The organism is Neobacillus sp. DHD-1R (assembly GCF_057747995.1).
In genome coordinates this window covers 2,759,289-2,989,974 of record NZ_CM173232.1, presented here as the reverse complement: position 1 = coordinate 2,989,974, position 230,686 = coordinate 2,759,289, and the positions used below count along the sequence as shown (strand labels likewise).

Here is a 230,686-nt window from a genome sequence, read left to right as displayed (position 1 = left end):
GGATTCAGTAGATACGGGGTTATTTTAATAGGTCATGTTAAAACTACTTTTTCTCAATACCCCTTTTTTCACCAGGTTAACAAGAGTGCCTTTATTCTTATAACGATTATATGCAATTAATCTATTTAAATCTTTAATGGTTAATTGTGCTGGATCGGTCGCTAGTTCAAATTCAGGCTTGATTTTTTCAAGTAGGGAGAGGGCGTATTCAATCTGCTTTGATGTTAAAGTGTAATCCTCTTGGTCCATTGGTGGTTTTTGAATTGGTTGGTCATTTGTAGTTGTTTGTAGTGCAGCCGCATGCTCCCTGATTTTTGCCTCGACTAATGACTCTACTTCAGCCTGGCTAATCGGCTTGACGGCCGCTTTCTTGATAGGCTGATTGGGAGTAAATAATTTTTCAAGGATTCCTTTTAGCAAGATCCTCACTTCACTTTCTTTTATTCTCACGTTCTATGTATGAAATTCATCCATTCTATTATTAAATGAAAAAAATGAAAAAACAATCCTTTTGGTGAATTTTGTTTATTTTAGTAGAGAATTGTTAATGATATGGGACTAAATCCGTAAATATAATTGAAAACTGTAATTTTTTAGGACGATTTGACTAATTGTAGTATAATGGAGAAAAATCCAAATTTTGGAGCGGTTATTATGGCGATTACAATTCCGGACACAATTAGATCTTCCGCCACTGCGGGTGAGCGGTTGTTTTTTCGAACACTAAAAACCTTTCTACCAGATGACTATATCGTCTACTATGAACCGGAAATTCAAGGGAGAAGGCCAGATTTTGTGATTATTGGACCGGATCTTGGGATTGTGGTATTGGAAGTGAAGGATTATACCAAGAATACATTGTTTCAACTTAACCATGAAGAGTGGCATATTGTGGCTGCTTCTGGTGAACAGGTGGTCGTTAAAAGCCCGATAAAGCAGGCAAGGGACAATATGTTCCATGTGGTTGATGCATTGAAAAAAGACAAAAATCTTGTTCAATTGGATGGGAAATATACATTTAATTTAAAATTCCCATATGGTCATGGTGTTGTTTTTACTAGATTGTATGCGAAAGATTTTATTGAAGAGGGTCTTTATTCTGTCATTGAACCGAATCTCTGTTTAACAAGAGATGAAATTGATCCAGAAAAAGAAGCTTTTTCGGAAGAAGTTTTAATGGAAAAAATCTTGAACATGTTTGTGGTTCCATATCGTCTTAAAGAACCGCTTTCTTTCGAGGACATTAATGCGATCCGGTATCATTTATTTCCTGAGGTTCGGATCAGTGCTGAATTTAAAGCACCGGTTCCATACCAAGACCAACTGCTGCTATCTCTACATGATATAAAGACGATGGATCTTCATCAGGAGAATTTAGCGAAACAGATTGGTGATAAAAATCGGTTGATTCGCGGAGTGGCCGGTAGCGGCAAGACGATTATTTTGGCCAGCAGGGCAAAGATGTTGTCCAAACAAAATCCCGACTGGAAAATACTGATTCTTTGTTATAATATTTCACTTTCCAATGCGATCCAGCAAATGATCCTTCATATGATGAATGAACCAGAGGACTTATTTGATTTTGATCCGAACGTTAAGGCTATACATAATCAAAACATTATCGTGCGTAATTTTCATTCCTGGTTAAAGAACGATTTAAAAATTAAGGAACAGAACTTGTCGGAGATCATTGATAAAATTGAGAAAAAAGAAACGATTTTACCGTCCTATGATGCGATTTTGATTGATGAAGGGCAGGATTTTGACGCCGATTGGCTGCGGCTTGTTAGCTTGCTTATAAATACTGATACCCAATCTCTATTGTTAGTAGAGGACCGAGCCCAAACCATTTATCGAAGAAAGCGTTCCTACTTGCAAGATATAGGCTTAAGCTTTCAAGGCAGGTCTAAGGTATTGTCCATTAATTATCGGAATACCTCACAAATCGTCAAGTTTGCCTGGGATTTTTACCGTGAGCATTCCATGTTTAAAAATAAGGTTGTCAATCGTAATCTTGAAGGGGAAATTATTGCCCCGCAAAGTACCAAACGAAAAGGGCCAGAACCCGGTATCATTAAGGCAGCCAATTTCTTTGATGAAATGAGAATAGTTTCAAGACAAATAGTCAAGCTGCATGAAGAGAGGAAAGTACCTTTTGATGAGATGCTCATCCTTTACAGGGTCAAACGTACCCATAAATCCCCCATCGTTGATTTCATTAAACGGGCTTTAGGGGAAGCGGGGCTGCCTTATTATTGGATTACTGAAAATGACGTCTCCAAGCGATCGTTTGAAAAAGAAGATGGCAAGATTAAAATCAGTACGATTGATAGCAGCAAAGGACTCGATTTCCAAGCTGTGTTTATCGTCAATGTCGATTGCATGCCATTTCCACTTGAGGATGATAAGGAAAGGGAAGTTTCCTTGTTCTATATTGGAATGACCAGGGCGAAGGAATATCTATGTTTGTCCTATTCGGGTGAATCGAAGTTTACACAGTATTTGGATCGGATTTTACTGGAGCGAAGCCAGACTAAAAGTGATCGGCTTAAAATTAAATAAGGATCTTTTCGTAACTATTGTTGCTATTTCCCCCTATTTAGAGGCTCATTCAGACAGGTTTGATGGATTTTAAACTAACCGTGTCCGAAGCGAAGACTCATTCAGACAGGTTAGAAATATATTAATGCACCAGAGTCTGAACCAAAGGCTCGTTCAAAAAATTTGCTATATAATTTGTTCTAAAAACAACTAACATTGCGAAAACAGCTTAAATAAATCAACCAGACTAAAGGAAGATAGAATATAATTTAAATTCAAGTAGGGGAGTGGTTTAAAAACTGCTCCTTTTTGTTTTAGTTTTCCTTTAATTGGGTAACTTTCACTTTATTGTTAAAAGGTAAAAGGGGGAAATCTATGTTTATTCATGGAATATTTATAAAGAAATCGAACGATGTGTATATTCTTGGACAACCTAAGAATCTGTTCATTACAATAGAACGTATAGTGAGTAGATTTAACCTAACATTACAAATGAACTAGGAGTGTTTATAGTGGATCGCAACCTAGAAACATGTATCAACCTCATAAGAGACGCCAAGAACATGGTTGTACTGACAGGTGCTGGGATTAGTACAGAATCAGGAATCAAGGATTTTCGCTCCAAAACCGGTGTTTATCAACTGGCGCCAGAATATATTCTTTCCCTTGACTATTTTTATCAACATCCAAAAGAGTTTTATCAGTTTGCGATGGAGCATCTTTATCATCCTGATGCCATCCCAAACAGAGGTCATGAAATACTGGCAAAGTGGGAGAAACAAGGCAAAGTTCAGCATATTATTACACAAAACATCGATGGTCTCCATCAAAAAGCGGGCAGTCAGAACGTCATTGAGTTTCATGGAACGATGAAAACAGCTTCCTGTTTGTATTGTGGAAAGATCTACCCTACGGAGGAAATGGTATCTCGGATGCAAAAAATGGAGGATTTTTACGTCTGTAGCAATTGTAAAACCAAACGGGAAAGGGATCGCTATATCAAACCAGATGTCGTTTTGTTTGGCGATACCGGTGATTGGTTTTCAATGGAGGGATTTAATACGATCATTCAATGTATTGATCAAGCCGATTGTATATTAGTCTTGGGGACCAGCCTTAAGGTAACTCCATTTTCTACCTTCCCCCAATACAGAAGGAAGGGCGTACCTTTGATCATTATTAACATGGGAGATACACCTTATGATCACACTGAGGGAGCATATATTATTCGAGATTTAATAGGAAAGACATTGTCCCAAATTGATCGAAATTTGAGTAGATCGAAAGGTGCTCCACTTTTTTAATGTCAGATTAAAAAGCAATTTCTTATTTTAGTTATGATAGCTAATATAGTAAAATGAACAAAACGAAAGGTTCAATCACTAAATGCATGTGATTGAGCCGACTAGAAAAAATTAATTTAATTCATCACTAGAGGTTAATGAATGAAGGTATATAGACTAAAAAATAAGTTTAACGGCTTTAAAAGAGGAACACAGTTTTACTTGATTAGTGAATCAGAATTTATTGGAGTCAAAGAGTTTGTATTGAGAACCGAAGATTTAACAAATAGGATTTTGATCAATGAAAGTGAGCTTCTTAACAATTTTACCTTCATAAAAGAAATCTTTTAATAAAATAATAAAACTATACCAAAAACAGATGTGGAATCTGTGCAAGATATAAAAACAAAGAATTAACCATTTATAAAATATAAAAATACAACTTCTCGCCAATTGAAAGTTAACATAAAATTGGTGTGCAGTTTTTATTTTGGCCAATGCCAATGTTTTTAGTTTTCCTTAAAATATGCATTTTTAATAGGATAAATGGAAATACATAGAAAGAACATATAATAGTTTCAAATAGAATCAGATAAGGGTTTAAATCAGGCGTAGCAAGCCCCTAAAATTTTTTAAAAAAGGAGAATTAAATCCATGTATTCATCAATAGCTGAGTTTATTGAAGATTGGAATCAAGAAGCTGCTTTCACTCAAAACGTATTAGATGCGTTAACGGATAGTTCCTTGCAGCAACAAGTTACTTCAGATGATCGGACATTAGGGAGGATCGCCTGGCATATTGTGACCGGCACAGCCGGAATGCTAATCGAGTTTGGCTTCAAGGTTCCAACCGTCGAAAGCGCTGAAACCGTTCCTCAATCGGCGAAGGAAATTGCAGGGGTATTTAGGCGAGTCAGTACCGACACGGCCCACGCTGTAAAGGAACAATGGACTGACTCCTCTCTGACAGAAGAGGTGAATGTGTTTGGAAGGACAATGCCGAAGGCTGCAACGCTACTATTACTTGTCAAACACATTATTCATCACCGCGGGCAAATGACGGTTCTTATGCGCCAGGCTGGAGTAAGAGTTCCTGGGATTTACGGGCCCACTAGAGAAGGATGGGCGCAAATGGGAATGGAAGCTCCAACTATTTAGAGAATGTTTCTTCACTCATTAAGGAATAATCTTGCAGTGAATAAAAATAGATAATATTTTCGCTACAATGACAAATAATAAGTCAAAAGGAGCGATGATAATGGACAGAGAGAAGGAATATGTTGCAGCTGATTTATCTTCTCATTTAATCAATGAAATTAAATCATTAGAAGAAAAATTAAGTGAGCAATCACAAAAAGATGTAGTGGTGATCGCCTACGAAAAAGACTAGGCGCCAACATAACAATAACTTTGGAAAAAAGTCTCGGATCATGCCGAGGCTTTTTACCTTTTAAAAAAGGAGCAACCTCAATTGGATCTGGATGAATCTTCATCATATTTAGCGATTGAATATGATTATAAACTTCCGCTTCTAGTTTTTACCGATAAAGGCTGGGAAATTGCACGAGAAACCTAAGCTGATGAATTATGGAAAAACCTTATCGATGCAGCTGAGAATGGAATTCTGATTCAAGGGACATGTTCCACATATAAAAATGAGGTAGTGAGGGTTATTGACTGAGAAAAACTCTTACCTGTTGGGTCTGCCGTTTTTTTCCTTTTAGATGCTTTATATCCAAGAGGATTTTCCCTAATGCTATAGAATTATTGAATAGGAACAATATTTAAGTTGGGAGTGGGGGAAATTGAAAATTAAAGTGGTAATGGACTCAGGAAAAGAGTACGTAATATGTGAAAAGAATTATTCTCTTAATGACTTCACTCGTCCATTTTTTAATGAGTTACCAAATGGAGAAAGAGCCTTGCATAATACGCTTGTATATTTGGATCACGATGAGAAAATAGTGATCAACCCTACTCGTATTTCATCCGTAGAAGTGATTGAAAAATAAACTGAAACTCTTTTTAGAGTGGATCATTTTGAAGCGAAATCATCATCTGATTTCGCTTTTTATTTTAACAGGTATAGAACACTGTTAAAGAGAGACTATCATGGGTCCAAGTGTTTAGGAAAACAAATATATTTCTTTCTGATATAATAACCATAGATTAAGAGAGCTCATTGGTTAATGAATAGAGATCTCTATCTATTATTTTTTATATACATACCAATATTTTCAGAGGTGGACATCATGAGTATTAACAACTTAGATCAAGAAACGGTTGACAAAGTACTAGGCGCATTTAAGGAATTAAAAGATGTGACTCGAAAAAAGCAACTAAAACGGGAATTAAAATTGTGGAGCGATCTTTCTGTTCCTTTTACATTAAAGGATGTACTCACAAGGCTTTCAAAAGATGAACTAAATGATAGTAGAAAACGGTTAGAGATAAAAAACGCCAGCCATTTGAAAAAAGGGGAATTAGTAGAATTAATAAGTGAACAGATTCCACTTTCAATGGAAAAAATATTGACCAATATGGACCAAGAGCGTTATTCCTTGATCAAAAAAATAATACGGCAAGGCGGAGTAATCGAAGCTCCGCCATTAGCAGCACATCAATTAGAATATTTTCGCAACTGCGGCATTCTCTTTACAGGATTGTATGAAGGAAAAAGGATTGTAGGTATGCCAGAGGAATTAGTTAACAATCAGTTCATTCAAGAGAATGACCAGCAACTTACGTCAATTTGCCGTAGAAATACGGAATGGATCAAACTTACGCAAGGATTCCTTTACTATTATGGAACTCTGACGATTGATGAATTAATCATGTTACTAGAAAAATACATGAATGGACATGTCAATGTTTCAGAATATTTATCAGTCGTGGAACAAGCAGGCCAATATTATCAGCAAATTCGCATGGACCATATCGGATTATCTAATATTAGAGTGTTTGAACCAGAAAAAGTAAAACGTGAACATCAAGTGAGAAATGATCTAGAATTTTTCCCATTTTCTCGAGAACAATTACTTCGTGCCGGTGAACCTGAATATAGAGAACGGAACGCCAGTTATAATGGATTTGTTCACTTTTTAACTCAAAACTTTGAAATCAGCAGCCAAGAAGCTGATGCTATTGTCGAAGAATGTGTATATGCGTTTAATATTGGTGAGAAACCCAATCAAATTCTTCAATTGCTGCAAAGCAGATTGGAATTCAAAACTATAACTATGCTGACTGCTTGCATGAAAGAAATCATGCAGCTCATGAATAACACCAGACAATGGTTCCTCAAAGGATATACATCCGAGGAATTATTGGTACATGAGCGAAAAGCATTACTGCCATTACCAGATAATAAGAACAATGTTGTTGACTTTACAACGAGAAAAAAAGTAAGACGGAATGAACCATGTCCTTGTGGAAGTGGGAAGAAATATAAAAAGTGTTGTGGGAGATAGATGAAAAAAGGGATAGGGACTTACTAGATTAGTTATGGAATTTATTAAAAACAGTGGTGAATGCTCTTCATCCCTGTTTTATTTTGTTATTGAATCATCTTCTTCAGTTATGGTGGAAGAGAAATCAACCGCGGATCCATTTGATACGTGGTTATTATCATAATATTCCCCGATTTGATCCTGCCACCGTGATCGCTTAAAGCTGAAGCGGTTCTACTATTTGTTCACCTTTACTCGTCACGTAAATGGCTTTTTTTTCGGTAATGTTTACGTTATAACTTGTAATTCCGGCGTTAGCTATCTCTCTAAGAAAGTCTAAAAAGGGAATCGTTATGTTCCTGATTATTTGTAAAGCCTGATTTCTATTAAAGTCACTGGAAATGACAAAGTTTACTTGTGGTTTTGTTTTTATCTCTGACTGCTCGCCCTTATAAGTGGCTTCACCAGTAGCAACATCAATTCTGTATTGAATAATACCGATAGTTGATAATTCTTCCAAAAATTCCGCAAAGCTTGTCTTTCCAGTGCTTCTTCTTTCAATAATGTCATGCAGCTCTTTCTCCGTTTGTTTGTCATTCATGATTGTTCCTCCAACTAGTAATGTTCTTCTCATTTTAACCGTACTGAAGGTTCTTATGCTAATAATGTTAGTATTTTGGTGCAAATGAATTATACAGTTAGGAAGGGGTATATACCATAATGGAATGGATATCGAAATTCCTAAAGAGATTTCTCCTTAGGAGGATGCTTTTCCATAAAGTAATCACTATCTCGCAATAAATCCTTGCACTAAATAAATAGTACAAAGGATGTATATGTATCTTGCTTTACATTTGCCAATTAGCAGCATAGAGGAGGAATTGAAATGGCAAACAAGGAATTGAATAGGGGTCTAAGTTCACGTCATATTCAGATGATTGCTTTAGGCGGGACGATTGGTGTAGGTTTATTTATGGGATCTTCCAGCACGATAGGCTGGACGGGACCATCTGTAATGCTTGCATATGGAATTACAGGAATTTTTCTATATTTGATTATGCGCGCCATGGGCGAAATGCTTTATTTGGAGCCAAGTACAGGTTCATTTGCAACATTTGGCTATAAGTATATCCATCCAATTGCGGGATTCATGACTGCCTGGAGCAACTGGTTCCAGTGGGTAGTTGTCGGCATGTCGGAAGTTATTGCGATCGGTACATATATGCATTATTGGTTTCCAGGACTTCCTGCATGGATTCCAGGTCTTATCGCAATGGTTATCCTTGGAACAGCAAACTTTATTTCTGTAAAATCATTTGGTGAATTCGAATTTTGGTTTGCATTGATTAAAGTAGTGACGATTGTCTTGATGATTGTGGCAGGTTTCGGCCTGATTTTCTTCGGCTTGGGTAACGGAGGAGATGCGCTCGGCTTATCTAACCTTTGGGTTAATGGCGGCTTTTTTACGGGCGGAGTTAAAGGATTCCTCTTTGCACTATCACTCGTTGTTGGTGCTTATCAAGGTGTAGAACTTATCGGTATTACGGCTGGTGAAGCGAAAGATCCTCAGAAAACCATAAGGAACGCAATTCAAAGTACCATTTGGCGTATCCTTGTTTTCTATATTGGTGCCATTTTTGTAATTGTCACCGTTTATCCTTGGGATCAATTGACTTCAATTGGAAGTCCGTTTGTGGCAACTTTTGCAAAAGTCGGTATTACAGCTGCAGCCGGAATCATTAACTTTGTGGTTATCACGGCTGCATTGTCTGGCTGCAACAGCGGTATCTACAGTGCAGGGCGCATGCTTTATACGCTTGGCGTTAATGGACAAGCTCCAAAAGCGTTTGCGAAGGTTTCAAGTAAAGGGGTGCCTTTATTCGGTACCATTGGTGTACTGATCGGCCTTGGCGTCGGAGTTGTTCTAAATTATATTGCACCGGAAAAACTGTTTGTGTACGTCTATGCTTCAAGTGTTCTTCCAGGAATGATTCCTTGGTTTGTCATTCTGATCAGCCAAATCAAGTTCAGGAAAGTGCATGCCGAAAAAATGGCCGCCCATCCATTCAAAATGCCTTTTGCGCCTGTTACTAACTATGTGACAATTGCCTATCTGGTAGCTGTGCTTATCGGTATGTGGTTCAATGACGACACTCGGATATCGCTAATTGCGGGTATTGTGTTCCTGGCAATTGTGGTAATCAGCTATTATGCTTTTGGAATAAACAAGCGTGTACCTGCAGATCTTCAAGCAAAGGGGCTGCCAGAGAGGGAAGCGATCTAAACTCCTGCAAATTCATTGGGTCTGCTTTTCCCGACTTTAAAACAAACAGCCATCGAAAAATTGATGGCTGTTTGTTTTGATTCTTCATTTTATAATTTTATAGATTTCCTCCATATCCACCACATTCCGAATTTCCTTAGTAATTCCGGCACGAATCTCAAAGATATTTTTGATTTAAATGGAAAGTACGGAAAAGTAAAATTTTAAAGGCAAACCGTAAAAATTATCTATTGTTTTGAATTCATTTCCATGGTATTATATAAAATGAATTGTTAGAAAATTACGACAAATTATATTTTAATAAGATATGAGACTCTATTAATACGAAACAGCGATCCTGTTAATCGGTTAAAGAGTTGAATCTCATTTTGTTAGGTACATTATTAAAACTGTTGGTACTAAACAGCGTCCCTGTTTAAGGCAAACCGTTGTACGGATTCTATTGAATTCTGCTTTTTTGGATTCAATTTAATGAATCTTTATGACGTTTGTTTATTTTTGTTTTCTCAATACCCGATACACATGATAGGACAATGTTGAAGGAAATATCATTAATAAAATCAAGCAATTTAGTAATCTACCTAAAAATATTGTATACTAAAAATAACATTGACACAGTGAATATAAGATGTAAAAGTAAGTGAAATGAGATGAATGAAAGTGAATAAATATGAAGCAGAATTTAGTAATATTGTTCGCGCGTATCGAAAACGTCATATGGGAAAAGGCCCAAGTCAAGTGAGAACGACTTTTTGTAATTGCTGGGCAATTTGTGAGTTTGAAGGAAATTTATCACCAATTGAGAAATTTATTGCGACTGCAGATGAAGGAAAACAAATGCTCCGTTCTGCTCGGACAGAAATGGTCAAAGAGATTTATAAGAAAAACCATCCTATCGAAATGGAGGAATTGCTTGGAGCAAGCTTCCTTCATGTATTTGTTGATATTGATATTGAAGTTGACAGAGGGATGTCGATTTTCGTTTTTGATCAAGATATTGAAAATAAGCATAAAGCATTGTAACCATTACTTTTACCCAATTGAATCTTGTTGGTACTTGACAGCGAACCTGTTAAAGACTAACCACCTCGGAGAATTACCCTTAGCATTAGAGGGTCTCCTTGGTGGTTTTTTTATTGGATTATTTAAACTCGGAACACTAAAGGAGGAAATATAAATGGGAAATACACTTCATCCAGGACCACAAAAAAAAGCAAAATTGCCTGCTCCTGAACATTGGGTAAGTCCTATCCCTTTCGGACTAGGAAAAATAAAGCCAAAACATATTCGTGATACGATGAAAATCGCTTGGGATAATCGAGATAATTTAGGCTATGCAACGAATATTATTACAAAAGGTGTTTGTGACGGCTGCGCGCTTGGTGTATCTGGTTTATATGATCAGACATTGGAAGGACTGCATGTTTGTACGACACGTATGAATGTACTTAGGTTAAATACAATGCCTGCCATTAAGCCAGATATTCTTCATGCTGATATTGATGAATTAAGAAAATATGATAGCACTGAGCTTCGTAAGCTCGGTCGTATTCCCTATCCGATGATTCGCAGAAAAGGAGAACGGAATTTCTCTCGGATTAGTTGGGATGAAGCTATGGATTTAATAGCAAACAAAATGAAAAAGTTGAATCCAAAGCAATACTCTTTTTATTTAACTGCTCGTGGAATTACCAATGAAAGCTATTATGTTGCCTCAAAGGTAGCACGTTTTCTTGGGACAAATCATATTGATAACGCTTCCCGTATTTGTCACGCTCCAAGTAAGACGGCTTTAAAACGCTCGATTGGTGTAGGGGCTTCTACATCAAATTATTTGGATTGGATCGGAACGGATGTCTTATTGTTTTGGGGGAGTGTGGCTTCAAACTCTTCACCTGTATCTTCAAAATACATGCTTGAAGCGAAGAAGAAAGGAACCAAAATCATCGTTGTAAATCCATACCGTGAGCCGGCTATGGATAAATACTGGATTCCCTCAAATCCTGAGTCTGCATTATTCGGAACGAAAATAGCCGATGATTTCTACCAGGTAAATATCGGCGGAGATATTGCTTTTATGCATGGAATTATGAAGCATTGGTTTAAAATGGAAGAAAAAGCATATGGATCAGCAATAAATCATGAGTTTGTTCAAGAACATGTGAACGGATACGAGGAACTAAAGAACAAGGTTCAGGAGCAAAGTTGGGAAGAAATTATTGACTCATCAGGTGTTTCAAAAAAACGAATGATTGAATTGGCAGAGCTATTAGCAAATAGTAAAAATGCTGTCTATGCATGGGCACTTGGACTAACCATGCACTCTTTTGCAACAGACAATATATCACAAGTGGCAAATTTGGCATTGCTTCGCGGCCACCTAGGACGTAAACATGCGGGTCTCATGCCATTCCGCGGACACTCCAGTGTTCAGGGGAGCGGCGAAATGGGAGCAGATCCATTCGTGCTGCCTGGTGGTGGCTGGGATGACAAGAATGTGGAAAGAATAGAAAAACTTTGGGGATTTGAGCTTCCAAAATGGCAGGGGGATATCGTTGGTGTGACCTTGGAAAATATTGTGCTTCCAGAAGACCATGAACGGAAAGTGAAGCTTTATTACTTATCTGGTGGTAACTTTTTAGAGACGATGCCGGACCCAGACTTCATTGAATATGCCTTATCAGAGCTTGAGGTTCGGGTGCACCAAGATATTATTCTAAATACCTCCACATTAGTCGATGCCAAAGAAGCGGTTATCGTACTGCCAGCTAAAACGCGTTATGAGCAAGAGGATGGCGGGACTAGCACGTCCACAGAACGGATGGTTTACTTTTCTCCTGAAATCCCAGGGAACAAAAACAAAATTGAAGAAGCACGTGCTGAATGGAAGATCTATATCGACCTTGCAAAGCGGGTAAAACCTGAAACAGCACACTTGGTTGATTTTGCCGATGGTTTTGCGATTCGAGCAGAAATTGCGAAAGCAAACCCAGATTACGAAGGAATCCAACAGTTGAAAAAGCAAGGGGACGTATTCCAGTGGGGCGGTGCATGGTTATGCGAGGATGGAATTTGTCCTACGCCAGATGGCAGAGCAACCTTAATTCCAGTTGAAATTCCTGATCTAACTAAAAAGCCAGAACAGTTTATCATTACATCACGTCGGGGCAAACAATTTAATTCGATGGTTTATAAAGAAGTTGATCCATTAAACGGTGCAGGACGCTATGACGTTTTAATGAGTCCTGTTGATGGTCAAAAATTAAGCATCGCTCAGGGGGAAGGTATCGTTGTATACAACGGTTTTGGTGTCTTCCAAGGTACGGCAAAGTTCGTTGATATTGCACCTGGGAATTTAGAAGTACACTTCCCAGAAGGTAACTTCTTGCTGCCGCGGGGCAGGTACGAGAAGTTTGCTGGTATCCCAGATTACAATATTACTGTAAATGTTGAAAAGGCCGAGCGGTATAACGCTCGTAAGGACACACAGTATCTAGAAAAGGCAGTAGAAGATCTTGAAACCGAAGTTAGTTAATAGGAAAAATATGGAGAGGGGGGGACAATATTGTTAAGGGAGATTACAACTACTCAAAACATTGTCAGATATAATGGACAAGGCTTTTTCGAGGAGGAAGATGACATTGCTGTTGAAACAGCGTTAACCATTATTCTAGATGGTAATGAATTTGCCACCATGGTTTGTACTCCTTCTGAATGGAAAGAATTGGTGGTTGGTTTCCTAGCATCCGAGGGTGTTATCCGGTTTTATCAGGACATCGAATCCCTCCACATCGATGAAGAAAAGGGATTCGCATATGTTGAACTTTTAAATAAACACTGTATTCAAAAGGATTTCCACTCAAAGAGATTTATTGGTTCTTGCTGTGGAAAAGGCCGGCAATTTTACTTTCATAATGACATGAAGACCGCAAAGACGGTGATGACGAAATTGACAGTTACACCGGAACACTGTCGCGACCTGATGAAGCAGATGCAGGAAAGTTCCTCACATTTCCAACAAACCGGTGGTGTTCATAATGCGGCATTATGCACCAGTGATGGAATCGTTGTATCTAGAACCGATATCGGACGCCATAATGCCCTAGATAAACTATTTGGTTATTGTATGATCAATCGGATTCCATTAAAGGATAAAATAATTGCCTTCAGTGGTCGAATTTCTTCTGAGGTTTTACTAAAGTCAGCTAAGATTGGCGTTGGAATTATCCTCTCTAAATCTGCTCCTACCAATCTAGCCTTAGATTTAGCAGAGGAACTTGGAATTACGGCAGTTGGTTTTATACGGGGAAACGGATTCAATGTATACACCCATCCGGAACGGATTCAAGGAATAGAATATGATCGTTCATCTTCTGTGTATATGTAAATATCCGTATTATATGAATAGAAAAGTCGGCACTTTTATTTAGAATGATAGAGAGTTTCGACACTCGTATTTTTCTATGTAACGGTGCCAATATGATTGGCACCGTTTATTTTTACAATTGATGGGTGCTTTAGATTGTTTGCCTATATTCTCGTGGTAACATCCCATACGTTTTAGAGAAAACCTTTGCAAAATACTTGGTGTCTGCGTAGCCGATACTTTCACATCTCTCATAACGTTGATACAATAAAAATAAACAAGGGCTGCCCAATAAAGGGGAAGCCCTTTTGATAATTCTCCTTAACCTTCCAATTAGAAGAAAGGAAAAAGAGCCTACAAATTTTTGTGGACTCTTAAATTCCGCTAATTAATTTTTTTAAATCCAATCTTCTTCCTGTTTCTATCAAGCAATATTTGATCAAGATACTCTGATTTAGTGATAACGGATATTCGCATGCCGGATATGGATGGATTAGAACTTTTGCAAAGGCTCTATGAAAGAAATCCTGATTGCAATTGCTCAACCTGTTCATTACAGCAATATGGTTAGTGCTGATTTCCTGCATGTTATATTTCATTACTTACTCGATAGATTTTCCTCGGCCGGCCCTTAGAAGTAGGAGCCTCGTCCCCGATAATTTCGGCCATTTCTTGTTCCACTAATCCTGTTAGAATTCGCCGGGCGTTTCTTGGTGTCATTTTTAGCCATTCCGCCACTTGAGAGGCGGTGATGGAACCATTCCCCATTCTTTTTTGAACCGATAAAATTTTGTTAAAAGTTGTAATCGTTATCCCGCTTTGCTTAAGTTTCTCACTTATTTCCTTATTTTCTGTGCGATATTGATAGGTAATGGTTTCTTGTTCTTTTAAAGGCCCTTCAATATTTCCGTTATCATCAATAAGGAAAGCACAAAAAGAGTCATAGTTTTGGGCATGATTTATCGCGAGACGAGCATTTTCTTCGGCAGATAGGGCAGTATCACCGTAGCCGATACCAATATTAGAGGGTAAGTCCGTAATTAATGCTAATTTTTCCAAAAGAGAAGTAATTGGTTTCTCCGTTTCTTCAATCGAACCTCTTGTTGAAAAAATAACAAAGATGTCAATTCCTACCGAAACAAATGATCCCGATATCGATTCTGCAAAGTTTAAAACGGCCGCCTGAATTTCTAAATGTAATCGATGCAGATCATAAGTCACCAAATTATGAACATCTTTTTTCTCTATTCCTTGCACCTTTACGAGTATTGCTGCAATTTGTGACTGTTTAAAATGGAGCGTTTCCCATTGCTGAACGGCTGATGATAAGGTCTCGCGAATGTTACTTCTCGTAGGAGTCACCCGATAGGAGGGGATGTTCTCCGAACGCAGCTGATCATAGATGGCGCGTAAACAAGTGATACAAAGATTGACTTGCCCATTTCGATATAGTTGTTGATGAAAGGATAGTAGATTCTGAAGTGGTGTTTCATTCGTATACTCATGAACATACACCTGATCGCTTGGAATCTTAAGATCTCGGAAGGTTTCATAAACATCTCGTTTCGGCAGCATATCAATACTGATCGTTTCAAGCCTTTTTTTATCATTGTAACCGATTTCAACCAAAGTCTTTGTTAAGCTCGCCCCATCTAACTTAAGTAAATAAAAGGGTTGGTTCACGCCGCTTTTATGAAATGAATTATAAAGTGCCGGGCCAGTTAGAATCCAAAAGTCAACTAAATGGTGATTATTTCTTATGATGTCTGCTGCTTCTTCCGTATCCCTATATATGAATGGAACAGGCTGGAGCCGGTCACTATATTCTATTGCAATTTCTGAAGTAAGTTGGACACTGTCCTCTGGCCCGATAATTCCAGCTCTTGGTTTCAAATAATCACCCCCAAAAAAGATTATTATTTAATTATAACGATAAATTACCATTTTATGAAGAATCTTCTTTAACTAGAAGTTATTTCAGCTTTTTAACATTTACACGGTAATTTCGTTGAATATTTTGAAAATTCTGTTGACAACCATTATCTTCCGCTGTATAGTTTCGTTAAAGGAATACATTAAGAAATATTCCGTATATTCAAAAAGGGGGAATGTTCGTAACATGAACTCATCAAAGGATAACCAGAACACTGCACCTATAGTGGAACAAAATCAATATAAACATGTGATCGGCCACTTTGCTACCGGTGTCTCCATTATTACCGTAACTAATAATGGCATAAATTTTGGGATTACCGCTAGTGCTGTCAGCTCCGTTTCCGTTGAACCACCCATGCTGCTTGTTTGTATCAATAAAAGCACGGGAACTTGTCAGGCAATATCGGAATCTAAAACCTTTACAGTCAACATAATGACGGAAACACAAAAAGATTTAGCCCTACAATTTGCCAGGGCCAACACTGATAAATTTCAGAATGTTGATTTTTCTTATGGGGAGCTCGGCAATCCTGTTCTTAAACAAACATTGGCCTATCTTGAATGCCGTGTAGTAGAGGAAGTAACCGGAGGCACTCATTCCGTCTTTCTTGCTGAAGTGCAAACGGCCCATGCAGATAGCGGTGAACCATTGGTTTACTTTCGTGGTAAATTTGGTCACTTTACAGAAGATTAGTTGAATTAGATTTAGATTTGAAAGGATAAAACTTGGAGGAGGAAATTAAATGGCACTAATGACGGGTGAGCAGTACCGTGAATCACTGAATGACGGCAGGGAGGTTTATATTGATGGAGTAAAGGTTCGAAATATCGCCGAACATCCATCGTTTAAGCCAATCATTGATGTAAAAGCGAGAATGTATGATATGGCACTAGAGGCCAAGTATGCCGATACTCTGACGGCAAGACTTCCTGATGGCGAAATCGTTTCCCGTGCTTACAAAGCGCCTGAAACGAAAGAAGACTTATCTGCCATTCGAAAGCATGTCGAAACTGTTCTCGACGATCTTAATGGTGTCGTTTACCGGGTTGGGGATGAAACGATCGGTGAAATGTGGTCCCTATATGACGCCCAGGATAAATTAAATGAAATCGATCCAACGTATGCAAAGAATATAAGGTATCATATCGACCGGGTTGCAAGGGAAGATTTGTTCCATGTATCCGCCAACACTGATCCGAAAGGTGATAGAAGCAAATTGTTCGGTGGAAAAGATGGTGGAACACTGCTTCATGTCGTGGAGGAAAATGATAAAGGAATTGTGGTGAAAGGGGCAAAATTTGAGACGGCCGCCGCCTATGCACACCAAGCGTTCGTGAAACCCACGATTTTGGACTGGAATGCCGGGTCTGAAAAAATGGCACCATTTGCCTGTGGATTCATTTGCGATATGGGCTCACCTGGACTGAAGCATATTTGCCGGACCTCCCTTGGTAAAGATCGAAACCCAGAAGATTATCCGATCGCAACAAAATTTGAAGAAATTGATACCCTGCTTATTTTTGATAACGTCTTAATTCCATGGGAAAATGTCCTTTTCCATCGCTCCTTAGATTCAGCCGCCTATATCCGTTCTACTCTTCATCGATATTCTGCCTTTAATTACACTCTTAGAATGTTGCGCCGGGCCGATTATTTAATCGGAGCCGCCCTATTAAATGTCGAACAAACCGGTTTAACTCATCTTCAAGCAGTAAAAGAAAAAATATCTCAGCTGATCAACTACCGTGAAGGAATCAATGCTCATTTAACCGCAGCAGTTGCCGAAGCGGAAAGAAGTCCAGGCGGTTTAATGATGCCAAATCAATCACTTCTTTATACTGGCCGTGTATTTGCATTAGCAAATTTCCCGGCAATGGCGCATTTAACAAGAGAGCTTGTCGGCGGTCAATTAGCCGTAACGCCGGACTCGACAACCATGGCAGATCCGGAAATCAAGCCATATATTGATGAATATTATTCTGTAGGCGACTGGACACCAGAAGATCGAGGAAGATTACTTTACTTCGCAAGAGATTTGGTAAATTCGTCTTATGCAGGCCATCGAACCACGTTTGAATTATTTGCCCAAAGTCCGCCATTTGCTCAACAATTGGCCGTGTTTAATAACTTTGATATGGAGCCGCAACGTGATTTGGTGCGAAAGGCAGCAGGGATCAAACAGTCCGCTCATCTTTCTAACCGCTAATTCTAATTTTTCTTTGGCGATATTTCCCTTTTAAAAGAAAGGAACTTTACTGTAACAGGAATAAACTTAAATTAGTAGAGTGATATTTTAAACTAAAAATATAAATCTGGAGCAGCGATTCTGGTGGAATACCAATAGTTGCTCTCTTTTATTGAAACAAAAGATAGTAGACAATGAGAGAGCTGGAAAGTGAGGGCTTAGTGTCTTGAAAATAAATCTTAGTCGGATACAAAATGACATTGAGAAATATGCAAAGTATGGGAAAGATGAACATGGAGGAATCACAAGACCTAGTTTCTCTAAAGCCGATCACCAAGTTCGACAGTTATTTATTGAAGAATTAAAGGAAATGGGCTTACAGGTCACAATTGATGGAGCCGCAAATATATGGGGCAAATATAAGGGAACTGGAAAAAAGAAGGGAAGCATTGTGATTGGCTCCCACTTGGATTCAGTTCCAAATGGGGGTAAATATGATGGGCCGCTAGGTGTCCTTACGGCCAAAGAAATCGTAAAAACTTTACAAGATCATCATATTCAACTGGATCATGATCTTGAAATTGTTTCTTTTACTGCAGAAGAATCTAACGATTTCAATTTATCTACCTTTGGCAGCCGCGCCTTTTCGGGCAAGCTTAAGCCAGAATATTTAAAAGATGCCCGTGATTCCAAAGGATCACTCCTTGCTGAAGAATTAAATAAAGTGGGTGGGGGCTTAGACAAATTCTCTATGATGGAAACGATGCAAAAAGATAAAAAAGCTTTTATTGAAATTCATATTGAGCAGGGGCATCGGTTAGAAAATGCCAATCTTGCTATGGCAGTTATTAATAGGGTTGTTGGAACTTTTCGTAGTTTTGTAAAAGTAATAGGGGAACCCAATCACTCAGGCACCACAATGATGGAAAATAGACAAGATGCTCTGGCTGCTGCAGCTGAAATGATTCTTGAGCTAGAAAGGTATTGCAAAACGAAAGGGAATTTGGTTGGAACTGTCGGAAAATTAAACGTAAAACCGAATGCTGCGAATATTATTCCCGGCCAAATTGACTTCATTTTAGAAGTGAGAGCCGAGACGGTGGAAGCCATTCAAAACGCGGTAAAGGCCATCGATAAGGTTTGGAAGGAGATTGCCGAAAAAAGACAAGTTATCATCCAGCATGAAGTCTTTCTTGATCAAAAACCAGTTGTATTAGATCATGAGCTTGTGGCTGTTCTTGAAAACACGGCCAGAGAAATGAATGAACCTTTTTTGACCTTGCCAAGCATGGCTGTCCATGATGCTGCTCATATGGCAAGCGTTACAAAATCGGTCATGATTTTCGTGAAAAGTATTGGCGGGAAAAGTCATTGCCCAGAAGAGTACAGTAATCCAGCAGATGTCGAAAAAGCAGGAAATTTAGTTTTGCAGGGTATTTTTCAGTTGGACCGCACACTTTCTGAAACAGAGCTGAATGTTTAAGATAAGCACTCTCTAGAAAGCTGCTATTCTACTAAAATCTTAATTCTAATAGCATTATGATAAATAGCAAAATAAATATTTATAAAATATCGAATCTTTAGAAAATTCAATTGACATTAACACTGTGAATTTGTTATTTTAAATTAAAAGAATAATTAAAGAAAAAATCCGTTAATAAAAACCAAATGATAAACAGTTATTGGAGGAATTGCCTGGCATAAATAACTAATAAGCAATACAGTAAGTCGCTTAATGACTAGAGCCGCCTATATCCGTCCTACTCTTCATTGAAAGGCATCAAGAATTAACCCCAAAACAACCACGTCATCTAAAACCCTGTGATTGATTTTGCAAATATAGTTATCTTAAGTTGCTGTATTTCTATATAAGTAAAAAGAATAAAGGGGGACCACAGTTGGTGAATTTTAAAAAATTATTCGTTAAAAAGACGGTTATGTTTATGGTCTTAGCAGTCCTATTGGTAGGGTGTTCAGCAAAAAATTCTTCGTCAGGATCGAGTAATTCCTCGTCAGATAGTGGAGAAACGGTTCGTGTGGGGCTTCAGGCACCGATGACCGGTGATAATGCCCAATATGGACAGGATATGAAAAATGGCGTGGAGCTTGCTTTTAAAAAGATTAATAGCGATGGCGGAATCAATGGGAAAAAGCTCGAGTTAGTAGTAGGCGACGATAAAGCCACTCCATCTGAAGCAGTCGCCGTGGTGAATAAAATGATAACAAACGATGGCGTAAAGGCCATTATTGGAGGATATAATTCATCGCCGACTTTGGCTTCTCAAGAAGTCTCCGGTCCGGCAAAAGTACTGCATTTAAATATGGGGGCCAGCCCGGATTTGTCTAAAACAAATAATCCATACCTTTTCCGTGTTATATTAACAGGTTCGGTGTACGTTCCTGCCGTAATGAATTATATGTCACAAGAAAAAAATGTAAAGAAAATTGCCGCCATATTTGAAAATACCGACTACGGAATTACGATGTATGATGCCGCCAAAGAATCTACAAAAAAACTGGGAGTAGATTTTATCGCCGCCGAAAAATATAACCCAGGTGATAAAAACTTTTCTGCTCAATTATCAAAGATTAAAACTCTTAAACCGGATGCCGTCATGGTAGTAGGCTTGTATAATGAGGTCGCCTTGATCGAACAGCAGGCAAAGCAGGCAGGGTTAAATGTTCAGTTTTTCTCGCCAGATGATTCCATGTATTCAGAGCAGCTCATCAAACTAGGTGGAGAGGCTGTCGAAAATCATATTTTTGCCTCGATGATTGATTTAAATGCAGATACAGCAGAAATGAAAGATTTTAAAGCGTTAGCTGAAAAAAATAACGTTCCGGCCCAGGCTAATACGGCGATTGCTTTTGATGCCGCCATGGCTATTGCCAAAGCATTAGAAAAAGGCGGAGGCGACGCTGAAAAATCCCGCGATGCTTTGGCTGGCATTGAGATGACAGGAATTACAGGACCAATTAAATTTGATAAAAATGGTGATCGTGCCAATACTCCTATGATCATGCAGGTTCAAAACGGGAACTTTAAGGTGATTAAAGAATCGGAATAGGGGGATAATTTGTGTTCGTAGATCAATTAATCAATGGAATTGTCCTCGGCAGTATTTATGCATTAATGGCAATTGGTTACACCATGGTGTGGAATGTGCTTCGTTTTATCAACTTTGCACATGGTGAAGTCTATATGGGAGGGGCATTCGTGTCCCTTTATCTTCTATTATTAGATACACCGATTTGGGTAGCCTATCTCGGTGGAGTATGTGCAGGAGCCTTTCTCGGATATTTAATGGAGAAAGTGGTTTACATGAGGATGAGAAAAGCACCAAAGTTAAATTTGCTGATTGCCGCGATTGGGATTTCCATTGTACTCCAAAATCTTGCGCAATATATTTGGGGAGCTACACCAGAGAGATTAACCTCACCCTTTCTTTCCAAGAATTTTATGGTAGGAGATATGGAGATCAATCAACACTATGTTTTTATTATTATACTCACCATCCTTGTCATGATCGTACTAGAGTTATTTATTAATAGAACGCTTATGGGAAAAGCGGTTCAGGCCGCCTCGCAAAATATTAATGCGACACAATTAATGGGAATTAACGCAAATAAGATTATTTCTATCACATTTGCAATCGGTTCTGCTGTTGGTGCACTTGCAGGAATATTAGTAGGACCCGTATTCCTGGTTTATCCAACCATGGGCGTATTCGCTGGACTGAAAGGATTTACCGCATCTGTTATGGGGGGGATGGGGAATATACCAGGTGCCATGATTGCGGGTTTATTACTAGGTATAATTGAAAGCTTTGCCGCCGGATTTATTTCCTCAGGCTATAGGGATGCGGTCGCGATGGTCATCTTACTATTTATTTTACTAGTTCGTCCTCAAGGAATCTTCGGTAAAATCATTCAGCAGAAAGTGTAAGGGGGGAGAAGGGATGGAACAAACCAATAAAACAGTTTTCCGAAAAATCCTGTTTATTTTTGGAGGGATCGCCTTATTTCTCCTTCCTCTTGCTGTAACCAATGCTTACTTTATGTATATTATTAATCTTATTTTAATCTATACCCTTCTTGCCTTAGGCCTCGATTTAATTGTTGGTTATACTGGCCAGGTCTCAGTAGGCCATGGTGCATTCTTTGGGATTGGTGCCTATGTTGCCGCCATATTGTCTAAGAACGTAGGGTTTTCATTTTGGTTAAATCTTCCGTTATCGATTGTCATTACAGCGCTAATCGGGTTTGTGATTGGTTTTATTGGGTTGAAATTAATTGAAGAATACTTGGTTATGGCGACACTAGCTTTCGGAACGATTATATGGCTTGTATTTTTGAACTGGACCGATTTAACAGGAGGACCAATGGGGATTGCAGGAATTGCGCCTCCTCCCCCGATTAAAATTGGTTCAGTTGAACTCCTGTTTATTCAATATCATGATTTTTACCCATTATTATTACTATTTGTTCTTTTAGGAGTGTTGGTCACATCTCTAATCATCAAATCAGGATTTGGGCGGGCCTGTACGGCGATTCGTGATGATGAACTTGCGGCTCAAGCCATGGGTATACCTGTATTTAAAACAAAAGTAAAAATCTTCACGATTTCCGCTGCTTTCTGCGGGGCTGCCGGTGCCTTGTACGCCCATTTCCTTCGTGTTGTGAGTCCGGAAACCTTTACTTTTTCGATGTCTGTAACCATATTAACGATGGTTATGATCGGTGGTCAGGGCTCGATTGCAGGAGCGATCATAGGCGCGTCGATCCTTACTGTTTCATCAGAGGCATTGCGGGAAACTCCTGAATTGAGAATGTTGATTTACGGGATTCTGATTGTTGTCATGATTATGTTTTTCCCAAAAGGAATTATGGGGTTATTCCAGGTTTCCAAAAAACGTCTTATTAAGAAAACCATCCAACCTGAAAAAACAACTCCAGAGAAAGAGGGATTAAATTATGAGCATTGATGTTGTTAATGATTCCGCTATCTTAACAGTCAATCATCTTTCAAAATCTTTTGGAGGTGTTAAGGCGGTCAACAATCTATCCTTTACTGTGTTGAAAAACAATATTCATGCGATTATCGGTCCAAATGGAGCAGGGAAAAGTACCTTATTCAATCTTATTACTGGGGTAATTAAACCAGATGAGGGGAACATTCAGCTGTTAAATCAGGACATTACATCATTGAGAACCGATAAAATTGCCCAGAATGGGGTTTCACGAACCTTCCAAAATATACGATTATTTCCTGATATGACCGTGTTTGAAACCGTGTTAATTGGGACATATCAATTCACAGGCGGAAATCTTCTGCCCGCTCTCTTCAGGACCAAAACCTTTCGGAACAAAGAATCACAGGCTAAAGAGCGGATTGAAGAAATCATTAAATTTGTTGGTTTATGGGACATGCGGGATGAGTACGCTGCTAAACTGTCTTACGGAAATCAAAGACGTGTCGAAATTGCCAGAGCTTTAGCCACTAATCCACTTCTGTTATTACTTGATGAACCTACGGCCGGAATGAATCAGAATGAAACAAATGAACTTATGAATCTATTTACAGAGGTGAATCATCAGGGGATTACGATCTTAATCATCGCTCATGATATGCATCTCGTAAATTCCTTGTCCAACCAAATTACGGTCATCAATTTTGGCGAAAAGTTAGTGGAAGGTCCTCCTGAATTGATTCAAAGTCATCCCGCTGTATTGGAAGCCTATATGGGGAGGACTGAGTTGCATGCTTAATGTTCAAAACCTAAGTACCTATTATGGGCAAATATGTGCTTTGGACAATGTTAGTTTAAAGGTGGAAGAAAAGGAAGCCGTTTCGGTTATTGGTGCGAATGGTGCTGGAAAAAGTACGTTATTGAAAACGATTATCGGAGAGCTCCGTCCCAAAAGTGGAGATATTCAACTTTCAGGCAAATCGATTGTTAAAGAAAAAACATTTAAACTTGTCAGTCGCGGTATGACTCTTGTTCCGGAAGGAAGACATGTGTTTCCATTACTCTCTGTATGGGATAATTTACTTTTAGGCGGTTATACGCTGCCTGCTAAATATCGCCAGCAAAGGGCTGAAGAAGTGACAGAACCTTTTCCAATTTTACGAGAAAGAAAAGATCAATTAGCAGGACTTCTTTCAGGGGGAGAACAACAAATGTTGGCCATAGCAAGAGCCATGATGACAAGTCCAAAGCTGTTATTATTGGATGAACCGTCAATGGGTCTATCACCGAAACTAGTTTATGAGGTTTATGATAAAATCACCGAACTGCATCAGCAGGGGACGACGATTCTTTTGGTGGATCAAAATGCGGAAATGGCCATCGATTTTTGCAGCCGCGGGTATGTTCTAATGGCAGGGCGTTTAGCCGGTCAAGGAACGAAAAGCGAGTTAAAAGAAAGTGAAATTGTAAAACGGTCCTATCTGGGATCTGCTTAAATTATTTAGTAATTTCATTTACTATAAAAATCGCTATTTTAAGGAGGAATTATTAATATGTCAGTACATGGTGAAACCAAAAAAGTGGAAATTCAAAGATTTCGGAAGTTCAAAACGGACCAGTATTATCCGAAAAGCATGGGAAAACCAGAACATCACATTGTGAATGAGTTCAGTATGGCAGTTCGGGCAGGTAATCGTATTTTTTTAAGAGGGCAAACAGGGTTTGATTTGGATGGTAACTTTCACGGTGAGGGCGATGTGGCGGCACAGGCGGAAATGGCCTGTACATGTGTAAAACAGCTGATTGAGGAGGCTGGAGGAACCATTCAGGATATTTGTAAAATTACTGTTTATCTGATGAATCGTGAAGATCGGAGTAAAGTCTATCCCGTCATTGGCAAGCATTTTAAAGATGTCTATCCTTGCAGTACCGGTTTACTCGTAAGCGGATTTGCCATGCCGGAGATGTTAATGGAAATAGATGTTGAGGCCGTAATAAGCGAATAAAGCATCGTTTGTTTTATAAAAGGTTCATAAAATTAGTGCAAGGGGGAAAAAAATGACATTTTCGGTCGCAGGACGCTGTTCGTCCACCGGTGCATTAGGGGTTATTGTCACATCCAGTAGTCCAGCCGTTGGGGCCAGGTGCCCATGGGTTAAAACGGGAGTAGGCGCTATTTTATCTCAAAATGTTACGGATCCAAGATTAGCTAATATCGGTTTTACTGTTTTGGAAAATGGGTTTGATGCCCAATCGACTATCCAATCGATGAAGGAAGCTTCGCCGTATTCAGAATACAGGCAGCTGGCGGTTATCGATTCTAATGGGAACTCTGCTGCATTTACAGGTAATAAGGCTTTAGGTGTTCACGGAGAATTTTGTGCGCAAAATGTTGCCAGTATCGGTAATCTCCTTAGTAACCCTGCCATTCCAGCAGCGATGGGTCAAGCATTTTTACAAAATGAGGGCCAGCCATTAACGGAAAGATTAATTTTGGCGATAGAAAAAGGCTTTCAGATGGGCGGGGAGCTCGATCAGGAGCATTCCATCGGCCTTCTAGTATTTACGGATGAACCATTCGCCTATGTTGATTTAAGAGTGGACTATAGTGATCATCCTCTTGAGGATCTCAAGAAACTTTGGGAAATATATAAACCACAGGCAAACGACTATAAAGTTAGGGCAATTGTTCCAGAATTGGCTCCTTCGTATGGCGTTAAAGGTGATGAGTAATCGTTTTATTTTTTGATAGTTTCTATAATTAATCGTATAGTTCTAGTTTAACTAATGAGTGAGTCTAGTCACTTCCTTCTGCTATGTCTCATTTTATTTAGTGGAAAACAAATTGTATTCCTTGTAAAACTGCCAGGTTGTTTATATCTGGCAGTTTTTATTTTTTTGTAGTAAGTACGTAAAAATTGATTTTATTATTAGAATTGTTCATAATTTTGGTGCGTTTCTTGTTGTAATGTTGTTAAAATTGAAGAATATACAGTTAAAGAGATTTCAAGTGGAATTGTTTCGAAAGGGAAATGTCACAAGTGTGGTTCTGACGTGGCAAGAGTTATTAACTAAAAGGGGGATTTTATCAATAATGCATATAACATTTGAAAATATTTATACACTTGGCAATGTTGTATTTGAAGATGATCATTACAGGCATTTCCATTATCCTGAAATGTTAACTAGATATGATAGTAATTTCATTGAGTTTAAAAAGATTCCGACTCTAAGTAAATTTAAAATAACCGAAAGCTACTTAAGAGAATTCCATTTAAAACAAGGACAAAACCACGTAAAGTTTTATTTTCCCGCAAATGAAAAACCTGGAGCGGAACTTATTGATTACCTGGATCATTCAGGCTATGAGATTGGTTATCTCGAACTATATGTTATTCAACCAAATCAATTTCCTTTAATAAAAGAAAACCCAGATATTGAGATTCATGCTGTGACTGATATGAATCTTGAGACATTTCTTAAATTACAGTATCAGCTAGATTTAGAGTATGGCAGTGAATTTGCTAATCAAAAGCAAGAATTACATAAACGAAATTTTAAAAATCGGAATATAGAGCAGCTTCTTGCCACTTATAAAGGTACTCCAGCGGGCTCAGTAGATATTATTATTTCCAATGAGACCGCTGAAATTGATGGTTTAGTTGTGGAAGAAAGCTTTCAGAAAAAGGGGATAGGAAGCATGCTGCAGAAGTTTGTTATGGAAAAATTTTATAATAAGACCATCATTCTAGTTGCCGATGGTGAAGATACCCCTAGAGAAATGTATAGAAGACAAAACTATCAGTATCATGGTTTTAAATATCAATTCCATAAAGTTTACGGAAATTAATATTGGTGCCAGGCACCGCCCAATTACTGGCCGGACATGTTGCTTATGTTCGGTCTTTTTTAATTTTTTCATTTTGTATTTGAGCGGACGCTATATGATTCCTCTTTATTAAAATCAATTAGACTTGTCATAGTATCCCAGCTGCTCCGATATTTTTTGGGCACTCCTTTGTAACTCCTTAATGATTTGGTCGTATTCATTTGTAGTTATATTTTTCGATTCCCCAATAAGGGCAAGCGAAGAAACGACTTCCCCTGTATAATCTTTTATCGGTACAGCAAAACTGATAAAACCGATCGCATACATATCCGTTGTGACAGCATATTGTTTGGAGCGGATTTTTAACAATTTTTGTTTCAAAAGCGCGGGGTCAGTAACTGTGTACTTCGTGTAGCTCGTTAAAGATTGTGAGAGGACATTGTTAATGATGTCCTTGCTTTTAAAGGCTAAAATAACTAGTCCTTCTGCCGTACAGTGGATGTCGTTGTGTCTCCCATCTTTCGTAATTAATTTCACGGGTTGATCGCCCATTTCACGTAATAAGTAGATAACTCGATTATGTTCCATCACACAAATATGGGCAGGTAACTGAAAGCGATTGGCCAGTTTTGTAAGGATTGGTTTTGTATCTGTGTAAATTTCTTTGTTCAATTGGACAATACCACCTAATGCTAAATTTGATAAGCCGAGGCGATAATGGCCATTTGATTTATTTTGGATTAAAAACCCTTCTTGAACCAATTCTTTCACATAACGATGGACCGTACTTTTAGATAAATCAAGCTTTTGGGCCATTTCTGTTATCCCAAATTCATTTTGCCTCGGTGTAAAAAGTCTTAAAATCCGCATGGCATTTTTTACGGAGGCGACGAAATATTTTTCATTCAATAAATGTTTCAAGGTCAACATCCTTTATGTGGTCTTGAACGTATTTGGTCATATTTCTACTTGTGAACAGCACATTGTCAACGATTTTTTGTAAGTTTGCTAATATTCGTCTTTTTGGACCGGCCACACTTATGGCAGCGAAAACTTGATTCTTTTTATTGTAAACGGGAGCGCCGACTGACACGATATTTTCAATGAACTCACCGTTACTAATAGAATAACCTTGCTCGCGAATAGTCGCTAATTTTTCATGTAACCTAGGTAATTGTACGATTGAATATTGTGTAGACTGTTCTAAACCAGGTTCAAATAGTTTTTCAATCGTTTCAGGGTTTATAAATGCTAAAATGGCTTGACCAGACGCCGTACAGTGTGCAGGGTTACGGCGGCCAATATGTGACAATAATTGAACGCGGTGTTTGTTATCTTCTTTTTTTAAATAAATGACGTTCTTGTTTTCTAAAATAGCAATGTGTGAAGATTCACCTGTTTGTCTAGTTAATAGTTTTAAAAAATGGGTAGTCTCTTTTAGAATGGCTAATTGATCGACAACCGTATTCGATAATGTGAGTAGGGAAGATCCCAAACGATACGAATTAAACGGTATATTTTGATAAATAAATCCTTCACTTTCTAATGTTTGAATAAGCCTGCAAGCAGTGCTTTTGGAAACACCTATATAATCTGCGATTTCGGATAATGTTAATTCTGGATGGTCAATCGAAAAGCTCTTTAATACACGAAGTGCATTTGTTAATGAGCTGTTTGTTGTTCGCGACATAAAAAACCCCCCCTCGAAATAGCCAATTACCTCAGAGAACTTAAGTTTTCTTATCTATATGAATACTACTTTACCCATCTATAAACCTTCACAAAATATTAAATTTTATTCTTTTTGTTCCACATAGCAGAATAAAACCATTTTCATAGTGCTAACATTGTTTTATTATTTTTATAACGTTTTCAATTTTCATAAATTTCTATAAATTAAAGGAGGGTTAATGTTTGTTGATACATCAAGTCTACGAGACAAGGGTTGATCTTAAATCCTATCAAAGGCAAAAGTTAAATGAACTATTAGTTTTTGTCAAAGGTTTTAATGAGTTTTATAAAGAAAAACTGAAAGGGATACACCTGCCGATTACTTCATTAAAAGATTTACGTCAGCTTCCTTTTACAACCAAAAGCGAGTTGGCGGAAGATCAAACTAAGTATCCGCCATTCGGGCGGAATCATTCTTATCCGGAAGACAGCTATATTCGCTATCATCAAACATCAGGAACGACGGGGAGCCCTTTAAAGGTACTCGACACGGCGGATAGTTGGAATTGGTGGTCTGATTGTTGGTTGGAAGTTTTAAAGTCAGCAGGTGTAACAAATAATGATCGTGCCTATTTAGCGTTTTCTTTTGGTCCTTTTATCGGATTTTGGGCAGCGCATGAAGCTGTTCAAAAACTCGGCAGCATGGCCATTCCAGGCGGAAGCATGTCGTCAGAGGAACGTTTAAACAGTATCCTTCAAAACAAAGCAACCGTCCTTTTTTGCACTCCAAGCTATGCCCTTCATTTAGCAGAGGTTGCCGAAAAGTTAGGGTTAAATATTAAAGACTCATCGATTGCAAAAATCATAACCGCCGGAGAACCAGGAGGATCAGTTCCTTCTACACGTTTTCAAATTGAACGATTATGGGGAGCTAAGCTATTTGATCATGTTGGAATGACTGAAATGGGTGCATACGGCTACTCTTGCCAAGAACAAAAAGGGCTGCATGTAAATGAAACGCAATTTATTGTAGAGGTCATAAATCCGGATACCTTAGAACATGTACAACCAGGTGAACGCGGGGAACTCGTATTAACCAATCTTGGACGTTTCGGTTATCCGCTGATTCGCTATCGTACTAGAGATGCTGTTGTATATAATCCGGAAGCTTGTACATGTGGCAATTCGTATTTATTTTTACCTGACGGTTTGTTAGGTCGCACAGATGATATGGTTGTCATCCGTGGTGTAAATATTTACCCTTCATCCCTTGAAGCAATTGTTCGCGAATTCGATTCGATTAAGGAATTTCGAATTATTTACTATACAGAACTGGAAATGAATCAAGTTAAACTTCAAATCGAAGGACCTGATGAGGTTGTGCCAGCATTGACGCAATTATTACGAAAACGGATCGGTCTAAGAATTGAAGTGGAGCGAGTGGAAGACGATTCTTTAACACGTTTTACAATGAAGGCTCGTCGTATCATTGACAAACGTACAACTAAAGAAACTGCATAAAAGAAAGATTATAAAATTCAAAGGAGTAGATAGAATGGCAAACATGCGTGAAGTATTGGTGATTGGGGCAGGACCGGTCGGAATGACTGCTGCACTTGCACTACATAATCAAGGTATTCAAGCTACCATTATTGAAGCAGAACCCGAAGGACGCGAGCGCGCAGGCAGTCGGGCGATCTATCTTCATAGGGAAACGTTAAAATTATTAGAAAGTATTTCCCCAGGCTTAGGGTTCGAATTAGCGGATATTGGGATTGTTTGGCCCGTCAAGAAAACATACTATCGAGGAGAACCGGTTTACAAACGTGTATATGAACCACCGGCTCCGAACACGATTCCAGCTTTCTCAAGTTTACATCAACACGAAATAGAAAAAGCATTGTTTAAAGCCTGCCAAGCTGCCAATATTGAATTTATCTGGGGAGAACCTGTAAAAGACATAGTCACTACAAATGACGGATGTACGATTGAAACCGAAAAAGATAGTTGGAAAGCAAAGTATGTTCTTGCAGCAGATGGTGGACATTCTGCAGTAAGGAAGTCTCTGGGAATTAAATTTGAAGGGCCTCGTACAAGTGATGCGTTCGTGGTAGTAGATGTAAAAGAAGACGAAGAACATCCACTTCCTATTGAACGTATTTTCCACTATCAACATCCAGATGCTGGCGGCCGTAATGTGATGTATGTCCCATTTGCAGGGGGATGGCGCATCGATTTACAGTTATTAGATGATGATGATCGTGACTATTATGGATCTGAAGAAGGCGTACGTGAATGGCTTCCAAAAGTAATGAATCCCAAGTATACGGAACGTATTACATGGATATCAACCTATACATTCTATCAAGTTGTGGCAGAAACCTACACGGATGAAAATCGCCGCATTATTTTAGCCGGTGAAGCGGCCCATTTATTTGCGCCTTTCGGGGCACGAGGATTAAACTCAGGCGTACCGGATGCAATAGTAGGTGTCCGAGGGATTGCCTCGGCACTAAAGGCTGAAACGATGGAGGAAGCCCGTGCCGCCGTTGAAGCCGCAGCGAATGAACGGCTAAGCGCAGGTTTATATAATCGTGAATGTTCAAACTTAGCTCTTGAACATATTCAGGGTACGAATGATGAAATTAAACTAAAACGAGAAATTAGTGCTTTCTTAGCACCCCATATTCCAAAACTGGGAAAATGGTTAGACGAAGGTCCTTTTGGCCCGCGCTCTGGTCCGCCAGCATTATCCACAAAGTACTAATGGATGGTGGAATACAAGGTGGCATGTTAATTGAAGAAGACAGAAAATCGTAGACTCCATCTAATTTTCTCTTGAGCAGTAGTAAAATAGGAAATATAACGATACGCAAAATAACATCCAAGAAAACACGTATTTATAGGTAAACGTCTACTCCTCTTAAAACATGGACACATACACTATTTTTGAAACAATTTGAGGAGGAGATAAAAAATGGAAAGACAATTCTTTGGCGGTATGGGTTATGGAGGCTATCCTGGTTACGGTATGGGATACGGAGGTTATCCTGGTTACGGCATGGGCATAGGATATGGAGGATATGGAGGCTACTCTGGTTATGGTATGGGATATGGAGGTTATCCTTTCCATCATTATGGGTATGGAGGCTATCCTTTCCACCACCATCATGGATTCCATCACGGGTATTGTTGTTAAACTACAAAATGGATATAACCCTGGAGTGAAGTCATTGAGGTATTAAACTATCTAAAGGGATTAAAGTTTTTTCATCCATTTAAATAAGATTTAAATTTAAAAAAATTTCCCCCAAATGGGGCTTAACCTAATGGAAATTCACTTGAACGGATGCATAAGATAGAGTAGCCGACGCACCATAGCCCCATAATCTACATTGCACATACACCTTAATAGGAATTCTCAAATACAAAAAAGCCCTACACGGGCTTTTTTGTATTTTTAAGAAAAGTGTAATTGGTTTTACTTAGAAACAGATAACTGCTCCAACAATGATTAACAAGATAAACAATACAACGATTAATGCAAAAACGCCGCCGAAACCGACGCCGCCATAGCCGTATCCACCACCACCACCATATCCAAACATTAGATAGTCCTCCTTTATATCCTTATTCCTTATAAAATATGTTGAGAAATTAAGGTAGGAAGGGCTATTTCACTGGTTTTTATGAGGTTAATTATCAAGTTTAGTGAAAGTAAACAGAATCCGTGAAGGGCAGAACACTTTTTAAGGGGGAAAAGGACTTGATGGGATTTGAACCCATAAGATGCATAAATCATAACGGCGATATGATTTAGCTGCTCTACATTGAGCTACAAGTCCTAAAGATAGTTTGTGTAGTATCTGAGTCTTTATTCTAATAAATTTAAATATGGGTTACACCCACATTATTGTATAATTCCTATCCTTTCCAAAGATAATATGAGAGATTAACCAAAGGAGATGATAAAGATGGAAACAAAGGATGATTTTTTAACTGGAGCTAAAGTAACAAAGGATAATCAAATTTATGGAACGCCTAATAGCAAGAGCAAAAACGGTACCGGAGACTCACCAAATGATAATGTCGGTAATAATAAAAAGGGTCTTGATCGTTAAATGAACAGCCAAGAGAAATACTTGGCTGCTTTTTCTTTTACCATCAAAACAGTGAATTAAAACGATCGTAAATGTCCTTTTATTATCAGTGCTCGGGGCGAACCGAAAAAAGCAAAGAATCGTCCCCTTTTTTACTAGTTTTTTATTTCCTAAACTCATTCAATCTCTCATAAGTTTCAAGCAAGAAATCATAAAACAATTCTTCTGTGGGGAGCAGTTTACGTTGGGTTGGATAGATGACACCAACTGTTCGTGTAAGCCGCGCATCATTTATGGGGATCACCACGGTGGACCGCGGTGTGTTATCGACCAAGGTCATCTCTGGCATCAATGCTACCCCTAGGCCTGTCGAGACTAATCCCTTTAAGGCATCGATATCTTTGCCTTCGAAGGCGATTTGTGGGGAAAAACCTGCATCCTTACAGGCTTGCACCACTTGTTCACGAAATTTAAATCCCTCAGGCAGGACACAGAAGGAATCATCCTTTAAATCCCGCAGCCGAATCGATTTCCGGTCAGCTAAAGGATGATGCAAAGGGAGGAGGGCCACTATATTTTCTATGAAAAGAGTCGCCCCTTTAATTTTTTTCTCTTTTTCCGGATTGGGCATAGGAGCAATCATAGCCAAATTAAATTCACCATTTACCACACCATCGATTAAATCATTGTAAAGGGCATTGCTCATTTGAAATTTAGCTTCTGGATATCGAGTGCGAAAAGCATAAATGATGGAGGGCAATGTATGAGCCGCCATGCTTATCGGGAAGGCAATTCGAACGGTCCCTTTTTCAGGATCTAAATATTCTTTGATTTCTCTTTTGGAATCCTCGATCAAGTTCCACACTTGCTTCATCCGTTCATAAAAAATTCTCCCGAGTGGAGTTAATTTTACGCTTCTTCCCTCCCGGATAAACAGGGCTACTCCTAATTCGTTTTCTAAATTAACTATTTGTCTGCTAACGGAAGACTGGGCAACATGCAGGGCATCCGCTGCTTCTGTTACATGTTCTCGTTTTGCTGCTTCTAGGAAATATCGAATTTGCCTCGTCTCCATTTATTCATCACTCCATATTCATGCATAAAACGCATTGATTTCATCTAAAATGAATATTGAAACTATCAATTATAAAATTATAAAATGAAACTACAATTAAGAAAAGAAAATTTTCGGTCTTTTAAAAAAAATTAGGGGCGAACATTATGAAAATGCTGGAAAAAATAGAAGAAAATCAAATACAAAACGTCAAGGATTACGTAAATCAGTTATTGAACATTGTTCAAAAGCGTAATCCGAATGAAACAGAGTTCCAGCAGGCTGTTAAAGAAGTCCTTGATTCTTTAGTACCTGTCCTTATAAAAAATCCGGTCTATATCCAACAAGCTGTTCTAGAAAGAATCATCGAACCAGAGCGAATGATCATTTTTAGAGTTCCATGGGTGGATGATAATGGGAATGTAAAGGTGAATCGTGGATTTCGTGTCCAGTTTAATAGCGCGATTGGACCATATAAGGGCGGACTAAGATTTCACCCTTCTGTTAACGCAAGTATAATCAAATTTCTCGGGTTTGAGCAAATCTTCAAAAACTCCTTAACCGGTCAGCCCATTGGCGGAGGAAAAGGCGGTTCTGACTTTGATCCAAAAGGTAAATCCGATTTCGAAATTATGCGCTTTTGTCAGAGCTTTATGACAGAGCTTAGCAGACATATCGGGCCGGATGTCGATGTACCTGCAGGTGATATCGGAGTAGGGGCGAGAGAAATTGGTTATATGTTCGGGCAATTTAAAAAATTAAAAGGTGCTTTTGAAGCAGGTGTCCTAACTGGAAAAGGGATTGGTTATGGCGGAAGCTTAGGCCGAAAAGAAGCGACAGGCTATGGATTAATCTACTTTGTCGAAGAGATGCTAAAAAGTCAGGGATTGAGTTTTCAAGACAGGACAGTTGTCGTTTCTGGTTCAGGTAATGTATCGATTTATGCAATCGAAAAAGCAATCCAGTTTGGTGCGAAAGTAGTAGCATGCAGTGATTCAAATGGCTATGTGTATGATCCAAATGGAATTAACTTGGATACAGTGAAACGATTAAAAGAAGTAGAGAATAAACGAATCAGTGAATATGTCAAAGAACATCCAGAGGCTGCCTATCAAGAAGGGTGTACTGGTATTTGGGCGATCCCGTGCGATATTGCTTTACCATGTGCAACCCAAAATGAAATAAATAAGGAAGCGGCAGAAATATTAGTTTCAAATGGAGTAAAGGCTGTCGGCGAAGGGGCTAATATGCCTTCCACTCTTGAGGCAATCGATTCTTTTCTAGAACATCATGTTTTATTCGCTCCTGCCAAAGCAGCAAATGCAGGCGGAGTTGCCGTTTCCGCATTAGAAATGGCGCAAAATAGCGCTCGGCTCGCTTGGACACTAGAAGAAGTGGATCTAAAATTACAAGACATCATGAAAAATATTTATAGTAAGAGTATGAAAGCATCAGAAGATTATGATGCAGCAGGGAACCTTGTTGTCGGTGCTAATATTGCCGGATTCGTAAAAGTAGCGGATGCCATGATCGCACAAGGAATTATTTAACAATTAATGCACAATATACGACGAAAGGTCACTGATAGGTGGCCTTTTTGTTGTTTTGTGAGAAACTATAACGATTTTATCAAAATTTATGGTAGGAATATTAAAAGAAACACCGAAATAATTATTACTCACGGAATTAATACCCTTTCAAAAAACGATTCGAAGGGAGAGCAGGATCAATTGACACTTGAAAATAGCATTCAGTACTATCGTTGTTCAGAAGTAGAGGACCGTCTCATTTATCAAGCCTTTCATGTTGGCTTTTCTGATTATTTAATTAAAATGGATATTGCTGAGGATGTATTCCTTGCACGGTTCTTTGGTCCGGAAGGGAATAGGAGAGAAAACTCCTTTATTGCCATTTATCAGGATGAACCTGTTGGGGTCATTCTAGGAGGCAAGAAGAATTATGAAGGAATCCAAACGATGAGATGTGGAACGTTAGCGGTTCAGCCAGGTTACAGAGGAAAGGGAATCAGCCAGAGACTATTTGAACTCCATAAGGAAGAGGCGGTCCAACACGATTGTAAACAGCTGTTTCTAGAAGTCATTGTAGGTAATGATCGGGCGATCCGTTTTTATGAAAAACTGGGGTATGAGAAAATTTATGACATAGTCTACTATGCCCTTGAGGATTTATCTCTGTTGCAGAAATCTTGCTCGGAGTTCTTCATTAATCGAATCCAATTCCAAGACTTCAAACAGGCTGCAGAAAAGTGGGACTATCATATTAATTGGCAGAATGATCTCGATTTTATCGAAAAAATAAGCGATACCTTCTTTTATGGCGTCTTCATTCAGGACCGTTTGGCAGGCTGTTTAGCGGTTTCGAAAGCCGGAACAATCCATTTTTTAATGGTCGATAAGGCGGAAAGAGGGAAGGGTGTTGGAACGCAACTTTTTCAAACAGCCATAGAAGAGCTCAACCTCTCTAGGCTGTCGGCTGGTTTTCCAAATAACAGCCTTCTCGAGGGATTTTTGAAGAAGAAAGGGTTTAAAAAGGGAGAACTGAAACAATTTGAGATGTATTTACTCCTTTAAACAGACAAGGAAGTTTTCCTGGTCAAGGGACTGCTTTTAGTTGCATATCTATAAAGTGCCATTAACCATGACGTGTGAATATTCACACGTTATTTTCTGTTCAACGATGGCGTAGCGAGAATACACAGACATCAAAGTACCCAGCACAACTCTTTTTAAATTTCTCTCTTTTAGTTAGAATTGAAAGTATAGACATAGTGACATTTGGTTGGAAGGGGAAAATGTATGCCATTAGAAATCGTTCGCAATGATATAACAAAGATGGAAGTCGATGCGATTGTGAATGCTGCGAACACCTCGTTGAAAAGGGGTGGTGGGGTTTGTGGCGCTATATTTCGTGCGGCTGGTGCCAGTGCACTGCAAGAAGCCTGCGATCAAATTGGCGGGTGCAAGGTGGGGGAAGCCGTAATAACTGATGGGTTTCAGTTGGATGCTAAATTTATCATCCATACGCCAGGTCCGATGTGGCAGGGCGGGGGAAATCAAGAGGAAGCGCTGTTAAAGGCCTCCTACCTAAACTCTTTGGAGCTGGCAAAAAAATATCACTGTGAGTCGATCGCATTTCCACTGATTTCGGCTGGCATCTATGGGTATCCAAAAGAGGAAGCCTTACAAATTGCGGTTTCTACGATTAGTTCCTTTTTATTACATCATGATATGCTTGTTTACCTTGTTGTTTTTGATAAAAATTCGTTTGGAATCAGCAAGAAGTTATTCACATCGATTCATCAATATATTGATGAGCATTATGTAGAGGAAGCGGAAATCGCCTTTCCTCGTCATAATCAAGAACGATATCTATTGGAACAAAGGCAGGAAGTTGAAATTTTCCAAGAGGATGGCTATCTAGAGGCCGAGTATTCCTTAGTTGATCTGTTGGAACAGCTTGATGAATCCTTCTCCGAGCGGCTCCTTCGCTTAATCGATGAAAAAGGAATGACCGATGTCGAGACGTATAAGAGGGCCAATATTGACCGTAAATTATTCTCGAAAATTCGCAATAGCGTCGATTATACTCCGACGAAGAAAACCGCGATTGCTTTTGCGATTGCCTTAAAACTGACGTTTGAAGAAACGCTCGATTTGCTGACATCCGCTGGGTATACCTTATCACGCAGCAGCAAGTTCGATGTCATTATTGAGTACTTTATCCAACAAGCCAACTATAATATTCATGAAATCAATCAAGTCTTATTTACTTTTGATCAACCAATACTGGGTGCTTAAAATTGTCGCTTTCCAAGCGACCTTTTTTTATTGAATCCTTGTTATCCTAAGTTCATAAACGAACGGAGGATGAGTAGGATGAAAAGAAATGTAACCGAATTAGTGTTTATTTTAGATAAGAGTGGTTCGATGGCAGGACTTGAAGCAGATACAATTGGTGGATTTAATGCAATGCTGAAAAAACAGCAAAAAGCCGAGGGGGAAGCATTGGTGACGACCGCATTGTTCAATCACCAGTACGAATTATTACACGACCGAATCAATATTAGGGGAATTTCTCCCATTACCGAAAAGGATTATGAAGTTGGCGGTACGACCGCGTTATTAGATGCGATTGGGTTTACGATTCAAAAAATCATCAATGTACAAAAGCACACAAATGAGCAGGAACGTGCAGAAAAGGTACTTTTTGTAATTACAACAGATGGGATGGAAAATGCCAGCCAGGAATACGCGGCAGACAAAATCAAACAAATGGTGCAGGTTCAAAAGGAGAAATTCGGCTGGGAATTCATGTTCCTCGGTGCCAATATCGATGCGATCTCAACCGCTGCCCGTTTCGGTATCGATGAGGAATTTGCCGTGGATTACCATGCTGATAATGTCGGAACGCAGTTAAATTATGAAGCGGTAAACGAAGCCGTTATGAACCTTCGTAGTGGTAAAAAGTTAAACCGCAGCTGGAAAGAAGGGATTGAAAGGGATTATAAGCGGCGTTCTAGGAAAGGGTGATTAAAGAGGCTTTTGCGATATGAATAATAGTTTAAGATAGAAAAAACGAACATGGTGGTGGCGAAGTGTGTTTTCCATCAGCATGTTCGTTTTTTTCTATTCCCATTTCTAATTTGGTTCAAGTAAACCGGCTCTTATTGTAATTCCATCTTTAAAAGGCTTGTTTCCATAAACATTTGATCAAAAACATCAAGAAAGGTACGAACAAGGGGGGATTCTTCATTTTTCCTCCAAACTAAGGAAAGATCCATGGCTGCAGTATCATCTAAAATAGGTCTGAATACAATCCCTGAATTGTTATATTCCTGAGTTAAATTGGTAACAAGAGATACTCCCATTCCAGTTGAAATAAGGGTGAGAATGGTAAAAATTCCTTCTGCCTCTTGGATCACCTGTGGACTGAATCCGGCGCGGTTGCAAATGGAAATAATGGTATCATAATACCCCGGCTCATTTTTTCGATGAGCCATAATGAATGGTTCATGTTTAATTTTTCTAAGATCTAATGGTGATGGATCCATAGCTAAAGGATGTGTTGAAGGAAGTGCTATTACGAATGGGGCAGAGCAGACTAATCGTGAATTCAACGTACTGCTTTCAATCGGAGGACATAGAAAGCCTAATTTAATCTTATTTTCAAATAAAGAGCGAATTTGATTTGAAGATGACAGATGATGTAAAACCACGTGCACTTTAGGATATCTTTCTCGATATGTTCTAATTACTTGTATGAGTACATTACTCAAAATTCCTGTGTAGCCAATATTTAATTGACCTTGTTCTCCATGATGAATTCTACGAACCTCAACACGAGTTTTTTCCATTTGATTAAGAATGTCATAGACTTGTTCAAGGAAATACTTTCCTGCCTGCGTTAATTCAGTATGGCGTTTTGTTCGATAAAATAATTGAACGCCTAACTCTTTTTCTAATTGAGCGATTTGCTGGCTAAGAGGGGGTTGGCTCATATTTAATCGTTTAGCAGCACTGCCAAAATGTAGCTCCTCCGCGACTGCAATAAAATACCGTAAATGTCTAAACTCCATAGAAATCTCCTTATTTGGCTAGAATAATATTTTTTAAATATTAAAACAATTATATCATATATTGGACCATGTAAAGTAGTAAGTGGTACCATCATAAATAGAACAAAATATTATTCAAACTTTTCAGACTATTATAATTTTCTGATGACCATTTAGAACTAAATAAAAAGGGGAGGAGTTAAATGAACCATTCCATACTATCTGTCAATGATTTATTAAACAATTTATTTCAGAATCACGCTGATCGAATTGCTGTCCATTTTCCATCTCAAACCTTCACCTATCGAGAGTTACACTGTCACGCTAATAAGGTGGCACATGGACTAATGAAAAGAGGAGTTAAAAATAATACGAGAGTGGCTCTCCTTTTATCCAACACTCCTGAATACCTGATAAGTGAATTAGGAATCTTGTTTGCGGGAGGAACAAAAGTTCCTTTAAACAACATGCTTAGGGAAAGTGATATTCTTTATATTTTAAATGATTCTGATGCAGAAATATTAATCGTGGAAGAGTCATTTTTCTCGATTATAAAGAACATTCAAATGGAATTACCAAAAATAAAAACAATCGTTGGAGTCGGCAGTAAAGGGAATTTACCCGATTCGTTTATTTCATGGGAATCTTTTCAAGACAATGAACCTGAATCTATGGTAGCAGTACCAACTAACCCGTCTGATCTATCTTTAATCCTTTATACGGGTGGTACCACTGGGAAGCCTAAAGGGGTAGTGCATAATCATCAAGGAACCGTTCTAACCTATCTTTCTATTGCGATTGAGACGAATATGCATGAAGACGAAAAAATTTTATTGACTACACCACTGCCGCATGCTGCAGGACTTTATTTATACGCTGGAATGGTAAAAGGAGCACAAATTTATATTGAAAGTAAATTTGATCCAGAAAACGTCCTTACCCATATTGAAAAAAATAAGATTACATTTCTAAGTGCTGTTCCTACAACACTTTATCGTTTGTTTGATTTTATGGAAGAGAAGCATTTTGATGTTAGCTCCATTCGGACGATTCAATATGGAACCGCACCGATAACATCTAATCGATTGAGACAAGGTTTAGAAATGTTTGGGCAAGTATTTCTTCAAATTTATGGACTGACAGAAACGCAAAGTGCAGCAACATGGCTCAAGAAGGAAGAACATCGCACGGATGAAGCATCTATAAAAATATTAAAAAGCTGTGGCAAATCGACGATTATGAGCAGAATCAAAATAGTAGATCAAAAAGGAAAGGAAGTACCTCCTGGCGTAGAAGGAGAAATTGCTGTGAAAGCCCTTACGAATATGATTGGTTATCATAAGCTTCATGAAAAAACGGCAGAAACCCTAATAGACGGCTGGCTGCACACGGGTGATGTGGGAGTGATGGATGAGAAAGGATATCTTTTTCTGTTAGATAGGAAAAAAGATATGATCATTAGCGGCGGCATGAATGTTTATTCCTCAGAGGTTGAAAATGTCATCCAAAAGCATCCCGATGTACGTCAAGTAGCCGTTATCGGGATCCCTGATACGGATTGGGGGGAAGCCGTTACAGCGTTTATCATTCCAAAAAGCAAACAATTAAACATTGAAACAATCATACATTACTGCAAAAATAATCTTTCAAAATATAAGGTTCCCAAGGTGATTACTATTGTAGAATCGCTCCCTTTAACCCCTTACGGAAAAATTGATAAAAAAGCATTACGTGCCCCCTACTGGGAAGTCACCAACAGAAGAATTTAACGTCTAACCCATTTTTAATATTCAGGAGGATGATGATGAAGGATTACGTTACGATATTGGTAGAACGAAAAAAACCAGTCCTTAAGATTATTTTTAACAGACCAGCTAAAGCAAATGCAATGAATAAACAAATGAATATGGAACTGGATGACATTATTTCAGAAGTACGAAAAGATACAGATTATAAGTTTATTGTTTTTACTGGTAACGGAAAGACATTTTCAGCAGGTGCAGATATGAATGATGTCTTACACGGAATAGAAAATGATTCCTTCAGCTCTTCCTATATAAGGGAAGATCAAATCGCACGACAAGAGTTTTTAAGGAAGTTTGATGCACTCGACCAAATTACCATCGCAGCGATAAATGGTCCTATGTATGGCGCAGGTTTAGCCCTAGCGATGGTATGTGATTTTCGTATTATGGCAGACAACGCCACAGCTTGTCTCCCTGAGGTGGAACGAGGATTATTCTTTTCAGGAGGAGGAACACCACGATTAGTAAACCTAATCGGACCAGCTAGAGCAAAGGAGTTCATCATGTTATGTGATGTCATTGATGCTGCTAAATCTTTAAATATAGGTTTAGTCAATAAAGTTGTCCCACTCCAGGAATTAACAAATGCTACTGAAGAGTTAATAACTAAGTTGAATAGTAGACCTTTTTCTCCAATCAGGTTAACTAAAAAAATAGTAAATGCATCCATTCCGAGATTTGAAAATCTTTTATTTTATGAGCCAGAACTTCAGGAACAGATGATGTTGTACGGAGAGGCTCGACAAGAAATTGATAAATTTGTTGTAAGTAGGAAAGAAAATAGAAGTCTTAAGTAGTAATTAATATGAATGGGAGGAATTAAAAAATGAGTAATGAATGTTTATATAAAAAGTCCTATATTTCCCGCCTTGGAGAATTTAGTGATTTAACACCTGATACGTTTAAAGCATTTATAAGATTTGATTATTATGCCCTTAAGGGTGGTATGATCGATACAAAATTAAAGGAATTAATGGCCATTGCTGTAGCCCATACAACAGGATGTCCATACTGCATAGACTTACATGTGAATAAAGCAAAATCATTGGGAACCTCAAAGGAAGAAATGGCTGAAGCTATTATGGTAGCGACAGCTTTAAAAGCTGGATCTGCACTTGCCCATGGTGTAAACGCTTTAAATAGTTTTGACAATATAGCTGATGAAGAGTTATATAAGAAATCATATTTTAATAGATTAAAAGAGTTTTCCAATCTAAATGGCGATGTTTTCGGTGCATTTGTGGATTTTGATAAACAAGCATTGAAATCTGGCTTGCTTAGCGCAAAGGAAAAGGAACTAATTGCGGTCGCAGTTGCTCATACCACTGGCTGCCCTTATTGCATAGATATTCATACGAAGGGCGCAAAAAGGGCAAAAGCAGTTAAGGAAGAAGTTGCCGAGGCGATTATGGTCGCAACAGCTTTAAAAGCTGGATCTGCTTTAGCACACGGTGTAAATGCATTAAATGCATTTGATGAATAAAATTATTTCCAATTTTTAGGTCAAAATGTATGAATACTACCAAAGCATTCTGATGACGGTTATATTTTTCTTATTAAAGTTAGGCTAGTTGATTTCTAACTAACTATGTACACATATGAAAACGACAACCTAATTTCCAAGGGAGGAAACCTTTCGTGTCAAAAAAAATATATCTACTGTTCACCCTTATGGTGAGTATTTCAATTGCTTTACTCGGTTGCGGAAAATCAACAAGTGAAACAAGTTCAGGAAAAACGTCAGATAACGAAAAAGTATACAAACTTAGTTTTAATGTTCAAATTCCAGCAACCCATAAATTCCATACAGAAGTGGTAAAACCGTGGGCTGATCTTGTAGCAAAGGAAACCAATGGTAGAGTTCAGATAGAAATTTATAATAGCGGAGCGCTTGGAACACTTGCCACTGCGTATGATGATATAAAGGGCGGTGTATATGATATCGGCTATGTTAGCCCAGGTCTGCATTTGGACAGTAATTTATACCCGCTAACCATTGGTGATTTACCCTTTGGTATATCGGATAGTGCGGTAAAGTCGACGGTTTTGGGCCAGCTCAAAGACAAGTATATGAAAGACGCTTTTAAGGAGTCTACTCTTCTTTCCATATCCTCTACGGACTCTTATCAGTTGTATAGTAAGGAACCAGTGGAATCCATTAAAGATGTTAAGGGTCAAAAGCTCATTGTTCAAGGACCAGAAAGAATCGAAACTGTAAAGGGCTGGGGTGCTGTACCTGTTTCGTTAGGATTGGAACAAATCTATGAATCGCTTGAGAAAAACACAGTGAATCAAACAACTTATACATCCGTTGGTGCGGTTGGCCTTAAATTATACGAAGTTGCTCCATATTTAACCAAAATTGACCTAGGTGCAACAACACTTGTGTTTTTAATCAATTCAGATTCTCTTAATAAATTGCCTGATGATCTCAAGAAGCTTTTTGTGGAAGAGTTAGGACCTAAATTAGGTGAAATGACCGGGGATATGTATAAAAGCCAAGCAGATTTAGCCATTAAAGAATATGGTGAAAAAGTAAAAAGTAAAGGAGGGAAAGTAATCACATTAAAGAAGGAAGAATTAAAAGCATTTAAAAAACCAACCGAGAAAATATGGAATGCATGGGCAGAAGAGGCTAATAAAAAGGGATATCCTGGTGATGAAATATTGAAGGATTTTAAAAACATGATCAAAGAACAGGGCGTCGAACTGCCTTATTAAAAATCAGTCTCTATTGCCAAATTCACTCTTTTTTATAATTAGAAACTAGAAAGGGATCATTTGAATACTTTTAAAACAATTTATTCAAATGATCCTCCTATCTTTTCTGAATATCTTTTGAAAGAAGGTAGAGTCATGCACCATATTATTAAAGTAATTCACCTTATTACCAAAATTAATAAATGGGTATCTTATTTTACATTAGCTCTAATGATGATAGCCGTTACTTATTTTTCCATTTCAAGAAGTGCAGGGCATCCAGTCCTTGGAGATATAGAGTTAGTTCAGTTTACGATGGTTTTACTGATCATGGGTGCATTGGCAATAACTGAACAATCTAATTCCCATATTTCAATCGGACTGATTGTTGATAAATTTCCTCCCCGTTTTCAAGCTGCAATTAACTGTATTTCTCAAATCCTAACACTCATTTTTTGCTTTTTAGTTTGTTGGGTTTTTATATCTAGAATGAACTTTTTACAGGCCTCTGATTTGCTAAAAATCCCTTTTTATCCTATTAAGATTTTTCTCATATTTGGTTTTATTGGTTGGGGACTTGAATCCCTTTTAAGATTTTTTAAATCAGTTCGAAGTTTTTCATAAGGAGTGAGAAAATGTCAATTGAAACAGTTGGAGTAATCGTTATTATTTCTGTTTTTGTCCTTATGTTTCTACGAATCCCTATTGCGATTGCGATGGCAATTCCTGCTAGTATTGCAATCTTCTATTTAAAAGGCTGGGATACTTTAATGACAGCCATAGATAGTATTGTATGGTATCAGAGCTATAGCTATACCCTTTCAACCATCCCATTATTTGTTTTAATGGGGCAGTTCTTATATACGGCCGGAATTAGTGAGGAATTGTTTGATACTTTTCGAAAATGGTTTGGGAAAATAAAAGGCGGATTAGGACTTGCCACAATTGGTTCATCAGCGATGTTCGCAGCAGCTTCGGGGTCGAGTGTTGCAAACACTGGGACAATGGGTGTAATTGCATCAAAAGAAATGTTAAAAGCAGGGTATAGTAAGACTTTGACTGGTGGTTCGATTGTTGCTGGCGGTGCATTGGGCATATTAATCCCACCCAGTACCACCTTTATCATTTATGGGATGATAACAGAACAATCCATTGGTGCACTTTTAACAGCAGGAGTTATTCCAGGTATATTGTTGACCATTTTCTTCATGCTTACGATTGTTATATGTGTAATTGTAAAGCCAAGTTTAGTCTCAAATACAATTGAACCAAGTGTCAGTTGGAAAGAACGTTTTATTTCTTTAAAGTCTAACATAAGTATTATTTTAATGTTTGTAGTTGTTGTAGGCGGTCTTTATCTAGGTATATTTACAGCTACAGAAGCAGCAGGAGTAGGGGCTTTTGGTGCCTTTCTTATCGGGTTAATACGGAAAAAGCTAACATTTGAAAAATTTTCTGAAGCTATTATAAGTACTATAAAAACAACTGGTTTTATGTTTGCTATTTTGCTTGGCGCATTTATATTAAACTATGTTTTGGTCATCACTCGTCTTCCATATTTGTTAGCTAATTTCCTTTTTGAAAATAACCTTTCACCAACCATGATTTTTGTATTAATCATTTTAATGTACATTATATTAGGAGCACTAATGGATACCTTAGCGATGATGGTAGTAACCATACCTATCCTTATGCCAGTATTGCAAATGGCTGGCTTTGATTTAGTTTGGTTCGGTGTTATCATTGTGCTGGTTGTAGAGATGGCCTTAATATCTCCACCTGTTGGAATGAATTGTTTTGTCTTAAAAGGAGTTTCAGAGGACCTAGAATTGGTTGATATTTTTAAGGGAGCATTAATATTTATGATACCCATTCTACTTCTCATCGTTTTAATTTATATATTCCCAGAAATCGCCCTATTTTTACCTAATACAATGCGATAATCTTTGTAAAATATTTCAGGTGTCTGAATGAACGGGCACTTTTTTCTTGCATTTCTTTTTTAAAGTATTAAAAAGTTTGCTACTAAGTGAATCACATTTTAAACTAATTTTTCCGAAACTTCTGAAATAAATTGACGATGACTATCATAATATGGTAATTTTTTCTTAAGCAAACGCTTTCCTACTATAAATTGTTTTGATTTGCACTATAAAGATTTTATTCTCAAATTATCAGAATGAATGGAGGAGTGTAATACATATGTCAAATGTTCCGTTAATCTTTAAAAACTTGAGGATTCCAGTCATTGGTTCACCAATGTTCATTATTAGCAATCCAAAACTAGTGATCGAGCAATGTAAGGCAGGAATCGTTGGTGCAATGCCCGCATTAAATGCTAGACCAGCCTCGCAGCTTGAAGAATGGCTCGCAGAAATCACCGAAGAGCTCGCAGATTATAATTCCCGTAACCCAGAGCGTCCAGCCGCACCGTTTGCCATTAATCAGATCGTGCACAAGTCCAATGACCGACTTGAACATGACATGGAACTATGTGTGAAATACAAAGTACCAATTATCATTTCGTCTCTAGGGGCGCGAGAAGAAATCAATGTAGCCGCGCACAGTTATGGAGGCATTGTTTTTCACGATATCATCAATAACAAGTTCGCCCATAAGGCGATTGAAAAAGGAGCAGATGGCCTGATTGCGGTTGCTGCAGGTGCAGGCGGACATGCAGGGGTCAAGAGTCCGTTTGCCTTGATTCAGGAAATCCGCGAGTGGTTTGATGGTCCGCTAGCTTTATCGGGAGCTATTGCCAATGGCAAAGCGATCCTTGCTGCTCAAGCTATGGGAGCTGATTTTGCTTATATCGGCTCGCCATTTATTGCCACGCACGAAGCAAGGGCTGCTGACGGATATAAGCAGGCCATTGTAGAATCCACCTCTGATGATATTGTCTATAGCAATCTATTCACTGGTGTCCATGGCAACTATCTTGCGCCTTCGATCCGCGCTGCCGGTTTGGACCCCGATGCACTTCCTGAAAGTGATGCTGTTAACATGAATTTTGGCGGGGATGGAAAGGCGAAGGCTTGGAAAGATATTTGGGGAAGCGGACAGGGGATTGGGGCGATCAAAAAGGTCTCAAGTACAGCCGAATATGTCAGCAAGCTCCATCAAGAGTATCTTGCTGCACGAGAGAAATTTGTGAAAGCCAGTGAATTATTTGTTTAATGAAATGGGATAAATGATTACTATTACTTTTACTAGTATTGTGAAACGAAACGATTGTTATATTCAACTTGTTTATTTTTTCACTAAAATTGTGCAATTTTTGCAAAGCAAACTGTGGAAGATAAATAAATTTTAAGTGTCTGATAAGATTCAGACACTTTTTTGTATTTTCCTATTTAATTATGAAAGCACAATCTGTAATAATTTGTCTTAAATAAAATTTAGCGAAGCAGACGATAGTATCAATATGTAAACTTAATATAATTATAATTTAGTGAAAATGTGTTCACTTATCGGGTGCGAAATAATCTGAACTTCGAATTGATAAATGCCCGTTTGAGATAAACGACCGTATCGGTGATTTTAAAGGGAGTACAGTCGTTTAGAAACTTGATAAACTACCGTATCAATGATTTACAAAGGAGTTCGGTCGTTTAGGACCTTGATAAACGACAGTATATTTGATTTTAAAGGGAGTTCGGTCGTTTAGAACCTTGATAAACGACCCTATCGATGATCTCCAAAGGAGTTCGGTCGTTTAGAGCCTTGATAAACGACCCTATCGATGATCTCCAAAGGAGTTCGGTCGTTTAGAGCCTTGATAAACGACCCTATCGATGATCTCCAAAGGAGTTCGGTCGTTTAGAGCCTTGATAAACGACTGTTTCGCTGATTTCCAAAGGAGTATGGTCGTTTAGGACCTTGATAAGCGACCAGAACTCTTCTTTTTTCAGCAGGATCAAAATTTTGAAATCCTCAAATAATTACTCAAAATAATTCACATCAGATTCTCAAATTCGTATGTGAAATTCAATGTGTTTTCCAGAGTGACTGGTTTGTTTGCACCTATTATGTGAACCCAATAAATCAAATCAATGAAGATTTTTATTTTAAATTATTATAAAATGGAGGATAGTAAGAGATTTTGGGGAGTGTATAAAATATGAATATAAGTTTATTTCATTCATTGGAAGGTGAAAATATCTCCTTTAAAGCATTAAGTACAACTGATGCTCAAGAAATTCATAACTATGCATCAGATAAGGAGGTTTCACGTTTTATTGGCTGGAGTTTAATGAACACTTTGAATGACACGATTGAACACATAGAAACGATGCTTAAACGTGAGGCAGCGGGTACTCATTTATATGCCTCCATTGTACAAAAATCAACTAAAGAAATTATTGGGACAGCGATGATTTTCAATTTTGATCAAGAAGCGAATCAAGCAGAAATTGGCTATGTATTTCATAGAGACCATTGGGGGAAGGGTTTTGGTACTGAGTGTGTTGCTTTAATGAGTGATTTCGCCTTTCAATCCCTTAACCTTCACAAGCTTCATGCGAGTGTGGTTGATGCAAATATTGGCTCTGCTCGGATCCTCGAAAAGAATGGGTATGTGTTAGAGGGAAAACTAAGGGACCACTTTTTTATAGACGAAAAATATTATAACGCATTACTCTTCGGAAAAATTCAAGCCAAGGAAGATTAATTTCAAAATGAAAAATTATCGTAGATAGGACCTCCAGTTGGAAGTCCTTTTAATTTGTTTTAATAAACAGTTTAAATATATATTTTATTATTGAGTAAAAATTTATATGTGTTAATTTGGTAATGGATAGCAATATAATTTGTAGGAGGTTGGTGATCTAAATGAATAATAAAATGGCGGGAAACATTGTTCTTGTTCTAGTTTTATCAGCGATGATAATAAATAATTTGGACTCTTTCTATACTTTTAAGACCATATTTAATAATTTTGCTATAGCTATTTTTGTTATTATTGCTTTCATGAGTCTATATAATTATAGAAAAAAGGATCAAAAAGATTATTGAGTCGCAAATGGATTGGAGCCAAGACGTCCGAAATGTTCTCAAGGTTTTAGGTCTCCAATCCAATGCGGGCGATCCAAAAAAAGCAAGAGCCAGCCTAAGCACTCTTGCTTGTATTAAGGATATTTACTTTTTCGAAATGGGACGTAAGGACCTAGATATGGAAATGCACCTGGATATCCATAAAGGGTCGGCGTAAAGTAATAGATACTATGTCCAATGTGAAATATATTAGGATGATAGTGGATGAATTGATTCCAAGCGCCAAACATCGGAGAAGGGAAGCCTAAGTAAATAGGCCCGTTTGTTCCTGTAATGATTGTAGGCATATGACCACCAACAAATGATTTTTTACATAGTATGTTTAAATTTCAAAAAGGAGCATGTTCTTTTAAAGAGTAATGGATTCTCTCGTGATCGGTATGAACCTCATTAAAACCATGCGAACCACCCATGTGGCGTTATTCCTCTAGAAACTGATTAAGAGTTTCTCTATTTCGATCGAAATCCACTTCTAATACGTCCCCAAGCTCATCATCCCGTTTATTTTCAAAAGTGCCATCTTCAGGGATGCGTACAGTTTCTATATCTCTACTTTTCTTCGTTAACATGTCTTTTCCAATCATCAAAAGGGTGGAACGATCAATATTTGTATCTATGTATTTATTTATAAGACCTACTAGCTTAGGAAGTTTTACCACACTATGCAGGCTTACAGCTTCATCTGTTAATTTTGAAATCACTTCTTGCTGTCTTTGAATTCGTCCGAAGTCACTTAAACGATCATGACGAAACCGGACATATCCTAATAATTCATTCCCATGCAGTCGCTGTTTTCCTTTTTCTAACTTCGTTTCGATTCCATAAGACATTTCATAGGGTACGTCTACTTCAATTCCTTTTGGTACGAGCAAATCGACTGCTTTTTCAAATCCTTTAAAGTCAACAATCGCATAAGAATGAATATCTAGACCGAAATTTTCTTTAATGGTTTCCTTTAGTAATTTAGGACCGCCAAACGAATAAGCTGCATTTAGTTTTTGCTGTCCATGATCTGGTACAGTGACTAACATATCACGCATAAGCGAAATAAGTTTTATTTTATGGGTTTGGGGATTATAATGTGCAACCATGATCGTATCGGTTCGAGCTTGGTCTTCTCCCCGTGAATCACTGCCTAATAAGAGAACATTGACTGCCTCAAGATTATTTTTCTCTGCTTGAACTATTTGTTTTCCTGCCACTTTTTTTAGTGGTGGGTTGATGGTATTTATGGTTCCCTCTATGTATCGAAATAGTTGAAAAAGACCAATTAGAAAGATACCTATTAATAGAAGGGCACCAAACACTCTCCACCATCTAACTTTTATTTTATTTTTTTTTGACCGTAACAAATTTTGCACCACCTAAGCTGAATATATTAACTTGGAATCTGTAAAATTATTATTCTGAAAAATTTAAGGAAAAAATAAGAAGATAGCTCAATCTTTTCACAACCCTTGAAGTAGTGATTATCCCATAAATAGTTTTCATTTTCTTTAATATTAGGTTACATTTTTCTGAACTTCTTATTACATTATGACTTTTTGTTCAATAAAGAGGTTAAACTTTTTTTAATTTTATTGATTAATTATTGAAAAAATTTTAAAAATAGTAATTGAAATTGAAAAAAATATAAATTAATATTAAATAAAATGAAATTTTTGAATTTTAAAAAAGGGGTGGTTTATATAAAAAAGGTAGAGGAAGTCTCACAAAGTTTGGATGATCTCGATTTTGAGATTATTAAACGGTTACAGACTGATGGTCGATCCTCCTATACTGAGATTTCAGAAGAACTGGGTATTACAGTAGGGACTGTGAGAAATCGAGTTCAAAGACTAATAGAAAAACAAATTCTTAAAATTGTAGGTGTAGTAAACCCGTTGAAGACGGGAAGTCCTAGTGTTACTATTTTCGGAATTAAAGTTAGACTTATACATTTAGAGAATGTCATTAAAAACCTAGTAGCCATCCCAGAGGTTCGTTTCGTAGCTGCAGCTACTGGTGTATATGATTTATATGTAGAAATCATTACAACATCGAATGAGGAACTTTACCGCGTCATTAAGGAAGACATGAGCCAAATTGATGGAATCGAATCGATGGATTCTTCCTTACTTTTGGAAATCTATAAGCAAACCTATGATTGGGGAGTAGGTTCGAGTATTCCAACTAATTAGGATAAGAAAAGGAGGGGCACCATGCAAGGCATCGTAGAAATTCTAAAGGAAAAACAAGTGGAGATGCTTGAGACATTAAAACAAATGGTAGAAAAAGAATCACCTACTCTGGATAAGGAATTAACAGATGAGCTTGCCTCTTTTATTGTTACACTGTTTGAAAAATTAACTTCCAGTCAAGCATCGATCATTCCAAATGATCGCTATGGTAATCATATCAGAGGGGAATTTGGAAGCGGTGAAGAACAAATTCTCCTCTTGGCACATTATGATACTGTTTGGCAAAAAGGTGATATCTATGAAAAAATTCCTTTTAAAATAGAAGGAGATATCGCCTATGGACCTGGGGTCTTTGATATGAAAGGCGGTATCGTCCAGGGCTTATATGCCCTGCATGCACTTAAAGAAACGAAGCAACTTGTAAACAAAAAGGTCGTTTTTTTATGTACGTCGGATGAAGAGTTAGGAAGCCCTTCCTCTCAAAAACTAATAGAGGAGGAAGCGAAAAAAAGTAAATATGTACTTGTTTTAGAACCAGCCATTTCGAAGCAGGGTGCCTTAAAGACAGCCAGAAAAGGTGTAGGATTATTCAAATTACATATTAAAGGCAGAGCTGCTCATGCCGGGGTTGAGCCCGAAAAAGGAATAAGTGCGATTCTTGAATTAAGTAAACAAGTTACATATTTACATGATTTAACGGATTATAGCAAAGGAACCACTGTCAATGTCGGAAAAATATCGGGTGGGACAACCGTTAATGTCATTGCTGCAGATGCCCAAGCAGATATAGATTTACGTGTAAAAACCCAAGCTGAGTTTGATCGCATGATTCCAATCATTAAAAATCTTAAACCTAGTATTGCCGGTGTAGACGTAAAGGTTACCGGCGGCATTAATCGACCGCCATTTGAACGAACAGATCAAGTGATATCGCTATTTAACATGGCCAAAAAATTAGCCAAAGATTATCTCGGTATTACTTTAGAAGAAATGGAAACAGGTGGAGGAAGTGATGGAAACTTTTCAGCACCGTTTGCTCCAACCTTGGATGGTTTAGGTGCAGTAGGCGATGGGGCACATGCTCTTAATGAACATATCATTATTTCTGAAATGCCTAAAAGAAGTGCATTGCTAGCTTTGTTGATTAAGGAGTTAGCTAATTAACGAATAGGGGGATTTTTGATGAAGACCAATTTAGAAACTATTAAAAGCCAGCTAATTCAGGAAGTAAATCAGGAGCTATTAATGGAATATACGCAAAACGTTGCTTCGGAGATTCGTCTATCAGGAACAGAGGAAGAGCTCCGTGCCTTTTATTATGTGAAAGCCAAGCTTGAGGAATTTGGCTTAGAAACTGAGTTAACATTAAACGATGCCTACATCAGTCTTCCCGGACAAGCTGAGCTTAAGGTGAACGGTCAAAGCTTCCCTTCCATTACCCATTCAATGGCTGTATCTACGGATGAACCAGGATTAGAAGGGGAAATTGTTTATTCAGGAAAGGCAGTCACTGCCGACTATGAAAAACAGCCAGTAACGGGAAAAATAGTCTTATTGGATGGCCTTGCCATACCTGGAGCGGTACTTCATGCACAGCAAGCAGGAGCCAAAGCAATCATCTTTATTAATGCCGAATATACTCATGAAATGATTATCTCACCTGTATGGGGAAACCCAACACCTGAAACTTATAACCATTTGCCTGTGCTTCCGGTTGTATCTGTCAATTTTCATGATGGTCAAAAAATTAAAGAAATGGCAAAAAATCAAACCCATTGTCAAGGCTGGCTAAAAACAAAGGTTGATACAAAATGGAGGAAAATTCCAACTCTTACAGCTGACATTCCAGCTCAAACGGATACGGAACAATATGTCTTATTTAGCGGTCATATTGACTCATGGCATTATGGTGTAATGGATAATGGAACAGCCAATGCTACGATGTTAGAGGTTGCACGGATTCTTGCACAAAACAAAGGTAATCTAAATCGGAGCTTAAAGCTAGCTTTCTGGTCTGGCCACTCACATGGTCGTTATGCCGGATCAACGTTATATTGTGATGAACATTGGGAAGACCTGCACGAAAATTGTGTTCTTCATATTAATATTGATTCAGTTGGCGGCAAAGGAGCAACGATTTTAACAGAGGCCAATTGTATGGCAGAGACTAGGGATTTGGCCAAAAGGTCGATTAAGGAATTAACAGGAGATCTTTTTGAAGGTTCTCGATTTGGAAGGTCTGGAGATCAATCCTTCTGGGGGCCTGGTGTTCCATCACTATTTATGGGGTTATCAGAACAGCCGCAGTCCAATAATCCCGCAGCTGAAGCGTTTTCCCAATTATTTGGGGCTGGTAAAGCCGGTGGATTTGGCTGGTGGTGGCATACAACAGAGGATAAGCTCGACAAGATTTCACCCGAAAATCTGGCCCGTGATTGCCAAATTTATGTCTCCATCGTGTATGAAGCCTGTTCTGCTGAGATTCTGCCTGTAAACCAATTGGAAGCCGTCGAAGAACTAGAAACATGTATTATGGACTATCAAAAGAAAACGAATGGACAGCTGAATTTTAGTCTTACTGTAAACCGAATCGAGGAATTGAAAAAAATCTTAACTGAGTTTGTTGGTTTGATAGAGTCGCCGCTTTCGAAGGAACAAATTACCCAAGTAAATCAAACAATCAAGAACCTTTCTAACATTTTCGTTACCCTTAATTATGTAAAGGGAGACCGATTCCAGCATGATGCTGCATTAAAACAGCAGCCAATTCCACTATTAGCTAATTGTGAGAAATTAGCCGGCTTAGAAGCAGGTAGTCATGAATATTTTCTAGTTTTAACAGAATTAAAACGGAATCTCAATAAGGTTAACTATTCATTTTTAGAAGCAATCCGGACCGTTAAGCATGCTGTTGAGCAGCAGGTGAAAAACTAATTCGTTGAGGAAAAAAACTGATTCATAAAATAAGAAGGGGAGAGATGGGATATCCATTTCTCCCTTTTCTTTTTTTATTTCAATGGAACCTCACTCAAAAAACTCCCAAACAAATCCTAAATGAGTCCCTCTTAACTTTATTCCAATCCAATTTGTTGTCTAAAAAAATGGCATAGAACTTGCAAGTACTATTAGCGATAACTAAAAAGGAGGAGTCAATATGAAAATTGTTTATGTACTGCCTGGACCGATCAGTCGTACGGAAGAGGGATGTCAAGAAATGGAGAGAAGATTAGAGCTCTTGCGCACCTATGCCGCACCAGGCACCCATGTAGATATTGTAGATGTTGATGAAGGGCCGGCATCCATTGAATCGCTATATGAGGAATATCTCAGTATACCAAATACGGTAGATCTCATGTTAGAAATGGAGAAAAAAGGGTATGATGCAGCCATTTTAGGGTGTTATGGAGACCCAGGTTTGGATGCTGTTAGAGAAGTGACAGAAAAAATGGTTGTAGTTGGACCTGGAGAAGCAGGTGTAATGGCTGCAGCGATGTGTGGCTACCGATTTTCGATCATTACCGTTACAAATAGCATTGTAAATCCTCTTCACCATTTAGTGGAGAAAGCAGGGGTTGGGAAAAAACTTGCATCTGTTCGGGCGATTAATACGCCAGTGCTTGAATTAGCCAATGATCGGGCCAAAACAATTCAAAAGCTAGTGGAAGAAGGAAAAAAAGCGATTCAAGAAGATCGGGCAGATACGCTTGTATTAGGCTGTATGTCCATGGGCTTTCTAAATGTTGCAGAAGAAATGTCGAAAGAATTAGGTGTACCTGTCATAAATCCGGGCAAAACCTCGTTAAAAATGGCTGAAGCATTGGTGGGAGCCGGGGTGTCACACTCAAAACTTGCCTATCTTACACCGCCAAAGATTTCAACAGGAAAAGTTAGCTCTTCCAAAGGATTACTAGTAAAGAAAAACAAAATTGTCCAATAACTAACATGCCCTTCAAGGTTATACCAATAACGTCTAAATGACCCTAATACAACCTAACTTACCATATATAGATGTTTAGCTTTTATGTGATCCAATCTTTAAAAAGGAGGGAGTCTTTTGTACATTGCAAAGATTGAGGCAAAAACAATCCGCACCCCCTTAAATGTCCATTTTAATATGACATATGGCCAAATGCCTCCATTTCAAGCCCATCTCATTGTTCGAATAACAACAGACACAGGATTAACAGGTCTTGGAGAAGCATCAGAATTGCCGTTTTTCACTGGGGAAACAGCCGAAACTATGAAGGTATTAGTGGAAAATAAACTTGCCCCTGCCATTGTTGGAAAACCCATTTATTCGTTAAGAGATATTCATCATACAATGGATATGGTTCTCGGGCATGCGACGGGAGCCAAGTCAGCTATTGATATGGCTTTATGGGATCTTCAAGGAAAACGGTTGAAGACCCCTGTTTACGAGCTATTGGGTGGTGAAAGGAAACAGCCTGTTAGAGTCGCCTATGTATTAGGGGATGAACAACCGGATGAGATGGCGCGAGTAGCAAAAGAAATGGCCGATGCAGGTTTTGATACCCTGAAAATTAAAATTGGCTCAGATTTCCGGAAGGATATCGAAGCTATTTCGCAAATACGCCAGGCGATTGGTCCTGGTGTTGATTTGAGAATTGATGCGAATCAGGGATATAAGGTAAAAACTGCGATCCAGGTGATAAAAGAAATCGAGCCCTATAAGATTGATTATATTGAACAACCTGTACCGGGATGGGATCATGATGGATTAAGACAAATAAGAAATGCTTCATCTATTCCAATTATGGCAGATGAAAGTGCTCACACGTTAAAGGATGTTTACCAGCTTGCCAAAAAAGAGGCCATCGACCTTATTGGGATTAAGTTAATAAAATGCGGCGGTATCACACCAGCCGTTCAGATCGCGCAATTTTCAGAGGCACTCGGGCTTCAATGTGTGTTAATCAGTCCATGGGACACTTTGCTTGGAACCTATGCAAGTCTCCATCTTTCCACCATTTTACCAGGAAACTACTCGCACGAAATGGTTGGTCCATATTATTTAAAGGATGACCCTTTTGGAGCAGTCGATTTAAAAGGAGTAATGGATATTCCGGATGGGATCGGGTTCGGGATGGAGGATATTTTCGATGAGATCAATGAGGGGTAGTAAACGTGAATAGATTTCAATGGTTTATGGTTTGTTTTGTCAGCTTTATTCATTTTCTAGCCTTTTCTCATCGAATGGAAGTGGTTCCGTTCCTGGTTGATTTAAAAGACGTGTATCATGTAGGATTTACAGAGGTAGGAGGACTGGTATCCGCTTTTTTGCTTGGATACGCCATTTTCCAAATCCCTGCAGGAACTCTTGCAGACCGTTACTCACCTAGATGGTTAATCGTGCTTGGATTAACATTGATGATGATTTCTTCTATCATCTTTTCGGTTACACATTCACTCTATCTGGCTCTTTTTCTAAGGTTTATAATGGGGGCTTCATCGGCGATGATTTTTTCCCCAGGAATTAAGCTGATTTCTACCTATAGCCCTAAAGAAAAACGGGGCATTAGCATTGGTATATTGGAAGGGGCGGCGGGTACGGGAATGCTATTAACCTTAACAGTTTTTCCGATTCTCTCAGCCTACGTAGATATGAATACATTATTCCTAATTTTGTCCCTTCTCTTATTTCCGGTCGTACTGCTGTTCCTAAAGGTGCCAAAGAGCCAAACAACTTCCGAAGAAACGAAGGAAAAGAAAAAAATCCCGTACATCGATTTCTTGGATTTGTTTAAAAACAAAAAAATCCTCCGTCTTTTGGGAATATCCTTTTTTGGATTATTTGGACTTTATGGATTTCTAGCATGGATGCCCACCTATTTAGAAGCCTCAATGGGATACACGAAACAAGAAACCGGTCTAATCATGGCGATCATGATGATGGCTCAAATTATTGGAGCGCCGCTTTCAGGCAAGCTTTCCGATTTCTTAGGGCAAAGAAAATCAACTCTCATGATTGGTTCTCTGTTAGCGGCAGGAGGATCTTTATGGCTGCTATTCCTAAACGACCTTTGGATTTACTTTACAGCTGTCGTCATTGGCATGGGAATTTCCTGGTCTTTGGCACCTATGCTTACACTCGCCACTGAAATCGTTCATGTGAATATCGCAGGGTCGGTGATTAGTATTATGAACACCGTTGGCCAGTTAGCATCAGCCATTTCCGGATATGTATACGGCATGCTCTTTGATACATTCGGGAATTTCCAAATGATCTGGTTGGTGTGTTTTATAGCGTTTCTGCTGCGGATTTTGTTCACTCTGGGAGAGCTGGAAAATAATCAAGTAATCGAAACAGATAAAAAAGAAATAAGTCTATAATTTTTTTAAGTATAATTTTTAGATTATTCAAAATTGACACAACTTTTACATCAATAGATAACGAAAACTTTAGCCTTCAGACAAAAAATTAAGGGGGAAAGAGTGATTATGAAAAGAATATTGTCGCTTCTATTTGTCGTCATGTTGCTATCGGTAACTACAGTTTCGGCAGAAGAAGCAAAGCCATTCTTAAAAAGTGCCAACATTGATGTTACGTATGGAGATGTCATAACAGTAACGGAGAACATAACGGTTGCTAATTCGGAAGCGATCCCTGATGGGAAACTGGAGCATATCGTCACCAGAATCGGGGGTGCACAGGTTGAAAATCTAGCTATTAAGGCAGATGATCAGGATTTACCCTTTGAAATAAAGAAAGGAAATTCAGTTAACAAAGTAGCAGCATCCCTTCCTGCAGGTAACAAAGGGGAATTTACCTACACGGTAACGTATCAGTATTCAGATATAGACAATGTGAAAATTCCATTTGTTGTACCTGCTATTAATTCAGATGGAAACGGAAATGTGGTCTCATTGCACGTAAATCTCCCAAAGGGAAAATATCTGCATGAATCATTTCCGATCATCGATTCTGGTGATTCGGGGTTGGTCAAAGAGGATATGATGAACATTCCAAGTTTCGTAGGTCTTGAAACAGGTTCTTCTCCTGCAGGGTTATTTACCACTTCGAATCTATATACCTTTTTCGGATTAGCGGTTATTTTGGGGATTATTCTTGCTTGGATTATCAGTGAAAGAAAAAGTAAGGGTGGTGAAGTTGCTAATGTTTAATCTTGGTGTTCCTTTTAGCTCTTTTGTCCTCTATACCATTGTTTGGATTGCCGGATATTTCCTATGGGCCGTTAAAAGTGAAAAGTAAACAAAGGAGGGATTCGTAAATGTTTGAAGTGAGTACGACGTTTTATGTTGTTTTGGTCTTATATTTTGCGGTGATACTTGGTATCGGAATTTGGTCGGGAACCAAAAACAAAGGAACAGAAGATTTTCTGGTAGCGGGAAGATCAATTGGCCCGTTAGTAGGTGGAGCAGCATTTGCGGCCACACAAATGAGTGCAGGAACGTTTGTTGGGACACTTGGTGTTCATTACTTAACGGGTGGAAGTTTCCTCTGGATTTGGGCCGGTCTTTGGTTCGGATGGTTAATTGCTGCCACCCTGGTCGGACCTAAGTTCCAAGCTTTTAAAGGATTAACCGTTCCTGATTATGTGGGAACAAGATTTAATAGTAAAGCGGCTCGCGGAATTTCAGCCCTTTTAATCCTGGTTGCTTATACCGTCTACTTAACAGCACAGTATCAAGCTGGAGGGAATATTTTTCAGACCCTATTCGGAATACCGTTTATTTGGGGAGCTATCATAACAGTCGGTATTACCTTGCTTTATACGATGATTGGCGGAATGAGAGCCACCGCTTATAGTGATTTCGTTCAGGCCATTATTATGGCAGGCTGCTTTTTTGCCGCTCTTCCATTGCTTTTCAATCAAGCAGGCGGAACTGAATTTGTCGGTAAATTTTTAGCTGAATTTAGTCCTAATATGCTAAGCTGGCATTTTGGATTTAAGGAGCTGCTTGGTTTTGGTGCTGCATTTGGATTTGCCATGGCTGCTGCTCCCTATGAGTTAGCTAGAATGTATACATTACGAGATAAGAAAACAGTTAAACTAGCAATCGGCTTTTCCTTTATTTTTCAGGGTGTAGTTGGAATTTCTGTTGCAGCGGCAGGTATGGCGATTCGCTCTCTTTATCCATTTATGCCAACACCTGATATTGCTTCGACGATCATGGCGATTAATATCCTTCCGCCAGTTGTTGGATCATTGATTATATTAGCGATCCTCTCCGCGATTATGAGTACAGTTTCTGGGATTATGATGGTATCTGCATCAGCGTTTTCGCATGATTTCTATGCCACGACGATTAAGCCGAATGCCAGTGATAGTGAAAAAATGAAAGTGAACCGGATAGCTGTGCTTGTTCTAGGAATCATACCGATTTTTCTAGCCCTAAAGCAGCTGGACATTGTTCAATTCATCGTCGTTCTTCAGGCTTCATTAACAGCGAGCTTTTTCTTTGCGACTGTCATTCTTGGTCTAAATTGGAAAAGAGGAACAGCAGCCGGGGCGATTGTTTCGATGATCGGCGGCTTCTTCACCGCATTGTTCTGGTACATTGCAGGGACACCATTTGGCATAAATGAGGTCATTCCAGGAGTTACGGTCAGCCTGGTCTCATTTATTGTGGTTAGTTTAGTCACGAAACCTGTACCAAAAGAAGCGCTTCAACCATTTTTTGACGATGTAAAATAATGAATGAGAGGAAGGAGAAATCCTTCCTCTTTAATATATTGGAAAGTACTCTATATTTTTAAGGTCTGTGGGATTAGGGTCAAAAATAATGAAGTAGGTCAAATGGCATCACCTAACCAAACCTAAAATTACATCAAAACTAATAAACTAGTAAATGAAATACCTTATGAGTAAATTGGCATAAATCTTGCATTAATAATTATGTAAAAGAAAGGGGTGCAGCCATGAATCAAACAATTGAAAAAGTAGTAGATTCCATGGGGGATGAAATAGTATTGCTTTTACAAAAGCTTATTCAAATTCCCAGTGAAAATCCGCCAGGAGACTATGAGGAAATTTGTGACTTTCTGGGATCAGAGCTATCGTCATTAGGATTTGAGGTACAAGTAATCGATGTACCTGAAGAAGTGACTAGGAAGGCAAATCTACAAACACAACGAAAAAACGTTATTGCTGTGATGAAGGGAAACGGGGGAGGGAAAAATTTAATTTTTAATTCCCACCTTGATACGGTTCCGGCAGGAGATTTGGAACAATGGACATATCCGCCATTTTCAGGAACGATTGCAGATGGTAAGGTATATGGTAGAGGTGCAACAGATTCAAAGGGGCGCCTAACAGCTTACATAATGGCTGCCGTTGCATTGAAGAGAACCGCGATTCCTTTTAACGGTGATATCATTATCACAGCCACTTGTGATGAAGAAACAGGGGGAGTATTAGGTGCAGGCTATGTAACAGAACAACAATTGGTGTCGGGTGACATGGTTGTTGTCGAAGGCTATAGCAATCAAATTGTTCGCGCCATGGCCGGGGTTCTTCAACTGAGAATTAAATCAATAGGCCGTCCTGCCCATGCCGCCTTTAAATGGAAGGGAATAAACGCCGTTGAAAAAATGGCGAAGGTAATCCAAGGATTAACCACCCTTCAGAAACAATTAGAAAACGAACCTTCAGAGATTGATGGAATGAAATTTACAACTGTCAATGTTGGAGTCATAAATGGGGGAACAAAGGTAAATGTTGTCCCAGGAACGTGTGAGATCGAGGTTGACTTTCGGGTGATTCCTGAGCAATCTCTTGCTGATATTTATAATCGCGTATCTTCCATGATTGAAAAGCTTCAGCTCGAAGATCCTGACATGAACATTGAAGTGAAGCGATTACCGGACTTTCAAACCAATCCAACGGTCACAGAAGAAAATTCACCATTAATTAATGAATTGCAAACAGCCATTCAAGAGGTAACAGGAACAACACTCCCTGTAGTTGGAATGTTGGGACAATCCGATACACGCTGGTTTATTCAAAATGGGATCCCAGGTATTAATTTTGGCCCTGGCACCAATAACAATAATCTCCATGGCTATGATGAGTTCATGGATATCGATGATTTAATCAAGACGACAAAAATCTTAACGGTTCTAGTTAAAAATTTTTGTGGTACAAAGGAATTCGTCACGGAATAAGAGAATTTTATCCAAATTATTCAGAATATAACAAAAAAGGGGTTGGGGAATAATGACTACATTTTTAGGATTATCAGCATCCAATTGGATGATTTGGATTACCATGGCTGTGTTTATTATCGCTTATTTTGTTGTTATAGAAGCAATCAATAAAAAGGAGGGAGATAAATAATGGCTATTTCTGTTCTTATCATTTATATGCTTACTGTCATTGGGATTGGCTATTATATGAAATCCCGCGTTAAAAATGAGATGGATTTTTTAGCCGCTGGCGGGAAATTGGGTGTCTGGGTTGGAGGTATGACGCTCGCCGCGACTCAGATGAGTGCGGGCACAGCGATTGGGACGGTAGGCTTCCACTATCAAGTAGGCTATAATTTTGCTTGGATATGGCCTGCGATTTGGGCTTCATGGGTGATAATGGCTCTGTTTATTGCACCAAAGATGAAAGCATTTTTTAATTCAAATAAAGCATTAACTATTCCTGACCTATTAGGAACTCGCTATGAAAGTAATGTCCTCCGAGTGATTTCTGTTATTATATTATTAGTTTGTTACGGGATGACAATAGTTGCTGAGTTAGTTGGCGGATCCTATTTATTAAATGTAGTTTTTGATGTTCCTGTTACATGGGGAGTATTAATTATTGCAGCTATCTTTATCGCGTACACCGTAATGGGCGGGTTATTTGCCATTGCCTATACTGACGTACTTCAAATGCTTGTATTTGCTATTGGCTTTGCCATCGCAGTGCCATTTGCAGTATCTAAGGCAGGAGGATTTAGTAAATTAAACGAAACATTATCTTCAATTGATCCGAATCTTATTGCGACCGGTATGCCTTCATCGGCTTTAATGGCAGTTGCGCTTTCATTCTTTATCATGATGATCGGATATCCGATTATTGCTGTTCGTTTTTATTCTATTAAAGATAATAAAACCATCCGTCGTGCTGTCGGTATTTCTTTCATTTTTCAGGCAATTGTAGCCGTATCGATTGCCATTCTTGGCGTCAGTGCAAGAGTTCTATATCCTGATTTAGCCTCTCCTGATTTGGCCAGCTCTACGATTGCAATGGACCTACTGCCGCCTGTATTGGGTGGATTACTATTAGCAGCGATTTTAGCCGCGATCCAGTCAACTGTCAGTGCCGTTCTATTGATGCTGGGAAGTTCTATCTCTCATGATATTATGAAAAATGTGATGAAAAAACAATTAAACGAAAAACAACAATTAAAGATTACAAGAATTGTCGTCTTGATCATGGGAATTATACCAATCCCATTTGCATTACATCCGCTTCCGTTAATTCAGCAAATTTGGATTAATGCGGCTGCTCTAATAGGTTCATCCTTCGCCACCTGCATTCTCTTAGGTTTGTATTGGAAACGGGCTACAACAGCAGGGGCCATCACATCAATGGTTGGCGGTATAGGAAGCGCTATTCTTTGGTTATCCTTAGGCAATCCATTTGGATTGGATGCTGTTTATATTAGTGTACCTGTCAGTCTGTTAGGAATGGTTTTAGTAAGCTTAATGACCAAGCCAGTTTCTCAAGAGGCATTAAAGCCATTTTTTAAAGATTTACAAGCTTCAAAATCTGATAAAACCATAGCAGGTTAATTAAGGAGGAAACTCGCGTTGCAAACGAAAGAAATGAAGCAACTGTTATTTAAGTCCATCGATGAAATCGGTCATTTATATCGAAAAAAAGAAATATCTCCAGTCGAAATCACGGAAGCCACATTAGACCGTTTACATGAATTGGAGCCACAGCTAAATGCCTTCATTACGATTCTGGGTGAGCAAGCTTTAGCGAAAGCAATTGCAGCGGAATCGATTTTCGTTAAAGGGGAACCTGTCAGTAAATTATTGGGTATACCCGTTTCATTGAAGGATATTTTTATGACAAAAGGAATTCGGACTTCACTTGGATCACGAATCATGAAGGATTTTGTTCCCAATGAAGATTCGTTTGTCTATAAGGCATTACAGGATGGAGGGGCCATTTTCATAGGGAAAAATAATATGCTTGAATTTGCTTACGGTTCCGTACACCCTGATTATGGACAATGCAATAATCCATGGAATGTCAACCGTACAGCTGGAGGATCCAGTACAGGCTCTGGAGCATCAGTAGCTGCTGGGATTGGATTTGCTTCGATCGGAACCGATACGGGAGGATCCATCCGTGTACCCGCTTCCTTTTGCGGAATAGTTGGATTGAAACCGACCTACGAAACCGTGTCAAGTCAAGGGTTGTTTCCTTTATCTCAATCATTAGACCATATTGGGCCACTGACAAGGACCGTCCGTGATAATGCTATTGTTCTGGAACACATCTCTTCGCGCCGTTTTGACTTCGAATCCTTGTTCACAGGTGATATTTGCGGAATTAAAGTCGGAGTGATTAGATCGTTAACTGATACCATTGCACATCCAGAGGTTTCTAGATTAATAGATGCTGCGATAGAACAGCTTAAAGCTTTAGGAGCTGACCTTACCAATGTGGAGATTCCAGGGATAGAATCTATCGAAGCAGGGGCAATGCCTATTATCCTGTCAGAAGCTTCTACCTATCATCAAAAATGGTTTGCTACAAGGGAAAATGATTATGCTCCGAGCACTTATGCGAATCTAAGAGAGGGCTATAAGGTAACCGCAGTAAGCTATTTGGAAGCGTTGGAACAGAAACAGCGGTTTACAGATTCTGTTAATCAAGTGTTAAAACAGGTGGATGTTCTCATTTGTCCGACTGTCCCATATCCAGCCACACCAAAGGACCCTTCGTTTGAGGATGGAAATATCGATATTTCTCAGCGCACGATTCCGTTTAATGTTAGTGGACATCCGGCTTTAACGGTATCAGCAGGAAATACAACTTCGGAAAATCTGCCGGTTGGGCTTCAGATTATTGGACGTTATTATGATGAAGAAACAATCTATCGTCTGGCGGATGCCTTCCAACAATCTACAGGCGGCTATCAGCAGCCTCCATTATAAATGGGAAAAATGGACATGACGGAAGGAGGAAGGACCATGCTGAAAAATAACTCCATCGATAAAATAGAACAGAAAAATGTCCCGGAAACGATGAAAGCAATGGTGATCAGGCAGCATGGCGGACCGGAGGTGCTGAATTTTGAATTAATCGCTACACCCGTACCTGGTCCTGGAGAGGTATTGATTAAAGTAGAGGCAACCGCATTAAATCACCTGGACATTTTTGCAAGAGAAGGTTTAAAAGGACCGGGTGTACCGGAGATCACATTACCGCATATCTCAGGGGTTGATATAGTTGGGACCGTCGCGTCTTATGGTCCACTAATCCCAGGACAGAAAGGCGGTCCGGACACAGGAGAAAGAGTCATCATCAATCCGGCAATCGGTTGTAATGAATGCCGCTTTTGCAGACGGGGCGAACCGAGTATGTGCCCGGATTATCAAATATTGGGTGAACATTTTTGGGGAGGTCTGGCTGAATATGTAGTGGCCCCGGCAAGAAATATTATCCCAGTACCTGATCATATTCCTTCTGAAATAGCTGCGGCTGTTCCCGTTGTTTACACCACAGCGTGGAGAGGCGTTATGACGGTTGCACGTGTAAAACCATCAGATGTTGTCTTGGTAGTTGGAGCATCTGGAGGACTTGGCTCTGCTCAGGTAGAGATCGCAGCAGCTTCAGGTGCAACAGTGATTGGAATCGCAAGTACAGATGAGAAACGGCAAAAAGTACGAAAGAAAGGTGCTGTTGCTGTGTTTGATTCAAACGGTGATTGGGAAGCGGATGTAATGCAGTGGACAAATGGTCAAGGTGTAAGTGCTGTTTTTGATGCTGTAGGAGCTCCCACGATTCGGAAAAGCTTGCGTTGTCTAGAGATGGGAGGGAAACTCGTCTTATCTGGGGCAACCGCTGGTGATTCTCCTGATTTGAGTATAAGAGAAATATATCAACGTCATCGTCAAATATTAGGAGCGCCAATGGGGAATTGGGACGATTTCTTGCAAGTAACGAACCTTATTTGGCAAGGAATACTACACCCAACGATTCATAAGGTATATCCTATCGACGAAATTGTTGAGGCACAGCGAGAATTGGAAGAGAGAAAGCATTTTGGAAAAATAGTTATTAAGATTAGTTGATAAGGAAATCAACGGTAAAAACAGCTGAAATCTGCTCGGCTGTTTTTATTTTTTAGAATATTTTCTATTGACGCAAAAATTAAAAAACATTACAATACCCTTTATGATAGGTTGAGTTTGGGGGAGATTAGGTTGCCTAAGATTTTAGCGGTCACAAAGGATAATCGTACCTATAAATTGTTTAATAAACAAATAACAGACTTTTTCAATGGGAAAGTGACGATTTTATCAAGCGAAGAGTGTAAGGGATATGAACAAATAGATGTTATATTACTCTCTAACAAAGAACTTAACAATGAAAAATATCCTGAGGAAAAAGTCTTAATGGCTAGAAGGACGATTAACATTGCAAGACTTGAAGAATTAATATCTTTGCCTGCAGGGACAGAATGCCTTGTGGTAAATAACCTAGCCTCGACAGCCTCTGAAACCATCGAAATCTTGGAAAACTTAGGTTTTGAATTAAAGTTCTATCCCTATTATCCTGGAATCAAAACTTATCAAAAAGTGGAATTGGCGATTATTCCTGAGGCTGTTGAAATGGTTCCAAAAGGGATCAAGAAAATGATTGATATCGGGTTACGCCCATTAGACTTTTCAACTCTCATTGAACTCGCTCTTCAATTAAACATCAATATTGATCGAGCAAATATTCAGTCGGCCCGATACATCCAAGAAATCATTACATTAAGCAGAAAACTTTCACATTCCTTTAAAGAAGTAGCCCATCTAAATCATCAATTAGATGCAATATTAAACACTGTCCATGATGGGATTCTTGCAACCGATGAGAACAGTTATATCATTAAAATAAATCAATCTGCAAAATCGATACTGGGAATTGATAGTTTAGACAATGAGATTATCGGAAAGAAAGTTTCAGAGATACTCCCAAAATTGAAATTGGAAGACTACATACATGATGATCCAACACCAAATAATCATGTTATATCCTTTAATGAAAGAAAATTAATTATTAACAATAGTTCCATTGTACTGGAACAAAAAAATATTGGAGACGTTACTGCTTTTCAGGATGTCACGCGAATTCAGGCTTTAGAGCAGGAAATCAGAAAAAAGATCCAAAAAAAGGGGTTTTCTTCAAAGTATTCGATTTCTGATATCATAGGTAAAAGTACGAGAATCAAGGATATTTTGCATATTATCAATAAAATAGCCAAAACAGATAGAACCGTGTTAATTTTAGGAGAAAATGGAACAGGAAAAGAATTGTTCGCTCATTCTGTTCATCAACTATCAACCCGTAATAACGGCCCTTTCATCCCTGTGAATTTTGCTGGGTTGCCAGATTCCTTAGCGGAAAGTGAACTGTTTGGATATGAAGAAGGAACATTTACAGGAGCAGTAAAAGGAGGCAAACAAGGGCTTTTTGAATTAGCTCATAACGGTACCATCTTTCTTGATGAAATCGGTGATGCTCCCAAGAACCTTCAGACGCTGCTTTTACGAGTTCTACAAGAGAAACAAGTGATGAGAGTTGGAGGAAGAAGCATTATTCCAGTCAATGTCCGTGTAATCGCAGCAACAAATAAGGACTTAAAAAAGATGGTTGCAGAGGGAAGTTTTCGAGAAGATCTCTATTATCGCTTGTTTGTATTACCCCTGCGTGTCCCGCCTCTTAGAGATCGGAAAGAGGATATTCCGGAACTAATCACTCATTTTCTTGAAGAATATTGTCCGGTCGTTCCTGCCATTTCTGAAGATGTCAGGAATGTGTTAGTAAACTATGATTGGCCCGGAAACGTAAGAGAACTGGAAAGTGTGGTACAATACATGATCACTGTGATGGAAGGTAACATCATCACTCTTCATGATTTACCGGAACAATTTCATAGGATGGAGCCTTCTGTAAAAATAAATGATCAATTATCACAGTTGACCAAAGAAGGAGACTTGGTTGATTTTTATACGATTCTATCTTGTTTACTAGAAGCAATGCAGGAGCGAAAGAGTATAGGCAGAGGGAAAATTGTTTCGTATGCTAAAGAAAAAGGTGTCCTGTTAAGTGATCAACAAGTTCGGCGCAGAATGGAAACATTAAGGGATCTAGGATTTATTCAATCTGGAACTAAAGGACAGGGAAGCAGAATTTCACAAATGGGTTTGAATACCTTGAAAGTAATCGAAAATATAATCAATGAAAATGAGAAAGTATTGCAAAGGCTGTCCTAAAAGGACAGCCTTTTTTAACCTATTAAACCCTAAAAATTACCCTTTCTTGCACGAAAGTTCTTTATTTCTACAATTTTGAACATTTGATAAATTTGGCACATTACTTGCATGTTTAGTAAATGAACCATTTAATCCAAGAAGGGGGAATTTGTTCATGACAACACTAACAAATAATGCGCTAGAGAAGAGTTTACTCGAAGAAATTAGTACTGAGGTGCCTAAAGCTGTCTTGGAAAGATTCAGTACATTAGTTCGTGAATCTGGAAGTGAGGATGAAAGAACTGCAGCTGGTTTTTTAGCTAATTATTTACAAGAATGGGGTGTACCGCATAAGGTCCATCATCCTGAATTATATTTAAGCGTTCCTAAGAAGGCATATTTAAAAGTAACGGCGCCGATAGAAAAAGAAATCCGTGTTAAGACACCTTCCTTTTCAGTTGCAACCGGTGATCAGTCAGTCAATGGCGAGCTTATATACATATCTACAGGATATGCAAAAGGCATTAATGATATTTTCGGTACGGCAGTAGATGGGGACTTAGGAGATTTACAAGGAAAAATCATCCTTACTGAAGGGTATGCAATGCCAGGAAAGGTACGGGAATTTGCCGAAATGGGGGCAAATGCGATGATCTTCATCAACCCCGGCAAGAACATTCACGAAGGCATTTGCACTCCGATCTGGGGAGCACCGGATTTAGATAACATGAATAACGAGCCAACCATACCAGTCCTAGCGATGAATAAAAACGATGGCGACGAGTTAAAAGCCTTAAGTGAAAAAGAAACCGTAACCATTGAATTCAGGACATACCTTGAAAAAGGCTGGATGGAATGTCCGGTTATCGATATTTTTATCGAAGGAACAGAAGAACCAGAAAAGTACGTCCTCCTGCATGGCCATTTAGACTCTTGGCATGAAGGAATCGGAGATAATGCTACCGGCAATGCTGCATTACTTGAAATGGCTCGCATCTTTTATAAGCACCGCGACAAGTTAAAGAGAAGTGTACGGATTGCTGTTTGGACTGGTCATTCAACGGGAAGATATGCCGGTTCAAGCTGGTTCGTTGATCAGTTCGGGTTAGATCTTGATAAAAATTGTATTGCACAGGTGAACTGTGACTCTCCAGGCTGCCGCTGGGCCACTTCTTATGAATATATGATGTGGATGAGCGAAGTCGATGAATTTTGTACAGATGTGATTACGGATGCTGTCAATCTCCCTTCAAAAGGATCAAGACCACTTCGTGCAGGTGATTATTCTTTTAACAATATTGGAATTACTTCCTTCTTTATGCTTTCTTCCAGCATTCCAGAGGATGTTCTAAAAGAAAAAGGCTACTATCCTGTAGGCGGCTGTGGTGCAAACATTGAATGGCACACAGAAGAAGATTTAATGCATGTAGCTGATTTAGATATCCTTGTAAAGGACATTAAAGTCTATATTACCGGGGTGCTTCGTGCAGCCAATAGCCCAATTCATCCATTTAATTTCGTGAAGACAGCGGAAGAGTTTAAGCAAACCATTCAGTCTTACCAGGATGGAGCAGGGTCTCATTTTGATTTCACACCTGCGTTACAGGAGGTATCCGCACTTCGTGAAGATTTACTAGCATTCTATGAAAAAGCTAACGGTTTACAGGGATTAGATATCAACGATCCTCAAGTAAAACAAACAAATGAAATCATTGAAAAATTAGCCAGAATCCTAGTTCCAATCAACTTTACAAAACGAGGTAAATTTTGGCATGATTCGGCTCTAAATGTTCCTGCCCTGCCAGACATTGCACCGGCATTAAACTTCAGCCAAGTACAAGAAGGTTCACATGAATATAAAGTACTAAAAACGCACTTAACCCGTGGTCAAAACCGCGTGATTTGGGCCCTGAATCAAGCCCGCGAATTACTATCTTAATAGTGAGATAGGCTTGGAGCGTTAGATTCTTTCTCACTCCTTGTTCCTAATGATGGATTTTGGCAATGGTACCAGCTTAATGTATTGGAGGAGAAACTCTAATGGCAATAAAAAGTGGCAGGGATTTATTATTTACATCGATTGATGAAATCGGAACGCTGTATCGCCGTCAAGAGGTTTCACCGGTTGAAGTAACTAAAGCAACGTTGGACCGTCTTGCAGAACTCGAGCCAACATTAAATGCCTTTGTTACTGTAATGGCTGAGTCAGCGCTTCTTAAGGCTAAGGAAGCGGAAGACGCTTTTATGAAAAAAGAAACAGTAGGGAAATTGTTTGGCATTCCTGTTTCCATCAAAGATATTTTTAACACAAAGGGGATTAAAACAACACTAGCGTCACGGATATTAAAAAATCATGTTCCAGATAAAGATTCTTACCTTTATACAGCGCTTCAATCCTCCGGAGCCATTATTTTTGGTAAAAATAATATGCTTGAGTTTGCTTATGGTTCGGTTCATCCCGATTATGGTCAGTGCAATAACCCTTGGGATGTCAACAGAACGGCAGGAGGATCAAGTAGCGGCTCAGCATCATCTGTTGCTGCCGGGATTGGGTTTGCTTCGATTGGGACAGATACAGGGGGATCAATTCGTCTTCCTTCTTCATTTTGCGGAATTGTCGGATTAAAGCCTACCTATGATAGAGTTTCTCGACATGGAATTTTTCATTTATCACATTCATTGGATCACATCGGACCGTTAACCAGAACCGTTCATGATAATGCCATAGTACTGGAGAGTATTTCTTCTAACCCAGTGAATTTTGACTCAATTTTTACTGGTTCAATTAAAGGCATGAAAATAGGGGTAATTCGGTCATTAATTGACACCAAAGCCATTCATCCAGAAGTAAGGGAATTGGTGAATTCGTCCATTACTCAACTTGCTGAACTAGGCGCTGAAGTCGTGGATATTGATATTCCCGAACTAGAAACGATAAGCGAAATAGCTTTTCCTATTTTGATGTCAGAAGGATCTTTCCATCATAAGAAGTGGTACCCAGAACGAGCTGAAGATTATGCAGAAGGGACGAAGCTAATTTTGGCGGAAGGGTTCAAGGTTCCAGCTGTAAGTTATGTGGAAGCACTTGAAAGCAAAAGAAAGTTTGCTGAAAAAATAGACAGTCTATTCGATCGTTTTGATCTGCTTGTATGTCCAACCTCTCCAAGTCCTGCAACAGATCGAGATCCTTCATTTGAGGATATCACCTATGATTACCTTCAAAGAACGATACCGTTTAACCTGTCTGGAAATCCCGCGTTAACGGTTTCCGCAGGACTTACAGCATCTGAAAATTTACCAGTTGGGATTCAGTTTATCGGCCGCCGCTTTGATGAAGCCGCGATTTATCGTGCTGCCGATACCTTCCAAGCAGCAAATGGCGGCTACAAACAGCCACTTATTTAAGGAGACATTTTTTTAAAAATATAAATTATTGGAGGTAGAAAAAATGACAATCCGCATTGCTGCTGTAGGTGATATCACTCTTTCTCAGAAAATTGGCAAGGAATTATATAGGGATATATGGGATGCCGCAAATGTTCGTATTGGAAATTTAGAATCTCCAATCGTCCATACACCAGGCGCTCCCGCAGATAAGCAATTTCGTTTACAACAGCCCATTGAAGCAGGTGAATGGCTAAAAGAATTAAATCCAACCGTTGTATCGATTGCCAATAATCACACGATGGATTGGGGCCCAGAGGGGTTATTTCAAACAAAAGAAGAATTGGACCGAATTGGTGTCGTACATGCAGGTGCAGGAGGTAATTTGGAAGAAGCGATTCAGCCTGTATATTTCAATGCAGAAGGTCATAGAATTGCCTTTCTATCTTGGTCGACTACACTGGCCCCAGGCTTCCAGGCAATGCACAATCGTCCCGGTGTAGCCGGTATAAGAGTAACATCTTCCTACGAAATAGGACCAAGTCTTGATTTAGAGCAGCCAGGAACAGCACCATATATTAAATCTGCTCCGATGGAGGAAGATGTTGTAGTACTGGAAAAGTCGATTGAACAGGCGTATCAGAATGCGGATTTTGTTATATTAGCTCTTCATTGGGGAGTACCTCCTCAGTGGTGTGTTCCTTACAATGGTGTGATTGCCGAATATCAGCCAATAATAGCACAACGAGCAGCCGATGCTGGAGCGGACATTATTCTTGGGCATCATGCCCATGCCCCATATGGCATGGAATCATTCAAAGGCAAAGATGGAAAAGAGGTACCGGTGCTTTATAGTCTAGGAAACTATATTTCTCATTACGAATATTCAGGAGTAGGGCTGGATATGTCTTCATGTACGATTAAATTTCCGCCAAAACTTCCTGAAAATCGCCAGAGCTGTATTGCGGATATCAAATTAACTCCTTCTAATGATAGACTTACAGTTCAACAGGTTAAGTTTCATCCAGCGGTTATAAGTGATATTGGTGAAGCAATAGAAACAAGTAATAAAGAATGTTTCGAAATAGCCAATCGATTGAATGAGTTCAATAATCAGCGTGGGACAGTAACGATAATTGAAGATAATAAAGTGGTGTGGATTACTAAATAAAATTGAAATGAACTATGGTGGTAGGCATCAGTATTATGAAGGAGTTAACTTTGATCATAATTCAAATGATTGTAAAACAATAAATAAAACTTTTGCCAGGGAACTACTTTAAGCTAGTGCCTAGAAGAGTGAAAAGTTGGCCGGAAGGGGACTCCTCTTCCGGTTTCAGTGGTGTCGGTAGCAGATCATCTAGGTAATACTCCAAAGTTAGAAGGAAATGGGTTATCGAGGCAGGTTAGTGGAGATCTATTATCATTTTCTCCAAAATAGGAAACTCGTAGCCTGCCTCACTAGCAACTTAAATATAATGAGCGTTTTCGATAAGATGCTTTATATTATTAAGCTGAAAAGCTCCATATATTCTTTTTTTGGTTGTAAGCTCATTAATAAAAAACCATTGCAATTCCTCTTTATTCGTTAACCGTATGACTGTGGTGTTATCCGACCAATCGTGTACCTCCTTTTTATCGTAATTAAAAAATACTAAGGTGTTGATCCATGTTTTAATATCTTGACCTTCTAAATAATTAGATAGGATGACGGCTGTCTCTTGAATCTGGCTAATTGGATTTTCATAAGTCTTTACAGTTAATGCTCCCGACTCATCTTTATCAAATACAAGCGTTTCCTCTTTTTCACTTTCTAATAACTCTGCTAAAAAAGAAAACCTGTGGCTGCCCATTCTTGATAATCCCATTACTATGTGGCCTTTCCAGTCTTTTGTTTCGATTACATATATACCCGTTGATAAAAGGACAATATGATCGATCTGCCGAGAATTACCGTTTATCTCAGGAATAAAAATGTTCGGCATAATAATCATTTCATCTGGTGTAATAAGTTTGTTCCTAATTATATCTGATTTAAAATTTTCTAGTATCTGATGGGTAAGGATTTCCTCTCTGTTTCTATAATTTTTCCGTATCTCTTCATTTTCAATCATCAGATTTTCTAATTCACGTTTGTATGATTCGGACAAAAGCACAACCTCTTCATCGAAGTTTGCTGCTGCCGTTTCCATAGATGCCTTTTGTAACTCTTTAATAGCTGCTAACTCTTGGAAATGGTTGTTTCTCATTTCTTTTTGTTTAGCCTTTTCCTTTTTTACTATATAAGCTAACCAAGCGACAGATACAGCAAGTAAAGTGGAAATTATTAACCAAGTCATTTATTTTCTCCTTGTATAGCAGATAATATATTTGTTTAATAGCTTTTTAGTAGCATTTTATCTAACTCCCGGACTTTATCATAGGAAATTAATAGTTTCTCAGGTACCAAAGGTCTACCGTATTCCCAAGCATTCGTTTTATTTTAGTTAGAAGCTGTGCTTTTTCTTCTTCCTCACCATACTTTAAAATCCTTAAATCATGTTTGTTTTTCTTAACTCATGTAAGTTAATTTGAATTATTTTTTCAATATCCCATATATAAAGCATTTTATCAATCACTACCTTTCAAAGAATCCTTCATTCAAAGATTCGGCAACATTCTCTTATTTATTTTTAAGAAATGAAAGTGGAAAGTAAATCCCTCTATTTTCCTTTAGACTTTATCCCTATATCAGGATCGTACATATTTCTTAAGGGAAATGTTTTGATCATTACATATTAGAGATCAGGAAAGCTATAGAAATACTGTCTGATTTTCGGTAATTTAATGAAAGATAAACAAAACAACAAGCTTAATGAGACTTTTGTTGTATTCAAATGTCTTGTAAAAAAAGTTATTATATTGCGATGGAATGGTTTGAAAAAGGGGTGTTTTGGAATTATTCTTCCACGTACCATCGATTTTTCTAGCCATTGTGATTTAAAAAAGTATCATATTAGAGGGAAGGTATTTTAGAAATGTCCTTGGGTTCATTTGTAATGGCTTTTTCAATAGCAGGATTAGATTATGAAATGTTAAAAAATTTAGGAATTTCTATAGGAATCTTGCTGTTATTTATTCTTTTTAGAAACCTATTTACAAAGTATGTGTTTCAGTTAATCGTTAAATTGACTAGAAAAACGCCAACAGATTTTTTTACACAAATATGTTTAAGTTTTGAACGTCCTTTAGGATGGTTCTTTATTATTTTTGGTTTATACGTAGCAATGGATTATTTCCCTTTTATTGAACAGCACAATGCCTTATTTTTAAAATTTTTGCGTTCAATGGTCATTGTTTTAATAACATGGGGATTGTTTAATTTGTCTTCTCCAACCTCGGGAATCTTAATAAGTGTTAATCAAAAAATCAACAATAAGATTGATTTAATTCTTATTCCGTTTATTTCTAGAATCATCCGTGTCATTATTATTGCCATCAGTATCAGTATTATCGGTCAGGAATTTGATTATGACGTAAATGGATTGGTGGCAGGTCTTGGGTTAGGGGGGCTGGCATTTGCTTTAGCTGCAAAAGAAGCAGTAGGTAATCTAATTGGTGGAGTTGTCATTGTAACAGAAAAACCTTTTTCCATTGGAGATTGGATCTTAACGCCTAGCGTTGAGGGGATCGTAGAAGATATAAATTTCAGAAGTACTAGAGTTCGAACGTTTAGTCAAGCTCTCGTTACCGTTCCAAATGCAACACTTGCCAACGAAGCCATTACCAATTGGAGTCGTATGGGGAAGAGACGAATTACGTTCCACTTAGGACTTAGCTATCAAACTACGAAAAACGAAATTCAAAGAGTCGTTAAACGAATTGAACAGTTATTGACGACTCATGAAGACATCCATCCGGATACGATTATGGTGGCATTCGATCATTATAATGAAAGTAGTCTCGATATTCTTATTTATTTTTTCACGAATTCTACTGTTTGGGCAGAACACATTAAAATAAAACATGAAATCAACTTAGAGATTATGGGGATCTTAGAGGAAGAGGGTGTAGAAGTAGCTTTTCCAAGCCGAACCATTTACGTATCTCCCCAATCAAATGAATTATTTCAAACAATGGGTTCACTTGATTGAAAACAGATTTAGTTATTTTATAGGAAATCAAAATTTAATTAGTATAAAATAATTGTTTTGCAATTAATAGATTAGACCTCTGATGGCCCATGTAATAGTTTTTGTATGTTGGCTTAGAGGTCTTTTATATAGGGTCTTGGAGGGGACTTCGTTTAGAGCAATCCTTCACCTGTTTCCCGATACTGTAGCACGCTAAAGGGTATACCGTCCAACAGTGGAATGTTATTTTGTTTAACCTTCATATTCTCGCTGAAAGGAACGATGATGTATGTTTCTCCGTTCTCTTTGTTCACTTCACTTCTAAATTTCATGTATACAAGACTACTTGCGACCTCCAATGGAGAAGCTTCTATTGTTCCCACCAGTTTGTGCTTATATTTACCACTCTTATTTTTACTATTTAATAAAATATATTTCATGATGGTTTCGTCCTTTCCTTTTAAATCCTTTACCACGATTTCACCTTGTGTAAACAACCTCCTACTTTCCTTTTCATAGCAAATAAAACAATATAAACACCTTCAAAATGGTACACTGTAATTAGTACATTTATCTAAGGTGTTTTTGCATACCAATTTTGATGACAGATGTATCCTTCAAGGAGGTAATTATTATGACAGTCATTCCAGCGCAGCAGCGTGATAAGGTCAGTTCCCACAAAAACCTTCGTTCCTTATTCGAACAAAATATCACTGTAAATAGTATTGCTGAACCATTGGATACATGTAATCTTAAGGATGATGCTTCTATTATTAAAAACATGATGGTGATAAAAGACTATGATGTTCTCGGTGTTGAAGAAAACGGAATTGTCATTGGTTATGTGGTAAGAAATGAGTTGATGGAAGGAATCTGTAAAGATTATTATCGGAGTTTTAGTCCCACTGATCTTGTCTCTGAATCAACACCACTTCTATATACACTATTTATTTTTAAAGAGAACGAAAGAATATTTATCCTAGAAGGAAACAGGGTAACAAAAGTTGTAACGCTAGCAGATCTTCAGAAACCTCCGATTCGAATGTTATTATTTGGATTGATCTCATTATTAGAGATGCATTTGTATCGAATAATAAATGTTTATTTTCCTAATGAAACTTGGAAAAAACATTTAAGTCCTAAGCGAATTAATCTCGCTGAGGATTTATTTTCTCTTAGAAAATCCAAGAATGAAGCGATTCAATTAAGTGATTGTTTGCAGATTTGCGATAAAAGAGACATCGTCCTTAATGAGAGTCCGTTGAGGGAACTGTTGGGGATTGAAACAAAGAGTAAAGGGAAGCATTTCTTCAAAAAATTAGAGGGGCTTCGGAATAATTTGGCCCATTCCCAAAATCTAAATACAGTAAACTCTTGGAATGAAATGTTCTCCTTAATAGAACAAACTGAAAGATTATTAGAGGAATGTGAAAAGATTAAATAGAATAGACAGAAATGGTATAAAAATAGAATTTTGAACAATTCATAAATAAACAGAAAGAGTTGGTGCTCGGACCTCAGGCGCCAACTTTTTTGTGTAACGAGTCATTATTAGATATAAAAAAAGAAGGTGAAGTTCACCTTCCAAGCCAGTTTAATCATCAAGGTTTAACTACGCTGAATCGCAGAGGTTGAGAAGCTTTTCACCATCTTTTGCAGGTTTCTATGACCCTCTCTTAATTTTATGGTTTCTTCGATAATTTTTTGGAATCCTTCCAAATCTCTGTCAGTTGCTTTTAATAAAGAATTTGGTAGACCTTCGACGATTTGTTGTAGGGATAGTTCCATACTCAAGGATCATGACCACCTTTCAACTTATTCGTTAGACATCTGTTCCGTTTTCTTTAATATTTTGTAACGAGTTGATTTTTTCCTGCCATTACTGTAAAAAACTTATCTACATTAATCTTCAAATTTTATAAGGAATAGTAAAAAACTTTCTTTTTCGGACAAATTAAGACGGTAAATCAAAAGAGGATTCTACTATTTGTAGAAAAATATTATGTTTCGTTTGACTATGTGTAATAATCCTACCTGTCCCTTTCCAGTACTTTCTTATATATAGAAGTTGAAAGGTGCTTTTTTCACATAAAAAAGAGAGAAGATTAGAGTAAAAATATGCCAAAGGAATCTATTTTAATAGATTCAGAATTGTTAAACTATTTATAGCAACATGGGTCGACTTCAATTAAATCTGTCTGGAGGGAAAATAATGAAGCGAAATGTACGCTTGATTCCGTACCAAATGATTGCAGAGGTTGAAGCAGTAACCGAGGTGCCAGAAGGGGTCGAATTAATTCAGGCTCCTAAAGTCTGGGAGAAAACAAAAGGGAAGGGAATCACGATTGCCATTCTGGATACAGGCTGTGATTTGACTCATCCCGATTTGAGGGAACGGATCATTGGTGGGAGGAATTTCACGAATGACGACAAAGGCAATAAAGATGTTTATCGGGATTACAATGGTCACGGCACCCATGTTGCGGGTACGATGGCAGCATCGGAAAATTTTAGCGGTGTAGTGGGTGTTGCGCCCGAAGCCAATCTTTTAATTGTCAAGGTCCTTGATAAAAATGGCTCCGGTCTTTATGAATGGATCATAAATGGAATCTACTATGCAATTGAGCAAAAGGTGGACATTATTTCTATGAGCCTTGGGGGTCCTGAAGATGTTCCTGAATTACACGAAGCCATTCAAAAGGCTGTCGCACAAAATATTCTTGTTGTATGTGCTGCCGGTAATGATGGGGACGGACAGGATGCAACCAATGAATTGGGTTATCCCGGTTGTTACAATGAAGTCATAAGTGTCGGAGCTATCAACCTGGACCGAGACATATCTGATTTTACTAATTCGAATAATGAAGTGGATCTCGTCGCTCCGGGTGAAAATATTCTTTCCACCTTTTTGAGAGGAAAATATGCAAGGCTCAGTGGAACTTCAATGGCAACTCCACATGTATCCGGTGCATTAGCCCTTATCAAAGCTCTATCGAATCAATCATTTGAGAGAAATCTAACAGAGCCTGAAATCTATGCGCAACTAATTAAACGAACCGTTCCTTTAGGTAATTCTCCAAAGTTAGAAGGAAATGGGATATTATATTTAACGGCCGTAGAATATTTAGCGGAAGTATTCAATACCAATGTCATAACAGAAGTGCTTGAGGTTTCATAATAAACTAGTTTCTTAGTTAAATACCTATAACACCAAAAAATGCCAAAGGATTCCTTTGGCATTTTTTTATTTTTGACACTGTTAATCAGCTATGTATTGACTATCTCTGGACCTTCATACTATTATCATCCAAATACATATATTGAAATTTTTCAAACACGTTCATTTTTTTTACAAATAATTCATTGCATTTTTAATCAAACTGGTAGAAAATTGGAAATAATCGTTTTTAAATATACAAATTGTTTATGGAAAGGGGGACAGAGTCATGTCCCATAACACGGAAAAGTCAATAGCATTAGAGAGTAAACCAGATTTGCTGCAAAGTTACATTGATTCCCCTGAAAAGCAAAAACAGTTATATAAACGAACGTTGTTGATCGTTGTCATTTCGCAAATTTTTGGCGGAGCCGGACTCACTGCAGGTATTACAGTTGGCGCACTTCTTGCCCAAGACATGCTAGGGACAGATCGTTTAGCAGGCGTTCCCACTGCGTTGTTCACTTTGGGTTCAGCAGCTGCTGCCTATCTTGTTGGACGGGGTTCTCAACATTTTGGACGCCGTTTTGGTCTTGCGACAGGATTTTTAGTTGGAGGGATTGGGGCCATCGGCGTAGTCGTTTCAGCTTTAACTGCTAATATCATCCTGTTATTTGCTTCTCTATTAATCTATGGAGCTGGTACTGCTACAAACCTGCAAGCACGCTATGCAGGCACCGACTTAGCCAACTCCTCGCAGCGAGCAACCTCTATCAGTATTGCCTTGGTGTCAACCACATTCGGTGCAGTGGCAGGGCCTAATTTAGTAGATGTTATGGGCCGGTTTGCTGCTGACATCGGCGTTCCTACTTTAGCAGGACCATTCATTCTGGCAGCAACAGCTTTTATAGCTGCTGGTTTAGTTCTTTTGATTTTTCTGCGGCCTGATCCTCTTGTCGCTGCTAAAGCTATTGCCGAGGCGAAAAGAAGAGAAGAGAAACAGGTTTCCATTAACCATCCAAATACAGCAGAAATAAATAAGCGAGGAGTCGTAGTAGGAACAGCGATCATGATTTTAACTCAGATGGTGATGGTTGCCATCATGACCATGACACCAGTGCAAATGAGACACCATGGACATAGCTTAAGTGAGGTAGGGATGGTGATCGGTTTTCATGTTGGTGCAATGTACCTGCCATCTTTACTGACAGGCTTTCTTGTCGATAAAATCGGCCGTACCAAAATGGCGGTTGCTTCAGGTGCCACACTCTTGGCAGCGGGTGGACTTGCAGGGTTTGCACCGACTGATTCTATGCTTGGCTTTGTTATCGCCCTTGTGCTACTTGGACTGGGCTGGAACTTAGGGTTAATTAGTGGGACCGCGCTTATTGTCGATGCCACAAATCCAGAAACGCGTGCAAAGACGCAAGGAACAGTGGATGTTTCGATTGCCTTGGCTGGGGCATCCGGGGGAGCACTTTCCGGAATGGTTGTAGCACAATCAAGTTTCACCACACTCTCACTTGCCGGAGGAATTTTGGCATTACTTGTAATCCCATTTGTTGTCTGGTCTGGCAGAAATCAAATTCAAGGTTGATAAAACCACCCGCACATGTTTTTACGTTTTTACAATAGAGCTAAATTTTTGCAAACCATCACTTGAGAATTTATTTTTCAAGTGATTTTTTTTGCTGTTTTCGGAATGTTTATTCGAATCGATTTTGAAGAAAACAGAGAAATGATACTTAATTTTTTGTTATTTTCGACTATATGTAAAAAACTTGAAAACACATACATCCACCTACTAATTTGTAATTTAAAATCGTTTTTCACGAACAATTTATTAACAATAAAAAAAAATATTCGTTTTTTGTTGTAAATGTGAGTCTTGTAAATTATAATACTAGTATGCAAGAGAGCAGATAAAACCATCTGCTTGGATGTAAATTATTATCATAGGAATACTTTTTTAACTATTGAAAGTGAGGCCAGATATGACGCAACGAAAAATCCCAACTATCATCTTGGCTCCAGGATTGATACTTTTGATTTTATTTTTGGTGCTGCCACTTATTTCTATCATTTTTCCAACGTTTTTTGATGGCGGGTTCACCTTAGCGAATTATATTTCGTTCTTCAAGGATGAATATAATTTAGGTATTTTTTGGCGGACGATTAAAATTTCACTAATTGTGACATTGATTTGTGTATTATTAGGCGTTCCGACTGCTTACTACATTTCCCAAAGTCCGAAAAAATGGCGCAGCCTGTTAATGGCCTTAACCTTATTTCCATTGTTAACGAACTCCGTTGTGCGAAGTTTCGCCTGGATTACTCTTTTAGGACAAAACGGCATTATTAACAATATGTTAATGAATGCAGGCTTGATTACGAAGCCTTTGACGTTACTTTATACGGAATTTGCCATTGTGATTGGCTCTGTGTATTTATTCCTTCCATTAATGGTTATAACCTTGGTAGGGATTTTAGAAAACATTGATTCGGAAATTATGGAAGCTGCCGAAACTTTAGGTGCCAATCGCTTGATTGCTTTCATGAAAGTGATCTTGCCATTAAGTGTACCAGGTATTATGGTTGGCAGTATTTTAGTTTTCACTGGAACCATGACCGCATACACAACCCCACAATTATTAGGTGGGAACCGAAATATCATGTTAGCCACCTTCTTGTATCAAAATGCGACTGCATTAGGAAACTGGCAGGGTGCAAGTGTGATTGCCTTGATTATGATTGTGGCAACCATTATCGTGATGAAGCTATTCAATTGGGTTGCCGGGCGCATGGATAAGAGAGGTGAGGCAGGTGCGTAGAAATATAGGCTTAAAAATTTTTGCAGGTTTGGTTTTTGCGTTTTTATTTGTTCCATTGCTCATTATTGTCGTTACCTCTTTTGGAACCAATTCTACGATTCAATTTCCAATTGAAGGGTTTACCTTTGAATGGTATAGCAAGGTATTTAGCAACGAATCCTTTATGAACAGTTTCTTTCTTAGTCTGCAAGTAGCCTTTATTGCAACTCTTTTGGCTTTAATCATTGGTGTACCGGCGGCTTATTCATTAGCACGTCATAAGGTATTCGGTCGAAATTGGATTAAAAGCTTTTTCCTTTCGCCGACAATTGTACCGGGGTTGGTAGTGGGGTATGCCTTGTATCAATTTATTGTGTTAAAATTTCAATTTCCTATCTTTCAGGGTTTGTTACTTGGACATTTCTTGATTTGTTTACCTTATGTGATTCGTGTGGTTGGTTCAACGATCGAGCAATTAGATTTTTCAATTGAAGAAGTTTCATGGACGCTAGGCTGCACAAAATTACAATCGTTTAGCAAAGTGGTTTTACCCAACATTACTTCAGGGATTTTTGCTTCCTTCATGTTGGCATTCATTAACTCTTTCAACAATATACCCGTGTCACAGTTTTTATCAGGACCTGGTGTAACCATGTTACCAACTAACTTAATGAATTATATTGAATACAACTATGATCCATCTGTTTCTGCATTATCCGTTATTTTAATGCTTGGTACGATTGTATTGATGTTTATTATTGAAAAGACTTTAGGATTAGCAAGCATTTCATAGGAACATGCTAGAATCAACAGCGAAGGGGGAAGAACAACCATCATGTCCTATGTGGAATTAAAAGACATTCGAGTCAGTTATGATAACAAAAATGATATATTAAAAGATTTGAACTTATCCATCGAAAAAGGCGAATTGGTATCCTTATTAGGACCTTCAGGTTGTGGGAAAACAACGACTTTACGTGTAATTGCAGGCTTAATTCAACCCAATGATGGCGAGTTTCAAGTGGACAATCAAAACTTAACAAAGGTGCCTGTTCATAAGCGTGAATTTGGAATGGTATTTCAAAGCTATGCTTTGTTTCCTCATCTAACCATCAAGGAAAATGTTGCATTTGGATTAAAATTACGCAAGGAAAAAAAGAATAACATCGATAAAAAGGTTAACGATATTTTAGCGATTACAGGCTTAGAAGAGCTGGGTAACCGTTATCCAAAACAGCTGTCAGGCGGTCAAAGACAACGTGTGGCATTAGCACGTGCCTTAGTGATTGAACCTAAATTATTATTATTGGATGAACCATTAAGTAACTTAGATGCTAAACTGCGCGTGGCGATGCGGATTGAAATTAAACGAATCCAAAGCCAGTTAGGGATTACCTCTGTGTTCGTCACGCATGATCAAGAGGAATGCTTCTCTATTTCAGATAAAGTTGCGGTCATGAATAAAGGTGTGATTGAACAATTCGACACTCCCGAAGAGATTTATAAAAATCCAAAGACGGAGTTCGTTGCGCGCTTTATCGGTTTTGAGAACTTCTTTACTTTAACACCAGTTGAAGAGGGGAAGTATCAAGCCGTTGACGGAACGATTTTTCTAAGCACCCGGAAATGGGCTGCAGGGAAACATATCGGAACGATTCGTCCCGACGACATCGATATCGTAGCAAGCACCGAATCGGCTGCGAATAATATCTTGTCTGGAACAATAAGGGTGCGTACTTTTTTAGGGAAGTCGTACCAATATGAGGTGGAAACATCGATTGGTTCATTACTTGTAAATGAAGCTGATGATGTAATCTATCAGGTGGGAGACGCAGTCACACTATCGATTCCAGCTCACAAACTAATTATCGTATAGTTTTTCATAAATTCTATTCGACATAAATACAAACATCTATGAAAAGGAGCAAATAAAATGAATAAAAAAGTAGGTTTAATCGGTCTAACTTTCGTTACGGCTAGTATGTTGGCTGCATGTGGCGGCGGTGGTAATAGTGGAAATGATACTTCAAAAAAGGAACCAAAAACATTGGTTATTTCCACTTTTGGTTTAGAAGAAGATAAAATGCAACAAGATGTCTTCAAACCATTTGAAAAAAAATACAATGTTGACATTGTGCTCGAAACTGGTACAAGCTCAGAACGTTTTACTAAATTGAAAAGCAATCCGAATTCAACGGTTGATGTTATTGAATTGTCACAATCAAATGCGGCTGAAGGTGTATCAGCAGGTTTATTTGAAAAAATTGATAGCTCTAAAGTGCCAAACATGCAAAACCTAATCGATAGTGCAAAAGAATTATCAGCAGATGGTTCTGGCCCGGCCTATACGTTGAACAGTATTGGGATTGTCTACAATAAAAAGGCAGCAGGAAAGGAAATCAAAGAATGGGATGATCTATGGGATCCTTCTTTGAAAGGAAAAATCTCCATTCCTGACATTACAACAACCTTTGGACCAGCTATGCTTACTTTAGCAAGTGAGCACGAGAAGGTTGATATTACAACTGATAATGGAAAAGCAGCCTTCAAGGGCATCACAGATTTAGCTCCAAACGTTGTTAAAACGTATAGCAAATCTTCAGATTTAGCTAACATGTTCCAATCAGGTGAAATTGTGGCGGCTGTTGTGGGTGACTTTGCGGTTCCACTTATTACAGGGGCTAATTCAGACGTAGCTTATGTTGTCCCAGAATCTGGAACCTACGCAAACTTTAATACCATCAACATCAACAAAAACTCTAAAAATAAAGACTTGGCTTATAAATATATCGACTGGAGATTAAGCAAAGACATCCAAGAAAAAACAGCGAAGTCTCTAAATGAAGCTCCAACCAATAAAGAAGTAGTATTAGACGATGAAACGGCAAAGAATAAAACGTATGGTGACATTGCAGCACGCACAAACAAAGTCGATTCATCATTCGTCAATAAAAACCTAGCAGCATGGATCAATCAATGGAATAGAATTCTCAATAAATAAGAACAATGGGAAGTAGGACGGGGCTAAGGATATTTCTTGGCCCTTTTCTTGTTTACAAGTACGGAGGATGGAGGGATTGATGAAATGAAAGTAGATTTAGCGATTATCAACGGGCAGATTTACAATACTTTTACAAAGAAGTTTGACCAGAAAAATGTTGCAATAGTTGAAGATAAATTTTTCTATATTACGGTTGACGAAATGGAGAATTTAGATGCGATTGAAGTGGTGGATGCCAAAAATCAATATTTGGTTCCTGGGTTAATCGACATTCATATGCATATTGAAAGCTCGATGACTTCACCTTCTATTTTTTCTGAGGCTGTATTAACACATGGAGTAACAACCATTGTAGCTGATGCTCATGAGATAGCAAATGTGTTTGGGATGGAAGGGCTGGAGGCGTTCTTTTCCCAGCCAAGCATCATGGACATTTTTTATGCGATTCCGTCATCTGTCCCTTCAACAACGCCAGAATTAGAAACTACTGGGGGCTATATTGGCGTGGAAGAAGTAAAGCAGCTGTTGCAGCATCCGAAGGTGATTGCTTTAGGAGAAGCGATGAACTTCAATGGGATTGTCAATGAACCGGATTCATTAATTCGCCAAATTTTACGTGAGGTTCAAATGGAAAAGCCCTTGATGCCCTTGGAAGGTCATATTCCCCGTGTTTCTGGATTAGAATTGGCGAAATTTTTATATGCAGGCATAACGGCTGATCATACCCACCAGTCGCCTGAATCGATTTATGAGAAAATAACTAATGGGATGTTTTTAGAGTTTCAAAAGAAATCGATTACGCCGGAAAATATCCGTGTCATCGTTGAAAATAATTTTTATGAATATATGGCTATTATTACCGACGATGTAATGGCAGACGATCTGCTGGAAGGACATTTGGATGCAAACCTTCGTTTAGCGATTTCAGCTGGCATGCCTGTAGAACAAGCGATATACTGTACTACCTATACGCCTGCAAGACGAATGGGATTTCAAGACCGAGGGGCGATTATCCCGGGTTTTAAAGCTGATTTTCTCTTGCTGGATGATGTTAAAAGCATGACGATTGCCGCGGTTTATAAAGATGGTAAATTGGTCCATGAACGAGGAAATGAGATGCGCTACCCTACTGTGAAACCTGATTTTCCAGAGCATTTCTATAAGTCGTTACAATGTCGTGCCTTAACAATAGAGGATTTACGGATCAAGGTAAATACAACGGAAAAGGCCGTCGTCAACGTAATCCATATTTCAGAAGTTGGTACCTTTACTGAACATGTACAACGCGAGGTTGCGGTGATAGATGGATATTTGGATTGGGAAAAGAGTGGGTTGGCATTGATTATAGTGATGGAGCGCTATGGGAAAACAGGCAACATCGCCTATGGTTTTGTTGAAAATGCATTATCTGAAAGAGGAGCTGTCGCCACCACTTGGGCGCATGATCATCATAATTTGATGGTGATGGGAACGAGCGTGGAAGATATGTTAGTGGCGCAAAAACAATTATTGAACATGCAGGGTGGATATGTCGTTGCCCAAGCTGGAACGATTCAAGCGATTTGCCCATTGCCTGTCGGCGGCATTATTAGTGATGCACCGATCCAAGAACTAGGTGCACAATTGAAGGAAGTTCGCCAAGCGATGGTTGGCTTAGGTTATCGGAACAGCAATGAAATTATGTCATTCTCCACGTTATCTTTGCCAGTTTCACCTGTTATCAAAATTACGGATAAAGGGATGATGAATGTGCGTTCTCAAAGGATGATCCCATTAGTAGAAGGTGAAAACAGTTGAAAATTCTCATTAAAAATGCCTGGATTTTGACGATGAATGCGCAAATGGAACAATTCCGGCATGGCTATTTAGTAGTGGATGACAAAAAAATTATCGAAGTAGGTCGGTTGGATTTATTGCCGAAGGATGTCAGGTATGACAAATCCATCGATGCCAAAGGTGCCATTTTATTACCGGGTATGGTCAATACCCATACACATATTGGCATGATTCCGTTCCGTTCGCTAGGGGATGACTATCCCGATCGATTACGCCGCTTCTTATTTCCATTAGAAAATGAATGTATGAATGAACAACTGGCCTATACGAGTGGAAAATATGCAATTGCGGAAATGCAGCTTGCCGGTGTGACGACGTTCTTTGATATGTATTATTTTGAACAACAATTAGCTGAAGCGGCACAGGAAATGGATAGCCGTGGTATTTTAGCCGAAACCGTCATTGATTCCATAACGGTTGATGTGCTTGAACCAATGGGCGGTTTACACTACGCTGAAAGTTTTATGCCGAAATGGCAAGGGAACAAGCGAATTCAAGCATCCGTAGCACCGCATGCACCTTATTCGAATACGAAGGAAGCGCTCCAACAAGCTGCTATTTTATCTAAAAAGTACGACGTGCCATGGATGATGCATGTCAGTGAAATGGATTTTGAAATGGACAAATATTGGAAAGAACACCAGCAATCGCCGATTGAATTTTTAGAGGAGATTGGCGTTTTGAGTCCAAAACTTGTGGCTGCACACTGTATTCATTTGTCAGACCATGATATTGAGTTGTTGAAGAAGTATAATGTAAAGGTGGCTCATTGTATTGGTGCCAATACAAAATCGGCCAAAGGGGTTGCCCGTGTGCAGGATTTATTGGCTGCTGGTGTAACTGTAGGCTTAGGAACCGATGGCCCAAGCAGTGGAAATACGCTTGATTTATTTAGCCAAATGCGCTTATTTGCCAATTTCCATAAAACGTATTTACATGACCGCAGTGCCTTTCCAGCTGAAGAGATTGTCAAGTTGGCAACCATAGGTGGAGCGAAGGTTTTAGGCATGCAGGAACAAATCGGCTCAATTGAGGCAGGGAAACAAGCTGATTTCATTCTAGTCGAAACCGATTCTGTCAATATGTTTCCCATTTTTGATCCATATTCTGCTTTAGTTTATTCGGCAAATGCCAGCAATGTAAGAGATGTATTCATCGCTGGAAAGCAAGTTGTTGAAGGAAAAACCTTAGTGAATTTTGATATCATGCGATTAAGAGTAGAGCTTGCTGAGGCCATGGAACAATGTGGCTTTAGAAGAAAAGCGTTTCAAGCTATGGAAAGAAAATAGAGATATGGATACCTGATTTCAAGAAGGTTAGGCTGCTGCGGCAGCCTTTTTTTATTGGCTGAAAGGTCAGGTTATCAAATGAACCTCTTTAAAGCGAAAATGTGGTTTTGCTACAGCATGTGCTAAACATTCTCCATAATTATGGTTTCAAACATATTAGCCACTGTCTGGCAGGAGTCTGCAATTTCTTCTAGGTTTTCATAGATTTCTTTGTATTGAATAATTCGGACGGGGTCTTTCTCAACGGAAAATAAATATATGATGGATTCACGCAAAATGTGATCGCAACTAGATTCTAATTCTTTAATATTAATGGTGTGTTTTCTTATATTTAACAATTTCTTTGTTGATAGCAATTCTATGGCTATATAACAATGATTAGTTAAATTTTACCAATTATAAAAATAACCAGCAAGGTGATGATATAGGAGTAATTCTAATTAAAAGGAGAGAGACTCATGACTCAAATTGATGTAAATCAACTAAATCAAGCAAAAGCAAATGTAACACTCACACAAGAATTGTTAACAAAAGCAATTGAAAAGGCAAATTCCGATCCTACACTTGCCCAGGAAGCCATTAAACAGGCATCAAATGAAATTTCATCAGCTTTAAGTGCCGTAACTCAAGTACAAAAAACATCTCAAACCCAATCGGCGGAATGATAAAAAATTCTACCTGATATTACTGAGTAAATATTGTTATGCAAATCCTCATAACATTGTGAAATGCACCCAAATTATTTGGCACAACAAACAGCAAGTTGTTGAAGGAAAAACCTTAGTGAATTTTGATATCACGCAATTAAGAGGAGAGCTTGCTGAGGCCATGGAACAATGTGAATTCAGAAGAAAAGCGATAAAAGCAATGGAGGGAAGATAACGAGAACGGAGACCGGAGTCCAAGAAAGAGCCTAACTTTAACTAATAGCTATTTTATTAGAAGAACGAAAAGGGATGCCTTCTTGAATATGAATGGCATCCTTTTTAATAGCATGATTATATTTTATTTAAGAATTATTCTGTTGAGTATACTTAAGTAGATTGTGAATTATTTTTTACTATTGAAATATTGAAATCAACTTTTAATCAAGGTAGGATCCATCGGGAAATATTCCATAAATTTTCTTGATATAGAAGAAAGATACCTTCCTTTCAACCAGATTAATGCGGAAGGCCTAGCCATAATTGGCGGATCCACAATTTCTTTAAAAATAAGTGCAGTGTTCGGGATCAGGTTCATCGCAGATCTTGGAACGATGGCAATTCCGATGTCATGATTAGCCCATGTTAATAATGTCATAATATCACTGCTTTCACAAATAATTTTTGGTTCAAATCCAGTTTCTAAGCAAGCTGACTTTACAACGTCTACTGTATACATAGCCTGGTTATACATCGAGGTTCCTTTTTGTCTTCGCAGTAACATCAATGGCTTTTCTTCAAGTTCAGATAGCTTAATCGTTGGGTTATTCCGTTCAAAATTCCATTTATGGCTCATGACAGCAACAATCGGTTCATCAGGTAAATGAATCATATCAAATATGCTGTTATCAATGGGTAATCGAACAATCCCCAATTCAATATGGCGATTTTCTAGTAACTCCATAATCCGATTGGGATCTCCTTCCCATAACTGAAATTTAACATCAGGATAGTGCAATTGAAAATCACGTATTTTCTCAGGCAGCAGTTGGGCTCCAAGTGCAGCAATTGTCCCAATTGATAATGTGCCTTTTGTACCCTCAGTAAGTTCTTTTACCTCTTCTACTGTTCCTGTTACAAATTCAATAATTTCTTTCGCACGTTTATAAAGGAACATTCCTTCTTCCGTTATGATTAGCTTTCGTGTATGCCTTTCAAATAGAGTAACACCTAATTCATCTTCTAATTGCTTTAACTGCTGACTTAAAGGGGGTTGGGCCATATTCAAACGCTTGGCCGCTTGTGAGATTGTCCCTTCTTCTACAATCGTAATGAAATATTTTAAGTGACGAATATCCAATATTGACACCCTTTCAGCTGTAATTTATTTTATAAGCCCTATTGTAAAGGATTATTTATATATTTTACATATAAATAGGCAATAAAATAAATATTTTGCAGAATTTTCGGACTATGTTAAGTTATTACTATATTAAACTTGAAAAAGGGGGTAAATCAAGACGATCGATTCTAAAAAAGTAAACTTTTAAGCCTTTATCCATTTTTTTGTAAACGGTTTCTTATCTCAAAAAACTTTTAAAAGAGGTGCTGTAATGAAAAAAATGAAATATCTATTAACCTTGCTATTTACTTTTAGTATGTTTTTAGCGGGATGCGGATCGGATGAAACCGCAAGCAAGCCAGCAAAATCAACACCAGCTTCTCAAGCAGTAAGTGCACCAAAACCACTGAGTAAGCCTGTTCATATTAAGTTTGGTTATCCAACTCAAGGCGCATCGATGCTTCCTTTATGGGTAGCTAAGGATACGGGGATTTTTGAAAAATATGGCGTCGATGCCGAACTAATTTATATCGCTAGTACACCAAAAGTTCAAGAAACTTTAAACAGCGGGGCAATTGAAGTGGGTTTAACTGGTATTGATCCAGTAGGGAAATCGAAAGCAGCAGGAATTGACTCCGTAATCATTTCTGCAGTAGCCGACCGAAATGCTATGTACGTTTACGGACAAAAGGGAACCGATAAAAAAGATCTTGCAAAAGCATTAAAAGGGAAAACCATTATTACTGGTGCAGAAGGTTCACTATATGATTATTTGACACAATCCTTTATTAAAGACAATGGCTTAACTCCTAAACAGGATACAAAGCTTATTTATATGACTGGCGAAGGTGACCGGACTGGTGCGTTTATTAAAGGTGACGCAGAGTTCTATGTTGTCGCTCCTCCAACCTCTTTTAAAATGGATGATATGGGTTATCCGCAAATATACGATTTCAAGCAAAAAGAGGTGCTGAGTTCGGGGATTGGGATGAAGAAGGACTTTTATAACAAGAATCCTGAGTTAGCAGAAATCCTTGTTGCTTCTTTAATTGAGGCGAATGCATTCATTACGAAAAATAAGGAAGAAACGATTAAAATTATATCAAAATGGACCGGCATCGACGATCCGAAGCTAGCTGAAAAAACATATGATGTCAATGTTGATACAATACCGCAAAAACCGTATGTATCAGACAAATCGGCCCAATTTTTCTTAGATAACTCAAACAATGAAGAAGTTAGAAAAATGAAACCAGCAGATATTGTAGATATGAGTATCGTTAAGAAATTAGATGAGTCTGGTTTTATTGATAGCTTATATAAAAAATAAATCTCCACTAATACCAAACGAGGAGGCTAACAGATGACTGTAAAAGCTAAGCTGCTATCAGATAATGTTTCGATTAGTTATCCACTTAAAAATGGTGATGAGGTTATTGCCGTAAAGGATTTTAATATGACAGTCAATGAAAAGGAATTTGTCTGCATCGTCGGCCCAAGCGGCTGTGGAAAGTCAACAATGCTAGGTGCTATTGCTGGCTTTCAGGATATTAGCGGCGGAGCTATTTATTTAAATGGGAAGCCGATTAAAGGAGCAGGGAGGGATCGTGGAGTCGTATTTCAACAAGCCTCTCTATTTCCTTGGCGGACAGCTCTTGAAAATGTCATTTATGGATTAGAATTAGCTGGTGTTCCAAAACAAGATCGTATTTCTAAAGGCAGAGAGTTATTAAAGTTAGTAGGTTTAGAGGCGTTTGCAGATCATTATCCCAATCAGTTATCGGGCGGGATGCAGCAAAGAGTGAATGTTGCCAGAGCTCTAGCCATCGAACCTAGTCTGATGCTTTTAGATGAACCATTTGGAGCATTAGATGCTCAGACTAGAGAATTTATGCAGTTGGAACTTTTACGTATTTGGGAGGCAACAAATCAAACGATTATTTTTGTTACCCATGATATAGCCGAGTCTGTTTACTTAGCGGATAAAGTGATAGTTATGACTGCAAGACCAGGGAGAATTTGTGAAGAGGTGAAGATCGACCTCCCACGCCCTCGACCACTAGAGCTTAAAAGAAGTCGTGAATTTATGGAATATGAAAAACATATATGGGAACTCATTGTAAAAGAAAAAGAGAAAGAAAAAGAAACAGTTTAACGAGGAGGCGAAACGATGTTGAATAGCGTAAAGGTTAAAGAAGAGAAAGCCTTTAATCCCAATCAGACTAATAGTGCCAAAACAAGCTTGGCAGTGGCTGAAATGAAAACGCGTAAAAAGAAACAGAAAACGTTGGAAAACTTTTTCTTCAAATATCTTGGGGCCATTACGGTTATTCTTGTCCTGGCGATTTGGGAGACACTTTATCAAGCAGGGGTCATAAACCCGATATTTATGAGTGCTCCGTCAAAAATCGTAACCGTTGGGTATGAGTTAATTCAGAGTGGCTTGCTAACTGAAAATATTCTTTTTACACTCGGTAATTTCTCTGTTGGATTTGGCTTGGCCGCGATTACGGGAATTTTGGTTGGTTTAATTACGGGCTGGTATCGACCATTGGGAAAAGCGTTCGATCCATTTTTGACAGCCATGCTTGGTACACCCAGGATTGTATTATTACCATTAATCACTCTATGGGTAGGGGTAGGATTTTCAAGTAAGGTTTTAATTGTATTTCTTGCCGGAGTATTTCCGATTATTCTTAATACAATGTCAGGCGTTCGAAATTTGGATCCCAATTTAACACGGGTATCAAAGTGTTTTGGAGCCTCCGCAATTCAAACCTTTATCACGATTGCGCTGCCTGGATCCTTACCACAAATTGTCTCGGGACTCCGTGTGGGAATTGGGCAATCCCTTGTTGGGGTTATTGCGGCTGAAATGTTCGTTTCTACCGGGGGAATTGGTTATTTTGTGGCACAGTCATCAGCCAATTTTAATGTTGACCGTGTTTTTGTAGGCATCATTGTCATAGTGATTATGGGGATCTTAATCACAAGTTCGGTTAAATGGATCGAATCACGTTTGATGAAGCATCGAATTGAATAATAAATTATATGAAAAAGATATAAATAAGTAATGAAATATATATTTTACAAATAATCCGAATCTTAATAATATTAAATTATTGGTATATACAAATTTGTTGAAAAAGGAGAAAACTCATGACTCAGACAGAAAAAAGCACTACTTTACCCAAAAAACCAACCTTTACAAGTCCACCGTTAATCAAAAAACAAACACCACGCTGCCCGCCAATGGTTGATATTAAAAGTGCTGAAGAATTGATCCCATATTTAGATGCAGTTGCAAAACGACCTTATAATCATGGCTTACATGCAGGTTGGGACCTGCAGCCAGGTGAACGGGTCCTTCTTCGCGTCGATAATTGGCATGATCCACTGGTCATTGATGCTTGTAAGCTCATACTCGAAAAGTACAATACAAAATATGAAATCAAGTATGTGGATAAGGGGCCAATTATTAAATGGAAGGGCCATGACGAAGTTGAATATTATTTAGCTCGTACGAAAGAGTTAGCTGAGTGGATGGATGAATGGGAGCAAATGGAGAAGGATGGTAACTACGATAAGATTCTAATGGGATATGGTGGTCCCGTATTAAGAGCTGCAAACATAAAGATTCAACGGATGCCATTTATTACACCTGAACTCACAGCCACTCCAGCTCACACGATTCCTTATGAAATTATTGAAGCACTTGATAAATGGACATGGGATCGAATTCGTAATTCCCGCAGGGTTCATATTACAGATCCAGAAGGAACGGATTTAAGCTATACTAATCATGATGAATATTGGGATTCAAAGCGAGAGTTTTATAACCCGGATTTGGTGAATATATTTTATAAAGGAAATGAAGAATTTGGAAAAACATATTTGCCAGGCCACATATTAGGTCGCCCATGGATGTATCTACCGAAAGAAGACGCAACAGGTTATATCGCAGGTACTTCAAATCATATTGGGCCTGTTCCTTGGATTGGGTTGAAGGTTGATAATGGGAAAATAAGCGAAATCCATGAGGGTGGAGAATTTGGAGAAAAACTCCGTAAATTAAAAGCCGAAACGGACCATTTACAGTATCCTGGTTTCCCAGATAAAGGGCTTTTCCGGTGGTGGGAGGCTTCCGTTGGTACAAACCCTCATATTCACCGTCCAAGGAAAGGCTTCCTTAATGGGTGGTTAAATTGTCTTTATGAGCGTATGCGCAGTGGGGTTATTCATATAGGATTTGGAACGGTTATTTCAAGTTCTGCAGAGCGTCAGGCTGCAAGTATGGGATTGCCTGTTGGTCACTGGCATGTTCATCTGTATTTTCCAACTATGACATGTGAAATGATCGGCGGAGGAACGGAAACCCTTATTAAGGATGGACATCTAATGGCATTGGATGATCCAGACATTCGTAAAATTGCCGCAAAATATGGAGACCCAGATCTTTTATTATCTGAATCTTGGATTCCGGCAGTTCCTGGTCTAAACATGACTGGAGACTACTGGAAACATTATGCGGAAGATCCTGAAAAATGGGTGCTTTCGGAATTAAATATCTGTGAAAACTATCATCCGATGTTTATGAGTATGGTAGGAGCTGATCCAAAATATTGTAATAATCCGCTCTGGAAGGTGCCAAACATTAGTGACTCATGTTCATGCGGTGGGCATCACATTTAAAAAAATCAATAATAAAGAAGGCAACTTTTTATCCAATTTGTCTTATAAGGGGTCTGACACCACAAATAACTCGCAATCTAGTAGTGCTATACTAGATTGTCAATTGTGGGGTCAGACCCCTTTGATTTAACTTAAGTTAAAATTAACTTTTAATCAGTGGATCTTCTATCGGGAAGTATTCCATAAATTTTCTTGATATAGAGGAAAGATATCTTCCCTTCAACCATATCAATGCTGACGGTCTCGCAATGATAGAAGGACGAATAATTTCTTTAAAAATAAGCTGAGTGTTTGGGATAAGGTTCATTGCAGATTTTGGGACCAAGGCAACCCCAATGTCATGATGAGCCCATGTTAATAGCGTCATAATATCACTGCTTTCACAAATGATTTTAGGTTCGAACCCTACGTTTAAGAATGCTGTCTTAACAGCGTCTCCTGTATACATATCTTGGTTATACATCGAAGTGCCTATCTTTCTTCGAAGTATCATCAATGGCTTATCCTCAAGTTCGGATAGCATAATCGAAGGTCTATTGCTGTCACTATTCCATTTTTTACTCATCGCAACAACAATAGGTTCATCAGGTAAATGAATCATATTGAAAATCCTGTTATCAATCGGTAATCTAACGATCCCCAATTCTATTATGCGATTTTCTAATAACTCCATAATCCGATTGGTATCTCCTTCCCATACTTGGAATTGAACATCTGGATAATGGATTTGAAAATCACGTATTCTCTCCGGCAAAAGCTGGGCACCAAGTGAGGAAATTGCGCCTATAGATAATGTTCCTTTCATCCCCTCTGAAAGTTCTTTTACTTCTTCAATGGAACCAGTTAGTAACTCGATAATTTCTTTAGAACGTTTATAAAAGAGTAACCCTTCCTCTGTCATGATTAGTTTTCGCGTATGTCTTTCAAATAACGTAACACCTAATTCAATTTCTAACTGCTTCAGCAGATTGCTTAATGGCGGTTGGGACATATTCAAGCGTTTCGCCGCTTGAGAGATTTTTCCTTCTTCTACTATCGTAATGAAATAGTTTAAGTGTCGAATATCCAATATAATAGATCGCCCTTCCATATCAGATTATATTTTATAAGGTATCTGTAACCTGATTATATATATTTTTTACATAGGAGACAATTTAATAATTAAATATTAAAAATAATCAAACATTTATAAAATGGTAATCATACTTATTCCCAAGATCCAAGGGTTGATAACGTAGAGTTGGTAGTGATCCTTCCAAATTGTGATTGTTTGGATCGAGTAGAAGGGTTATTTATATAAAGAAGATATAAATAGTGAAAAATATAAGTATTTTACAAATATTATTAATTTTCTTAATATTAAATCAAGCCATCCATTGAGCATGTGCTAACGTGACTCGAATGGGTCAAAAATTTATTTAGGAGGTAATTCGTAATGGTTAAAGTTATTTTGCAAATGTACCCAGTTCTTCCCGCAGAAAATGAGGCTGAACGTGAACGTCTTCGCCCGCTTGGCCGGAACTCAGCGCTTTATCACGAGGTCTTGCATGAGATGGACGATATTGTCAAGGCCGCTGATGAGCTCGGACTCTGGGGGGTTGCTACTATTGAGCACCACTTCTGGTCAGAGGGCTACGAGGTGGGGCCGAATCCTGGTATTCTGAATGCCCACTGGGCTTCCATTACCAAGAACCTTCGGGTTGGTGCGCTCGGGTATGTGATGCCGACCCAGAACCCGCTAAAAGTGGCAGAAGAAACCGCTATCATTGACCATCTAGCAAGAGGGCGTTACTTTGTTGGTGTCGCCCGTGGATACCAATCGAGATGGACTGATATCATCGGGCAACACCTTGGGGCCAAGGCCACTCTTTCCGACAAGAGTGCCGATGATGAAGCAAACCGCGTTATGTTCGAGGAAGGGGTCGAACTGCTGCAGAAAGCGTGGACGCAGGATAGCGTCACGCACCAGGGCAAGGTGTGGCAGGTTCCCCCTACCGAAGAGGGCGTAGACTGGCCGATGTCGCCCGTTACGGAAAAACTGGGGGCACCTGGAGAGATTGAAAACGGAAAGGTAAAAAGTGTTAGCGTGGTTCCTTCGCCGTATCAGAAGCCACATCCACCGGTCTTTACTGCAAGCAGCGCCAGCAGGGAGACCATCGAGTACTGCGCCCGCAAGGGGTTTGTACCTACTCATTTTTCCAGGCTGGAACGGGCAGCCGAGAATGGTAAAATCTACACTGAGGAAGCCCGGGCTGCCGGCCATTCAGTAGGCTATGGGGAAAAGCAGGCCCTCGTACGATGGCTGGAAATTGGTGAATCGATGGCCGATGCACGTCAGCGCATGGTCAAGTATGACTTGGACGTCTTCAAGGCACTTACGTTACTACTGCCAACAGGGACAACTCAGGGCAAAGATCTTGAAAACTTCTACCACAACGGAACCGACGAGGAGTGGATCGACTTCACGCTCAAGACCGGGTTGTATTGCATCGGTACACTGGAGGATGTCAAGCAGCAATTTGTTGAACAGTGGAAGGCCTTTCCAGCTGAGTACTGCATGATTGTCTGCCATTATGCACAGCAGCCGAAGGAGCAGGTCATTGAGTATCTTGAAAAGTTTATGACGTACATCAAGCCGGAGTTGGACAAAATCACGGCCGAAGCATGGGAAAACAATATTATAGTTTCAAATTAATAACCTAGAAAATACATCACTGTTTCCCTAAAAAAGAAAGCGGTTACACCATAAGTGATATTCTGGGGAAGTTATGTCAGTTCAACCCCTCACTTTTTTTCAGGCGAGGGGTTTTTATTGTTTTAAAAGCAGCTGAATTGGATGAGAATTTTACTTTTACTCCGTTCGCTGAACTAGAGGGTTTATAACCCTAGGTTCCCTTAAATTCACAAAAACGCATGGAGGAGACACAAAAAATGAATATTGAAAAACTTGTCCTTGATTTTTTAGCGAAGCATCCTGGGGCTAGTGCAAAACAAATTATAAACGATTGCTATTGCTACTTTAAAAACCATCAGGAAAAAGAGGAAACTTTCCATTCAATTGTTAGTAAGAAGCTTCGAGTTTTAAAGAAGCATAACAAAATCTATAATAAGTCCAATTCATGGTATTTGCTAAATCAAAAAATAAATTGATTGTCTTTATCTTAAGAAAAAAGATCTCTATAGAAGCTAATTGATAAGGAGTGGTAATCATGACAAAAGAAGAAAATCAACGATTATTTAAAGAGGCAATGGGCAATTATCCGACTGGGGTTACGATCGTAACTGCAACAGATATCGATGGTAAACCAGTGGGATTAACAGTTAACTCCTTTGCATCAGTATCGTTAAATCCACTTATGGTTCTTTGGTCGATTGACCATAAAGTATCAACCATTAAGACGTTTATAGAAGAGGGGAAATTTGCCGTTCATATTCTCGCTGGTGATCAACAAGAGCTTTGCATGACTTTCGCAAGTAAAAATGTAGATAGATTTAGCACCGTCAAATGGAATTTTTCTGAACATCAATTACCAATTATTGATGGAGCGTTTGCTGTCCTTGAGTGTAAAACATTTAGGACGGTAGAAGCCGGAGATCATACCATTTTAATTGGCGAAGTGATAGATATCCAAATCGATAAAAAAGAGCCTATGCTATATCATCGAAGAAAATTTGGACCCATCCCAGCGGAGTTTTATTCTCAAGCATAATAAAAAGGAAAAATGAAAATTCAAGCATGAATCTACTATAAACGACTGGGGGATTTATCATGACTAAAATAAATATTGTTGACGTTGTTAATGAAAGTAAATTTAATCGTTTTCACCTTGGATTATTATTTTGGAGCTGTTTTATTATTTTGTTTGATAGTTATGATCTAGTCGTATACGGCTCGGTCTTACCTGTACTTATCAAGGAATGGTCCTTAACACCTATCGAGGCTGGAGCTATTGGCAGTTACGGATTTTTTGGAATGATGATTGGTGCCATATTGTTTGGAATTTTAGCGGACCGTTACGGAAGGAAAAAAGTTCTCCTTGCAAGTGTAGTACTCTTTAGCATCTTTATGTTTTTATGCGCATTTGCTCCTAACCCAACAAGTTTCTCCATTTTTCGATTTATTGGCGGATTAGGGATTGGTGGTGTTATGCCAAATGCGCTTGCCTTATTGACAGATTATGCACCTAAGACAAAGCGAAACATCATGATATCGATCGCCCTTTGCTGCTTTCCTATAGGTGGTATGTTAGCAGCTTTTTTAGCTATCTACCTTTTACCGACAATGGGTTGGGAAAGTGTTTACTGGGTAGCAGCGATTCCACTTTTGTTTATTCCGGTTATGATAAAACATTTTCATGATTCACCCGCGAGCCTTTTGGTAAAAGGTCGGAAAGATGAGCTAAAACAAATCCTTTCAAAAATGAATACTCAAGTTTCATTTCCTCCAAATACGGAATTTGATTCCATAATTGAAGAAAAAGACCCTGGTTTACCTGTTGTAGAATTGTTTAAAAACAAACGGGCATTAGCTACTTGTATGATTTGGATTGCTTTTTTTATGTGTTTGCTGATGATTAATGGGTTAACTATTTGGCTACCTAATATGATGGTAAATGCCGGCTATGCCCTGGGTTCTAGTTTAAGCTTTTTAGTTATTTTAAATGTAGGTGCAATTATAGGTACATTAATTCTAGGAAATCTTGCAGATAAACGGGGTACTAAAAAAGTGCTCATTCCCATGTTTGTCATTTCGGCCATTTGCCTGACTCTTCTTGGTTTCAAAACTAACATGGTCATTCTATCTATCCTAGTTGGTATCACAGGTGCGTGCACGATAGGGTCTCAAAGCATCGGTTACTCCTTCGTATCACAATATTATCCGCCTTTTATACGAGCTACAGGCATAGGTTTCGCTTCTGCTGTTGGAAGAATAGGTGCAATCATAGGACCAACATACGGAGGGATCTTAGTATCACTTAGTCTGCCTGTCCATATGAATTTTATTTCGTTTGCCATACCAGGTATCATAGCGGCCATCGCATTTTCATTTGTCCCTTTAAAACTTACTTTAGTACACAATCCTGCGAAAATTCTAACTATGCAAGAACCTCGTTAATTCCAAAAACGCAAGCGTTAACAAAATGGCATTAGAAGTACTGTCGGCATCACATACTTGAAGCCGACACCCCTAAAATAATGATGGAGGTGGATTTAATGGCTAGATTACCAATTGTGAAAGAAGAGGATTTGTCAAAAGAATTGCAGCATCTTTTAAAATTATCAAAGGAACGGGGCCCACCTAAACAAACACTATATTATTTCATGTCACATTCCCCGGAAGTTACGACAAAAGTTGGTCATCTATGGAATACAGCATTTTTCGAAGGTATCGTTGAACACACGCTAAAAGAATATGTTCGTCTACGAATCGTATTTCATTATGGCTGCCCATTCTGAAGTGGAGAGCGTTCTGCTTGGGCCAAGCAGATGGATGTAACTGAAGAAAAAATTAGTAAAATAATGGATCGTGACCCGGAGATTTTTACAAAAAAGGATTTATTAGCTCTTTGTTTCAGTGATTTTCTCTTGCAGGATTATGAAGACAACGAAGACGAGGATAAGTTATTCCAGGAACTTCTTGAAGAGTTTCGTATGAAGAAATCGTTGAACTAGGAACATTTATCTTTTTTTGTGAAGGATTTATTCCACTTACTCATTATATGGAAATATAAATTCGACCTTGATAATCTGCGCATTAGGTAATAGTACACACTCCAACGAAAATCCTAACAATGGGAAATAAAGCTGATGGAAGGCGGATTAAAAACATATCCATCCTAACTGCATGTGTCACTTTGGCTTCGTTTTCGATGATAATGATAGGTTTATTGTATGAGCCTTAAACCAAATCATCTTATGATGAGGACACTGGACCATCAAATGTTAGAGAAAGCCATGCAAGGTCGAGGACTAACTAATCGGTAACAAAAACAATCTTTTTTCTATTCTATTCATTTTAGAGGGAGGTTTTACAATGCCAAAGGATATTATCATTGAAGTAGAAGCTCATTCCTTAGAAAATTTAAAGAAAAAAGCTTTCGCAAAGATTACTCAGCCCGAAGAAGATACATTTACTATCTATTGTGACGAAGATAAGGATGTTGGCGGAGATGGTACAGCGGCGCCTCCGCTTTCCATTTTTACTAGTGCAGTAGCATTTTGTTTATTGACACAAGTGACTAGGTACGCATCAATGTTAAAGATTCCAGTGAATGATGCAAAGGTTAACATTCGAAGTGTATTTAAGGTAGAAGGATCGGCATTAAAGGGAAATATCAAGGGGAATTGTGAAGGCTTTCAAATTGATTTATTGATTGAATCGAATGCTTCCAATGAAGCAGTAAAAAAATTGATAAAAACGGCACATAATGCTTGTTTTCTAGAAAGTACTTTAGCTAATCCAGTAAAAATTGAAGTAAGAAACTATTTAAATGGAGATGTAGTAAGCATTTAACAGGGCCGGCTACATGTAATCCTTCACGGTGAATCTGTAAGCGTCAAATAGCCCCTTATCCCAAAATCGGGATAAGGGATTTTATCCTGAAGATTTTATTATCTTGAAGTTTTCAAACTCTCTGACATATTCCTCTATTATCATAATGAAGTATTTTAATTGTCGAATATCTAATAGAATAGATCGTCCCTCCATAAAACAATATTATAATATAATATTACCCAATTTAGAGATTACATCACTGTTTTATCGAAAAAAAGGAAGCGATTACATTAAAAGTGACATTCTGGGGAAAGTAAGGCAGTTCAATCCCTCACTTTTCAAGCGAGGGGTTTTTATTCTATTTCTTTTGATGAAAAATACTATAAATCCCCCGCATTTCAACACCCACTCCTATTCAATTAGGTCTGCTAGGTACTTAAGGCAAATCTCCCCATAATTCACAAAAACACACAATGAGGTGACAGAAAAATGAGTATCGAAAAGTGTGTCATTGATTTTTTAGAGAAGCATCCTGGGGCTAGTGCAAACCAAATTATAAATGATTTCAATCAATACTATAAAACACCTAAGAGAAAAGAAAAAACTTTAAATTCAATTGTTAGTAAAAAGCTGCGAGTCTTAAAGAAACATACTTAGTTACCGTACACTTTCTATTTCTACAATACCCGATTCAATTCATCTTTAATAGAATTTAACAAGATTGGATTAACGTAAAGTGACACGATTTCTAAATCATCGACTCTGACAATAAAGATTTATATTAAAAAAATATAAATCATGAATAAAATAGATATTTTACAAATTGTCATAATTTAAATAATATTAAGTCAATTAGATATTCTTATTTGTTTAAAAGGAGCAAAAAACATGACTAATAAAGAGGAAACTATTACTTTACCAAAAAAACCAAACTTTCAAAGTCCGCCGTTAATCAAAAAACAAACACCACGATGCCCGCCAATGGTAGATATAAAAAGTGCAGAGGAATTGATCCCTTATTTAGATGCAGTAGCAAAACGACCTTATAATCATGGCTTACATGCAGGGTGGGACCTCAAGCCTGGTGAACGAGTGCTCCTACGCGTCGATAACTGGCATGATCCAATGGTGATTGATGCCTGTAAGCGCATACTTGAAAAATACAATACAAAATATGAAGTGAAGTACGTTGATAAAGGCCCAATTGTTAAATGGAAGGGACATAACGAAGTTGAATATTATTTAGCTCGTACGAAAGAGCTGGCTGAATGGATGGATGAATGGGAGCAATTAGAGAAGGATGATAAATACGACAAGATTCTATGGGGATATGGAGGTCCGGTTTTACGAGCTGCAAACGTAAAGATTCAACGGATGCCATTTATTACACCTGAACTTACTGCCAGCCCGGCTCATACGATTCCATATGAAATAATCGAAGCATTAGATAAATGGACATGGGATCGAATCCGCAATGCCCGCAGGATTCACATTAAAGATCCAGAGGGAACGGATTTAAGCTATACCAATCATGATGAGTATTGGGATGCAAAACGAGAATTTTTAAATCCGGATTTGGTAGCTAAATTTTGGGCTGGTAATGAAGAATTTGGAAGAACAAACCTGCCAGGACACGTATTAGGCCGACCATGGTTGTATCTACCAAAAGAAGATGCAACGGGTTATATTGCAGGGACAACCAACCATATCGGACCTGTTCCTTGGATTGGGATGAAGGTAGATAATGGGAAAATAACGGAAATCCATGAGGGTGGAGAATTTGGAGATAAACTCCGTAAATTAAAAGTGGAAACAGATCACCTGCAATATCCTGGTTTTCCAGATAAAGGACTTTTCCGGTGGTGGGAGGCTTCCATTGGGACGAACCCGCATATTCACCGTCCAAGAAAAGGCTTTCTCACTGGCTGGTTAAACTGCCTGTATGAGCGGATGCGCAGTGGGGTGATTCATATCGGTTTTGGAACGATCATTTCAAGCGCAGCTGAGCGAGAGGCAGCCAAAATGGGATTGCCTGTTGGTCATTGGCATGTCCATCTGTATTTTCCAACTGTCACATGTGAAATGATTGGCGGAGGAACGGAAACCATTATCCAGGATGGGCATTTGCTGGCATTGGATGATCCAGAGATTCGTAAAATTGCTGCCAAATTTGGAGATCCAGATCTATTATTAGCCGAGTCATGGATTCCTGCCGTACCTGGTCTGAACATGACAGGAGACTACTGGAAACATTATGCGGATGATCCTGAAAAATGGGTGCTTGCGGAATTAAATATTTGTGAAAACTATCATCCTATGTTTATGAGTATGGTCGGAGCAGATCCAAAGTATTGTAATAATCCGTTATGGAAGGTGCCAAATACGCATGATTCATGCTCATGCGGAGGGCATCACGTTTAAATAAGATTCAATTATTAAATAAGAAGGTTTTTATCGGGTAGCTTCAATAAGCAGCTACCCCATTTTACCTATTGGTTACAGGTCTTTAGTAATAGACTCCATGTGCTATACGATAAATCTCTTTTTAACTTAATCTTCGCCTAAAACAATTCTAAGGTGAGGAACTATCACAAAAAATGAGGGGGAAAATGAGTGAAAGCAAAATCTGAATTAAGAGTTGCCATTATTGGAGGCGGGATTGGTGGTGCTGCAGCTGCGGTAGCTTTACGACGTGAAGGCATACGTGCAGAACTATATGAGCAAGCACCAGTGATAAAAGAGGTTGGAGCAGGTGTTGGTATGCGTCCGCCATCCGTGCACTTCTTCAAAAATTGGGGAATTTTTGAAGAACTGAAGCGAAAAAGTTTGAAAAGTGACTTTATGCAAGTGGTATTAGCTAATGGGCATGTCTTAGTGAATGAAAGATGGCCGCTTCTAACTGACAACCCTGATGAAACATGGGCAAGATTAATTCATCGAGCCGACTTAATCGAGACTTTTTTGAATCAATTACCACCCGACTCTATTCATTTAAGTCACAGGTTAGAGTCGATTATCGATCATGGAAATCATGCTGAAATTCATTTTGAAAACGGACATTCGATTGAAGCGGATTTAGTGATTGGAGCAGATGGTATTCGTTCTACTATCCGTTCACAGTTATTTAGTGATACAAAGCCTATTTATTCTGGAACTCATGCCTATCGAGCTGTTGTCGATAATAAAGAGGCATTTGAATTAGTTCCTGATAACTCATTTAAAGTTTTCGTGGATGGTAGTACTCAAATATATGTTTTACCGTTACACCATAGAAATCAAGTTTCCTTTGATGTTACTTTACAATCCCCAGATCCAGCTTGGAGACCAATAGTAGAGAAAAAAGACATTTTAAAACACTTACTAAACTTTGATGCTAATATCCAGAAGACGGCAGAAAGTGTTGAAGAGTACACTTGCCGCTCCATTTATGATATAGATTCAATAGACTGTTGGCATTCAAATTGTATAACACTGCTTGGCGATGCTGCGCATGCCATGCAACATCATACAGGTCAAGGTGCAAATAGTGCTATACAAGATGCAGGCGTTTTGGCTGAAGCTTTACGTGAAGCTGAATCCATTGCAGAAGCGTTACAAAACTATCAGTCACGCAGAAAACCAGTAACAGATCGCTATCAAAAATTATCTCGAATGGCACCAACACAAGAAGATGCTGAACCTGCATTCCTGGAAAAAGACAACTTAGAAAAAGCATGAGACTGAGCATCTGAATAGGAAAAGTGGAAGCTTTTTACCGGGCGGCTTTTATAAAAGCTGCCAAGGTCCACTAAATTGAAACTAGCAATCTTTAAAAATTGCGTGATTCTTCAGAAAGGAGAGGGGAGATTATGATGGCTTTACTTTCGCAAGCGATTGTATTTTTAATTATCGTCCTGGGTACTATAAAAATCTATCATTTAATTTTTTCAGTCCGCAAAGAGCTTTCCTGTACAACTGCTATGATGGCTGCCATGATGATGGGATCCATGACAGGACTATTAACGGGCACTGTCCTAGCTTTTAATCTTAGCTTCTCTATAAATACGCTGGTTGCTTTGATTATAGGAGTAGGGATTGGGATTATTATAGGAATTCCTTTTAACACAATGGCTGTTCTGGACGGCATGATGGCCGGGGTTATGGGTGGTGTGATGGGAGCGATGCTGGGTGCAATGCTAATGCCCAATTTTATTATGATCTTAAGCATCATTTTAATCGCTATTTTTATATTTTCTATCAGTCTCCTTATTAAAACGATTAAACAGGAAACAGGCAGTTTAAAAGAAACTGAACCTAATGGAGGACGTATAAATACCTTATCCATTCTCACTGCCTTTATCACTGTGGCTTTATGTACAATCATTTTGGCAGGTTCCTTTTATAAGATCCAACCTAACCTATCAAATACCAATCAAAACCAACCAGAACATCATCATATGACACATTAAACTATTGATATCTTTCCTATTTATGCTAGATATAAAAGGGACATACGAAACTTGAATACTGAATTATCTTTTTATTTAGAATAGTAAGAAAAGTTTTTGACTTTGGTATAACAATATTATAATATGTTGTTAGCAGCTTAGAGATTAGAGTAACCTCTTTTTAAAAGTAAGCGATTACAAGTGGGGAAGTGGCGTTTTGAGAAAGGTAAGGCAGTTCAATCAGTAGGGTTAAGAAAATTTGTTTGGGGGGATGGGAGGAAAGATGATGACTGCAAATGCCTTAAACAGCACCGTATTGGGAAACACGGTTTCTGTAGGTAAACCGATCATTGAGGTACGTAATCTCGAGCAAAAATTTAAGACAACTTCTGGCAATACCGTTGTGGCTCTCGATAATGTTAATGTAAGTATTGGCAATACTGAATTCCTTGCTGTTCTCGGGCCAAGTGGTTGTGGTAAAAGTACATTGATGCAGATTATGGCGGGATTAGTTAAACCGACGTCAGGAGATGTACTATTAAAGGGGAACCATGTCAAGGGTCCAAATCGTGACATTGGCATCGTGTTTCAACGACCAGCACTTTTTCCCTGGAGATTGGTAGTAGACAATGTCATGTTGAGCGCCGAAGTACTAGGTATGGATAAATCTCAAGCGAAAGTACGAGCACAAGAATTACTGGAATTAGTAGGTTTGGGTGATGCAGGGAAACTATATCCGTACGAATTATCCGGCGGGATGCAGCAACGTGTTAGTATTGCCCGTGCTCTTATGCACGACCCTGAGATTCTATTCATGGATGAGCCGTTTGGCGCTTTGGATGCTTTAACACGAGAAACAATGGGATTAGAGCTTTTGCGCATTTGGGAGATGAAACGCAAAACAGTTGTGTTCATTACTCACAGTGTGAATGAGGCACTTTTCTTAGCAGATCGTGTAGTAGTAATGTCAGCTCGCCCAGGAAGAGTGGCAGAGGATTTCAAAGTGGACCTTCCACGTCCTCGAGGTCTTGACGTTATGTCAACACCAGGTTTCAATGAGGCAGCCGGGCATCTTCGCCATTTGCTTGGTGCGACCATAGGGGACTAATATGAAAATGAGAAACTATAATCATTTGAAAATTTGATTCTGGGATGTTTTATGAGAGGAGAAATGACATTGGAAAAACCCTTAACAGTAAACACTCAAAGAAAATCTTCTGCTTTGAAATCTCGTAGTTGGCGCCCAGATTATTTATTAATTCCTGCCGTGTTTGTAGCCTTTATCATTGTGTGGGACTTGTTTATTACTATTTTTAACATTCGCTCAGTGATTCTCCCTAGGCCATTAGAAGTGTGGCAGTCGTTTATTAGTGGATTAAATCCAGAAAGTCCTCTAAACTATTATGTCCATATCCTTAATACACTTTATGAAGTACTTGCAGGATACGTAGCTGGAGCGATTGTTGGGATCATCCTTGCTTTATTGTTATCGCAAATTCCACTGCTTGAACGCGTATTCAAACCTTTTATTGTGGCATTTCAAAGTATCCCTAAAATTGCGATTGCACCACTAATCATCATCTGGTTTGGTTTCGGGATAGGTTCAAAAATTGCGCTCGTTATCCTAATTGTCTTTTTCCCAGTTCTAGTAAATGGTTTAAGCGGTTTCAAATCTGTGGAACCAGAGCGCTTAGCCGTGATGCGTTCGCTTGGTGCTTCACAATGGAAAATATTTACCAAGCTCGTGTTTCCCGGATCGCTGCCATTCTTGTTTGCCGGTCTTGAAGTTGCGTTAGTTCAAGCAATGACAGCAGCTATTGTGGCGGAGTTTCTTGCGGGGCGTGAAGGTCTAGGGGTGCTTATCATCCAAATGGAACAAGTGATGAATACTGGCGGCATCTTTGGTGTACTAGTTGTTCTTGCCATACTTGGCTGGATTCTAACAATGATCCTGAACTTAACACGTAAAAAATTAGTATTCTGGTCTGATGCAGAGCGAAGTAAAAAATAAAGTGACGATAAACAAGTTGTAAGACGCAAAAAGGGTATGGATTTATCACTGGATATTAGGGGGAATTGATGTGTTGAAAATTCTGAATTTTAAAAATTCAATGTTGTCTGCTCTGTTGCTGGGAGTCTTATTAGTAATTAGTGCTTGTTCTGGAACAGATAATGGATCATCCGGCAAAGGGTCATCAGAAAAGGCCACAGTTTCTGAAAATAAAGCGAAAGATAAACTTACAGTTGCTATTCCGTTTGCATTAGGTGTACCAAGCGGAATACCGCTGTGGCTTGGCGACGCCTTAGGTTATTTTAAAGATGAAGGGTTAGACGTTGAGGTGGTATCGTTAGTTGGAAAACCGTCAGAGGCGGTAGGACTAGTCGTTGCTGGCAAGGCTGATGTAGCCATTACTCAACCTGACGCCCTCGTTTATCCTATAGCAGCTGGAAAGGATCAAGGCTTAACTTGGATTTTCACCCCTTATCAAAAACCGATTTTTGGAATTGCGGTAAAAGAATCAAGTGATATTTCGTCTCCGAAACAACTTGAACATAAAACAGTTGGGATGACTGCCTTAGGGGCTCCATTTGAGACTTTTATGAAGGTAAATGTAACGGCAGATGGAGGGAATCCTTCAAGTATTGATCCTGTTGCGATTGGCAGCAGTGCAGCAGCAATGCAGGCTTTAGGAAAAGGAGATATTGATGCCTTTGTTGGAAATCAAGGTGACTTGGCTACTGCCGCTCTAGTAACTGGAACAAAAACAAAATTATTACCTTTCCCTTCTGCAGTGGAAGAAGGCTTTGCTGCTGGATTTGTAATGCGAAAGGATACTGATAAGACGAAACGAGATGCAATTGCCCGCTATATTCGGTCAGCTGTAAAAACAGCGATCTTCGCACAAGAAAATCCGGATAAGGCTGTGGAATTAAACTGGGAGAAGTATCCTGCATCTAAGCCAACTGATAAATCGGAAGAGCAGGCTTTAAAAGAAGCTAAAGTATCGTTAGGAGTAACAGCAAATAATTATAGACCGTCTGCTGATGGGAAATGGGGTTATATCTCTGAAGAACGCTGGAAGAAGTTTGTAGAAGCTAACGGCTTATCAGAAAAAATACCTGACGTGACAAAACTTTATGATTACTCACTTCTCGACACGATCAACTCTTTTAATGAAAAAGAGGTAAGGGAACAAGCTAAAAGCAAGTAGTGGTAAATAAATAGGATATTTTTAAGATGAAGTTAATTTGGTCAAATTCGTATCGACTTAAATGGAGGTGGGTTTAATGGCAAGATTGCCAATGGTGAAAGTGGAGGATATGTCAGAAGACATTCAGCATCTTTTAAAATTATCAAAGGAACGCGGCGCACCAAAACAAACTCTTTATTATTTCATGTCACACGCCCAGGAAGTTACAAAGAGCGTTGGAAACCTTTGGAATACTGCCTTTTTCGAAGGTGTTGTTGAACACACGCTAAAAGAGTATGTTCGTCTCCGAATTGCCTTTCATTATGGCTGCCCTTTTTGAAGTGGGGAGCGTTCTGCTTGGGCCAAGCAGATGGGTGTAACGGAAGAAAAAATTAGTAAAATAATGGATCGTGATCCAGAAATTTTTACAAAAAGAGATTTATTAGCTTTGCGTTTCAGTGATGTTCTCTTGCAGAATTATGAAGACAACGAAGACAAAGATCAGTTTTTTCAAGAACTGATCGAAGAGTTTTCCCACGAAGAAATAGTTGAACTAGGATCCTTTATCGCTTTTTGTGTAGGTTTTATTCCACTCGCTCATTTTATGGAAATTTAAAATCTAATAAAGTAAGATACTTCGAATAAGGAAGATTCAAACACCTTATTCGAAGTATTTATTTTTTAAAACTCTCAAAATGATAAACTAATTTTTCCGTCTTTGATCCTTCTAGGCTGTGGAACTATTAAATATTAGGAGGTTTTACAATGCAAGATCATGTACAAGAAAAAAGTTCAGGTGTTGTTCGTACTGTTCTTGGACCAGTGCCAGCTCAAGAATTAGGTGTCGTTCTGATTCATGAATCACTTCTATCTGTTGTACCTGGAGCTGAGTTTGCTCCTGAGATTGAAATGGACCGGAGTGAGATCTTTGAGGTATTAAAACGGAAACTATCTGATTTCCGTCGTAATGGAGGAAAAACGATTGTAGATAATAGTGGGATGTTCCATGGTCGTGATGTAAAACTTTACGAAACACTTTCAAAAGCAACAGGTGTACATATTGTAGCATCAACCGGTTTAGGGCCAGAACCCATGTTAAGTGGCTATTTTATTACGCCACAAAAAAATCCGCCTACACCGTGGTCAGCAGAACAATTTGCTGATTTGTTCGCTAAAGAGGTGACAGAAGGAATCGTTGTACCACGTATTGAACGTTCTGGTCTAGCAGGCATAGTGACGTCAATCGCAAGTAAAAGTGGTATTTCAGAAAAAGAAACAAATCTTTTCCGTGGTTCGGCACAAACAGCCCTCGCAACAGGAGTGCCTATATCCGTCCAATACGGTGCAGATGCAGTAAATGATCTGGAAATTTTATTAGGTGAAGGCATTGAATCAAACCGTGTCATTATCGGAGGACTTGACCGTATCGATGCTGTCCGCCGAAAAGAAGCATTTGCTGTTGCAGGACACGGCGCGTATGTTGCACTCGATCATGTTGGTTGGTCTACACCTTAAGGTTACATAAATGATACTGACCGTGCTCAGTTAATTGTAGACCTATTCGAAAAAGGTCTTGGTGAGCGTGTCTTGATTTCAACGAATGCAGTTGGCTGTGCGAAAGGTCATGCAGCAAAAGATCTTGACTTCAATTACTTACTAACAAAATTCGTACCAATCTTGCGCATTGTAGGTGTGACGAATGAGCAAATTCGGACTTTATTAGAAGAAAACCCGCAACGTGTCCTAACTATTGAGGCTTCAGTAGCGGCAGAAAAAGAATCCGTTGTGGCAGCAGAGAAAAAATAAAGGTGAGGAGTGAATAAAAGATGGGTAAGGTAAATACGGTGCTAGGTCCAATTGCGACAGAAGAACTAGGAATTACAGCCATGCACGAGCATATCGGATTCGGTCTGCCCGGATGCGACTTAGATACACAATGGTGGAAAAAACCTGAAGAAGCGTTTGAAATGACAATCCAAAAGTTACGCCGCTTCCGTGAACACGGTGGTAAAACCTTCGTGGACTGCACAGGAATCGGAAATGGACGTGATGTCGAATACTTTCAAGTATTATCACGTAGAACAGGTGTTAATATTGTGGCTGTTACAGGCTTTGTAGCAGGAGACTCGGCGCTTCCCTATTTCCGAAACAAATCAGTAGAGTATCTTACAGATTTATTCATCCATGAAATTACGGTTGGAATTGACGGCACAAGCGCAAAAGCAGGTGCCATTAAAGTAGGCGTAAGCCGAGAAGGTCTAGGTGAACTAGATCAACGTATTTATCGCGCTGCCGCAAGGGCCGCTGTAAAAACGGGTGTTCCCATTATAACGCACTTATCAACACAACCCGAGCTGGCCATTGAAATTTTTGAATCGGAAGGTTTATCACTTGATCGTGTCCTTATGGGACATGCTGATATTGGCCCAGATGTCGATGAAAATCGTGATACGTTGATTGCAAGCTTGGGCGGATTTGTGGGATTCGATACAATCGGATATGACTCGGAGATAGAAGATGCTCCCTATTGGTCACGCCCTCGACAAGACCGTATAAATCATTTCCTTTCTTTCCTTGGAAAAGGATTTTTAAAAAATGCCGTTATTTCAGCAGATGCTAACTGCTGTGCACTAGGTTGGCCGGGTTTAAAAGGACATTCTGTAAATTGTGTCTTTGAAGAGTTTATTCCGGACCTTCGAAAAGCAGGTATCGATGAAGAAGTCATTTACCAACTTTTAGTCCAAACGCCTGCGAAGATTTTAACCATGCAAGAACCAAGATAATAAAAAGCGGCAAGAGGAATTATAAGCCATTTTGCATAGGTTCTTTTATAATTGATCACCATAACCATGAATTAGCAATTATAAAAGGGTGAGTAGATTGGCAGATGTACGAATTGAACAATTTGATAAAGCGGTAAAATTGAGAAAAGAGTCAACTGAAGCTCTAGTGGATTACTGGAAAGACTTTTCGCTCTATACTTCTTTCGAATACTGGATGATGGTTGCTATATTCGTATTACCACTCATCATCCTTTATTTCAAAATTGATAAGAATAAAATCTTTCAAATCGGATTTTATGGATATAGTGTCCATATTATCTTTGCGTACATCGATATTTTTGGATTAAATAGTGGATTGTGGAATTATCCATTCCAATTAATTCCCGCACTTCCGAGTTTATCCTTGGATTCAAGTATTATCCCTGTCGCCTTTATGCTCATTTATCAATGGACATGGAATCATAATAAAAATTATTACTTATACGCTATCATTACGGCAATCATTTTTTCATTTGTGTTTAAACCCCTCCTTGTTACAATGGGTCTATTTAGAATGTATGGGAACATAAGCTATATACATTTATTTATTTGCTTTGTTGTGGTCCTACTACTAGCAAAGGTTATAACCAATGGATTCCTTTGGATGAAAAAGAAATTTCACCAAAAAACCACTTAGCCTTTTTAAGCCTACCAATGAAGTTTGAAAGAGCTGCAGATCAATTAAATTGGTCTGTGGCTCTTTTTTTCATAGTTTTTTTAAAAAAAATAATTAAATTCGCTTAAGTCGTTTTACTTGGAAAATTTCAGGGTAGGTATATTATGAATATATACTCTTAAATAAAGATATTTCAGTTCAAGATATTCGTATGGGTATGGTGTTAAGGGTAATACTATCTTTTGATAGTTGTGGTATTCAAACTAACATGACAAGGGGATGCTACCATGAATAATCGATTTGATGGAAAAGTAGTTTTAATTACTGGTGCAGGGTCAGGTTTAGGTCAGGCAGCTGCGGTAAGAGTTGCAAAAGAAGGAGCAAAGCTTTCTTTAGTGGATTTAAAAAGTGAAGGTTTAGAAGCAACAAAGAAATTAATTTTAGAAGCTGTACCTGAAGCGGAAGTATTATTAATTACTGCCGATGTATCAAATGAAGAAGCAGTAAAAAATTATGTGAATGAAACCGTTAAAAAATATGGCCGTATCGATGGATTCCACAATAACGCAGGAATTGAAGGAAAACAAAATGAAACGGCTGATTATGGCTCAGACGAATTCCAGAAGGTATTAAGTGTTAACTTAAATGGCGTATTTTATGGGTTAAAATATGTATTAGAAGTTATGAAAAAACAAGGCTCAGGTTCAGTAGTGAATACTGCTTCTGTTGGCGGAATTCGTGGAGTGGGGAACCAATCAGGTTATTCCGCAAGTAAACATGGTGTTGTCGGATTAACAAGAAACTCTGCGATTGAATATGGTCAATACGGTATTAGTATTAAAGCCATTGCACCAGGTGCAATTATGACACCAATGGTCGAAGCTTCACTTAAACAAATAGATCCTGTAAATTGGGAAGAAGCAGGAAAACAATTTGTCAGCGTCAATCCAATGAAGCGCTTTGGAAAACCTGAAGAAGTGGCAAGCTTAGTTGCATTCTTATTATCAGATGAAGCAGGATTTATTAACGCGGCGGTTATTCCTATCGATGGCGGACAATCTTACAAATATTAAATGAATAACAGAAATAAGGTATATTTTATACCATTTAAAAGAAGGGTCCCAAACGTTACATTTTGGGACCCTTTTGTCATAAAAATTGATTAATCTTCAGTGATGATTGGGGGAATAATTATGAATTCAAAATCCGTTTTTCCCCTTGAATTTCTTGAATGGAGCTTATATTTTGCGTGAATTCAAGCGTTCCCATATATTGACCAGTTTCATCCCGTACAGCAAAATAACGAATGTACACATATTTATCTTTAAATTTAATATAAAAATCTTCACAGTCTTTGATTCCTGCTTTAAAATCTTGTAATAATTCTTCCACGACATGAACGCTCTTTGGCGGATGGCAGTTTTGAACTGTCCGTCCAATAACCGCTTTTGTCCGAGCAAAAATTCGTTCTTTCCCATGAGAGAAGTAGCGTACGACATCATCTTGATCTATAAAAGTAATATCGACCGGCAAATGATTTAACATGAGTTCCAGTTGTTTTATAGATAAAATGCCAGTTTCCATTCGAATAAATCCGTCGGTTAAGGCATCCTCTTGAATTCCTTTTCTTTCAGGCTTCCAAACGCCCGCCGGTCCTGTTAAACAATAACCAATTTCATCACTTTCATGGGCAATTTTGACCCATTCGTCTTCTGTTAATGTTTGTAAGGCCATCGGGAATAAGATATTTTCCTCTTTAAAAATCATTTCACTAACTTCTCGAATGACAAAGTACAAGGAATTGATTACGGTTTGTTTTTCTCCCTTATAATTGGTTAATTTCGCTTTTGTTTCTTTTATCGCCTCGCGAATTCTGTCATCCACACCCCACATGACCTGGGTAGGGCCCATTATCCCGTATTTTTCTAAATAGGGAAACAATAGATTTTCTTTGCGGCTATAATGTTTGTCTATATCAAGTAATAGATTTAAATCTTCTAATAGTTTATAGATATTTTCCTTGCTGTCTTCTTTTTCAAACCGATCGTAATGGAGTTGCAGTTTGAAATTAACTAACAGATCAATTTCCTTATTTTCTAATGTAAACGTATGGATGGGATGGCCTGTCTGCTCTTCAGGTTTATTAGAACGATGAATCTCCTCAATCGATCCTTTAAAAATTGCTGCATGGACCGAACATAAGCGCTGCACTTCCTCGACTGGAATTCCTTCTTCTTCCATAAGTGATTGTTCAAGTTGGGAAATCTCCGCAACTGTAATACTGCCGGCAGCTTCTTGAAATTGAGCCTTTACTTCTTCGACACTCTTGCCATTATGCAAGTCTTTAATAATTTGTTTCAATAGTGATTGTCGCTTTGATTGACTTATCGGTTCTTGTTCACGGTTATTAATCATTTCGCTCATGGTAAATGCTCCTTTATTGTTTTATGGTAAATCCATTCTTTTCAAAGGTTTCGATTACTTTTTCTATTGAAATTCCTTTCATCCGGCAGCCTTTCGGAAGGGTCATGACACGACCGGCTGTTTTCAGCATGTGAGGGTTCGTAATGTTTTCAAAACCAAGTTCCTTCATAATCGGGATGATTTCAGGGAAATCGGTACATAAACGAAAAACTGGAAGTTGAGTATTAATAATCTTTGACATCATCATTTTCTCCTTGAAATAGGACTGATAATATTTCTCACTGAAAATATATCATAGGAGAGTGATTATCTAAGTGATGTGTATCACAAACGAAAAATAATTGATGAATATAGGAAAAAGGGGGCATGTAGCTTTAAATATATGAAAAAAGCACCTGATCATATCGAGCGGTGGGTAGGTAATAAAATAATCGTGGAAAATCAAACAAATGTTTTCTCTTTTATATCCTTTAAATGGTAATATTTTAATTAAAATAAAGATAGTAATGAGGTGAAATGTATGGATGAAGTTTGGTCAGAAAATCTCCCAGTTGTTCAATTCAGAGTGGCGAGACCGACTAATCAATTACAAAAAGTGGTTGAATTTTATCGTGATGGTCTTGGTCTAAAGGTCGTCGGTCATTTTGAAAATCATAATGGATATAATGGAGTCATGTTGGGTCTGCCAAATACGACCTATCATTTGGAGTTTACCCAGCATGTGGATGCGGTCCCATGTCCACCTCCTTCTGAGGATAATTTACTCGTTTTTTATATGCCAGATCTTGAGGCAAGGGATAAAATTGTGCAACGGTTACTTGAGATGGGGTACGAAGCAGTAGAACCAGAAAATCCTTACTGGAAAAATGCTGGTGTGACCATCGAGGATCCAGATGGATGGAGAATAGTCTTACAGAATTCGATCTTTGGTTAGACGTCTTGAGCTTATTTTTCATCAAAAAAGGAATAGACTCTTATCGTAACCTTTGTTGCTATTTTTTCCTACTTAGAGCCTCATTCAGACAGGCTTGAGGTATTTTAAAGCAATTGTGTCCGAATCGGTGGCTCATTCGGACAGGCTTGAGGTATTTTAAAACAACTGTGTCCGAATCAAAGGCTATAATTTGTTCAAAAAACAACAAACACTGCGAAAAAAGCCAAGGAATAAGTTGATGATCCCACATCACTTAAAAAACAGGAATCATAATAAAGAGAAGCTCTTAAACTGAGCTTCCCATTTTTTAATCAATAATAATTTATTTAAATTCTTTTTAAAAATACATAACTCACCTTGTCATAGTCCATTTTATTTTCGTAAAAACGATGAGCATCCAGCCGTTGTAAACCAGATGAGAGTGAGACAATATCATAGCCATTTTCCTTTGACCAATTCTGAACATATTCTAGAAGTGCTTCCCCATAACCTCTCGAGCGGCTATTTGAATCTGTTACTAAATCACAAACCCAGATAAATCTACCGTTGTATAAGGTAACCATAGGCATAAAACCTGTGACAGCAATAATTTGGTTATTTTCATACAAAGCAGCCATTTTATAATTTTCCTGCTTTGTTGCTTCTTGAACTAACTGAAGAAAACTACTTTCATCTAAATGAGTTCTCAATTGTTTCATGACCGGAAAGGCTTCTTTCCATTCCTTTTCATTTTTCAATTCCTTAATTAAAATTGTCTGCTCATTAACCATTTTCCCCAGCTCCTTTTCTGAATCTATAATTAATATTTAACCACAATCTGGTATAATCAAAAGTATCAGATTTGATAATTTTAATGGTACCAGTAGGTCTTTGGGAGATGAAAGAATGATTGAACTTACCCTTGCATTAGATTATAGAAGTGAGAAGCCGTTGTATATCCAAATAGCCAACTACATTAAGCAAGAAATTTTATCAGGAAGAATAAAACCAGCAGAAAAACTACCCTCTAAACGAAATTTAGCACATTACCTTGACGTAAGCATAAATACGATTCAGTCAGCCTACGATCAGCTTATAGCAGAAGGGTATGTAGAAAGTAAACCTCGTACAGGATTATTTGTAACGACTTTTGAAGATGACATTATTTCTGAACAAAAATCGCCTCGAAAATTGGAGATTGAGCCTGAGCTAGTAGAAGAGAAGGTTAAAATTGATTTCAATTCGGGGAAGGTCGATTTAGCACACTTTCCATATGCGATATGGCGAAAATTAACCGTTCAATCTTTACATCAAGATCAGGGCGAGTTATTTTATACGGGGAATCCTCAAGGGGAACTGAAACTACGAGAACAAATTGCCCGGCATCTATTTGCCTCAAGAGGTGTAAAGTGCACGGCTAATCAAATCATTATTGGTGCAGGGGCTCAAGTGCTAATCGGATTATTATGTTTAGTAATCGGAAAAGAACCTATATTTGGGTTGGAGAATCCTGGGTTTCACCGAACAAGAGCTACGATACAAGATCTTGGAGTCAAAACAAGGCCCATACCTTTGGATGATGCGGGGATCAATGTAGGGCAGTTGAAAAAAAGCGAAGCTAGTGTTGTGTATATCACACCATCACATCAATTTCCATTTGGAATGATCATGCCGATATCACGAAGGATCGAATTGTTAAAATGGGCAGATGATGTGAACGGTTATATTATTGAAGATGACTATGACGGGGAATATCGCTATAAAGGGAAGCCAATTCCTTCCTTACAAGGGCTAGATGTAAATGGTAGAGTGGTGTATTTAGGGACATTTTCCAAGTCGTTAATTCCATCTCTTCGGATAAGTTATCTGGTTTTACCATCGGCATTGATGAAAAAGTATCAAGAACACTTTACGGTTTACAAGCAGACCGTCTCGCGTCTTCACCAGGATACGCTTTATCGGTTTATGAATGAAGGACATTGGCAAACTCATTTAAATAAAATGAGAACACTTTACCGAAAAAAGCATGCCAGCTTACTGTTAGCTATTACTAATCACTTCGGCGATAAAGTAAAGGTAATCGGTGAAAACGCGGGACTTCATATTGTTTTGGAAGTGAATAACAATATGCGGGAAGACGAGTTGATTAAAAGGGCCATGACTGTTGGTGTAAAGGTATATCCATTATCCATCTATTATGATAGGGTCAAAAAAGATTTAGGTACGAGTGTTATACTAGGTTTTGGCGGATTATCAGAATGGGAAATTGAAAACGGAATTCAGCTATTAAAAGCAGCTTGGAACCTCTAAACAATTTAGGTAAAAAGTAGTCTAGCATTCTAGATTATTTGTTATCTTTAAAAATTCACTTATCATCTCTACATAGTCTGCTTTCGGGTAGTTTTTATATAAGTTGCTTGATAAACGAACCGGATCTCCAAAGAAGAACCGTTCATAAAGAGTTTGTCTTGTTCCAAACGAACTCATTGTCAGATCCCAAGCTAAACGAAAGATTTTTACGCGATCTACGGCATTTTTGCTGGCTCCTTGCAGGTATTGGTTGAGCTCTTCACGAAGATCTGAAGCAAAATCTGTTTCCGTTGGCAGTGATACCATTCCACTTGCACCAATCAATTGAATCATCTCAGTGAAACGGGGATAAATTCGCGGGAATATATTACTGGCAACTTGCAGAGAGCGGAGGTTTGGACGGATATATCCCCATTGGTCTAATTCTGCATCCTGTTCGGATTTGTCTAAGAGTGCTTTCATCGTCTCAAGGCCGATAATGATTTCTGACATTTTTTCCTGGATATGCTGATATTCACTGACATTAATTGTCTCTACTAAGAGTTCAGCAACACCTAAGATAAATTCCGTTTTGGCAATTTGTCTTATCAGTACTTGATGGGTGGCGTAGTGGTGAAACGAGCTATGCAGCATGAAGTCTGTGGTTGCTTCTATATTGTCGTAAAAAAAGACTCGATCCCATGGGACTAAAACATGGTCAAAGACAACAATGGAATCCATTTCTTCATATCGTGAGCTGAGCGGATGATTAAAGTGAGATTCTCCGCCTACAAATGATTCCCGGCAAATAAACTTTAATCCTTTCGTGTTCGAAGGAATGGAACAGGCAAACGCTTCTTCTGGATCCATGAACCGTGTTGGAGCCGTGTACACCAATACTTCATCGGTTAATCCGCCCTGAGTAGCCAGAAGTCGTGCCCCTTTAATGACAATTCCTTGTTCATTTCGATCAATGACCCTAGCCGAGATAGGTTCCTTTGAGTCTTCAAAATATTGCAGCGAACGATTTACTTGAGGAGTAATAAAGGTATGTGTAAAGGAAAGGTCATGTTCCCTTGCTTTTTCATATAATGATCGAATATTTTCAGGAAAACAATTTTCTTTACCTTGTAAAAGGTAAGCCGAGGAGGAGGCAAAGCTCATCACAACCGTGTTCATGTAGTCAGGACTCCTGCCCATCATACCATGTGTGTGCCGTGACCAGATTTCCATCATCCTTCGTCTTTTCTTAAGATCTTCTTTCGTTTTTGGCTGAAGGTAGGAAAGACCAATTAGATTTCCTGTTTGTGGTGAACGAAAAGTCATCTCCTTTTTAAGCGTTTCATCATTTTGCAAATCATACAAGGAAGCCTTTGTCTGAAGAATCCCTTTTAAAGCGGGATGTTCCGTGAGTTTCCCGTCAATTTTTTCTCCGTCATACCAAATTTCTGGTTTCGCCTGATTTAATCGTTCCAAAAAAGTAAAACCGTCTATAATTCCCATAAGCCCACTCCCGTTTTATTTTCAAAAAATCGTACATGTTAGCTAGTTCTATTTTATTGGATAACCCGTTAGCATGTTCCATATGGATAAGCCCAGTTTTAAAAATGGGGGTAGTGGTTTACTATTAAGTGGATGGTATATCCTTAGATGAATTGGATGGTTTATAATTGACCTTGTTGAGTTATGATTAAAGTCTAAAAATCTATTAAAGTTTGCTTTAATGTGGATAGGAGGTGCAGTATGGATATAGCGTTTGTTTTAGTTACTTTGGTATTAATTATTTCTGTTGTTTCAACTCTAGTATTAACGGGGAAATCTGATGAAAACTATAGCAGTTCCACAAAAAGAAATACCACAAACTTGACCTTAATTTATGTGGTAGTTATTTTTATTGCCCTAATGTCACTAGGGATTTACATATGGTTGAGCTAATTTATAATCTGCTTTCCGATAATCTTCAAAAAATGTCTGTATAAAAGAAAGACCGCCTATCAAAGACGGTCTTTTAGTTTGCCATAGATTGTATACTTTCTGCATGAGTCAAACAATTATTTGTTAATTTGAAAAAAAGTTTGAATGTCATTTGCTAGAATGGACGATTCTGACGGAAAATAGTAGGTGTGTCCATCATAGTGGAGGTCAAACATGAAGGCAACAGGATCCCCCGTATACAACACCAGTTGATAATAGTCTGGGTCACCATTTTCTGTATTGGGGTGAAAGTTAGATGAGTTCTTACCATTCTTTACTATTTCAAGGAGGCGGGAGACTTGCTCGGGATTCTTGATTTCCGCTAAGCGCTTATAACCTTCCGATGTATACGCTTGAAAGATTTCTACTTGATTCACTTGTCCAATCGGAAGATCTTGAAATTGCCATCTGTACTTTTCATCATCCCTTGAGTAATATAGGCTATATCCATTAATGGCACGAGAAGATTTCACAGCGATAAGATGGGGATATCCCTTAATGGTAAAAATGCCTGTTCCTTTTTCATGAAAGGCTGCATCACCATTCCGTATTTTATACTCTGGATCTGAGACGTTGTCCGCTACTTTAAATTTCACTTCACCGAGTTTTTCCCCGATGTACTTTTCATCAGCTAAAACACCTGTATAGATGCCATCATACGTTTTCCCATTCCATTTAACAAAATCAACCCAATCAATGACAACATTTTCGCCAAAAAGACTCGTCCTGCATCCGGCTAAGATCAGCACCGATACAACAACCAGACTGATTAATTTCCTCATATTACCACCTCTAATGCTATAGACGAATCATTTTCCGTTTTGTTTCATAAAAGATTTTTAACGAAAAAAGAAATGCAATTCATGGTAGAATTGCATTTCTTTTGTTGTTATGCCACAGACTTATGTTTTTCAATGTCAGTTTCTTTTTTGCTCATTTTTCGAATAAAAGGAATCACCCAACGGTCTAAGCCAATTCTACCTGCGTTATAACCAGCAGTTAAGATGATGAAGCCTAAGAAGATATCTCTAGGGTTATGTGATACAGTACCTGCTAGGAAGAAAGAGAAGTTCATCATGAGCCCGAAGAACATCGCAGTAGTTGTTAAGCAGCCAAGGATTAATCCTAAACCAATCAGTGTTTCGCCCCAAGGGACGATTACATTGAAAATATCAACATTTGGAAGTGCTATGTGTTTTAAAAAGTCAACGTACCAGCCAAAAACGACTGCGCCATCTGGACCTTTTACCGGATTTGCGATTGCTCCTTTTAAGAAACCAGAAGCGTCAAAACCGCCTGTTAATTTGTGAAAACCTGCTGTGATCCAAGAGTAACCAAGATATAAACGTAAAACAGTTAAGATGACTGCTGAAATTTTATTCTCTCTTAAAAATTTGTTAAACATAAATGATTCCACCCTTCATTTTTGTTTTGTTCTTTATGGTTATAATATATAATTTTTCCAGGTAAATAACATAGCGATAGTGATAAGTTCACAGATTGTTAGAAAAGTTTTGACAAGAATTTGACTTGTGTTTTAGGTCAATGGAAAAGCTTAAATGGGAACTGAAGCATATAGATGGATGGAGAGGGACGATTACCAAAGTATGTGAACCAATGTACCTGAATTAACTGGTACTTGATCGCAATATAAAAACAATGTTTTGTAGTAATATTAAAATAGACAATCATAAGTGGTATAAGGATGGAAGACTGAGTGGATGTATTTTACAATTTTGTGGGTTAATTCTACAAATATCAAGAAGTATTCTACAAATTTGATTGTTAATTCTACAAATATAAAGGGGTATTCTACAAATTCGAGTGTTAATTCTACAAAAGTTGGAAATTAATTCCTATATACTTTCAAAGCTTATCCATTAGAGAGGATCGTTACATGAATACATCATTAGAAATGCTAATTCACTTGTTTGAGCGGGCTGCACTACTCTTAATCTGCCTGTTTTTTATGATACGGATTCCGCGATTCAAGGAATCGTTACAAAAGGACCGTCATTCTCCTATAGAACGTGTCGTGATTACACTTGTGTTTTGTTTATTTGCGATTTTTGGTACATATTCAGGGATTAATGTGGAAGGTTCGCTTATAAATGTCAGGATTATTGCAGTCGTATCAGGCGGAATTTTATTTGGACCTTGGGTAGGAATCATTACCGGCATTGTTTCGGGGGTACATCGCTATTTGATTGATATAGGAGGAATTACCTCCATTCCATGCCTAATTACAAGCATAATTGCGGGGATTGTATCGGGGTATATAAACCGAAGAGTGAAGCGTACGTTACGTTGGGTTTATGGCATAGCAGCAGGGATGTTTTGCGAAGTCTTAACAATGCTGCTGATCCTTGCGATGGCTGAACCATTTGAACTGGGGTTTGATATTGTTTCTAAAATTGCCTTTCCTATGATTGCCGGAGAGGTTAACATTGGCCTGATTGTGTTATTGGTCATGAGTGTCGAGGGTGAAAAGGAAATTATTGCAGCCAGACAGGCAAAGTTAGCATTGGATATAGCTAATAAGACCCTTCCATATTTTCGTAACATTAATTCGGAGTCGCTGCGAAAGATTTGCACGATTATTAAAAATGATATAAAGGCTGACGCCGTTGCTATTACGGATATCCAAAATGTGCTTGCCTATGTTGGTTTTGGGGAAGAACGTTATTCCATTGGCCAGGAAATTATCAGTGATTTTTCAAAAGAGGCCATTCACAGCGGAAAAATTATTATCCGGAATAATGTGACCGATGAAAAAACACCGCAAATCCATTCTCTTCTCATCATGCCGTTTGAGGAGCATGGAGAGGTAACAGGAACACTCAAAATCTATTACAAGAAGGCCTATAAGATGACCTATTCGCTACAAACAATGGCGATCGGTCTATCACAAATAATCTCCACTCTTATGGAGGTTTCTCGGATTGAACAGATTAAGGAGGGTGCCAACAAGGCTGAGCTAAAGGCGTTGCAAACAAAGATTAATCCACATTTTTTGTTTAATGCTTTAAATGCAATTGCCTCTACAACCCGAAGGAATCCAGACAAGGCCCGTGAATTGATTATCAATCTATCCGGCTATATGAGATACAATTTGGAGGTCAGTGATGAATTGATTGATATTCATAAAGAACTGGAGCAAGTCCGGGATTATATAGAAATAGAGAAGGCACGTTTTGGCAGCCGCTTGACGGTGGAATATGATATTGATGATGTGGAAGTTAGCATACCCAGCCTGCTCATTCAGCCTTTAGTCGAGAATGCTATTATTCATGGCATTTTAAAGACAAAAGGTATTGGTCTTGTGACAATATCGGTAAAGGATTTGGGAGACAAAGTAAGAGTAAGTGTCAAGGATACAGGTGCTGGGATCAGTGAAGAAGTGATTCGGCAGCTCCGGCATGATAATGTGCCAGCAAACAAAATTGGTTTATATAATGTTCATCAGCGTGTGAAACTGATCTATGGAAATGGGCTGGTGATCAAACAGCTTTCCCCTGGAACAGAAGTTTTTTTTGATATTTAAAGGAGAATCATCAATGAAAGCCATAATTGTAGAAGATGAAGTTCCTGCTCGTGAGGAACTGGAATACTTAATTGAAACTTATAGTGATATCAAAATAACTCAAGCCTTTGATGACGGCTTAGATGTTTTGAAATTTTTGCAGGAGCAAGAAACAGATGTGATCTTTTTGGATATAAATATTCCGTCTCTTGATGGGATGCTGTTAGCGAGTACCATAAGTAAATTCACAAAAAGACCGTATATTGTTTTTACCACAGCATACAAAGAGCATGCTGCACAGGCATTTGAACTTGAAGCCTTTGATTATGTTCTAAAGCCCTATGATGAAAAACGGATTGCTGCGATGTTACATAGGCTGGAATCTGCCTATCTACGAGAACAGTCACAAGCCGTGATTCCAGAAAAAAATCCGAATGGTCATCTACAAGAAGGGGAAGCCCATGCAAAGACCACAACACGTATCAATTTAAAAAAGAACGATAAAATTATCGTAACGGATGTAAATGATATTTATTACGCTGCTGCAAGTGAAAAAGTGACATTAGTTTATACACAGCAGGAGGAGTATATCATGCCGATGAGCATATCGGAATTTCATGCCCTGCTCCCAGAGGATCTTTTTTTTCGGTGTCATCGGTCTTACACGGTTAACTTGACCAAAATACATGAAATTGTGCCTTGGTTTAACCAAACCTACATAATGCGTTTAAAAGGTATTGCGGCAGAAATTCCGGTCAGCAGAAGCAAGGTAAAGGCTTTTCGACAAATTATGCAAATATAACCTCCATTCATTCCGAATAATCGTCATCTCATTCCGAAACCGGTTTCCATCTTTTTCTCGGTGGTATTATCATCTTGTAAACGGAATCATAAAAGATTTCTAATGATGAACCTATCCATATAGATCCGAAAGAAAAGAGGAGATTACAATGAAAACTAGCACAGATCGTCGATGGTTGATTGTCTTGGGTACCATTATCGTGCAGATGGGATTAGGGACCATTTACACTTGGAGTCTCTTTAACCAGCCGTTAGTAGACCAGTTTGGCTGGAAATTAAATTCTGTGGCTTTTACTTTTTCCATTACCAGCTTAGCATTGGCATTATCTACATTGATTGCCGGGAAGCTGCAAGATAAATTGGGACTACGCCGATTAATCGCTTGTGCCGGAATTGTGCTCGGGGCAGGACTAATGATCAGTTCTCAAGCTTCATCCTTGGGGATGCTTTACATTTTGGCTGGGGTTATTGTAGGGGCTGCAGATGGAACAGCCTACATTACATCGTTATCCAATTTAATCAAATGGTTTCCCGAGAGAAAAGGACTTATTTCCGGAATCTCTGTAGGTGCGTATGGGACAGGCAGTCTGTTATTCAAGTTCATTAACGGGTCACTCATTCAATCGGTGGGCGTTTCCCAAGCCTTCTTTTACTGGGGATTAATTGTTCTGATTTTAGTCTTGGGTGGTTCATTCCTTGTTCGGGAAGCTAAAATAAGTCAAGAGCAAAATACAGGCAATGGCACCGTCCAAAAGGATTTTACAGTTAAAGAAATGCTGAAAACGAAGGAAGCTTATCTATTATTTGTCATTTTCTTCACAGCTTGTATGAGTGGGTTATTTTTGATTGGAATCGTAAAGGATATTGGTGTTAAAATGGCAGGACTTGATATTGCAGCTGCAAGCAATGCTGTAGCCTTAGTGGCTATCTTTAATACATGCGGCCGAATCATCCTCGGGGCATTATCAGATAAAGTAGGTCGGTTACGTGTGGTATCCGGCGCACTACTGGTAACAGCAGCGGCTGTGACTGTATTAAGCTTTGTTAAACTAAATTATGGTTTATTCTTTACAAGTGTCGCTGCAATTGCTTTTTGTTTTGGTGGTAATATCACTGTATTCCCTGCGATTGTAGCTGATTTCTTCGGCTTGAAAAATCAGGGGAAAAACTACGGGATCATTTATCAGGGCTTCGGTATTGGCGCCATCTCTGGATCATTTATTGCTTCTTCCTTAGGAGGTTTCATCCCTACTTTTAAACTGATTGCTGTCTTAAGCATCATCTCTGTACTAATTGCATTGATGATCAAGGCACCAGGTACTAGGAAACCTAAAACGAAAGATAAAAAGAATCATGGAGATATTCGCAGCCTGACTCCAGATACAAGAGCAAGTTAATAGGACAAAAGACAACGACTTCTAGGAAAAGGGGTTGTCTTTTTTTATGCCCGATTATTTTAATTTAATGGATAAAAGAAGGAAATCAGTCCATTATGTAGTAATATTTACGTAGGCCAGTGCCTTTGACTTTTTAGAAAAGGAGAGTTTTCAAAATGTACGTACTAAAAACAAAGGAAACCGACAATAGTGTGATTGAGTTTATTGAAAATGTGGATCATCCAAAGAAGCGGGAAGATGCCTATCAATTATTAGATCTATTTACGGAGACCACGGGCTATCATGCAAAGATGTGGGGACCAAGCATAATTGGATTTGGATCCTATCATTATAAATATGCATCTGGCCATGAAGGGGATGCCCCGCTGGTTGGCTTCTCACCTCGAAAAGCAAAGATCAGTTTGTATTTTGCACCCGGTGAAGCCAAGCGGGAAGAATTATTACAGAGGTTTGGAAAACATACATCCGGAAAAGGGTGTGTTTACATAAACAAAGTTGCCGATATAGATGTAGCTGTTTTAAAGGAATTAATCAATGATTCCATCACTTTTTTGAGAGAAACTTATCCGAATCCATAACAACAAAACCGTTCCTGTATCTAGAATAACTATGTTAGAAGTTAGAAAATATTAAGGCGGTAAAAATCCCTAAGTTCTACCAAATCTGAAAGGATCATTGAAATGCTAACCATACGAAATGTAAAAATAGAAGACTTACCAGCATTAGTTGCTATTGAACAACAATGCTTTACAAAAGATGAAGCTGCCACGGAAGACGCATTTGAAAAACGCATTCACACCATTTCCGATAGTTTCTTTGTGGCAGAAGAGGAGGGTGTAATCGTAGGTTTGATCAATGGACCTGTCATTGAATCACCGTTCATTACTGATGATCTCTTTCAGGATAGTATGGCAAACCCTGCGTCTAGTGGTCATCAAAGTATTCTGGGACTAGCTGTAGCACCCGGCTTTCAAAACCGTGGTGTGGCAGCGGCTCTACTCGCTCATTTTGAAAAAGAAGCAAGAGTGAAAAAGCGTGAATCGGTTACTCTTACGTGTAAAAACGATTTAATAAAGTTTTATGAGAACCATGGATATCACAACGATGGTGTTTCAAACTCTCAGCATGGTGGTGTTCTTTGGTATAACATGAGTAAAAATTTGGGCTGATACAATGATTGAATAAATTAGAAAAAGAAAAACCATAGAGTGCATAAAAACTCTCTATGGTTTTTCTTTTTTAATCGGTTACCTGATGGTTATAGCTATTCTTTTTCATCTTCAAGATAACATTTATTACCGCCACTGCCCATAGAATCGCAAGTACTAAATACGTAAATAGACTGATCGTATGAGATACAGTTAGTGCTCCTAATAACGTTCTAATATTTGTTATGATGATGATTCCGCCAACAAGAGTTCCTAAAAGGTTGGTAGGGATAATCTTGACTAGCCATGCTGCAATCGGAGCCGCAATAATTCCGCCAATCATTAAGGCAAGGACCCATTGCAGATTAATTTGGGTCCATCCTAAGGTTAGTAGAAATCCTAATGTAGAGGCAATTGCAATCGCAAATTCACTAGTATCAACAGAGCCAATCACCTTTCTTGGTTCCATCTTGTTGCTTGTAAGCAAAACCGGTGTGGCTATCGGACCCCAGCCGCCGCCACCTGTAGCGTCAAAAAATCCAGCAATAAAACCGAGAGGGATCAATTGCTTTTTTCCTAATTTCTTTCCTGCAAGTTGCTTTGATGGATTAAATTTAAACAAGAATCGATAGATGACATAAACACCTAACATTAAGAGGAAGAAGGAAATATATGGTTTTACGATATCACCAGGTATACTGCCTAAAAAACAAGCTCCTAAAAATGCACCAATCGAACCCGGTATGATTAATTTATAGACCACTTGTTTATCTACGTTTCCAAAACGAATGTGTGAAACGCCGGATGCTGCAGTCGTCACGACTTCCGCCATGTGGACTGAGGCTGAGGCAACAGCGGGTGCTATCCCAAACATAAGTAATAAGGAAGTTGACGTCACTCCATATGCCATTCCTAAGGAGCCATCTACTAATTGGGCAGCCAGGCCAATTAAGGCCAAAACGATTAACCTTTTCAAAAAAACCCTCTCCTTCTAAAAATAATACTGAATAGATTAGTTGAAAGGAATAGAGAACTAGTCTATGAAACTGACTTTTTATTATGATTGACTAATCCAATCAAGTTTCTAACCTACGATATGAGAGGACAAAATTGGGTGTTCGTGTAGATAGAGAAAATGGGTATTTGCCTATGGAGAGTAGGAAGCGTAAATTACATGTTTAACAAAGTTATCAGAATAACTTTGTTAGGAGTTGGAAAATCTATACCCATATTATGTAAAGGAAGAGTGTTATGGAACAAAATAGGATTCAATTAACAGCACCTGAAATTTCCAGTCTTTGGACACAATATATGTTTGATTCTATGTCAATTTGTTTTATTAAATATGCCCTTGGCCACATCGAAGATCAAGATATTATTGAGGTATATAAAACATCTCAGGAGCTATCAGAAAGACATCTTCAACAAATTAAAGAGTTTTTTAAAGGTGATCATTTTCCCATTCCACACGGCTTTACAGAAGAGGACGTAAATCTTCATGCCCCACGCTTGTTCCAAGATCCATTCTATCTTTACTATATGTATATCATGACCTTACAAGGGCTAACAGGTTACGCTCTGTCCGTTAGTACCTCCATCCGGTCCGATCTTCGAAAATATTATATTACCTGTAATACCGAGACCATGATGCTTTTTGACAAAGTCATCGACACGATGCTGAATAAAGGACTTTACTCACGGCCGCCTGTGATTACACCGGCTGAGTCAATTGATTTTATTAAACACCAAAGCTTTTTAACTGGATGGTTTGGGGAACGGCGACCACTAACGGCAATAGAAATAGGCGATATTACCTTTAATATGAACAAAATGCACCTGCATGTTGCATTAAAGGTTGGTTTTAGCCAGGTGGCTGCATCTGATAAGGTTCGAAATTACATTAATAGAGGAATGGAGATCTCTAATAACCATATTGCCATCTTCGAAAAAATTTTTCATGAAGAAAAACTGAATTCTCCGATCTCTTGGCAATCGCAAGTAACGAGTTCTACAACTTCTCCTTTTTCTGATAAATGGATCATGTATCAAATTCAATTGTCCACTCAATTGGCCATTGCCTATTATGGAACAGCCTTAAGTGTGACCTCCAGAACGGATCTTGCAGAAAAATATGTGGGTCTTACGGGTGAATTAATTTTGTTTGGTGAGGATGGTGCGAATCTAATGATTGAAAATGGATGGTTAGAAGAGCCGCCTAAAGCGAGTGACCGTAGAGCATTAATAAAAGGGAAGAAGGAAGGACTTACTAGCAAAGAATAAGGTTTTTTAATTACATAAACAAAAAAGGCTGTCATGACAGCCTTTTTTCGTATACAGGTGTTATGCTTGGGTAAATTTATTTTGATGCATACTTAATAATTCCAGATAAATAAACCGAGTATTCTCGCTCGATACATTCCCTTAACTTGATTTTCCCTTCACTTTCTAATGTTTTCACCATTTCTACAATCTTAATTTCATCTCCACTTGCCGCCTTTGGCACCTCTATGGTAAACAAATTGCCGCGGCTAGAATTACGTAGACTTTTTAATAAACTACTTTTATCCATTGGGTCATCCCCTTTGTCTAGTATTTCGACATAAAGAGGCATTATCCTTTAAATTAGATAGTTGTTTATTATATTTTATGCGATGTATAGAAGATTAGCAGTAAAATAGGATAAAACGAGGGAACACAATTGTTATAATTATTTAATTTTCCAGTTGTAAAACTATTATATTAAAATTGATTTTCATAAAGGGCACCATTCTGATTAGATAAATAGCGTTTTATTAATTTCACTAAAAAATTGATTGACTAAATCTACATTTCATTATAAGATACAATTCGTAATGGTTACGATTTGTTAAGAACTCATAAACCATGATTATATGATATAAGTATTATATTTAAATCGTAATAATTCCTACTTATTGATCTACTGGAGGTAAACATGAAAAAACTTATTAGTACATGTATCATTTTTCTTTTGTTCTTAAGTGGTTGTTCTAATGTCGATTCAACTAAAAATGAACCGACTAGTGAAAAATCTAAAAAACTACAGATTGTCACTACTTTTTATCCGATGTATTATTTTGCCCAAAAAGTGGCCGGCAGCACTGCAGATGTTGAACTATTAATACCTAACGGTGTAGAACCACATGATTGGGAGCCAACGGCAAAGGATATGGCTAAAATTCAAGACTCAGATTTGTTTATCTACAATAGCCAGTACTTTGAATCATGGACTGAAAAAGTATTAAAGAGTATTAATGATCCTAATTTAAACGTTCTTGAAGCTTCAAAGGGAATTAAATTAATGGATGCACTAGAAACAGAGGAAGAGGCGGGTGGACATCCTTCTAATCACGCATCTTCTAAAGATCCTCATGTTTGGCTTTCTCCAGTGTTAGCACAACAGGAGGTCGATAATATCGCAAGGGCTGTAGAAAAGGCAGATCCAAAAAATAAAGACGAGTATGAAAAAAATACAGAAGCTCTTAAGGCTCAACTAGCTGATTTAGATCGTTTATACAAAGAGACCGTTGATAAGGCAAAGAAAAAAGAGTTTGTGACACAGCATGCTGCATTTGGATATTTAGCAAAACAATATGGTTTAACTCAAATTCCGATCGCAGGATTATCCCCAGATGTAGAGCCAACTCTAGGGAAATTGAAAGAATTAGCGGTTTTAACGAAGGACAAAAACGTAAAATATATTTATTTTGAAGGACTTACTTCTCCTAAAGTAGCTAAGACCTTAGCCAATGAAATCGGAGCTAAAACGGTTGTTTTAAATCCATTAGAAGGATTAACAAAAGAAGAGCAAGAACAAGGTTTAGACTATATAGGGGTAATGAAAAAAAATCTTGAATCCATAAAGCTTTCCATTTTAGAGTAAAAAAAGAACAAGACCTATTTAATCATGAATAGGTCTTGTTCTTTTTAGCTTTGTAGTGTGCGTGCCCTTCTTTAACAACGGATGTGCAATCAACTATTTTGGTGGCTGCTTAATATCCTCTAAAAACATATTGTTCTTTAGGAGCTGAGGTGGTTGACCAATTCTCTACCTTTAAATAAGGTATATTGGTTTTAAAAGGCTGATAATAAATGGTTGATAATTTTCCTTTTATGGTTACCCATTGATCGTTTTTCCATTTCGTGCCATTAGGCATTTCAACTAGCATTCCAAAGACACCTGAGTCAGCAATGCAATGAATCACACCAAATCGGAACACAAACAGTTGGTTCTTATTTATTGTTTCAGAATCATTGAAAACAAACCCTTTAAACTCGATTTCTTTTCCAAGAAAATCTCCTGGAAAGTTATAAATCGTTTCCATCCCTTTTAAATAATTTTTATCATTTAAAATAATCGTATCTTGATTTACATATTTTTTCTTTTCCTTACTCATAAGTACATCATAATCATCTTTTCCATAATAGACACTCGTATCAGGACGCAAAAATTGCTGTTGCATAAAAGAGTCTCCTTTTCCTTCATCGTAAATAGGAAAATGAAATCCTTTTGCTTTTACAATATTCGAATCAAGTGTTGCAATCGGAAAGAACAGACCTGAAATGATGGGAAAGGCAAAAATCGGATAAATCAACACCTTTTTATACCATTTATCCTCTTTCGCATGATTATGCCCACAATGCTCATGATCACAACTAGGTTCTTTCGACTCTTCCTTGATCAGCATCATGATTTGGACAATGGTTAACACTAATAAGGCGTAACCAGCTGTTGCCGAAAGATACGAATATTTCATGTTAATATATTTATTAATCTCTCCTGTAATATGCAAATGAAAAAGTAAATAAGTAAATCCTATTAATATTAAGCTTCTTATCATAGTTTCAACCCCTTAATACAACAAAGAGTAGACAAAGACAACAACGAAAACGGATGAAACAATCAATAAAACAAGTCGCTTTTTAAAAGTTGCCAGCATCATCATCAAATTTTTAATATCTACCATTGGCCCAAACACAAGAAAAGCTAATAATGATCCAGTTGAAAATGTTGTTCTAAAAGAGGAAGCAATAAATGCATCTGCTTCAGAACAAAGAGATAGAATAAATGACAGAGCCATCATCACGATAGAGGATGATGCCTGCCCCTGGCCTATTGAAACAAGCGTCGAAGTCTTAATATAGGTTTGAACCGCTGCTGCAATTAGGGATCCAATCACTAAATATTTTCCCATGGAGAAAAATTCTTCCACCGCATGTTCCAGGGTCTGCCAAATTTTTTTATACAATGAAGAGCCTTTTCCATCAGCGTGGTGGTGATGAAAATGTTCATTAAAAGGGCTCCCTTTATAACGAAAAGCTATTAATATACCTACAAAAACAGCTACTATGATTGCCCCAATCGCTCGATATAACGGCATCTTCCAGTCACTGCCGAATGCGATATAAGTGGCAAACAAGACGACAGGATTGATAATTGGAGCTGTAAGCATAAAGGCAATCCCAGCAGAGATGGGCACCCCTTTTGATACAAGCCTGCTGACGATTGGAACAATTCCACACTCACATGACGGAAATAAAATACCTAAGAAACTTGCAAAGATGACAGCGAGTACTTTATTCTTGGGCATGATTTTTGCTATCATTTCTTCGGTTACAAATATTTGAATGATCCCTGAAATGAGAACGCCTAGAGTCACGAATGGCAGTGCTTCAATTAATATGGAGATAAAAATGGTATTCATCTGTAAAAAAGATTGAGGTAAGGATATACCAAGCATATTAGTCCTCCTATTTTAAAAGACTGATGGAACTACTATACTCTCATCCTATTAGTTCGTCCAAAGAAAAATCTGGAATAATATATATTATTTTCGGTTCGATTGAAGCTATAATTCTGATTAGAACAAGAATATCCTAATAAGTTTGTAAGTTATAAAGTGAAAATCAAACTTCATCTATTGTGAAAGCGCTATTTTTATGTAATAATCCGAATTGTGCAACTTATATAAATAAAACCAAACTAATTGATTTTCCTATCTATAATAAGAGGAGGATAACCATGCAAAATCAACAGCCCAATGTACGAGTAGCTGTCATACAAGCTGCTTCTGTCATAATGGATAAAGAGGCGAGTACAGAAAAAGCCATCTCGTTAACTTTACAAGCTGGAGAAAAAGGAGCTAATATTGTCGTATTTCCTGAAGCTTTTATTCCTGCCTATCCAAGAGGACTCACTTTTGGCGCGACAGTTGGTAGTCGTTCACCTGAAGGCAGACAAGACTGGCTCCGTTATTGGGAAAATTCAGTTCCTGTCCCTAGTGAAACGACTGATAGACTGGGAGAGGCTGCACGGAAAGCTGGAGTCTATCTTGTCATCGGCCTGATTGAAAGAGACCATGAATTCAGTACTGGTACGCTTTATTGTTCTGTTTTATTCTTTGGACCTGATGGTACATTGCTTGGAAAGCACCGTAAATTAAAACCAACGGGTTCTGAACGATTGATTTGGGGAGAAGGAGATGGCAGTACGCTTCCTGTCTTTGATACACCATATGGTAAAATAGGAGCTTTAATATGCTGGGAAAATTACATGCCATTAGCAAGAGCGGCGATGTATGCTAAAGGCGTTCAGATTTATATCACTCCTACTGCAGATTCCAGAGATTTATGGCAATCAACGATCCGTCATATTGCGGCAGAAGGAAGATGTTTTGTGTTATCTTGCAATCAATATGTTACGAAGGATATGTATCCTGCTGATTTAGCGTGTTACAGCGATCTAGTTTCTTCTCCTGATGAGATGTGCACAGGAGGAAGTGCCATTGTGGGCCCTCTAGGTGAATATATTACTGAACCAGTTTTTGGTAAAGAAGAAATTCTCTTAGCAGACCTTGATTTAAGGGAAATTGCGTATAGTCAATTTGATTTTGATGTAGTCGGCCATTATTCTCGACCAGATGTATTTCAATTGCTGGTCAATGAAGAGAAAAAAGAGAATGTGAAGTGGGTAAGGTAAAAATATCATTGAAATATTTTAACTCATTGAAATTTATAATAGAAAATCATGATTTATTAAGAAAAAGAAGCTTCGGAATAAATAATTTTGATAAGGTAAAGATAAGATTGGTGTTCAGTCACCACTAAGATGATTAAGGAGGAAAATTACCATGAACGTACGTGAAGGATTAATTCCTACTGCATTAGGTACTGCTGTTACTGCTACAGGATATGCCTTAAAGCAGAACCGCAAGTCTAATAAAATGCTGGCAAACACAGTATTTGGTTTTGGCTTGGCCCACGTAGTGTTAGGTGTAATTGACCTTGTTGAACATCGACGTTAGAACAATAGAAGGTTGAGCAGAATCAATTGCTCGCCTTCTTTTTTATTAATCCATTTACGGAATTAAAATAAATGATTTACCAATTGCACATAAATAAGTATAAAGTTAAATGTATAATTAAATTGCGAAAAGAAAGGAGTGGATCCAATCTTGTTAAATCAATCCTTTATAAAAACAATGACTAAACGTCAATCAGTCAGAACGTTTGCGTCTCAAGGATTAATAGAGTCAGATATTAAGCAAATTACTAAATACATAGATAATCAAACTAACCTAGTCGGACCCTTTGGAGGAAAAGGACGAATTGAAGTAGTCCAAGTAACCAATAATATGACCGATAAGGGCATAAAAGTTGGAACGTATGGATTCATAAAAAATCCAAGTGCCTATTTGGTCGGAATAACTAAGAATAATAAAATCTCCCTATTGGATTTTGCCTATACGTTTCATAAACTAATTTTGTGTTTGACAGAGTTAGAAATAGGGACTTGTTGGATGGGTGGGACCTTCGACCGAAATTCATTTGAACAGGAACTTGACTTGAGGGAAGGGGAATTTATCCCATGCATTAGCCCGATTGGCTATCCGAATGATAAGCAACGTGTGTTTGATAAAGCATTGCGTTTGGTGGTCAAAGCAGACAATAAAAAATCATGGGATAAACTTTTTTATGATGAAAATTTCGATAAAGTGTTGCAAAAGGAACTTGCTGGATTGTTTGAACTACCGATTGAAATGGTAAGGCTTGGGCCTTCGGCATCAAACAAACAACCATGGCGTCTAGTGTTATCTTCCAATCGTAAACTTTGTCATTTTTATATTGAACATACACCGAACTATAGTGCCAAACTGGGTTATGATATGCAGCTATTAGACATGGGCATTGCGATGTGTCAGTTTGAGTTAGCTTGTATGGAATTACAAATCCCAGGAAAATGGATCATGGCGGATCCGAATTTAGATCATCCGAATGAACAGTTTGAATACATCGTTAGTTGGCAAATAGAGGAGGGAAAGTAAATGGGGACAGATCGGAGGACCAACTTTATTGGTTTTTGAGCCTCTGTCCTGCTAAGCACTATGCTGATAAATGAAAAAGAGCAGAATGCGAATCAAATGACAATCTGCTCTTTTTATTGTTACAATTATACAAAATCCACACTTAAGTTAATTGGGTTGATTTGTGGGTATAATAATCTAGGAATTTATGGCGCCCATTTTTAAAATGAAGGATGGGTTGAGTATCGATTTTTAGACCAATTGAGTCAAATAATACAACTTGGAGGGAACAAGATGAATTCAAAATTCGCACCATTATTCGAGCCATTTGCTTTTTCGAATGGGATTGAAGTTAAAAATAGAATAGTTATGGCACCGATGACCACTTTTTCATCTAATTCGGATGGTACTGTAACAGATGCAGAGGTTAAGTATTATGCACGGCGCTCTAACGGCGTTGGCATGGTGATTACTGCATGTACATATGTAACCGCGAATGGGAAAGGGTTTCATGGAGAATTTGGCGGTGACCGTGATGAACTAATTCCAAGTTTACGACAAATTGCCACAGCCATAAAAGGGCAAGGCGCGAAGGCTGTTCTGCAAATCTTTCATGGTGGAAGACAGGTTCCTCCTGAATTAGTCAATGGGGATGTGGTTAGTGCCAGTGCTGTCCCTGCAGAAGGAGCTGGAAAACCGGTACCGAGGGAATTATCGGATCAAGAAGTGGTATCGATTATCCATGACTTTGGGGAAACCACTCGTCGTGCGATCGAGGCAGGATTTGATGGGGTGGAAATTCATGGAGCTAACGGCTATCTGCTTCAACAATTTTTCTCTCCGCATTCCAACCGCAGGGAGGATCGTTGGGGTGGAAGCCTAGAAAAACGTCTTTCATTTCCATTAGCTGTTCTGGATGAAGTAAAAAAGGTTGCTGCTGAGCATACGAAGGATCCGTTTATAATTGGTTACCGTTTTTCACCAGAAGAACCGGAAACCCCAGGGATCACCATGGCTGATACACTGCTTTTACTTGATGCCCTTGCTGAAAAACATCTTGATTATCTACATGTTTCATTACAGGATTTTTGGTCGGTGCCAAGACGAGGTGTAGAAGATACACGCTCCCGGATTGAGATTATCCAAGAACGAGTAGGGGATAAGGTTCCTGTCATCGGGGTTGGTTCTATATTATCCGCTGATGATGCCTTGAAAGCAATTCAGACATGTGTACCATTCATTGCCTTAGGACGTGAAATTATTATAGATCCAGACTGGGTTCAAAAGGTGGAAGAAGGCAGAGAAGCAGAGATTGTCACCAAAATTGATAAAAGTAAACAGCAGGAGCTAGTGGTGCCAGATCCATTATGGCAGGCTATTATCCATACTCCAGGTTGGTTTCCAGGTGTTTAATAAACAAGCATCCCAATATAATTTGGGATGCTTGTTTGTGTAAAATTAAAAACGCCATTTCTGGCGTTAAGAGTACTGATCTTGATCAGATGTTTCATTGCTATTGATCATATTTTTTACGTCTTCTGCTATCTTATCAAAGGTTTGATTCACTTTATTCAAAATTTCCTCATTGTTGGTGCTGGGGTTTTGATTATTGTTTTTTTCCACTTTGTCATCACCTCCATCATTATCGTTTGTAAAATCATTACAATTTATTACTATAAGGGATCATCAAAAATCTTGTCACAAAAAGATATAATTGTGCCCGTACCACAGATAAAAAAAGCCAGACGGTCACAAAAAAATATAATTGTGCCTATACCACAGATAAAAAAAGCCTAACGGTCACAAAAAGATATAATTGTGCCCATACCACAGATAAAAAAAGCCAGACGGTCACAAAAAAATATAATTGTGCCCGTTGCACGGATAAAAAAAGCCTAACGGTCACAAAAAGATATAATTGTGTGCCCGTACCACAGATAAAAAAAGCCAGACGGTCACAAACAGATATAATTGTGCCCGTACCATGGATAAAAAATATTCGACAAACCTTTCAGCCATTCTAAAAGGAATTTTTTACAGTGAGTCGAATATTATTAAGTGGTCAATTTATATGAAGGATTGAAAGGTCAAACTAGTAGGTAAGTGAGGAACTATCATGAAGCAGTTTATCTATATGATTGAAGATTTACTCACTCTTGTATTAATTTTTGGAACTGGACTTATCTTTGGTATTATTGGTTTGAGAAAGAAACAGTACGCTAAAATGTACGGAGGATTTGGTCATTTTGCCGGGGTTGTAATCAGTGGATTATTAAGTTACAGTGCAAGTCTTGAAGATAGCAGCAAGGGAATCGCAATCATGGTTTTATATCCTTTGTTTGCAGGTGGAGGGTGGTTAATTGGCTTGCACATTGGGAAGGAAAAGGATAAACTCAACAGAAATAAGCAATGGTAGGGGAGATTAACATGCAACAAGAAGGATTTATTGACGTAACGGGGGGAAGGGTTTGGTATCAGAAATTTGATCAAAATGCGAACGGAACGCCACTGATTGTTTTGCATGGTGGTCCTGGGTCCTCGTGTTATTCTTTACAAGGACTTGAGGCGCTCGCAGTGGATCGTCCTGTAATTATCTATGATCAATTAGGATGTGGGAGATCAGATCGACCTACGGATTCAAGTCTATGGCGACTTGACCGTTTTGTAGAAGAATTAGCTCAAATACGAGAAGCACTTAACTTGGATAAAGTACATATACTTGGTCATTCCTGGGGAACGACGCTTGCAGCTGCCTATTGCTTAACCAAGCCAAGCGGTGTGAAAAGTGTTATTTTTTCTAGCCCTTGCCTTAGCGCTCCATTATGGGAACAAGATCAAAAGCGTAACCTTAAAAAGCTGCCGAACGAGGTCCAGGAAACCATTAAACGTTGCGAAGAAAATGGAACAACTGACTCAGAAGAATTTGAAGCAGCGATAGAGATATTTAGCAATCATTTTGTTAACCGATTGGAGGAAAAACCGGAATGGCTGGAAAATAAACCACCAGAGTATCGGAATTCCGAGATCTATAATATCATGTGGGGACCTTCAGAATTTACTGTCCTTGGGAATTTAAAGGAATTTGATTGCACATCACAATTAAAAGATATTTCCTGTCCAACCTTATATACATGTGGCCGGTTTGATGAAGCCACCCCTGAGACCACAGAGTATTACAGCCGGTTGACCCCAAATTCAAACTTCCATGTGTTTGAGAATAGCGCCCATATGGCTTATATCGAGGAGACAGGAGAATATTTAAGAGTAATGGGAGATTTCCTTAAATTAACTGACTCCAAATCATCCTAAAAAAATAATAGAGCGGCTTGAGACTTCAAGCTGCTTATTTTTTAAAAAAAGAGGAAAATATAGAAATTTGGCGAATATACACTTTTAAACAATTCTTTGAACTAAAACAATAAAGAGGAAAAAAACATGAAAAGATCGGGTCAGATTATTTTAGTGGCGATTTCCATATTATTTACAACTTATCAAAAGTTCACAGATCAGCATGCTTTTTTTACACTAGATTTTTTCATTTTCACCCTTATTGCATGGGTGGTCGGCTGGCAGTATGATAAGGCGCGCTTTTTTGAAAAAAAAGCACGTTGTAGCGAGGAAAGCTATAAATTATTGATAGATTCATTGCCCGAGCCTGTTTACATTACTCAACATCATAGGTGTTTATATGCCAACCATGCTGCAGTGAATATGATTGGTGCGGCAAATAAAGAAGAAGTAATCGGCAAGTACATATTCGATTTTATTGTACCAGAGTATAGGGACCGTACACTGGAACGGTATAAACAGATTAAGAAGGATAAACTGCCTTCGAATACAATTGAGTACAAAGCAAAACGGTTGGACGGATCCATTTTCTTTTTTGAAGTTTCTTCTTTATTTATTGTTTTTGGTGGAAAAGAAGCAGTGCTATCAATTGGGAAGGATATTACGGAAAGAAAAGAACAGACAGAACGCCTATTGCAAAAGTCCGAAAAGCTGGCCTTGTTAGGTCAAATGGCGGCGGGAATTGCTCATGAAATTCGGAATCCGCTAACATCCATTAAGGGATTCATTCAACTGTTTAAAGCAAACCAACAAAAAGATGAATACTTTGATATTGTATTATCAGAGCTTGAAAGAATTAATAACATCGTTGGTGAATTTCTTGTTCTAGCTAAACCGACCGCAGTGGTTTATGCAGAGCGAGATGTAAAAGTATTATTAAATGATGTAGTCACGTTAATTGGTACACAATCGATCATGAATAATGTTGAAATTTTTGTCGATTTTGAACAGGATTTGCCAATGATTAGCTGCGAAGAAAATCAATTAAAACAAGTGTTCCTAAACCTTCTTAAAAATTCAATCGAAGCTATGCCCCAAGGTGGAAATATTCATGTCGTGGTGAAGAGTAAAGAAATAGGGCAAATATCCATCTTATTTATTGACCAAGGTGTTGGAATACCGGAGGATAGGATTTCAACACTTGGTGAGCCTTTTTATACAACAAAGGAAAAAGGAACAGGTCTTGGATTGATGACCTGCTATAAAATAATCGAAGGTCATAATGGTGTGTTGGATATTCAAAGTAAAGTGAATAAAGGAACAACGATTGAAATCATCTTACCAACCATTACACAGCCGTTATTGAAGAAAGAACCTATACATAGTTAAACTAGTATATGGAAATAATTTTCCGTTGTTCTCTACTGAACTATTAATATATGATACCTAATAGCTGGTACTTATTAATCTTCGGAGGGAGTAACTGATTGAAAAAAATTTTATTATTTTCCATATTTTTTACCTTCATTTTCATTTCACTTCCAAATGGCAAAGCTGATGCCCTGCAAACAGAGCCTGTTGTAAACGTAAAGTTAATCAACTTTTTAGGAAATAAAACGGAACTTTTGTTAAAACCATATGGTGATTATGTTTCCATTGATCCAAAAATTGTTCTGAATTCAGATACTTCCTACCTACTAAAATTAGAAAATGGAAAACTTTCTTTATATAGTAATGGAAAATTAATGAATACCTTTGTTCAACTGTCTGTAAAACCTGCGAAACCAAATGGACAGCTTTTGATCAATAATCGTCCTTATTTAGGTAGCTTCGATTTTGGTGTGGAAAATAAACAATATGTCCGACCGATTAATTCAGTGAATATGGAGGACTATTTAAAAGGCGTCGTCCCTATTGAAATGTACCCCTCATGGAATATTGAAGCCTTAAAAACGCAGGCTGTTGCAGCCAGAACCTATGCGATGAGTTATATGAACCGTGGAGTGATTGACGACACGATCCTCTACCAAGTATACGGCGGGTATATTTGGACAACAAATACAACAAAAGCGGTGGATGAAACAAGAGGACAGGTGGCCCAATATAACGGTCGATTGATTGATGCAGTCTATTCGGCGAGCAACGGGGGAATGACGGAAAGCAATGCCAATGCTTGGGGAACAACGGCAGTTGCTTACTTAAGCATTAAACAAGACCCATATGATCCAAAAACAGCTTGGAGTTTTTCTTTTCATAAAACACAAATAGATTTGACTACCCTGGATTTATCAAAGTCAGATGATTGGTGGTCAACCACACAAGAGGCAGACTCTGCCATTTCTTATAATATTAAAATGTGGTTAAACAAAAATGGATATGCAAACAAAGACATAAAAATTGCAGCTATCCCTGAATTTTCTCTCCAAAGTATTGGAACTGGTGGTCGTGTCAGTAAAGGAAATCTAACTGTGGATTTCTTGGTAAAGGATAAGATGGACGGTGAGGGCAAATTAATCCCACAACATGTTTCACTTGTGGATGTGAGTGCAGCCAAGGTACGAAGCATCATTGGGAACCGCGTTATGTGGAGTTACATGGTTGATGAAATCAATACGGAAAATGATCTTATCCAAGTTAGAGGTTATGGGGATGGTCATGGTGCTGGCATGAGTCAATGGGGTGCACAAAATATGGCTAAGACCGGTAAAAGGTATGATGAAATTCTTAAATTTTATTATACCGGAATATCTATTGTTCCTATCTATGACTCGATCGGTTTCCCTGTAACTTCCGACTCACCCGCTAAACAGGGATGGGTTAAGGCGAATGGAAAATGGTACTTTTTCAACAAAAGTGGCGTAAAAACAAAAGGCTGGTTAAAGGATGCAAATAAATGGTATTCCTTAAACCAAAACGGTGAAATGCTCACTGGCTGGCAAAAAGTAGGTGGGAAGTGGTACTTCCTTAAATCAAGCGGAGCTATGGCCACCGGCTGGTTAAAAGATAAAAACAAATGGTATTTCTTAACCACCTCAGGGGCAATGGCCACCGGCTGGATTACGAATCAAGATAAAAAGTATTATTTATCTGCTAGTGGAGCAATGGTTTCAAATCGTCAATTGATAAATGGAAAATGGTATTTATTTCATTCAAGTGGTTATTTAATAAAATAATATTTAATAGTATAGTGGGGCTCCAACTTTATGTTGGGGCTTTCTATGCTATTGTCCTTTTTCATACAATTTATAGATAAATAAAAAGGTATTTTGCTATAATCAAGAAAGTGCGAAAAAAATATTTGTAAAAAAAGGAACTTTTTCAACGTGTTAATTACATAGGAGGATTTTATGGGGAAAAATAGGTATGTTTTTTGGGGTCTTGTCATTACCACGCTAATTTCGGCACTCGATGCCAATATAATGCAAACGGCGAGTCCCACGATTGTGAGCCAACTCGGCGGAATGGAGTTGTTTGCCTGGATCTTTGTCGTCTATATGTTGGCAAGTACGGTAACTGTACCGCTTTATGGAAAACTTTCTGATATGTATGGCCGGAAAAAACTTTTAATGATTGCGGTAGGTCTTTTTACTATTGGTTCCATTCTTTGTGGGATTGCAAATTCCATGGTAATGCTGATTGTTTATAGAGGAATCCAGGGGTTGGGTGCTGGTGGAATGATCCCGCTCTCGATGATTATCGTGGGAGATTTGTTTACGATTGAAAAACGTGGAAAAATACAGGCTGTTTTTAGCACGATTTGGGCCATTTCATCGATAGTTGGTCCTGTGTTAGGTTCGTTTTTTGTTGAAACCTTAACATGGAGATGGATCTTCTTTATCAATATCCCCATCGGCATTGCCACCGTGCTATGTTTGATTCCTTATCGGGAAAGTATGTCATTTAAAAAGACTCACATTGATTTTAAAGGGTTTTTCCTTTTTGGAATTTCAATTACGCTTTTATTACTGTCTACAAGCGTCAAGCATCCTTTTTGGTACCTTGTGATTGGGATTGTTGGACTGATTATTTTTGCTGTTGTCGAAAGGAAAGAAGCGGAACCCTTTCTTCCTGTTTCTCTATTTAAAAATAAAGGGATTCTAATGACCAATTTGTTTATGTTATTTTATTGTTTGTCCTTTTTTGGAACGTCCAACTTTATTCCGTTGTTTTTACAAGAGGGCAACCATATGAGTATTTATAAAAGTGGACTGATTTTATTAAGTATTGCAGTTGGTTGGATGTTTGGAAGTACACCTGCAGGAAATTGGATCATTCGCTTTGGCTATAAAATCTTATTTATTATTGGCAGCTTTATTACGACGTTGTCGGGATTATTACTTTATTTATTTATAAATAATATTTCCTATATGGGTTTGTTTCTCATTTTGCTGGTACAAGGGGTTGCCTTCGGTTTATTATTTGCAGTCGGGACGATCGCATCGCAAGAATTCGCCGAATCTCATATCAAGGGAATGTCAACATCGTTGCAAATCTTTTTGAGAAATATCGGGACATCAATTGGGGTAACGGTTATGGGGCTGCTCATTAATCATTCGGCCAGCATTGCTTTCGGAATGAAAAACGTATTTCTTTATGCACTTTGGATGAGTATAGTTACCGTTGTGTTAAGCTTTTTAATTCCAGCTAAAACGCGTGGTTTTAGTGAAAATTAAAGGAAAGTGATCTTAATTGAATTAACGATAGTTTCATTATGTAAAGTAAATCATAATTATCCTCAGCCTCTTCTTTAGTTTTGAAGAGGCTGAATGGTTAATTGTGCCTTTTAGGGTGTTTTTTTCGGTTAACGGTTACAATAACCAATTATTGTGCCCGAGTAGAGGAAAAATATAGTCCTGACAGTCACAATTCCAGCAATTCTAGTACTCACAAGACCACTCATTTTACGGAACCTTTAAAGTGACTTAAGAATCTCTCTAAACTCTTTTCCTTTTTGAACATAATGCTCGCTCGACATTTGCAGCAAATGTAAATCTTTTTCAGCTAATTCTCGTACCACTTTTCCAGGAGAACCTAAAACGAGTGAACGGGGTGGGATCTTAATCCCTCCTGCGAGCAGCGTATTAGCTCCAATAATGCATTCCTCGCCAACTTCAACATTATCTAAAAGTGTTGATCCCATGCCAATAAGCGAGCCTCTTCCAACTTTACAGCCATGCAAAATAACATTGTGGCCAATGGTTACATCATCTTCAATGATGACCGGGAATCCTTCGTATAAATGGAGGGTGGAGTTATCTTGGATACTGCATCTTTCACCAATGATAATGGGACCATCATCAGCCCGCAGTACGGCATTAAACCACACGGTTGAATCCTTTCCAATTCTCACATCACCAATTAAATAAGCGCCGGGTGCAACAAATACTGAGTCATGAACATCGGGCGAAATCCCCTTGTAAGGGATTAACATATGAATCTCTCCTTTAAATAACTGAATTATCTTTCTATTAATCTAAATATATCATTAATTCACCTGTAAGATGTAAATTAAGTTTCTATCCATTTTCAAATGCATTATTCGCTAATAAAGTTTGTATGCACCATTTAAAGAAAAGAGTTAATATTGAAAGAACTAAGCAGCAAGAATGGAAAATTAACAGAAACGGCAAAAAATTGGGGCTATCGAAACAACTTTTAAAATATAAAATTGAAAAATACCAACTAGGATAAACGGTCATGTGATATCAAGGAAAAACAAAAAGGGGCGGACACGGTTTTTAATTTGACTGTAATACCCTGATTCTTAAACTTAAGAGGATAAAATCTGGCTTACCTCCTTTTCTAATTCCAGCACATTTTAGTTTTACACATTTTTTTCAATATGGTAAAACTGAAATATAATGAAAGGAAGTGAGAATATTATGACAAAGTCAATTTTTACAAATGGGACAATTTATACTTTGGAAGCGAATCAACCGGTAGTAGAATCTGTTGTCGTTGAGAAAGGTAGAATTATAGATATAGGTTCTCACCATGAAATGATCCTACAATGGGGCAGAAATGGGTCAAACATTATTGATTTACAGGGGAAAATGGTTACACCCGGATTGACGGATAGTCACTTGCATTTATCAGGTGTGGCGTTCAACTTTTTAGACCTTGATTTAACCGGTGTAAAATCAAAAAGCGAAATGCTTGATAAAATTAGGGAGAAGGCGAAAACAGTTGCGCCCGGAAAGTGGCTTATCGGAATGGGCTGGGATGAAAATCTCTTTACAGAAGGAACTATTCCTACAATTGAAGAGCTAGATTATGTTGCACCTCACTGTCCTACTTACCTAAAACGGATATGTCACCATGCTTTTTTAGTAAATAGCAAGGCACTTGAAATGAGTCAGTATCATCCGGATATTAAGGCTCCAACAGGCGGAACAGTTGTACTTGATCCGATTACCAAAAAGCCGACAGGGATGCTGCTCGAATCGGCTTCCCAACTGATAACAAAATACCTACCGGAACGAACCTATCAAGAGTTAAAGAATGGTTTGCAGCAAGCGATACAATTTGCGATGAAAAAGGGACTAACCAGTGTACATACCAATGATCCTGCTTATTTAGGCGGTCTCGATACAACGTATAAAATGTATGACGAATTAATTAACCATGACGGCCATGGTTTACGCTGTAATCTGCTCATTGATTATCCCTATCTTAATCAATTGAAAGAAAGAGGAATGTATGCAGGCTATGGAAATGACAAACTACAAATAGGAGCTATAAAAATTTTTGCTGATGGAGCATTTGGGAGAAGAACTGCGCTGCTGTCTGAGCCTTATCACGATGACCCCAGACAGGTTGGGGATGCCATGTATGATCAAGAAACTCTTTTTAAAGTGGTGAAAGAGATGCGAGAACACTCAATGCCTCTTGCTGTCCATACGATTGGTGACAAGGCCCTGGAAAATGTTCTTGACATCCTGGATCAATTTCCTAAAGTGGACTACCGTGATCGGATCATTCACACTTCCCTGGTTCGGAAAGATTTAGTTCAGCGTTTAATTGATCCGAGTCGGATTGCTGATATTCAACCAAGATTTGTGGTGGGTGATTATCCTTGGGTGAAAGATAGACTTGGAGAAAAGAGGGAGCCATATTTATATGCATGGAAAACGTTACTGGATTCAGGCGTTATGTGTGCCGGTGGATCCGATGCTCCAGTCGAACCTGTAGACCCTCTGCTTGGTATTCATGCTGCGGTTACCCGTAGAACTCCCGGGGAGCTTTATGGAGGCTGGAATGCCAAGGAAAAACTCTCTATGTATGAAGCCGTAAAGCTATTTACGGTTGGGGGTGCGTTCGCTGTCAATGAAGAAAATCTTAGAGGAACGATTTCCAGGGGTAAGCTAGCGGATATGACGGTTTATTCTACCAATCTATTTACAATGGAGAATCCTGACGAGTTACTAAAAACAGAAATTGAAATGACCATCATTGGTGGCGAAATTAAATTTAATAAATAAGGTATTGATAGTGATAAAAGAGTCCTAAATCGATGAAAGCGCTTTAAAATTGACGAAAAAGTTATAATAGTCAAAATATATTGACAAGGTTTTTTTTCGGTGGTAACCTTATTTAAAATTAGATATAAATTGATGACGAGAAGAGTAGGGTATGTTCATTGTTACACAGAGAGTCGACGGTTGGTGGGAGTCGATGACAAGGCTATCTGAAAATCATCTCTGAGATGTATAGCTGAACGGAGTAGTAAGCTGTACCGGAAAGTCCACCGTTAACATGGAACACGTATATGGAAAATGTACGTTGATCGAGAGCCGTAACTGTTTTTTGTTGCGGAAGTAGGGTGGTATCGCGAGCTAACTCGTCCCTATAACCATGGGGCGGGTTTTTTGTTGTTTATTAAACTAATTAAGTAATGAAATGCTGAAACGTTTTATGAAACGAAAAGGGCTAAAAAAATCGAGGAGGAACGTGAAAATGAGTCAACAAGTTGAAAAAAGAGTATTTAATGTAGAGGATATTATCATTGCCAGTCATACGATTAAGGATGTCATTTCGCCTACTCCCCTGCAATTCAATCAACTATTGTCAGAACGCTATGACTGTCATGTTTATTTGAAACGTGAGGATCTGCAAAGCGTACGTTCATTTAAGATTCGCGGAGCGTATAATCGAATCAAAAAATTGAATGAGGAAGAGTTGAAAAATGGAATTATTTGTGCCAGCGCCGGCAATCATGCCCAAGGTGTGGCCTACTCCTGTCATCTGTTAAATATTAATGGCAAAATCTTTATGCCAAGTACTACACCGAAACAGAAAGTGAATCAAGTTGCCTTTTGGGGCAAGGGCAGTGTTGAAATTGTTTTAAGCGGGGATACCTTTGATGATGCTTTTGAAAAAGCTATGGAATGCTGCGAGGCAGAAAATCGTACTTTTATCCATCCGTTTGATGATTATGATGTAATTGCCGGACAAGGGACAGTTGCTGTTGAACTACTTAATGATTGTCCTGAAAAAATCGATTATCTGTTTGCGGCCATTGGCGGAGGCGGCCTCCTAGCTGGAACCGGAACCTATTTAAGACACTACTCACCCCAAACGCAATTGATTGGTGTAGAGCCATTAGGTGCTCCAAGCATGAAGGAATCGATTTTAAAAGGAGAAGTAACCTCCTTAATGAAAATTGATCCGTTTGTGGATGGGGCAGCCGTTAAGACTGTTGGCTCCAGAACTTTTGAAATTTGTAAAGAAATTGTCGATGACATTGTCGTTATCCCGGAAGGAAAGGTTTGCACTACCTTGTTATCTCTTTATAATGAAAATGCGATTGTCGTCGAACCAACTGGAGCTTTATCGGTTGCAGCCCTAGATACCTATGCTGATGAAATCAAAGGGAAAACAGTTGTTTGTATCGTCAGCGGCGGCAATAATGACATCGGACGGATGCAGGAAATTAAAGAGCGTTCTAAACTTTATGAAGGACTGCAGCATTACTTTATTGTTCAATTTCCTCAGCGTCCAGGGGCATTGCGTGAATTTTTATTTGATGTACTTGGACCGAATGATGATATTAGCCATTTTGAATATACGAAAAAGAATAACAGAGAAACCGGACCTGCCTTGGTGGGAATTGAATTGAAGCATAAAGAAGATTATCTGCCATTAGTTGAACGCATTAAAGCTAAGGGATTTATACACAGGGAAGTAAATAAAGATAGTACGTTATTTCAGATGTTAGTCTAGATATAGAAGATTGGCCATCCAATTATATGGGATGGCCATTTTTTACTAAAAAATAAGGATATTTAGTAACTTCCTAACATTTTTACTGGATTGGATACTTAACAAATGGAACTTTTAATGTATAATATTATTTGTGCATGAAGACAGCCTATTTATTTGTGCTGTTTCTAGTTTGCAGAAATTCGACAATTATCTCAAAATGTTATTCTGAAAAACCGAATTTTTCTTAATAATGACTTTGGGAAGATTCAAAGTGGAAAGAGAGTGTTCAGAATGGGACGTAAGTGGAACAATATCAAAGAAAAGAAAGCTTCAAAAGACGCAAATACAAGTCGTATCTATGCTAAATTTGGAGTTGAAATTTATGTTGCTGCTAGACAAGGTGATCCTAATCCTGAATCCAATCAGGCGTTAAAATTTGTCCTTGAGCGTGCAAAAACATACAATGTACCGCGCCACATAATTGATCGCGCGATTGAAAAAGCCAAAGGCGGTTCTGAAGAAAGCTATACAGAACTTCGTTATGAAGGTTTTGGACCAAACGGATCGATGGTTATTGTTGACGCTTTGACAAATAACGTGAATCGTACGGCTGCAGATGTACGCGCTGCTTTTGGTAAAAACGGCGGAAACATGGGAGTCAGTGGATCTGTTGCATATATGTTCGATGCTACAGCTGTTATCGGGATCGAAGGAAAAACAGCAGATGAAGTACTTGAACTATTAATGGAAGCAGATGTAGATGTTCGTGATATTCTTGAAGAAGAAGATTCCGTCATTGTATATGCAGAACCTGATCAATTCCATGCGGTACAAGAAGCCTTCAAGCAAGCGGGGATTACTGAGTTTACCGTTGCCGAATTAACCATGCTTCCACAAACTGAAATTACACTTCCAGAAGATGCACTAGCAAAGTTTGAAAAAATGATCGATGTATTGGAAGATTTAGAAGACGTACAACAAGTCTACCACAACGTAGACCTAGGAGAATAAAGTTGGAGACAGGCCATTTAGGATGGTCTGTTTTTTTGTCCCTTCACATTACAATCAGCTGAAATAGTCAAGCCATCTTTTCGCTTTACTCCTTTAACGTATGTTATTATTTTATATATTACATATTGGGAAGGATGAATAAGTTGTCATTAGATAGTGTAAAAGCGTATTTTCAACAATGGAACCGTGAAGGGGATATCATGGAATTTGACACATCGAGTGCAACAGTGGAACAAGCTGCAGAAACCATTGGGGTTATTCCGGCCCGAATTGCGAAGACATTATCTTTCAGAGGGGGAGAGGAAAACGCCATTTTGATTGTAGCCGCTGGTGATGCCAAAATTGATAATAAGAAATTCCGGCTCCAATTTGGTTTCAAAGCTCGAATGCTTTCGCCAGATGAAGTTCTCGAGCAAACAGGACATGCCATTGGCGGTGTATGCCCTTTTGGTTTAAGAAATGACCTCGAGGTTTATCTGGACGTCTCAATGAAACGCTTTGAGACACTTTATCCTGCTTGTGGGAGTACTAACTCAGCCATCGAGTTAACGAAAGAAGAATTATTCCAATATTCTAATGCCAAGGAATGGGTAGATGTGTGTAAAGGCTGGGTAGAAGACGAAGAGCCCGCTCAAGAAAGCCAATCAATTGAGGTTTAATCGAAACAACAAATGGAATCTTTTTCACAAAGATTCCATTTGTTGTTAAATCGCATTTTCTCCGCTTTCGACATTAAACTGCCATAGAATACCAAACTGATCTTTAATCTGACCGTAGCATTTGCTCCAGTCTGTTTCTTGGAGCTCCATCACTACATTGCCGCCTTCTTTAAGCCTGTTAAAGTAGCTTGTAATTTTATCCTGGTCTTTATTGATAATGGCAAGAGTGATATTGTTCCCTTCCACAAACGGCATACCAGGAAACACATCAGAAAACATGACATTGCTTCCATCAATAGAGAGACGTGCATGCATGACCAAATTTTTTGCTTCCTCGGGCAGTGGATATTCCGGATTTGGCGGCGCTTCTCCAAAGGTCATAATTTGCGGTGTTCCGGTTTCAAAAACTTGTGCGTAAAACTCTACAGCCTCACGAGTGTTCCCATTAAAATTAAAATAAACATCAACCGACATAGACTTATCTCCTTAAAATTATATTTAAACATTGGTAATTGTACCATTTTGTTCCGGGAAATCAAAACACATGAGGAAGCTGCCATTAATAATTTTCTCAGTCGGATAATACAATTACAGTAATCATATTTTGAATTTTTCAATTATTTTTCATCAAGAAAGAAGGAATTAGCTGATGAAATTCAAAATACACCGCTGTAATTGCCGAAAGCTATGGTCAATCCAAAGCAGAAAGTCAAGGCTAACTGCCGGAACCCTTCTCCTTAATGGGAAATGGGAAGCAGAAGTCAAACCTGAAAGAAAATATAACCCGAAAGGTTTTGTTACGACGAAGGGCAATCATGAAATCATTTTTAATCCTCCAAGTGATTTAGTCGAGCAATTTATTAAGGTTAAGAAGTTAATTTATGACAAAAAGAATGTTCATTTTAATGTCGAACAAGGTGAGTACTTATACTTTGCGGAGGATGGTACTTGTTACATTCTTACAAAGATTCGGACCGAGCACAAACTTGATTAGAGCTAAAAAAGGAGAAAGAGCTTGGAACACACAAGCTCTTTCATCGCGATAACCGTTAATATTAAAATCCTACTCTAACTGATTAACGACAAAATCGCCAATTTCATCAATGGACATCTGCCCTTCAGGAATGGCAAATGTTTGGAAGACGTGCCACATATCTTCCCAAATTTTGAAGTGGACTTCTACTCCAGCTGCTTGGGCACGGTCGACAAGACGAACAGAGTCATCTAAAAGAATTTCATCATTACCCACGTGAACCAACATCGGAGGCAGCCCCGTTAAATCAGCGTGGATAGGAGATACAAGTGGATGACGAAGATCTAGGTCCCGAATATATAAGACGGGTGTGTGACGCATAGATTCTGGGGATAACCAAGGATCAGCGTCAGCACGGGTTACCACGGATTCTCCTAATCCTTCCATATCGGTCCATGGTGATAAAAGCACGGCCAAGGCTGGCAATCGATCTCCAGCATCTCTTAAGGTTAACAGGGTGGCCAAGGAAAGACCCCCGCCAGCAGAATCGCCGCCAATCACAATTTTTTCAGGTGAATAACCAGAGGTAAGTAACCAGCGATAAACACGAACCGCATCTTCAATTGCAGCTGGATATGGATGTTCTGGTGCAAGCCGATACTCAGGAACTAATACACGAGCAGAAGTGGAGCGGGACAATTTGGAAGCTAGGTATCGATGTGTATTGCAGCTTCCCATTATGTAAGCACCACCATGAAGGTATAGGAAAATACGGTCTTCAACTGCGTTTGGTACGGTGACCCATTCAGCTGGAATTCCCTCAATGGTGGTTTTTTCGATGTTGATGTCTGGTTGAATCGGTGTTAAACCAGATAATGCTTCTAGTCCTTGGCGTGCTGTTTCAATACTCGCTCCAGCAGTCTGGTTGGATTTTGACGCTTTTAAAAACTGTCTCACTATTAAGCTTTCTTGACTTGCCATTGCATTTTTCTCCTTTCGGACGATAGCGGTAGCGCGTACATATTATGTATTTCTCTACCTGATTTGAAATCCCTTCCTAACTAACAAATAATCCCACATCTTTTAAAAGAAGATGAGGGATTTTACGGTCCTTATCTAGGTGTTAAAGGTTTCACTGAAATCGCCGGTGAAAATGTAGTTATAAGGCAGCCTTCTAAATGTTCTGCGTTTAAAAATCCGAGATTAAAAGCAGCTTTTATTTTTTCATCATCCGGCTTTTTAATAACTTGGATGAGATCATTCATTTGTAATTCTTCTAACCTTTTAATTGTTTCTGCATCCTTATATTTTTCTGTTTTTCGAATTTGCCGTTGGAGTTTGTATCCACTGATTGTAATTTCCCCTTTTTGATTGGAACCAACTAAATTATTAAAATAGGTTTGAAAAACATCCTTTAATTGATTCATTTCCATTTCAATTTCTTTTTTCTGTTTATTTAGCTCGTAATACCTGACTAACATCTCACCTGTGATTAAGGATTTATTGTTTAGTACCAACATCCTCGCCTCCTATACGAACGTATATTCCATTTTATGCACCTGTTTATGGAAATATAACTAGATGGAGGATAAAATACGGACTAACAAGAAATTTGGAATGGAAAAAACATTGCTTTCTTCTCTATAAAATGGCAAGCTTATTATGATAAAAACTTCTTAAGAAAGATCTTTATAGGTGATTAACATGATTGAAGTAAAAACTTCCAAGCTTAGTGATGGGGAACTAAATAGAGGGGTATTTGCAACATGTGATATTGCAAAAGGTGAGCTCATTCATGAGGCACCGGTTATTCCTTATCCAAATGAGGAGCACGTTCATATAGAAAAGACGTTACTAGCAGATTATGCATTTGAGTATGGTATAAACCACACGGCGCTTCTGTTAGGATATGGTATGCTATTTAACCATTCTTATCAGCCAAACGCGATTTATGAAATAAACTTCCCAAATCACACATTTGACTTCTATGCTTACCGGGATATTAAAGCAGGGGAAGAAATTCTTATCAATTATAATGGCGATGTGGATGATGATGAACCACTTTGGTTTCATAAGGATCAAGAAAATGATTCTGAAAATAGCTAAATAAAGAAAGGATAGACGAAGCAGTTTTACTGTTTTCTCTATCCTTTTTTTATGGAGTTATGAAAAGGATATTTAGTTAAAGTGATAACATCAAGGAGAGAATGAACTTAGCGTTGTTGCTTGAGTATGTAAAAAGAAAACTTTAAGCTCATGATGGGATTAGCATCCTGCCTTAACTATTTAGTTAAGAAAAATTAGGACATTCGCCTATGCCTTTTTACCAATGTAACATAGTCTAGACTGTAACCTATAAAAAGGAGAGATGCTCAAATGACAGGTATGGGACAATATAACGTTGGAATGGGTACAGGAGGCTTATCAGGCATGGGCGGTGTTGGCGGCATGGGTATGGGAGGATACCCGGGTTATGGTGGATATGGTGGTATGGGTGGATTCCCTGGTTATGGTGGATATGGTGGTATGGGTGGATTCCCTGGTCATGGCGGTTATGGTGGTATGGGTGGATTCCCTGGTCATGGCGGTTATGGTGGTATGGGTGGATTCCCTGGTCATGGCGGTTATGGCGGAATGGGTGGATTCCCTGGTCATGGCGGTTATGGCGGAATGGGTGGATTCCCTGGTTATGGTGGATATGGCGGAATGGGTGGATTCCCTGGTCATGGCGGCTATGGCGGAATGGGTGGATTCCCTGGTCATGGCGGATACGGTGGTATGGGTGGATTCCCTGGTCATGGCGGATATGGTGAATGAGCTATTAACCCCAAAAATGTGGATGAATCGGTAAATAGGGATTTCCTATAAATCTATAAACTAAATAAATCTAATAAAAGTAATTAAAGAGCAATTAGAAAAAAAGATTTAATTTTGTATACACTGCTAAAACCTTGAAAAAGCCTTGGTGAATCAAGGCTTTTTCATTTGCAAAGCGGCGCAATCTTATGATTGTATGGTATAATTTTTTCACAATAGATGAAATTTTCTATATAATTATAGGAGTTATTCATCACTTCACACCATCACTCATCTAGATACATAAGAACTTTAGAGAAGGAATATTCTTCAGCCAAACTCAATATTCCTTCTAACTAACTAAATAAAGGGGGAACAAAATGCATATCCAAAAAGCAACATTAACCGAACTCGATCCCTTAACGGAACTTTTCGACTTGTACAGGATTTTTTATGAACAAACATCTGATAAAAATTCAGCAAGGACTTTTCTAACGGAGAGGATACGGAATGAAGAGTCAGTCATATTCATTGCTTTTGATGGACCTGAAGCACTTGGCTTTGTACAGCTTTATCCGTCGTTTTCAAGTGTCAGTATGAAACGGTCCTGGGTTTTAAACGATTTGTATGTAAATCAGCATGCCCGTAAGAAAGGTGTGGGGGAGGAGTTAATTAAAACCGCCATAGAATTTTCTAAGGAAACCGGGGCAAAAGGAGTTTTGTTAGAAACTGCAAAGGATAACTTTACAGCCCAAAGACTTTATGAAAAAATAGGTTTTATAAGAGAAGCGAATTATTTCTATTATTTTTCCATTTAAAATCTTTAAGAATGTTAAATTTATAAGTGCGAAATTTTTCGTATTTTGATCATTTTAGGATCCATAATTCTGCTACATTAGAAATATAGTATTTTGGGGGAGATGATTTAATGAAAAATTTAGCATTCACAAACGAAGTACTAAACGGTAAAGTATACATGGTCGAAATGGAAGATGGAGAAATTAGTTCCTTTCGTATAATTAGTGAAACACCCACACACTATATTTTTTCGTATTCAACAAATGAATCTGTAGAAGTTTTTGAAAAAGGAAAACATGAAATAATGGGAATATTTGAAGTTCGAGAATGGTGGGATTGCAAGGGTAAAGATGGAAGCACGCTGCTAAACTAGTCCTATTTATAACCCCAAATCCATAGTGGATGCGGGGTTTATTATTTTTATTCCATTTTATTAGGAAATTGTGTTCTTATATGTCATTCATCCTTAACATTTGAACATAAAAAAAGAAAGTGGTGTCTGCCACTTTCGAAAGAAGGAAAACTTTTATGGGTTAGTACAGCATATGTTCAAGCTTGTACGTGCATGTAGTGAACATGTCCATTTTGAAAAAATATTAACAAAAAGGGCGCTAACAAATTCTTTGAATAAGCTCAATCGTGTTATTTTTAGGGGAGTTCACTAAGGATGATACTTCATAAGTCTCCATTAATTTTTCGTCATAGGGGACTAGGAGCGGGTTTAATTGTGCAGGATCGGAAATGGTTGGATTTAACCAAGTTGGTTCATCTTCATGCTTCAAAATCACAGGCATCCTGTCATGTATATCCTTCATTAGCTCATTAGGACCTGTTGTAATTACTGAACAGGTGTAGAGTATTTTTCCATCAGGAGACTTCCATCCCTCCCAAATTCCTGCCATGGCAAAAAGCTCATCATTCTTTAGCTTAATTCGCATCGGAGTTTTGGTTTTGTCGTCATGCCGTTTCCATTCGTAAAAACTATCGGCAATCACTAAACAGCGTTTCTTTCTAAAGGCAGTGCGAAAGCTTGGTTTTTCCGTAATGGTTTCGGCCCGCGCATTAATCATCTTATAGCCAATCGACGTTTCCTTGGCCCATGGTGGAACAAGCCCCCATTTTAAAAGTCCCATCCGGTTTGACTTTCCGTCATTAATAACCGCTATAACAGACTGGGAAGGGGCAACATTATAGCTTGGAGAATAATTTTCTTCATCAAGGAAGGATTGAATATCGAAGCGATCAATGATTTCTTCAAACGTTGCCGTTAGTGTGAATCGTCCGCACATGTTTTTTCACCTCACGAATGTTAACTATATTGTAGCAAATACAACCGAGAAAGCGAAAAAGTGAGTCGTGGTTTTAGTGAATTCGTCTATAAAAAAATGGAGCCCTTTAAAAAGGTCTCCATTTTTTTACCTATTTTCTTAGTGGGTTCGTCTAGCAAAGTCGACAAACCGAAATTTATCCGGCCGGTGCCGTGATTCGGTGTATTGAAAAAGGGTGGCATCATCTAGATAGACATAGTTTTTAATCACCACCACATTGTGAAAACCTTCGAGGTCCAATAAATTACGGTCTTCTTGGGTTGGTTCCAACACGACAATTTCTTTTTTTGCAAAGCTAATCGTTAAATTTAATTCATTCTCAAGATATTGGTATATTGAGTCAGCACAAATTTCTTCTGTAAGAGAAGGGACAATGTTTGTACATAAATAATCTTTATCTAAGATGATTTTTTCACCCCCCATTTCCCTTGTGCGAATAACCTTCCAAACTAGATCCTTGCTTCCTAGCTGGAGCTGCTGGCGAATAAATCCATCCGGTTTCATTACTGCTAACTCGTTTACAATGGTTTTTGGTTTACGGCCCATTTTACTTGCTAATTCCTTAAAGCTGACTAATCCAGAAACGGGAAAATCAAATTTGTTGATGTCAATAACAATCGAACCTTTTCCTCTAACTTTTTGTATATAGCCATTTTGTGAGAGTAAATTTAACGCTTTTCGGATCGTTTCCCTCGAGGTATCGTATTGATCCTTTAATTCATTTTCAGAGGGCAGAAGCGTTTGTGGCGGAATTTCTCCGCTTTTAATTTGCTCAACAATACGGTTATATATGGTTAGGTACTTGTTCGTCATAAAGACATCTCCGTTCATTTTTTCAAGTGGTACACAATCGACTCATATGGTCTTAATCGAATTTCCTTGGTAAGTTGAGTCGAGGAATCCTCGTAATTAGAGAGTAACATCTTACTATGATAATCATCAAGATTTAATTGAGAGGGAAGAGCAAAGCTTGTTTCTTTGCCGTAAAAATTATTGATGACTAATAGTTTTTCGGAACCACTGGTTCTAAGGTAAGCGAAAACATCCTGATCCTCAATTAATTTATAATCCCCATCTGTTATTACCGGGTACTCTTTTCTTAATTGAATCAGCTTTTGATAGTGATAGAAAATTGAATTCTCTTCTTGCAGTGATTTTTCTGCATTGATTTCTTTAAAATTAGCAGCTGCAGGAATCCATGGTGTTCCAGTTGTAAACCCAGCGTGTTCACTGTTGTTCCATTGAACAGGTGTCCGAGAGTTATCACGGGATTTTTGCTTTAGGATTTCAATAATTTCTTTCTCATCCATACCTTTATCTTTCATGATATTAAACATATTTAATGTTTCGACATCACGATAGTCATTTATGGAATCGAAATTTGGATTTGTCATCCCAAATTCTTCTCCTTGATATATATAAGGTGTTCCTTGCATCATATGAAGCGTTGTTGCCAGCATTTTAGCTGATTCTTTATGATATTTTCCGTCATCTCCGAAGCGGGAAACCGCGCGTGGCTGGTCATGATTACACCAGAAAAGGGCATTCCAGCCGCCGCCTTGGTTCATCTCCACTTGCCAGCTTGACAAAATTTGTTTCAAGGATTGAAAATCAAACTCCGCCTTTGTCCATTTATCACCATTCGGATAATCAACCTTTAGGTGGTGGAAACTGAATGTCATATTTAATTCTTCTTGGTCAGGATTCGTATAACGAATACAGTTGTTAATGGAGGTGGACGACATTTCGCCAACGGTCATAATGTCATATTTCGAAAATACACGTTCATTCATTTCATGTAAAAACTCATGGATTCTTGGGCCGTCCGTATAAAATTTACGGCCATCCGATTCATCCTGAGGGAACTGTTGATTTTTAGAAATTAAGTTGATGACATCCAAACGGAACCCATCGACACCTTTTTTCAGCCAGAAATGCATCATCTCATATAAGGCTTCACGAAGCTTTTCATTTTCCCAGTTGAGGTCTGCTTGGGTTACATCGAACAAGTGAAGATAGTATTGTCCTGTCGTTTCATCATACTCCCAAGCATTTCCACCGAATTTCGATTCCCAGTTGGTTGGCGGTTCTCCATTTATGCCATCTCTCCAAATATAGAAGTCACGGTAGGGATTATCCTTTGAGGATCTTGCTTGTTTAAACCATTCATGTTCAGTAGAAGTATGATTAATGACGATATCCATGATAATTTTAATGCCGCGCTTATGTGCTTCGGCGAGCAACACATCGAAATCTTCCATCGTTCCATAGTCTTCATGGATGCTGTAATAATCACTTATATCATAGCCATTGTCACGTTGAGGGGATTTATAAATCGGAGTGAGCCATAAAACGTCTACCCCTAGTTCTTTCAAATAATCAAGTTTTTCAATAATACCTCGAATATCTCCAATACCGTTACCGGTTGTGTCGTTAAAGCTTTTTGGATAGATTTGATAGACGACTGCCTTTTTCCACCATGCTGTTGACATTCTGAACACCTGCCTATAATTTTTTTATTTATTTAATGTGGAAAAGGAGGGAGATGGTCTCCCTCCTAAACTGGAGTGTACATTTATTTTTTTAGTTTTAACTTTTTAACACCAGTTTTTGCAAAGATGTTTGTTAATAGGAATGGAACTACAATTGCAATCAACATACAGATTGCAAACATTGCCATGTGCTTTGGCTGAATCGATAAGATACCAGGAAGACCGCCGACACCAATGGAGTTAGCCATAACGCCGCTAGCTACTGACACAACGCCTGCAATCATCGATCCAATCATCGCAGCCAGGAATGGGAAGCCATACTTTAAGTTAATACCGAACATCGCTGGCTCTGTAACACCTAAGTAACAAGAAATAGCAGCTGGGATTGAAACCTGCTTTTCTTCTTCGTTTTTACGGTTAATAAAGATCATGGCAAGAACTGCTGAACCTTGGGCAATATTGGATAGAGCAATCATAGGCCATAGGTTTGTACCACCAAGCTCACTCATCAATTGAAGGTCAATCGCATTTGTCATGTGGTGTAAACCCGTGATTACGAGTGGAGCATAAGCGAAACCAAAGATGGCAGCGAATAACCAGCCAAAGGCTGAAGTTAAGCTAGAATATACGACATGAGAGATTCCTGAACCAATTGCCCAACCAAGAGGACCTAAAACAGTGTGTGCAATTAATACAGTTGGAACTAATGCAAAGAAAGGGACAACAATCATCGAAATGGAATTTGGAACGATTTTACGTAATCTAGTTTCTAAGAATCCTAGTACTACTCCAGCTAGGATCGCAGGAATGACTTGTGCTTGATAACCAATCATTTTAATGTGTGCAAATCCAAAATCCCATGTTGGAATTTCTTTTGCACCTGCAACAGCGTAAGCATTTAATAATTGCGGCGATACTAAGGTAATACCAAGTACGATACCAAGTATTTGAGACGCGCCCATTTTCTTCGCAACAGACCAGGTGATTCCGACAGGGAGGAAGTGGAAGATTGCTTCCCCAATTAACCATAGGAACGAGTGAACACCAGCCCAGAACTGAGATACTTCAATAATTGTCTTAGTGCCGTCATCTAATAGTTTAATGTCACCGATTACATTCCGGAAGCCAAGGATTAAACCTCCGACCACGAGGGCAGGAATTAATGGTGTAAAGATTTCAGCTAAGTGACCCATCATTCGCTGTAACCAGTTTTGATTTTGTTTTGCTGCTTGTTTTGCTTCCTCTTTTGAAGTACCATCCACACCAGCAATCTTTACAAATTCGTTATAAAAGCTGGCTACTTCGTTCCCAATGATAACCTGGAATTGACCGGCTTGTGTAAACGTTCCTTTAACAAGTCCAATGGATTCTATTTCTTTGACATCCGCTTTACTCGGGTCATTTAATACGAACCTCATTCTTGTTACACAGTGGGTAACGGCTGCGATATTTTCTTGGCCGCCAATGTGTTCAAGTAATTCTTTCGAAGGATCTGTGTACTTCGTCATTTTCTTTCCCCCTTACGTAGTGGTTAACTACTTTTTTCTTTCTAGTTTTTATAAGCTTCCATATACAGGCCATTGTGTCCGTTTTCATTTTTTTGGTTCTTGTATATACAAGTTTTGTTTACGGTTTCATTTTAACTTGTATATACATGTGTGTCAACTAGGAATTTTTTAGGTTTGTGTCATATAGGTTGAAAGAGGACAGTTTGGATTGAAAAGAGGGGATATGTTAAATTTTACTATTAGTATGTATAATAACTGACTTTGAAATTCTTTAGGATAAGATATGGATGCGAGTGCTTTTCTTAAGCAGGAAATATTTTGAATTGTGTCTTTTGTACCACTTTCGCACTTTAATGCAATAAACTATTGAATGAAAATTCGGAAAATGTTAAAATGAAATTGTCTAAAATTCTTCTGAGTTTAGACCTCCTAATTGTGAGAGCGTAGCCTAGACCGCTATGTTCTTGTTTTGGCCTTTGAACTTGTTTCAAAGGTTCTTTTTTATTTTAAAATAATAATCATCACATAGTAGAGTGGGAAAGGATTAATGTGGGGAAATAATTATTAATATAAAGAGGAGACTGGATTTCAGTCTCCTCTTCATCTTACATGTAAAGGCCGGCCAAGAAGATCTCAAGTGTTTTTTGATAGATTTCATCAAATTGTGAAATTGGCAGGGGATTATTTCCTCTGCCAATTTCAACCGTGAAGCCGGGTCTTCGCCAATCTTGGATAAACCAGTCTTTATATCCTGCATAGCTTTCGATTGATTTGACAGGTTCGTAACCACTGACCCTGCTAAACTCTTGTACAATTACCTCGGATTCTGGGGGTTCCGCATTTTCAAATCCCCAGTAAATGACTTCTCCTTGTGTATGGAAGGCTAGTACTCTCGCAAAATCTCGCTTTCTCGTCATGTCTGCCATCGCAATGGCTTCAGGCTCTGATAACGGTTTTTCCCCTCCGTAATCGCGTGGTCCAGGCTTATCAGGGTTTCGGGCTTTCTCTAACTCCCATCTGGCTGGAAATTGGTCATTCAGGTCTACGCCGCGAATATTGGCTTTCCACCCCGAAAAATCCCTACTTCCTTTATTGTACTCTACCACTCGCTGACCCCATGTTTCATTTGCGGGTGGTCCATGTAAAACAAGATCAACACCATCAGGATTTACCATTGGTACAATTGATAACATGCTTTGTTGATAAAAACGAGAGGTAGTTAGACCTCTGATAGAAGTTTGATTTGTCAGCGATAACAAATAATCGTTAAGGAAGGTCAGGAGAACTGGTGTGGTAATCCATTCATTTGCATGGAATGAAGCATTATAATGGACCCGTTTGGAACCATTTCCAATGAGGATTTCAGGAATGCTTTTTCCAAGGACCGTCTTTCCAATTGAAGAGGTCAATAAAAATGGATAGACACCTTGCAAACGATTAATATCATTCATTAATAAAGTGTAATCGTACCTTTGTCCGCCATTCACAAGTTTCCAAGTGATCCGAAGTGGTACTTTAATCGTTTGACCGACTTTTAGATTATTGGGGTTTATGTTTTGGTTGACTAAAAGAATGGCTTCCAGTGGGAGATTCCGACTTTGAGCTATTTTCCATAATGTGTCACCTTGGCGAATTTGGTAGTCTTGAGCAACAAAACCTGGAATTCGCACACGTTGTCCTACTGAAAGAGAGCTGGGTTGAATATCCCGATTTGAATCATTAATGAGCGGTAAACTAATTTTAAACAACTGACTGTAGTGCCATAATGAATCCCCTTGTCTAACAAAAATATCCATTTTTCGCCTCCTGCTGAAAGAATAGTATTAATAAAATGTATTCTTTATGGAATAAATTATTAGTGTGATTTAGGGTGTGAGGCACCATTCAGTCGAGCACCATGCCTTTAGTCTAAAAATCGGTTTTTCCATTCGGGCAATGGCAGCAGGCAGTTTTCTTTTTTACCAAACCATCTATAGCGGTTTTTCGCAATGACATCGTATAGGTAATCGCGTATGAAGGGAGGGAGGATTACCAATACTGATCCGATTCTCCAAACTCCACTTAAGTGCCTACATACACGTAATACTGCGCTGGATTTTAAATATATGCTTCCATTTTCAATCAATACAAAGCTGTTAATGTCTGGGCTTATGCCATGTTTTTTTAATAATTCTTGACCAGTTTCGCTTTGAAGGGAGGCGAATTTAAAGTTGCCGGCTGGGTCTCTTTTTAGAATAAATTGCACACTGTTGTCGCACAGATTGCAAACCCCATCAAATAAAACAATTCGTACCACTGTAATCACCAACTTTAAAGTAACATTTCTTCTAAATATAAAGGACTAGGGAAATTAGGTAATCTTCGGTTATTTGTCCTCTCAGTGTGGACAGTGTCCATGGATGGTGCCTGACACCATTACCACTATAAATGGCTGGTTAATTGATTTCCGTTCCGACGTCTTCAAAGCCTTGGGTTTTTTTGAATTTCATTTTATGTGGGAAGTTAGTTAGTGCATCTGATGGATCTAGTTGTGTAAAGTTCAACCGGTTCATGGTTATTCTGTCATATTTGACCGAGAGAATCGTTATCTTTTCCATGTAGCCTGTTGCCGAATTAACCCGATCCTCATAGGCATGAACATAAACAAATTGAACAGGTAAAAGAGCAAAAATATCTCTGGCATTGCGTAAGGCACAACTACATACATAATCTTGATATATATCAAAGTACGTGGTCTTAGTCAGGTTCTTTTCTGATAATTTCCCTGTTTTCGTTAAGGATAATGCCTTTTCCGGTACAACACTTTGAGCGTTGACATCAAAGGAGACATGCATTACGTTTGGGTCATCTGAGCCAAATTCAAACCCACTGCCAAACTCCACCAAATCGTCCAGTGGAGAAAAATCCTGGAGGACTTCTAAATAGGCGTCAAGATCACGATGGAGAATCCTATCTGCAACTAAGTGCATGTTTTTCCAATCACTCATTAATGCTTGATCCTTTTCTTTTGCCATTTCAATTTCTTCATATAATTTCTGCATCTTCGCATCGCTTCGTTTAGTTAACCGTTCTAATAAACCAGGGTGGTAGGCTTCAAGCTGCTGGCGTGCAGTTAAAGTATTCGGTCCTTCTTCGCCGTTCTGAAACGGGGGCTGCCGGTGATAAACCTCTTGCCAATCGACAGGGTCATCGCATTCATGATGAATGGACCGGATTTGATCAAGTCTATTTTCATATAAATCCACTTGGAGCCTTGTATATTCTAACTCCTGCAGTTTTTGTTGCTCTCGTTGCAGCCTGGCTAGCTCATTCCGTCGTTGATAGGCTGGGGTTTTATAGGATTTTGTTCCCGATGTTGTGGTGTAATATAGTCCAGAACCTGGAATCCCAACACTTGTTGTTGTTCTTCCGCTGCTATGTACGGAATATCGTAATCCGTGTCCGCCAACACTTAAGCCAACACCAGTTTTTCCTAAATTCATTCTCACCCCAGGTGCGATTTTAAAGCTTTTCCGAAAACGCAAGCCCATAAAATAACCCCTCCCATTAACATTATTATTTAAAATTATGGCACTGTTGTTTGTCATTTACAATAAGCAGGGTAAGACATATGCTATTTCGATGCATGAGTTAAAGATCCAAAACCATAAAAAATAAATCGTGAACTAGTTTCCACCCACTGTTCCACTCATATACTTATAAAAAGAGTGTCATTTTGACACTCTTTTTATAAGCAGCCTGTTTAATATCAAGCCAAATATTAATCTTTTTACGTCATATGGACTGTTTTTATATGCTGAAGATTAATATAAAATGGAGTTTCTTTGGCACCAATCAATTCAACAAAATTATTCTTAATTCCTAGAATTTTACCCATTACATGCTCATTTTCACCAATATTAAAAACAATTAATTCACCAACTAATTTATCAATTTGCACCTCAAACGACCGGGCAAATGTAAGATTACTTGGGTTTACCGGCAAGCTGGAATTGCTTAAACCGTAAGGCCGTTGATTATTTGTGTAAGGGATTAGCCACTTTAAATGGTTGAGAGAGATGAACATCGTTTTGTAAATAGGGGAGTAGAAGACAAAGTAATTATTCATGATACTAATGATATAGCCATGCAGTGCTTGGTTACTTGTCACATAGATTTCAGTGAAGACCCCTTTGGCTGAGGTAAGGGTTTTTCGCAAGGATATTTCCTCATTATGATTAAAAATTGGTGTGGGTTCATCACTAAAGCTAATTTCATCTATTTCATACTGTTTCAAAAATTGCCAGTTTTGAATATGAATAGTCGGAATATACAGGTAATCAATCCCATTAAACATGACCCACAAATCACTGCCGATATCCACTAACAATCCGCTAATGTATTTCTTCCCCGAAATTTCAAGTTTAATATATTTGCCGATATTTTCTTTCATTTTCATATATTCACATCCTTTCCTAGGTAGTCATTTACAAATAGAGAAGGGCTTAAAAAAACTATTTCTTAAAAATAATTATTTTAATAGACTTGCCCAGCTCAAATTTGTAAAAAGCTTTGTATGTTTCCAAGATATTTTCAGATCGAAAGAACCCCAATGTGTATTCTGCATACTTTATAGGTGGTTTCGATTAAAATCTAAATGTTCTTTTGCTTTTGTTGGGCCAACCTGCAAACGGGAATGCTCGTTCGCTATTTTTTGGAACAGGCTCACCAGTAAATCGGATAGCCCTTTTTTCATGATCTTTTTGTTTCCAAACATTTTTAGTATCATTCGAGAATTTTTCGACTTTTGCATTTTCTGTTTTGCTTGACGCTGTCTCGTGAGATTTTTTTGCCTTTCCTTCTCTTTGATGAACAGGTTTAGAACCAGTATTTTTCGTGTCCATTTTTGAAGCAGCAGGTTCTTTCACTGTTTTCGTTTCCATTTTTGAAGCAGCACTTTCTTTCACTGGTTTCGTTTCCTTTTCCTTATTCATATGAGATTCATCAAGCATTTTGTCTTTTTGATTCATTTCACTCATAGGTTTTTTCATTTCATTTTTAGCTTTATGTGTTGTTGTTTCGCCAACCGACTGATGTTTTTTACCTTTAGTAGTGTGTTCATCCATTGGTTGTGTTACAGAGGTTTCAATTTTTATCGGCTGAGACCAGACCATGTTAAGGTTTGATTCATGACTTACGATTGAAGCTACGACTTCATGATGTGTATCTGGCTTGTCACATGGCTCAATAGTGTTATCTTTCTTTTCTGTTGTAATTTTAGTTTTATGCTTTATGTTGTCTTCTTTCTTGTGATCTGATTTGTCATCTTTTGTTTCACAAACAGGACTTTCCTTATCTTTTATTTCTTTTTCCTCTGAATCTGTCTTATTTTGATTTTCTTTCTTCGAATCTTTGGACTTATTTTCCTTAGACTTTGTTACCTCTTCTTTAATAAACCCTTTTAAAATATTAGAAATATGTGTTAGTTTAATTAAGATTCGTTCTTCACCATTTATTAAAGTTGCAAAATCTTCATCAATTTCACTTAATACACCGGTAAATTTTTGTTTATTAATACTCAAAATTGTTACCCAAGAATGTTGGAATGAGTGTAAAAGTTCTTTCAAACTTTGTGTTTTTTGGAAATTTACCGTTGATTCCTCAGGTTGGAACTGTTTGGTATTTTTGGTAATAGCTTGAATTTTATCAATATTATAATAAAAAATGTACTTCTTTGCGGTTTCCAAAACAACATGGTCTGTTTCTACACCGATCAATTTTCCTTTGAAGACGTCTTCACCTACATAGAGATTTACATGAAATCCTTTTAATAAATCCAATGCAGCTGAAAATTTATCTAACCCCATGTTTTAATCCTCCTTAAGAGATAATGTGTCGCTCCTCTTTTTGGAGAAGCGACGTAATGGTTATTCGTTATCTTCGTTATTATCGTTTTTTTGGTTATCATCGTTTGAATCTTTATCGTTACTATCGTCCTTTTTAGAATCGTCATCTTTTTTATGCTTTTCAACCATCAATCCGTAGCTGATATTACGAATGTGTTTCATCGAGAAGCGTACTACTTCATCTTTAACAATAAGGGAAGCAAAATGCTTGTTGGAATCACTTAGTACGCCTTCTAATGATTCTGCGCCACCACTGCGGTTGATTCTAACCCATTGGAATCTAATGCTTTCTAAAAGTTGATGAAAGTTTTCTGCTGTCTTGAATTCCAATTTTTCAGGAACCTTGATCCCGAATTTCAATATGTCCTTAGAGCTTTCTGTAATACTTCTGATATGATTCGTCTTGTAGTAAACCACACCGTCGCTTTCAGTTAAAAGGACAAAATAGTCTTCGAATACCGCAAGCAATTTTCCGATTCTAGATTCTGGACCGCCCCGATCAACCCTAATTGTCTTACCCACATGTTGATTCATTAGTTCTCTATCCATAAAAGAATTTTCCTCCTTCAAATTAAATAAACATTTACACTGCATCTATATGTATCACGGGGTGATGTTGTACTAATAAAGGAGCCTTTTTTTCATAGTTTTGGTGAAAAATAGGCAAAAAAAAGTATATGATATTCAACCATATACATGTTTCATCATGAAAGCTTATTTAAATGTTGTTTTAGGTAGTCATTTCTTTTTTTAATAAAATTGATCATAAATTCTTTTTCGGAATTAAGAACGTCTACACTTCGATGGATATAGGGATCCAAGTGAATAACGGGTTTTATTTGTTGAAAAACATCATCAATTACTCTTGATTGTGTTTCAACAGTAAAATCCTTTTCTAACAAACAGGAAAGAACATCATGGTATTTCTTTTTAAAAACAGGAAAATGAAGGATTCTTCCAGTCAGCGTATTATATCCTGTTATAGGTACAAAGTCGTGTTCGAGTGGTTTACCGTATAAGTCTCTACCCCAAGTCCCGTCATAATCCCAAGGAGTGATTTCATAAAGTCCAGTTACACCATTTTGGTAAAGTGCATAATTATGAATAAATCCGTCAAAATTTTGTGTACAAACAACGCCGGCCAGCCATGTCAGGTATTGATCAACATCAAGCACCTTTGTTATTTGTGTTACAAATTCCTCATTACTTAGGGTATTCGTCATCGCAATAAAGCTTTCTACCTGTGAAAGATCCTTTTTTTCACCATGTTTTATAGTGTATCCTTCAGATAATTTTGTTTTCAATTCCTTTTCTGGATTCAGCAAGGAGAAATTCGCATGGTAATTGGTTGCATAAATAATGGGACCGATCGGTAAATTTCTTTTTTGCAAAAGAAATTGATCGAAGGATTCAAGCTCTAAGTAAATACCTTTACAAAACCCATTAATATAGAGAAGAATATGTTTTGAATGAGGGGAGACTACACCGATTCGGTCAAAGAAATCAAGGGAAAGCTTGTTCCTGCTAAGTGATATATCGTTATATTCAGCATTTAGATGAATTTCATGGGCTCCATTAACAATAAAGGGTTTTTGAAAAACGATATTATAGGATTTCTTTTTTTTCTTTCGAATCACATTCCCACGATAAGCAAGGTCGATGGAATATTGATTGTTTCCTATTTTGAGTACAGCAGGTACATGTTCATCCATCCAAATATCTTTATTTAGCTGGTTTAACACCTTTGGATTGATAAGAATCTCATATTTTTCCACTATAAATACCCCTATAAATACATATTTTTTAGAATACTATGCTTTTAACATAATTATGGTGCACTTTATAGGCATTAAGCTCATTATAAAAAAATAAATGATTGTCTATAACCAATTCCACCTTCTCTCCATAAATTAACAATGAGCATAAAAATTTTTGGAAAGTGGTGGAGAATACAGATGAGTATGGCAATGGAAAATTTGTTATCCCAAGCACAGGAAAACGGGGTTATGGAGTTTTTAATCAATAATCCTGTTGAGTTTAAATTAGGATCGAAAGGAAAAGGGAAAGGAAAAGGGAAAAAGGGCAGCAGGGGTTCTCAAGGCAGTAGAGGTTCTCACGGAAGCAGAGGCTCTCATGGCAGCAGGGGTTCACGCGGAAGCAGAGGTTCTCACGGAAGCAGGGGTTCTCACGGAAGCAGGGGTTCTCACGGAAGCAGAGGTTCTCACGGAAGCAGAGGCTCTCATGGCAGCAAAGGTTCTTGGGGCAGCAGAGGCTCTCATGGCAGCAAAGGTTCTTGGGGCAGCAGAGGCTCTCATGGCAGCAGAGGTTCTCACGGCAGCAAAGGTTCACGGGGCAGCAAAGGTTCACGCGGAAGCAGAGGTTCTCACGGCAGCAAGGGTTCACGCGGAAGCAGAGGTTCTCACGGCAGCAAGGGTTCACGCGGAAGCAAAGGTTCTCACGGCAGCAAGGGTTCACGCGGAAGCAGAGGTTCTCACGGCAGCAAGGGTTCACGCGGAAGCAGAGGTTCTCACGGCAGCAAAGGTTCACGCGGAAGCAAAGGTTCACGTGGAAGCAAAGGTTCACGTGGAAGCAAAGGTTCACGCGGAAGCAGAGGTTCCAAGGGCAAAGGTAAAGGTCCAAAAGGTAAGAAATAAGATTAACTATAGCTTTTGTGGATCTTCCTTTAGTTTTCTAGAAGTTTTTCATTATAGTATATAACATTTAAAGCCGGTACTTTTATTGTATCGGCTTTAATTTCTTCAAAATATTTGCCATCCCTTTAGACCTAATCTCGCTAGTTAGATTGTAACATTCATTTATTTGCGATACATATGACTATTGGAGATACCAGCTATTAAAATCCTATTTAAAAAGGGAGGCAGGAATCTATAAATTTTTTTAAAAAAGGATCTAGATTAATGCTGATTTAAGTTTAGTCGAGATATTCGTTTAGAACAAGCCTTCGTTTTCGACGTACTATATAGCAAAGGACAAGAAAGAAACAAACGGAAAATCAAAGAAGGAAACTAATTGAAGGGAGTAAATTCATTTTTATGTATCATCAATCGACGGTGATCATCACTATATTTGCTTTTATCCTCACCATGGTCATGATTTTTATCCGTCCTAAAAATATGAATGAAGCCATACCTGCCACCATTGGTGCTATTATGGTCTTTCTAAGTGGAAGCGTTTCAGTGGGGGACTTGTTAGACATAAGTTCAAAGGTAACCGGGGCGGCCATTACGATTATTGCTACGATTGTTATGGCAATAGTACTTGAAAGCTTTGGATTTTTTAGCTGGACAGCGGCTCTTATGTTAAAATTATCAAAAGGTTCAGGTATTCGCTTATACTGGAATACATTATTACTTTGCTTTTTAATGACGTTGTTTTTTAATAATGATGGAAGTATCTTAATTACCACACCCATTCTCATCCTGATCTTAAATAATCTGAAGTTGAAAAATAGCGAAAAAATCCCATTTCTTCTAAGTGGTGCTTTAATAGCTACTGCTTCAAGTGCTCCTATTGGCGTTAGTAACATCGTTAATCTCATAGCTTTGAAAATTATTGGGATGGACCTATATCTGCAAACAGAAATGATGTTTGTTCCAGGCGTACTTGGCTTATTATTTTTATCCTACTTGTTGTTCCTTGTCTTCAAAAAAGATATTCCAAAAGTGATCCGCTTCCATTCCTACTCCATTCCGCTACAAAAAAACCGTCCCTTCCATCCATTGCAAAAAAATGCTGAAGTCTTATTTGAACAACAAAAAAAACTGATGATTAACATGCTTATCTTCGTATTTTTGGTGAGAATCAGTCTTTTCGTTGCTTCCTTTATTGGTATCTCCGTTTCATTAGTGGCCGTGTGTGGTTCACTCATTTTATTAATCTGGAGATGGATATATTTAAAGGTAAATCCGAAGGACGTAGTAGGAAAAATCCCGTGGCACATTTTAATCTTTGCCTTTAGCATGTACGTCATCATATTTGGTTTACACAATATAGGATTAACCAATATCTTAATAGAAAATCTAAAAACGTTAGTCCATGATAGCCTGCTACATGCCAGCATCACGATGGGAATAATCACTGCACTATTGTCAAACATTTTTAACAACCATCCTGCCTTAATGATTTCAACTTTGGCACTGACGGATATGGGACTAGACCCATTAATCATGAAAACCGTTTACTTAGCTAACATTATTGGAAGTGATATTGGATCCCTCATCCTGCCAATTGGTACCCTCGCAACCCTTATCTGGATGCATATATTAAAGAAAAATAAAATTAAAATATCTTGGCTGGAGTACATGAAAGTAACCCTCGTCGTTATTCCACCGACACTAATCTTTACTTTATTCAGCTTGTACCTATGGTTATTACTAGTTTTTGTTAAATAAGGGTCGATCAGAAAAAAGTTTGCAGCGGCATCATAACCGTTCAAGCTTTTTTTATTTTAGACAATATTGTTAATGGGAAATCAACAATATTCAATCTCCTTGATACGTGCACACTTTTGTTTTGATTGAATAATAAAATAAATGGAAATCTTTTAGTCTTTAAGGATGTGAATAGGATGTGACCAATTTTTCGATCAATCACGAAAAATTGCTTCAACAAATAGAGAGTATCTATAACCAAATTATCCATGCTTGTCAGCAAGTGGACACCTATCATCATCTGGTAAATGACGCTTCATATTGTCGCGATAATTTAATTGGCTATTTAGTACTTCGTGAACAACATCTCAATATTTTACGCCATGGATTGGAAGACAGAGGACTTGCTGCACTAGACCATCACCAAACACACATTTTATATACTTTAGAAAAAATATTATATCATTTGAATACCGCTGCGATTCTGCCAACCAATCTCACAACTGCCACCCCAGGTGATGCAAGGAAATTACTGAAAAAGCGTTCAGAAAATCTTTTTGGGAAAAGGGATCATCGTCTTCATTCGGCCATTATGGTAACATTAGATTCAAAAATATTAAACCATCCAGAACAGATGGAAAAATTACTTTTGAATGGAATGAATATTGTTAGAATAAATTGTGCTCATGATCATGCAGAGATATGGAAGCAATTAATTGAAGATTTACGTAGGACGGAAAAGAAGCTAAAAGACGACGGTAAATATCCTAATAGGAATTGTAAAATTTATATGGATTTAGCTGGCCCAAAGGTACGAATCGGAGAACTGGCTTCAAGCGATATCACGGTTATGAAGGGAGATTTCGTCCGACTATACCTTAACCCCGAGAAGCAAGGACATCCCGCAACAATTGATGGTCCTGCTGGTGTCCCAGTAACACTGAAAAAGGCGTTTCGAAATGTTCGGCTCAAGGATCGTGTTTTTATCGACGATGGAAAAATTCATGGAATCGTTACTCAAATAGCAAACGAATACATCGAAATAGAAATTTATTCACCGACCACAAAAGGATTACGGATAAAAGAGGGCAAGGGATTGAATTTGCCCGATTCCCTACTCAGTTTAAATGTACCGGCTTTAACTGAAAAGGATAGGAAGGATTTAGTTTTTGTTACAAATTATGCTGACATTTTGGGCATATCCTTTGTGCATTCTCCACTAGATTTACAAAAATTACGTGCAGAGTTAGGAAACCTTGGCGCTTTGAATATAGGGGTGGTAGCAAAAATAGAAACAAAGGATGCAGTCCATCAACTGGCTAGAATCCTCTTAGAAGGATTAACTTTTCAGAGATTTGGTATAATGCTTGCCCGGGGAGATTTGGCTGTTGAAGTTGGCCCAGAAAATTTATCCTTCGTACAGGATGAAATTTTAAAAATTTGTTCTGCGGCCTATACTCCGGTTGTTTGGGCAACAGGAGTGTTAGAAAGGTTAACAAAAAAGGGAATTCCGACTCGCTCGGAAATAACGGATGCATCATACGGAAAACAAGCAGAATGTATTATGCTAAATAAAGGTCCCTACATTATCGATGCCTTAACCATGTTAGTAAAATTGTTGAAAAGGGAAGAGTCTGAACCTCCGAGAATTCAATTAAAACAACCAAACTTAACCGCGCAATTTGGTGTATTAAATAATGAAAAATGAAGATGTTATTTAATTTCAGTATTTTTTTAAATAGTATGAACAATCAACAATACTTGGTTTTTTAAGTCAGGATAGGTAAAATTAAAAATAGGATTTTTATTTTTAATTTATATAGATTGGGGAAAGTCCAATGATTGCAAAGACAGAAGAGGATTTTAACAGTTTAAAGGAAATTGGCAGGATTGTGGCATCAATTAGAGATGCACTCGTGCAAAGAGCCGTACCAGGAGTTACAACAAAAGAACTTGATGATATTGCCGGAGAACTATTTGAGCAGGAAGGGGCAATTTCAGCACCAAAGGGCGAATATGACTTTCCAGGATATACTTGTATTAGTATAAATGAAGAGGTAGCACATGGAATCCCTAGCGATCGAAAAATAAAAGAAGGGGATCTTGTTAATATTGATGTATCGGGTTCTAAAAACGGTTATTTCGCTGACACCGGTATTTCGATAGTTGTCGGTAAAGGCGATGAAATATTAACAAGAATCTGCAATGTGGCCAAAGAAGCATTTGAGGCTGGACTTAAAAAAGTTAAACCAGGTGCGAAAATTACTGGTATGGGTAAAGTTGTTCATCAAACGGCAAGGCAGCATGGATTAACAGTCATTATGAACCTAACTGGTCATGGGATTGGTCGAACTATTCATGAAGCTCCTGAGTATATCTATAATTATAATGAAACCTCGGACAGCGGGCTGCTCAAGGAAGGAATGGTCATTGCTTTTGAACCATTTATCTCAACACATGATGAGGAAGTGTTTCAATTAGAGGATGGATGGACGTTTGTAACGGAAAAAAGCTTCGTTGCCCAATATGAGCATACGATGATTGTTACAAAAGACGGTCCAATTATTTTAACTAAATAAAGGAAGAAACTTCATTTCAGAGAGAGCGTAGAATTACGTTCTCTTTTTTAAATTGAAAGATCTCATGTCCACAGAGAAGGCCTGTATATAGTATTTGACAGTTTTATTTATTTGCATTATAATTATCTCATATTCAAGATATTTTAATTCGAAGTAATAAAGTAAGGGAGGTGGTTAAATGAGAAGCAAATGCAAGAGCGAGCCATTTCTAGTATTGATGCAAACATCGAAAGCCATTCAGGACTGTATAAGGGATGAAATGTCCAAAAACAAACTAACTGTTACGGAATTTTCAGTTTTAGAGGTGCTTTACTATAAAGGAAAACAAACCATCCATCAAATTGGGAATAGTATCTTAATCTCAAGTGGTTCCATGACCTATGTTATCGACAAACTAGAACAAAGAGGTCTAATCAATCGTCAACCATGCCCTGAAGATCGCCGAGTCATACATGTAATATTAACACATGATGGCATTGAGTTAATGAATCAAATTATGCCTGTTCATGAAGAATTGATTAATAATATGTTTGGAACATTGAATAATGATGAGGTGCAGACCATGATTCATCTTCTGCAAAAAGTTGAAAAAAGCGTAAAAGAGTAATGAGGTTTTTCAAAGAACACGAGTTTTTTTCTTCTAAAATATCTTCAAGTAGAGATACTTGAGTTAAATATAAATATGAAAATCTAAACCTTTTGTAAATACTATCAAAAAAGGAGTGGAAATAACGTGTCTAAACAAACAATGGGTATACACCATATTACAGCCATAGTGGGTCATCCACAAGAAAATGTTGACTTTTATGCCGGTGTCCTAGGTTTGCGTTTAGTGAAACAAACGGTAAACTTCGACGATCCAGGTACGTATCATCTTTATTTCGGTAATGAAGGAGGCAAGCCAGGTACCATTATCACCTTTTTTCCATGGGCAGGAGCTCGGCAAGGGATAATTGGAGATGGTCAAGTAGGTGTTACAAGTTATGTTGTTCCTGGAGGTGCAATGGAATTCTGGGAAAAAAGACTTGCGAAATTCAAGGTTTCTTATACAAAAATGGAGCGATTCGGCGAGCAGTATTTAGAATTTGATGATCCACATGGACTTCATTTAGAGATCGTTGAAAGAGAAGAAGGGGAAGTCAATACTAGGACATTTGGCGGGGTAACACCTGAAGTAGCCATAAAAGGGTTTGGGGGAGCAACGCTCTTATCTACCCAACCTAACAAAACAGCGGAGTTACTTGAAAAAGTATTAGGTCTCAGCTTTGTTGGAAAGGAAGGCGATTTCGTCCGTTTTCGCTCTTTAGCTGATATCGGGAATATTATTGATGTTAAATTAACTCCGATTGGACTAGGGCAGATGGGTGTAGGCACAGTCCACCATATTGCATGGCGCGCAAGTGACGACCAGGATCAGTTAGATTGGAAAAAGTATGTAGAGGCTAACGGTTATGGTGTTACTCCAGTGCAAGATCGAAACTACTTTAATGCTATTTACTTTAGAGAGCATGGAAGAATCTTATTTGAAATTGCCACGGATCCTCCAGGATTTGCTCATGATGAATCGCAAGCAACGATGGGTAAAAAATTGATGTTGCCTGCACAATATGAATCACATCGTGGACAACTTGAACGTGCGTTGATTCCAATTGAAGTAAGAGAATTAGACTAATTTCTGAAAGGAGAGATATTATTGCTTTCAATCGATCCAGCAGATCAGACAGAAAGAGAAAATTATAAATTTTTAATTGGTAGTATTATTCCAAGACCGATTGCTTTCGTTACCACCATTTCGGAAAAGGGTGTCTTAAATGGTGCACCATTTAGTTATTTTAATATCGTGACCGCCAATCCTCCAATGATTTCACTTGCGATTCAACGCTCAAACGAAAGACAAAAGGATACAGCGAGAAACATTTTTGAAACGAAGGAATTTGTTGTACACGTGGTGGATGAACAAAATGTTGAAAAAGTAAATACAACTGCTGCAAGCTTTCCTCCTGAACAGAGTGAAATAGGGGCCGCAAATTTGACCCCCATTGAGAGCATTAAAATCTCTGTTCCAGGAATTAAGGAAGCAAGGGTGCGAATGGAATGTGTAGTAGAACAATCCTTAGAATTAGGAGGGACGGATTCTCCAGGCTGCGACCTTATTATTGGAAGAGTTGTTCAATTTCATATTGAAAATAGCATTTTTGAGAATGGAAGAATTGATCCAATTGGTCTAGGTGCAGTAAGCCGGTTGGCTGGAAGTAATTACGCAAAAATTGGTGAGGTTTTTTCCTTAGAAAGACCTAAATAATGTGGAAAATTGAGTTTTAAAAAACGCTTCGAATTTTGAAAGGGGAGAATCTGATGAAACATATATTTCAAAAAGGGAAAGACGCAGCAAAACCGACGTTGCTTTTACTGCATGGTACAGGGGGAAATGAACTTGACCTGTTGCCACTTGCGGGAATTATTGATGAGGATGCTTCTGTTTTAAGTGTCCGTGGAAATGTACTAGAAAATGGAATGCCCCGATTTTTCCGAAGATTAGCTGAAGGGGTTTTTGACATAGAGGACCTTGTTTACCGTACGGAAGAATTAAATTCGTTTTTAGATGAAGCTGCCCAAAAATATGACTTTGACCGCGAAAATATTTTAGCAGTTGGATACTCAAATGGTGCAAATATTGCAGCAAGTTTACTTTTCCATTATCAAAATGCCCTGAAAGGTGCAATTCTTCATCATCCAATGGTACCTAGAAAAGGAATCGAACTTCCGAATTTGTCAGGGAAATCAGTGTTTATTGCGGCTGGGACAAATGATCCTATTTGTTCACCCGAGGAATCAACTGAATTACAATCTTTACTAGAACAGGCACAGGCATCGGTGGAACTGCATTGGGAAAATAGAGGTCATCAATTAACTATGGAGGAAGTACAAGCGGCAACTCAATGGTATCAAAGGATTTATAGTAAAGGAATGATGTAATATGAAATTATTGGGGCTGCATCATGTATCGATTTTGACAGGTAAGGCTGAAAAAAATTATGAATTCTATACAAAAATATTAGGTATGAGATTAGTAAAGAAAACCGTTAACCAAGATAACACAGAGTCCTATCATCTATTCTATGCCGATGCGGAAGGAACACCAGGAACAGAGGTCACCTTTTTTGACATTCCTGGACTTGGACACACTTACCCAGGAACTTCAGATATATCCACTGTTTCGTTAAGGGTTAAAAGTACGAATTCATTAATCTTTTGGGAAGAACGTTTTAAACAGTTTGGTATAGATCATGACTCCATTCAAAAATGGGCTAATCGTGATACTTTGGCATTCCGCGACTTTGATGGAACCCGATTAATGCTTGTAGCTGATAATGGTGAAAAAGGGGTACGAGCTGGTGTGCCTTGGCACCGTGAAGATGTACCTTTAGAACATGCCATTATCGGTTTAGGACCCGTAACACTCACAGTCGGTATTGCAGAACCTACAATCGGTGTGCTGACAGAGGTGATGGGATTTCGTTATGTTAGTTCCTATCCATCGCTTGAAGGAGATTACCCTGAAATAATGGTTTATGCAACTGGAGAAGGGGGCAGCGGTGCGGAAGTTCATATTGAAACAAGAACAGACCTGCCGAGAGTACGATTAGGTCGTGGAGGCGTGCATCATGTTTCGTTTCGTGTTCCGAACGAAGAAGAGTATAATCAATGGGCGCAACATTTAAAGGAAAATCGTTTACCAAATTCAGGTAAAGTGGAACGCTATTATTTCAAAGCCTTATATTTCAGAGAGCCAAATGGTATTTTGTTTGAACTTTCAACTGATACACCAGGGTTTGCCACCGATGAGCCAATGGAATCGCTGGGGCAGAAACTAGCATTACCACCATTTCTAGAACCACGAAGAAAAGAAATCGAGGAGAAATTACGTCCGTTAGACCTACATTAATTCTAGATTTTAAGCAGTAATAAAAACTAATCGGAAGGAGTTTCGATTAGTTTTTTTGAGTATTAAGAAAAGCGCAAGCGCCCTGGTCAGCGGCGTATGGCCTGGAGGGCTCCAACTGAGATAAAGGAAACACGAAGAGCGGTAGCGATTCGATGTTGACTTATCGTAGGGCGGAGAGTAAAGGACACTAGCCGCTAGGGCGTTGGAGCTGGACAATTCTCGAAGCCAAAACTTATAATTTCTGATATATTAAAAAAAGAAGGGGGTAAAAGTCCTTGAATGAGAAAAAAGTGGTTGGAGAAAAAGCGGTGGACTATGTAAAAAATGGGATGGTCCTGGGTCTTGGGACGGGGTCTACTGTATTTTATACCATTGCTAAGCTTGGAAAATTAGTGCAAGAGGGCCTCTCAATTAAAGGGGTTCCTACTTCCAAACAAACGGAGAATTTGGCAAAAGAAGCAGGTATCACAGTTGTTACGTTCAATGAAATAGAACAGATTGATTTGGCCATCGATGGGGCTGATGAAGTAGATGATGATTTTAATCTCATAAAGGGAGGTGGCGGGGCCCTTTTAAGAGAGAAAATTATCGCAAAAGCAGCAAAAACTTTTATAGTGGTAGCCGACTCCAACAAAAGGGTGCAAAATTTAGGAGCTTTTCCATTACCAGTAGAAGTTATCCCTTTTGGGTTTGAAATGACGATGAAACATATCCAAGATCTTGGATGCATTCCACAACTACGACAAAAAAATGGCCTCCCATTTCTCACCGATAATGGTAACTATATTATTGATTGCAGCTTTCCAATTATAAAGCAGCCAGGTGAACTCGAGAAAAACCTGAATCTAATTCCGGGCGTTGTTGAAAATGGGCTCTTTGTTAGAATGGCTGACACCGTTATTACTTTAAATGATGAAAAGAGTATTAGTATCATTACACGAGTATAGTTATTAAGTAAAAAGATTGACTTAGGACGCAACAAATAGTCGATGTCACATTGGTATAACAGGAGCGAAACTGAATGAATAGAACCCCCCTAATCTTCGGAAATTATTTGATTAGGGGGTTTTTTTGAGTTGAAGATCAAAAATAAAGGTTATGAAATGGTTATTGGTTTAACTTACCTTTTTATATAAACCAACCATTTAAGTAATACTATTCAGAGGAAATTATTTATTAGCTCTTACAAGATTTAACTGTAGTTGGAGGGATACAAACATGGACAGCTTAAATTGTGATTTTTCACCAATGAAACAAAATTTAGAAGATGGTATTCAACATCTGATCCATCTGCTCCAATCTAATTTAAACGTGCTTGGTAATGAAAACCATTGTGTTTTGGGAAGTCTAGAGGATGTTAGAGAACAGCTTAATGCAATTGAATCAATGGCTGCCACCTTTTATTTAAATTGTTATTTATCATCATTTACTGATAAATATGAAGATTTATCTATTACTGTTCAGCATTTGTCGAAACAAAAACATGGTGGTCTTATTGTTGTGGAACGTAGTGATTCTCTTGACACCATTCTTCAAAATGGAATCCCTATTGGTGCATTGGTTACGCATAAGTTATTGGAATCCATCTTTTACCCTGGTAATCCACTACATGATGGGGCCGTGTTAATTCGAGGAAACAAAGTGGTATCAGCAGCAAATGTTCTTCCATTAACAAAGATGATAACAGAAAAAAAACTTGGTACACGTCACCGTGCAGCTTTAGGGGTATCAGAACAAAGCGATGCTCTGGCACTGGTTGTTTCCGAAGAAACGGCCCGAATTTCATTTGCTTTACATGGAAAACTATATCCTATTAACACTACAACACCAATTATTTTTTAAGGTTATTTAAAGAGGCATTATCATTTTATCAAAACCTAAAATTGATCAAGGTAGGAGGAGGATTTTTATGGCAATGAAATCATTTACTTTTTTGCTGATTACTTTTTGGATGGTTTTAATAGCTCCCATTTTGACTAGTGCTCAAGTCATCCATGTTGTGCAAAATGGAGATAGCTTAACCAAAATATCAAAACAATACAAATTGGACAGAAACGAACTCGCTAAACTAAATGGTTTAGCTAAGAATAGCCAACTAGTTCTTGGCCAAGCGATATTAATACCTGGTTCGACTTATATTGTTCAATCAAGTGACAGTGTATGGGAAATCGCTAATCGTCACGCAATAAGTCAAGATACCTTGATGCGACAAAATCATCTAAAAAATCGTGTCATTGTACCAGGCCAAAAATTAAGTATTCCTCGACCTCCTAAAATGAATGTATGGACTGGAACCTATTTTGTTCCAAAAGATGAAAATGCTAATGCCTGGATGCTGAATAATTACAAAAAGACTCTTTCTAGCATTTTCGTGTTTGAGTATCGGTCCGATGAACAGGGAAATATCATTGAAACTACAGACAATCAGGCACATAAGATTGCATGGAAGAAAAACCTCCCACCACTTGCTACATTAACAAATTTAAGTGAAAAAGGATTTGATCCTAATCTTACTCATCGGTTAATTGGAACGCCTTGGTTACGGCAGAAATTGATCAAAAATATTTACTCTCTTTTAGACAGTCATGATTACAAAGGAGTAGTCATTGACTTTGAACAGGTGAAGACTCAAGATCGAGGCAATCTTAACCTGTTTATTAAAGAATTAGCTGTAAAGCTTCATCCAGCCGGAATGGAAGTGATGATGGCCGTCCCTCCAAAAGAAGGAGACAGAGTACCATCCTATTCTACAGCGTATGATTACCAAACGCTTGGGAAATACCTTGATAAACTTTTCTTAATGACCTATGACTGGCATTGGCCTGGTGGTCCTTCTGGTCCGATTGCACCGATAGATAGAGTTAAGGCTACACTGGATTATGCTGTTTCAGTTGTTGATAGATCAAAGTTGATGCTTGGAATTCCTCAATACGCTTATGATTGGGTTATCGGAAGTAATAAGCGTTCAGGTTCTGCTTATTCAACCCAACATGCAATTGATTTATATACAGGATATCAAAGTCCAGTTCATTATAATGAGAATGCAGCGGCACCTTGGTTCCGTTATGTGGACAATAAAGGAAATTTACATGAAGTGTGGTTTGAAGATCCACGAAGCTTGCTTGTTAAGCTTCGCGTTATTCGACAATATCGATTAGCCGGAATGGGCTGCTGGCACCTAGGTCTAACTATGCCTCAAACAGAAGAAATGATACTAGATGAATTCAATGTGCAATAATGCAACATATTTTACGAAATAAACATTTGAAAAGAGCTAAATTCTTATCCATTTAATTTGTACAGGGGGGATCGTAGTGCCCAAAATGACTGTATTAGGTCACGGAACTTTTGATGTGGAACAGGGGAAAAAATTAGTATTGGCATTGGAAGACAACGGGATAAATATTTTGCACAGATGTGGAGGGAAGGCAAAATGTACAACCTGCAGAGTAGAAATTATGCAAGGTGAATTTTGCGATTTAACAAATCCTGAAAAAATTGCGTTCGCTGAGAAGGGAATTGTGGATGATTATTTGCGTCTATCCTGTCAAGTACGAATGGATGGGGACTTAACAGTTCGACCAATTATGACAGTAGAAAGTTCTGGAAAAAATGCAGGTCCAAGACCAAATGAATAAAGCAGCTTTCTATAACCCGATAGAAAATAGAATCGATAAAATCGATAGTTGACATTATACCTTAATGGGTATATTATAAACCTTGTTCCATTTTTCTTTTTGAAAATAGAACATAATGGTTAGGAGGTAAAACCATGGAGTATAATGATCAAATTAAAAATAGAGTTAAACGGATTGAAGGACAATTAAGAGGAATTTTAAGAATGATGGAAGAAAATAAAGAGTGTAAAGATGTGATTACCCAGCTGTCTGCAGCCAGAACTGCTATTGATCGTACGATCGGGGTTGTTGTTAGTTCAAATTTAGTTGAGTGTGTTCAAAAAGCGAATGAACAAGGTGAAAAAAGCATGGAAGAATTAGTAAATAATGCAGTTAATTTGCTAGTAAAAAGTCGTTAAAAAGTTTCACCTTCCATATATTTACTATTATTTTTAAACCGCACGGATAAAGAAAGGTTATTTTTTTGATCTTTCTTATACCCTTACTGGTATATGTATTTAAATTCAAACAGATGCACAAGAGGGAAACGTAAGTCTATTTATTAATAGAGATTTTAAGTGGGAAAAACGGATGCAAATAAGGAGGAACTAGGCTTGGAATATGTGAATTATATTATCATTGTACTTTTTCTGTTTTTAATCATCCAGCGTATATTGCCAACTAAGGGTGTTAGAAATATATCAACTGCTGAATTAAAAGTTGAATTAAAAGATAAAAACAAACAATATGTTGATGTTCGAACACCTGGTGAGTTTAAGGGGAATCACATCAGTGGATTCAAGAATATTCCTCTCCATCAACTTGTCCAAAGAGCAGAGCAAGAACTTTCAAAGGAAAAAGAGGTTATTGTCATTTGTCAAAGTGGAATGAGAAGCCAAAAGGCAAGCAAATTGTTAAAAAAATTGGGATTTACAAAAATCACGAATGTTAAAGGCGGCATGAGTGCTTGGTATTAATCAAAATATTAAGGAGGACAATCTAATGAAACAAATTACTGCAAAAGAAGTCGAATCTTTATTAAATAAAGGAAAGAAATTAAATATTATTGATGTCCGTGAAGTTAATGAAGTAAAAACAGGCAAAATACCTGGTGCTATGAATATGCCCTTAGGATTAGTAGAGTTTCGCATGCATGAATTAGATAAATCGAAAGAGTATATCATTGTTTGCCATTCAGGGGGCAGAAGTGGTCGTGCATCTCAATTTCTTGAAAGCTATGGATTTAACGTGACCAATTTGGTTGGTGGAATGCTTTCTTGGGAAGGCAAAGTGGAATAAATTTTTCAACATTCATTATAATCATATAGGTATATTATTGGTATCATTTTGTGAAATATCAATGAAAAAACGTTTACTGAATTGTTTAAAAAACAGACGAAGAAATTTGTCTGTTTTTTAGTTTTATTATATATCTACAATTTAGTTATGTAATTTCCGTTTACCTCTCCCTTTTCAGTCATATATAATTAAAGATTTTTTAAGTTTTATCGGTTAAAAGATGGGTATGATAAGAGTAGGAATATGTTGAAAGAAGGGCTCACCTTCTTTTTTATTTGAACAAAATCATTTGGTAAAAGGAAAGACAGGGAGCATATATGAGTACTATAACCATACAACAATTAGTAGATAAATTAAAATTAGAAATCCTAGCGGGTGAACAAGGACTGGGTCGAATCATTGATAATGACGATATTAATAGACCAGGTTTAGAATTAACGGGTTATTTTGAGTATTTCCCAAAAGAGAGAATTCAATTATTAGGAAAACAAGAAATTACCTATTTGCACTCCTTATCTAAAAAAGAACGTGATGAGAGAGTTGGAAAAATCATCAAAGAACATCCCCCATGTATCATCATTACGCGTAACCAAGAAGGTCTTTCTTATTTGATTAAACATTGCAATGAGGAAGGGGTTGCCCTTCTGAGAGCTAAAGAAAAAACAACAAGAGTTATCGGCACATTGAATAATTATTTAGGAAAAGAATTGGCAAAAAGCATTGGAATCCATGCGGTTTGTATGAATGTTTTTGGGGTGGGTTTATTAATCAGAGGAGAGAGTGGGATAGGAAAAAGCGAATCTGCTCTATCTTTAATTGAGAAAGGACACCGCCTTATATCGGATGATTTAGTCATCCTAAAAAGAATCGATCCTGAAACCATTATCGGTACACATAATCAGACAAATCGTGATTTTTTATCGTTACGAGGAATTGGGATGATTAATGTACCACGGCTTTACGGTTCCGGCGCCTTTCAAGATGAAACAATGATCGATTTAGATATTGTTTTATCCGCTTGGGATGAGAAAAAATACTATGATATAGTCGATGCTTCAACAGCTGTTGTCAATTATTTAGATATTTCCATCCCACATATTGAAATACCAGTTCGCCCAGGAAGAGACATTGCGAGTTTAATCGAAGTGGCAGCTAAAAATTGGCGGCTTGAACAGCAAGGGTACATTGCAATAAATGAATTTAAAGAACGTATTCAAAATCTATAATCGGCTCCAATTTGCAGTTAGCGGCTCCAATTTGCGGATAAGCAACTCCAACTTGCAGATAAGGATTTCTAACCAAAAGTTTTTAGAAATATGCCAGTAATCCTGCTATATGAAAAGAATTTACTTAAAAAACCGTACTGTATCATTCACAAGTATGGTTTTTTACTTTCTAAAGGAAAACCTGCATCATTACAGTTCTTTTGATGAAACCGGTAAAAACAACTTAATTCCTCGTTTATTAAACGGTAAAATTTTAAGATCCGCAATCAGATGACTGATGTATCCCGCAAGGCAGGTATAAAAAACACCATCAATTCCGAGGGATAATTGGAATTTTGAAGCGATTATTCCGAAGAAAATAACTCCCAAGATCGAATGTGTATAACTGCGGTGCGAAACGAAAGACGCGATTAAAATATAAACCCCAAGTAGCATCAACCAGATTTCAACTAATGAGATTCCTCCCATTAGAACACCAATTCCTGTGATTGTTAACATATGCTTTTGTTTGATTAAAGACGATATAATCATCATTCCCAATCCAATACCAGTACCAATCCATTTCTCTTTAACAGTTCCCTCATAAAGACTATAAAAGATAACTAGAATGCCGATTAACAGGGCGACTGCCTGAATTACCTTATGGGATAGGGTGATTTTTTCACGCAGCTTCCCATCAATATCCAGATCAGGGATTAAGCCAGAAACGCTTCCTAATCCAACAAAAAGGAGTGTAGTAGAAGGGGAGGTATGATAAGTATTGGCGACGATAAATCCTGTTGCTGCTCCTATTGCTGCATGTGCTGTACCATTCAATTTTAAATCCACCTCAAAATAAATAGCTATGGCATTAAAACTAAAACCACGCTTCATTATTTTACACCAAAACATTTGTTCTGTTTATAGGTAATTAATATTGTTTTTTTATCTAATAAAACTTTTAGGGGTATATCAAAAAGGGATCACAAAGAAATAATACTTTGTGATCCCGAGCCACCGCTAATTTTAGCTCACTATAACTGAACGTATCAGGTGGAATGCTCGCTTAAAACAAGTTAACCGCATCGATGAGAGTTGAAACTTTTATCGATGCGGTTTTTTTGTAAAAAGATAATTGGAATTTGAATTCAAGGGAATAGTAAATATGTTTGGAAATCCTTAAAACAGCCATACACAAAGAGGGGAGAAGGTATATGAATTGCCCGCACTGTGTTTATTTTAATCCGGATGGGGTGAAGTTCTGCTTAAACTGCGGCGAAGATTTTATTAAGCGTGAAAACCCTCAAGAAGAAAATAGCCTATTTTACGAGTTTGCTCATTATGTTGATATGGTGCCGAAGTATCAACGTTCGGTTGAACCAAGATTTAAAAATATATTCTCCCGGGTGTTCCGAAATCATAGTGAACTGGAAGCCGAGCGCCTTTTCATTGTGGGAACTGCGATTACAACACCCAAGATTGCTGAAGTGAAGGAAACATGGCCAAAACCTTGGCTGTTTGCGAGAGTATTCCTGATTGCACTTATTGCATTTTTAGGATTGTATTTGGGTGTTGGCTTGTTTAAAAACATGAATTTTATACCTGGCCTTATCATTGTCGGGGCTTTTGCCGTTCCATTCACCACATTGATTTTCTTCTGGGAAATGAACGCTCCGCAAAATATTGCATTTTATCGAATCATTTATGTAGTGCTTATTGGCGGCATCCTCTCGATGTTAGTGGCACTGGTGTTTTTTAATATCCTCAAACATAATATCAATCCAATCACGATAGGGATTGCTGAGGAACTGGCCAAAGTGGTAACCGTTATCTATTTCGTGAGAAATCTTAAATATAGGTTCGTTCTAAACGGACTTCTGTTGGGAGCAGCTGTTGGGGCAGGATTCGCGGCTTTTGAAACAGCCGGTTATGCTTTACGGGCACTTCTATCCGGAGATTCCCATAATCTTTATAACACTATACTGTGGAGAGGCATTTTAGCTCCGGGTGGACATGTTGCTTGGGCTGCTTTAACAGGGGCCGCATTCTGTTTGGTACAAGGGGACAAAAACTTTGAATTAAACATGTTGATCAAGCCGAAATTTGTCCGGATTTTTATTCTTGTCGTATTGATGCATGCCCTCTGGGACACACCCATACCAGCTATGTTTCCTTTCGGACAAATCATTTTGATGGTAGCATCATGGATAGTCGTTTTCCGGCTGATCCGTATCGGCCTTAGGGAAATTGCCAATAAGAAGTTGCAATTAAGTTATTTTCCATCTGAGGGGACACCATAGTAATTATCTGCCGATATTAAATGAAAAGAAAAGCCAGGGACCATTATGACAACTATAACCGTCCAACAATTAACAGATAAATTAAAGTTAGAAATCCTAACAGGTGAAAAAGGACTTGATCGAACCATTGACAATGACAGCTAACTAAAGAACGCCTACATCCATAAGTGCTTATACCATAGCCCAAAAAACGACCCTGAGCTTATAATCCTGCTCGGAGTCGTTTTTTGTTTGTTTTTATTTGATGGAGGCTTCATAAATGTCCTGAATGGATTTAGACAGCACAGCATTGAATTTTTCGTCTGTTTGGTCGGCAGTTAGTCCCTGTGATAGGGCTCGTGAGAAGCTTGCGATCAATCCATGATTACGTGCTAGCTTTTCATTGGCTTCTTTTTGCGTGTAGCCGCCTGACAACGCCACAACCCGAACAACATGCGGATCCTCGATTAAATCACTATAGAAATTGTCTTCTGTAGGCAGGGAGAGTTTAAGCATGATTTTTACATCTTTATCAAGGGTAGATAATTGATTTATGATCTCTTCTTTTAATAGATTTTCCGATTCAGCCTTATCCACGCTGTGAATATCCACTTCCGGTTCGATAATCGGAACCAGCCCCGCCTCTACGATTTGGTTCGCAATCTCAAACTGTTGCTTAACAACTTTATTGATGCCAACCGGGTTGGCGTCCTTAATAACCGAACGCATTTTCGTCCCGAAGATATTTCGCTCATTCGCGCGTTTCAACAAATCACTCAAACCTTGAATTGGCTTCATAAGCTGAACTCCATCCTCAAGGGCGGCGAGACCTTGATCAACTTTCAGAAAAGGCACTATGCCTTTCTTCTCCCAAAGAAAATCAGCTGTATAGTGATCGTCAATAAGACGTTCCATCGTGTTCTCAAACAAGATTGCACCCAAAATATATTGAGAATCGAATGCCGGACTCTTGATAATTCGTGTCCTCATCTCGTGAACCAAGGTATACATCTCTTCTTCATTCGTATAGCTGTTTTCATTAACGCCATACGCCAACAGTGCCTTGGGAGTACTTCCACCACTTTGGTCCAAAGCTGCAATAAATCCTTTTCCTGTTCGAATTTGTTCTAATTGATTACTATTCATAATGGTTCTCCTTTACCTGAATTAAATTTTATCTTTGCTTAATTATACCATTTTTACTTAAGGCATACATGCTTGGTGCATCGATGAAGCAGACTCGATTTATTATTGCAGTGCATCCTAAGTTTTATACATCGATAGGAAAAGCACAGTAAAGAACGCTTATATTAGCGTTCTTTACTGTTGTAATCCCAATATTTTAGAGTGTTGGTATTGCCGGTAGGTTCACTTTTTACAACATTTCCATCCTTGTCTTTGTAGACCTCATATTCCTCATAGGTTTCCACGATATAACCATCAACTCGTTCCGTTCTCTCCAGTTTCTCTTTTAATTCTGGGACATCGGTTGATGGTTCAACAGCAACAGGTTGGACCATGACTGATTGATCGGCTGTATAGGCATAGTTTTTATTCAAAAATGAGTACGGTGAGTCAAGATAGGCGGAAAAACCTATTAACACCAACAAGATAGAAACACTTGTAAAAGTTTTTAGTGTCATTTTCCAGGGCTCCTTCTCTTAATTGAATCCTCGTAACCCATTTTATGCATGTCCTATCAACATATGCCTATTCGCTTGTTAATTTTGCCGAGCTAACCTGCGGGCGGAATATCAGGAATAAAACAAATGCCACTATGGTAATGATCACACCCGAGATATAAGGAAGGCCCATTGCTAGTGAAAACAACCATCCGCCAAGCGGCGGTCCAATAATTCGCCCTAAGGAATCAAAGGATGATAATAAGCCTGTCGAACTTCCATGTCCGGTTGTGGACGTTTTGGTCAGCAGGGAAGACACACTTGGTCGAATTACTCCGTTTCCAAGTCCAAATATCGTTAAAAAGATCGCTGCTGTTGTAAAACTATGAACTAGCAAGATTAACCCAAATCCAATCGCAGATACAATCATTCCACACTGAATGACTGCACGTTCTCCGTGTTTTTTGGTTAATCTACCGACTAACCCACCTTGGACGATTGCACTCCCAAAGCCCATGATCATGAAGATGTATCCAAGCTGGATCGAATCCAACCCTGCTTTTTTAGCAGCAAAATAGGCAAACGTCGCCTCTAAGCCGGACAGGGATAAAGAAATTAAAAATTGTACAAAAAATAAAATGGAAGCTGCACCGGTTAGGGCATGCCAGAAAGACTGTTTTTTTCTTGAAGTTTTCGTATCTATTTGTTTGGATTCCTTTAAAAGCAAAAAGACAAGGAACAATGTAATAAAGGAAGATCCACTTGCTAAATAAAAGGGCATATTCAAGCTTATTTTTGAAAAAATACCGCCAATGGCTGGACCAAAAACAAAACCTAATCCTGTAGCTGCCCCAACAATTCCCATCCCTTTACCGCGATTTTCTTCTGTCGTAATATCGGCGACATAAGCCATCGCAGTTGGCATATTAGCAGCTGATAAAATACCCCCGATAATTCTTGCAGCAAATAGCATCCACAGCTCGGTGGAAATGGCCTGAATAAAAAAGGAGAGAGCAAGACCTGCTATTCCTATCATCATCACTGGTTTTCGCCCGATGCGGTCGGAAATCTGTCCCCATATTGGCGCAAAAATCAGCTGCATGAGTGAATAAACAGCCATTAACAAGCCGAGTTCAGTTGGATTTGCGCCTATTTCCTCAGCGTAAAAAGGTAAAACCGGTATGATGATTCCAAAACCAACCATAACCAAAAACATAACCACGAATAAAATCGGTAAAGCCGTCTTTTTGTGCAACGGATTCTCACTCCCCAGATGTTTCAGAAAATCAAATTAAGACTGTTTCATTCCTATTATAGGATAAAGGATGTAACCGATCTAAAACAAGCTTTTAAAATCAATTATTTCCATCCATGGTATTAGTATGCAAACTCCCATATGGTTATCTAACCGCAAACCAAAATAAAATCAAAGTTTAAGTCCATACCTTATAAAATGACAAATGGAAAAATCATCATATTAATAGGGAAATAGTCGTAATTTTTATATATGAATTTTTTAAAAATTGATATGATGGGATGAATAGAAAATGGGATAAACAAATTGATCCAAATAATAAGTACGTCGGGGCATTTATTCTAGGGGATAGGAATGTAGAAGTACCACCCAATGCTGTTTTCCAAAGAAATTGATAAAAATTCAAGCTAGCAGTAAATACCTTAGTGATAATTATCTGCTAGCAATTTTATAGCAATGAATATGTAAAGAGATAGCGAGATGCTGTTTAGATGTACAAACCTAAAGACCTATATTGATCAGAACGGTGATCCGAACAGGCTTTGGGTAACATAGAATTGTCATACGTAATAGGACCTAATAATACTCCAAATCATTAAGTTCGAGGAAAAAATCATTCTAACCGTTACAAAAGATGCAGCAAACCTATACAGAAGAAAAACATACCCCGGCAATTGTTTTTACTACAATTCTTTAGCAATTTCTTTTCTATTAGGAGCAAGTGGAGGTTGTTCTAACCATTTATTTTGTACCATAAGATTATACCATTTCTTTGTTACCATAAGATTTTTGAGAATAGTACCCTCATAAGCGGTAACAAGGTCTGTTCGCATGGATGATGCTAGACCTCCTCCATGATAGTTTTGTGCAGCTTGAAACAAGAATCCGATATGATACAACATTAACTTGTCGGAAAAAGGAGACTCCGTTGAAGTTGTAACTTCTGTTTCCCAAGATTTTGGAACTGGTAAGTTATCATTTTGCATTATTTTCGATAATGTTTTTATTTGACCATCAGCCGTATTCTGGGTATCCGTTAAGAACTTCCTTACTTCTTTTGTCTGAGCGACTTGACTGAAAGCGATAGAAAGGGTTTTTGCCATGATGCTTTTTTTAAGGTTGAAAGAAATACTAATGATCTCTGTCGCTGCTAATTTTCTACCCTTTCCGAAAAATCCATCTGTGAAATCCCGGCTGGAAATAAATTTCGGTTCTTTGGTTGGATAAAACATAGGGTCTCTTTGAAAACTTCCTTTTTCAAGCAATAAATCAATTGTTTGATGATACATCCTTTTCCCATCATTATCACACGAGTCATAAAAATACCGTAAGTCCTCTCTGACAGAAACGCCCAATGAAGTTGAGTGTCCCAGCAAACCATGTAATGTCATGATATGTAAATAATTCAAGCAAAATATATCTGTAAATAATCTCTGTTTACCTTTATAATGATCAGATTCATTAAATCCAATTGGAACTGGAAACCCCTCATTTTTCATAAAAGTAACGATTTGTTGTTTTTGTTTTCCGAATGTCTCGATAGCATCTTCAAAAATGGCTTTAATTTTCTCATCCTCAATAATAGTGACCATATATCTATTAATTGTATCAACGGCTGTTCCATTTACATATTCTCCCCATAGTGTCCCTATTTCAGAAGATGTGAGTTTTAATTTTTCCTTTTCCATGCTGTCACCTCTTGGATATTATTTACCAACCAAGCAAGAGATATGAGTTTTTTATTGGAATTTAAAAGAACCCATTACCAAAAAAGGAAAGGGGTTCATTTTTATTTCACCGCTTTTCTCGTACTTTCCGACGCAAAATCGGCAATGATAACGAGTATCATATAACATAAAAGGAGCAGTGTGATTTGTGTGTAATCGAAAAAGCTCATTGCAAGCTTAAAGTCCATACCTAGACCACCAGCACCAACAAAGCCAACGACAATTGTAGTTCTCATGATCACTTCCCAGCGGTAGAGAATGTAGGTGAGAAATCTCGGCAAGACAGTTGGCAGGATCCCATAGAAAAAGATCTCAATTTTAGATGCACCAGCTGTTGCTAGATTTCGAATTGGGCGAGCGTCCATGTCTTCAATCACTTCTGCCCAAAGCTTTCCGAGAATCCCAAAATTGTGAAGGGCAAGTGCAATCGCTCCTGGTAAAAGACCTGGTTTGAAAATAAAGATGATCATCATCGCCCAGACAAGCTCTGGAACAGCTCTTGAAAAAATATAACTGATGCGGACAATCCCGTAAGAAAGCCAACTGTACCATTTCTTAGAACCCGTTAAATTTCCATTGGCGATATTTCGTGCGGCAGGAACTACCGTTAAAAAGGCTGCGATGGTCGCAAAGCCAATGGCCATAATACTCATTTCAAGCGTTTCTAGTGTAAGCTTTAAGGCTGCAGTCCAACTTTTTCCATCAAGGAAGGCAGGATGTTCACTTGTTAAACCAATGAGCCCGCCAAAAAATCTCTTAGCTGCCTCCAAATTTTTATCGGAAATCAGTTCAAAAAATTGAGCATTCTCACCTAAATTGATGTACATCCAGGAACCAAGAATTAGCAGCATGGTGAAAAAAACAGACTTCCAACCAGAGCTAAATCCATGGTGTCTTTTTCGTTCGGTTAAGGCCCTGCGCACAAAATTACTCCATAAGTCCACGAAAATAACAAGGCCAATCAGGAAAAAGACAAAAGCCCAAACCCGATCATATTTTAAATCTTGCAAAGAAAGTTGAATTTCGTATCCCAATCCTCCAAGCCCAATGAAGCTCATAATGGCTGAAGAACGAATGGCACATTCGAACCGATACATGGTATAGCTAATCATGTCTGCCCAAATCAGGGGGAGATATCCATAAATCAGGGTTTGCAGTTTTGTTGCCCCAACGGATTTTAAGGCCTTAACGGGTTCTTCCGATACATCATTTAACATATCTGCATAAATCCGCCCAAGAATCCCGCCGTAAGGAATGGCCAGTGCAAAAATAGCAGCATATGGTGAAAGGCCAACAGCAGCTACAAAAAGCCAGGCCCAAATTAGTTCGTGTATGGAACGAGTAAACCCTAATATTCCTCTAAAAAATACCTTAGAAACAAATCGGGATGTTTTATTAGAAGTAAGCACCCCAGATGCTAGAGTCCCAACAATAAAAGCATAAATGATCGCGAGCGACATCCCGGCAACTGCGTAGGCAAGTGTAATCCATGAGGATTCCAATCCTAATAATAAGACCTCAGGAGATAAATCAGGATGAAATAGACCCTCCACTATTTGTATAAGAGTTGGAATCCCCCCCGAATGAACTAATTCGGCATTCCATTGGATTGAAAAGAGGCTCCAGACGAAAACAGCAATTAATAGTAGTGTTAGAATGAATCGATTATGCAGCCGAAAAAGAGAAGATAAATTCATATCTTTTCACCGCTCTTTAGCTGGTATAGTTCAGCTAACAGATCATCCGTTACTTGTTCAGTTGGCAAATCAAAGAAAATCTCACCATTTTTCATTGAAATAATTCTTGTAAAATATTTTCTGGCATATTCAACGGAGTGCAAGCTTGTTAGTAATGTCTGGTTTTCCTCTTTTACGATATTTGTTAGCATCGCGAGAATATCATCTGCTCTTGCAGGATCGAGCGATGCAACAGGTTCGTCGGCTAGTATCACTTCTGGATTTTGTACCATCAGTCTTGCCATGGCAACACGCTGCTGCTCGCCGCCGGATAGAGTAGAAGTGATTTCAAATTCCTTTCCCTGAAGGCCAACCCGTTCTAATGCCTTTATGGCCAGTTCTTTTTCCTGAGGGACCAGTAGTGAAAAAAGTGATTTCCATGTACCCCATTCAGAAAGTTTCCCGGCTAAAACATTGTGAATGACAGCAAGCGGGCCAATCAAATCAAATTGCTGGCGAATAACACCTATTTTTTTTGCGAAAATATTCTCTTTTTTGTAGGCAGAAAGGGGCGTTCCATCAATTAAAAGCTCTCCTCCTGTGAGTGGGACCAGCCCTGCAATAGAATTAAGCAGCGTCGTTTTCCCGGCGCCGCTTGGTCCAATTAAAGCCACTAATTCACCTTGTTTAATGGTAAAAGAAAGGGAAGATAAGGCTATCTTCCGCTCAAAGTGTTTTGTTAAATTGTTTGCTTCAATCATCATTTTTGAAGACATTTCTATAACACCTACTACTTAATAATCTCTAGTTCTTTGGCAACCTGTTCAATCTTTTTGTAGTTATCATTTTTCGTTTCAACAAAGGAATCGGTTTGGAACAAATCAGCAATGTCTTTTTGGTCACCTGTAATAGAAAGAAGGGCATCTTTCACTTTTTCCTTCGTTCCTTTGCCAAAGACATCTTCCACATTGCTGTTGATGGTCCAGTTATAGTCGTAATATGCTGGAGTTGTATAGAATACCTTTACTTTACTTGTATCGACTTTTCCTTCTTTTACTGCAGCTTCCCATACGGCTTCGTTCAATGCTCCAGCTTTAAAAGCGCCAGATTCAACAAGTTTGTATGTGGTGTCATGAGAGCCAGAGAAGTTTGGTTTTCCATCAAAGTCTGTATTTGGGTCAATGCCTGCTTCAGAAAGATAATAGCGTGGCATTAAATGGCCGGAGGTAGAGCTTTCACTACCAAACGTAAACGATTTACCTTTTAGATCTTCTAACTTGGTGATATTTTCGGTTGCTTGTGTGATAAAGACAGAATGAAATTCAGCGTCACGTGGTCTTTGAACAATTGATTCAGCATCAGGAACTAGGTTTCTAGCCTGCACACTTGTTAGTCCGCCAAACCAAGCCATATGGATTTCTCCACGTTGAAAGGCAGTTACTAAAGCCGCATAATCAACGGATGGAACAAATTCCACCTTCATCCCTGTTTTATCACTTAAGTATTTCGCAACTGCCGTCATGCCTTTATCAAGGACTGCTGCATTTTGGTCAGGAATCGCACCAATTTTAAAAACTTCTTTTGTTGTTGTTTCTTTTTTTGTATCACTGGTTTTTTCATCCTTTTGACTGCCGCATGCAGCTAATGAAAAGACTAGTATTGCTAATAATAAAATCGAAAGAATTTTCTTCATTAATGTAAGCACCTCTTAAAAATATTTAATCTATCACGCCTTTATCATTATAAAGAAAGTAATATCGTTATTAAATTCATTAAATCTATTTATTAAATAAAAATCAATCGATTTTATCGATATAAAAGCAAAAAAAAACCAAAACCCTAGTTATTTAAGAAAGCCCCTACTGTTAGAGCAGGGGCTTGGAAGGGAATTATTAAACTGTCATTTGTGACCATTCTTCGACATTCCAAACTTTCGTAACCCAATCTTCATAAAAATCTGGTTCGTGGCAGACAAGGACAACAGTGCCTTTATATTCTTTTAAAGCTCGCTTTAATTCGGCTTTTGCCACAATATCAAGGTGATTGGTCGGCTCGTCAAATAAAATCCAGTTACTTTCATTCATCATCAACTTACAAAGGCGTACCTTGGCTTGCTCGCCACCACTAAGTTGATTCATTGGACGTGAGATATGCTCATTCTTTAAGCCACAACGTGCCAAAGCAGCACGCACTTGGTGTTGGTCCATGGAAGGAAAGGCATTCCAGACATCTTCAATAGGTGTCTGGTTTCCTGCTTTTACCTCTTGTTCAAAATAAGAAGGGAAGAGAAAATCACCGCGTTCCACCTTACCCTTTAACGGATCAATTTTTCCAAGCATGGTTTTAAGAAGGGTTGATTTCCCAACACCGTTACAGCCGATGATGGCCACTTTCTCACCACGCTCGAGTGTCATGCTCATTTTCGGTAATAATGGATGCGAATAGCCAATTTCCAAATCTGTAGCTTCAAAAACATAGCGGCTGCTGCTGCGTGATTCTTTAAAACCAAAAGTAGGCTTCATTGCCGTTTCCGGACGGTCAATTCGTTCTAAACGATCAAGCTGCTTTTGACGGCTCTTTGCCCGACCTGTAGTCGAATACCGTGCTTTATTTTTCGCGATAAAATCTTCTTGTTTTTTTATAAATTCCATCTGTTTTTCATAGGCATTAATATGCTGATTCTTATTAATTTCCGCAAGTTCCAAGAATTTTTCATAGCTTGCTGTGTAACGGGTTAGCTTAGAAAATTCTAATTGGAAAATAACATTTGATACAGGATTCATAAATTCAGTATCATGGGAGATTAAGATAAACGCATAGGGATAGTCTTTTAAATAAGAAGTTAACCAACGGATATGTTCTACATCTAAATAGTTTGTTGGTTCGTCAAGTAGAAGCACTTTAGGTTGTTCTAAAAGAAGCTTAGCTAGCAGAACCTTTGTCCGCTGTCCACCGCTAAGGGCTGCTACGTCACGGTCTAAACCAATCGCATCTAGACCCAATCCACGAGCTGCTTCTTCAATTTTAATATCTAATGTATAAAAACCACCAGCATCTAAAGCATCTTGAATTTCACCCATTTTTTCTAAAAGTACTTCCAGTTCTTCAGGAGACGCATCGCCCATTAGTGCGATGACCTCATTTAATTCCTTTTCCTTCTCAAAAAGAGGGAGGAAGGCGTCGCGTAAAACGTCACGCATGGTTCGACCAGCAGTAAGCACGGTATGCTGATCTAAATAGCCATAATGGACTCCGGGTGTCCATTCAACACGGCCGCTATCATGAATCAATTGCCCGGTAATAATATTCATTAGAGTGGACTTTCCGACACCGTTTGCACCGACAAGTCCAACGTGATCTTCAGCTAATAATCGAAAGGAAACGTCCTTAAATAAGGTACGATCTCCGAATGTATGGGATAAATTTTCAACCGTTAGTAAACTCATTATTAAGAAATCCTCACTTTATTCAAGAATTAATACATTATTACATCATACTAGATTTTTAAAGATTCGACTAGATTTTTAACTAGAAAAATACTGTAAATCAATTGGTAAATGTGTGGCCCTTGTTAAATAATGTATAAGTGGTCAATCTAATGGGGTACTTTATTAATAAAAAGGAATAAATTTATGATTGGACTCCTTATTGCCATTATTCTGTTTAATTTCGTTGCTTTTAAATTTAATAAACGGCTTTCCAAGAACCAAATCGTTCATATTTGGCTATTTACGATTTCATTGCAGGCCCTTTTTGATACGTTTATCGAATTTAAGTACTCCGCATACTGGTATTTTGATAAAGAAATTGATTGGGAAGGACTCCTTCCACATATTTTCTTAGTCCCTGCGGCAAATATGATTTTTCTTAATTGGTTTCCTTTTAAAACAACCTTCAGCAAACAAATCGCCTATCTCTGTTTCTTTGTGATTCTCATTTTAATTTATGAACGGGTTACAACGCTTCCCCAGCCATGGGGTTATTTTCATTATGGATGGTGGAAGCTATGGCATGCTGCCGTCCTAGATCCTTTTCTCCTGCTTTTATTACTTGGATTTTATAAGTGGATCTGTCAACTGGAAAAGAAGTTGTTTGTCAAAAGTGAAAAGTAGCCTTTTTTGCCGTTTTTTATCCTATAAATTCATGATGTCTTTATCAAGTTATGAGCTTGTACATATCCTATTATAAAAGAGGGAAGGGAGTGGTTGTTTTGGCGGTTAACCAAGATGGTATTACAATTGGTACCATTTCCGGAGGTATTGTCAACTTTGGTGGAGCTGTTATTATTGCTCCTATATCAATTACAAATACAACGACTGGTAAAAGTGATTCAATTCAGAATAGTACTACCACGCAACTTCCAGATTAAATTCATCTGCACAAAATACGATATCAAGCTTATTAGATACAATTAGACGGAGCATAAGATAGCTCCGTCTCCGTTTTTTTATAAAATTAAGATGCCTTTAAACTTTCAGTCGCATTGCTTTGTTTCATTGGTTTTGCCACATTAAAGACGATGTTTAGAAAAATCGCTGTTAAGCTTCCAGCAACAATCCCGCTATTGGTAAGAATTTTGATGCTCTCAGGCAAATGGTCAAATAAATTTGGCACTGTTGTTACTCCAAGTCCTACACCAACAGAGCAGGCGATAATAAGGAGATTTTCTTGTGATGAAAAATCTACTTTGCTCAGCATTTTTATTCCGGAAGAAATGACCATGCCAAACATTGCAACCATGGCACCCCCAAGAACAGCAGTAGGGATAACCGTTGTTAACGCAGCAATTTTAGGAACCAAACCTAGGAAAATTAATATTCCAGCCGCAGTATAAATTACCTTTTTCTCTTTCACTCCTGAAAACTGGACAAGACCCACGTTTTGCGAGTAGGTGGTATATGGGAATGAATTAAATAGAGCGCCAATCACGCTTGCCAGACCTTCTGAACGATAACCCTTGACTAAATCATTTTCTGTAAGCTTTTTACCGGTAATATCACTTAAGGCAAAATAGACACCTGTTGATTCGACAAGACTAACAATCGCGACCAAAGTCATCGTGATAATAGGTGCCAGTTCAAAAGAAGGGACAGCAAAATGTAAAGGCGTTACCAAATGGAACCATGAAGCCTCTCCAACAGCGGTAAAATCTACTTTTCCCATAAAGAAAGCTGCCATTGTTCCAGCAATCAATCCCAAAAGAATAGAAATAGCACGAATGAATCCTTTAGAAAAGCGATAAAGTAAAATGATGAATAATAACGTACCAAAGGCAAGACCAATATTGGAAAGTGAACCGAAATCAGGACTTCCTTGACCACCTGCGACATTGTTCATCGCAACAGGAATAAGGGTGAGTCCGATAATGGTTACAACAGAGCCTGTCACAACAGGAGGGAAGAACCGAATCAGTTTACCAAAGAATTTGGCGATTAACATAACAATTATCCCAGAAACCAAAATAGAACCATAAATCGCAGAAAGACCATACTGACCGCCAATCGCAATGATTGGACCAACTGCCGTAAACGTACATCCAAGTACAATCGGAAGTCCTATTCCAAAATAACGATTTTGCCAAACCTGTAAAAGAGTTGCAATTCCACTTGTTAGAATATCAAGTGAAACAAGATAAGCTAATTGTTTACCAGATAAATTTAGTGCCCCGCCGATAATAAGAGGGACGATGACGGCTCCAGCGTACATCGCTAAAACATGTTGAATTCCTAAAGAGGCTGTTTTAAATGGATTTTGTTTCATTAGATTAATTCCTCCACTTTTTCTTTAATAAATTGAACTTCTCCGTTTTTTAGGGAAGCTATTCTTGCTAAGGATTCAACTCTAAACCCTTCTTTCTGCAATTTTTCTGCCCCATGTTGGAAAGACTTTTCAATAACAATTCCGATACCAATCACTTCGGCACCACTTTGTTGAACGATGTCTATTAAACCAGACGCTGCTTGGCCATTTGCGAGGAAATCATCAATGATAAGAACACGGTCATGTTCATCAAGGTACTTGTTTGATATGGAAATTTCACTTGTCTCCTTTTTCGTAAACGAATGCACGCTTGCAGTCAGTAAATCTTCCGTTAATGTTAGAGATTTTCTTTTTCTAGCAAACACAACAGGAACGTTCATATATAATCCAGTCATAATGGAAGGAGCAATCCCTGACGATTCGATCGTCACGATTTTTGTTATTCCTTGGTTAGCAAACCGGTTTGTAAATTCTTTACCAATTTCTTTCATTAACACGGGGTCAATTTGATGGTTTAAAAATGAATCCACTTTTAATACATGTTCGGAAAGAACCTTTCCATCCATTTTGATTTTTTCCTCTAGTAATCTCATCTTTGTATTTCCTCCTAAAAAAAATAAAAGCCCAAAGGTCACCGCTCACATCAACAAATGAGTGAGGCAATGACCCTTGGACTTTATGTCCGCAAGGAAAAGAAAAAGCATACAAAATATGCAATATCTCATTACCCACTCATAGTCAGATTGTTAATGGCAATCTGGTAGAAACTCGCGGGCCATATCCCCGCTATTATATGAGTGAAACCTTATTAAGTTATTCACATTATACCATGATATAAGGGCAAATCAATCCTTTTTGGATAAAAAACGAATATTGGAAAGAAATTATCAAATATCATTCGTCTTTTGAAAACGTTTCATCATTCTAGTTGGTTCCATTTCAACAGGTAAGTTTTATTTTTTGTCCTGTTTCTTTTGGACAATATTGACAACTTTATATCCAGGTTTAATTTTGATTTTTTTCGTTCCATTGTTTGTCATGACTTGGTACATCGTAAATTTCCGCGGTTGATGCTCTAACATCTCAATTTTCTTGATGGTTTCTTTACGAAAATATTTGTAGATTTTTTTTTGTTGTTTTTCCTGTTTTTCACCATAAAAGAAATCGTAAGCAAAAATAAATATATAAATAAATATTCCACCTATGATGATGGTATAGAGAGCAGAAAATAAAATAGTCAATGTAGACATCCTTTCAAAAGAGCGGCTGATGTTGTTTTGGTGTGGCTGATAACGGTATATATTGTACATTAAAAACGTTTGGACTGCTCGTCAAAAAATTTATCTTTCAGCAGCAGAAACCTTAATTTAACTGGATCATGAAATAAGATAGAAAAAATGTCCGTTTCCAGTGAACAAATACAAAAAAATATGATAAAGTATATTATAGAAATCTATACATACCAATATTTCAAAGGACACCAGCTGTCCACTTGAGGTGGACAATTGTTTTTGCAGCACTAACAAATCAACGTTTATAAAACGAAGGGGGAATGAAAATTGTCTAGCAACAGTTTAGAGCAATTTTTAAATGAAAATCTTGAAGATTTAAAAAGTAAAGGTTTGTACAACGTCATTGACCCACTTGAAAGCCCGAATGGACCTGTCATTACCATTAATGGTAAAGAACTAATCAATCTTTCCTCTAATAACTATTTAGGATTAGCAACAGATGTCCGACTTAAACAGGCAGCTGCCGATGCAATTGAAAAATATGGAGTCGGCGCCGGTGCTGTTCGGACCATCAATGGGACACTTAAGCTTCATGTTGAGTTAGAAGAAAAATTGGCTGAATTTAAACACACAGAAGCAGCCATTGCGTACCAATCCGGTTTTAATTGCAATATGGCGGCTATTTCGGCGGTGATGGATTCCCATGATGCAATCCTCTCCGACGAATTAAATCATGCATCCATTATTGATGGCTGCAGACTGTCAAAAGCAAAAATTATTCGTGTCAATCACTCCGATATGGATGATTTACGCGCTAAAGCTAAACAAGCCAAAGAGTCCGGTCTTTATAATAAAATTATGGTCATTACCGACGGCGTATTTTCGATGGATGGGGATATCGCGTTATTACCTGAAATCGTTAAGATTGCTGAAGAATTTGACCTGATAACCTACGTAGATGATGCCCATGGATCCGGTGTCCTTGGTGAGGGGGCCGGTACAGTTAAGCATTTTGGTCTTTCTGATAAGATTGATTTCCAAATTGGTACCCTTTCAAAAGCAATTGGTGTAGTTGGCGGCTATGTAGCCGGTAAGAAAAATTTGATTGACTGGTTAAAAGTTCGCAGCCGTCCATTTCTTTTTTCCACATCGTTAACACCTGCCGACGTGGCAGCAAGTAAGAAGTCAATTGAGATATTAATGGAAAGTACAGAGCTAAACAAAAAGCTTTGGGAAAATGGCGATTACTTGAAAAAAGGGTTAAAAGAATTAGGATTTAATATTGGTAAAAGTGAGACACCAATTACACCATGTATTATTGGCGAAGAAACACTCACACAGCAATTCAGTAAACGACTAAATGAAGAAGGCGTTTATGCGAAAGCGATTGTATTCCCAACGGTTCCACAAGGTACTGGCCGTGTCCGCAATATGCCAACTGCTGCCCATACGAAAGAAATGCTGGATCAAGCTATTACAATTTATAAAAAAGTCGGTAAAGAAATGGGAATTATTTAACGATAAAAGCTAAAACACGTTGCCCGATCAGGTGACATATCTATAACGAAAAAGAAACATTCAGCATAAGTGAAGAGGACGGAGAACGACGATGAAGCGGATTTTAATCACAGGTGCTTTAGGGCAAATTGGGTCAGAACTTACCTTAAAATTAAGAGAAATCTATGGTGCGGATAACGTTATTGCAACAGATATCAAAAAAAATGATAGTGAGGCTGCCCAAAGTGGGCCTTTTGAGACCGTTGATGTGACTAATTTAAACCAAATGATGGAGGCAGCCAAAAAGTATAAGGTTGATACGATCATGCATTTAGCGGCCCTCTTATCAGCTACGGCAGAAGAGAAGCCCGTATTTGCTTGGAATTTAAATATGGGCGGGTTGATGAATGCACTGGAAACTGCTCGTGAATTGAATGCCCAATTTTTTACGCCGAGCTCGATTGGTGCGTTTGGGCCATCAACACCTAAGGATGCCACTCCGCAGGATACGATTATGCGTCCTACTACGATGTATGGAGTTAACAAAGTCGCAGGGGAGCTGCTGGCTGATTATTATTTTCATAAATTCGGTGTCGATACACGCGGATTGCGTTTCCCTGGCTTAATCTCTTATGTCGCCTTACCTGGCGGCGGGACAACGGACTATGCTGTTGAAATTTATTATGAAGCAGTCATAAATGGCAGATTTACATCCTACATTGATAAAAACACTTACATGGACATGATGTATATGCCAGATGCTTTGAATGCCATTGTAGACCTCATGGAAGCAGATGGGTGCAAATTGAAGCATCGCAATGCCTTTAACGTCACGGCGATGAGCTTTGCGCCTGAAGAAATTGCCGCCAGCATTGCTAAGTATATTCCAGACTTTGAGATCTTCTATGCTGTTGATCCAGAACGGCAAAAAATTGCTGCTAGCTGGCCCAATTCCATTGATGCCACTGCCGCAAAGGAAGAGTGGGGCTTCAAATTTAATTATGATTTAGACAGTATGACGAAGGAAATGATCGAAAAGCTTCGTCAGAAACTATTATAGAGATAAGAAATGCGCAAGCGCCCTGTTCAGCGGCGTATGGCCTCCTCGGAAAAGCTAACGCTTTCCCTTCGTGCGATGCCAATGCTGCCGAAGCCTCCCTTATGGAGCGCTCCAACTGAGATAAAGGAAACACGAAGAGCCGGAGGCGATTCGATGTTGACTTATCGTAGGGCGGAGAGCGAAGGACACTAGCCGCTAGGGTGCTGGAGCTGGACAATTTTCAAAGATTTTTATACTTTCTTATCTTACAAGATAAAAACAGCGAGGGCATTTAAGCCTCGCTGTTATCGTTTTACGTATATAAGCTTGTCTTTTTTCTCCAAAACCCGACCTACGATGGCTGCATTGATGACTCCTAAAGAGTGAAGTTGGTCTACATAACTTCTAGCATCCTCTTCATTCATGGATACAAGTAATCCTCCAGAAGTGATTGCATCGCAAAGGACAAGCTCTTCTTCAGGAAGGATATCCTCGTAAACCGCATCATCACTTAACCATTTATGATTGGATTTAGAGCCTCCAGGAACGACCCCATTCTTAGCTAGTTCAAGGGCACCATCAAGAATAGGAACCTGACTAAATGAAATTTCAAAGCTCACATTACTTCCACGTGCCATTTCACTGCCATGTCCAAGTAAACCAAATCCTGTAACATCTGTAACGGCATTAGGCTGATAGTTCATCAACACTTCTGCTGCTGTCTTATTCAGCATTGCCATTGTTTCCGTTACGATTTGCTCCTGCTTAGGAGTAACTGCATTTCTTTTTATTCCTGTAGTTAAAATGCCTACACCGATTGGTTTTGTTAACACAAGTACATCACCAGGCATAGCTCCGACATTTTTCCAAAACTTAGCTGGATGTACAATTCCTGTAACAGAAAGACCGAATTTTGGTTCCTGGTCATCAACTGAATGGCCGCCAACTGTTAAAGCACCAGCTTCTTTCACTTTATCAGCCGCTCCTCGAAGAATGGCAGTTAGCATGTCAGCACCAAGTTTTTTAATTGGGTACCCGACAATATTAAGGACCGTTTTCGGAGCACCGCCCATTGCATAGACATCGCTTAATGCATTGGCAGCAGCAATTTGTCCAAACATATAGGGATCATCCACAATGGGAGTAAAGTAATCTACAGTTTGAATCAGTGCAATTGAATCTGTTAATTGATATACCCCCGCATCATCAGATGTTTCATTTCCAACAAGTAATTCAGGGACAGGTTCTTGTTTAGGTAATTGACGCAAAACTTGCGCCAGGTCCTCAGGACCGATTTTGCAGCCTCAACCAGCTTTTGTGGATAAAGAGGTTAGGCGAATATTCTCTTGTTCACTCATCATGTCCACCTCCATTTTCATAGTATACATCTTTCGGATAAAATCCGCACGAAACGTGCAAAATTGCAGAAGAAAAGAGGGAGGGATTAGGTTTTAGGATTTCATTATCAGTAATATTATTATGTAAACTGATAATTAAAAGATGAAACCTAAACTGGAACTTAAGGCAGGGTAATATATCTATTTTTACCTGATCCGTTTCCTGCTTTTGAGATAAAGATTTCTAAAATACCATTTGTAAAAGCAGCAGTTACTTCCTGTTTAGTAATAGAAAAAGGAAATTCAATCGATCGAAACCTTTTGGATTGAGATGCAGTAGGGGGGTATCTTACTGCAGAAATGTTTAACTTTTTTTCTTCTATATATACCTTAATTTCAGATGCTTCAAAATCGCTCAGCATGGCTTCTACAATCCATTCATTTGCTGTTTCAAAAAGGTCGATTTGGAACTGTGTCTGATCATAATAAGATGTAAGCGGGTCCAGAAAATAGTTTTCCAGCCACTTTTCCACATCATTAAAATCAAAAGTTTGATTTGGTGGATGTTTCTTTTTTTTCATAGTTAATCCCCCTTGCTCGTATCATTTTATTCTCTTCGTCATAAAACGTGAAACTCATATGGTATAATAAGACAAAAGTAGTGTAAGTGAAGGAGTTTTTATTGTGAAAGAATGGTTACGCTCAATCCCACCAGTCCATGAGCTTCAAAATCATAGTAGGTTTATTCAACTTCTAAGCGAAAATCAACTAGATCATTCTCAGCTTACGAAACAAATAAAAGATGTATTGGATCAAATAAGGGAATTAATTCTCCAAGATAAATGGGTAGGGGCCATACCAGGGACGAACCAGTTTATTGAAGATTTGTTTCAAAATCTAGAATTCAACATAAAGAAGCAGTTCTCTTATACTTTAGAAAATGTCATTAATGCGACAGGAACGATTTTACATACCAATTTAGGAAGAGCAAGATTAAGCGAGAATGCCATCCATCATGTGGTTGAAACAGCTCGAAACTATTCCAATCTTGAATATAAGCTAGCTGAAGGAGAACGTGGTTCACGTCATAGTCATGTGGAAGCCCTATTAAGAGAAATTACTGGTGCAGAGGCAGCTATGGTCGTGAATAACAATGCTTCCGCTGTTTATCTTGTTTTACGGGCTCTTGCCAAAAATAAAGAAGTTATCGTTTCGCGCGGACAACTCGTTGAAATTGGTGGTTCTTTTCGAATCTCCTCTATAATGGAGGAAAGCGGAGCCACACTAAAAGAGGTAGGGACAACTAATAAAACACATCTTTATGATTATGAAAAAGCCATTTCTTCTGAAACCGCCATTATTATGAAGGTTCATACAAGTAATTTCAAGGTGATTGGGTTTACTGAATCCGTTGATACCAAAGATCTCGTACAGTTAACCAAGAGCTCTGAGGAAATTATTTTTTATGAAGATTTAGGGAGCGGTGCCTTGTATGACTTCAGAAAACATGGTATTGGTGATGAGCCTGTCGTGAAAGAGGTTATCGAAATGGGGGCCGATGTTGTTACCTTTAGTGGAGATAAGCTGCTTGGCGGTCCACAAGCGGGTATAATTGCGGGTAAGAAAGAGCTTATTGATCAATTAAAAAAACATCAATTGGCACGAGTGGTTCGGGTCGATAAAATGACCTTAGCGGCCCTTGAGGGAACATTAATTGATTATGCTCGCGGGGAAACAGCGTTGCGAAATATCCCAACCATTCGTGATTTATTAGTTACTATTCATGAATTAGACGAAAGATCACACGTTTTTGTTACAAACTTGTTACAACGAAATAATCGTTTTCAGGCAAGAATTTTTCAAGATTCAAGCCAAGTGGGTGGAGGAACCATGCCAGATGTTTTGCTGCCAACTATGGTCATTGCGTTAAAATATGACTCCCTAACGGCAGAGCAGCTGGGCAGCAAGTTACGAACTGAATCAAAACCCGCAATCATTGCTCGTATTCAACGGGACGAATTTATTATTGACCTTCGAACTGTTCCAAAAGAAGATGAAGGCTATTTATTAGATGCATTGGTCAACGTGAACCCCTCTTGATGTAAGAGGGGTTTTTCTTTATAATTCGGTATCTTTAATTATCACTGCCTAGTTCCAGCACTCTGCAGCTGACCAGTGCTCTTCCGCTTTTCTTGTTACATATCATGGTGTGAATTATGTTTTTGGCGTGTGTGGTTGCGATTCTTTACTTTTTTAGAACCGCTTAATGGTTCAGGTTGTCCTGATTGTTTCGGAGCATTTTTCCGCATATCTTTACCATCGTTTTTGTTCATTTTTCATCCCTCCTCATTAATAGGATGCAGTCCTTAAATCTTTTTATGCTGAATAAATTTTGTCGTTCTGTGCAATTTAACGGTAAATAAACGAAGGAGTGAGATTGAAAAATGCAGAAATACCCATACAATAAGGACAAACAACAAGCTTTCCAAGCAGCTCAACAAGGTTTTGAGAATGCGCAAGGCCTTTTTGAAACGATTGTTAACGATAGCGCAAGTTATGGTCACCAGTTAAAGCATTTAAAAGATGAAGTGAATGAAGCCTATCAGCAAATAGAAAATGCACTTGAAGTCGCGTCTGAACATCAAAGAGCCCAATTAGAACAATTCCAACAAGATTTGCAAAATATAGTGGCCGAAGTAAATCAAGAATAACAGTTAAAAGCAGGGGGAACTCCTCCTGCTTTTAACTGTTATTGATTCTTTTTCCGTTTTTTATTGTTCATTCTTTCTTTTGCGGATAATTCTGGCTCACTTGCCAATTCCTCATTGAAACCGGCTCCTACGCCTTGCCCCTTAGCAGCATTCATCCCTGGAATTACATGATTAGACTTTCGCTTTGCCATTCCAATCACCTCCCTTTTTATAATATTTCCCCCTTTACTTAATTAATGACAAAATAATAGTTTTTTGCGATAATATTGAGGAAAGGTTTCGTTTTCCTAAAATTCAAAATTTACTTCATCATAAGAGTCATTCACAAAACATTCTGAACAAAATACATAAACAACATAAGAAAAACTTATCAATCACAATAACTTTCTTGTTATTTACTTATGTAATCGGTTGTATTAAGATTGGAATTGTGAGAAAAGTAAAGATGGATGGGAAAATTCAAACTTTTTAACTTTTCGTTTATTTTCTGTATTCTATGACGAATAAGGGGGTTTTTACAGATGGTAAAAAATGATGTATTTAACGCGCGAGCTTCCTTTGAAGCCAACGGTAAACGTTACCACTATTACCGTTTAAGTGCATTGGAAGAAGCCGGTATTGGCAAGGTATCGAAATTGCCATATTCCGTAAAAGTTTTACTTGAATCAGTACTTCGTCAATATGATGGCCGTGTCATTGCTAAAGAACATGTTGAAAACTTAGCAAAATGGGGAACTGCAGAGCTGAGAGAAGTGGATGTTCCATTTAAGCCAGCACGTGTTATCCTTCAAGACTTCACAGGTGTTCCAGCAGTCGTTGACCTTGCTTCCTTAAGAAAAGCAATGGCTGACCTTGGCGGGGACCCAGACAAAATTAATCCAGAGAAAACGGTTGATCTTGTTATTGACCACTCCGTACAAGTTGATGCATACGGTTCTGTTGATTCTTTACGTATCAACATGGATTATGAATTCGAACGTAATGCTGAACGTTACCAGTTCTTAAGCTGGGCCCAAAAATCGTTTAACAACTATCGCGCTGTTCCACCAGCAACAGGTATCGTTCACCAAGTTAACCTTGAATACTTGGCAGATGTGGTCCATGTAGCTGAAGTGGACGGAGAATTAGAAACCTATCCAGATACATTAGTGGGAACGGATTCCCATACAACAATGATTAACGGTCTTGGCGTTCTCGGCTGGGGTGTTGGCGGGATTGAAGCAGAAGCAGGTATGCTTGGACAGCCATCTTATTTCCCAGTTCCAGAAGTTGTCGGAGTTAAACTAATTGGTGAACTTCCTAACGGTGCAACTGCGACAGATCTTGCTTTAAAAGTAACACAAGTGCTTCGTAAACATGGTGTTGTAGGTAAATTCGTTGAATTTTTCGGACCTGGTGTATCTTCATTACCACTTGCTGACCGTGCAACCATTGCCAATATGGCTCCTGAGTATGGGGCAACTTGTGGTTTCTTCCCGATTGATGATGAATCCCTTGCTTACATGCGCTTAACTGGTCGTGATGAAGAGCAAGTTAAGGTTGTAGAAGCATATTGCAAAGCAAATGGATTGTTCTTTGATCCAGCTTTAGAGCCAGTTTACACAGATATTGTAGAAATTGATCTTTCAGTGATTGAGGCAAATCTTTCTGGTCCAAAACGTCCCCAAGATTTAATTCCTCTCTCAAAAATGAAAGAAGAATTCGTAACAGCGGTTTCTGCTCCACAAGGAAACCAAGGCTTTGGCTTGCAAGCAAATGAGCTTGAAAAGTCAGCAACGGTTAAGTTCAACAATGGTGAGGAAACTTCTATTAAAACTGGTGCAGTAGCCATTGCTTCGATTACTAGCTGTACAAATACATCTAACCCATATGTCCTAGTAGGGGCAGGTCTAGTAGCTAAGAAAGCTGTGGAATTAGGAATGGAAGTTCCAAAATTCGTAAAAACTTCTTTAGCACCAGGTTCAAAGGTTGTAACCGGTTATCTTCGTGATTCAGGTTTACTTCCTTATTTAGAAGAAATCGGCTTCAACCTTGTTGGGTATGGCTGTACAACTTGTATTGGAAACTCTGGTCCATTAAAAGAAGAAATTGAAAAAACAATTGCTGAAAACGACCTATTAGTTACATCTGTCCTTTCAGGTAACCGTAACTTTGAAGGACGTATTCATCCACTTGTAAAAGCAAATTACCTTGCATCGCCGCCACTTGTTGTCGCTTATGCACTTGCAGGTACCGTCAACATTGATTTTGCTACTGAAGCAATTGGTAAAGATAAAAATGGCAAGGATGTATTATTCAAGGATATCTGGCCATCAACTGCTGAAGTAAATGATGTCGTGAAAAAGACCGTTACTCCAGAATTATTCCGTAGAGAATATGAGAACGTATTTGGAGACAACGAACGATGGAACGAAATTCAAACAAGCAATGAGCCATTATATACTTGGGATGAAAATTCTACTTATATTGCAAATCCACCATTCTTTGAAGGTTTATCACCAGAACCAGGTGAAGTAGAACCATTAACGGGATTACGAGTGGTTGGTAAGTTTGGTGACTCTGTCACAACTGACCATATTTCACCTGCCGGAGCAATTGGTAAAAATACACCTGCCGGTAAGTACCTATTGGAAAAAGGTGTTCAACCTCGCGACTTTAACTCTTATGGTTCTCGTCGTGGTAACCACGAGGTAATGATGCGCGGAACTTTTGCAAATATTCGTATTCGTAACCAAATCGCACCAGGTACAGAAGGTGGTTTCACTACTTACTGGCCAACAGGCGAAGTTACATCGATTTATGACGCTTGCATGAAGTACAAAGAAAACGGCACAGGCTTAATGGTTATTGCAGGCAAGGACTACGGAATGGGCTCTTCTCGTGACTGGGCTGCGAAAGGGACAAACCTTCTAGGCATTAAAACTGTCATTGCTGAAAGCTTTGAACGTATTCACCGTTCAAACCTTGTGTTGATGGGCGTGCTTCCACTTCAATTCAAAGAAGGCGAAAACGCAGAAACCCTTGGCTTAACTGGCAAGGAAACGATTGATGTTCAAGTGGATGAAAACGTAAAACCACGTGACCTCCTAAAAGTTACTGCTACTGACGAAGCTGGAAAAAAGAAAGAATTTGAAGTTCTTGTTCGTTTCGATTCTGAAGTTGAAATTGATTACTACCGTCACGGCGGAATTCTTCCAATGGTTCTTCGTGAAAAATTACAAGCATAAGGATCAATAGGAAAACACCATGTCGAAATCGGCATGGTGTTTTATTTTATCTGTTTTCCAATATTTGTTTGACAAAAAGGGATGTGATTAAATAAAATGAAATTATCAAACGAAAAGGAATGAATAAAGGGCCGATGAAATTATAATCTTATTTTTTCAGAACATCATTCGATAATCGAAAAATGTTGAACCTGAAGAATAGGATTAGTCTGTCCTTATTTATGTCCTGATCGTAAAACCTATAACAAACCTTTTTAGGGTTCTTTGTTGATTTTTTTAGGTGGATATTGATCAGACTATGACATAAAACTCTCTTCAGGTTCCGTTGAAGGGAGTTTTTTTATGCAAACAAATCAAATGACTATATTAAAAGTACTTGGTTTAGAAAAAAGTTTTCATTTACAAAAGGTATTGGACCAGATCCAATTTGATATTAAAAATGGAGAGAGAATTGGACTTGTGGGCTTAAATGGCACGGGTAAAACCACATTGGCTAATCTCCTTATTGGCAAACTAAGCCCGGATAAAGGAAGGATTGAGAAAGCTCACGATTTAAAAATGGGTTATCTATCGCAGTCCATTGATTATGAAGTTCATGATTTTCACGAAACGTTTTCGAACCATGCAGAGGAGGAACTTTTCCAACACACTCGTGAATTAGGTCTAACTAAGATTAATGATTGGCAGGGAGAACGTCTGAACCATTTAAGTGGTGGCGAAAAGCTAAAGCTAGCTCTATCATGTGTTTGGGCATCCAAACCGGATTTTCTAATCTTGGATGAACCGACGAATCATTTAGATTTTAAAGGGATCACTTGGTTGATTTCAGAATTAGAAAAGTTCCCTGGTCCTGTTTTAATCATCTCACATGATCGACATTTTTTAGATAAAACAGTCAGCCGCATATTTGAATTAGAAAAAGGCAAAATAAATTTTTACAATGGAAATTATAGTGACTATCATAAGGAAAAACAACGGCAAATTGAAAACCAGCGTCATCAATATAGTGTACAGCAGCGAAAAATAGAATTAGTTGAATCGCAAATGGAGCAATTAAAGACTTGGTCCGAAAAGGCTCACAGAGATTCTACCAAAAAGGACACTAGCCCTTCAAAAAGACAAAATGGCTTCAAGGAATATCATCGGGTAAAGGCTAAAAAACGGGACAATCAAGTCAAATCGAAAATGAAACGATTGCAAAGTGAACTAACTAACCATCAAATTAAGAAGCCGATTGAGGAAGCTGCAATTAAATTCCAGTTTGACATCAACGGAAAAAGAGGCAAGCGAATTATCGAGGCGAAGAGTTTAACAAAAGCATTTGAAAAGCGAATACTCTTCCAAGGCTGCCAATTTTACATTAATCACGGGGAACGAATCGGGTTCTTAGGAGAAAACGGCTGTGGTAAAACAACGTTAATTAAACTAATACTTGGCCTGGATGCCCATTTTGATGGTGAGTTGTGGAGAAGCGATTCACTAAAGATTGCCTATTTAAGTCAGGATGTAGCCGATCTACCATCTGATAAGACCGTTCTTGAAGCACTTGGATTTATGGATAGACAAGACATCCTTAAGGCAAGAACCTACCTTGCCAATTTAGGACTGAAGGAACAGGATATAAATAAGCCAATTGAGACATTAAGTCTTGGAGAACGAACAAGAGTAAAGCTCGTCGATATGTTAATGAAGGAATATGATATTCTTATTTTAGATGAACCAACAAACCATCTCGATTTGCCAAGCAGAGAACAGCTTGAAAAAACATTATCAGAGTTTACGGGTACGATCATCACGGTTTCACATGATTTTTATTTTTTAAATAAACTTTGCGATCGTCTGCTTGTATTTGAAAATCAAACGATTAAGCGTTATGAAATGAAACCGGATGAATATCTCTCCAAGGATGAAAACAATCGTCGTGAACCTTCGAAGGAAGAAGCGCTATTGATTATTGAAAATAGGATCGCTGCGCTTTTGGGGGAACTCGCATTATTGGATCAAAAACAGACAAAATATCAGGAGCTCGATCGGGAGTTTAACGAACTTTTAAAAGCAAAGAAAAACCTCAAAAAGGAGTAAATATGTCATCAATATTGGAAGCACTATTACAAATCAAGCAAACGAAGCTTGCGTTTTCCATTTTCTTTTTCTAACATAAAGATTCTACGTATTTGTCACAGTATCGGCATATCCAAGCTTTGTTTCAACTAAGAATATAGTGTAAAATCGGAGTAGCAGAAGAATGACGTAAAAGGAGGATTCGGGGATGATCAAAAAAGTAATTGCTGCTGTTATATTAGTTGCCTTACTTACGGTCGCGATTGTACAGGCAATGGATAAGAAGACAGATGCTCCCGAAACAACAACCACTCAAGCATCAGCCAATAATGAGGGACTTTCGATTGGGGCAAAGGCACCTGATTTTGAACTTAAAACCCTAACAGGCGACACCGTAAAGCTTTCAGCCTTAAAAGGTAAAAAAGTCATGTTAAATTTTTGGGCAACTTGGTGCCCGCCATGTAAAGAAGAAATGCCGGCCATGGAACAATTATCAAAGCAAATTGATGAAAATACAGTAATCTTGGCGGTAAACATTGATCCACAATTAGATGTCCAAGGGTTTGTCGACAAAAATAAAATTACCTTTCCCATCCCATTGGATACCGAAGATAAAGTAAATGAGACCTACCAAGTAATCTCGATCCCAACTACTTATTTTATTGACAGCAATGGGATTATTCAGAATAAATATACTGGTTCCATGAAATTGGATGTTATGAAGGATTTTACCAAAAAATTAAAATAAACAAAAGGATGTCTCTAAGGGGTCAGACCCCATAGAGACATCCTTTTTTACTATTATAAGAATTTAAAGGTGTTGGCTTCGAGAATTGTTCAGCTCCAGACCATACGCCGCTGACCAGGGCGCTTCCGCTTTTTTTATAATCGATATAATTTTCAAAAAGTTGTAATAATTGAAATCGTTTCCGGGCATAATAACTGTTAGAATAGGAAATAAGGAAGGTGATAACATGAGAAAGCCTAGAAAACGTTCATTCGCAGAACTAGTATCAGAAAATAAATCAGAACTTTTAAAAGACCGTGCTGCGATCGATAAAATAGAGCAGCGCCTTGAAGAAAAACGCCTCGGAAAAGCTGAGTAACACAAAAGTTTTCCAATCATGATTCCAACCCTATTGGGCAAAATGTAAGTAAGGAGGGATCATGACATGAGTAATCCAAAAAGAGATCATAAGCATTTTACTCCAAGTCATCTTGGGACACAGCCGCGAGGCTTTAGTGGAAATAAAGGAAAAAAGATGAATGATACATCTGGAGAGCATGCACAAGTAATCCAAACTAAAGGTGAATGAATAATTATGTATATAAGACCCATAAGGCATTGGCCTTAGGGTCTTTCTTCTGTTCTATAAATTTTCATCTTTCTACTGTGATAAATTTTGCATTCGGTTACAAACTATATTTGTACCAAAAACACCATAGGGAGGATTTTTACCAATGAATGATAATAATAACAAACCAAATCCAGATGACCGCAGTGATAATGTAGAAAAACTTCAGTCGATGATTCATCATACAATTGAAAATATGGAAGCAGCAGAAGAGTCACTTGCTTTTACCGATAGCGAGCAGCAAAAGCAGCAAATTCAAGCAAAAAATGAGCGCAGACGTGAGAGTATTGATTCATTCCGGTCAGAAATTAAGGATGAAGCACAAAACAACCAAAGTTAACAAAGAATGGACCTGTTCATAAAGTGGACAGGTCCTTCTATTTCATTCCCTGTCCCCTGTTATGGTAAGATATACTGTGAATGTCTACACCGTGGTTTTTTATTAAGTGCCGCGAAGTTTTCACTATTAAAGGTAAAAAGAATTTTTAGATAAAGAAGTGATTATTTTGAAACAACAAGTAAAAAATCGCTCCCATGAACTATTACCTCAGTGGGAAAAAGAACTCAATGAAACGGGCGTCATTTCAAATGAAGCACAGCTCATTACAGCTATCCGTCATGAATCTCATCCGGTTACATTATCAAAACTGTTAACTATGGGTGCTTTATCTCGACTGGGGCGAAATAAAGATGATACATTAGCTGCTGTTTGGCTCGAAAAAGCGGCTAATCTAAATCCTGCCAATCAAAAAGCAAAAGAATTTATGATTCAATCAGAATGGAAAAAGCTCCCTGATCTGTTAACACCTCTTACTTTTCCGCCACTAAGGGAAACGGATAATCGGACAGCAAAAAAGAAAACAGCCGAACAATACATAGAGGTGTGCCAAAGTTTTTTAGGCAAGGCAGACGAGCAACTTCTTGATTTACAAGAAAAAGTGGATATCGCCTCAACGATGATCAATAAGGATCTATTTCAACGGTATCAAAAACTTGCCGATTTACTATCTTCTGCCATTGAGGAAACAGGCAACTTATTAAAAGCTGCAGAAGAATATGATCAATCGATTACAGGGGTTTTTCATACGGCAACCTATTATGACAATTTAAAATTACAGTTGTCTAATGTAGAGTCCATTAAACAATCATGGACAGAGCAATTCCTTGGAATAGATCAAAAAGTCGAAACAGCAGAAAACGCATTAGATGAGCTGCAAAAGATGATTGGAATGGATTTAGTCAAAAAGCGGATCAATGACTTTTATCGGTTTTTAAAGTATCAAAAGCAGCGGAAGGAACTTGGCTTTCAAATTAAAGATGCGCTTAGTCTTAATATGATCTTAACCGGTAATCCTGGTACCGGCAAAACGACTCTCGCAAGGTTATTGGCAAAGATTTATCATGAGCTTGGGGTCCTGCCAAGGGAGGAGGTCATCGAAACAGATCGCTCACAGCTTGTCGGTTCATTTGTTGGGCAAACCGAAGAAAACGTCCGTGCCATTGTCGAACGTTCAATTGGTGGTGTGTTATTTATTGATGAGGCCTATAGTCTAAAACGTGAGGGTCAAACAGGTAATGATTATGGTCAAGCTGCCATTGACACACTTGTTTCACTCATGACTAGCAGTGAATATGGCGGGAAATTTGCTGTGATTCTAGCTGGCTATCCCGATGAGATGCGCTCTTTTTTAAATGCTAATCCAGGCTTACGCAGCAGGTTTCCGCAATCAAACTTTATTCATTTACCTAATTATTCAAATGAAGAGTTAATTAAGATTGCAGAGCATGTTGCTGCTGAGAATGATTATATTTTAACGGATGAGTCGAAAATCGAAATCAATCATCGCCTTGATCAAGAACGGGTGGATGATACCTTTGGAAATGCACGGACGGTCCGTAATGTCGTCTTAGATGCCATTTTTAAAAAAGGGGCCAAAAACATTTCGACAGAAGAGAACTTATTAGACTATATGCTGCTTGATAAAGAGGATTTTCAAGTAGAAAAAGAAATCATTACAGCTTCGCCACAAGAAAAGCTAAACAACTTAATTGGCCTTACCTCTTTAAAAGCGGAAATGCAAACACTCATCTCTTTTGTAAAAATGCAACAATTCCGCAGGAAAAAAGGCTTGCCAACGGTGCCTATCCAGCTTCATTCTGTGTTCACCGGAAATCCGGGTACAGGTAAAACGACAGTAGCTAAAATTTACGCAGAATTCTTAAAGGAATGCGGTATTTTAAAGAGGGGGCACTTAATCGTGGCCAGCAGGGCTGATTTTGTTGCGGGGTATGTAGGTCAAACTGCGGGCAAAACCAAGCAAAAAATTAAAGAAGCCCTAGGCGGTGTTCTCTTTATCGATGAGGCGTATTCTTTACTTAGTCAAACAGCGGGTGATTTTGGTAAAGAGGTTATTGATACACTGGTAGATGAAATGACAAAACAAAATGAAAATCTTGTGGTTGTATTGGCTGGATATCCAAATGAAATGGATCGACTGCTTGAAAGCAATCCAGGCTTGCGCTCAAGATTTAAAAAGTTCTTTCTTTTCCCTGATTATTCCCCAGAAGAGATGCTCGAAATCATGGCTGCATATGCGGAAGGGTTTCAATACCAATTAACGGCTGATGCGAAAAATTTGTTGATTGAGTCGATGAAAGCTGAAAACTTTAAGGGGAATGGCCGCTTTGCCACGAATTTAGTGGATGAAATGATTCAGGCACAAGCGTTACGATTAATGGATTTAGAAGAAGATGAAAGTCTTTTAGAAAGTTCCGTTTTTCTAGAAGTGGAAGATGTACAGAAGGCCTTGAGTAAACTTTCTTAATTTTAGTCAATGAAGGGAACGTTTGATTGTGGATAACTTTTTTGTGTCAAATAGAGAAATACAACTTTATTATGCAGATACGGACATGATGGGCGTTATTTATCACGCCAATTACTTAAAATTTTTTGAGCTGGGCAGGACCGGATTTATTGAAGACCTTGGCTATAGCTATCTCGCGATGGAGGAGTCGGGTTACTTTGCACCAGTCTATGACCTTAAAATCACCTACAAAAAGCCGTTAAGGTATGGAGACCAAGCCTTTGTTAAGACATGGGTGGATTTAAATGACGGAATTAAAACCATTTATGGCTACACCATTATAAATGGAAATGAAGAAATATGTGCGGAAGGAACTTCTACCCACATTATTGTTAAAAAGGAAAATTTCAGACCTACTTCTTTCAAAAAATCCTTTCCAGAATGGTATTTAAAGTATGAAGACGTCAAGAAGAAATAGTTATTTCGCGTGAACTGAGGTGAACCGTCATGGCCTTTGGGCTAAAAAGACAAGAATTAATCGAATGGAAGAGGAAAATTGATCGCGGAGAGATGGCCTTTTTAACCCACTATTGGCTTGATGATCGCTTCCCCGGCTGTAAGACAGTGACAAAGGCGGGTTGCCAGGATCTCGAGAAATTAGCTGGGTGGGGCGAAAAATATGGGTTGAAAAAGGAATGGATTCATCACCGAAGGGATGGCTATTCTCATTTTGACCTGCTGGGCGCCAAACAAAAGGAAATCTTGCAAGCAGAAGACTTACGTGATCATATTTGGGAAAAATAAGAAACGCGCAAGCGTCCTGGAGCTGGACGAATCTAACTCATCAAAAGTTATTCAGAGTGATGCAATCTATAATTACCAATTAAATAAAAAAGAACACTTGAGAATTAATTCATTTCAAGTGTTCTTTTTTACTATGCCATCATTGCTTGAGCCATTGGCTCATATGGTTCTGAATTTCCTTATACTTCGCCTCAGCGTTCGGAAGACCATAGGCTCCTGCTTTTTCTAACGGTACGACACGAAAGTTGTGATTTTTTCGATTTGTCACAAAGGTAGGGGCAAACACAGGATTGGATAGCTCAATTTTGTTTCCTGTTTCTGTTATATGTTTGGTAACATCGATTGACGCTAATCCACCGATGTCCTTGTAATTGCCGTGTTGTGCCGAAATAAAGTTTCCTAAAGAATAAATAACAAATGATTCCCTGCCATCTGGTGTTTTAATCCAATCCATGGGCTGTAATACATGCGGATGCGAACCGAAGATAATATCCACACCTTCGTTTGCCATAAATGTTGCTAATTCTTTTTGATTAGCAGCTGGGATTCGTTGATATTCATTTCCCCAATGAATACTCATGACAACAACGTCTGCTGCTTTTTTTGCCCGGTGGATTTCATCTTTCATTTTGTTTCGATCAATCAAATTGACAAGAAAATCTTTTCCCTTGGGAACAGGTATTCCATTTGTTCCATATGTGTAAGAAAGAAAGGCTATTTTGACGCCATTTTTATGGATAACCCGCAATTGAAGACGATCCTTTTCATCAACAAAGCTGCCAACATGAGGTAAACCAATTTGATTGAGATAAGCAGCTTCCAATTGGATGCCTTTTTCTCCCTTATCTAGGGAATGGTTATTGGCAGTCGAAACAATATCTATACCTGACTTTACAAGTGCATCTCCAACTTCATAAGGACTATTGAACCTCGGATAACCTGAAAGCCCAAGCCCAAGACCACCTAACAAGCTTTCTTGATTTGCTGTTAGTACATCAGGCTTGTCTAATAATGGTTTCACCATTTCAAACATAGGATTGAAATTATATTCAGCACCATTAAATGCATCTCGATAGACGGGGCTATGAATCAAAATATCACCGATTGCTCCAATCGTCACCTTTTCTGTCAGCGCCCGCTGAACATTAAAGAATGGCCGTTGTTGATGTTCCTTCGGTCTATAAACCTTTGCATTTTGTTTAGATGACTGCCTTTGTTGAATCAGCAGGGCAGTAGCAACACCTAGACAAACAATAATTATAAACATAGACGGAATCCAGTGTTTTTTCCTCATAAACTCTCCTTATCAACCAACATCTCGAGCAAATTATTTTTGTGCTCTATGTTAATACTATATTATATTTATGAATAATTTTAAAATTATTCTTCGCTAGATAACTTAAAAAGATTGGACAGTGAATAAAAATGTTTAAATTAACAGAAAGTGCTTATAAGAAATTATCTAGTCTAGTTAATAAAGAGAAGCTTACACCAGATGAACAATTATTCTTACGACTAAGCATGGGCATCGGTTGAGGGGGGCCAAAATTTAATCTGTCTCTGGAAGAGCGGAAAATTCACGGTGATCTTACATTTGAATTTGATGATCTTATCATAATCATTCATGAAAATGATCTTGTTTACTTTGATCATACGAAGTTAGATTATATTCAAGATGTAATGGGTAACCATTCATTTAAACTGTTGCGTATTTGAAGTAAAAATGGCTATAAAGAGAACCAGTCCGGTTCCTTTATAGCCATTTAATTTTTGGTTCTGTTTTATTGATAATTCTTTTAATATTCGTCCGATGACGATAAATGACAAACGCCACTAATAGGATAACCGCGATAAGCAGGGGGATGTCCATAATGACAAGAGCATAAATTACCGCACAAATGCCAGCAATCATCGAGGATAAGGACACATATTTTGTTATGTACAGACTAATAAAAAAGATAACCAACACTGTCAAAAACATAAACGGGGCACATAGCAGCAAGACACCGCCTGAAGTTGCAACAGCTTTTCCGCCACGAAACCCTGCAAAGATTGGATAGGTATGTCCAATCACAGCAAACACACCAGCCAATAATGGATTAAGATCATCAACATTAAAGAGAAGCGGCAAGGAAGCAGCTAACGTTCCTTTCAATATATCAGCAAGTGTTACCGCTAAACCCGCTTTCACTCCTAGTGTACGAAAAGTATTGGTTCCCCCTAAATTTCCACTCCCATGTTCACGAATATCGGTTTTATAAAACACCTTGCCGATTATTAAGCCAGATGGAATAGAACCAAGCAAATAGGAAAGAAGCAAAACTAAAATAATTTGAATCATTAACGATTTCTCCTTCAATAAATATCAAGTTCTTTTATTTTACCATGGTTTTGAAAAAAAACACTAATTGCTTTTTCGAAATGGCTAGAAAGAGAATAAGAAATTCAGATATTGGGTGCAAAAAAACTCTTCTAAATATCCTATCAATACTTTACGATAAGTAGAAGGGGGAAAGAATACATGGCACGTGTTGTATATCATAAGAATAGTAAGTTATCTCAGAAGTGGATAATTTGGGGATTGATTGGAGCATTACTACTTATTTTTTCATCCTTTTTTCTATTATTATATCCTTTTGCATCCTCGGATAAAAAAATATATTTTCATGGTGAGAATCCCATTTTGTTCAGTGGAAAGCAAGTTGGGAATGCCCTAATAGAAGAAAATACGTTGTTTGTTCCACTTGATTTTTTGAAAGACAACATCGACGACTCGATCTCTTTTGATGAAAAATCAAAATCGGTTATCATTACGACTAGTGATAAAGTAGTCCAAATGCCAACCGATTCTTTAACTTACTTTGTCAATCAAAAAAAGGTAAACGTGCAACTATCCCCGATCATCGAGCGGAATGACGAAATTTTCGTGGCCCTTGAGCCGATTCTTTCTTTTATTCCCGTTCAATATAAACGATTACCGAATAGTGGGACCATTTGGATTCAGCGCAATGGAGAGAAATATCAAAATGGGAGATTAATAGATCAAGATATTAACAAAGAAAAACTAAGACTCCGTACCGAGCCAACCTGGCATTCGCCCTATGTGACTGAAATGTCTAGGAATGAAGACATCATGATTGAAGGGGAAAAGGAAGAATTTTACCTTGTCAGGAAAGCCGATGGCATTGGTGGCTTTATTAAAAAGAAATATGTTCAAAAAGAGGAAAGTGTAACAATTAATATACAGCATTCAAGCAAAAGCTTCTCACTGCCTAAAATTAATGGACCGATTCAGTTAACATGGGAAGCGGTCTATACAAAGAACCCTGATTCTGCAAAAATACCAGATATGGCTGGTGTTAATGTGGTGTCTCCAACTTGGTTCTCGCTTGCTGCCAATGATGGGTCCATTAAGAACCTTGCTTCACTTGAATATAGTAAATGGGCGCATGCTAAAGGTTATCAAGTATGGGGTGTGTTTTCTAATGCCTTTAATCCTTTGCTAACTCATGAATCGTTTAAAGACTTTGACACTCGTGCCAATATCATTCGGCAACTGCTCCATTTTAGTCAGATGTATCAACTTCAAGGAATCAACTATGATATTGAAAATGTAAACCCAGAGGATGGTCCGCTCGTCACTCAATTCATCCGGGAGGCAGCACCCTATCTTCATGAAGCCGGTTTAGTGGTTTCAATGGATATTACTTTTTCAGCAGGTGAAAACAACAATTGGTCTTCCTTTTATGAACGCGAAAAGCTTGCCCAAATAGTGGATTATCTAATTGTTATGGCCTATGACGAACATACTGGTTCGTCAACTGCTGCTGGAAGTGTGGCAAGTTTGCCGTGGGTAGAGAGGAATCTTGTAAACTTGCTGAAGGAGGTTCCGAAAGAAAAGTTAATCCTTGGTGTCCCATTATATGCAAGACTATGGAAGGAACAAACGAATGCTGAGGGCATGACCATGGTGACAGCACAAGCGCTATCGATGGATAAAGTAAAAGAATGGCTTGCAGAAAAAGGATTACAGCCAAGATATGATGAAATAAGTGGTCAAAACTATGCAGAATATATGGCAGCAGATGAAAACGCCCTCTATAAGATCTGGATAGAAGATGAATTATCCTTGAAGAAAAGAGCAGAATTAGCAGTGACCTATAAATTAGCTGGTATCGGGACATGGTCAAGATTATTTGGTGACCAAACCGCCTGGACGGCCTTAAATTTGCAATTAGAAGAGGCCGTAACTAAAAAATAAGAAATAAGGGAAATAATGAAGGTTTGACCAATGGTCCTTCGTTATTTCCCTTTTTAATTTCTTGAAGGAAAAGGCAAAAGTAAGAACATTTATAGGCAATTTTATTACGAAAATATGGAGAATTTTCAAACCATTTGTTAATACATTGAAATGGTGTATTACGAGCACCTATAATTTAAGTACAATAAATTACTAGAAGATTTACCGAGCGGAGTCGACAGAAATTCGGTCGGTTTTATTACATTAATTTAAACAAGAATGAAAGAGGTGATTATCAAATGGCAAGAAATATACAGCAATATCTTAAATATCAGTATCCAGATATACGTGTTTTATATGTAGAAGATGAAAAATTTTCCAGAGAGAAATTATTACGTGTGCTAAAACGCCGTTTTTCCGATATTCATGTCGCAATTGACGGCGTAGAAGGATTTCAACTTTATCAACAATATCAACCAGATTTAATCATTGCAGATATTAAAATGAACCAAATGAGTGGATTAGAGATGATAAAAAAAATCCGCGAATTAAATGAAAAGGTACAAGTGATTGTGACAACAGCCCACGATGATAATGACTTCTTTGTTCAATCGATAGAAAACAATGTCAATCATTTTATCTTAAAGCCGATTGATTTAGACTTATTTTTACAAGCCATTCAAAAGTCAGTCTACCAAATTAAGTTGGAAAAAGAATTGGATAAACAAAAAAAAATGACAAGATCCATCCTGGATTTTCAAGATAATCTTATTTTCGTGATTGAAAATGAAGAGATTGTTGAATGGAACCAAGCCTTTACAAAGGTAACGAACATGGACAAGAATAATCCTGGAGTTTATAAAAGTCAATTCCTCTCTAGTTTCTTTGTAGAGGATCCGCATTATTTTTACCCCAAAGAAAAAGGAAAATGGGTCGAGGAGTTCTTTTCTACGGGGAAAAATCTTGCCAAAGTAAGGTGGAAAGGACCCCATGGAACAGATTATAACTACGTATTGAAAGCAGGACCTATACCAGGTTCCAACCAAATCTTATTTGTTTGTACAGACATAACCGATTTAGAAAAAGAAAGCCGAAAAAATGAGCATTTAACCATGATGGATCCATTGACGAATAGTTTTAACCGTCAAAAATTTAAGGATATTTTGGTGAATGAAATGCGGCGGGCTGAACGATTTGCGCATCCTTTTTCCATTATTCTAATGGATATTGATTTCTTCACAACCATTAATGAGGCATATGGTCAGTCAGCAGGTGATAAGGTGTTAATCACGGTATCGACGATTGTACAGCAGCGGATAAGGGAATGTGATATGTTTGCCCGTTGGGGTGGGGAGGAATTCATACTGCTTGTACCAGAAACAGATGGGCATCATGCAGTCGAACTAGCAGAATCCATTCGTTCCATAATAGAAGCCTTTCAATTTATCAATATCGGCCAAGTTACCTGCAGCTTTGGTGTCGCAGCATTTTCTTCAGGAATATCGAAAAAAGAACTGCTTTTTGAGGCAGAGCAAGCCCTTACTCAATCAAAAGACAAAGGTCGAAACTGTGTAACGTTATACAGCAAAGAAAGTTAAGAGGGTGGACTTTATGCTTTTTTTGTATATTTCTTTAATCCTAATAATAGTGTATGTTATTTTAATCGTTTTTCGATATATTTTTAAGAGTCATGAGTTAATGAAAAAGCTAAAAGAAAGTGAAAAAAACTATCGTGATTTAGCAGAAAAGTACGAAGCTAGTAATCGAAATTTAGAAGTGAGGATTCATGACGAGGTTGAAAAAAACAGACAAAAGGATCATCTTTTAATCCAGCATTCTCGATTGGCTGCTATGGGGGAAATGATCGCCAGCATTGGCCATCAATGGCGTCAGCCGTTAAATAGCTTGTCACTGCTTATTCAAGATGTTCGAGAAGAATTTGAGTTTGGTGTGATTAACGATCAATACATTGATAGCTTCACAAAGGAAAGTATGATTCAGATTAAACATATGTCTCGTACCATCAATGATTTTCAGAGATTTTATAAACCGAACAAAGAAAAATCCCCGTTTTCGATTAGTAATTCGATTGAAGATGCCTTGTCTATTTTTTCATCCAGCCTTAAATATTGTGGAATACAACTGGAATTTGAATATGGGGGCCAACAGACAGCATACGGCTATCCGAATGAATATAGCCAAGTGGTGCTCAATATTTTAACAAATGCTCGTGATGCCTTTCTTCAAAATAAGGTCAGTAACCGAAAAATAACGATAAACTTAGACGAAACGGAGGAATTTGTTCAAGCAGAGTTTATTGATAATGCTGGGGGAATAAAGCCTGAGATTCTTAAAAAAGTCTTTGATCCCTATTTTACAACAAGACCACATGGCACTGGGTTAGGACTTTATATGACCCGCATGATTCTTGAAAACATGAATGGACATGTAACGGTAGAAAACACCGGGGATGGAGCCCGTTTTTGCCTAATGGTCCCAAAACTAAACATTGCAGTTAAATCCAAGCTTGTTACTGTATAAAAGATTCAACTGAGAGGAAGTCACAAATGGGGCAAACCCTTTTGACTTCCTCTTTTTTATTGTAAGCGTTTCCCTGTGTTTTTTGCTAAGAAAGAGGTAAAATAAAAAAATAATAGATAGGAGTGGTTATTATGGCAATTGAGAATCCAAGCCGGGAGGAAATCGGCGCTATTTTAAAGAAAGCAAAAAGAATTGCAGTTGTTGGATTAAGTAATAATCCCGAGCGTACGTCATACCAAGTTACAAATGTAATGCAGAAAGCAGGCTATGAAATTATCCCTGTAAATCCTACTGTCGACGAGGTTCTTGGTGTAAAAGCCGTTGCCTCTTTGAAAGATATTGAGGGACATGTCGATATCGTGAATGTATTCCGACGTTCCGAACAATTATTTGATGTTGCAAAAGAATTTGATGAAATTGATGCAGATGTTTTTTGGGCACAGCTCGGTCTTGCTAATGAAGAAGCCTATGAGTTTTTAAAAAATAAAGGCTATACGGTCATTATGGACCGTTGTATTAAAGTCGAACATGCAATGACAAAATAAATAAAGCCAATCAAAAAACTGCTAATTATTAGCAGTTTTTTTCGTCTCTCCTCCGCTGAAAATCACATAAAAAGTATTACAAAAATAAGTTGTTTTAAAATACGTATTTGCCAAATCGAAATAAATCGCTACAATTAAGCATAGACGCCACGAGAACATGTGTTAAAATAAAAGTGGCAAACATTAGCAAACATTCGTTCTATAATCTTTTATTTCAATCAATTATTGACTCGTTTTAACAAATGATTTACCAAAGTGCGTTGAACGCATTTTATGTTTTTTAGGTATGAAAGGGGTATTTTAGTGGCAAGGACTCAGCAGGCTTTTGATTATAATGATGATGCCATCCAGGTACTAGAAGGTCTTGAGGCGGTAAGAAAGCGCCCAGGTATGTACATTGGCAGCACCGATGCACGTGGACTTCACCATCTCGTTTATGAGATTGTTGACAATTCCGTCGATGAGGCTCTAGGTGGATTTGGTGATCAAATCATTGTAAGAATACACAAAGATAATTCAATTAGCGTCATGGATAAAGGACGCGGGATGCCAACCGGTATGCATAAAATGGGCAAACCAACACCAGAGGTCATTTTAACCGTACTCCATGCTGGAGGAAAATTTGGCCAAGGCGGTTATAAAACCAGTGGCGGATTACATGGTGTTGGTGCTTCAGTTGTAAATGCATTATCAGAATGGTTAATTGTTACCATAAAGAGGAATGGATTTGTTTATGAACAACGGTTTGAAAATGGCGGTAAGCCGGTCACTACACTCGAAAAAATTGGCAAAACCAATCAAACAGGTACGACGATTCATTTCAAGCCAGATACGACCATTTTTTCGACAACGACTTATAACTTTGAAACCTTATGTGAGAGGTTAAGAGAGTCGGCGTTCTTACTAAAGGGATTAAAAATTGAGATTCATGATGATCGTAATGATTTGCATGAAGTGTTTCATTATGAAAATGGAATTGAGGCTTTTGTTGCCTATTTAAACGAAGAAAAAGATTCCCTCCATCCTGTGGTAAGCTTTGAAGGTACCCAGAACGGCATTGAAGTGGAATTTGCTTTTCAATTTAATGATGGCTACTCGGAAAATGTGCTTTCTTTTGTTAACAATGTTCGGACAAGAGATGGCGGTACACATGAAGCTGGGGCAAGAACTGCGATGACAAGGGTATTCAACGATTATGCTCGTAAGGTAGCTTTCTTAAAAGAAAAAGACAAAAATCTAGAGGGTAATGATATTCGCGAAGGATTATCTGCCATCATTTCGGTTAGAATTCCGGAAGATCTGCTCCAATTTGAAGGTCAAACGAAGGGAAAATTAGGAACTAGCGAAGCACGATCTGCTGTTGATTCAGTCGTATCTGAACATCTTTCCTACTTTCTCGAAGAAAACCCTGATATCAGTTCGCTTCTAGTTAAAAAATCGATAAAAGCCTATCAAGCCCGTGAAGCAGCTCGGAAAGCCCGTGAGGATGCCAGGAGCGGCAAAAAGAAGAAACGGTCAGAAACGCTTCTTTCAGGAAAGCTGACACCTGCTCAATCACGAAATCCGAAAAAAAATGAACTATACCTGGTGGAGGGTGATTCTGCTGGAGGTTCTGCGAAACAAGGCCGAGACCGACGTTTTCAGGCAGTACTGCCACTCCGCGGAAAAGTCATCAATACGGAAAAAGCAAAGCTCGCTGACATTTTTAAAAATGAAGAAATCAATACGATGATTTATGCGATCGGAGGCGGAGTTGGAGCTGACTTCACCGTTGAGGACATTAATTACGATAAAGTTGTTATTATGACTGATGCCGATACTGACGGAGCTCATATCCAAGTACTACTACTTACGTTCTTTTATCGGTATATGAAGCCGCTTATTGAAGCAGGTAAAGTATTTATTGCTCTTCCTCCTCTATATAAGGTGAGTAAAGGGACAGGGAAAAAAGAAATCATTGAATATGCGTGGAGTGATGATGATCTCCAAGATGCCATTAAAAAAGTGGGTAGAGGCTACATTCTTCAGCGCTATAAAGGTCTTGGTGAAATGAATGCTGACCAGCTTTGGGAAACCACAATGGATCCAGAAACACGCACGTTGATTCGTGTAAAAATAGATGATATTGCCAGAGCGGAACGCCGGGTAACTACCCTTATGGGTGATAAAGTGGAACCGCGCCGCAAATGGATTGAAAGCAATGTAAAATTTGGGTTAGAAGAGGATGACACGATTTTAGAAAACGAAAATATTACGGTCTCAGAGGAGGGTTCTGAAGGATGAGTGCAAATGAAATATTTCGGGACTTATCTCTAGAAGAGGTCATTGGGGATCGTTTTGGCAGATACAGTAAGTACATTATTCAAGAACGTGCCCTGCCAGACGCAAGGGACGGTTTAAAGCCAGTCCAACGAAGAATTTTATATGCCATGCATGTGGAAGGGAATACCTTTGATAAAGGCTTTCGTAAATCAGCCAAAACCGTTGGTAATGTCATTGGTAACTATCACCCGCATGGTGACTCGTCCGTATACGAAGCAATGGTACGGATGAGTCAGGATTGGAAGGTTCGAAATGTCCTCGTGCAGATGCACGGAAATAACGGTAGTATGGATGGTGACCCGCCAGCTGCGATGCGTTATACAGAAGCAAGGCTATCAGCGATTTCAGCTGAACTGATGAGAGATATTGAAAAAAACACCGTTGAATTTATTCCAAACTTTGATGATACTTCAAAGGAACCAACCGTTTTACCAGCAAAGTTCCCTAATTTACTTGTGAATGGTTCAACAGGGATTTCAGCAGGTTATGCAACGGATATTCCTCCGCACAATCTTGAAGAAGTTATTGACGGGGTTATCATGAGAATGGAAAAGCCTGACGTAACGGTGGATGAGTTAATGACCGTAATTAAAGGACCCGACTTCCCAACAGGTGGGATTATCCAAGGGCTAGATGGGATAAAGAAAGCCTATGAAACTGGTAAAGGCAAAATTATTGTCCGCAGCAAAACAGAGATTGAAGAAACTCGTGGCGGTAAACAGCAAATTGTCATAACGGAAATTCCCTATGAGGTCAATAAAGCAAATCTCGTCAAAAAAATGGATGAGTTCCGCCTCGACCGAAAAGTAGAAGGTATGTCAGAGGTTCGCGATGAAACAGACCGAACTGGGTTAAGAATTGTGATTGAGTTAAAAAAGGATGCCGATGCAGCTGGTGTCTTGAATTACTTATATAAAAATAGTGATCTTCAAGTAACCTATAATTTTAATATGGTCGCCATCTATAACAAGCGACCTGTCCAAATGGGCATTCGTGAATTACTTGATGCCTATATTGGCCATCAAAAGGAAGTTGTTTCAAAAAGTACTCAGTTTGACCTGAATAAAGCAAAGGAACGTCAACATATTGTCGAAGGATTAATGAAGGCCTTATCGATCCTCGATGAAGTGATTGCAACGATCCGTGCATCTAAGGACAAGCGTGATGCGAAGGACAATTTAATCACTAAATTTGCCTTTACTGAACTGCAAGCCGAAGCGATTGTTTCCTTACAGCTTTATCGTTTAACAAACACGGATATCACTGCATTAAGACAGGAAGCAGAAGAATTAGCCAAAAAAATAGAAGAATGGACCAGCATTTTGGCTAGTGAAAAAAAACTTCTTTCTGTAATTAAAAAAGAATTAAAAGACGTGAAAAAACGCTTTGCTGATGGGCGCCGTTCAAAAATCGAGGCAGAGATTGAAGAGATCAAAATCAATCTTGACGTTATGGTCCCTAGTGAAGATGTGATTGTAACCGTAACAAAGCAAGGGTATGTGAAACGGACAAGCCAGCGTTCCTTTGCTGCTTCAGGTGGTCAGGACCCTGCAATGAAGGAATCCGACCGTCTCCTTGCGCAGCTCGATACCAATACAAAAGATGTACTTCTCCTGTTCACAAATAAGGGGAACTACCTATTCTGCCCTGTACATGAACTGCCCGATATTCGTTGGAAAGATATGGGTCAGCATGTGGCGAATATCATTCCAATTGAACGAGACGAAGAAATTATTCACGCGATCTCTGTCAAGGATTTTGAAGCAGAAGAATATTTAGTTTTCGTAACCAAACATGGTATGGTCAAAAAGACAGAGTTGAAAGCCTATAAAGCACAGCGCTACTCAAAACCACTCGTGGCTGTTAATCTTAAAGATGATGATCAACTTCTTGATGTTCATCTAACCGATGGAACAAAAGAATTATTCTTGGTTACAAACTTAGGTTATGCCCTCTGGTTCCATGAGGAAGAAGTTAGTATTGTTGGGCAGCGTGCGGCAGGTGTAAAAGGGATTAATTTAAAAGATGATGATTTTGTTGTCGGTGGTAAACTGATAACGGCTGATAGTAAAGAATCAATCGTTATCGCAACACAGCGTGGAGCCTTGAAACGAATGAAAATTAAAGAGTTCGAAAAAGCAACCCGAGCCAAGCGTGGCGTCGTAATCTTAAGAGAACTTAAATCCAATCCGCATCGTGTGATGGGCTTTGTTATTGCACATGATCAAGATACTATTGTTATTCAAACCGATAAAGGACACACAGAAACATATAAAACGATTGATATCCACTTTAGTGATCGTTATTCTAATGGCTCATTTATTATTGATGAAGATGAAAATGGCAAGGTAACCACTGTTTGGAAAGTGGACGCACCAAAGACTGAAACTGCTAGTGAATAGTTTTTTTTGAGGACTCCCTAACATTATGAGGGAGTCCTTTTTCTGTTAAAAAGGATTAAAAAATGTAGCACCACAGCACATTTGGTAAATGCATTCGGAAATGTGCTTCATGATCTTCAGATCAATTATTTTTTCATCTTTTTACCAATAATGGGCATACTAAAAGTATCAGAGTTTGGAGGGGTAATGGATGAAAAAAGAATTACTTCTGGCTATCGTTTCGTTTTTTTTTATATCGCTGTCTACACTAACAGGTGTTCATGCAATCGAAGAAAAAACAAAAATAATGACACTAGCAAAAGATGCAGTTGATCTAACAGGTGACGGAAAAGAAGAGCAAATCAGATTAAAGGGGGTTCCCTATCCAGAAGAAGAGTCCTATTTAAAAGAAATTTACATTTCAGTTGACGCCTCAAATGGGAAAAACTATCAATTTCCTTTAGAAAGTGGATCTAAAGTAGCACTGCAGGTTGTCGATTTAAATGATGATGGAGTAAAGGATCTGTTTACGACTGTGTTGACAAGGGGTAATGGTGACATTACCAACAATTTTCTTTATTCTTTAAAAGATTTTGTCAAAACGGACCTCACTGTTCCGGATTCACTAGAAATGGAAAGCAGGTTTTTAAATGGTTATAAGGCTGCAGTGAGACTGATGGATACAGGAAAATCCTATTTGTTTGATTTAAAGGACCGGAAAAACTATTACAAAAAATTAGGGCTTTTCTATAAAGGAAAATTGAATGAACCAACAGAATTAACAGTAAATCCATTCAGCAGTCTTAATCCGGTACAACTAACAAACGGCAAAACGGGATTAAAAGGTTTGCAAAGAGTCACTGGCATTGCAAATGCAGACACAATTGCACTCGTTGAATCTATCTGGAATTATGATCGTGGCCATTGGAAGCTATTAAATACAACTGTTAAGCAGGGAGAAAGCCAATAATCTTTCTTTCAAAACTAGAAAAATCTCATGATCTCTTATCAAAAACAGTAGCAAACACAGAACCTATTTCTGTGTTTTTTTACTTTAAAAATTGACGCTTGCTTTGTTCCAGAATATACTTAGGCATATAAATAATTTAGTTACTTAACAATTATAGTTTCAAATAAAAACGAGGTGATAAGAATGATTAATATGGATAGTAAAGTTGCACAAATGCTCCTTCAATCCTTTGTAAAATTTAAAAAAACAAAGTGGCATGAAAAGAAAATAGTTGGCTTTAATCCAAGTGAATTCAGAATACTTGCAGCAATACAACGCGAGGCAAATGAAAAAAATACTGTCATGAAGGTCTCTGAAATTAGCAAGCTATTACATGTTACTCCTCCAATGGTTACACAAATCATTAATGTCCTTGAAAAAGATAACCTAATTGAACGGACAATCGATCCTGAGGACAGAAGAGCTGTAAAAATAAAGCTTACTTCTAAAGGAATTGAAGCTGCAGATACTGCAAGAAAGGAATTTGCTGACACCTTCGTAGGTTTAATTGACTATTTAGGGGAAGAAGAAAGTGAACAATTGGCAGAATTACTTTTTAAAGTTCATGATTATTTCAATCAATTAAACCAGCAATAGGTTAGGAACTGAGTGGAGTTATAAATTAAATTGTTCTTACACTGTTCGTATATGTATTGTTAATAAATTTACACTGGAAACGGAGCTGAAATAACTTGATAAAATTAGGAAGATATCTTAAACCATTTCAAATCCCTATATACGTTGTTCTTGCACTGGTCCTGCTGCAATCAATGTCTGAGCTTTATTTACCAACCTTAATGGCCGATATTGTTGATAAGGGGGTAGTAACTGGCGATACCCACTATATTTGGAAAATCGGCGGTTACATGTTACTTGTTGCAGCTGGTGGAATTATTTGTTCGATTGCTGCTAGTTTCTTTTCTGCTAAAGCAGCATCGGGCTTTGGTAAATTATTGCGGAGCAAAGTCTTTTCACACGTTGGAAACTTTTCCTTGCATGAGTTTGATCAGCTTGGCACGGCTTCACTTATCACCCGAACAACGAACGATATTACTCAAATTCAACAGGTACTTGTCATGATGCTGCGGATGATGGCAATGGCTCCCATGATGTGTATCGGCGGGATTATTATGGCCTATTCAAAAGATGCAAAGCTAACGTTAGTTCTTGCTGTCGCATTGCCCATTCTCGTGATTGCTATCGTAATTATTGCAAGAAAAGGGATTCCACTTTTTAAAGCAATGCAAGTAAAATTGGATAACCTCAATCGTGTATTACGAGAAAATTTAACCGGTATACGTGTCATTCGTTCCTTCAATCGGGTGGACTTTGAAAAAAAACGTTTTGATGAAGCAAACTGGGATTTAACACAAACGGCCATTAGAGTGAATAAAATCATGGCTGCAATGATGCCGATTATGATGATTGTACTTAACCTAACTACCGTAGCAATTGTTTGGTTTGGCGGTCTTCGTATTAGTAATGGGCACATGGAAGTTGGCGATATGATGGCGTTTATTCAATATGCGATGCAAATTATGTTCTCGTTCATCATGCTCTCGATGATGTTTGTGATGATCCCAAGGGCATCCGTATCAGCAGTCAGAATCAATGAAGTCCTTGCAATAGAGGCAGATATCAATGATCCGACAGTACCTGCACCTCAGGTTGCCAAAAAAGGGCATGTTGAGTTTCAAAATGTTACTTTTAGCTATCACGGAGCGGAAATGCCAGCCATTTCAAATATTTCTTTTTCGATGAACCCTGGAGAAGTGACCGCCATTATAGGGGGGACCGGTTCAGGAAAAACAACACTTATTAATTTAATTCCACGCTTTTATGATGTCGATAGCGGCAGAGTCCTTGTGGATGGTGTAGATGTTCGTGATATGACCCAGGAGCAGCTGCGCGAAAAAATTGGTTTTGTTCCACAACAATCTATCCTTTTTACAGGTACAATTGCTGAAAACATTCGTTATGGTAAAGAAGATGCTACGGACCAGGAAGTGGAGCATGCAGCTGAAATAGCTCAAGCATCTGAATTTATTTCAACAATGCCAGAAGGTTTTAATGCGATGATTTCCCAAGGGGGAACAAACGTTTCAGGTGGACAAAAACAACGATTATCGATTGCTCGTGCCCTTGTTCGAAATCCGGAAATATATATTTTTGATGATAGCTTCTCAGCTTTAGATTTTAAAACGGACAGCAAGCTCCGAGCCGCATTAAAGGGTGAAACCGCTCATTCCACTTTATTAATCGTCGCCCAACGAGTGAGCACCATTATGGATGCAGATCAAATTATTGTTTTAGATAATGGCAAAATATCAGGGATTGGGAAACATAAAGAACTCATGGAAACGAGTCCGGTTTATCGTGAAATTGTGATGTCACAGCTTTCAGAGGAGGAAATTGCATGAGCCAAGATGCCAAGAATCATAAAGTGGAAAAAGGTCCTGGTGGTCCTGGACGGGGCGGATTTGGCCCAATGGGGATGGGTATGCCTGTCCAAAAGGCTAAGAATTTTAAAGGAACCCTTAAAAGACTAGTAAGCTATTTAAAACCATATAAATTACAGCTTTTATCCGTTTTAATTACCGCTATGATCAGTACAGTGTTTGCGATTGTCAGCCCCAAAATTATGGGTAAGGCGACAACGAAGCTTTTTGAAGGCTTAATGATGAAGCTTAAGGGTGTTCCAGGAGCAAAAATTGATTTTAATTATATTGGCGAGATCATCATTCTGTTAATTGGACTATATATATTAAGTGCTATATTTGCCTATATTCAACAATATATCATGGCTGGGGTTGCCCAAAAGACGGTCTACAACCTAAGAACAGAGGTAGTAGAGAAGCTTAACCGAATGCCCCTGAAATACTTTGATTCCCGTACGCATGGGGAAATCCTTAGCCGGGCGGTAAATGATGTTGATAATATTAGCAATACCTTACAGCAAAGTTTAACCCAGCTCATTACATCGGTTGTTACCATAATTGGGGTCATTATTATGATGCTTTCAATCAGTCCATTAATGACATTAATTGTGATTGTGACGCTTCCGTTAAGTATTATCGCTACAGCTAACATTGCGAAAAAGTCTCAAGCATACTTTAAGGGGCAGCAAAAATCACTAGGCCAGCTAAACGGGCACGTTGAGGAAATGTACACAGGACATAAAGTGATCAAGGTTTTTGGGCATGAAAAAAAATCGATTGAACAATTTGAGAAAATTAATGAAACGCTCTATCAATCCGGCTGGAAGGCTCAATTCGTGTCCGGGATGATTATGCCCATTATGTCGTTTATCAATAATATTGGTTATGTCCTTGTATCAGTTGCAGGAGGCTTGTTAGTTACGAAAAAAGCGATTGAAATTGGTGATATACAAGCCTTTATCCAGTATGCACGTCAATTCTCACAGCCCATTGCCCAAACAGCACAAATTGCAAATATCATCCAATCGACGATTGCTAGTGCCGAGCGTGTTTTTGAGATATTAGACGAAACGGAAGAGGTACCAGAAGCTATAAGACCAATAGAAATTAACTCTCCACAAGGAAATGTGAAATTTGAGCAGGTGTCCTTTGGGTATAAGGAAAATGAACTATTGATTGAAGATATGAATATTGATGTAAAATCTGGCCAAAAGGTAGCGATTGTTGGTCCCACAGGTGCTGGTAAAACCACTTTAATCAATTTATTAATGCGATTCTATGAAATTAATTCAGGAAAGATTTTAATAGATGGAATCGATACGCGTGAATTAAAAAGAGAAAGTCTTCGACATCTATTTGGTATGGTTCTACAAGATACATGGCTATTCAATAGTACGATTCGTGATAATATTGCTTATGGAAGGGAAGGGGCGACAGAAGTGGATATTATTGCTGCGGCTAAAGCAGCAAATGCGGATCACTTTATACGAACACTTCCAGAGGGCTATGATACTGTATTAAATGAGGAAGCATCCAATATTTCGCAAGGTCAAAAGCAATTATTAACCATTGCCAGAGCGATACTTGCTGATCCGGCCATTCTAATTCTTGACGAAGCCACCAGCAGCGTCGATACCCGGACGGAAGTACAGATTCAAAAAGCGATGGATCATTTGATGATGGGGCGGACTAGTTTTGTAATAGCGCACCGGCTATCAACAATTCGTGATGCTGATTTAATCCTTGTAATGAATAACGGAAGGGTCATAGAAAAAGGAAATCATGAGGAATTAT

219 protein-coding genes, 1 tRNA gene, 2 pseudogenes, 1 riboswitch and 1 other annotated feature (1 of these 224 running past the window's edge) are annotated in these 230,686 nt (G+C 38.3%); of the genes and pseudogenes, 161 read left to right on the top strand and 61 right to left on the bottom strand.

The window, feature by feature from the left end; all coding sequences use genetic code 11:
• Positions 1-24: 24 nt before the first annotated feature.
• Positions 25-420 (bottom strand): ABC transporter ATP-binding protein, encoded by a 396-nt coding sequence (locus tag AC3ANL_RS14450; RefSeq protein ID WP_488325138.1) that lies wholly within the window; start codon positions 418-420, stop codon positions 25-27.
• A 234-nt stretch (positions 421-654) separates the two neighbouring features.
• Here AC3ANL_RS14450 and AC3ANL_RS14445 point away from each other — a divergent pair, with 234 nt between their 5' ends.
• The 7 genes from AC3ANL_RS14445 to AC3ANL_RS14415 all read left to right on the top strand — a co-directional run bounded on the left by AC3ANL_RS14445 (position 655) and on the right by AC3ANL_RS14415 (position 7,294).
• A complete protein-coding gene (locus AC3ANL_RS14445) occupies positions 655-2,562 on the top strand; it encodes a 3'-5' exonuclease (protein WP_488325137.1) in 1,908 nt (635 codons plus the stop codon).
• A gap of 491 nt (positions 2,563-3,053) precedes the next feature.
• Positions 3,054-3,845 (top strand): NAD-dependent protein deacylase, encoded by a 792-nt coding sequence (locus tag AC3ANL_RS14440; protein WP_488325136.1) that lies wholly within the window; start codon positions 3,054-3,056, stop codon positions 3,843-3,845.
• 141 nt (positions 3,846-3,986) lie between these two features.
• A complete protein-coding gene (locus tag AC3ANL_RS14435) occupies positions 3,987-4,175 on the top strand; it encodes a hypothetical protein (RefSeq protein ID WP_488325135.1) in 189 nt (62 codons plus the stop codon).
• A gap of 303 nt (positions 4,176-4,478) precedes the next feature.
• Positions 4,479-4,982 (top strand): DinB family protein, encoded by a 504-nt coding sequence (locus AC3ANL_RS14430; protein WP_488325134.1) that lies wholly within the window; start codon positions 4,479-4,481, stop codon positions 4,980-4,982.
• A 100-nt stretch (positions 4,983-5,082) separates the two neighbouring features.
• Positions 5,083-5,214, top strand: a complete 132-nt coding sequence (locus tag AC3ANL_RS14425) for a hypothetical protein (RefSeq protein ID WP_488325133.1) — start codon at positions 5,083-5,085, stop codon at positions 5,212-5,214.
• 415 nt (positions 5,215-5,629) lie between these two features.
• Positions 5,630-5,836: a hypothetical protein gene (locus AC3ANL_RS14420; protein ID WP_488325132.1), complete on the top strand. Its 207-nt coding sequence runs from the start codon at positions 5,630-5,632 to the stop codon at positions 5,834-5,836.
• A 240-nt stretch (positions 5,837-6,076) separates the two neighbouring features.
• Positions 6,077-7,294 carry a YecA family protein gene (locus tag AC3ANL_RS14415; protein WP_488325131.1) on the top strand — a complete coding sequence of 406 codons (1,218 nt, stop codon included), beginning with the start codon at positions 6,077-6,079 and terminating at the stop codon, positions 7,292-7,294.
• A gap of 196 nt (positions 7,295-7,490) precedes the next feature.
• On the opposite strand, the gene AC3ANL_RS14410 is transcribed toward AC3ANL_RS14415, so the two are convergent.
• On the bottom strand, positions 7,491-7,874 hold the full coding sequence (locus AC3ANL_RS14410) for a DUF1398 family protein (RefSeq protein ID WP_488325130.1): 384 nt from the start codon (positions 7,872-7,874) through the stop codon (positions 7,491-7,493).
• Positions 7,875-8,159: 285 nt separating this feature from the next.
• On the opposite strand from AC3ANL_RS14410, the gene AC3ANL_RS14405 reads away from it, so the two are divergent.
• From AC3ANL_RS14405 to AC3ANL_RS14385, 5 genes are all read left to right on the top strand, one after another.
• Complete coding sequence (locus AC3ANL_RS14405) at positions 8,160-9,557, top strand: amino acid permease (protein WP_488325129.1); 1,398 nt, start codon at positions 8,160-8,162, stop codon at positions 9,555-9,557.
• 660 nt (positions 9,558-10,217) lie between these two features.
• On the top strand, positions 10,218-10,580 hold the full coding sequence (locus AC3ANL_RS14400) for a Na-translocating system protein MpsC family protein (protein ID WP_488329729.1): 363 nt from the start codon (positions 10,218-10,220) through the stop codon (positions 10,578-10,580).
• 154 nt (positions 10,581-10,734) lie between these two features.
• A complete protein-coding gene (locus AC3ANL_RS14395; protein ID WP_488325128.1) occupies positions 10,735-13,092 on the top strand; it encodes an FdhF/YdeP family oxidoreductase in 2,358 nt (785 codons plus the stop codon).
• 30 nt (positions 13,093-13,122) lie between these two features.
• A complete protein-coding gene (gene fdhD, locus AC3ANL_RS14390; RefSeq protein ID WP_488325127.1) occupies positions 13,123-13,944 on the top strand; it encodes a formate dehydrogenase accessory sulfurtransferase FdhD in 822 nt (273 codons plus the stop codon).
• A 454-nt stretch (positions 13,945-14,398) separates the two neighbouring features.
• Positions 14,399-14,494 (top strand): hypothetical protein, encoded by a 96-nt coding sequence (locus AC3ANL_RS14385; RefSeq protein ID WP_488329728.1) that lies wholly within the window; start codon positions 14,399-14,401, stop codon positions 14,492-14,494.
• Between the two features lie 17 nt (positions 14,495-14,511).
• Here AC3ANL_RS14385 and AC3ANL_RS14380 read toward each other — a convergent pair whose 3' ends face one another.
• Positions 14,512-15,816, bottom strand: a complete 1,305-nt coding sequence (locus tag AC3ANL_RS14380) for a helix-turn-helix domain-containing protein (RefSeq protein ID WP_488325126.1) — start codon at positions 15,814-15,816, stop codon at positions 14,512-14,514.
• Between the two features lie 226 nt (positions 15,817-16,042).
• On the opposite strand from AC3ANL_RS14380, the gene AC3ANL_RS14375 reads away from it, so the two are divergent.
• From AC3ANL_RS14375 to AC3ANL_RS14325, 11 genes are all read left to right on the top strand, one after another.
• Positions 16,043-16,552 (top strand): flavin reductase family protein, encoded by a 510-nt coding sequence (locus AC3ANL_RS14375; protein WP_488325125.1) that lies wholly within the window; start codon positions 16,043-16,045, stop codon positions 16,550-16,552.
• A gap of 49 nt (positions 16,553-16,601) precedes the next feature.
• Positions 16,602-18,065, top strand: a complete 1,464-nt coding sequence (locus AC3ANL_RS14370) for a 4-hydroxyphenylacetate 3-hydroxylase family protein (RefSeq protein WP_488325124.1) — start codon at positions 16,602-16,604, stop codon at positions 18,063-18,065.
• A 205-nt stretch (positions 18,066-18,270) separates the two neighbouring features.
• Positions 18,271-19,527, top strand: coding sequence for an allantoate amidohydrolase (locus tag AC3ANL_RS14365; protein ID WP_488325123.1), 1,257 nt, complete (start codon positions 18,271-18,273; stop codon positions 19,525-19,527).
• Positions 19,528-19,945: 418 nt separating this feature from the next.
• On the top strand, positions 19,946-21,112 hold the full coding sequence (locus tag AC3ANL_RS14360; RefSeq protein ID WP_488325122.1) for an ABC transporter substrate-binding protein: 1,167 nt from the start codon (positions 19,946-19,948) through the stop codon (positions 21,110-21,112).
• Between the two features lie 11 nt (positions 21,113-21,123).
• The gene (locus tag AC3ANL_RS14355) at positions 21,124-21,990 is read left to right on the top strand and encodes a branched-chain amino acid ABC transporter permease (RefSeq protein ID WP_488325121.1); all 867 of its coding nucleotides are present in this window, start codon (positions 21,124-21,126) and stop codon (positions 21,988-21,990) included.
• Positions 21,991-22,003: 13 nt separating this feature from the next.
• Complete coding sequence (locus AC3ANL_RS14350; RefSeq protein ID WP_488325120.1) at positions 22,004-23,029, top strand: branched-chain amino acid ABC transporter permease; 1,026 nt, start codon at positions 22,004-22,006, stop codon at positions 23,027-23,029.
• Positions 23,019-23,813, top strand: coding sequence for an ABC transporter ATP-binding protein (locus tag AC3ANL_RS14345; RefSeq protein WP_488325119.1), 795 nt, complete (start codon positions 23,019-23,021; stop codon positions 23,811-23,813). The genes AC3ANL_RS14350 and AC3ANL_RS14345 overlap by 11 nt, the downstream gene beginning before the upstream one ends.
• Positions 23,806-24,510 carry an ABC transporter ATP-binding protein gene (locus tag AC3ANL_RS14340; protein ID WP_488325118.1) on the top strand — a complete coding sequence of 235 codons (705 nt, stop codon included), beginning with the start codon at positions 23,806-23,808 and terminating at the stop codon, positions 24,508-24,510. The genes AC3ANL_RS14345 and AC3ANL_RS14340 overlap by 8 nt, the downstream gene beginning before the upstream one ends.
• A gap of 57 nt (positions 24,511-24,567) precedes the next feature.
• Positions 24,568-25,020, top strand: a complete 453-nt coding sequence (locus AC3ANL_RS14335; protein WP_488325117.1) for a RidA family protein — start codon at positions 24,568-24,570, stop codon at positions 25,018-25,020.
• A gap of 52 nt (positions 25,021-25,072) precedes the next feature.
• On the top strand, positions 25,073-25,747 hold the full coding sequence (locus tag AC3ANL_RS14330) for a DUF1028 domain-containing protein (RefSeq protein WP_488325116.1): 675 nt from the start codon (positions 25,073-25,075) through the stop codon (positions 25,745-25,747).
• A gap of 361 nt (positions 25,748-26,108) precedes the next feature.
• Positions 26,109-26,864, top strand: coding sequence for a GNAT family N-acetyltransferase (locus AC3ANL_RS14325; protein WP_488325115.1), 756 nt, complete (start codon positions 26,109-26,111; stop codon positions 26,862-26,864).
• A gap of 114 nt (positions 26,865-26,978) precedes the next feature.
• Here the strand turns inward: AC3ANL_RS14325 and AC3ANL_RS14320 are convergent, their stop codons facing one another.
• Positions 26,979-27,764, bottom strand: coding sequence for an IclR family transcriptional regulator (locus AC3ANL_RS14320; protein WP_488325114.1), 786 nt, complete (start codon positions 27,762-27,764; stop codon positions 26,979-26,981).
• Complete coding sequence (locus AC3ANL_RS14315; RefSeq protein ID WP_488325113.1) at positions 27,745-28,533, bottom strand: IclR family transcriptional regulator; 789 nt, start codon at positions 28,531-28,533, stop codon at positions 27,745-27,747. Before AC3ANL_RS14315 ends, AC3ANL_RS14320 begins: the two co-directional genes overlap by 20 nt.
• Before the next feature lie 224 nt (positions 28,534-28,757).
• Here AC3ANL_RS14315 and AC3ANL_RS14310 point away from each other — a divergent pair, with 224 nt between their 5' ends.
• The 3 genes from AC3ANL_RS14310 (at position 28,758) to AC3ANL_RS14300 (ending at position 31,713) form a co-directional block, all read left to right on the top strand.
• Positions 28,758-30,035 carry a phenylacetate--CoA ligase family protein gene (locus AC3ANL_RS14310; protein ID WP_488325112.1) on the top strand — a complete coding sequence of 426 codons (1,278 nt, stop codon included), beginning with the start codon at positions 28,758-28,760 and terminating at the stop codon, positions 30,033-30,035.
• A gap of 34 nt (positions 30,036-30,069) precedes the next feature.
• Complete coding sequence (locus AC3ANL_RS14305; RefSeq protein ID WP_488325111.1) at positions 30,070-31,281, top strand: FAD-dependent monooxygenase; 1,212 nt, start codon at positions 30,070-30,072, stop codon at positions 31,279-31,281.
• Positions 31,282-31,491: 210 nt separating this feature from the next.
• A complete protein-coding gene (locus AC3ANL_RS14300; RefSeq protein ID WP_488325110.1) occupies positions 31,492-31,713 on the top strand; it encodes a hypothetical protein in 222 nt (73 codons plus the stop codon).
• A 286-nt stretch (positions 31,714-31,999) separates the two neighbouring features.
• On the opposite strand, the gene AC3ANL_RS14295 is transcribed toward AC3ANL_RS14300, so the two are convergent.
• Positions 32,000-32,122 (bottom strand): YjcZ family sporulation protein, encoded by a 123-nt coding sequence (locus AC3ANL_RS14295; protein WP_488325109.1) that lies wholly within the window; start codon positions 32,120-32,122, stop codon positions 32,000-32,002.
• Positions 32,123-32,275: 153 nt separating this feature from the next.
• Positions 32,276-32,359, bottom strand: a tRNA-OTHER gene (locus AC3ANL_RS14290).
• Positions 32,360-32,488: 129 nt separating this feature from the next.
• On the opposite strand from AC3ANL_RS14290, the gene AC3ANL_RS14285 reads away from it, so the two are divergent.
• Positions 32,489-32,635 carry a hypothetical protein gene (locus tag AC3ANL_RS14285; protein WP_488325108.1) on the top strand — a complete coding sequence of 49 codons (147 nt, stop codon included), beginning with the start codon at positions 32,489-32,491 and terminating at the stop codon, positions 32,633-32,635.
• Positions 32,636-32,777: 142 nt separating this feature from the next.
• Here AC3ANL_RS14285 and gltC read toward each other — a convergent pair whose 3' ends face one another.
• Positions 32,778-33,689 carry a glutamate biosynthesis transcriptional regulator GltC gene (gltC, locus tag AC3ANL_RS14280; RefSeq protein WP_488325107.1) on the bottom strand — a complete coding sequence of 304 codons (912 nt, stop codon included), beginning with the start codon at positions 33,687-33,689 and terminating at the stop codon, positions 32,778-32,780.
• 146 nt (positions 33,690-33,835) lie between these two features.
• Here gltC and gdhA point away from each other — a divergent pair, with 146 nt between their 5' ends.
• From gdhA to AC3ANL_RS14260, 4 genes are all read left to right on the top strand, one after another.
• Positions 33,836-35,218: an NADP-specific glutamate dehydrogenase gene (gene gdhA, locus AC3ANL_RS14275; RefSeq protein WP_488325106.1), complete on the top strand. Its 1,383-nt coding sequence runs from the start codon at positions 33,836-33,838 to the stop codon at positions 35,216-35,218.
• Positions 35,219-35,398: 180 nt separating this feature from the next.
• Positions 35,399-36,259 (top strand): GNAT family N-acetyltransferase, encoded by an 861-nt coding sequence (locus AC3ANL_RS14270; protein WP_488325105.1) that lies wholly within the window; start codon positions 35,399-35,401, stop codon positions 36,257-36,259.
• Between the two features lie 225 nt (positions 36,260-36,484).
• Complete coding sequence (locus AC3ANL_RS14265) at positions 36,485-37,486, top strand: macro domain-containing protein (RefSeq protein ID WP_488325104.1); 1,002 nt, start codon at positions 36,485-36,487, stop codon at positions 37,484-37,486.
• A 78-nt stretch (positions 37,487-37,564) separates the two neighbouring features.
• Positions 37,565-38,218, top strand: a complete 654-nt coding sequence (locus AC3ANL_RS14260; RefSeq protein WP_488325103.1) for a vWA domain-containing protein — start codon at positions 37,565-37,567, stop codon at positions 38,216-38,218.
• A 134-nt stretch (positions 38,219-38,352) separates the two neighbouring features.
• Here the strand turns inward: AC3ANL_RS14260 and AC3ANL_RS14255 are convergent, their stop codons facing one another.
• On the bottom strand, positions 38,353-39,264 hold the full coding sequence (locus AC3ANL_RS14255) for a LysR substrate-binding domain-containing protein (RefSeq protein WP_488325102.1): 912 nt from the start codon (positions 39,262-39,264) through the stop codon (positions 38,353-38,355).
• A gap of 182 nt (positions 39,265-39,446) precedes the next feature.
• Between AC3ANL_RS14255 and AC3ANL_RS14250 the strand changes: the two genes are divergently transcribed.
• From AC3ANL_RS14250 to AC3ANL_RS14215, 8 genes are all read left to right on the top strand, one after another.
• On the top strand, positions 39,447-41,012 hold the full coding sequence (locus AC3ANL_RS14250) for a long-chain-fatty-acid--CoA ligase (protein ID WP_488325101.1): 1,566 nt from the start codon (positions 39,447-39,449) through the stop codon (positions 41,010-41,012).
• Positions 41,013-41,047: 35 nt separating this feature from the next.
• Positions 41,048-41,845, top strand: coding sequence for an enoyl-CoA hydratase/isomerase family protein (locus AC3ANL_RS14245; protein ID WP_488325100.1), 798 nt, complete (start codon positions 41,048-41,050; stop codon positions 41,843-41,845).
• A gap of 29 nt (positions 41,846-41,874) precedes the next feature.
• Positions 41,875-42,531: a carboxymuconolactone decarboxylase family protein gene (locus tag AC3ANL_RS14240; RefSeq protein ID WP_488325099.1), complete on the top strand. Its 657-nt coding sequence runs from the start codon at positions 41,875-41,877 to the stop codon at positions 42,529-42,531.
• A 155-nt stretch (positions 42,532-42,686) separates the two neighbouring features.
• The gene (dctP, locus tag AC3ANL_RS14235) at positions 42,687-43,769 is read left to right on the top strand and encodes a TRAP transporter substrate-binding protein DctP (RefSeq protein ID WP_488325098.1); all 1,083 of its coding nucleotides are present in this window, start codon (positions 42,687-42,689) and stop codon (positions 43,767-43,769) included.
• Positions 43,770-43,829: 60 nt separating this feature from the next.
• Positions 43,830-44,372 (top strand): TRAP transporter small permease, encoded by a 543-nt coding sequence (locus tag AC3ANL_RS14230; RefSeq protein ID WP_488325097.1) that lies wholly within the window; start codon positions 43,830-43,832, stop codon positions 44,370-44,372.
• An 11-nt stretch (positions 44,373-44,383) separates the two neighbouring features.
• The gene (locus AC3ANL_RS14225) at positions 44,384-45,691 is read left to right on the top strand and encodes a TRAP transporter large permease (RefSeq protein ID WP_488325096.1); all 1,308 of its coding nucleotides are present in this window, start codon (positions 44,384-44,386) and stop codon (positions 45,689-45,691) included.
• Positions 45,692-45,950: 259 nt separating this feature from the next.
• Positions 45,951-46,925, top strand: a complete 975-nt coding sequence (locus AC3ANL_RS14220; protein ID WP_488325095.1) for an NAD(P)H-dependent flavin oxidoreductase — start codon at positions 45,951-45,953, stop codon at positions 46,923-46,925.
• Between the two features lie 943 nt (positions 46,926-47,868).
• Positions 47,869-48,417 (top strand): GNAT family N-acetyltransferase, encoded by a 549-nt coding sequence (locus AC3ANL_RS14215; RefSeq protein WP_488325094.1) that lies wholly within the window; start codon positions 47,869-47,871, stop codon positions 48,415-48,417.
• Between the two features lie 457 nt (positions 48,418-48,874).
• Here AC3ANL_RS14215 and AC3ANL_RS14210 read toward each other — a convergent pair whose 3' ends face one another.
• Together AC3ANL_RS14210 and AC3ANL_RS14205 are read right to left on the bottom strand one after the other, a co-directional pair.
• Positions 48,875-49,087, bottom strand: a complete 213-nt coding sequence (locus tag AC3ANL_RS14210; RefSeq protein WP_488325093.1) for a hypothetical protein — start codon at positions 49,085-49,087, stop codon at positions 48,875-48,877.
• 132 nt (positions 49,088-49,219) lie between these two features.
• Positions 49,220-50,152: an LCP family protein gene (locus tag AC3ANL_RS14205; protein WP_488325092.1), complete on the bottom strand. Its 933-nt coding sequence runs from the start codon at positions 50,150-50,152 to the stop codon at positions 49,220-49,222.
• Positions 50,153-50,518: 366 nt separating this feature from the next.
• On the opposite strand from AC3ANL_RS14205, the gene AC3ANL_RS14200 reads away from it, so the two are divergent.
• The 16 genes from AC3ANL_RS14200 (at position 50,519) to AC3ANL_RS14125 (ending at position 71,997) form a co-directional block, all read left to right on the top strand.
• Positions 50,519-50,980 carry an Lrp/AsnC family transcriptional regulator gene (locus AC3ANL_RS14200; RefSeq protein ID WP_488325091.1) on the top strand — a complete coding sequence of 154 codons (462 nt, stop codon included), beginning with the start codon at positions 50,519-50,521 and terminating at the stop codon, positions 50,978-50,980.
• A gap of 21 nt (positions 50,981-51,001) precedes the next feature.
• On the top strand, positions 51,002-52,144 hold the full coding sequence (locus AC3ANL_RS14195; protein ID WP_488325090.1) for a M20 family metallopeptidase: 1,143 nt from the start codon (positions 51,002-51,004) through the stop codon (positions 52,142-52,144).
• Between the two features lie 18 nt (positions 52,145-52,162).
• Positions 52,163-53,914, top strand: a complete 1,752-nt coding sequence (locus AC3ANL_RS14190) for a M28 family peptidase (RefSeq protein ID WP_488325089.1) — start codon at positions 52,163-52,165, stop codon at positions 53,912-53,914.
• Between the two features lie 220 nt (positions 53,915-54,134).
• A complete protein-coding gene (locus AC3ANL_RS14185) occupies positions 54,135-54,917 on the top strand; it encodes an aspartate/glutamate racemase family protein (protein ID WP_488325088.1) in 783 nt (260 codons plus the stop codon).
• A 117-nt stretch (positions 54,918-55,034) separates the two neighbouring features.
• Positions 55,035-56,120 (top strand): mandelate racemase/muconate lactonizing enzyme family protein, encoded by a 1,086-nt coding sequence (locus AC3ANL_RS14180; protein WP_488325087.1) that lies wholly within the window; start codon positions 55,035-55,037, stop codon positions 56,118-56,120.
• 5 nt (positions 56,121-56,125) lie between these two features.
• Entirely contained in the window at positions 56,126-57,331 is a 1,206-nt protein-coding gene (locus AC3ANL_RS14175; protein WP_488325086.1) for an MFS transporter, read from the top strand.
• A 108-nt stretch (positions 57,332-57,439) separates the two neighbouring features.
• Positions 57,440-58,123, top strand: coding sequence for a hypothetical protein (locus tag AC3ANL_RS14170; protein WP_488325085.1), 684 nt, complete (start codon positions 57,440-57,442; stop codon positions 58,121-58,123).
• A gap of 107 nt (positions 58,124-58,230) precedes the next feature.
• Entirely contained in the window at positions 58,231-59,658 is a 1,428-nt protein-coding gene (locus AC3ANL_RS14165) for a sodium/proline symporter (protein ID WP_488325084.1), read from the top strand.
• Between the two features lie 224 nt (positions 59,659-59,882).
• Positions 59,883-61,127 carry a M20 family metallopeptidase gene (locus AC3ANL_RS14160; RefSeq protein WP_488325083.1) on the top strand — a complete coding sequence of 415 codons (1,245 nt, stop codon included), beginning with the start codon at positions 59,883-59,885 and terminating at the stop codon, positions 61,125-61,127.
• A 171-nt stretch (positions 61,128-61,298) separates the two neighbouring features.
• Positions 61,299-62,750, top strand: a complete 1,452-nt coding sequence (locus AC3ANL_RS14155) for a sodium:solute symporter family protein (protein ID WP_488325082.1) — start codon at positions 61,299-61,301, stop codon at positions 62,748-62,750.
• A gap of 18 nt (positions 62,751-62,768) precedes the next feature.
• A complete protein-coding gene (locus tag AC3ANL_RS14150) occupies positions 62,769-64,130 on the top strand; it encodes an amidase (protein WP_488325081.1) in 1,362 nt (453 codons plus the stop codon).
• A 36-nt stretch (positions 64,131-64,166) separates the two neighbouring features.
• On the top strand, positions 64,167-65,270 hold the full coding sequence (locus AC3ANL_RS14145; RefSeq protein WP_488325080.1) for a zinc-binding dehydrogenase: 1,104 nt from the start codon (positions 64,167-64,169) through the stop codon (positions 65,268-65,270).
• Between the two features lie 132 nt (positions 65,271-65,402).
• Complete coding sequence (locus AC3ANL_RS14140) at positions 65,403-67,463, top strand: sigma-54 interaction domain-containing protein (protein ID WP_488325079.1); 2,061 nt, start codon at positions 65,403-65,405, stop codon at positions 67,461-67,463.
• Positions 67,464-67,617: 154 nt separating this feature from the next.
• The gene (locus tag AC3ANL_RS14135) at positions 67,618-69,381 is read left to right on the top strand and encodes a M28 family peptidase (protein ID WP_488325078.1); all 1,764 of its coding nucleotides are present in this window, start codon (positions 67,618-67,620) and stop codon (positions 69,379-69,381) included.
• 101 nt (positions 69,382-69,482) lie between these two features.
• Positions 69,483-70,847, top strand: a complete 1,365-nt coding sequence (locus AC3ANL_RS14130) for an amidase (protein WP_488325077.1) — start codon at positions 69,483-69,485, stop codon at positions 70,845-70,847.
• 43 nt (positions 70,848-70,890) lie between these two features.
• The gene (locus AC3ANL_RS14125) at positions 70,891-71,997 is read left to right on the top strand and encodes a CapA family protein (RefSeq protein ID WP_488325076.1); all 1,107 of its coding nucleotides are present in this window, start codon (positions 70,891-70,893) and stop codon (positions 71,995-71,997) included.
• 298 nt (positions 71,998-72,295) lie between these two features.
• On the opposite strand, the gene AC3ANL_RS14120 is transcribed toward AC3ANL_RS14125, so the two are convergent.
• Entirely contained in the window at positions 72,296-73,165 is an 870-nt protein-coding gene (locus tag AC3ANL_RS14120; protein WP_488325075.1) for a nuclease-related domain-containing protein, read from the bottom strand.
• A gap of 699 nt (positions 73,166-73,864) precedes the next feature.
• Here AC3ANL_RS14120 and AC3ANL_RS14115 point away from each other — a divergent pair.
• Positions 73,865-74,959 (top strand): mechanosensitive ion channel family protein, encoded by a 1,095-nt coding sequence (locus AC3ANL_RS14115; RefSeq protein ID WP_488325074.1) that lies wholly within the window; start codon positions 73,865-73,867, stop codon positions 74,957-74,959.
• 152 nt (positions 74,960-75,111) lie between these two features.
• On the opposite strand, the gene AC3ANL_RS14110 is transcribed toward AC3ANL_RS14115, so the two are convergent.
• Entirely contained in the window at positions 75,112-75,435 is a 324-nt protein-coding gene (locus tag AC3ANL_RS14110; RefSeq protein WP_488325073.1) for a hypothetical protein, read from the bottom strand.
• A 137-nt stretch (positions 75,436-75,572) separates the two neighbouring features.
• Between AC3ANL_RS14110 and AC3ANL_RS14105 the strand changes: the two genes are divergently transcribed.
• Entirely contained in the window at positions 75,573-76,382 is an 810-nt protein-coding gene (locus AC3ANL_RS14105; RefSeq protein ID WP_488325072.1) for a hypothetical protein, read from the top strand.
• Positions 76,383-76,546: 164 nt separating this feature from the next.
• Here AC3ANL_RS14105 and AC3ANL_RS14100 read toward each other — a convergent pair whose 3' ends face one another.
• Positions 76,547-76,732, bottom strand: a complete 186-nt coding sequence (locus tag AC3ANL_RS14100; protein ID WP_488325071.1) for a hypothetical protein — start codon at positions 76,730-76,732, stop codon at positions 76,547-76,549.
• 418 nt (positions 76,733-77,150) lie between these two features.
• Between AC3ANL_RS14100 and AC3ANL_RS14095 the strand changes: the two genes are divergently transcribed.
• The 8 genes from AC3ANL_RS14095 to AC3ANL_RS14060 all read left to right on the top strand — a co-directional run bounded on the left by AC3ANL_RS14095 (position 77,151) and on the right by AC3ANL_RS14060 (position 87,031).
• On the top strand, positions 77,151-78,116 hold the full coding sequence (locus AC3ANL_RS14095; RefSeq protein ID WP_488325070.1) for a S8 family peptidase: 966 nt from the start codon (positions 77,151-77,153) through the stop codon (positions 78,114-78,116).
• 268 nt (positions 78,117-78,384) lie between these two features.
• Positions 78,385-79,692, top strand: a complete 1,308-nt coding sequence (locus AC3ANL_RS14090; RefSeq protein WP_488325069.1) for an MFS transporter — start codon at positions 78,385-78,387, stop codon at positions 79,690-79,692.
• A 397-nt stretch (positions 79,693-80,089) separates the two neighbouring features.
• Entirely contained in the window at positions 80,090-80,926 is an 837-nt protein-coding gene (locus AC3ANL_RS14085; protein WP_488325068.1) for an ABC transporter permease, read from the top strand.
• A complete protein-coding gene (locus AC3ANL_RS14080; protein WP_488325067.1) occupies positions 80,919-81,698 on the top strand; it encodes an ABC transporter permease in 780 nt (259 codons plus the stop codon). The genes AC3ANL_RS14085 and AC3ANL_RS14080 overlap by 8 nt, the downstream gene beginning before the upstream one ends.
• A gap of 42 nt (positions 81,699-81,740) precedes the next feature.
• A complete protein-coding gene (locus tag AC3ANL_RS14075) occupies positions 81,741-82,781 on the top strand; it encodes an ABC transporter ATP-binding protein (protein ID WP_488325066.1) in 1,041 nt (346 codons plus the stop codon).
• Between the two features lie 57 nt (positions 82,782-82,838).
• Complete coding sequence (locus tag AC3ANL_RS14070) at positions 82,839-83,906, top strand: ABC transporter substrate-binding protein (RefSeq protein WP_488325065.1); 1,068 nt, start codon at positions 82,839-82,841, stop codon at positions 83,904-83,906.
• Between the two features lie 84 nt (positions 83,907-83,990).
• Positions 83,991-85,703 carry an adenine deaminase C-terminal domain-containing protein gene (locus AC3ANL_RS14065; protein WP_488325064.1) on the top strand — a complete coding sequence of 571 codons (1,713 nt, stop codon included), beginning with the start codon at positions 83,991-83,993 and terminating at the stop codon, positions 85,701-85,703.
• Positions 85,700-87,031: an amidohydrolase gene (locus AC3ANL_RS14060; RefSeq protein WP_488325063.1), complete on the top strand. Its 1,332-nt coding sequence runs from the start codon at positions 85,700-85,702 to the stop codon at positions 87,029-87,031. The genes AC3ANL_RS14065 and AC3ANL_RS14060 overlap by 4 nt, the downstream gene beginning before the upstream one ends.
• Positions 87,032-87,153: 122 nt before the next feature.
• On the opposite strand, the pseudogene AC3ANL_RS14055 reads toward AC3ANL_RS14060, so the two are convergent.
• A pseudogene (locus AC3ANL_RS14055) lies at positions 87,154-87,396 on the bottom strand (DUF47 domain-containing protein); the annotation flags it as partial.
• Positions 87,397-87,489: 93 nt separating this feature from the next.
• On the opposite strand from AC3ANL_RS14055, the gene AC3ANL_RS14050 reads away from it, so the two are divergent.
• Positions 87,490-87,696 carry a hypothetical protein gene (locus tag AC3ANL_RS14050; RefSeq protein ID WP_488325062.1) on the top strand — a complete coding sequence of 69 codons (207 nt, stop codon included), beginning with the start codon at positions 87,490-87,492 and terminating at the stop codon, positions 87,694-87,696.
• Between the two features lie 412 nt (positions 87,697-88,108).
• Here AC3ANL_RS14050 and AC3ANL_RS14045 read toward each other — a convergent pair whose 3' ends face one another.
• Positions 88,109-89,035, bottom strand: a complete 927-nt coding sequence (locus tag AC3ANL_RS14045; protein ID WP_488325061.1) for a LysR family transcriptional regulator — start codon at positions 89,033-89,035, stop codon at positions 88,109-88,111.
• A gap of 253 nt (positions 89,036-89,288) precedes the next feature.
• Between AC3ANL_RS14045 and AC3ANL_RS14040 the strand changes: the two genes are divergently transcribed.
• The 4 genes from AC3ANL_RS14040 to AC3ANL_RS14025 all read left to right on the top strand — a co-directional run bounded on the left by AC3ANL_RS14040 (position 89,289) and on the right by AC3ANL_RS14025 (position 93,709).
• Entirely contained in the window at positions 89,289-90,347 is a 1,059-nt protein-coding gene (locus AC3ANL_RS14040; protein ID WP_488325060.1) for an ABC transporter substrate-binding protein, read from the top strand.
• A 33-nt stretch (positions 90,348-90,380) separates the two neighbouring features.
• Positions 90,381-91,172, top strand: a complete 792-nt coding sequence (locus AC3ANL_RS14035) for an ABC transporter ATP-binding protein (protein WP_488325059.1) — start codon at positions 90,381-90,383, stop codon at positions 91,170-91,172.
• Positions 91,173-91,187: 15 nt separating this feature from the next.
• Positions 91,188-92,060, top strand: a complete 873-nt coding sequence (locus tag AC3ANL_RS14030) for an ABC transporter permease (protein WP_488325058.1) — start codon at positions 91,188-91,190, stop codon at positions 92,058-92,060.
• A 116-nt stretch (positions 92,061-92,176) separates the two neighbouring features.
• Positions 92,177-93,709 carry a hypothetical protein gene (locus AC3ANL_RS14025; protein WP_488325057.1) on the top strand — a complete coding sequence of 511 codons (1,533 nt, stop codon included), beginning with the start codon at positions 92,177-92,179 and terminating at the stop codon, positions 93,707-93,709.
• A gap of 142 nt (positions 93,710-93,851) precedes the next feature.
• Here AC3ANL_RS14025 and AC3ANL_RS14020 read toward each other — a convergent pair whose 3' ends face one another.
• Positions 93,852-94,778, bottom strand: a complete 927-nt coding sequence (locus AC3ANL_RS14020) for a LysR family transcriptional regulator (protein WP_488325056.1) — start codon at positions 94,776-94,778, stop codon at positions 93,852-93,854.
• A gap of 366 nt (positions 94,779-95,144) precedes the next feature.
• Between AC3ANL_RS14020 and AC3ANL_RS14015 the strand changes: the two genes are divergently transcribed.
• The 20 genes and pseudogenes from AC3ANL_RS14015 to AC3ANL_RS13920 all read left to right on the top strand — a co-directional run bounded on the left by AC3ANL_RS14015 (position 95,145) and on the right by AC3ANL_RS13920 (position 112,334).
• Positions 95,145-96,404, top strand: a complete 1,260-nt coding sequence (locus AC3ANL_RS14015; protein ID WP_488325055.1) for an LLM class flavin-dependent oxidoreductase — start codon at positions 95,145-95,147, stop codon at positions 96,402-96,404.
• Positions 96,405-96,640: 236 nt separating this feature from the next.
• Positions 96,641-96,859 (top strand): hypothetical protein, encoded by a 219-nt coding sequence (locus AC3ANL_RS14010; RefSeq protein ID WP_488325054.1) that lies wholly within the window; start codon positions 96,641-96,643, stop codon positions 96,857-96,859.
• A 59-nt stretch (positions 96,860-96,918) separates the two neighbouring features.
• Entirely contained in the window at positions 96,919-97,419 is a 501-nt protein-coding gene (locus tag AC3ANL_RS14005) for a flavin reductase family protein (RefSeq protein ID WP_488325053.1), read from the top strand.
• Between the two features lie 59 nt (positions 97,420-97,478).
• The gene (locus AC3ANL_RS14000) at positions 97,479-98,825 is read left to right on the top strand and encodes an MFS transporter (protein ID WP_488325052.1); all 1,347 of its coding nucleotides are present in this window, start codon (positions 97,479-97,481) and stop codon (positions 98,823-98,825) included.
• Between the two features lie 98 nt (positions 98,826-98,923).
• The gene (locus AC3ANL_RS13995; protein ID WP_488325051.1) at positions 98,924-99,166 is read left to right on the top strand and encodes a hypothetical protein; all 243 of its coding nucleotides are present in this window, start codon (positions 98,924-98,926) and stop codon (positions 99,164-99,166) included.
• Positions 99,167-99,196: 30 nt separating this feature from the next.
• Positions 99,197-99,382, top strand: a complete 186-nt coding sequence (locus tag AC3ANL_RS13990; protein WP_488325050.1) for a hypothetical protein — start codon at positions 99,197-99,199, stop codon at positions 99,380-99,382.
• Between the two features lie 361 nt (positions 99,383-99,743).
• Positions 99,744-100,223: an OsmC-related (seleno)protein gene (locus AC3ANL_RS13985; RefSeq protein WP_488325049.1), complete on the top strand. Its 480-nt coding sequence runs from the start codon at positions 99,744-99,746 to the stop codon at positions 100,221-100,223.
• Positions 100,224-100,694: 471 nt separating this feature from the next.
• Positions 100,695-100,862: a hypothetical protein gene (locus AC3ANL_RS13980; RefSeq protein WP_488325048.1), complete on the top strand. Its 168-nt coding sequence runs from the start codon at positions 100,695-100,697 to the stop codon at positions 100,860-100,862.
• Positions 100,863-101,093: 231 nt separating this feature from the next.
• On the top strand, positions 101,094-102,626 hold the full coding sequence (locus tag AC3ANL_RS13975) for a M29 family metallopeptidase (RefSeq protein WP_488325047.1): 1,533 nt from the start codon (positions 101,094-101,096) through the stop codon (positions 102,624-102,626).
• A 192-nt stretch (positions 102,627-102,818) separates the two neighbouring features.
• A complete protein-coding gene (locus AC3ANL_RS13970) occupies positions 102,819-103,922 on the top strand; it encodes an FAD-dependent oxidoreductase (protein WP_488325046.1) in 1,104 nt (367 codons plus the stop codon).
• A 131-nt stretch (positions 103,923-104,053) separates the two neighbouring features.
• Positions 104,054-104,653, top strand: a complete 600-nt coding sequence (locus AC3ANL_RS13965; protein ID WP_488325045.1) for a hypothetical protein — start codon at positions 104,054-104,056, stop codon at positions 104,651-104,653.
• Between the two features lie 262 nt (positions 104,654-104,915).
• Positions 104,916-105,740: an ABC transporter ATP-binding protein gene (locus tag AC3ANL_RS13960; RefSeq protein WP_488325044.1), complete on the top strand. Its 825-nt coding sequence runs from the start codon at positions 104,916-104,918 to the stop codon at positions 105,738-105,740.
• Positions 105,741-105,809: 69 nt separating this feature from the next.
• Complete coding sequence (locus tag AC3ANL_RS13955) at positions 105,810-106,643, top strand: ABC transporter permease (RefSeq protein WP_488325043.1); 834 nt, start codon at positions 105,810-105,812, stop codon at positions 106,641-106,643.
• Between the two features lie 70 nt (positions 106,644-106,713).
• Positions 106,714-107,844, top strand: coding sequence for an ABC transporter substrate-binding protein (locus tag AC3ANL_RS13950; protein WP_488325042.1), 1,131 nt, complete (start codon positions 106,714-106,716; stop codon positions 107,842-107,844).
• Positions 107,845-107,920: 76 nt separating this feature from the next.
• Positions 107,921-108,163, top strand: coding sequence for a hypothetical protein (locus tag AC3ANL_RS13945; protein ID WP_488325041.1), 243 nt, complete (start codon positions 107,921-107,923; stop codon positions 108,161-108,163).
• Positions 108,164-108,193: 30 nt separating this feature from the next.
• Positions 108,194-108,439 (top strand): carboxymuconolactone decarboxylase family protein, encoded by a 246-nt coding sequence (locus tag AC3ANL_RS13940; protein ID WP_488325040.1) that lies wholly within the window; start codon positions 108,194-108,196, stop codon positions 108,437-108,439.
• Positions 108,440-108,588: 149 nt separating this feature from the next.
• Positions 108,589-109,629 (top strand): annotated as a pseudogene (locus AC3ANL_RS13935) (phosphotriesterase family protein).
• A gap of 20 nt (positions 109,630-109,649) precedes the next feature.
• Complete coding sequence (locus AC3ANL_RS13930; RefSeq protein WP_488325039.1) at positions 109,650-110,606, top strand: phosphotriesterase family protein; 957 nt, start codon at positions 109,650-109,652, stop codon at positions 110,604-110,606.
• A gap of 97 nt (positions 110,607-110,703) precedes the next feature.
• The gene (locus AC3ANL_RS13925) at positions 110,704-111,282 is read left to right on the top strand and encodes a CBO0543 family protein (protein ID WP_488325038.1); all 579 of its coding nucleotides are present in this window, start codon (positions 110,704-110,706) and stop codon (positions 111,280-111,282) included.
• A gap of 266 nt (positions 111,283-111,548) precedes the next feature.
• The gene (locus AC3ANL_RS13920; RefSeq protein ID WP_488325037.1) at positions 111,549-112,334 is read left to right on the top strand and encodes a glucose 1-dehydrogenase; all 786 of its coding nucleotides are present in this window, start codon (positions 111,549-111,551) and stop codon (positions 112,332-112,334) included.
• A gap of 118 nt (positions 112,335-112,452) precedes the next feature.
• Here AC3ANL_RS13920 and AC3ANL_RS13915 read toward each other — a convergent pair whose 3' ends face one another.
• Both AC3ANL_RS13915 and AC3ANL_RS13910 read right to left on the bottom strand, forming a co-directional pair.
• Positions 112,453-113,685, bottom strand: coding sequence for a DUF438 domain-containing protein (locus AC3ANL_RS13915; protein ID WP_488325036.1), 1,233 nt, complete (start codon positions 113,683-113,685; stop codon positions 112,453-112,455).
• Positions 113,686-113,698: 13 nt separating this feature from the next.
• Entirely contained in the window at positions 113,699-113,926 is a 228-nt protein-coding gene (locus tag AC3ANL_RS13910; RefSeq protein ID WP_488325035.1) for a DUF1858 domain-containing protein, read from the bottom strand.
• 279 nt (positions 113,927-114,205) lie between these two features.
• Between AC3ANL_RS13910 and AC3ANL_RS13905 the strand changes: the two genes are divergently transcribed.
• On the top strand, positions 114,206-114,619 hold the full coding sequence (locus tag AC3ANL_RS13905; RefSeq protein WP_488325034.1) for a VOC family protein: 414 nt from the start codon (positions 114,206-114,208) through the stop codon (positions 114,617-114,619).
• Positions 114,620-114,945: 326 nt separating this feature from the next.
• Here the strand turns inward: AC3ANL_RS13905 and AC3ANL_RS13900 are convergent, their stop codons facing one another.
• Complete coding sequence (locus AC3ANL_RS13900; protein WP_488325033.1) at positions 114,946-115,389, bottom strand: GNAT family N-acetyltransferase; 444 nt, start codon at positions 115,387-115,389, stop codon at positions 114,946-114,948.
• A gap of 115 nt (positions 115,390-115,504) precedes the next feature.
• Between AC3ANL_RS13900 and pdxR the strand changes: the two genes are divergently transcribed.
• Positions 115,505-116,908, top strand: coding sequence for a MocR-like pyridoxine biosynthesis transcription factor PdxR (gene pdxR, locus AC3ANL_RS13895; protein ID WP_488325032.1), 1,404 nt, complete (start codon positions 115,505-115,507; stop codon positions 116,906-116,908).
• Between the two features lie 21 nt (positions 116,909-116,929).
• Here the strand turns inward: pdxR and hpaB are convergent, their stop codons facing one another.
• Positions 116,930-118,390 (bottom strand): 4-hydroxyphenylacetate 3-monooxygenase, oxygenase component, encoded by a 1,461-nt coding sequence (gene hpaB / locus AC3ANL_RS13890; RefSeq protein ID WP_488325031.1) that lies wholly within the window; start codon positions 118,388-118,390, stop codon positions 116,930-116,932.
• 240 nt (positions 118,391-118,630) lie between these two features.
• Between hpaB and AC3ANL_RS13885 the strand changes: the two genes are divergently transcribed.
• On the top strand, positions 118,631-118,822 hold the full coding sequence (locus AC3ANL_RS13885) for a hypothetical protein (RefSeq protein ID WP_488325030.1): 192 nt from the start codon (positions 118,631-118,633) through the stop codon (positions 118,820-118,822).
• Between the two features lie 116 nt (positions 118,823-118,938).
• Here the strand turns inward: AC3ANL_RS13885 and AC3ANL_RS13880 are convergent, their stop codons facing one another.
• Entirely contained in the window at positions 118,939-119,643 is a 705-nt protein-coding gene (locus AC3ANL_RS13880; protein ID WP_488325029.1) for a hypothetical protein, read from the bottom strand.
• Positions 119,644-119,750: 107 nt separating this feature from the next.
• On the bottom strand, positions 119,751-120,266 hold the full coding sequence (locus AC3ANL_RS13875; RefSeq protein ID WP_488325028.1) for a DoxX family protein: 516 nt from the start codon (positions 120,264-120,266) through the stop codon (positions 119,751-119,753).
• Between the two features lie 492 nt (positions 120,267-120,758).
• On the opposite strand from AC3ANL_RS13875, the gene AC3ANL_RS13870 reads away from it, so the two are divergent.
• The 5 genes from AC3ANL_RS13870 to AC3ANL_RS13850 all read left to right on the top strand — a co-directional run bounded on the left by AC3ANL_RS13870 (position 120,759) and on the right by AC3ANL_RS13850 (position 125,751).
• The gene (locus AC3ANL_RS13870) at positions 120,759-122,405 is read left to right on the top strand and encodes a LytS/YhcK type 5TM receptor domain-containing protein (RefSeq protein WP_488325027.1); all 1,647 of its coding nucleotides are present in this window, start codon (positions 120,759-120,761) and stop codon (positions 122,403-122,405) included.
• 13 nt (positions 122,406-122,418) lie between these two features.
• Positions 122,419-123,186, top strand: coding sequence for a LytR/AlgR family response regulator transcription factor (locus AC3ANL_RS13865; protein ID WP_488325026.1), 768 nt, complete (start codon positions 122,419-122,421; stop codon positions 123,184-123,186).
• Positions 123,187-123,334: 148 nt separating this feature from the next.
• Entirely contained in the window at positions 123,335-124,582 is a 1,248-nt protein-coding gene (locus AC3ANL_RS13860) for an L-lactate MFS transporter (protein WP_488325025.1), read from the top strand.
• A gap of 155 nt (positions 124,583-124,737) precedes the next feature.
• Positions 124,738-125,160, top strand: coding sequence for a DUF1801 domain-containing protein (locus tag AC3ANL_RS13855; protein ID WP_488325024.1), 423 nt, complete (start codon positions 124,738-124,740; stop codon positions 125,158-125,160).
• A gap of 102 nt (positions 125,161-125,262) precedes the next feature.
• Positions 125,263-125,751, top strand: coding sequence for a GNAT family N-acetyltransferase (locus AC3ANL_RS13850; RefSeq protein WP_488325023.1), 489 nt, complete (start codon positions 125,263-125,265; stop codon positions 125,749-125,751).
• 70 nt (positions 125,752-125,821) lie between these two features.
• Here the strand turns inward: AC3ANL_RS13850 and AC3ANL_RS13845 are convergent, their stop codons facing one another.
• On the bottom strand, positions 125,822-126,706 hold the full coding sequence (locus AC3ANL_RS13845; protein ID WP_488325022.1) for a sulfite exporter TauE/SafE family protein: 885 nt from the start codon (positions 126,704-126,706) through the stop codon (positions 125,822-125,824).
• A 275-nt stretch (positions 126,707-126,981) separates the two neighbouring features.
• On the opposite strand from AC3ANL_RS13845, the gene AC3ANL_RS13840 reads away from it, so the two are divergent.
• A complete protein-coding gene (locus AC3ANL_RS13840; RefSeq protein WP_488325021.1) occupies positions 126,982-128,010 on the top strand; it encodes a DUF3231 family protein in 1,029 nt (342 codons plus the stop codon).
• A 76-nt stretch (positions 128,011-128,086) separates the two neighbouring features.
• Here AC3ANL_RS13840 and AC3ANL_RS13835 read toward each other — a convergent pair whose 3' ends face one another.
• The gene (locus tag AC3ANL_RS13835) at positions 128,087-128,299 is read right to left on the bottom strand and encodes a hypothetical protein (RefSeq protein ID WP_488325020.1); all 213 of its coding nucleotides are present in this window, start codon (positions 128,297-128,299) and stop codon (positions 128,087-128,089) included.
• A gap of 384 nt (positions 128,300-128,683) precedes the next feature.
• Between AC3ANL_RS13835 and AC3ANL_RS13830 the strand changes: the two genes are divergently transcribed.
• Entirely contained in the window at positions 128,684-129,631 is a 948-nt protein-coding gene (locus AC3ANL_RS13830; protein WP_488325019.1) for a metal ABC transporter substrate-binding protein, read from the top strand.
• Between the two features lie 109 nt (positions 129,632-129,740).
• On the opposite strand, the gene AC3ANL_RS13825 is transcribed toward AC3ANL_RS13830, so the two are convergent.
• Together AC3ANL_RS13825 and AC3ANL_RS13820 are read right to left on the bottom strand one after the other, a co-directional pair.
• Complete coding sequence (locus AC3ANL_RS13825; RefSeq protein ID WP_488325018.1) at positions 129,741-130,589, bottom strand: TIGR03943 family putative permease subunit; 849 nt, start codon at positions 130,587-130,589, stop codon at positions 129,741-129,743.
• A gap of 12 nt (positions 130,590-130,601) precedes the next feature.
• Positions 130,602-131,489, bottom strand: coding sequence for a permease (locus AC3ANL_RS13820; protein WP_488325017.1), 888 nt, complete (start codon positions 131,487-131,489; stop codon positions 130,602-130,604).
• A gap of 281 nt (positions 131,490-131,770) precedes the next feature.
• Between AC3ANL_RS13820 and AC3ANL_RS13815 the strand changes: the two genes are divergently transcribed.
• The 4 genes from AC3ANL_RS13815 (at position 131,771) to AC3ANL_RS13800 (ending at position 135,464) form a co-directional block, all read left to right on the top strand.
• Positions 131,771-132,727 (top strand): carbon-nitrogen hydrolase family protein, encoded by a 957-nt coding sequence (locus AC3ANL_RS13815; RefSeq protein WP_488325016.1) that lies wholly within the window; start codon positions 131,771-131,773, stop codon positions 132,725-132,727.
• Positions 132,728-132,878: 151 nt separating this feature from the next.
• The gene (locus tag AC3ANL_RS13810) at positions 132,879-133,052 is read left to right on the top strand and encodes an asparagine synthase (RefSeq protein ID WP_488325015.1); all 174 of its coding nucleotides are present in this window, start codon (positions 132,879-132,881) and stop codon (positions 133,050-133,052) included.
• A gap of 150 nt (positions 133,053-133,202) precedes the next feature.
• Positions 133,203-134,072 carry a nitroreductase family protein gene (locus AC3ANL_RS13805; protein ID WP_488325014.1) on the top strand — a complete coding sequence of 290 codons (870 nt, stop codon included), beginning with the start codon at positions 133,203-133,205 and terminating at the stop codon, positions 134,070-134,072.
• Between the two features lie 273 nt (positions 134,073-134,345).
• Positions 134,346-135,464, top strand: coding sequence for an NADH-dependent flavin oxidoreductase (locus AC3ANL_RS13800; protein ID WP_488325013.1), 1,119 nt, complete (start codon positions 134,346-134,348; stop codon positions 135,462-135,464).
• A 66-nt stretch (positions 135,465-135,530) separates the two neighbouring features.
• Here the strand turns inward: AC3ANL_RS13800 and AC3ANL_RS13795 are convergent, their stop codons facing one another.
• Positions 135,531-135,674: a hypothetical protein gene (locus AC3ANL_RS13795; protein WP_488325012.1), complete on the bottom strand. Its 144-nt coding sequence runs from the start codon at positions 135,672-135,674 to the stop codon at positions 135,531-135,533.
• Positions 135,675-136,167: 493 nt separating this feature from the next.
• Here AC3ANL_RS13795 and AC3ANL_RS13790 point away from each other — a divergent pair, with 493 nt between their 5' ends.
• The 5 genes from AC3ANL_RS13790 (at position 136,168) to AC3ANL_RS13770 (ending at position 142,012) form a co-directional block, all read left to right on the top strand.
• The gene (locus tag AC3ANL_RS13790; RefSeq protein ID WP_488325011.1) at positions 136,168-136,467 is read left to right on the top strand and encodes a hypothetical protein; all 300 of its coding nucleotides are present in this window, start codon (positions 136,168-136,170) and stop codon (positions 136,465-136,467) included.
• Positions 136,468-136,478: 11 nt separating this feature from the next.
• Positions 136,479-137,360, top strand: coding sequence for a proline-specific peptidase family protein (locus AC3ANL_RS13785; protein WP_488325010.1), 882 nt, complete (start codon positions 136,479-136,481; stop codon positions 137,358-137,360).
• A 126-nt stretch (positions 137,361-137,486) separates the two neighbouring features.
• Positions 137,487-138,728: an ATP-binding protein gene (locus tag AC3ANL_RS13780; protein ID WP_488325009.1), complete on the top strand. Its 1,242-nt coding sequence runs from the start codon at positions 137,487-137,489 to the stop codon at positions 138,726-138,728.
• Positions 138,729-138,826: 98 nt separating this feature from the next.
• Positions 138,827-140,512 carry a SpoIID/LytB domain-containing protein gene (locus AC3ANL_RS13775; protein ID WP_488325008.1) on the top strand — a complete coding sequence of 562 codons (1,686 nt, stop codon included), beginning with the start codon at positions 138,827-138,829 and terminating at the stop codon, positions 140,510-140,512.
• 174 nt (positions 140,513-140,686) lie between these two features.
• The gene (locus tag AC3ANL_RS13770) at positions 140,687-142,012 is read left to right on the top strand and encodes an MDR family MFS transporter (RefSeq protein ID WP_488325007.1); all 1,326 of its coding nucleotides are present in this window, start codon (positions 140,687-140,689) and stop codon (positions 142,010-142,012) included.
• Between the two features lie 239 nt (positions 142,013-142,251).
• On the opposite strand, the gene AC3ANL_RS13765 is transcribed toward AC3ANL_RS13770, so the two are convergent.
• Positions 142,252-142,770 (bottom strand): gamma carbonic anhydrase family protein, encoded by a 519-nt coding sequence (locus AC3ANL_RS13765; RefSeq protein WP_488325006.1) that lies wholly within the window; start codon positions 142,768-142,770, stop codon positions 142,252-142,254.
• A gap of 451 nt (positions 142,771-143,221) precedes the next feature.
• Here AC3ANL_RS13765 and AC3ANL_RS13760 point away from each other — a divergent pair, with 451 nt between their 5' ends.
• From AC3ANL_RS13760 to AC3ANL_RS13745, 4 genes are all read left to right on the top strand, one after another.
• Positions 143,222-144,820 carry an amidohydrolase gene (locus AC3ANL_RS13760; RefSeq protein ID WP_488325005.1) on the top strand — a complete coding sequence of 533 codons (1,599 nt, stop codon included), beginning with the start codon at positions 143,222-143,224 and terminating at the stop codon, positions 144,818-144,820.
• A gap of 123 nt (positions 144,821-144,943) precedes the next feature.
• Positions 144,944-145,190, top strand: a binding site (T-box leader).
• A 105-nt stretch (positions 145,191-145,295) separates the two neighbouring features.
• The gene (gene ilvA / locus AC3ANL_RS13755) at positions 145,296-146,561 is read left to right on the top strand and encodes a threonine ammonia-lyase IlvA (protein ID WP_488325004.1); all 1,266 of its coding nucleotides are present in this window, start codon (positions 145,296-145,298) and stop codon (positions 146,559-146,561) included.
• Between the two features lie 273 nt (positions 146,562-146,834).
• Positions 146,835-147,554, top strand: coding sequence for a YebC/PmpR family DNA-binding transcriptional regulator (locus AC3ANL_RS13750; protein ID WP_488325003.1), 720 nt, complete (start codon positions 146,835-146,837; stop codon positions 147,552-147,554).
• A 143-nt stretch (positions 147,555-147,697) separates the two neighbouring features.
• A complete protein-coding gene (locus AC3ANL_RS13745; RefSeq protein ID WP_488325002.1) occupies positions 147,698-148,213 on the top strand; it encodes a YbaK/EbsC family protein in 516 nt (171 codons plus the stop codon).
• 45 nt (positions 148,214-148,258) lie between these two features.
• Here the strand turns inward: AC3ANL_RS13745 and AC3ANL_RS13740 are convergent, their stop codons facing one another.
• Positions 148,259-148,687: a VOC family protein gene (locus AC3ANL_RS13740; RefSeq protein ID WP_488325001.1), complete on the bottom strand. Its 429-nt coding sequence runs from the start codon at positions 148,685-148,687 to the stop codon at positions 148,259-148,261.
• Between the two features lie 175 nt (positions 148,688-148,862).
• On the opposite strand from AC3ANL_RS13740, the gene AC3ANL_RS13735 reads away from it, so the two are divergent.
• Positions 148,863-149,207: a hypothetical protein gene (locus tag AC3ANL_RS13735; RefSeq protein WP_488325000.1), complete on the top strand. Its 345-nt coding sequence runs from the start codon at positions 148,863-148,865 to the stop codon at positions 149,205-149,207.
• 69 nt (positions 149,208-149,276) lie between these two features.
• Here the strand turns inward: AC3ANL_RS13735 and AC3ANL_RS13730 are convergent, their stop codons facing one another.
• Positions 149,277-150,167 carry an alpha/beta hydrolase gene (locus tag AC3ANL_RS13730; protein WP_488324999.1) on the bottom strand — a complete coding sequence of 297 codons (891 nt, stop codon included), beginning with the start codon at positions 150,165-150,167 and terminating at the stop codon, positions 149,277-149,279.
• Positions 150,168-150,298: 131 nt separating this feature from the next.
• On the bottom strand, positions 150,299-150,706 hold the full coding sequence (locus tag AC3ANL_RS13725) for a hypothetical protein (RefSeq protein ID WP_488324998.1): 408 nt from the start codon (positions 150,704-150,706) through the stop codon (positions 150,299-150,301).
• Between the two features lie 184 nt (positions 150,707-150,890).
• On the opposite strand from AC3ANL_RS13725, the gene AC3ANL_RS13720 reads away from it, so the two are divergent.
• The 4 genes from AC3ANL_RS13720 to AC3ANL_RS13705 all read left to right on the top strand — a co-directional run bounded on the left by AC3ANL_RS13720 (position 150,891) and on the right by AC3ANL_RS13705 (position 153,153).
• On the top strand, positions 150,891-151,292 hold the full coding sequence (locus tag AC3ANL_RS13720) for an SET domain-containing protein (protein ID WP_488324997.1): 402 nt from the start codon (positions 150,891-150,893) through the stop codon (positions 151,290-151,292).
• 270 nt (positions 151,293-151,562) lie between these two features.
• Entirely contained in the window at positions 151,563-152,003 is a 441-nt protein-coding gene (locus AC3ANL_RS13715; protein ID WP_488324996.1) for a hypothetical protein, read from the top strand.
• Positions 152,004-152,362: 359 nt separating this feature from the next.
• On the top strand, positions 152,363-152,800 hold the full coding sequence (locus AC3ANL_RS13710; protein WP_488324995.1) for a GNAT family N-acetyltransferase: 438 nt from the start codon (positions 152,363-152,365) through the stop codon (positions 152,798-152,800).
• A gap of 110 nt (positions 152,801-152,910) precedes the next feature.
• Positions 152,911-153,153, top strand: coding sequence for a hypothetical protein (locus tag AC3ANL_RS13705; RefSeq protein ID WP_488324994.1), 243 nt, complete (start codon positions 152,911-152,913; stop codon positions 153,151-153,153).
• Between the two features lie 238 nt (positions 153,154-153,391).
• On the opposite strand, the gene AC3ANL_RS13700 is transcribed toward AC3ANL_RS13705, so the two are convergent.
• From AC3ANL_RS13700 to AC3ANL_RS13650, 11 genes are all read right to left on the bottom strand, one after another.
• On the bottom strand, positions 153,392-154,069 hold the full coding sequence (locus AC3ANL_RS13700) for an SOS response-associated peptidase (RefSeq protein ID WP_488324993.1): 678 nt from the start codon (positions 154,067-154,069) through the stop codon (positions 153,392-153,394).
• Positions 154,070-154,207: 138 nt separating this feature from the next.
• Positions 154,208-154,921 (bottom strand): trehalose operon repressor, encoded by a 714-nt coding sequence (treR, locus tag AC3ANL_RS13695; RefSeq protein ID WP_488324992.1) that lies wholly within the window; start codon positions 154,919-154,921, stop codon positions 154,208-154,210.
• A 14-nt stretch (positions 154,922-154,935) separates the two neighbouring features.
• On the bottom strand, positions 154,936-156,600 hold the full coding sequence (gene treC / locus AC3ANL_RS13690; RefSeq protein ID WP_488324991.1) for an alpha,alpha-phosphotrehalase: 1,665 nt from the start codon (positions 156,598-156,600) through the stop codon (positions 154,936-154,938).
• Between the two features lie 83 nt (positions 156,601-156,683).
• Entirely contained in the window at positions 156,684-158,108 is a 1,425-nt protein-coding gene (gene treP / locus AC3ANL_RS13685; RefSeq protein WP_488324990.1) for a PTS system trehalose-specific EIIBC component, read from the bottom strand.
• Positions 158,109-158,713: 605 nt separating this feature from the next.
• Positions 158,714-159,904, bottom strand: coding sequence for a M14 family metallopeptidase (locus tag AC3ANL_RS13680; RefSeq protein WP_488324989.1), 1,191 nt, complete (start codon positions 159,902-159,904; stop codon positions 158,714-158,716).
• Positions 159,905-160,011: 107 nt separating this feature from the next.
• The gene (locus AC3ANL_RS13675; protein WP_488324988.1) at positions 160,012-160,404 is read right to left on the bottom strand and encodes a thiol-disulfide oxidoreductase DCC family protein; all 393 of its coding nucleotides are present in this window, start codon (positions 160,402-160,404) and stop codon (positions 160,012-160,014) included.
• A gap of 139 nt (positions 160,405-160,543) precedes the next feature.
• Complete coding sequence (locus tag AC3ANL_RS13670) at positions 160,544-161,638, bottom strand: DUF4236 domain-containing protein (protein WP_488324987.1); 1,095 nt, start codon at positions 161,636-161,638, stop codon at positions 160,544-160,546.
• Between the two features lie 239 nt (positions 161,639-161,877).
• Positions 161,878-162,546, bottom strand: a complete 669-nt coding sequence (locus tag AC3ANL_RS13665) for a DUF2642 domain-containing protein (RefSeq protein ID WP_488324986.1) — start codon at positions 162,544-162,546, stop codon at positions 161,878-161,880.
• Between the two features lie 187 nt (positions 162,547-162,733).
• The gene (locus AC3ANL_RS13660; protein WP_488324985.1) at positions 162,734-163,954 is read right to left on the bottom strand and encodes a hypothetical protein; all 1,221 of its coding nucleotides are present in this window, start codon (positions 163,952-163,954) and stop codon (positions 162,734-162,736) included.
• Positions 163,955-164,014: 60 nt separating this feature from the next.
• Positions 164,015-164,542 (bottom strand): hypothetical protein, encoded by a 528-nt coding sequence (locus tag AC3ANL_RS13655; protein ID WP_488324984.1) that lies wholly within the window; start codon positions 164,540-164,542, stop codon positions 164,015-164,017.
• A gap of 155 nt (positions 164,543-164,697) precedes the next feature.
• A complete protein-coding gene (locus tag AC3ANL_RS13650) occupies positions 164,698-165,768 on the bottom strand; it encodes a CotH kinase family protein (RefSeq protein WP_488324983.1) in 1,071 nt (356 codons plus the stop codon).
• A gap of 358 nt (positions 165,769-166,126) precedes the next feature.
• Here AC3ANL_RS13650 and AC3ANL_RS13645 point away from each other — a divergent pair, with 358 nt between their 5' ends.
• The 17 genes from AC3ANL_RS13645 (at position 166,127) to hprK (ending at position 181,051) form a co-directional block, all read left to right on the top strand.
• Positions 166,127-166,711, top strand: coding sequence for a hypothetical protein (locus tag AC3ANL_RS13645; protein WP_488324982.1), 585 nt, complete (start codon positions 166,127-166,129; stop codon positions 166,709-166,711).
• Between the two features lie 335 nt (positions 166,712-167,046).
• Complete coding sequence (locus AC3ANL_RS13640; protein WP_488324981.1) at positions 167,047-168,405, top strand: arsenic transporter; 1,359 nt, start codon at positions 167,047-167,049, stop codon at positions 168,403-168,405.
• Positions 168,406-168,583: 178 nt separating this feature from the next.
• Complete coding sequence (locus tag AC3ANL_RS13635; RefSeq protein WP_488324980.1) at positions 168,584-170,092, top strand: pyruvate kinase; 1,509 nt, start codon at positions 168,584-168,586, stop codon at positions 170,090-170,092.
• Between the two features lie 130 nt (positions 170,093-170,222).
• Positions 170,223-170,963 carry a type I methionyl aminopeptidase gene (gene map / locus AC3ANL_RS13630; RefSeq protein WP_488324979.1) on the top strand — a complete coding sequence of 247 codons (741 nt, stop codon included), beginning with the start codon at positions 170,223-170,225 and terminating at the stop codon, positions 170,961-170,963.
• A gap of 178 nt (positions 170,964-171,141) precedes the next feature.
• The gene (locus AC3ANL_RS13625) at positions 171,142-171,570 is read left to right on the top strand and encodes a MarR family winged helix-turn-helix transcriptional regulator (protein WP_488324978.1); all 429 of its coding nucleotides are present in this window, start codon (positions 171,142-171,144) and stop codon (positions 171,568-171,570) included.
• A 126-nt stretch (positions 171,571-171,696) separates the two neighbouring features.
• Positions 171,697-172,635 carry a ring-cleaving dioxygenase gene (locus AC3ANL_RS13620; RefSeq protein ID WP_488324977.1) on the top strand — a complete coding sequence of 313 codons (939 nt, stop codon included), beginning with the start codon at positions 171,697-171,699 and terminating at the stop codon, positions 172,633-172,635.
• 21 nt (positions 172,636-172,656) lie between these two features.
• Entirely contained in the window at positions 172,657-173,265 is a 609-nt protein-coding gene (locus tag AC3ANL_RS13615; RefSeq protein WP_488324976.1) for a flavin reductase family protein, read from the top strand.
• A 53-nt stretch (positions 173,266-173,318) separates the two neighbouring features.
• A complete protein-coding gene (locus tag AC3ANL_RS13610) occupies positions 173,319-173,939 on the top strand; it encodes an alpha/beta hydrolase (RefSeq protein ID WP_488324975.1) in 621 nt (206 codons plus the stop codon).
• A 1-nt stretch (position 173,940) separates the two neighbouring features.
• Entirely contained in the window at positions 173,941-174,909 is a 969-nt protein-coding gene (locus tag AC3ANL_RS13605; protein ID WP_488324974.1) for a ring-cleaving dioxygenase, read from the top strand.
• A 275-nt stretch (positions 174,910-175,184) separates the two neighbouring features.
• Positions 175,185-175,856, top strand: coding sequence for a ribose-5-phosphate isomerase RpiA (rpiA, locus tag AC3ANL_RS13600; protein ID WP_488324973.1), 672 nt, complete (start codon positions 175,185-175,187; stop codon positions 175,854-175,856).
• A 271-nt stretch (positions 175,857-176,127) separates the two neighbouring features.
• Positions 176,128-176,751: a sporulation-specific diadenylate cyclase CdaS gene (gene cdaS, locus AC3ANL_RS13595; protein ID WP_488324972.1), complete on the top strand. Its 624-nt coding sequence runs from the start codon at positions 176,128-176,130 to the stop codon at positions 176,749-176,751.
• A 67-nt stretch (positions 176,752-176,818) separates the two neighbouring features.
• A complete protein-coding gene (locus AC3ANL_RS13590) occupies positions 176,819-178,147 on the top strand; it encodes a glycosyl hydrolase family 18 protein (protein WP_488324971.1) in 1,329 nt (442 codons plus the stop codon).
• 76 nt (positions 178,148-178,223) lie between these two features.
• Complete coding sequence (locus tag AC3ANL_RS13585) at positions 178,224-178,547, top strand: 2Fe-2S iron-sulfur cluster-binding protein (RefSeq protein ID WP_488324970.1); 324 nt, start codon at positions 178,224-178,226, stop codon at positions 178,545-178,547.
• 134 nt (positions 178,548-178,681) lie between these two features.
• Complete coding sequence (locus AC3ANL_RS13580; RefSeq protein WP_488324969.1) at positions 178,682-178,945, top strand: metal-sensitive transcriptional regulator; 264 nt, start codon at positions 178,682-178,684, stop codon at positions 178,943-178,945.
• 195 nt (positions 178,946-179,140) lie between these two features.
• Positions 179,141-179,503 carry a rhodanese-like domain-containing protein gene (locus AC3ANL_RS13575; protein ID WP_488324968.1) on the top strand — a complete coding sequence of 121 codons (363 nt, stop codon included), beginning with the start codon at positions 179,141-179,143 and terminating at the stop codon, positions 179,501-179,503.
• Positions 179,504-179,528: 25 nt separating this feature from the next.
• Positions 179,529-179,825: a rhodanese-like domain-containing protein gene (locus AC3ANL_RS13570; RefSeq protein WP_488324967.1), complete on the top strand. Its 297-nt coding sequence runs from the start codon at positions 179,529-179,531 to the stop codon at positions 179,823-179,825.
• Between the two features lie 317 nt (positions 179,826-180,142).
• Entirely contained in the window at positions 180,143-181,051 is a 909-nt protein-coding gene (gene hprK, locus AC3ANL_RS13565; protein WP_488324966.1) for an HPr(Ser) kinase/phosphatase, read from the top strand.
• 189 nt (positions 181,052-181,240) lie between these two features.
• On the opposite strand, the gene AC3ANL_RS13560 is transcribed toward hprK, so the two are convergent.
• On the bottom strand, positions 181,241-181,867 hold the full coding sequence (locus AC3ANL_RS13560) for a metal-dependent hydrolase (protein ID WP_488324965.1): 627 nt from the start codon (positions 181,865-181,867) through the stop codon (positions 181,241-181,243).
• A 377-nt stretch (positions 181,868-182,244) separates the two neighbouring features.
• On the opposite strand from AC3ANL_RS13560, the gene AC3ANL_RS13555 reads away from it, so the two are divergent.
• Entirely contained in the window at positions 182,245-183,330 is a 1,086-nt protein-coding gene (locus AC3ANL_RS13555; RefSeq protein WP_488324964.1) for a PrsW family intramembrane metalloprotease, read from the top strand.
• A gap of 237 nt (positions 183,331-183,567) precedes the next feature.
• On the opposite strand, the gene AC3ANL_RS13550 is transcribed toward AC3ANL_RS13555, so the two are convergent.
• The 8 genes from AC3ANL_RS13550 to AC3ANL_RS13515 all read right to left on the bottom strand — a co-directional run bounded on the left by AC3ANL_RS13550 (position 183,568) and on the right by AC3ANL_RS13515 (position 193,035).
• Positions 183,568-184,455, bottom strand: coding sequence for a fructose bisphosphate aldolase (locus tag AC3ANL_RS13550; RefSeq protein WP_488324963.1), 888 nt, complete (start codon positions 184,453-184,455; stop codon positions 183,568-183,570).
• 164 nt (positions 184,456-184,619) lie between these two features.
• On the bottom strand, positions 184,620-184,952 hold the full coding sequence (locus AC3ANL_RS13545) for a hypothetical protein (protein WP_488324962.1): 333 nt from the start codon (positions 184,950-184,952) through the stop codon (positions 184,620-184,622).
• A gap of 67 nt (positions 184,953-185,019) precedes the next feature.
• Positions 185,020-186,186, bottom strand: a complete 1,167-nt coding sequence (locus AC3ANL_RS13540) for an MFS transporter (protein ID WP_488324961.1) — start codon at positions 186,184-186,186, stop codon at positions 185,020-185,022.
• A gap of 683 nt (positions 186,187-186,869) precedes the next feature.
• Positions 186,870-187,874 (bottom strand): DUF3231 family protein, encoded by a 1,005-nt coding sequence (locus tag AC3ANL_RS13535; RefSeq protein WP_488324960.1) that lies wholly within the window; start codon positions 187,872-187,874, stop codon positions 186,870-186,872.
• A 101-nt stretch (positions 187,875-187,975) separates the two neighbouring features.
• Entirely contained in the window at positions 187,976-189,610 is a 1,635-nt protein-coding gene (locus tag AC3ANL_RS13530; protein ID WP_488324959.1) for a PhnE/PtxC family ABC transporter permease, read from the bottom strand.
• Complete coding sequence (locus tag AC3ANL_RS13525) at positions 189,607-190,365, bottom strand: phosphonate ABC transporter ATP-binding protein (protein WP_488324958.1); 759 nt, start codon at positions 190,363-190,365, stop codon at positions 189,607-189,609. Before AC3ANL_RS13525 ends, AC3ANL_RS13530 begins: the two co-directional genes overlap by 4 nt.
• A gap of 14 nt (positions 190,366-190,379) precedes the next feature.
• Positions 190,380-191,282, bottom strand: coding sequence for a putative selenate ABC transporter substrate-binding protein (locus tag AC3ANL_RS13520; RefSeq protein ID WP_488324957.1), 903 nt, complete (start codon positions 191,280-191,282; stop codon positions 190,380-190,382).
• 199 nt (positions 191,283-191,481) lie between these two features.
• On the bottom strand, positions 191,482-193,035 hold the full coding sequence (locus AC3ANL_RS13515) for an ABC-F family ATP-binding cassette domain-containing protein (RefSeq protein WP_488324956.1): 1,554 nt from the start codon (positions 193,033-193,035) through the stop codon (positions 191,482-191,484).
• Positions 193,036-193,221: 186 nt separating this feature from the next.
• Here AC3ANL_RS13515 and AC3ANL_RS13510 point away from each other — a divergent pair, with 186 nt between their 5' ends.
• Positions 193,222-193,701 carry a CBM20 domain-containing protein gene (locus AC3ANL_RS13510; RefSeq protein WP_488324955.1) on the top strand — a complete coding sequence of 160 codons (480 nt, stop codon included), beginning with the start codon at positions 193,222-193,224 and terminating at the stop codon, positions 193,699-193,701.
• A gap of 98 nt (positions 193,702-193,799) precedes the next feature.
• Complete coding sequence (locus AC3ANL_RS13505; RefSeq protein ID WP_488324954.1) at positions 193,800-193,958, top strand: hypothetical protein; 159 nt, start codon at positions 193,800-193,802, stop codon at positions 193,956-193,958.
• Between the two features lie 86 nt (positions 193,959-194,044).
• Here the strand turns inward: AC3ANL_RS13505 and AC3ANL_RS13500 are convergent, their stop codons facing one another.
• The 3 genes from AC3ANL_RS13500 to AC3ANL_RS13490 all read right to left on the bottom strand — a co-directional run bounded on the left by AC3ANL_RS13500 (position 194,045) and on the right by AC3ANL_RS13490 (position 196,590).
• Positions 194,045-195,349 carry a nucleobase:cation symporter-2 family protein gene (locus AC3ANL_RS13500; RefSeq protein ID WP_488324953.1) on the bottom strand — a complete coding sequence of 435 codons (1,305 nt, stop codon included), beginning with the start codon at positions 195,347-195,349 and terminating at the stop codon, positions 194,045-194,047.
• On the bottom strand, positions 195,349-195,942 hold the full coding sequence (locus AC3ANL_RS13495; protein ID WP_488324952.1) for a xanthine phosphoribosyltransferase: 594 nt from the start codon (positions 195,940-195,942) through the stop codon (positions 195,349-195,351). The genes AC3ANL_RS13500 and AC3ANL_RS13495 overlap by 1 nt, the downstream gene beginning before the upstream one ends.
• A 122-nt stretch (positions 195,943-196,064) precedes the next feature.
• A riboswitch (purine riboswitch) is annotated at positions 196,065-196,166 on the bottom strand.
• Positions 196,167-196,302: 136 nt separating this feature from the next.
• Positions 196,303-196,590, bottom strand: a complete 288-nt coding sequence (locus AC3ANL_RS13490; RefSeq protein ID WP_488324951.1) for a hypothetical protein — start codon at positions 196,588-196,590, stop codon at positions 196,303-196,305.
• A gap of 318 nt (positions 196,591-196,908) precedes the next feature.
• Here AC3ANL_RS13490 and AC3ANL_RS13485 point away from each other — a divergent pair, with 318 nt between their 5' ends.
• Together AC3ANL_RS13485 and AC3ANL_RS13480 are read left to right on the top strand one after the other, a co-directional pair.
• A complete protein-coding gene (locus AC3ANL_RS13485; RefSeq protein ID WP_488324950.1) occupies positions 196,909-198,099 on the top strand; it encodes a glycine C-acetyltransferase in 1,191 nt (396 codons plus the stop codon).
• 91 nt (positions 198,100-198,190) lie between these two features.
• The gene (locus AC3ANL_RS13480) at positions 198,191-199,138 is read left to right on the top strand and encodes an L-threonine 3-dehydrogenase (RefSeq protein ID WP_488324949.1); all 948 of its coding nucleotides are present in this window, start codon (positions 198,191-198,193) and stop codon (positions 199,136-199,138) included.
• Between the two features lie 284 nt (positions 199,139-199,422).
• Here AC3ANL_RS13480 and selD read toward each other — a convergent pair whose 3' ends face one another.
• Together selD and AC3ANL_RS13470 are read right to left on the bottom strand one after the other, a co-directional pair.
• Positions 199,423-200,475 (bottom strand): selenide, water dikinase SelD, encoded by a 1,053-nt coding sequence (selD, locus tag AC3ANL_RS13475; protein WP_488329727.1) that lies wholly within the window; start codon positions 200,473-200,475, stop codon positions 199,423-199,425.
• A 161-nt stretch (positions 200,476-200,636) separates the two neighbouring features.
• On the bottom strand, positions 200,637-201,035 hold the full coding sequence (locus tag AC3ANL_RS13470) for an Hsp20/alpha crystallin family protein (protein WP_488324948.1): 399 nt from the start codon (positions 201,033-201,035) through the stop codon (positions 200,637-200,639).
• Between the two features lie 103 nt (positions 201,036-201,138).
• Between AC3ANL_RS13470 and selA the strand changes: the two genes are divergently transcribed.
• Entirely contained in the window at positions 201,139-202,554 is a 1,416-nt protein-coding gene (gene selA / locus AC3ANL_RS13465) for an L-seryl-tRNA(Sec) selenium transferase (protein WP_488324947.1), read from the top strand.
• 95 nt (positions 202,555-202,649) lie between these two features.
• On the opposite strand, the gene AC3ANL_RS13460 is transcribed toward selA, so the two are convergent.
• Entirely contained in the window at positions 202,650-202,787 is a 138-nt protein-coding gene (locus tag AC3ANL_RS13460; protein ID WP_256242528.1) for a small acid-soluble spore protein P, read from the bottom strand.
• 111 nt (positions 202,788-202,898) lie between these two features.
• On the opposite strand from AC3ANL_RS13460, the gene AC3ANL_RS13455 reads away from it, so the two are divergent.
• The gene (locus tag AC3ANL_RS13455; protein WP_488324946.1) at positions 202,899-203,165 is read left to right on the top strand and encodes a hypothetical protein; all 267 of its coding nucleotides are present in this window, start codon (positions 202,899-202,901) and stop codon (positions 203,163-203,165) included.
• Positions 203,166-203,203: 38 nt separating this feature from the next.
• Here the strand turns inward: AC3ANL_RS13455 and sspO are convergent, their stop codons facing one another.
• A complete protein-coding gene (gene sspO / locus AC3ANL_RS13450; RefSeq protein WP_488324945.1) occupies positions 203,204-203,356 on the bottom strand; it encodes a small acid-soluble spore protein SspO in 153 nt (50 codons plus the stop codon).
• A gap of 330 nt (positions 203,357-203,686) precedes the next feature.
• Here sspO and acnA point away from each other — a divergent pair, with 330 nt between their 5' ends.
• The 9 genes from acnA to AC3ANL_RS13405 all read left to right on the top strand — a co-directional run bounded on the left by acnA (position 203,687) and on the right by AC3ANL_RS13405 (position 213,416).
• A complete protein-coding gene (gene acnA / locus AC3ANL_RS13445; RefSeq protein ID WP_488324944.1) occupies positions 203,687-206,392 on the top strand; it encodes an aconitate hydratase AcnA in 2,706 nt (901 codons plus the stop codon).
• Between the two features lie 357 nt (positions 206,393-206,749).
• Positions 206,750-208,474, top strand: coding sequence for a ribosomal protection-like ABC-F family protein (gene abc-f, locus AC3ANL_RS13440; protein ID WP_488329726.1), 1,725 nt, complete (start codon positions 206,750-206,752; stop codon positions 208,472-208,474).
• Positions 208,475-208,661: 187 nt separating this feature from the next.
• Positions 208,662-209,201 (top strand): redoxin domain-containing protein, encoded by a 540-nt coding sequence (locus AC3ANL_RS13435; protein WP_488324943.1) that lies wholly within the window; start codon positions 208,662-208,664, stop codon positions 209,199-209,201.
• 226 nt (positions 209,202-209,427) lie between these two features.
• Positions 209,428-209,559: an FbpB family small basic protein gene (locus AC3ANL_RS13430; RefSeq protein ID WP_488324942.1), complete on the top strand. Its 132-nt coding sequence runs from the start codon at positions 209,428-209,430 to the stop codon at positions 209,557-209,559.
• A gap of 66 nt (positions 209,560-209,625) precedes the next feature.
• Positions 209,626-209,769: an acid-soluble spore protein N gene (locus tag AC3ANL_RS13425; RefSeq protein WP_488324941.1), complete on the top strand. Its 144-nt coding sequence runs from the start codon at positions 209,626-209,628 to the stop codon at positions 209,767-209,769.
• 145 nt (positions 209,770-209,914) lie between these two features.
• Positions 209,915-210,148: a small acid-soluble spore protein Tlp gene (gene tlp / locus AC3ANL_RS13420; protein ID WP_488324940.1), complete on the top strand. Its 234-nt coding sequence runs from the start codon at positions 209,915-209,917 to the stop codon at positions 210,146-210,148.
• A 157-nt stretch (positions 210,149-210,305) separates the two neighbouring features.
• On the top strand, positions 210,306-212,633 hold the full coding sequence (locus tag AC3ANL_RS13415; protein ID WP_488324939.1) for an AAA family ATPase: 2,328 nt from the start codon (positions 210,306-210,308) through the stop codon (positions 212,631-212,633).
• Positions 212,634-212,718: 85 nt separating this feature from the next.
• A complete protein-coding gene (locus AC3ANL_RS13410) occupies positions 212,719-213,090 on the top strand; it encodes an acyl-CoA thioesterase (RefSeq protein ID WP_488329725.1) in 372 nt (123 codons plus the stop codon).
• 29 nt (positions 213,091-213,119) lie between these two features.
• The gene (locus AC3ANL_RS13405) at positions 213,120-213,416 is read left to right on the top strand and encodes a hypothetical protein (protein WP_488324938.1); all 297 of its coding nucleotides are present in this window, start codon (positions 213,120-213,122) and stop codon (positions 213,414-213,416) included.
• Between the two features lie 139 nt (positions 213,417-213,555).
• Here the strand turns inward: AC3ANL_RS13405 and AC3ANL_RS13400 are convergent, their stop codons facing one another.
• Both AC3ANL_RS13400 and plsY read right to left on the bottom strand, forming a co-directional pair.
• Positions 213,556-214,710: a CapA family protein gene (locus AC3ANL_RS13400; protein WP_488324937.1), complete on the bottom strand. Its 1,155-nt coding sequence runs from the start codon at positions 214,708-214,710 to the stop codon at positions 213,556-213,558.
• A 459-nt stretch (positions 214,711-215,169) separates the two neighbouring features.
• The gene (gene plsY, locus AC3ANL_RS13395; protein ID WP_488324936.1) at positions 215,170-215,757 is read right to left on the bottom strand and encodes a glycerol-3-phosphate 1-O-acyltransferase PlsY; all 588 of its coding nucleotides are present in this window, start codon (positions 215,755-215,757) and stop codon (positions 215,170-215,172) included.
• A 180-nt stretch (positions 215,758-215,937) separates the two neighbouring features.
• On the opposite strand from plsY, the gene AC3ANL_RS13390 reads away from it, so the two are divergent.
• The 10 genes from AC3ANL_RS13390 to AC3ANL_RS13345 form a co-directional block, all read left to right on the top strand.
• Positions 215,938-217,677, top strand: coding sequence for a glycosyl hydrolase family 18 protein (locus tag AC3ANL_RS13390; RefSeq protein ID WP_488324935.1), 1,740 nt, complete (start codon positions 215,938-215,940; stop codon positions 217,675-217,677).
• 278 nt (positions 217,678-217,955) lie between these two features.
• Positions 217,956-219,254: a GGDEF domain-containing response regulator gene (locus tag AC3ANL_RS13385; protein WP_488324934.1), complete on the top strand. Its 1,299-nt coding sequence runs from the start codon at positions 217,956-217,958 to the stop codon at positions 219,252-219,254.
• Between the two features lie 100 nt (positions 219,255-219,354).
• Positions 219,355-220,197, top strand: a complete 843-nt coding sequence (locus AC3ANL_RS13380; protein WP_488324933.1) for a sensor histidine kinase — start codon at positions 219,355-219,357, stop codon at positions 220,195-220,197.
• A gap of 131 nt (positions 220,198-220,328) precedes the next feature.
• Complete coding sequence (locus AC3ANL_RS13375; RefSeq protein WP_488324932.1) at positions 220,329-220,742, top strand: CoA-binding protein; 414 nt, start codon at positions 220,329-220,331, stop codon at positions 220,740-220,742.
• 303 nt (positions 220,743-221,045) lie between these two features.
• Entirely contained in the window at positions 221,046-223,025 is a 1,980-nt protein-coding gene (gene parE / locus AC3ANL_RS13370) for a DNA topoisomerase IV subunit B (RefSeq protein ID WP_488324931.1), read from the top strand.
• Positions 223,022-225,466 (top strand): DNA topoisomerase IV subunit A, encoded by a 2,445-nt coding sequence (parC, locus tag AC3ANL_RS13365; RefSeq protein ID WP_488324930.1) that lies wholly within the window; start codon positions 223,022-223,024, stop codon positions 225,464-225,466. The genes parE and parC overlap by 4 nt, the downstream gene beginning before the upstream one ends.
• A gap of 190 nt (positions 225,467-225,656) precedes the next feature.
• Positions 225,657-226,415: a hypothetical protein gene (locus tag AC3ANL_RS13360; RefSeq protein WP_488324929.1), complete on the top strand. Its 759-nt coding sequence runs from the start codon at positions 225,657-225,659 to the stop codon at positions 226,413-226,415.
• A gap of 183 nt (positions 226,416-226,598) precedes the next feature.
• Entirely contained in the window at positions 226,599-227,051 is a 453-nt protein-coding gene (locus AC3ANL_RS13355; protein ID WP_488324928.1) for a MarR family winged helix-turn-helix transcriptional regulator, read from the top strand.
• 95 nt (positions 227,052-227,146) lie between these two features.
• A complete protein-coding gene (locus AC3ANL_RS13350) occupies positions 227,147-228,874 on the top strand; it encodes an ABC transporter ATP-binding protein (protein WP_488324927.1) in 1,728 nt (575 codons plus the stop codon).
• Positions 228,871-230,686, top strand: partial view of an ABC transporter ATP-binding protein gene (locus AC3ANL_RS13345; protein WP_488324926.1) — the 5' portion only. Its footprint extends 65 nt past the window's final position; the window shows 1,816 of its 1,881 coding nt (coding positions 1-1,816); its start codon is at positions 228,871-228,873; its stop codon lies off the right edge, out of view. The genes AC3ANL_RS13350 and AC3ANL_RS13345 overlap by 4 nt, the downstream gene beginning before the upstream one ends.

What these genes read in the sequence shown, in the direction of transcription:
- AC3ANL_RS13500 (WP_488324953.1), bottom strand. Translation starts at nt 195,349, where the DNA reads ATGAAACAAAATCCATTTAAAACAGCCTCTTTAGGAATTCAACATGTT.
- AC3ANL_RS13765 (WP_488325006.1), bottom strand. Translation starts at nt 142,770, where the DNA reads ATGTTAATCCCTTACAAGGGGATTTCGCCCGATGTTCATGACTCAGTA.
- AC3ANL_RS13535 (WP_488324960.1), bottom strand. Translation starts at nt 187,874, where the DNA reads ATGGAAAAGGAAAAATTAAAACTCACATCTTCTGAAATAGGGACACTA.
- AC3ANL_RS13375 (WP_488324932.1), top strand. Translation starts at nt 220,329, where the DNA reads ATGGCAATTGAGAATCCAAGCCGGGAGGAAATCGGCGCTATTTTAAAG.
- AC3ANL_RS14265 (WP_488325104.1), top strand. Translation starts at nt 36,485, where the DNA reads ATGCCATTAGAAATCGTTCGCAATGATATAACAAAGATGGAAGTCGAT.
- AC3ANL_RS13825 (WP_488325018.1), bottom strand. Translation starts at nt 130,589, where the DNA reads ATGATAAGAAGCTTAATATTAATAGGATTTACTTATTTACTTTTTCAT.
- AC3ANL_RS14305 (WP_488325111.1), top strand. Translation starts at nt 30,070, where the DNA reads ATGGCAAACATGCGTGAAGTATTGGTGATTGGGGCAGGACCGGTCGGA.
- AC3ANL_RS14120 (WP_488325075.1), bottom strand. Translation starts at nt 73,165, where the DNA reads ATGACTTGGTTAATAATTTCCACTTTACTTGCTGTATCTGTCGCTTGG.
- AC3ANL_RS13550 (WP_488324963.1), bottom strand. Translation starts at nt 184,455, where the DNA reads ATGAATAGTAATCAATTAGAACAAATTCGAACAGGAAAAGGATTTATT.
- AC3ANL_RS14095 (WP_488325070.1), top strand. Translation starts at nt 77,151, where the DNA reads ATGAAGCGAAATGTACGCTTGATTCCGTACCAAATGATTGCAGAGGTT.
- AC3ANL_RS13525 (WP_488324958.1), bottom strand. Translation starts at nt 190,365, where the DNA reads ATGTCTTCAAAAATGATGATTGAAGCAAACAATTTAACAAAACACTTT.
- AC3ANL_RS13400 (WP_488324937.1), bottom strand. Translation starts at nt 214,710, where the DNA reads ATGAGGAAAAAACACTGGATTCCGTCTATGTTTATAATTATTGTTTGT.
- AC3ANL_RS14040 (WP_488325060.1), top strand. Translation starts at nt 89,289, where the DNA reads ATGAAAAAAATGAAATATCTATTAACCTTGCTATTTACTTTTAGTATG.
- AC3ANL_RS13625 (WP_488324978.1), top strand. Translation starts at nt 171,142, where the DNA reads ATGAGAAGCAAATGCAAGAGCGAGCCATTTCTAGTATTGATGCAAACA.
- AC3ANL_RS14000 (WP_488325052.1), top strand. Translation starts at nt 97,479, where the DNA reads ATGACTAAAATAAATATTGTTGACGTTGTTAATGAAAGTAAATTTAAT.
- AC3ANL_RS13590 (WP_488324971.1), top strand. Translation starts at nt 176,819, where the DNA reads ATGGCAATGAAATCATTTACTTTTTTGCTGATTACTTTTTGGATGGTT.
- AC3ANL_RS14330 (WP_488325116.1), top strand. Translation starts at nt 25,073, where the DNA reads ATGACATTTTCGGTCGCAGGACGCTGTTCGTCCACCGGTGCATTAGGG.
- gdhA (WP_488325106.1), top strand. Translation starts at nt 33,836, where the DNA reads ATGAAAATGCTGGAAAAAATAGAAGAAAATCAAATACAAAACGTCAAG.
- AC3ANL_RS13830 (WP_488325019.1), top strand. Translation starts at nt 128,684, where the DNA reads ATGAAAAAACTTATTAGTACATGTATCATTTTTCTTTTGTTCTTAAGT.
- gltC (WP_488325107.1), bottom strand. Translation starts at nt 33,689, where the DNA reads ATGGAGACGAGGCAAATTCGATATTTCCTAGAAGCAGCAAAACGAGAA.
- AC3ANL_RS13515 (WP_488324956.1), bottom strand. Translation starts at nt 193,035, where the DNA reads ATGAGTTTACTAACGGTTGAAAATTTATCCCATACATTCGGAGATCGT.
- AC3ANL_RS14070 (WP_488325065.1), top strand. Translation starts at nt 82,839, where the DNA reads ATGAATAAAAAAGTAGGTTTAATCGGTCTAACTTTCGTTACGGCTAGT.
- AC3ANL_RS13990 (WP_488325050.1), top strand. Translation starts at nt 99,197, where the DNA reads ATGGATGTAACTGAAGAAAAAATTAGTAAAATAATGGATCGTGACCCG.
- hprK (WP_488324966.1), top strand. Translation starts at nt 180,143, where the DNA reads ATGAGTACTATAACCATACAACAATTAGTAGATAAATTAAAATTAGAA.
- AC3ANL_RS14065 (WP_488325064.1), top strand. Translation starts at nt 83,991, where the DNA reads ATGAAAGTAGATTTAGCGATTATCAACGGGCAGATTTACAATACTTTT.
- parC (WP_488324930.1), top strand. Translation starts at nt 223,022, where the DNA reads ATGAGTGCAAATGAAATATTTCGGGACTTATCTCTAGAAGAGGTCATT.
- AC3ANL_RS14250 (WP_488325101.1), top strand. Translation starts at nt 39,447, where the DNA reads ATGAACCATTCCATACTATCTGTCAATGATTTATTAAACAATTTATTT.
- AC3ANL_RS13655 (WP_488324984.1), bottom strand. Translation starts at nt 164,542, where the DNA reads ATGGATAGAGAACTAATGAATCAACATGTGGGTAAGACAATTAGGGTT.
- AC3ANL_RS13725 (WP_488324998.1), bottom strand. Translation starts at nt 150,706, where the DNA reads ATGTTGGTACTAAACAATAAATCCTTAATCACAGGTGAGATGTTAGTC.
- AC3ANL_RS14255 (WP_488325102.1), bottom strand. Translation starts at nt 39,264, where the DNA reads ATGGAGTTTAGACATTTACGGTATTTTATTGCAGTCGCGGAGGAGCTA.
- pdxR (WP_488325032.1), top strand. Translation starts at nt 115,505, where the DNA reads ATGATTGAACTTACCCTTGCATTAGATTATAGAAGTGAGAAGCCGTTG.
- AC3ANL_RS13480 (WP_488324949.1), top strand. Translation starts at nt 198,191, where the DNA reads ATGAAGCGGATTTTAATCACAGGTGCTTTAGGGCAAATTGGGTCAGAA.
- AC3ANL_RS13385 (WP_488324934.1), top strand. Translation starts at nt 217,956, where the DNA reads ATGGCAAGAAATATACAGCAATATCTTAAATATCAGTATCCAGATATA.
- AC3ANL_RS13975 (WP_488325047.1), top strand. Translation starts at nt 101,094, where the DNA reads ATGACTAATAAAGAGGAAACTATTACTTTACCAAAAAAACCAAACTTT.
- treP (WP_488324990.1), bottom strand. Translation starts at nt 158,108, where the DNA reads ATGACGAAGTACACAGATCCTTCGAAAGAATTACTTGAACACATTGGC.
- AC3ANL_RS14035 (WP_488325059.1), top strand. Translation starts at nt 90,381, where the DNA reads ATGACTGTAAAAGCTAAGCTGCTATCAGATAATGTTTCGATTAGTTAT.
- AC3ANL_RS14125 (WP_488325076.1), top strand. Translation starts at nt 70,891, where the DNA reads ATGACAATCCGCATTGCTGCTGTAGGTGATATCACTCTTTCTCAGAAA.
- AC3ANL_RS14115 (WP_488325074.1), top strand. Translation starts at nt 73,865, where the DNA reads ATGGCTTTTTCAATAGCAGGATTAGATTATGAAATGTTAAAAAATTTA.
- AC3ANL_RS14170 (WP_488325085.1), top strand. Translation starts at nt 57,440, where the DNA reads ATGAAAAGAATATTGTCGCTTCTATTTGTCGTCATGTTGCTATCGGTA.
- AC3ANL_RS13700 (WP_488324993.1), bottom strand. Translation starts at nt 154,069, where the DNA reads ATGTGCGGACGATTCACACTAACGGCAACGTTTGAAGAAATCATTGAT.
- AC3ANL_RS14105 (WP_488325072.1), top strand. Translation starts at nt 75,573, where the DNA reads ATGACAGTCATTCCAGCGCAGCAGCGTGATAAGGTCAGTTCCCACAAA.
- AC3ANL_RS13455 (WP_488324946.1), top strand. Translation starts at nt 202,899, where the DNA reads ATGCAGAAATACCCATACAATAAGGACAAACAACAAGCTTTCCAAGCA.
- AC3ANL_RS13355 (WP_488324928.1), top strand. Translation starts at nt 226,599, where the DNA reads ATGATTAATATGGATAGTAAAGTTGCACAAATGCTCCTTCAATCCTTT.
- AC3ANL_RS13940 (WP_488325040.1), top strand. Translation starts at nt 108,194, where the DNA reads ATGGGTGTAACGGAAGAAAAAATTAGTAAAATAATGGATCGTGATCCA.
- AC3ANL_RS13750 (WP_488325003.1), top strand. Translation starts at nt 146,835, where the DNA reads ATGGGACGTAAGTGGAACAATATCAAAGAAAAGAAAGCTTCAAAAGAC.
- AC3ANL_RS14445 (WP_488325137.1), top strand. Translation starts at nt 655, where the DNA reads ATGGCGATTACAATTCCGGACACAATTAGATCTTCCGCCACTGCGGGT.
- AC3ANL_RS14195 (WP_488325090.1), top strand. Translation starts at nt 51,002, where the DNA reads ATGCAAGGCATCGTAGAAATTCTAAAGGAAAAACAAGTGGAGATGCTT.
- AC3ANL_RS14425 (WP_488325133.1), top strand. Translation starts at nt 5,083, where the DNA reads ATGGACAGAGAGAAGGAATATGTTGCAGCTGATTTATCTTCTCATTTA.
- AC3ANL_RS14350 (WP_488325120.1), top strand. Translation starts at nt 22,004, where the DNA reads ATGGAACAAACCAATAAAACAGTTTTCCGAAAAATCCTGTTTATTTTT.
- AC3ANL_RS14340 (WP_488325118.1), top strand. Translation starts at nt 23,806, where the DNA reads ATGCTTAATGTTCAAAACCTAAGTACCTATTATGGGCAAATATGTGCT.
- AC3ANL_RS14345 (WP_488325119.1), top strand. Translation starts at nt 23,019, where the DNA reads ATGAGCATTGATGTTGTTAATGATTCCGCTATCTTAACAGTCAATCAT.
- AC3ANL_RS13770 (WP_488325007.1), top strand. Translation starts at nt 140,687, where the DNA reads ATGGGGAAAAATAGGTATGTTTTTTGGGGTCTTGTCATTACCACGCTA.
- AC3ANL_RS13425 (WP_488324941.1), top strand. Translation starts at nt 209,626, where the DNA reads ATGAGTAATCCAAAAAGAGATCATAAGCATTTTACTCCAAGTCATCTT.
- AC3ANL_RS14185 (WP_488325088.1), top strand. Translation starts at nt 54,135, where the DNA reads ATGAAAATTGTTTATGTACTGCCTGGACCGATCAGTCGTACGGAAGAG.
- AC3ANL_RS13730 (WP_488324999.1), bottom strand. Translation starts at nt 150,167, where the DNA reads ATGGCAAGTCAAGAAAGCTTAATAGTGAGACAGTTTTTAAAAGCGTCA.
- AC3ANL_RS13580 (WP_488324969.1), top strand. Translation starts at nt 178,682, where the DNA reads ATGGAGTATAATGATCAAATTAAAAATAGAGTTAAACGGATTGAAGGA.
- AC3ANL_RS13390 (WP_488324935.1), top strand. Translation starts at nt 215,938, where the DNA reads ATGGCACGTGTTGTATATCATAAGAATAGTAAGTTATCTCAGAAGTGG.
- AC3ANL_RS14370 (WP_488325124.1), top strand. Translation starts at nt 16,602, where the DNA reads ATGGCACTAATGACGGGTGAGCAGTACCGTGAATCACTGAATGACGGC.
- AC3ANL_RS13640 (WP_488324981.1), top strand. Translation starts at nt 167,047, where the DNA reads ATGTATCATCAATCGACGGTGATCATCACTATATTTGCTTTTATCCTC.
- AC3ANL_RS14435 (WP_488325135.1), top strand. Translation starts at nt 3,987, where the DNA reads ATGAAGGTATATAGACTAAAAAATAAGTTTAACGGCTTTAAAAGAGGA.
- AC3ANL_RS14430 (WP_488325134.1), top strand. Translation starts at nt 4,479, where the DNA reads ATGTATTCATCAATAGCTGAGTTTATTGAAGATTGGAATCAAGAAGCT.
- acnA (WP_488324944.1), top strand. Translation starts at nt 203,687, where the DNA reads ATGGTAAAAAATGATGTATTTAACGCGCGAGCTTCCTTTGAAGCCAAC.
- AC3ANL_RS14165 (WP_488325084.1), top strand. Translation starts at nt 58,231, where the DNA reads ATGTTTGAAGTGAGTACGACGTTTTATGTTGTTTTGGTCTTATATTTT.
- AC3ANL_RS13820 (WP_488325017.1), bottom strand. Translation starts at nt 131,489, where the DNA reads ATGCTTGGTATATCCTTACCTCAATCTTTTTTACAGATGAATACCATT.
- AC3ANL_RS14245 (WP_488325100.1), top strand. Translation starts at nt 41,048, where the DNA reads ATGAAGGATTACGTTACGATATTGGTAGAACGAAAAAAACCAGTCCTT.
- cdaS (WP_488324972.1), top strand. Translation starts at nt 176,128, where the DNA reads ATGGACAGCTTAAATTGTGATTTTTCACCAATGAAACAAAATTTAGAA.
- AC3ANL_RS14025 (WP_488325057.1), top strand. Translation starts at nt 92,177, where the DNA reads ATGACTCAGACAGAAAAAAGCACTACTTTACCCAAAAAACCAACCTTT.
- AC3ANL_RS13405 (WP_488324938.1), top strand. Translation starts at nt 213,120, where the DNA reads ATGGCCTTTGGGCTAAAAAGACAAGAATTAATCGAATGGAAGAGGAAA.
- AC3ANL_RS13865 (WP_488325026.1), top strand. Translation starts at nt 122,419, where the DNA reads ATGAAAGCCATAATTGTAGAAGATGAAGTTCCTGCTCGTGAGGAACTG.
- AC3ANL_RS13605 (WP_488324974.1), top strand. Translation starts at nt 173,941, where the DNA reads ATGAAATTATTGGGGCTGCATCATGTATCGATTTTGACAGGTAAGGCT.
- AC3ANL_RS14085 (WP_488325068.1), top strand. Translation starts at nt 80,090, where the DNA reads ATGACGCAACGAAAAATCCCAACTATCATCTTGGCTCCAGGATTGATA.
- AC3ANL_RS13860 (WP_488325025.1), top strand. Translation starts at nt 123,335, where the DNA reads ATGAAAACTAGCACAGATCGTCGATGGTTGATTGTCTTGGGTACCATT.
- AC3ANL_RS14295 (WP_488325109.1), bottom strand. Translation starts at nt 32,122, where the DNA reads ATGTTTGGATATGGTGGTGGTGGTGGATACGGCTATGGCGGCGTCGGT.
- AC3ANL_RS13570 (WP_488324967.1), top strand. Translation starts at nt 179,529, where the DNA reads ATGAAACAAATTACTGCAAAAGAAGTCGAATCTTTATTAAATAAAGGA.
- AC3ANL_RS14160 (WP_488325083.1), top strand. Translation starts at nt 59,883, where the DNA reads ATGAATCAAACAATTGAAAAAGTAGTAGATTCCATGGGGGATGAAATA.
- ilvA (WP_488325004.1), top strand. Translation starts at nt 145,296, where the DNA reads ATGAGTCAACAAGTTGAAAAAAGAGTATTTAATGTAGAGGATATTATC.
- AC3ANL_RS13435 (WP_488324943.1), top strand. Translation starts at nt 208,662, where the DNA reads ATGATCAAAAAAGTAATTGCTGCTGTTATATTAGTTGCCTTACTTACG.
- AC3ANL_RS13740 (WP_488325001.1), bottom strand. Translation starts at nt 148,687, where the DNA reads ATGTCGGTTGATGTTTATTTTAATTTTAATGGGAACACTCGTGAGGCT.
- AC3ANL_RS14220 (WP_488325095.1), top strand. Translation starts at nt 45,951, where the DNA reads ATGTCAAATGTTCCGTTAATCTTTAAAAACTTGAGGATTCCAGTCATT.
- AC3ANL_RS13545 (WP_488324962.1), bottom strand. Translation starts at nt 184,952, where the DNA reads ATGACACTAAAAACTTTTACAAGTGTTTCTATCTTGTTGGTGTTAATA.
- AC3ANL_RS14090 (WP_488325069.1), top strand. Translation starts at nt 78,385, where the DNA reads ATGTCCCATAACACGGAAAAGTCAATAGCATTAGAGAGTAAACCAGAT.
- AC3ANL_RS13780 (WP_488325009.1), top strand. Translation starts at nt 137,487, where the DNA reads ATGAAAAGATCGGGTCAGATTATTTTAGTGGCGATTTCCATATTATTT.
- AC3ANL_RS13680 (WP_488324989.1), bottom strand. Translation starts at nt 159,904, where the DNA reads ATGGATATTTTTGTTAGACAAGGGGATTCATTATGGCACTACAGTCAG.
- AC3ANL_RS13875 (WP_488325028.1), bottom strand. Translation starts at nt 120,266, where the DNA reads ATGTTTAACAAATTTTTAAGAGAGAATAAAATTTCAGCAGTCATCTTA.
- AC3ANL_RS14335 (WP_488325117.1), top strand. Translation starts at nt 24,568, where the DNA reads ATGTCAGTACATGGTGAAACCAAAAAAGTGGAAATTCAAAGATTTCGG.
- AC3ANL_RS14190 (WP_488325089.1), top strand. Translation starts at nt 52,163, where the DNA reads ATGAAGACCAATTTAGAAACTATTAAAAGCCAGCTAATTCAGGAAGTA.
- AC3ANL_RS13915 (WP_488325036.1), bottom strand. Translation starts at nt 113,685, where the DNA reads ATGAGCGAAATGATTAATAACCGTGAACAAGAACCGATAAGTCAATCA.
- AC3ANL_RS14215 (WP_488325094.1), top strand. Translation starts at nt 47,869, where the DNA reads ATGAATATAAGTTTATTTCATTCATTGGAAGGTGAAAATATCTCCTTT.
- AC3ANL_RS14375 (WP_488325125.1), top strand. Translation starts at nt 16,043, where the DNA reads ATGAACTCATCAAAGGATAACCAGAACACTGCACCTATAGTGGAACAA.
- AC3ANL_RS13980 (WP_488325048.1), top strand. Translation starts at nt 100,695, where the DNA reads ATGAGTATCGAAAAGTGTGTCATTGATTTTTTAGAGAAGCATCCTGGG.
- AC3ANL_RS13815 (WP_488325016.1), top strand. Translation starts at nt 131,771, where the DNA reads ATGCAAAATCAACAGCCCAATGTACGAGTAGCTGTCATACAAGCTGCT.
- AC3ANL_RS13645 (WP_488324982.1), top strand. Translation starts at nt 166,127, where the DNA reads ATGGCAGCAGGGGTTCACGCGGAAGCAGAGGTTCTCACGGAAGCAGGG.
- AC3ANL_RS14050 (WP_488325062.1), top strand. Translation starts at nt 87,490, where the DNA reads ATGACTCAAATTGATGTAAATCAACTAAATCAAGCAAAAGCAAATGTA.
- AC3ANL_RS13920 (WP_488325037.1), top strand. Translation starts at nt 111,549, where the DNA reads ATGAATAATCGATTTGATGGAAAAGTAGTTTTAATTACTGGTGCAGGG.
- AC3ANL_RS13495 (WP_488324952.1), bottom strand. Translation starts at nt 195,942, where the DNA reads ATGAGATTACTAGAGGAAAAAATCAAAATGGATGGAAAGGTTCTTTCC.
- AC3ANL_RS13380 (WP_488324933.1), top strand. Translation starts at nt 219,355, where the DNA reads ATGAAAAAGCTAAAAGAAAGTGAAAAAAACTATCGTGATTTAGCAGAA.
- AC3ANL_RS13965 (WP_488325045.1), top strand. Translation starts at nt 104,054, where the DNA reads ATGATGGCTTTACTTTCGCAAGCGATTGTATTTTTAATTATCGTCCTG.
- AC3ANL_RS13800 (WP_488325013.1), top strand. Translation starts at nt 134,346, where the DNA reads ATGAATTCAAAATTCGCACCATTATTCGAGCCATTTGCTTTTTCGAAT.
- AC3ANL_RS14135 (WP_488325078.1), top strand. Translation starts at nt 67,618, where the DNA reads ATGACAACACTAACAAATAATGCGCTAGAGAAGAGTTTACTCGAAGAA.
- AC3ANL_RS13610 (WP_488324975.1), top strand. Translation starts at nt 173,319, where the DNA reads ATGAAACATATATTTCAAAAAGGGAAAGACGCAGCAAAACCGACGTTG.
- AC3ANL_RS13985 (WP_488325049.1), top strand. Translation starts at nt 99,744, where the DNA reads ATGCCAAAGGATATTATCATTGAAGTAGAAGCTCATTCCTTAGAAAAT.
- AC3ANL_RS13910 (WP_488325035.1), bottom strand. Translation starts at nt 113,926, where the DNA reads ATGTCAAAGATTATTAATACTCAACTTCCAGTTTTTCGTTTATGTACC.
- AC3ANL_RS14005 (WP_488325053.1), top strand. Translation starts at nt 96,919, where the DNA reads ATGACAAAAGAAGAAAATCAACGATTATTTAAAGAGGCAATGGGCAAT.
- AC3ANL_RS13840 (WP_488325021.1), top strand. Translation starts at nt 126,982, where the DNA reads ATGGAACAAAATAGGATTCAATTAACAGCACCTGAAATTTCCAGTCTT.
- AC3ANL_RS14300 (WP_488325110.1), top strand. Translation starts at nt 31,492, where the DNA reads ATGGAAAGACAATTCTTTGGCGGTATGGGTTATGGAGGCTATCCTGGT.
- AC3ANL_RS14155 (WP_488325082.1), top strand. Translation starts at nt 61,299, where the DNA reads ATGGCTATTTCTGTTCTTATCATTTATATGCTTACTGTCATTGGGATT.
- AC3ANL_RS14225 (WP_488325096.1), top strand. Translation starts at nt 44,384, where the DNA reads ATGTCAATTGAAACAGTTGGAGTAATCGTTATTATTTCTGTTTTTGTC.
- AC3ANL_RS13410 (WP_488329725.1), top strand. Translation starts at nt 212,719, where the DNA reads ATGATGGGCGTTATTTATCACGCCAATTACTTAAAATTTTTTGAGCTG.
- AC3ANL_RS13460 (WP_256242528.1), bottom strand. Translation starts at nt 202,787, where the DNA reads ATGAACAAAAACGATGGTAAAGATATGCGGAAAAATGCTCCGAAACAA.
- AC3ANL_RS13660 (WP_488324985.1), bottom strand. Translation starts at nt 163,954, where the DNA reads ATGGGGTTAGATAAATTTTCAGCTGCATTGGATTTATTAAAAGGATTT.
- treR (WP_488324992.1), bottom strand. Translation starts at nt 154,921, where the DNA reads ATGACGAACAAGTACCTAACCATATATAACCGTATTGTTGAGCAAATT.
- AC3ANL_RS13555 (WP_488324964.1), top strand. Translation starts at nt 182,245, where the DNA reads ATGAATTGCCCGCACTGTGTTTATTTTAATCCGGATGGGGTGAAGTTC.
- AC3ANL_RS13885 (WP_488325030.1), top strand. Translation starts at nt 118,631, where the DNA reads ATGGATATAGCGTTTGTTTTAGTTACTTTGGTATTAATTATTTCTGTT.
- treC (WP_488324991.1), bottom strand. Translation starts at nt 156,600, where the DNA reads ATGTCAACAGCATGGTGGAAAAAGGCAGTCGTCTATCAAATCTATCCA.
- AC3ANL_RS13905 (WP_488325034.1), top strand. Translation starts at nt 114,206, where the DNA reads ATGGATGAAGTTTGGTCAGAAAATCTCCCAGTTGTTCAATTCAGAGTG.
- AC3ANL_RS14145 (WP_488325080.1), top strand. Translation starts at nt 64,167, where the DNA reads ATGCTGAAAAATAACTCCATCGATAAAATAGAACAGAAAAATGTCCCG.
- AC3ANL_RS13510 (WP_488324955.1), top strand. Translation starts at nt 193,222, where the DNA reads ATGATTGGACTCCTTATTGCCATTATTCTGTTTAATTTCGTTGCTTTT.
- AC3ANL_RS14260 (WP_488325103.1), top strand. Translation starts at nt 37,565, where the DNA reads ATGAAAAGAAATGTAACCGAATTAGTGTTTATTTTAGATAAGAGTGGT.
- AC3ANL_RS13360 (WP_488324929.1), top strand. Translation starts at nt 225,657, where the DNA reads ATGAAAAAAGAATTACTTCTGGCTATCGTTTCGTTTTTTTTTATATCG.
- AC3ANL_RS13900 (WP_488325033.1), bottom strand. Translation starts at nt 115,389, where the DNA reads ATGGTTAATGAGCAGACAATTTTAATTAAGGAATTGAAAAATGAAAAG.
- AC3ANL_RS13855 (WP_488325024.1), top strand. Translation starts at nt 124,738, where the DNA reads ATGTACGTACTAAAAACAAAGGAAACCGACAATAGTGTGATTGAGTTT.
- AC3ANL_RS13760 (WP_488325005.1), top strand. Translation starts at nt 143,222, where the DNA reads ATGACAAAGTCAATTTTTACAAATGGGACAATTTATACTTTGGAAGCG.
- tlp (WP_488324940.1), top strand. Translation starts at nt 209,915, where the DNA reads ATGAATGATAATAATAACAAACCAAATCCAGATGACCGCAGTGATAAT.
- AC3ANL_RS14030 (WP_488325058.1), top strand. Translation starts at nt 91,188, where the DNA reads ATGTTGAATAGCGTAAAGGTTAAAGAAGAGAAAGCCTTTAATCCCAAT.
- map (WP_488324979.1), top strand. Translation starts at nt 170,223, where the DNA reads ATGATTGCAAAGACAGAAGAGGATTTTAACAGTTTAAAGGAAATTGGC.
- AC3ANL_RS13735 (WP_488325000.1), top strand. Translation starts at nt 148,863, where the DNA reads ATGAAATTCAAAATACACCGCTGTAATTGCCGAAAGCTATGGTCAATC.
- AC3ANL_RS14075 (WP_488325066.1), top strand. Translation starts at nt 81,741, where the DNA reads ATGTCCTATGTGGAATTAAAAGACATTCGAGTCAGTTATGATAACAAA.
- sspO (WP_488324945.1), bottom strand. Translation starts at nt 203,356, where the DNA reads ATGGCAAAGCGAAAGTCTAATCATGTAATTCCAGGGATGAATGCTGCT.
- AC3ANL_RS13785 (WP_488325010.1), top strand. Translation starts at nt 136,479, where the DNA reads ATGCAACAAGAAGGATTTATTGACGTAACGGGGGGAAGGGTTTGGTAT.
- AC3ANL_RS14130 (WP_488325077.1), top strand. Translation starts at nt 69,483, where the DNA reads ATGGCAATAAAAAGTGGCAGGGATTTATTATTTACATCGATTGATGAA.
- AC3ANL_RS13835 (WP_488325020.1), bottom strand. Translation starts at nt 128,299, where the DNA reads ATGGATAAAAGTAGTTTATTAAAAAGTCTACGTAATTCTAGCCGCGGC.
- AC3ANL_RS14315 (WP_488325113.1), bottom strand. Translation starts at nt 28,533, where the DNA reads ATGTCGCGAACAACAAACAGCTCATTAACAAATGCACTTCGTGTATTA.
- AC3ANL_RS13520 (WP_488324957.1), bottom strand. Translation starts at nt 191,282, where the DNA reads ATGAAGAAAATTCTTTCGATTTTATTATTAGCAATACTAGTCTTTTCA.
- AC3ANL_RS14010 (WP_488325054.1), top strand. Translation starts at nt 96,641, where the DNA reads ATGAATATTGAAAAACTTGTCCTTGATTTTTTAGCGAAGCATCCTGGG.
- AC3ANL_RS14405 (WP_488325129.1), top strand. Translation starts at nt 8,160, where the DNA reads ATGGCAAACAAGGAATTGAATAGGGGTCTAAGTTCACGTCATATTCAG.
- AC3ANL_RS13715 (WP_488324996.1), top strand. Translation starts at nt 151,563, where the DNA reads ATGACAGGTATGGGACAATATAACGTTGGAATGGGTACAGGAGGCTTA.
- AC3ANL_RS13810 (WP_488325015.1), top strand. Translation starts at nt 132,879, where the DNA reads ATGAACGTACGTGAAGGATTAATTCCTACTGCATTAGGTACTGCTGTT.
- AC3ANL_RS14395 (WP_488325128.1), top strand. Translation starts at nt 10,735, where the DNA reads ATGGGAAATACACTTCATCCAGGACCACAAAAAAAAGCAAAATTGCCT.
- AC3ANL_RS14410 (WP_488325130.1), bottom strand. Translation starts at nt 7,874, where the DNA reads ATGAATGACAAACAAACGGAGAAAGAGCTGCATGACATTATTGAAAGA.
- AC3ANL_RS13710 (WP_488324995.1), top strand. Translation starts at nt 152,363, where the DNA reads ATGCATATCCAAAAAGCAACATTAACCGAACTCGATCCCTTAACGGAA.
- AC3ANL_RS14210 (WP_488325093.1), bottom strand. Translation starts at nt 49,087, where the DNA reads ATGCCTACAATCATTACAGGAACAAACGGGCCTATTTACTTAGGCTTC.
- AC3ANL_RS14285 (WP_488325108.1), top strand. Translation starts at nt 32,489, where the DNA reads ATGGAAACAAAGGATGATTTTTTAACTGGAGCTAAAGTAACAAAGGAT.
- plsY (WP_488324936.1), bottom strand. Translation starts at nt 215,757, where the DNA reads ATGATTCAAATTATTTTAGTTTTGCTTCTTTCCTATTTGCTTGGTTCT.
- AC3ANL_RS13665 (WP_488324986.1), bottom strand. Translation starts at nt 162,546, where the DNA reads ATGAAAATGAAAGAAAATATCGGCAAATATATTAAACTTGAAATTTCG.
- AC3ANL_RS13960 (WP_488325044.1), top strand. Translation starts at nt 104,916, where the DNA reads ATGATGACTGCAAATGCCTTAAACAGCACCGTATTGGGAAACACGGTT.
- AC3ANL_RS14325 (WP_488325115.1), top strand. Translation starts at nt 26,109, where the DNA reads ATGCATATAACATTTGAAAATATTTATACACTTGGCAATGTTGTATTT.
- AC3ANL_RS13945 (WP_488325041.1), top strand. Translation starts at nt 107,921, where the DNA reads ATGGCAAGATTGCCAATGGTGAAAGTGGAGGATATGTCAGAAGACATT.
- AC3ANL_RS13870 (WP_488325027.1), top strand. Translation starts at nt 120,759, where the DNA reads ATGAATACATCATTAGAAATGCTAATTCACTTGTTTGAGCGGGCTGCA.
- AC3ANL_RS13995 (WP_488325051.1), top strand. Translation starts at nt 98,924, where the DNA reads ATGGCTAGATTACCAATTGTGAAAGAAGAGGATTTGTCAAAAGAATTG.
- AC3ANL_RS14415 (WP_488325131.1), top strand. Translation starts at nt 6,077, where the DNA reads ATGAGTATTAACAACTTAGATCAAGAAACGGTTGACAAAGTACTAGGC.
- AC3ANL_RS14015 (WP_488325055.1), top strand. Translation starts at nt 95,145, where the DNA reads ATGGTTAAAGTTATTTTGCAAATGTACCCAGTTCTTCCCGCAGAAAAT.
- AC3ANL_RS13670 (WP_488324987.1), bottom strand. Translation starts at nt 161,638, where the DNA reads ATGGGCTTGCGTTTTCGGAAAAGCTTTAAAATCGCACCTGGGGTGAGA.
- abc-f (WP_488329726.1), top strand. Translation starts at nt 206,750, where the DNA reads ATGACTATATTAAAAGTACTTGGTTTAGAAAAAAGTTTTCATTTACAA.
- AC3ANL_RS13720 (WP_488324997.1), top strand. Translation starts at nt 150,891, where the DNA reads ATGATTGAAGTAAAAACTTCCAAGCTTAGTGATGGGGAACTAAATAGA.
- AC3ANL_RS14385 (WP_488329728.1), top strand. Translation starts at nt 14,399, where the DNA reads ATGCCGGATATGGATGGATTAGAACTTTTGCAAAGGCTCTATGAAAGA.
- AC3ANL_RS13530 (WP_488324959.1), bottom strand. Translation starts at nt 189,610, where the DNA reads ATGAATTTATCTTCTCTTTTTCGGCTGCATAATCGATTCATTCTAACA.
- AC3ANL_RS13705 (WP_488324994.1), top strand. Translation starts at nt 152,911, where the DNA reads ATGAAAAATTTAGCATTCACAAACGAAGTACTAAACGGTAAAGTATAC.
- AC3ANL_RS13850 (WP_488325023.1), top strand. Translation starts at nt 125,263, where the DNA reads ATGCTAACCATACGAAATGTAAAAATAGAAGACTTACCAGCATTAGTT.
- hpaB (WP_488325031.1), bottom strand. Translation starts at nt 118,390, where the DNA reads ATGGGAATTATAGACGGTTTTACTTTTTTGGAACGATTAAATCAGGCG.
- AC3ANL_RS14240 (WP_488325099.1), top strand. Translation starts at nt 41,875, where the DNA reads ATGAGTAATGAATGTTTATATAAAAAGTCCTATATTTCCCGCCTTGGA.
- AC3ANL_RS13930 (WP_488325039.1), top strand. Translation starts at nt 109,650, where the DNA reads ATGGGTAAGGTAAATACGGTGCTAGGTCCAATTGCGACAGAAGAACTA.
- AC3ANL_RS13430 (WP_488324942.1), top strand. Translation starts at nt 209,428, where the DNA reads ATGAGAAAGCCTAGAAAACGTTCATTCGCAGAACTAGTATCAGAAAAT.
- AC3ANL_RS13790 (WP_488325011.1), top strand. Translation starts at nt 136,168, where the DNA reads ATGAAGCAGTTTATCTATATGATTGAAGATTTACTCACTCTTGTATTA.
- AC3ANL_RS13470 (WP_488324948.1), bottom strand. Translation starts at nt 201,035, where the DNA reads ATGAAAAAAAAGAAACATCCACCAAATCAAACTTTTGATTTTAATGAT.
- AC3ANL_RS13880 (WP_488325029.1), bottom strand. Translation starts at nt 119,643, where the DNA reads ATGAGGAAATTAATCAGTCTGGTTGTTGTATCGGTGCTGATCTTAGCC.